Here is a 219,878-nt window from a genome sequence, read left to right as displayed (position 1 = left end):
CACCGGACGCACCCGGGCTCGGCGTCACCCCCGATTTCGAAAGCCTCGGCGCGCCAATCGCCACATTCGGAGATCACGAATAACGCCCCCATCTTCTTCTGGCCCCAAATATCCCCGCCGGAGGCTCCCGCATTTTCAACAAGGACCACCGCTCATGACCATCACAGCCCAAGCCACCCAGATGATCGACGACAACCGCGTCCGCGTGACCCGTTTCGACTTCGCCCCCGGCGCCGAGACCGGCTGGCACACACATGCGATGGACTACGTGATCACCGCGATCACCGACTGCCACATGCGGCTGGAGATGCCGGGCGGCGAGATAAAAACCGTCACTGTCCCCGCGGGGACAGCCTACCGCCGCAGCGAAGGCGTCGAGCATAACGTCATCAACGCAGGCCGCGGGCCCATGAGTTTTGTGGAAGTGGAACTGAAATGAAAATCACCCGGATCACCGTCCATCAGCTCGATATGCCGCTGACCGAGCCCTATTACCTGTCGGGCGGGCGGCTGAAGTTCGAGAAACTCGACAGCACGTTTGTCCGCATTGACACGGATGAGGGCGTCTCGGGCTGGGGTGAAGGCTGTCCCTGGGGGCATACCTATCTGCCCGCGCATGGGCCGGGGATCCGGGCCGGGATCGAAACGCTGGCACCGGCTCTGATCGGGCTGGATCCGCGCAGTCTGGATCATGTGAACCGCGTGATGGACGTGCAGCTGCCAGGGCATCCTTATGTGAAATCGCCGATCGACTTGGCCTGCTGGGATATTCTGGGCAAGGCTTCCGGCCTGCCGCTGTGGCAGCTGCTGGGCGGGGCTGAGGCGGCGCCGGTCCTGGTGAACTCATCCATTTCCACCGGCAGCCCGGAGGAGATGCTGGCGCTGATCAGCCGCGCCGCGCAGAAGGGCTATACCGTGCATTCGGCCAAGGTGGGCGGCACCGACATTGCCCTTGATGTCGACCGGATCGAGGCAATTTCCGAAGGGCTCCCCAAGGGGCACAAGGTGACCTTTGACGTGAACCGCGCCTGGCAGCCCGGCGTGGCGGTGGAAGTGCTGAACTCGGTCAAGGCGCGCGACTGGGTGGAGCAGCCCTGCGAGACGCTGGATCAATGCGCCCATGTGGCCTCCCGCGTCTCCAATCCGATCATGCTGGACGAATGCATGCACACCTTCGGGGATCACCTGGAGGCCTGGAAGCACGGCGCCTGCGAGGGGGTGAAAGTGAAGCCCAACCGTGTCGGCGGGCTGACCCGTGCGCGGCAGATCCGCGACTTTGGCGTCTCAGTGGGCTGGCAGATGCATATCGAGGATTTGGGCGGCTCGGCGCTGGCGGATACCGCGGCGATCCATCTGGCTGCCTCGACGCCAGAGGCGAACCGTTTGGCCAGCTGGCTGTGCCATTATCACCTGGACGTGGATCCGGTGCCAGGCCAAGGCGCGCGCAATGACGCAGGTGTTGCGGCGCCACCCTCCCTGCCCGGCCTTGGCGTGACGCCTGAGGACGGCGCGCTCGGGGAACCGGTTGCGGTCTACGGAGGCTGAGGCGATGCCTGCGCGGCTGCTGCATGAGCTGACACGGCTGGCGGCCCGGACCGAAGGTCTGGGCTGGTTTGCGGCACGGATGCAAGGCCTGCCGCTGCTGGAGGTTGCGCCGCGCCGCCTGCCGGTCTGCGGCAAGATCAGCGCTTTGCGCGCGCGCTGGGCACAAGGCGGCCCGGCGCAGGACGCCGTGGCGGCGCTTGTTGACGCGATCCCGGCTTTGCGCTGGCAGCAGACTTATACCGTGGCCGACGGGTTTTCCCGCGAATGGCTGGACAATTACGGCTGGGTCAACCTGATCTCGCCCGAGGGGCTCTACCAAAGCCATGAGATGCGCCTGTCCATCGGTTATTGGGGCGCGGGCCAGCACTACGACGAGCACTCGCACGCGCCGGAGGAGACCTATCTGATCCTCGCAGGCCGGGCCCGGTTCCACTCCGAAGGCCGCCCGGCGCGGGATGGAGGGCCAGGCGACACCATCCACCACGCGCCGCATCAGAAACATGCCATAGATATGGTGCCGGGGCCGCTGCTGGCGGCGGCGTTCTGGCGCGGGGAAGACCTATTGAAGAAATCCGACTTGGGAACATGCACATGAAAATCACCCGGATCTCCCTGTGGCAGGTGCCGCTGACCAGCCACACCGCCTATTACATGGCCGAAGGCAAGACCTGCGACACGGTCGAAAGCGTGGTGCTGGCGCTGGACACCGATACCGGCCTGACCGGCTGGGGCGAGGTCTGCCCGATCCCGCATTACCTGCCCGCCTATGCCCGCGGCGTTGTGCCCGCGGTCGAGGAACTGGCACCGGTTCTGCTAGGCGCCGATCCCGTCGGACCGGAAGCCGTAATGGCCAAGCTCGACGCCTGGCTGCAAGGCCACCCCTATGCCAAGTCCGCCATCGACATTGCCCTGTGGGATCTGACCGCGCAGGCCGCCAATCTGCCGCTGCATGCGCTTTTGGGCGGGCGGCGGCAGTCTGATATGCCGCTCTATCACTCGATCACCTGCGTCGCGCCAGAGGAGATGGCGCGCATCGCCAAGGAGGCACAGGGCACCGGCATCGCCCAGTTCCAGGTGAAGCTCGGTGCTGACCGCAACTGGCAGGCCGACGTGGCCCGGCTGCGGATGGTGCGCGAGGCAGTGGGTGACGGGCCGCTGGTCTATGGAGACTGGAACTGCGGCGCCACCTCGTTGGATGCCTCGCGCGTGGGACGGGCGGTGGCTGATCTCGACATCATGCTGGAACAGCCCTGCGCCACCATCGAGGATTGCGCCCGGGTGCGCACGGCCTGCGGGCTGCCGATGAAGATGGATGAGAACGCCCACGACACTGCCTCGCTGCTGGCAGGCCACGCCGCAGGGGTGATGGATGCGGTGGCGATCAAACTGTCGAAATTCGGCGGATTGTCGGCCTCGCGCCGGGCGCGCGACCTGAGCCTGCATCTGGGCGCCAAGATGTGCATCGAGGACACCTGGGGCTCTGACATCACCACCGCGGCGCTGCTGCATCTGGGGGCCTCGACCGAGCCTTTGGCAGTGATGAACGTCTGCGATCTGTCCTCCTACGTCAGTCCCCGGCTGGACCCGGCGGGGCCGGAGCGCCGCAATGGCCGCATCGCGCCGCCGGAAGGCCCCGGCCTGGGTGTGCGCCCTGACCGTGAGGAACTCGGCGCTCCCGCAGCTGTGATCGAATAAATTTTGACTTTTTGGTCAAAATTCACCTAACAATGGGCGATACCGCCCTCAACAGGAAGCGAAGACATGGAAAAGATCCTCTCCCAGGCCGAATGGACCGAACGCGCCCGCGCGGTGCTGCCCGCCGGCGGTTTTGGCAACTTCGACCCCGGCATCGTCATCCGCGAGGGCAAGGGCTCGCGCGTGTGGGACGAAGACGGCAGGGAATACATCGACTATCTGATCGGCTCCGGTCCGATGATGCTGGGCCATGGCCACCCGGAGGTGATGGAGGCGGTGCTGGAGCAGCTGCCCAAGGGCATGACCTTCTTTGCCAGCAACGCCCGCGGCATCGAACTGGCCGAGGAGATCTGCCGCGCGGTCCCCTGCGGCGAGCAGCTGCGCTATGTCTCCACCGGCGGCGAGGCGGATATGTATGCAATCCGGCTGGCGCGGGCCTTCACCGGCCGCACCAAGATCGTTAAATTCGAGGGCGGCTATCACGGCATGTCGGCTGAGGCGCAGATGAGTCTGGCGCCTTCGGTGCGGGTGAATTTCCCGCAGGCGGTGCCGGACAGCGCGGGCATCCCTCCGTCGGTGGCGGCGGAGGTGCTGGTGGCGCCGTTCAACGACTTTGAATACATCAAGCAGCTGATGGCGGAGCACGGGTCAGAGATCGCCGCGATCATCGCCGAACCGCTGCAGCGCATCGTGCCGCCGCTGCCCGGGTTCCTGGAGCTGCTGCGCGAGGAGACGCAGAAACATGGCAGCCTGTTGATCTTTGACGAGGTGGTGACCGGGTTCCGCTCCACCTATGGCGGCGGGCAGGAGCTGTACGGTGTCACCCCGGATCTGGCGACGCTGGGCAAGGTGATCGGCGGCGGCTTCCCCTTGGCGGCAATCGTAGGCCGCGCCGACATCATGCAGCATTTCGACAAGGCGCAGGTCGGCGCCGAGGGATGGCTGATGCAGCTGGGTACCCTGTCGGGCAACCCGGTGGCGGCGGTTGCGGGTCTGAAGACCATGGAGGTGCTGCGCCGCGAGGGGGCTTATGACCGGCTGAACGCCACCGGCCAGCGGCTGATGCAGATGACCAGCGCTGCGCTGGAAGAGGCAGGCGTGCCGTTCCAGATCGTTGGCGAGCCTGCACTGTTCGAAGTGGTCTTTACCGATGCCAAGGTGCGCGACTACCGCGATACGCAGGTCGGCAATGCAGAGCGTACCAAGCGCTATAACGCGGTGCTGCGCGAGGAAGGCATATTCAAGTCGCCGGGCAAGACCTACCCCAGCCTGGCGCTGACGAAAGAAGACCTGGAGCAGACCGAAGCGGCGATCCGCAAGGCGGCGATGGCGCTGGACTAAACCTGAGTATTGAATGCTCAGCAAAGCCCCGGAAGCTGCTCTCAGCTTCCGGGGCTTTCTGTTTCTAGTGCGGCCGCTGTTGCACGTGAATCGGAAAGCGCTTGCGGATCTCGGCATCAATCTCTGCCGGGATGTGGCTTGGCAGCGGTGCAGCCAGCAGTTCCTGTGTGCGGATACGGGCTTTCTCCAGCAAATCCTTGTCCGATGCGGCTGCCCATTCCTGCGGGGTGCGGCGGTCGGCGAGCGGCGGGTAATAGTAATCGCTCTCCATCCGGTTCAGCGTCTGCGCATGGCCCAGAAAGTGCCCTGCCCCGCCGACACAGACATCGCGGATTACCTCCAGCGACAGGGTTTCCTCGCTGACCTCGAACCCGCGGGTGGCGCGCATGATCGAGCCGATCATGTCGTTATCCAGTACGAAGCTCTCCAGCGAGCAGCCCAAGAGTGAACCGTACATCCCTGCCGCCTCATAGATCAGGTTGGCGCCGGAAAGGGCCGAGAGCAACTCGGTTATGCCTTTCTCGTAGCCTGCCTGGAAGTCGGGCATCTTGGCGTCGGTCATGCCGGCCGAAACCGCGCAAGGGATCTCGTAGTGCTGTGCCATCTGGGCACAGGCGGCCATCAGCAGGCCTTGCTCGGCGCTGCCGCCGGACATGGCGCCGGTACGCAGGTCGCTGACAAAGGGCAGTGCGCCAAAGGTGGCCGGGTGGCCGGGGTTCAAGAGGTTCACATAGACGAGGCCCGCTAGCACTTCGGCAGTTTGCTGGGCAACCGCGCCGGCCAGTGGTGCCGGGCTGGTGGCGCCTGCCTGCCCTGCTGAGACCAGTTTCAGCGGGATGCCATGGCGGGCGGCGCATTCGATGACGCCCAGCGCCTCTTCGGCAAAGGTAAGCGGCGGCACGATGAAGCAGGTGGAGACGCAGAACGGCGGCCGCGCGCGCAAGGCGTCGGCGCCGCCTGCAATCATCTGCATCATCTGCACCGCAGCTTCCATGTTCTCTTCGGAGGTAAAGGAGCCGCCAACGGGTTTGGCCGTGCCCGCAAGGCAGGCGTAGGCGGTGTTCAGGTCCATCTCAAACGGGTCAGTGAGGTCGCGCGCCACCACGGTGCGCTGGAACATGTGGATATTGGGCAGCGCCTCGGCCAGGCGGGCCATGTCGTAGAGATCCTGCAGGGTGCTGTCGCGGATCTCACCTGTCAGGCTGTCGACGATATGCACCGCGGCGCCAGAGGTGCCCAAGTGGATGCGGGTGCCGGAGGGGTCGAGGTCGAGCTCGGGTTTCTGCCCGTGCAGTTTGAAGCCGCGGCCTGCGATTTTCAGAGTGCGTTCAACCAGACCGGCGGGCATCAGCAGACGGCCATCCTCGGTCAGGGATCCGCCTGCGCTGCAAACCGTTTCGATGCATTTCGGTGTGGCGCCTTTGACGCCGATTTCCTCGAGGATGCGGAAGGCAGTATCACCCACCATCCCAATCTCGCGCGCGGTGAAGGGGGCAAACCGGCCACCCTCGATGCCCGGCCAGATCGAGGTCGAGGGGCCGGAGCCGGCGCCATCTGCGCGTTCGGTTCTGCGGGCAGCGCGGCCGCCGCTGCGGCGTTGGCGGGTCATGTCAGGGCCTTTCTGAAGTGGTCAGCAATGTCGGGAGCATTGGTCCACCCAAGCAGAGTGGCGAACTCTGCCGCCGGGCGGTTGGTGATCGAATGGTACTTTGCGGCGAATTGCGCATCGCTCATCGGTGTGAAGCGCGAGCCCAGCGGGTAGTTGCAGGTGCCCGAGAGAACGCGCCCGTCGTCTAGCACCAGTTCCAGGCGGTCGGGCTGGGCCGGATCATAGTTCAGTTCCGGGTTCAACGGTTTAACGGTGGTGACTGTGGTGGCCTCAATGAGCCGGGCCACTTCCGGGTGCCGCCAGAAGCTGGCAGCGCTGTCGGCCATGGTGAGGTCTCCGCTCACCAGCACCTGCGCGGTGCAGGCAGGCACCGAAAACAGGGCTTCGGTCCTGGTGGCAGGGCGGTCGAAGGGCAGGATCGCCTTGTGAAAGTCCGGCATGGTGGCGCGGACTTCTGCGATGTCCTCATGCGGCGCTTGCTCGCGCAGCTCCAGCGCGATGGTCATCAGCCGGTGAATGTAGCTGCAGGAGGGCCAGGGTTTGGTCAGCAGCCCATATTCTTCCAGCGCCCAGGGCTGGCCAAGCTTGGTGGCAGCGGTTGCAAAACTGTCCGGCGTGCCTGCCCCCATCAGCCCGTTGAAGCCGCGCGCGCTGTCCAGCACCTGCGGCTTGCCAGTGGCGCCTGCACTGGCCAGCAGGGCGGCCTCATAGGCGGCACGGGCGGCAAAGCCTGCCTGCAGCGGTTTCACGCTGGAGCCGAATTGCAGCGTGTAGCCGGTGGCCTGCGACACCGCTATGGCCAGGGCGTGGGTCGTCTGTTCAGTATTCAGCCCCAGCGCGCGGGCGCAGGCGGCGGCCGCGCCGATGGTGCCGAGCGTTGCGGTGGAGTGGAAGCCGCGGGTGTAATGATCCAGCGTCACTGCCTCTCCCAAGCGGCAGATCATCTCAAAGCCAACGCAGTAGGCCACGAACATCTGCGCACCTGTCAGAGGCACCGTTTCCGCCACCGCCAGCAGCGCCGGGAAGATCACGATGGTGGGATGGGTGTTGCCCGGTTCCTCCCAATCGTCGAGGTCATAGGCATGGCCGGAAACTGCGTTGAGCAGCGCGGCATAGGCAGGCGTGGCGGTCTGCGGTGTGCCATAGAGCGGCGCGGGGCCTGCGCCGACCGGCAGCAGGCTGACGCGGGCAGCCCTGGCGGCATCGCTTTTGGTGCCCGCGACGATGCAGCCGAAGCAGTCGGCAACGGCACGGGCGACCATGGGCAGCTGGTCCTCGGGCGGTTCTGCTGAGGCGGCAAAGCGGGCGAAGGCTGGCAGAGTGGTCATACGGAATACCCGCCACAGATGTTCCGCCTGGCCGATAGGCCGGGCAGCGCCCGTCCGCCCCCCCGGGCGGGCGCTACACGCCCACCCGCGGACGGACGCTGCCCTATTTGCCTCACACAATTGGTCTGCATTAGAGCCTCACGTGTACATCTGCTTCTTACGCGCGCGGGTGGCACGGGTGGCCTCTTCGCTGCCGTCGTGGAAGGAGCCGAAGATCACGTCCCAGGGCATCTCGGCGGTTCCGTAGTTGCACTCGAAATACCGGTGGTGCAGCTGGTGGAAGAAGTCGCCTGCGTTGAAGCGGTTCTTGTCCTTGACCAGCACGCCTTCAAAACCGGAGTGGGAGACGCAGGGGTTGAGGCCGTTGACGTAGGCGTGGAACAGGACATGCACCGGGTGCGAGGGCACCACGAAGTGGATCAGCAGCGTCGAGAAATAGAGGCAGGCCTCGACCGGGTGCATCGAGATGCCGGCCCAGGGACCGATGTTGATATTGCGGTGGTGCAGCGCGTGGGCCAGCTTGTACATCGGCGGCCAGTGCAGCAGGCGGTGCACCCAGTAGAAGTGGAAGCTGGACCAGACCGGGAGGATCACCAGCCAGGCCGCGAACCAGACGGGGCTTTCCGCAAAGGTGATCTGCGGCGCATAGCTGTTGGCTGCCGCCCAGAAATAGAGCACCTCATACACCGTCCAGAACGTCAGGCTGGAGGCAATGGACCAGAACATGTTGTCCCAGACCTGGTTGCGGAAGGTGAAATGGCCGTTGCTGCGGGCCTGGCCGCGGGCGTCGAACTTCAGCGCCTGCCCCTGCCCTTTCAGGGTGATGAACCAGAGGTGCAATCCGCCTGCCACCAGGCTCAGCAGGATCAGGTTGCGCAGCCAGATCTGCAGGACCCAGCCGGGGGCGAGGCTTTGCATGGTCTCCCAGCTTGGCTGGAACCCGGCATAGATTCCCCAGGCCAAGGCGAGTTCAACGGTGACCGAGCTGATCGCCAGCCAGTAGGAGGCCACCCATTTCAGCCAGGCAACGGGCCGCGGCGGCCAGCTGAAGATCGGGGACACCGGGACCGGCAGGTCCGGGCGGTAGTTCCAGGTGCGGTTCTGGTTCCGTGGAATGCCTGCGGTGTCCTTCATATTTTCACTCCACGCCTAAGCTCTCTGCCAGCGCCAGAATTTGCGCCCATGTTTCTTCAGGCACCGCGGCCTGGCCGTTTGACGCCGCGCGGTGATTGCGTTCGCGCTCGCCGGGGATCTCGACCCGGTCAAAGCCCGGCGCGGGCGGGCAGCTGCGCAGATCATCGAGCACCTCTTCCGCCGCGGCCTGCATCGCCGGGGCCGCGCGGAAGCGGGTGGCGTCCAGGGTGATCAGCAGCCAGTTGCACTCGGTGGTCGAGGGCCCGAGCATCGCCTCGCCGATCAATTCCGCCACCAGCGCCAGCGCATAGCCTTTCTGGGCTCCGGCGGGCAGGATGGCGCCGCCATCGAAGTAATCTTCAGGGTCGCGGGTCGGGTTGCCGTCGCGGTCGATGACGCAGCCTTCGGGCAGCAGCGCACCTGCGGATTTGGCGGCATAAATCCAGCCGCCGGCGATCTTGGAGGTGGCAAAATCCAGCACCACCGGCCCCTGCGCCCCTCCTGGGATGCCCGCGCACCATGGATTGGTCGGCAGCTTGGCCCGCGCGCCGCCGTAAGGTGCAACCTGACGCCATATTTCGCGGTTGCCACCGCCCATGCAGATGGTGAGAAAGCCTTGGCCGGCAGCCATGTCGGCAAAGGCGCCATGGCGGCCGGTGTGGCCTGCGTGGCGGATGGAGAGCGCCGAAATCCCGCGCTCCCGCGCCTCTGTCATGCCGGTTTCATAGGCCAGTTGCATCGCCGGGATGCCGATGCCCCCGCCGCCCTCGACCCTTGTCACACCGCGGTCGTCCTGAAAGGCGCGGGCCACGGCCTTAGGGTCGAGGTAGCCGGACTGCATCTGATCGGCATATTGCAGCACCCGCATGATGCCGTGGCTCTCCATGCCGCAGAGGCTGGTGTCGGTCAGATGCTGCGCGACCTGCGTGGAAACCGGACCGCTGCAGCCCAGTTTCAGGAAGATCCCGGAGATCAGGGCTTCTGCCTCGGCCGCAACAACAACCGTGCGGCCGCCCTGCAGGGTGAGTTTCGACGCAGGCGCTTGCATTCTGGCTACTCCGCAAAAGGGTCCGGCTGATGCGGATCGGTCGACAGCCACACGGATTTCGTCTGCATGAAGCAGCGCATGCCTTCCCAGCCGTTTTCCCGCCCGTAGCCCGATTGCTTGTAGCCGCCTACGGGCGACTGGGTGGCCGCATTGAAGTAGTTGTTGATGTAGACGGTGCCTGCCTCGATCCGGTCGGCCATGCGCATTGCCTTGGTGACATCGCGGCTCCAGATACCGGCGGCAAGGCCGAAGATAGTGTCATTGGCGATGCGGATGGCGTCTTCTTCTTCCTCCCAGGCCTCGGTCGAGACCACGGGGCCGAAGACTTCGTTCTGGGCCAGGTCAGCGGTGTTGGGCACATCGGCGAAGATGGTCGGGCCGATGTAGTAGCCCTTGTCCCGGCAGGCGGTGCGGCCGTCGAGCAGCAGTGCGTGGCCTGCCTCTTCGGCGGCGGCAATGCGTTTCAGGACGGTTTCATAATGCGGCCGGTTGGCCATCGGGCCGATCTGAGTGGCAGGGTCGTTGGGGTCGCCGACGCGGGCCTTCCTGACCACCTCGACCAGCCGTTCGGTGAACTCCCCAATGATGGATTTGTGGACCAAAAGGCGCGAGCCGGAGATGCAGGACTGGCCGCCTGCCGGGAAGATACCCGCCGCAACACCGTTGACGGCCAGTTCGATGTCGGCATCAGGCAGCACGATCTGGGGCGACTTGCCGCCCAGTTCCATGACGATGGGTTTCACCTGCTTGGCCGCCGCCGCAGCCGCCGCGCGCCCGCCTGCGGTGCCGCCGGTGAAGGACACCATGCGCACGTCCGGGTGTTCGATCATCGGGCCAGCGGTGGTCGGGCCATAGCCGGTGACCACGTTCAGCACGCCCGGCGGCAGATCGGCCTCCAAAAGCACATCCATCAGCTCCAGCGTCGAACAAGAGGATTGCTCGGAGGGTTTCAGCACAACGGTGTTGCCAGCTGCGAGGCAGGGCGCCAGTTTCCAGATCAGCGTGCCCAGCGGCGAGTTCCAGGGCAGGATCTGGGCGACGACGCCGAAAGGCTCCCATTTCAGGTAGTTGTGGATGTTTGGGGCTTCGGCGGGGACCACCCGCCCCTCGAACTTGTCGCACATGCCGGCGTAGTAGTGCCAGCTGTCGACCTGCCACTGGCCGGGTTTCAGACCGGGGGTGATGGCGGCGGGCAGTTTGCCGTTGTCGCGGGTCTCGATGGCGCCAAGGCGGCCGGCGTTTTGGCTGATCACATCACCGATGCGGCGCAAAACGCGGCCGCGCTCGGCAGGCTGCATCCGCCCCCAGGGGCCATCGTAATAGGCAGTTTTGGCGGCTTGAACGGCGCGGTCCACGTCCTGCGCGCCGCAATCGGGAACACGGGCCCAGACCTCGCCGGTGGCGGGGTTTTCGCTGTCGAAATACTGGCCGGTAGCCGGTTCGTGCCACTCGTTACTGGCGAAATAGGCGAAGGTGCGGAGGTCGGTCATTTTCATCTCTTGTCAGCGCTGTCCGGGTTCTTGGCCCAGAAGGTTGTTTCTTAAGCGAGCCACTCCGCATCCTCGCGCACCACGATCACAGTGGGGCGGTCAGCGGTCAGTGCTGCGGTGAAGGCGGTTTCGAAGTCTTCGGCGGATCCGGATTTGGTTCCATGGCAATGACAGGCCTTGGCCAGCGCCACGAAATCCGGGTTGATCCCTTCCACCCCCACCCGTTGAATGTCGCGGGTATCCATGTCGTCCTGGATCTGCTTCAGCCCGCCGTTCTCCCAGATGATGATGGGCAGGGAGAGGCGGTTTTCCGCCGCCGCCATCAGCTCGGGCATGGTGAACATGAAGCCGCCATCGCCTGCCATCACTACCACTGGCGCGTCCGGGCGGGCCATCTTGGCGCCGATGCCATTGGGCAGCGCATTACCCAGCGCGCAGAAGCCGGCCGGGTAGAACCACTGGCGGGGGCCGGGCAGATCAAAAGCGAAGGCGCCGGTGTAGACCACCTGGCAGGCATCGCCGGAGAACACAGTTTCCGGCGGCGCGGCCTGGCGCAGGAGTTTCAGGAATTTGACGTGTTTCACTTCGGAGGGCGAAAGATTGGAGAATATCTCCTGTCGCACCCTAGCGACGGAGGCCGTGCCCTCCGCGCGCACTGCGCTGCCGTCGTGCCCAGCTAGCAGCGAGGACAGCTCTGCCATGGCCGGCGCGGCGTCGCCGATGATGCCGAGGGATGCCGGGTAGAAATCATTGATTTTGTGCGGGTCCAGGTCGACGCGGATCAGATCGCCATTGATCTCCATCCGCTCGACGAAACTGTCGGTCTCCGCCAATTCAGTGCCCACGGCGAGGATCACGTCGGCGGTGGCCAGGTAATCCCGCACCTCTTTGCGCACGGTGGACCCGGTGAGATGCAGCGGATGCGCATCCGGCACGATGCCTTTGCCTGCAGTGGAAGAGATCACCACGGCGCCCAGGGTTTCAGCAATTGCGGTGAGGTTTGAAGCCGCCGCAACCGCGCCGCCGCCGGTCATGATCACGGGGCGCTTGGCGGCCTTCAGCATCTCTGCCGCGGCCCGCAGCTGGCCTGCGGCGGGCGCCGGGGGCGCTGGCAGGCGGACGGGTTTCCACTCCTCCTCGACAATCTCGGCCTGCACATCCAGCGGCAGCGAGATGTGGACGGGGCGCGGGCGCTGGCTGGCGAAAATCGAAAACGCCTGCGCCAGCAGCTCGGGCACGTCGGAGGCGCGCATGGCTGTGGCGGAGAGCGCGGTCAAAGGCTCGGTCACTTTCTTCTGTTCGGTCACCTCATGCAGCACACCCCAGCCCTTGCCGATGGACTTGCTGTCGGGCTCTGCCGAGATCAGCAGCATCGGCAGGCTGTCGGCGTAACATTGCCCCACCGCGGTGGAGGCATTGGTGACACCGGGGCCAGAGATCACCACGGCCACGCCAACCTCGCCGGTTGCCCGCGCCCAGCCTTCGGCCATGAAGCCCGCGCCCTGCTCGTTGCGGGCCTGCACGTGGCGGATGGCGCCGGAGTTGCCGCCGCCGGTCAGCCCGCGGCACATGTCCAGCGTATGCACGCCGGGAATGCCGAACACCGTTGTCACGCCGTATTGTGCCAGAAGGCGCATGGTGGCCTCACCGCATGTCATGCTCATGCTGCTGTCTCCCTTGGGTCATCTGCTGCCAGCTGGGGCTTTCCGAGGATCATGTCGGCGGCCCGCTCTGCCAGCATGATCACAGGTGCCCCGATATTGCCACTGACCATGTCCGGCAGGGCTGCGGCGTCCACCACACGCAAGCCCTCCATGCCGCGCACCCGGAATTCCAAGTCCAGCACGGCACCGGGGTCGCTATCTGCGCCGATGCGGGCAGTGCAGGCCGGGTGGTGGCCGGTGGTGACCAGATCGCGGATGGCCTGACGCAGGTCTGCGTCTGTTTCTTTGTCGGCACCTGGGCTGATCTCCTCTCCTGCCAAACCTAGGAAAGCCCTCTGCTGCACCACCTTGCGCATGTGCCTGATGCCCTCGATCAGGTCTGAAAAATCGCTTTCGTCACTGAAATAGCCTGGGTCGATGCGCGGCGGCTGTTGAGGATCGGCTGAGGCCAGCATGACGGTGCCGCTGCTGCGGGGGCGCAGCAGATTGACGTCGAATTGCAACCCGGGCGCGGCGATCTTGCCGCGAGCGATCATCGCCTTGCCGAGATGGCTGAGTGTTTGAACTGAAAAGCCCTTGGCGCCGGCAGCGGAGTCCTCGCGCACCACCATCGGGGTGAAGAACACCTCCAGCTCCGGCATGTCAGTGTCGCGGATGGCATGGAACAGGACCGAGGCCCAGAAGGGCGCGGCGGCAGGGCCGGATTTGGCCAGCAGCCATCTCGCCCCCATCACCGCCGCCTTGTCGAGCCGCTGGAAGCGGGCCATCGACAGGCTGGGATCGGTGAGGCCGAACTGCACCGGCATGTTGGGATGGTCAAAGAGCGTCTGGCCAACACCCGGAAGGTCATTCAAGACTGGGATACCATGCCCCCGCAGATGCGCGCCGGGGCCGATACCCGACAGCATCAGCAGCTTTGGGCTTTCAAAGGCACCGAGACTGAGGATCACTTCGCCGCGGGCACGGAATTCGCCCAGGCCCGTGAGGATGCCGGTGGCGCGGCGGCCCTCTGTCAGGACTTGCAGCACCGGGGTGCCGGTCAGCACTGTCAGGTTTTCCGGGCGCGGGGTCAGATAGGCCTCTGCGGTGGACTGGCGGATGCCGCCGGAGGTTTTCACATCCATCCGCCCGGTGCCTGTCTGGCTGGCGCCGTTGAAGTCCTGGTTCAGCGGCGCGCCTGCTTGGCAGCAGGCCTCGACAAACACCTGGTTTATGCGGTCGAAATTGCCGGCAGGAGTAATCTTCAGCGGCCCCTTGGTATCGTGATGCACCTCGCCTGCACGATGCGCGGCTCCAGCGGCGCGGCGGTAGTAAGGCAGCACATCGCCGTAGGACCAGCCGGTGAGCCCGTTCTGCCGCCAGCGGTCATAGTCGCCCGCATTGCCGCGGATGTAGATCATGCCGTTCATCAGCGAAGACCCGCCCAGCCCCTTGCCGCGCGGGTAGTAGAGCTGGCGCCCGCCCAAGGCCGCTTGCGGCGTGCTCATGTAGCACCAGTCGTATTTCGGGTTGGAGTGGATCATTCCGACACCCGCAGGCATCCGGGCAAAGATCGACTTGGCCGGGCCACCGGCCTCGACCAGCAGCACCTTCAGTTTCGGGTTCTCACACAACCGCGCCGCCAGCACGCAGCCGGCCGAGCCGCCGCCGGCGATGATATAGTCGAACCCGGGCGTCATGCGGCCAGCTGCCGCAGCACGGCGCCGGTCACATCCATTGTGGAGGCGCAGCCGCCGATGTCAGGCGTGCCGGTACCGGAGGCCAGCACGCGCCCAACAGCCATTTCGATTTGCGCTTCGAGGTCCGGACGGCCCAAGGAATAGCGGAACATCATCGCGACGCTCAGAATCATGCCGAAGGGGTTCGCCACCCCCTGCCCGGCGATATCGGGTGCGGAGCCATGCACGGGTTCGTAGATGCCGTTGCAGGTCTGCCCTTCTGCCGGAACGCCGCAGAGGCAGGCGGAGGGCAGCATGCCCAGGCCGCCGGAGACAATTGCCGCCAGGTCGCTCAGGAAATCGCCGATCAGATTGCAACCCACCACCAAGTCAAAGGCTTTGGGATTGCGGGCCATCTGGTAAGCGCAATTGTCGGCATAGAAGTGTGTCAGCTCCACGTCGGGATATTCGGCTGAGACTTCATCTGCCACTTGCCGCCACAGTTTGTAGCTTTCCATCACATTGGCTTTGTCGGCGGAGACCATCTGCCTCTTACGCTGGCGCGCCAGTTCGAAGCCTGCCCGCATGATCCGGCGCAGCTCGTGCTCATCATAGCCTGCGGTGTCATAGCCGTAGCGGAGGCCGTCCCGTTCGGACTGGCCGCGGGGCTGGCCGAACATAACCCCGCCGCACATTTCACGCAGGACCATAATGTCGGCGCCTTCGGCCAGGCCGGGACGGAACGGGGTGCGGTCCGCCAGCGGCGCCCAGAAGCGCGCAGGGCGCAGGCCTGCGAAACTTTGCAGCCCAAAGCGCAGGCGCATCAGGCCATCCTGCATCTCCGGCCCGCCCGGGACACGGATATTGTCCCATTGCGGCCCGCCGACCGCACCCACCAGGACCGCATCGGCAGCTTTGGCCTTGGCAAGAGTTCCGTCTGTGCAGAATGTGCCATGCGCCTGCCAAGCCGCGCCATGCAGCAGGTCCTCGGTGATCTCCAGCGCGATGCCGTTCTGCCTGGCAACCGCATCGGCGACGGCCAGACCTGCTTCCAGGACCTCCGGCCCGATGCCGTCTCCGCCCAATGCAAGAATGCTGACTGCCATGCCGCAGACCCCGCGTTTCGCTGTTCTTCATTCACTCTACGGGCTTGCGAAATTCAAAAAAGAAGGAAAAGGTGAATGCTCATCATTCCCTGAAAGAATGATCTGAGGAATGATTGGGATATGAAGAACCTGCCTCCGCTTAGCCAGTTTCAGGCATTTGAGGCCGCCGCGCGGCATCTGAGCTTCTCGCGATCCGCGCAGGAGCTGAATGTGCAGCAGCCTGCAGTCAGCCGTCAGGTGGCGGCGCTGGAGGAGGCCTTGGGGGCCAAGCTGTTCCTGCGCAGCAAGCCGCGGCTGACGCTGACGGCCGAGGGAGAGACGCTGTTTTCCGCGGTCTCAGCCGGGCTGGCGGCAATCCGCAGCGGTGCCGCGTCGGTGCAGGCCTCCAGCCGTGAGGACGTGCTGGTGGTCAATGCCGCCATCGGCTTCACCTCGCTGTTCCTGCTGCCGCAGCTGGCGGAGTTTCAGGATCTGCATCCGGAAGTGCGGCTGGAGGTGGTCACCCGCGATCAGGACAAGGATTACGATCCCGGCCAATGCGATATTGCGGTCGTGTTTGGAGAGGCCGGCGCGCCGGGCATGCGCTCAGCACGCATATTTTATGAAGAACTGACTCCGGTCTGCGCACCAGGGTATCTGCCCAGTGACACTCCGCTGCCTCTGGAGGAGCTGCCGGGGCACCGGCTTTTGCACATGTCCAACCCGCATCACAGCGGTGACTGGGCGCGGTATTTGAAAGGAACCGGGCTGGCCGCCGGCCCGCCGCAGGCGCTGGACCGCATCCACAGCTACATGGTCTACCTGCGCGCCATCCAAAACGGCAACGGCATCGGGCTGGGCTGGGGCCGCCTGATCGACGACCTGCTGCAAAGCGGTGCGCTGGCGGTGGCTTGCGGCCGCAGCGTCAGCACCGCACGGGGTTATTTTGCCTGCATCACGCCGCGGGCCGAAGGCCGGGCCGGAGCCGAAGAATTTCTGAACTGGATTTCCGGCTTGATCCCCGGCGATTGAACAGGCGGGCCGGTGGCCCGCCCATTGGCCGTTCAAGCAACGCTCAGGCCTTGGCTGCGGTGACTATGAATTCCACCAGCAGGTCCTCACGAGCCAGCTTGGCCTCGCCGCAGGCACGGGCCGGGGCGTGGCCTTCGGGCACCCAGGCGTCCCAGACTGCATTCATCTCGGCAAAATCCTTCATGTCGGCAAGCCAGATCACAGCCTGCAGCATGCGGGTGTTATCGCTGCCGGCTTCGGCCAGCAGCGTGTCGATCTTGTCCAGGCAGTCCTGCGTTTGCTGGGCAACGCTGGCGCCAGCTGTGCCGACCTGGCCGGCAAGGTAAATGGTGCCGCCGTGAGTGACGATCTGGCTCATGCGCTGGCCGGTGTGGCTGCGGGTAATCTCGGGCATGTTGTCCTCGCTGTGAAATGGGCTGACAAAGGGATAACTGTCTTGCCTGCGCCCGGCAACGGACTCCCTTGCCTACTGAAACTTTGCGGTTTTATGAGTACAACACGCTGAACGTCTGCCCCTGCGCGTGCCCGCCGCTGGCGCGACGGGCTTGAAACCCAATCAAACATGCCGCGTTCTACGAGAACTTGCGGAAAAGGCGGGTCATGTCGAACAGCTCGTCCAGGCGGTCGTAGCGGTCCTTGGTCTTGTCCCAGCTTTCCTCCTGGGTGGCGGCGATCATCGCTTCCAGCAGCATCATCGTGGAGCTGTTTGAATCCCAGGCTGAGGGAATCTCAACCCAGCAATTGAAGGTATGCGCGGACACCGAGGCGATGGGGCTGGCCCATTGGTCGGTGACCAGAACGATCTTCACTCCGCGCTCCGCCGCCAGTTCCGCCAGCCGCTGCAGGTTGGTTTCATACCGGCGCACGTCGAACATCAAGAGCGTGTCGCCCTCGACCATGTCCAGCACGTAATGCGGCCAGGTTGCCGAGGATGAGGTCATATGAGTGACCCGCTGCCGGATCGCCTGGAAGTGGGTGAAGGCGTAATCCGCCAGCGCCCGGGTGATGCGGCCGCCGACTACATAGAGCCGCCCGTCCGTATTGGCGAGCTGATGCACCGCGGCGTCGAACTGAGCAGAGTCGATGTTGGAAAACGTCTGCTGCAGGTTGTCGGTGACGGCTTGTGCAAATCTGTTCAGCAAATGGCCTTCGGGCGCCTCCGACGCCCAGTTATCGCGCCGCTTGGTCGGGCCGGAGACCTTGGCCTCCAGTTCTTTAAGCAAGGCCTGGTGGAATTGCGGATAACCCTTGAAACCCAGCTTTTGCACCATCCGCGCCACCGTGGGGGTCGAAACCTCGGCATTGCCGGCCACGATGGTGATCGAAGCCAGGCCAGCTGCGGGGTAATTCTCCAGCAGGAGGTTGGCGAACTTGCGTTCCGATTGCGTGAGAGACGAGTAATTCTCGCGGATCAATTCGCGGACGGTGGCTGGCGGCTTGGTCAACGGGGTATCCCTGCAGTGAACAAATACAGTCTTACGCGGCCCGGGACTGAAAAGAAAGTTTCAGAAACCTCTGTTCCGAACCAGACATGAAAAGATATTGACACAAATATCTCTTCATGGAAAGATTTTTCCAATTCGCAGGGAGACGCGGTATGCAAGAGGGCGATTCTCACGCTCGGGAAGATGCAGTGGAGGTGGTGAACCGTGACGGCGCCGGCTCTGTGCTGCTGCTGTGCGAACATGCCTCCAGCCATATCCCGGCGCGCTACAACGGGCTGGGCCTGCGGGCCAAGGACCGTTTGAGCCATGCGGCCTGGGACCCGGGCGCGCTGGCTGTTTCCTTGCATCTGTCGAAAGCACTGGATGCACCGCTGGTGGCCAGCCGGGTGTCACGGCTGGTTTATGATTGCAACCGCCCGCCCGAAGCCGCCAGCGCCATGCCCGACCGGTCCGAGCTGGTTGCAGTGCCCGGCAACATCGGCCTGGGCGCGGCAGAGCGGCAGGAACGGGTCGACACGATCTACACTCCATTCTGCGAGGCCGCGGCGGACGTGATCAAAGCCCGCAAACAGGCCGGGCTGCAAACCGTTCTGGTCACCATGCACAGTTTCACACCGGTCTATTTCGGCAAGGAACGGGCAGTGGAGATCGGCATCCTGCATGACAGCGATACCCGCCTGGCCGATGCGATGCTCGCTGCGGCAGACGCCCTGCCCCACCGCCGGATCGCGCGCAACGAGCCTTATGGGCAGGCAGACGGGGTGACCCATTCGCTGAAGATCCACGGGCTGACCCATGGGCTGGCCAATGTGATGATCGAAATCCGCAACGATCTGGTGAAGACACCGGAAGAAGAAGAGGCCATGGCTGAGGAAATGCTGACATTGCTGCGCCCGGCCCTGGCCGAGCTGGCGGCAGAGGGAGGGCCCGATGCCTAAGATAATCCGGGCCTATGTCCACGGCATCGACGCGATGAACCGCTTTATCGGCCGCTTTGCCATGTATCTGATTTTTGCGCTGATCGGGGTGCTGCTGTGGTCGTCGGTCTCCAAGACCTTCTTCAACCCGTCGCTCTGGACGCTGGAGACCGCGCAGTTTGTGATGGTTGCCTACTATGTGCTGGGCGGCCCCTATTCGATCCAGATGGGGTCAAACGTGCGGATGGACCTGTTCTATGGCGCCTGGTCGACAAAGACCAAGGCGCTGGTGGATGCCTTCACCGTGCTGTTCCTGATCACCTACCTGGTGATCCTGATGTACGGGGCGCTGAGTTCCACGGCTTATTCCCTGGGCTATTTCGGGTTGGAGCCGGTGCAGTTCTTCTGGGACCTGCTGAAGACGCTGGTGACCGAAGGCCCCGCCGCGGCGGGTGAGAAACTCGGCTACCTGGAGCGCAGCTCCACCGCCTGGCGGCCGTTCCTGTGGCCTGTCAAAACCATCCTCTGCTTCGGCGTCTTCCTGATGCTGCTGCAATGCCTTGCCGAATTGTTCCGGGATATCGGACGCCTGCGCGGAGTTGAAATCTGATGTCCTACGAATGGATCGCCATCGTGATGTTTGCCGGCATGATGCTCATGCTGATGACCGGCCAGAGGGTGTTTGGCGCCATCGGCTTTGTCGGCGCGGTTGCCGGCATGCTGTTGTGGGGCACTGGCGGTGTGGAAATCCCCTTCTCAGCGGCAATGAAGCTGATGAAATGGTATCCGCTGCTGACGCTGCCCATGTTCATCTTTATGGGCTACGTGCTGTCAGAATTGAAGATCGCAGACGACCTTTACCGCATGTTTCATGTCTGGATGGGGCCGGTAAAGGGCGGGCTTGCGATCGGCACCATCGGCCTGATGGTTCTGATCTCAGCCATGAACGGTCTATCGGTCGCAGGTATGGCCATCGGCGCCACCATCGCGCTGCCGGAACTCTTGCGCCGCGGCTATGACAAAATTCTGGTGACCGGCACCATTCAGGCCGGCTCCAGCCTGGGCATCCTGGTGCCGCCTTCGGTGGTGCTGGTGCTTTATGCGATGATCGCGCGGCAGCCGGTGGGGCAGCTGTGGCTGGCGGGGGTGATCCCTGGCTTGCTGATGGCCACCATGTTCATCATCTACATCTATGTCCGCGCCCGGATGCAGCCGCATCTTGGCCCCGCCATGCACCCTGAGGATCTGGCCGAATATGAACAGGTAACCGACCACCCGCTGCGTCTGAATTTCATCGTACTGGGTGCGCTGGTGCTGGTGCCGCTGCTGATGCTGACCAGCGCGATGGAAGCCAAGCCGGCGCTTGGCGTGGCGCTTGCGCTGGGTGTGCTGTCCTTTCTGACCCGCAAGAACGCAATGTTCTACAGAGATGTCTTCATGAAGGAGAAGTACCGCCTGCTGTTTTCCGGCGTGCTGCCGCTGGCGATCTTCGCCGCGATGATGGTGCCTTTCGTGAACGGCTGGACCTCGCTGGTGGAAAGCTCAGCCATTGGCGCCATGACCGCCTTCATCGCCGCGGTGCTGAAGGGGCGGATGACCAAGGAAGTGTTTGAAACCTCGGTGCGCTCAACCCTCGGCATCTCCTGCATGTTCATGTGGATCATCCTGGCCGCTCTGGCGTTTGGCGCGATCTTTGATGGTCTGGGTGCGGTCAAGGCGATTGAGGACCTGTTCACCACCCGCCTGGGCCTTTCCCCTTGGATGATCCTGATCCTGATGCAGCTGAGTTTCATCGTGATGGGTACCTTTCTGGACGACACCGCAATGCTGGTGATCGTTGCACCGCTCTATGTGCCGCTGGTGGGGGCGCTTGGCTTCGACCTGATCTGGTACGGGGTGCTTTATACGATCACCACCCAGATCGCCTATATGACGCCGCCCTTCGGCTACAACCTGTTCCTGATGCGCGCGATGGCGCCACCGGAGATCGGGCTGAAGGACATCTATGTCTCGATCATTCCCTTTGCCGCGGTGATGGTGCTGGCGCTCGCCCTGATCATGATCTTCCCGCAGATCGCCCTGTGGCTGCCGGAATATGTCTACGGAAAATAACCAAGCAAGAGTCCTGCCAAGGGGCCGGATGTTTCAACAAGGAGTGAAATTATGACAACAAGACGTAAGTTTCTGCAGTCCGCCGGCGTTGGCGCCATGGCGGCACCGCTGGCCACCCCGGCGCTGGCACAATCCACCATCAAATGGCGGATGCAGACCTATGCCGGCGCGGCCCTGGCTGAACACGTGGTGAAACCCGCCATCGACATGTTCAACAAGATCGCCGGCGACCGGATGCAGATCGAGCTCTACTATGCCGATCAGCTGGTCCCCACCGGCGAGCTGTTCCGCGCCATGCAGCGCGGCACCATCGATGCAGTGCAGTCGGATGACAACTCGATGGCCTCGCCCACCGAGGTCACCGTGTTCGGCGGCTACTTCCCCTTTGCTTCGCGCTACTCGCTGGACGTGCCGGTGCTGTTCAACCAGTACGGCCTGAACGAGATCTGGGACGCGGAATACTCCAAGGTCGGCGTCAAGCATATCTCGGCCGGCGCCTGGGACCCCTGCCACTTTGCCACCAAGGACCCGATCAACTCGCTGGCGGACCTGAAGGGCAAACGCGTCTTCACCTTCCCGACCGCAGGCCGCTTCCTGGCGCAGTTCGGTGTGGTACCGGTCACCCTGCCCTGGGAAGACATCGAGGTCGCGGTGCAGACCGGCGAGCTGGACGGCATCGCCTGGTCCGGCATTACTGAGGACTATACCGTCGGCTGGGCCGATGTGACCGACTACTTCCTGACCAACAACATCTCTGGCGCCTGGGCCGGGTCGTTCTTTGCCAACCAGGGCCGCTGGAACGAGTTGCCGGAAGACCTGCAGACCCTGTTCCGCGTCTGCTGCGACCAGTCGCATTATTACCGCCAGTGGTGGTACTGGGGCGGCGAAGCGTCCTTGCGTGTGAACGGCGACAAGATGAAGCTGACCACCATTCCGGACAACGAATGGCAGCAGGTCGAAGACGCGGCGGTGAAGTTCTGGGACGAGATCGCAGCCGAGTCCGAAACCAAGGCGAAGGTTGTGGAGATCTTCAAGAAATATAACGCTGACATGCAGAAAGCGGCCGGCCCTACCGCTACGGCTAAGCCGCCAGTAAGAAGCACAGGATTTGGCTTGCACCGCAGCGGGCCAAATTCCTTGAAATAAGGAATTTGCCAAAACTTTTGCGTAAAGTTTTGGCCCCAGACGCAAAGGGCTGCCTATGCTCTCCTTCGAAAATTTGAAGTCCCAGGTTTCCTCCGGCCTGGTCGACACGGTTCTGGTTTGCCTTGTTGACATGCAGGGCCGCCTGATGGGGAAGCGGTTTCATGCCGGTCATTTTGTTGCGGGGGCCTGGGAGGAGACGCATTGCTGCAATTACCTGCTGGCGACCGACCTGGAGATGGCGACGCCGGACGGCTATGCCTCCACCAGCTGGGAGCGAGGCTACGGCGATTATGTGATGAAGCCGGATCTGGCGACGCTCCGGCCGGTGCCCTGGCTGGAGGGCACGGTGATGGTCTTGTGCGATGTGCTGGATCACCACACGCATGAGGAGGTTCCGCATTCCCCCCGCGCCATTCTGAAACGGCAGGTGCAGCGGCTTCAGGCGATGGGCTATGAGGCGATGTGCGCCACCGAGCTGGAGTTTTTCCTGTTTGAGAAAAGCTTTGACGAGATCCGCCGCTCAGGCTTCCGCGACCTGGCGCCGATCTCCGGCTACAACGAGGATTACTCCATCCTGCAGACCAGCCGCGAGGAGCATGTGATGCGGCCCATCCGCAACCATCTGTGGGATGCGGGGCTGCCGGTCGAGAACTCCAAGGGCGAGGCGGAAACCGGCCAGGAGGAGCTGAACATCAAATATGCCGCGGCGATGGAAACAGCGGAGTTCCACACCATTGCCAAACACGCAATCAAGGAAATCGCGGAGCAGCAGAGGCATGCAGTGACTTTCCTGCCGAAGTGGAGCCATGACAAAGTGGGTTCCTCGTCCCATGTGCACCAGTCGCTGTGGCAGGACGGCAAGCCTGCGTTCTTTGACGAAAGCGACCCGCTTGGCATGTCGGCGCTGATGAAGAACTACATGGCGGGTCTCTTGAAATACGCCCCCGACTACACCGCCTTCATGGCGCCCTACATCAACAGCTACAAACGCTTCATGAAGGGCACTTTTGCGCCCACGCGGATCATCTGGTCGGTGGACAACCGCACCGCGGGCTACCGGCTGTGCGGTGACGGAACCAAGGCGATCCGGGTGGAGTGCCGGATCCCGGGCTCGGATATGAACCCCTATCTGGCGATGGCGGGCATGCTGGCGGCGGGCATCGCCGGCATCGAGGAAGGGCTGGAGCTGCAGCCGCCGGCCAAGGGCGATGTCTATCAGGGCGACAGCGGCATGATCCCCGGCACCTTGCGCGATGCGGCGGCGGCGCTGAAGGGCTCGGCGATGCTGCGCGCGGCGCTGGGAGACGATGTGGTGGACCACTATGTGCGGGCCGCCGAGGTCGAGATCGAGGATTTCGACCGGGTGGTCACCGATTACGAGATTGCGCGTGGATTTGAGCGGGCGTGAGCCCGCATCTGGCGGATTGGGGCGCTGCCCCAAACCCCGGAGTATTTTTGACCAGAAAGAAGCAGGGGCGGCGTGCCCCGAGGACTGGAGTGAATGGCGATGGGCCAGGTATTGAAATGCATCTCACCGGTTGACGGATCGGTCTTTGCAGAACGCGAAGTGCTGCCGCGCGAGGACGCCTTTGCGGCGGCGGAACGGGCACGGGCGGCGCAAGGCGCCTGGGCAGCGCGGCCGTTGCAGGAGCGCATTGATCTGGTGATGGCAGGCGTGGCCGCCGTTGGTGCCATGAACGGCGAGATCGTGCCGGAACTGGCGCATATGATGGGCCGCCCGGTGCGCTATGGCGGCGAGTTCGGCGGCTTCAACGAGCGCGCCAGCCACATGGCGCAGATCGCAGAGGAAGCGCTCGCAGACATTGAGGCCGGCGAGGACGAGACCTTCAAACGCTACATCAAGCGGCTGCCGCATGGGGTGGTGTTTGTGGTGGCGCCCTGGAACTACCCCTATATGACTGCGATCAACACCGTGGCGCCGGCACTGATTGCCGGCAATGCGGTGGTGCTGAAACACGCGACCCAGACGCTTCTCGCGGGCGAGCGGATGGCACAGGCCTTCCACGGCGCAGGCGTGCCGCAGGATGTGTTCCAGAATGTTTTCCTGGATCACGGCACCACCTCGGAGCTGATCGCAGCACGCGCGTTCAACTTCGTGAACTTCACCGGCTCGGTGGGCGGCGGCCAGGCGATGGAGCGCGCCGCGGCGGGCACCTTCACCGGCGTCGGCACCGAACTGGGCGGCAAGGATCCGGGCTATGTGATGGAGGACGCGGACCTGGACGCAGCCGTGGACACGCTGATTGACGGCGCCATGTTCAACTCCGGCCAGTGCTGCTGCGGCATCGAGCGGATCTATGTGCACGAGAGCCTCTATGACGCCTTTCTGGAGAAGGCCATTGCCATCGTGCAAGGCTACAAGCTGGGCAACCCGCTGGAGGCGGAGACCACCATCGGCCCGATGGCCAATGTGCGCTTTGCCGAAGAGGTGCGCGGCCAGATTGCCGAGGCGGTGGCCGCAGGTGCCGTGGCCCATATCGCACCCTTCGCCGAGGACGACGGCGGCGCTTACCTCACGCCGCAGATCCTGACCGGTGTCACCCACGATATGCGGGTGATGCGCGAGGAAAGCTTTGGCCCGGTGGCGGGCATCATGAAGGTGTCGTCGGACGAAGAAGCCATCCGGCTGATGAACGACAGCGACTTCGGCCTCACCGCCTCGCTCTGGACCCGCGATGTGGAGCGGGCCCAGGCCGTGGGCGACCGGATCGAGACCGGCACCGTGTTCATGAACCGCGCCGACTATCTGGATCCCGGCCTGTGCTGGACCGGCTGCAAGGACACCGGCCGCGGCGGCGGCCTGTCGGTGATCGGCTACCACAACCTGACCCGCCCGAAGAGCTATCACCTGAAGAAACGCACCGGCTGACCGGCTTTCATCTTTCCGGAAATACTCCGGGGGGCTTGCCGCCAGGCAAGCGGGGGCAGCGCCCCCTCCCCGGCATCAACACAGGAACACCCTCATGTCTCTCGTTGGAAACTGGTCCTACCCGACCGCAATCAAATTCGGCGCCGGCCGCATCAAGGAACTGGCTGAGGCCTGCGCCGCCGCGGGCATCAAACGCCCGCTGCTGGTCACCGACAAGGGGCTGGCCGATCTGCCGGTCACCCAATCGACGCTCGACATCCTGGAGGCCGCGGGCCTGGGCCGGGCGATGTTCTCGGAGGTCGACCCGAACCCGAATGAGAAGAACCTGGACGCAGGCGTCGCCGCCTACAAGGCCGGCGGCCATGACGGGGTGATTGCCTTTGGCGGCGGCTCCGGCCTGGATCTCGGCAAGATGGTTGCCTTCATGGCAGGCCAGACCCGGCCCGTGTGGGATTTTGAGGATATCGGCGACTGGTGGACCCGCGCCGATGCTGATGCCATCGCGCCGATCATCGCGGTGCCGACCACTGCCGGAACCGGCTCCGAAGTGGGCCGCGCCAGCGTGATCACCGACAGTGTCAGCCACGCCAAAAAGATCATCTTCCACCCGAAAGTTCTGCCCGCGGTGGTGATCTGCGATCCCGAACTGACCGTCGGCATGCCCAAGTTCATCACCGCGGGCACTGGCTTGGACGCCTTTGCCCATTGCGTCGAGGCGTTCAGCAGCCCGCATTACCACCCGATGTCCCAGGGCATCGCGCTGGAGGGCATGCGGCTGGTCAAGGACTACCTGCCGCGCGCCTATGCGGATGGGACGGACATCGAGGCCCGCGCCCAGATGATGAGCGCCGCGGCCATGGGCGCCACCGCCTTCATGAAGGGGCTTGGCGCGATCCACGCGATGAGCCATCCCATCGGCGCCCAGTTCAACACCCACCACGGCACCACCAACGCGGTCTGCATGCCCAGCGTCCTGGAGTTCAACGCGCCGGCGATTGCGGACCGCTTCAATATGGCGGCGGCATACTTGGGCATCGCAGGCGGCTTCGACGGCTTCCGCGCCTTTGTGCAGGAGCTCAACGACAGCCTCGCCATCCCCCGCCGCCTGTCCGGTCTCGGCGTCACCGAAGACGCCATCCCCGCCCTCGCAAAAGACGCCGCAACAGACCCCTCATGCGGCGGAAACCCCATCAATCTCAACGAAAAAAACCTAACCCAGCTGTTCAAGGCGGCGATGTGAGGCAAACTTCCTTGAGAACTTTCAGCGCTCCCCGTCCGGCGGGGAGCGCTTTTTCATTGCCAGGCCTTGCAGTCAGCCGCTGACGTAGACCTTGTCCTTTGGGTAATAGAAAATTTTCTGATTATGCAGGCGGCCCAGAAGTTCGTGGACTCGGCGCAGAGTTTCTTCGTCGCTGCTGCCGGGTTCAGGCTGCGCCTCGGACAGGCTGTCCCTGGTGGTCTGCAGCGCAGTTTCGATCAGTTCCATATCCTCGACGGACAGCTCGAACATGTCGTTGTACTGGGGCATCTGGGCGCGTTCTCCTGTTTGGCTAGACTAAACTGGCTTGCTTCAGGCTGCCCGATGCCGGGCCATAAAGCCACAGGAAAGCGGGCGCCTGCGTTCACTCCCAGTCTAATCACCTGTTTCTACTCCTCTTTTCTCAGGTCGAAATAAATCATAGGGTCTCACCCAGGCTGATCGCCGGGCGGAGCTGATCAAAGACCAGCCCTTCTGCCCCGGCCACCTGACGCGATTGCAGGATGATACCGGCAGCGCGTTCGCCGATTTCGCGGCGGCAGGCGTCGGTGGTGGCCAGCTGCTGCGGCAGGCCCTGCAGGATCTGCAGATTGTTGAAGCCAGCCAAGGCGATATCGCCGGGCACCGACAGCTCTGCCGCCAGGCAATGCATCAGCCCGCCGACGCTCATCACGTCACTGGAGTAGTAAATGCAGTCCAGGTCCGGGCTGCGCGCGAGCATCTGGGCGGTGAGCTGCCGGCCAGTCTGAATCGCACTTTCGCCCGCGTAGTGTTCAAGGTCCGCAAGCGTCACGCCTTGTGACGCCAGCCCGTCGGTGAACCCGTCAAAACGCTTCCGGGCGCGGAAGTCCTGCGGCATCTTGGTGCCGATGAAGCCAATCCTGCGGTAGCCACGGGCCAGGATCTGCGCCGCCATGTCGCGGCCTGCTTGCAGATGCGAAATACCGACGCAGTGGCGCACCGGGTCGCCGTCCACATCCATCACTTCAACCACCGGGCAGTCCGCTTGCTGCAGCATCCGCCGGGTGGATTCGGTATGTTCGAGCCCCGCCACGATCAGGCCGGAGGGGCGCCAGCTCAGCATTTCGCGAATGACGCTCTCTTCTTCCTCCAGGTCATAGCCGGAAATCCCGACCACAGGTTTCAGAGGGCTGTCCTTGAGAACGGCGGAAATGCCCGATAGCACCTCGGGGAAGACAAAGCTGTTGAGCGACGGGACCACCACCGCCACCAGGTTGACCGATTGCGAGGACAAGGAGCCGGCAATCCGGTTCGGCACATAGCCATGAGAGCGGGCGATTTCCTCGATTTTCGCCTTGGTTTTGGCAGAGACGTCAGGTGCGCCGCGCAAGGCGCGGGAGGCAGTCATCTCGCTGACCCCGGCCAAGCGGGCAACGTCTTTCAGCAGCAGTTTCTTCGTCATGTGCCCATGCTCCTGCAGTTTGAGAGCGGCTGCAAGGGGCCGGCCGGATGCGGAGGGGTTGATTTAGGCCTCCGTTAGCGTTATCGGTATCGCAACCGTTATCGATACCGGAATCACTTCCGGTGCAGCTGCTGGAGGTGAGGCATGGCATTGAAGATCGCAATCAACGGATTCGGGCGGATTGGACGCGGGGTGCTGCGCGCCCTGCTGGAAAGCGGCGCCGAGGATATCGAAGTGGTGGCTATCAATGATCTGTCGCCACCGGAGACTCTGGTGCATCTGCTGAAATACGACAGCGTTCACGGGCGCCTGCAGGTCCCGGTGTTTCTGGCCGGCGATCTGATCCGGGTGGGCCATCACAGCATCCGGCTAAGCGCCATCCGCAATCCGGAGGAGCTGCCTTGGCAGGACGTTGACATCGCCTATGAATGCACTGGGCTGTTCACTGCCCGCGAGCAGGCAGCGCGGCATTTGCAGAACGGCAGCAAGCGGGTGCTGATCTCGGCGCCGGGCAAGGATGCGGACCGCACTGTGGTCTACGGCGTCAACCATTTGGATCTGACCGTAGAAGACGTGATTGTCTCCAACGCCTCCTGCACCACCAACTGCCTGGCGCCGCTGGCGAAGGTGCTGGATGAGGCCTTTGGCATCAAGACAGGCTATATGACCACGATCCACGCCTACACCGGCGACCAGCCTACCCATGATGCCAGCCACAAGGACCTCTACCGCGCGCGGGCGGCCTCCTTGTCAATGATACCGACTTCCACTGGGGCCGCGCGGGCGATTTCCGAGGTGCTGCCGCATTTGAAGGGGCGGCTGGAGGGGTCGGCGATCCGGGTTCCGACGGCCAATGTCTCGGTGGTGGATCTGAGCTTTGTGCCGGAGCGGGCTGCCACGGCCGAGGCGGTCAATGCTGCGGTCAAGGCAGCTGCCGGAAACAGGCTGGAAGGTATCCTTTCCTATGAAGAAGATCCGCTGGTTTCGGTTGACTTCAATCACAACCCGCATTCCAGCTGTTTCGCCGCAGCACAGACCGCCGTCACCGCCGACGGGCTGGTCCGGGTGGTCAGCTGGTATGACAACGAGTGGGGTTTTTCCAACCGGATGGCCGATACCGGCCGGCACATCGGAGACGTGATGCGTTCCGCCGAGGTGGCACTGGCCAGCTGACAGGGCTCTCCCGCCCGTCGTCCGGCCCAAAATGGGCCTCCTCCCGTTGGGCCGGGCGCCGCGCTGATGCGCGGCGCTGTTGCGTTTCGCGGCAGCAGCCCGCCCCGCCAACGGGCCAGTTCGCGAAAAACCTGTCTCCAGGATACGGAATATCAAACTCCGCCCGCCGGACGGCTGGCGCGCGGCGCCGAATTACGCCACAACTGCCCGCAAGACATGACCAGCTACAGGAGACCGGCGTGACCGTCACCCGCGAAACCGTCCTCAAGGCGCTCAAATCCATCGCCGATCCCGTCAGCGGCGCAGATATTGTCAGTGCAGGCATTGCCCGCGCGGTGACCGTCGAGGGCAGCACTGTACGTTTTGTGCTGGAGATCGATCCGGGCAAGGCCGAGGCCTATGGACCGGTGCGCGACAAGGCAGATGCCGCGGTGGCTGCTCTGTCCGGCGTGGAGAAGGTTTCTGCCATGCTGACTGCCCATTCAGAGAAAGCGCCGCCGGACCTGAAACCGAAGAAATCGGCGCAGGCCCAGCAGCAGCAGGCGCCCCAGAAGGTGCCCGGCGTGGCACGGATCCTGGCGGTGGCCTCGGGCAAGGGAGGGGTTGGCAAGTCCACCGTCTCAGCCAATCTCGCCTGCGCGCTGGCGATGCAGGGGCGTAAGGTCGGGCTGCTCGATGCCGACGTCTATGGCCCTTCGCAGCCCAAAATGCTGGGTGTCAGCGGCCGCCCTGCAAGCCCGGATGGCAAGACCATCCTGCCCTTGCGCAACCACGGCGTCACCATGATGTCGATGGGGCTGATGACCGGCGAAGATCAGGCGGTGATCTGGCGAGGTCCGATGCTGATGGGCGCGCTGCAGCAGATGCTGCTGCAAGTGCAATGGGGCGAGCTGGATGTGCTCATCGTCGACCTGCCGCCCGGCACCGGCGACGTGCAGATGACGCTGGCGCAGAAGACGCATGTGGACGGGGCCATCGTGGTCTCCACGCCGCAGGACGTGGCGCTGATCGACGCCCGCAAGGGCATCGACATGTTCCGCAAGATGAACGTGCCGGTTCTGGGTATGATCGAGAACATGTCCACTCACATCTGCTCCAACTGCGGCCATGAGGAGCATGTGTTCGGCCACGGCGGCGTGGCACAGGAAGCGCAAAAACTGAACGTGCCGCTGCTGGGCGAGGTTCCGCTGCATCTGGACGTGCGCCTGGCTGGCGACAATGGCACGCCGATTGTGGCCGCCAAACCCGGCAGTTCCCAAGGCAAGGTCTTCCTAGGCATTGCTACCCAACTGGTCGACGCAGGCGCCGCCTGACCCCTGCCAGCCGCGGGTCACGGGCCGCAAAGCGGCGGCACCCAGCGCCGTTCACCCTTGAGGCGGGGATGGCAAACCTAAGAACAGAAATAGCGCTTCAGGGCATACCTGCCCCTGAAGCGCTTCTCAGAAAACTGTACTCGCCGCGCAGCGGCGCCACGCCCAACTGTGACGCACATTCTATGAATGTGCAGCAGCAGACGGGAGCATTTGCCTGCCGGATCAAGAGTACTTCTCAAGGAATTCTTCTGCCCGCAATGTGCGAAAGTCCGGCAGCGCGGCGCGCAGGGCTTCGTGGCTCCAGTTCCACCAAGCCAGGTCCATCATCTGCTCGGCAACCGCTTCAGGATAGCGGCGGCGGATCACTTTGGCGGTGTTGCCGCCAATGACGGTGTAAGGTGCTGCGTCCTTGGTCACGATGGCGCCTGAGGCCACGACAGCGCCATGCCCGATGGTCACCTCTGGCTTGATCATCGCCCCATGGCCAATCCAGGTGTCATGGCCGATACGGGCCGTGCGCCCGGCGCGGCGGTTAAACCACTCCGCATCATCCTCCGCATCATCCCAGTAGCTTGCCGAACGGTAGAGAAAATGATGCAGCGACGCCTTCTCCATCGGGTGGTCCGTGGCACCGATCCGCACGCAGCTGGCAATATTGGCGAACTTGCCGATCTCTGCGTTGGCAATGTCACAGGTCCTGTCGCAATAGCTGTAATCTCCGACCACTGAGTTTGCGACACGGGTGCCAGCCCCGATTTCCACATAGGCGCCAAAGCTGCTTCCAATGATGGTGCAATCTGGATGAATAAGCGGCTCTTCAGCCTGCAATCGGGCCATTGTCGGTCCTCCTCAGAAAGCTGGGGCAAGGTCAGGGCAGCAGGAAGGCTTCGCCCTCTGCTTTCCGCGGCTTGCGTTTGGCTTTGCCGCCCTCGCCCTTGATCAGGCGGCGGCGCAGCCAGCCGGAGAACCAGTCCATCAGCATCACCATCAGGATGATTAGGGTGATGTAATAGGCCACTTCCTCCCAATCCTTCTGGGTGATGATCGCCTGGGTCAGCAAGAGCCCGATCCCGCCGCCGGTGATGGCGCCGATAATGGTGGCGGAACGGGTGTTGGATTCCAGGAAATAGAGCAGCTGGCTCAGCAGCACCGGTGTGATCTGCGGGATTACCCCGAAACGGTAGCGCTGCACTGGTTTGGCGCCGGTTGAGGCAACACCTTCGATCTGTTTCCGGTCAACGTTCTCCAGCGCCTCGGAGAAGATCTTGCCGAAGGTGCCGGTGTCCGTCACCAGGATCGCCAGCGCGCCGGTCAGCGGGCCGGGGCCAAAGGCGCGGGCCAGGATCACGGTCCAGATCAGCGAGTCGACGCCGCGGACAAAGTCGAACAGCCGGCGCATGGCAAAACGCAAAGTCCTAACGGGCATGAAGTTGCGGGTCGCAACAAAGGCCAGCGGCAGCGCGATAATGCCGGCGCCGATAGTGCCAAGGAAGGCCATCAGCAGGGTTTCGGCAATTGCCCAGGCCACATCCTGGTGGCGCCACATCTTGTTGGTCCAGAAGTCCTGGAAAATGGCGCCACCCTCGCCGGTGGCGGCGCGCTGCAGCAGCTCCCCTGCCCCCATGCCGTAGTACGGGCTGTCGAGGGTAAAGAAAAACAGCTCCCAGCCCGCGAAATAGCGGAACACTTCCGCCCGGTTGCGGGTGACGGTCAGGCGTCCGGCCCCGGTTTTGACTGCCAGGCAATTCTTGGAGACGCTGACCCAGTCCGGCACCTCCCCTGGCGGCAGTTCGGCCTGCACGCCCGCACGGCGGTTGGGCGTTGCCCGCACCAGACCGTAACCGGGGATCATGTATTCAATGGTGTGAGGACCAAAGGTGACCAGATGGCCGTCCTCGAGGTCAATCACGGTGGTTTCACCCAAGTCTACCCAGTCCGGCGACACGCCGTCCGGATAGGCGCCCTTGCGCTCACCCTCAATGGCGACCGAGAGGGCACCGCTGCGGTTGTCGCGGGTCACGTGGGTCTTGTAGCTGTAGCTGTCGCTGACCAGGGTCTTTGCATTCTCCAGGTTTGCCTTTTCCCACAGTCCCGGAACGTCGAACGCCAGGAACACATAGGCCAGATAGGCCAGTACCGCGGCCGGCAAGGCAAAACCCGTCAACTGTTTCCTCCGGAACAGCCGCGACATGTTCAGCTTCAGCTCTGCCGGAGGCAAATTGGTATCAAAACTGGTCATGCCTTCGCTCCATGGGTCAGACGGTCACGCAAGAGGCCGGACACCTGGTCGACGGCGACGATGGTAATGAATAGCAGGAGGAAAATCGCGGCGGCTTCATCGTAGCGCCCCTGCCCCCAGGACATGGCGTTTTTCAGCTCGTAACCGATACCGCCCGCACCGACGAAGCCGAGGATGGCAGAGGCGCGGATGTTGATTTCAAAGCGCAAGAGCGCATAGCTTACATAGTTGGGGCCGACCTGCGGGATCACGCCCAGCGCCATCCGCTGCGCCCAGGTGGCGCCAACGGAGGAAAGGCCCTCAACCGGTTTCAGCGAAGCATTTTCATTGACTTCCGAAAACAGCTTGCCCAGCGCGCCCGCTGTGTGGATGGCAATGGCAATCATCGCGGGCACCGGGCCGCCTCCAAGGACAAAGATCAGCACCAGCGCGATGACAATTTCCGGGATGGCACGGCAGATGTCGCTGATGCGGCGGAACAGCGGGATCAGCGCGGGCCATGGCGCCATGCCGCGGGTGGCCAGCAGCGACAGCAAAGTTCCGAACACCGCGCCGACCAGCGTCGACGCAGCAGCGATGTTCAGCGTCTCCACCAGGGCCGGGAAAAAACGTACCAGATGCCCGGGAAGCTGGGACGCCTTTTCTGCCGCCTCTGCCAGCACCTCCGCAGGATAGTCGAAAACCCGGGTGAACCCGTCGGCAAAGGACCCAGCGTTGCGGCTGTCCGCGGTGCGGAAACCTGCCGCCATGAGCGCCGTGAAGACCGCAAGAAGAATGCCGCCGTAAAGCCGCTTGCGCTGAATATGGGCGGTGTAATTTTCCCGGATCTCGTCCACCGCCGGCCGGGCTGCCGTCAGATCTGCCATGTAGGGGTCCTGGTGTTGCTGTCATGACGGCAACTGCCGCCCTCAGGGAAATTGCGGGGCCCGGGGAAAGTCCGGAACCCCGCAGAGCACAGTTCAATGAGTGCTGGTTTGAAATTACTGGGATTTCAGTTTGCGGGCTTCAATGATCACTTCATAGGCGTCGTGGGTGATCGGCATCAGGCCCTTCAATTCACCGCCCAGCACGTTGTACATGCAATCCGGGTCGATCGAATTCATCGAGGCCAAGAGGCCGGTCATCTTGACTTTCACGTCTTCGGGCAGCTCAGTGCGCAGCACAAACGGGCCTTCCGGGATCGGAGCCGATTTCCAGATTTCGACCATGTCATTCATGTCAACCAGGCCTGCGTCAACCGCGCGGCGCAAGGCGCCCGAGTTGTAGCCATCTTCCCACTCGCCCAGGCCATCGGCCCAGCTGACGCCGCCATCCACGTCGCCGTTGGCCACTGCTACGATTGCCTGCTCATGGCCGCCGGTGAACTTGACCTCGCCAAAGTAGTCGCCGGAGTCCATGGTGGCGCCGGTCACCTGCGGAATTTCGATCGACGGGATCAGGTAGCCCGAGGTGGAGTTCGGATCGCCAAAGCCGAAGGTCTTGCCTTTCAGGTCTTCCAGCGATGCAACGCCGCTGTCCTTGCGGGCAAAGCCGATGGAATAATAGCCATAGCTGCCGTCGGTGTTCACCTTGACCAGAACCGGTTCAACCGCTTTGGGGTCGGACAGATAAGTCTTGGCATAGCCGGACGCGCCCAGCCAGGCCATATCGATGGTGCCGCCCAACAGGCCCTGGATCACACCGTTGTAGTCAGCCGGGGCAAACAGTTTGGTCTCGACACCCAGCAGCTCCTCGGTCTGTTCGCGCAGGCATTCCTGCTTGCTCAGCCGGTCCTGGGCATTTTCGCCGCCCAGGATACCGATGCGGAATTCCGTGATTTCTTCGGCCGCAACGGGGGCGGTCAGCGCGGTGGTTGCCAGCGCTGCAGCAATCAGCTTTTTCATCTCAAGTCTCTCCGGTTTGGTCTTCCGGAGAGCAGCTCTCCGGAAAGATGAAAGCAATTCGGGGTCACTCGGCAGGGATGGCGGCCCGCAGGGGCTGTGCCTTCTCCAGCGTTTCGATTTCGGTCGAGGTGGCCGCCTCGGAGAACCCCTCTCCGGCGCCATAGATCTCGCGCGCCACACCGGTGGTCAGCTGCTCGGGCAGCCCGTCAAAGACGATACGGCCGTCGCGCATGCCGACCACCCGGTCGCAATAGCGGCGCGCGGTGTCCAGTGTGTGCAGGTTTGCAATGACGGTGCGCCCGTCTTCCTCGTGGATGCGGCGCAGCGCTTCCATCACGGTCTGGGCGTTCATCGGATCCAGCGAGGCAATCGGCTCATCCGCCAGGATGATTTTCGGATCCTGCATCAGCGCCCGGGCAATCGCCACCCGCTGCTGCTGGCCGCCCGACAGGGCTTCGGCGCGCTTGGCGGCGTGTTCTGCGATACCAAGGCGGTCGAGGATGTCGATGGCCTTGTGAATATCCTCCATCGGATAGAGATTGAACAGCGTGGCCATCACGTTGCGGCGGTTCAAGGTGCCGTGCAGCACGTTGGACACCACATCCATCCGCGGCACCAGGTTGAACTGCTGGAAGATCATCGCGCAATCGGATTGCCAGGCGCGCCTGTCCTTGCCCTTCAGCTGGGTGACGTCGCAGTCTGCAAACAGGATCCGCCCCTCGGAAGCGTTCTCCAGCCGGTTGATCATCCGCAGCAGGGTGGATTTACCGGCGCCCGAACGGCCGATGATGCCGATCATACAGGGCTTGTCGATGTCCAGCGTGGCCGCGTCCACTGCGGTCTTATTGCCGAACCTCTTGGTCAGTCTGTCAATGCGCAGCACGGCTGGTGCTCCCTCTTGGCTCGGGAACTGACTAGCGGCCTTGCTCAAACCCTGTGTGTCACCGCCGTGAAAGTTTTGTAACGGCGCCAAATGCAATCCTAGGGTGCGCGAAGCAGACCCGGGTGACATTCACCCTGTCCAGACCGGGCAGCAGGGTCTATATGGCATCCCAACTCCTCATTCCCTTTTGCTGAAGGAAGCTGCCAGATGTCCTTTGACCGCAAGATCAAGATCGCGCCCTCGATCCTCTCCGCCGATTTCGCCAATTTCGGCCAGGAGATCCAGGCCATCGAAGCCCAGGGCGCCGACTGGGTGCATGTGGATGTGATGGACGGGCATTTCGTGCCAAACCTCACCTTTGGCCCGCAGGCGGTGAAAGCGTTCCGGCCGCATGTGAAGACAGTGATGGACGTGCATCTGATGATTGCGCCAGTCGATCCCTATATCGAGGCCTATGCCGATGCCGGTGCCGACGTTCTGACCGCCCATATCGAGGCAGGCCCGCATATCCACCGTACCCTGCAGGCCATCCGGGCTGCCGGCATGAAGGCAGGTGTCGCGCTGAACCCCGGCACCCCGGCGGAAGCGGTGGAGCACCTTTTGGACCTGACCGACCTTGTCTGCGTGATGACCGTAAACCCGGGGTTTGGCGGCCAGAAGTTCATCGACATGACAGCCAAGATCCGCCGCCTGCGCTCGATGATCGGCGACCGCCCAGTGCATATCGAGATCGACGGCGGCGTCGATCCCTCTACCGCACCGCTGGTTGCTGCAGCCGGCGCTGATGTGCTGGTCGCAGGCTCCGCGGTGTTCAAGGGCGGTTCGGTGGACAAGCCCGAGGTCTATGGCGGAAACATCCGCAAGATCCGTGCCGCCACCGAAGGCACCTGGACCTGATTCGGATCTGAACCGGGGCGCTCCCGCCAATCACCTGGCACATCAAAGATGCGCCGCTCTTGTTGGGCCAGGCGCCGCGCTCTGCGCGGCGCTTCTTCGTGAAACGGCCAGCGTTCTGCGATCAGCCCGGCTAAGCCGGGCCGCGCCCTGATGGCCCTCGACGGGCCAGAAGGGCGCATGCCCCTGCCTCAGGCGCTCTTGTTCAAATCGCCGAAAGTCCTGCCATCTGCTGCCAGCTGCTCCAGCAAAGGCGCGGGCTGCCAGAAGAACGCATCTTCTGACGCATAGGCCTTGATATCCGCGAGGATGCCCTCAAGCCCCTGCAGGTCGGCCCATTTCAGCGGACCGCCCCAAAAGCGCGGGAAGCCATAGCCGAACAGCATCACCATATCGACATCCAGCGGGCGCCGGGCAATTCCTTCGCCCACCACCTTGGCTGCCTCATTGACCATGGCGCACATGTAGCGGCGCAGAACTTCTGCATCCGAGAACTCCCGCGGCGTTACTCCTTGCTGCTCCTGGTCCATGGCGATCAGCTCCGCCACTTGCGGGTTGGGCACGCCGCCGCGCTTGCCGTCTTGGTAGACGTAAAAGCCCCTGCCGGTCTTCTGACCGAAATCACCGCCTTCACAGAGCATCTCGTAGAACCGCGGCACCCGTTCCCGCGGATCGCGATCCGGCGCGCGGCGTTTGCGGGCGGCCCAGTTGATATCCAGCCCGGCCAGATCGCCCATCGCAAAGGGCCCCATCGGGAAGCCAAAACCGGTCACCGCCTTATCCACCTGAAAAGGCGAGGCCCCGTCCAGCACCACATATTCCGCAGCCTTGCGGTAGGCGTTCATAATCCGGTTGCCGATGAACCCGTCGCAGATACCAGAGCGCACCGCGACCTTTTTCAACCGCTTGCCAAGGGCGAATCCGGTGGCCAGCACCTCCGGCGCGGTCCGCTTAGCCACGACCACTTCCAGCAGCTTCATCACATGCGCGGGTGAAAAGAAATGCAGGCCGATCACATCCTGAGGGCGCGACGTAGCCGCGGCGATCTCATCCACATCCAGATAAGAGGTATTGGTCGCCAGCACTGCACCGGGCTTGCAATGTGCGTCCAGCTTGCCGAAGACCTCGCGCTTCACCTCCATGTCTTCGAACACGGCCTCGACCACCAAATCCGCCTGCCCCAGCGCCGCATAATCTGTGGCCACGGTAAGCGCCTCGCCGGTCAGCTGATCATATTGCGCCTGAGTGACCTTGCCCCGGTTCAGAGCACCTTGCAGATTGCCCTCGATCCTGCCGCGGGCGGCAGCCGCCGCCTCTTCCGTCATCTCGACCAGCACCACCTGCAGCCCGGCCAGCAGTGCCGCAGTGGCGATGCCCGCCCCCATGGTGCCGCCGCCGATCACCCCCATTGCGGCAACCTCACGGGGCGCGGCGCTTTCCAGTTCCGGCAGCTTGCTGACCGCGCGTTCCGAGAAGAACGCATGGATCAGCCCCTGCCGCTGATCCAACTCCATCAGCTCCATGAAGAGTTCGCGCTCGCGCCTGAGACCTGCCTCGAAACTCTCCGCTTCCACTGCCGCCTGCACCGCCCGCACGGCGGCGGCCGGGGACATCTGGCCCCGGCCTTTCTTCAGCGTCGCCTCATAAACGGCGTCGAAATCCACGGCCTCCGGTGCAGGCATCTCCGCCACCGCCCGGCGCGAAACGCCTTGTTCCAGCAGCTCCTGCACATAGGCCAGGCCGATGTCGCGCGGTTCACCCTCGGCGATCCGGTCAATGATGCCTTTCTCCAGCGCCTCAGCAGCGGAAAAATGACGGCCGCTGGTGATCATCTCCAGCGCCGCTTCAGTTCCCGCAAGCCGCGGCAGCCGCTGGGTCCCGCCCGCTCCAGGCAGGATACCCAGGTTCACCTCGGGCAGCCCCATTTTCGCCGATGGCACCGCTATCCGGTAATGCGAGGCCAAGGCCACCTCCAGCCCGCCCCCCAAGGCAGTACCGTGCATGGCAGAGACCACGATCAGAGGCGACGCTTCGATCCGGCCGCACAGCCCAGGCAGATAGGGCTCCTGCGGCGGCTTGCCAAACTCGCGGATATCGGCGCCCGCAAAATAGGTCCTGCCCTCGCCATAGATCAGCACCGCCCGGGCACCTTCGCTTTCAGCGCGCTCGATCCCGGTGAGAAGCCCCCTGCGCACGTCGATCCCCAGCGCGTTCACGGGCGGGTTCTGTGCCTTCAGAACGGCGATCTCTCCTACCCGTTCATATGCAATGGCTTCACTCATCCGGTTATCCTCTCTCTTCCGGGGGCCGTTTGGCCTGTGCCCGTCCCCTTTTCGATTAGGCACGGCGCGCAACAAGACGCCAAGCCAGAAATTTCGCAGGCAATGGCAAACCCCGCGTCGGCAGACGCGGGGGTGCTTCATCCAGCCCGCAGGCATGATGTAACAAACTTAAGTAGAAAAGTGAACTTTTGAAACTCCACAACCCGGCATGATTGGCCCAAGTCAAACCGGGCTGCGCTCAGGCTGGCTGCACCACGCCCTGCGCGGCCCATTCATCGAGAATTTCCAACACCTTATCCGTGAAAGCCTGATCATTGATGTGACACTCCAGATCATGGAGCACCGCATTCTCCGGGCAGGATGCGCGCATTTGCGAGCAGAAAGTCTCCAGCCCCGCGGCATCATGCAGCGGAGCACCGGGGCGGTCCCATTCATTACAGCCGCCTGCCGGCAGCAGCAGGGCAACTGGCGCCGTCGCAAGGGCGAGCTTGCCGCAAATGGCCTGCGCCACCTGCCGCCGTTCCCCCGCATGCAGCATGGCAGAGGTGAGGAGCCGGTTGTGGGCATGGGTCTCGCGCCCCTGCAACTGTGCAGGGGTTTCTTGCCAGCCAACAAAGTCCACCAGGTCGTAGCAGCCCGGCGCCACCAGCTGCGGCGTGCCGGATTTCCCGGCATTGGTCATCCGGTCCGCCCCCGCCGACAGCCCTCCGAACAGGTGGTTGGAAATCTCTTGGGGGGCAAAGTCCATCACCGCAGCAAAGGCGCCCTCCGCAGCCAGGCTTTCGAACGCCCGCCCACCCATGCCAGTGGCGTGGAACACGGCAACCTCAAACCCGCGGTCCTCCAAGGCAGGTTTCAGCGTCACCATATAACGCAGAACTGTTTTCCCGAAGGAGGTCATGCCGATTAAAGGCCGGTCTCTTTTAGGCGGCTCCACGGCACGGACGGCCCCCAGAACCGCACCGGCGGCTTGGCTGAGCGAGGCTTTGCAGATCGAATTCAGACCGTAAAGCCCGCCTGCCCAAAGGATCATCTGCACATCGGCCGGCATACGCTCCGGCGGCATCAGCGGCGAAAACGCAACGGTTGAGACAATGTACTTGGGCACCCCCACCGGAAGTGCCGCGCACATGTCCAGCGCCAAGTCGGTGCCCATGGTGCCGCCCAGCACAATCACTCCATCAATGCGCCCCTCCCGGTACAGCTCCAGCGCCTTGGCCGCGGCGCCAGCTCCCATGATCTGCATGGCAGTATTCTCGTCACCGGTGCCGATCGCCGCCTGGATCGAACTGCCACCGGCCTCAGCCACCTCGTGCTTGCTGACATCCGTCGGCTGGCTGGGATCCCCCAGCACGCTCACATCCATGGTCAGCACCCCGCCGCCCTGTCCGCGGATCACCTCTGCCAGATATCCCAGCTCATCGTCCTTGGTGTCATAGGTTCCGGCAACCAGAATGGTCTTGCTCGTCATGTCCCGTTCTCCCTGCGGCCTGCGCCCTGAAGCACAAAAGCCCTTTCATCTTTCCCCAAATACTCCCGCCGGAGGCCGCAGGTTTTGCCTCGCAAAATCTGCCTTAGAGCTGGATCCAAGCGGTCTTCAGGTCGGTGTATTTATCCAGCGCATGAAGCGATTTGTCATGCCCGTTGCCGGACTGGCCGACGCCGCCCAGCGGTACAGTATTGTCTGAACCGCCATAGGTGTTCACATGCACAACGCCCGCGCGGATGCCCGCCACCATCCGGTGCGCGCGGGACAGATTTGCGGTCCACACTCCTGCGGCGAGGCCATAGTCGGTAGCGTTGGCTAGGCTCTGCGCTTCTTCCTCGGTCTCGAAACTGGTCACTGCCAGCACCGGCCCGAAGACCTCGCGCTGGAACAGTGCGTGATCGCGGGCCACACGGGTGACGATGGCCGGCGCCATATAGGTGCCGCCAGTCTCTTCCAGAATGCGCGTGCCGCCCGAAATCACCTGCCCGCCCTCAGCCCGCGCAATGTCCATGAAAGACAGGTTCTGGCGCAGCTGGGTTTCGGAATTCACCGCGCCAACCTGCGTGCCCAGATCCAACGGATCGCCAACCCGCAATGCCTCGGTCTCGGCCTTCAGCATCTCGACAAATTCGTCGTGAATGGAGGCCTCGACCAAAAGCCGCGAGCCTGCGACGCAGACCTGGCCCGAATTGCGGAAAATACCTGCAGCCGACACTTTAGCAGCTTTGGCCAGATCCGGTGCATCCGCAAAGACGATGTTCGGAGACTTGCCGCCCAGTTCCAGATAGCAGCGCTTGAGGTTAGAACGCGCCGAGGCTTCCAGCAGTTTGCGGCCCGTGGCGCCGGAGCCGGTAAAAGCCAGCACATCCACACCCATCGAGGCCGCCAATGCCGCACCTGTTTCCGCGCCGGAGCCCGTCACCACGTTCAGCACCCCGTCCGGCAGCCCGCATTCCGTGCAGATCTCAGCCAGCCTGAGCAAAGAAAGCGAAGCGGTCTCAGCCGGTTTCAGCACCACAGAGTTGCCCATCGCCAGTGCCGGCGCCAGCTTCCAGGCGCCGATCATCAGCGGGAAGTTCCAGGGCACGATGGCGCCCACCACCCCCACCGGCATCCGGTGAACCAGCCCCAGCACATCCGGTGCGGTTGGCGCGACCTCTCCGGCCACCTTGTCCAGCGCCTCGGCATAGTAACGGAAGGTGCCCGCCGCCGATCCCGGCTCGGCCTTCAGCGCCATGTTGAATTCGGTGCCGTTGTCGCGCACGCCCAGCACCGCCAGTTCCACCGCTTCGGTCTCGATCCTGTCGGCAATCCTGTGCAGCACTTGTTTGCGTGCGGCGGGGCTCTGTCCCGCCCAGCGGCGGTCCTCAAACGCCCGCCGCGCCGAAGCGACAGCGTTTTCGACATCTGCTGCAGAGGCGCCTGCCAGCGTTGTCAGAACAGATCCGTCAACCGGCGAAGCAACTTCGAGTGTCTGGCCCGAACCTTCTTTCCGTGATCCTTCAAGAAAGAGTTTCTGCGGCGCCACATCAAGCTGCCGAAGCTTGTCGATGAGCGGTTGGTCTGCCATTCGGCCTCCTTCAGTTCTTTCCGGTCCTTCAGCACCCGCAGGATGTGGACCGCCAGAACGATGATGATGAGTAGAAACAAGATGAACGCCACCGGGCGGTCGATGAAATCGAAGGGCTCCTTCACCCGTGCCATGCCCGCGCGCAGCTTCACCTCCATGATGCCGCCCAGAACCATCCCGAGGATGATCGGCACCGAAGGCAGCGACAGGCGTTTCAGCACGTAACCCAGGATGCCGAAGGCCGCCGCCATCACGCAGTCGGTGGCGGAGTTGCGCAAGGAGTAGACCCCCACGAAGCTGAGCGTCAGGATACAGACGCCGAGGAAGCGGTTGGGGATGCGCACCACCTGGATCAGCGACTTGGTAGCAAAGAGCAGGAAGACAAGGACCAAGACATTCAGCACCAGCAGCGCCAGGTACAGCGCCACGACAAAATCCATGTCGTTCTGGAACAGCCCTGGCCCCGGCACCACGTTATGCACGTAGAAGACAGAGAGCATCATCGCCGTCAGCGCCTCGCCCGGGATGCCGAGCGCCAGCAGCGGCACCATGGCGGCGGCCGGCACAGCGTTGTTGGCGGTTTCTGCTGCGATCAGCCCTTCGGAGGAGCCGTTGCCAAAGTCCTGCGGCCGTTTCGAGGTCTTCTGCGCATAGGTGTAGGACATGAACTGAGCGGTGAACTCGCCGACGCCGGGCACCATCCCCATCAGCACGCCGAAACTGGCTGAGACGCCGGCCACGCGCGGATGGCGCGCCAGCTCGCGCAGGCCTTGGAACATGCCGCCGCGCAGGCGGGTCAGGCGGACTTTCTCGTCCTCGTCCGTCAGCAGGACAAAGGCCTGGGAAATGGCAAACAGGCCCAGCACCACCACGATCAGGTTGATGCCGCCGCCCAGGAAATCCTGCCCGAAGGTGTAGCGCTGAGTGTATTTCACCGGCTCCAGCCCGATGGTTTGCAGGAAAATCCCGAAACAGGCCAAGGCCCCGGCAATCAGCGCTTGCCCTCGATGGGCGACAACCACCAGGATCAAGCCCAGAAGCGCCGCCAGGAAGATCTCGCGCGAGCCGAACATCGGCGCGACTTTGGCCAGCACCGGCGCAAACAGGATCAGGCAGATGACCGAGAAGATGCCGCCGAAGAAACTGGCGGAGTAAGCAAGGCTCAAGGCGCGGCGCGGCTCTCCCCGCGCGGTCATCGGATAGCCGTCATAGGTGGTGAGCGCATTGACCGCAGTGCCGGGTGTGTTGATCAGGATCGCCGGGATCGAGCCGCCGTACATGGACGATCCGTAGATCCCCAGAAGCACGGTGAGGCCGACAATCGGATCCATCGAGAAGGTTGCCGGCAGCAGAATTGCGATGGCAACAGCGGGGCCGACGCCAGGGATAGCGCCGATCAGCACACCGCCGACCGAGCCCGCCAGCAGTGCCAGCGCCACGTCCCAGCGCATCAGGATGTCAATTGCAGAGAGGATCAGATCCATGGGAGGGGCTCAGAGGTAGAGAATGAAGAAACTGCGCAAGGCACCGGGCAGATACTCATAGACCAGCGCACCCGGGATCTTGACCGACAGGAACCCCTTGAACAGCACCACGACAATGATGGCAAAGGCAACACCTGCCCACAGCATGAAGCGGCTGCGGTAGCCCATCCGCCAGCACAGCAGCGGTACGAAAGCCATCGTCACAGGCAAGTAGCCGATAATGGGCACCAGCAAGACGTAGCCCATGAACCAGCCTGCATATTCAAACACCTGCCCCCAGCGCTTCACTTCCCACAGGTCATAGCGGCTGACCCGCCGCCAGGGCAGTTTGTAGAGATGCAGGCCGCCCATCAGCACCATGCCGCCAATGGCGACGGCAGGCCAGAACCGGGGCTGGGCAAACAGCTTGGTCTTCTTGACCCAAGTGGTCTGGTCACTGATCACGGCCAGCAGCAGCAGCGCCGCGCCCAACAGGATCAAGGCAAAGACCAGCTGCCCGCGCCGGGGCCCGGCAAAGCGGTGTTCACGTTCCGAAGGCATCTGAGGAGTTCTTTATCCGCGCGAAGGAATGGGCACCGGGGCCCGTCAAGGCCCCAGTGCAGGGGGAGGATTACTCAGACAGCAGGCCGCCGATTCGGGCCATGGTGCCGATATCATTGGCTACGCGGGCGGCACTGTCATCCGCGCGCTGCCAGTAAACCAGCGCGCCGGTTTCCTTGGCAACGTTCTGGGCACGCTCGCTCATCACGGTTTTCTCAGCCACCGCAATGATCTTATCGCGCACGTCCTGCGGTGTGTCCTTGGTTACGAACAGCCCGTTCCACAGGGCGATGTTCAGGCTCTCGTCCAACTCGCCGATGGTCGGCGCATCAGGGGCCAGCGGAATACGCTCGTCAGTGATGGAGACCAGCACCTTGACCTGATCCAGGCAGGGCAGCACCAGCTGCAGCGTGGTATTGATCACATCCGCATCGCCGGAGGCCAGCGTGTTGCAGTCCAGCGCGTCAAAGGCCGCGTCCGAACCCCATTCGAACCCGGCGTTCTTGGCGTAGGCCTTGGTCACCTGGGTCGGCGTCAGCACATCGCCGAAATGGCCCAGCGCCACGTCGTTTTCCCTGGCATAGGCCGCCAGCTCTTCCATCGTGCTGTAGGGTGCATCGCCTGAGGCAGCGATCACAAAGGGATAGGTCAGGAAAATCCCCAGCGGGTCGAACTTTTCCGGCGTCAGCGGCGGAATGTCGATCTGATGCCCCATCACCGGGACACCGATCACGAAAGAGCCGATAGTGTAGCCGTCGCTCGGCGCATTTGCCACTTCGATGGCTCCTGGGAACGGCCCGCCGCCGCCGCCCGGCTTATTCACCACCGCCGCCGCGACGCCGTATTCGTTCTGGAAATCCTCGGCGATCATCCGGGTCAGCACGTCTTCCAAATCACCCGGCGGCCAGGGCACGATAAAGTTTACCGGTTTTTCCGGATATTCAGCCTGCGCAGCAATCGCGCTCAGCCCCAGCACCGCCGCTGCGGTTGCGCCTTTCATGAGGGTTTTGAGTTTCATGGCTTTCCTCCCAGTTTTATCATACGGTTCATTATTTGAACCATTGGTTTGAATTTAGATTGACAGCCTATCCCGTTATCTGTCAAGAAAATTGCATAACGGGTGCAGCTTTTTCGAATACGACCACCTGCAAGGACGACATAGGGAGCACAGGCAAGCGCATGGGAACTGTATCCAAAGCCTTGTCATTACTGACATATTTCAACCACGGCAGGACCGGAATCGGGTTGAGCGACCTCACGCGCCTGTCCGGCTTGAACAAGGCAACCGTGTACCGGCTGATGACCGAATTGCAGGAATTGGGCTTTGTCGAACAGACCGATGGCGACCGGATGTACCGCCTTGGCCCGCAGGTTCTGCGCTTGGCAGCGCTGCGCGAGGCGGCAGTACCGATCCTCTCAGTCTCGCGCCGGGTGCTGCGCGACCTCAGCGATGAGACCGGCGAAACCACCCATCTGTCTCTCTTGCAGGGCAGCCAGCTGAACTCCTTGTCTCACGCCTATTCGCCGCGCCACGCCACCAAGGTGATGATGGAGGACGCCGAGGTGCTGACCTACCACGGCACCAGTTCCGGGCTTGCCGTGCTCGCCTATGCCGACCCCGGATTTGTCGACGAAGCGCTGGCCCAGCCGCTGCAGATCCATACCGCTAAAACCATCACTGACCCGCTACAGATCCGCACTCAGATCGCTGAGGTGCGCGAAACCGGAATGGCACAGTCGGTTGGCGGCTTTGAAGCCGATGTGCACTCCCACGCGGTGCCGGTTTTCGGCCCCGATCGCCAAGTGATCGGCGCGCTGGCCGTGGCGGCACCGGTGTCACGCATGACCCCGGAACAGAAACAGCTGATCCCGGCCGCCCTACGCCGAGCGGGCGCCACCCTCACCCATCGCATCGGCGGCTCTGCCCCCGCGGACTATCCGCAGAACAGCACCGCCTGACTTCCCCTCTCCGGCCCAGCGGGGCCGCATCCAGGAGCTGACCCCATGAAAGACTCCAACTTCCTGAAAGAGCACAATGCCAAATCCCTTTGGCATCCAATGGCGCACCCCGGCGACAGCCTGGCCAATCCGCCTGCTATCATCACCTCTGCACAGGGGGTGAAGATAACAGACGTGGACGGGCGTGAGGTGGTCGACGCGGTCGGGGGCCTGTGGAACGTGAACCTGGGCTTTTCCTGCCAGCCGGTGAAAGACGCCATCGCCGCGCAGCTTGATGTGCTGCCCTATTATTCTACCTTCCGCGGCACCACCAATGATCAGGTGATCCAGCTGGCCGAGGAAATGCGCAAGTTCTTCGCACCCGATGGTCTGACCCGAGCCTTCTTCACCTCCGGAGGTTCAGATTCCGTCGAAACCGCGCTGCGGCTGGCGCGCCAGTACCACAAGATCCGCGGCGCAGAAGGCCGCACCAAATTCCTGAGCCTCAAAAAAGGCTACCACGGCACCCACATGGGCGGCGCCTCAGTGAACGGCAACGCCAATTTCCGCACCCAATACGAACCGCTCCTGCCCGGCTGCTTCCAGATCCCGGCGCCCTACACCTACCGCAACCCCTTCAACGAGAGCGATCCGGAGCGCCTGGCCCAGCTTTGCCTGCAAGCGCTGGAGGACGAAATCGCATTCCAGGGTGCAGGCACTATCGCGGCTTTCATCATGGAGCCGATCCTGGGTGCAGGCGGTGTGATCCCGCCGCACAAGAGCTTCATGCCCGGCGTGCGGGAGATTTGCTCGAAAAACGATATCCTGCTAATCGCTGACGAGGTGATCACTGCCTTCGGCCGCACTGGCTCCTGGAGCGGTTCGCGCCATTGGGGCGTGCAGCCGGACATGATGGCAACCGCCAAGGCAATCACCAATGGCTATTTCCCCTTCGGGGCGGTGATGATCGCGGATCACCTGACCGAGACCTTTGAGAAGGACACCAGCGGCAAGGCGGCCATCGGCCACGGCTACACCTATTCCGGCCACCCTGTCGGCGCGGCTGCGGCACTGGCTTGCCTGGAAGAAACGCTGAAACTGAATGTGCCGGAGAACGCCGCTGCCCGGGGCACTCAGATCCACCAGGGCCTGCTGGACCTGCAGCAGAAATACGCGCTGATCGGCGACGTGCGCGGCGGCCATGGGCTGATGAGCGCACTGGAGCTGGTCTCAGACCGCGCCACCAAGGCCCCGGTTGACAAAAAGACCATCGGCAAGCTGCAGGAGGTTGCTTATGAGGCTGGCGCCATGGTCCGTGTCAGCGGCCCCAACATCATCCTCTCCCCGCCGCTGGTGCTGAGCGAGGCAGACGCGGCCACCATCCTCTCCGCTCTGGACGCAGGCTGTGCGGCGGTGAGCTGACGTCTGCCGAAAACGCAATCCGCGCCCGGGCCGCCAGGTCCGGGCGCCACCAGATGCCATGGCGGGCCCGAAGCTTTGCTTCGGGCCCGCGGCCTCAGTAGCGCCGCTGACGCGGCGCGGTAGCGTAATACGGAAACAGGCGCAGCTGCCGCAGCCGCGCCTGTTGCATCAAGCTCTTCTGATGTTCCGTGTCAGGCCTCCGGCACTTCCAGCACCAGCCCGTCCAGATCCGGATGCGCCTCAATCTGGCAGCTGAGGCGGCTGGTTTTCCGCCGCGCCTCTGCCAGATCCAGCATCGCATCTTCGAACTCTCCAGCCGCACCGCATTTCGCCGCCCACTCCGGATCCACATAGACATGGCAGGTGGCACAGGCGAGACAGCCGCCGCACTCGCCCACCACACCGGGCACATCATGTGCCAGCGCCGCTTCCATCAGGCTTTGGCCATAGTCCACTGTTGCCGTGACGGCCCCTCCGCCCGGCAGCTTCCAGGTGACTTGCATCGGTTTTCTCCGCAGATGATCAGATGAAATGCACGTAGAAATCGCGCATGCCGTCGCCTTCCAGGTCCCGGGTCTTGCGCACTTCCTTGCGTTTCATGAAGACGTGGTTGGCGACCAACTCCGGCCCAACCGCCTCCGCCAGAACCGTGTCCTTCTCCAGATCAGCCACAGCCCCCTTCAAGTCTATTGCCGTGCCCTCGCGGGCATCGGTGCGGTCAAACCCGTCGCCAGTCTCCATCGGCGGCAACTGGCGGCCGTTTTCTACCCCAAGGCGTGCAGCCTGCAAGACAGCCGCAACCGTGGTGTAAGGGTTGGAGGAGGCATCCGCCATCCGGTGTTCCAGCCGCGCCTTGGCACCGCCTTCCGAACTGATCCGCGTGGTCACATTGCGATGGTCGCCGCCCCAGTTCTGCCAGTAGCCCGACAACGACCCCGGCTGCAGCCGCATGTAGCTGTTGGCGGTTGGCGCAATCAGCCCCGCCAGCCCCTTGTGGTGGTGCAGCAGCCCCGCCAGGCAGCCGCGTGCAAGATCGTTCATATGCTCCGGCCCGCCCCGCGGCCCCGAGGACAGCGCGTTGCCCCCCGCCTCATCCGCAAAGGAAAAATTGATATGCATGCCCGAGCCGCCTGCCTCGGCTACCGGCTTGGGCATGAAGGTCAGGACAATGCCATATTCCAGCGCCACCTCCCGCGCCATCAGGCGGAACAGCACGATGTCATCCACCGCCTTCACGGCGTCATCAAAGGTCAGCGTGTATTCGAACTGCGGGCTATCGAACTCCGCCGTGATCATGTCGAGCGAAAAGCCCATGTCATCCGCCATCGCCCAAATCCGGTCATTGAACCGCAACGGATCGGCAAAGGGGCCGGTGCCGTACACAACCCCGCCGGGCGCATCATAAGGCATCAGCCGCCCGCGGTCGTCTGCTTGCAAGGCAAAGGCCTCCAGCTCGATCCCGACTTTCGGCGTCAGCCCGTGCTTTTGCCAGTCCGCAACGGCCCGTTTCAGAGCACCGCGCGGGCACAAGGGCAGCGGGCGCCCTTCGTCGTCGTAAAGATCGCCCAGAACCACCTGGGTCGATGCATGCCAGCTGTCACGGATATCATCATGCAGCCATTTCAGCTCCATATCCGGCAGGCCCTGCTTCACCATCGAGCCCGGCGCGTCCAGCAGATCCCGGTCATAGTGGGTGCCAAAGACCGACCGGCAGAACCTTGTCGAGTCATCGCCGATCTTGGAATTTGGCAAGTACTTCCCCCGCATGATGCTGAGGTGATCGCAGAACATCGCGCGCAGGCGGGTCTTCATGGCTCTGGGTCCTTCCCTGTGGGACAGCCATCGTTGGACTGTCGTCGGCATTGTTTCCCGTGCTTTATTACTTAACATATTTAGCGGTTATTGCGGAGTTTTTCCTGCGAAGACATCGAGTTCACGCCGCTTGCACCCGCACCGGCAGCTGCTTGATGCCGCCGACAAAGTTCGAGCGCAGAAACTTATGCGGCCCCGCCGCCTCAATGCTCTTGATCCGCTTGGCCAGCTCCTGAAACAGCACCGTGACCTCCAGCCGCGCCAGCCACATACCCAGGCACACATGCGGACCGAATTGGCCGAAGGACAGATGCCGGTTCGGGCTGCGGTGAAGATTTACGTGAAATGGATCGTCGAAATAGCCCTCATCCCGGTTGGCGGAAGAGAACCAGTACAGCACCTTGTCGCCTTCGCGGATGGTCTTGCCATGCATTTCCACATCCCGCGTCGCGGTGCGGCGGAAGTAGAGCGCCGGCGTCGCCCAGCGAATGATCTCATCCGCTGCCGTCTCCCAAACCGCGCCGCCTTCCTGCATCTGCGCCAGCAGCTCGGGCTGGTGGCACATCGCCTGGATGCCCGCGGCAATCGAATAACGCGTGGTGTCATTGCCCGCCGCCACCAGCAGGCAGAAAAAGTTGCGGAACTCGGTCTCCGTGATGACCGAGCCATCCTTGGCCGGTTCCAGGATCAGGTTCAGCACGCCCGAGGTATCCCCTTTGCGCGCCTTCTCCTCCATCAGTTCCTTGGCATACACATACAGCTCCGCCCCGGCAGGCGAATTGAACGGCATCATCCGGAACTCATCCGTCTGCATCTTGTCGAGCACATGGGAAGTGAAATCCGGGTCGGTATTGGCAATCAGTGCATCGCCCTTCTCCACCAGCCAAGGCAGATCCGCCTCCGGCAACCCAACCACCCGCCCCAGCATCCGCATCGGCAGCTGGCGGGCGATTTCCTTGGTGGCGTCAAACTCGCCCTTGGCCAGCGCCTGATCCAGAATGTCCGCGCAAAGGCCGCGGATGTCCTGCTCATACTGTGCCATCGTGGTTTTCGAGAAAGCCTTCAGCAGCTTCATCCGTACCTTGGAATGCTCCGGCGGGTCGGTCTCCTGAAAGGTGCGCCGCGCCAGGTACTCCTCGTAGGACTGATCCTCCATCCGGATGCCTCTGGCAGAAGAGAACACCTCGGTGTTCTTGTTCATCACGGTGATGTCTTCATAGCGGGTCACCGACCAGAAGTTTTTGCCGCCTTCGTATTCGGTCCAATGCAGCGGATCTTCCCGCCGCAGCCGGGCGAAGGTGTTGTGCGGTGCGCCACTGGCGAATGCGTCATGGCTGCTGAGATCCGCATAGCCGTCGTCACTGGGGGTCCAAACTGTCATTGCGGGCTTCCCTAACTTGCTTACTTAATGTATATTAATGAGCATCATAAATATGTAAATGAAAATCTTGCGAGCCTTCTCATGCACTTGGCCATCCTGATGACCAACACAGACGAAAGCGGCTTTGCCCAAAGCCACCCCAAGGACGGTGAGAAATTCACTGATCTGATGCTGCTGGTGCGACCGGGCTGGCGCACATCCGTCTTCTCCGTGAAGGACGGTGTATTCCCGCAGGATCTGTTTCAATTTGATGGCGCGATGATCACCGGCAGCCCGGCCTCGGTCCGCTCCGGCGCGCCTTGGATCACACAATTGCTGGAGCTGGTCCGCACTGCCCACGCCAGGCAATTCCCGCTTTTCGGCGCCTGTTTCGGCCACCAGGCCATCGCAATGGCACTTGGCGGCAGCTTGGATCACAACCCCGGCGGCTGGGTGCACGGGTTGACCCGCAACCGCTTGCTGGCCCGCCCGGACTGGGCCGCCGGTCTGCCAGAAGAATTAAAACTCTATGGCTCACATTGTGAATACGTCAGCCGCCTGCCACCAGATGCAGCCCCGCTCACAGAAAGCAACGGCATGAATTCGGGCTGCACCCTGGGCAGGCACATCTTCACCATTCAGCATCATCCGGAAATGACGCACGGCTTTATCACCGCGCTGACCGAAGAAATGAAGGACACGCTTGGCCCCGGCGCCTTTACCCGCGCTGTGGAAAGCCTTGCGGAACGCTCCGACCAAACAGAATTTGCCGAAAGCCTGGCAGCTTTCTTCGAACAGGCCGCCAACCCCTGACCGCCCCGGCTTCTTTCTGGTCCAAAATACTCTCGCCGAAGGCCCGGAGCCGAAAGGCTCCGGTTCACCCCAAAGCTGCCAGCAGATCCATGACGGTGACCTGGTCAAACTGCACATGCGCGATCATCGCGGCCTCTGCCTCCTCCCGGTCATGGGCAAGGATCAGTTCCGCAATCTCCCGGTGCTCCCTGGCCGACTGCGCAATGGCGCCCGGGTAGCGGTAGCGCGCCCGGTAATAGGCCATCAGCTTGCGCGCGTTGGTCTTGATCAACTCGACCAGAAACGGGTTGCCGGAGCCTTCGGCCACGCAGGCGTGAAACCGCAGGTTCAGCTGGTAGTAGCCCGCAGGATCACCGTCGCCTTTCTCCGCCGCATGTTTTTCACAGGCGGCAACCACGGCCTCCAGCTCCTCTGCCTGCGCCGGAGACAACCTCCGGGCCGCCAGCGCCGCCGCCTGCCCTTCCAGCCGGGCATGGACCTCCAGAATGGCCAGGAACTCCTCCAGCGTCGGCTTGAACAGCACCGCCCCTTTGCGCGGCAGCCGTTTGATGAGGCCAATGGCTTCCAACTGGATAAAGGCCTCGCGCACTGGTGTGCGGGACACCCCATGGCGCTCCACCAGCTCGCTTTCCTCCAGCGGCGCGCCAGGCACCAGACGTCCTGCCTCGATATCCTGAAGGATTGCGTTCAGAACCTGTTCCGTCTGCCCTGCCATTGCGCCGCCTTTGATGCGTTTGGGGCCAATTTATGCGCCTCTTCTCTGCTTGGCAACGCGCGCTGGGGGCGCTGCCCCGCCCTCACGGGCTCCCCCGGAGTATTTGCCAAAGAAGAAGAGCTGGACGCCTTAGCGCGGCACCGGCCCGCAGTACTTTTCGGTCAGCTCCGGCGCCACCTCATCCGCCTCATAGACCCCTAGCAGGATGCCTTTGCGCCCGGACTTTCCGCGGCGCGCTTTGATCTGGGTGTCGGAAAGCGTGATCCGCTGCGACATCCGCAGCCCCCATTTCAACAACCGGTCATACATCAGGTCAATGACCTCCTGATGCGCAGTGCCCTTAGCGAGATCCACCAGCTCGTCCGGGTCATTCTCCAGGTCAAACAGCATCGGACGCAGCCCGCCCTCAGCGTGCATGAACTTCCACCGCTTGTCCGTCACCATGAAGAGGCGCGCATCTTTCGGCTCCAGCCCAAGCTTTTCGCAAAGCGGCATGGTTGAATAGTCGAATTCGGCAATGGCATAGTCCCGCCACTCCGGGTTTTCGCCGCGCAGGAAGGGCATCAGCGAGCGTCCTTCCAGGATATGCGGCGCCGGCTCACCGCCGGCCGCCTCAAGGAAGGTCGGCAGCAGGTCGATCGCCTCCACCAGCTCATCACAGGTGATGCCGCGGGCGGCGTCAGCCTCCGCACGCGGATCATAGATGATCAGCGGCACCTTGATTGATGGCTCATGGAACAGGTTTTTCTCGCCCAGCCAGTGATCACCTAGGTAGTCGCCATGATCAGAGGTCACCACGATCATCGTGTCCTGCATCCGGCCGGTTTCCTCGAGCCAGGAAAACAGCCGCCCCATCTGGTCATCCGCCTGTTTAATCAGCCCCATATAGGCGGGAATGACCTTCTCCCGCACCTCTTCGCGGCTGAAGGTCTTGCCGATTTGATTGTTCATCATGCCATCAAAAACAGGATGCGCGTCCTCACGTTCCGCATCCGAGCGCACCACCGGCAGCACATGCTCCGGCCCGTACATATCGTGATAGGGGGCCGGCACGATATAGGGCCAATGCGGCTTGATATAGCTGAGGTGCGCGCACCACGGGCCTTCGGCCTGCGCGATGAACTCCATTGCCTGGCTGGTCAGCCAAGGGGTTTCGCTGTCTTCCTCGGCGATGTTTGCCGGTTTGTCCGCATTGACCATGAACCAGCCAGAGGCGACGTCATTGCCCTCCACTCCGGCGTTGGCAAAATCGTTCCACGGGTTCTCCCCCGGGTAGCCCTTTTCCTTCAGGTACTCATTATAAGGGCTGCGTTTCTGGTCATAGAATCCGTCCGGCCCCTCTGCCCACAGCCCGTCGTCGCGTACAAAAGGGTCAAAACCGCATTCCGACTGGCGCACGCCAATCACGCTGTCCGGTGCCAGGCCGAGCCGCTGCATACCGCCGGCATCCGCCACCATATGGGTCTTTCCGATCAGGTGGCAGCCCATTCCGGCCTTGCGCAAGTGATCGCCCATGGTCCACTCGCCCACCCGCAATGGGTAACTGTTGAACTGCACCCCGTGGCTGGACGGGTAACGGCCGGTGTAGCTCGACATCCGCGAAGAGCCGCAAGTGGGCGATTGCACATAGGCGCGGGTGAAGCGCACGCCCTTGGCGGCCAGCGCATCTATATGCGGCGTGTGCAGATGCGGGTGGCCCGCGCAGCTAAGGTAATCGAACCGCAGCTGGTCGAACATGATGTAGAGAATGTTCATTGGCTTCTCCCGCTCAGCGCTCTTTCCTGGCATATCCGCAATAATAAACAAGTGAAGCAATTTTGGCGAGGCGGTTTTCTTGACCGCCCCGCAGCAGTGGCCGAATTATAGCGCTCTGCATTTTCATTAGATCAGTTGCCATCATGCCCGAAACCGTCTCATCAGCCACCATCCGCTCCGCCGAAAGCAAGGACTGCTCCAGTCTCGCCGCTTTGTCCATCGAGGTTTGGCTGGGCACCTATCTGCAGGAGGGGGTCAGCGGCTTTTTCGCCGGCTATGTGCTCAGCCGCTGTACACCCGAACATTTTGCCGCCGTACTGAATGACCCGTCGGAGCGCGTGCTGGTTTCGCAAAACGTGACCGGCATCGACGGCTATATCCGCATCACGCACGGCAAACCGCACCCCGCAGGCGGTGCGTCGCAAACGGAAATCTCGACGCTTTATGTCCAGCCCCGCCATCACGGGAAGGGCATTGGCAGAACCCTGCTGGAGGCCGGGCTGAAGGCAAGCCGGGTAAACGGCTGGGACGCCCCCTGGCTCACCACCAATTCGCAGAACAAGAGCGCCATTGCCTTTTACCGCCGAAATGGCTTCGAGCAGGCAGGCCGCACCAGTTTCCGCATTCAAGAGGCCAGCTACCCGAACGACATCCTCCAATACTGCGGCTGCGGCGCATGAGCTGCATACGGGGCACCCAGGAACCAAGCTCTCCCGCCCGCCGTCAGCCTTTCTGGCGAAAGCCGTCCGTCCGTTGGGCCTGGCGCCGCGCTGTGCGCGGCGCCAGGCCCAACGGAAGCGGGGCATTTCCAATGCACCGGCGACGGGCGGGAGCGCTTGGCGGCATCAGTCCGGCGTGTCCTGAGACGGGGCTTCAATCTCCACCAGCAGATCCCCCGCCTGGACCTGGGTGCCGGCCTGCGCCGCGACCCTGACGACACGGCCCGCAGCATCTGCCCGGATTTCATGCTGCATCTTCATCGCTTCCAGCACCGCCAGCCGGCTGCCCGCGGCGACCTCAGCGCCTTCTGTCACGCTGATTTCCATCAGGCTGCCATGCATGGGGGCCGTGATCCTGCCCGGGTGATCTGCCGCCTCTGCCGCGGAACCGGGCGGCACGATGGTCAAGCCAAACAGGTGCGCACCGGCAGCGGCATAAAGCCTGTCATCCTTCAACTGCCACGCCGTGAGCTGCGCCAGCTCTCCGTCCACTCTCAGGCCAGCCCCTTCTCCCGTTATCACATGCCGGGCACCCGCGATGGAAACCATCAATGCCGCCCCCTTGCTGGTCACAATTGCAACGGCAGCTTCATCACTCCAGGAAAGGCAAAACCGTGCCGCCAGCCTGCCCTGGTTCGACCAGCCAAGCATTTCACGGGCCGTGCCGCCCGCCCGGGCCGCATAGCGCTGCTGGAGCGCCCGGAACAAAAGCGCCGTGCCCAGCGCGATGCCGCGGCTGAACAGGGACTCCGCCGGCCCGTCCGGGAAGTTCCGGGGTATGAAATCCGTGGCCGTCCTGCCGGCGGCGAATTCCGGATGCGCCAAAACCTGCAGCAGGAAGTCCCGGTTGCAGGCCGGTCCGAACAGCACACAGCCCTGCAACGCAGCAGCCAGGCGCTGCCGGGCCTCATCCCGGGTGCGGCCGCAGGCAATCACCTTGGCCAGCAGCGGGTCGTAGTGCGGCGGAATTTCCTGGCCGGCTGCAAACCCGCTGTCCACCCGGACACCTGCGCCTGACGGCGGCCGCCACTGCTCCACCCGTCCCGCCTGGGGCAAAAAGCCCTGTGCCGGATCCTCGGCATAAATCCGGGCTTCGATGGCGTGACCGGACAGCTGCACATCGGCTTGCGACACTCCCAATGGCTCATCGCGGGCCACGCGGATCTGCATCTCCACCAGGTCCAGCCCAGTGATCATCTCGGTCACCGGATGCTCCACCTGCAATCGGGTGTTCATTTCCAGAAAGCTGAACTGCCCGTCCTGCTCCAGCAGGAACTCGACCGTACCTGCCCCCCGGTAGCCAATGGCCTTGGCCGCTGCCACCGCCGCAGCCCCCAACCGGGTCCGCAGACCAGCATCCACTGCCGGGCTTGGCGCCTCCTCCACCACTTTCTGATGCCGGCGCTGCACCGAGCAATCCCGCTCGCCCAGATGGATCACCGTGCCATGGGCATCGCCAAAGACCTGCACTTCCACATGGCGCGGCCTCAGCAGCGCGCGCTCCAGGATCACCTCGTCCGAGCCAAAGGCGGCCCGTGCCTCGCTGCGTGCCAGCTCCAGCGCGGCGGTGAAATCCGCGGCGCGCTGCACCAGCCGCATTCCCTTGCCGCCGCCGCCCTCTGCCGCCTTGATCATCACAGGATACCCGATCCGGGCCGCTTGCGCTGCCAGCACATCGGCTGATTGCTCCCCACCCTCATAACCCGGCACGCAAGGCACACCTGCCTCGATCATCTTCCGCTTGGCAGCAGCCTTGTTGCCCATCAGGGCAATCGTATCCGGGTCCGGGCCAATAAAAACCAGCCCTGCCTTGATGCAGGCGCGGGCGAACTCAGCATTTTCGGACAGGAAACCATACCCCGGGTGCACTGCGCCGGCGCCCGCCTCCTGCGCGGCCTGGATCAGTTTCCCAATCGACAAGTAACTTTCTTCCGCCGGCCCTTCGCCGATCCGCACCGAACGGTCTGCAAAATCCACATGCGGGCTGGCGGCATCCGCATCGGTATAGACCGCAACGCATCGCAGCCCCATCGCCTGCACCGTGCGCATCACCCGCAGAGCGATTTCACCGCGGTTGGCCACCAGGATCGTTTCAAAGCTGCCCATAGCTGTTCCCTTCAGATCCGTGCGACACCAAAGCTGTTCGGGTTGAGCTGCCGCGCCCGGGCCTCCCGGCAGGTCTGCAGGCAGAAACCGATCACCTTGCGCGTATCGCGCGGGTCGATCATTCCCATGTCGAGCACCCGGCCCGAGGTATAGAATGCATCCGATTGCCCGTCGAAATGCGCGGCAATCTTCTTGCCCTGGGCCGCCAGCCGGGCCTCATCCGCCTCCGCCCCCCTGCGTTCAGCAGCGCGCCGGGCCACCTGCGCCATCGTCAGCGCCGCCTGCCTGCCTCCCATTACCCCGGTCACGGCATTGGGCCAGGTGAACAGGAAATCGGCACCAAAGGCATACCCGCACATGCCGTAATTCCCGGCGCCGAAACTGGCCCCGGTGTAGATCGAGATCTTCGGCACCCGGATATTGGTCACCGCCTGGATCATCTTGGCGCCATGCTTGATCATCCCTGCCTGCTCGGATGCGGTGCCGACCATGTAGCCCGTGGTGTTGTTCAGGAACACAACCGGTGTGCCTGCCTGATCCATCGCCTGCAGGAAATGCGCGGCCTTGGCGGCGCCATCCGGATCCAGCGGGCCGTTGTTGCCGAGGATCGCCACGGCCTGCCCCATGATCCGCGCCTGCAGGCAAACCGTGGCAGGCCCGAAGGCAGGCTTGAATTCCCGCAGCTTCGAGCCATCCGCAATCCGCGCTGCCACTTCCCGCATGTCATAAGGCCTGCGGTAGTCCACAGGCACCAAACCGGCGATTTCATCCGCCTTCAGGGCCGGCACCTGGTACTCCTCCAAAGGCGGCGCGCAGGCTGGCCAGCCCAGACCGGCCACCACCTCGCGGGCCAGCTCGATCCCATGCGCGTCATCCTCGGCCAGATACTCAACCAGCCCCGTGGTCCGGGCGTGCATCTCTGCGCTTCCAAGATCTGCGTCCTGCGCCGCCTCGCCCGTAGCCGCCTGCACCAGCGCAGCCCCCGCCAGCATCGCCATGCCGTTTCCCTTGACGCCGATCACATAGTCCGACAGCCCCGGCTGGTAGGCACCGCCCGCGGTCGAGGCGCCATGCAGCACGGTGATCACCGGAATGCCTGCGGCCGACAGCCGGGCCAGCCCCGCAAACATGCCGCCGCCATGTGCCCAAAGCTCCACCGTATAGCGCATCAGGTCGGCGCCGGCGCTTTCCACCAGATGGACAAAGGGCAGTTTCTGCTTCTCTGCAATGGCCAGCGCCCCCAGCGCCTTGTCCACTGACTTCTGCGTCATCGCACCGGCATTGATCCCCGCATCATCGGCAAAGACCATCACCCGTACGCCCTCGGCATAGCCGATGCCCAAAATGATCGAGGCGCCCGGCACTGACGTCTTTGGATCCGGATCATCAACCAGATAGGAAGCCATATTAAACAGCTCGAGAAACGGCATGCCCGGGTCCAGCAAGGCAGAAACCCGCTCCCGCGGCGACAGCTGCCCACGCTTGTCAAAGACCGGGCGGCGCTCCTCGGACTTGGCGGCGGCGCGGGCCTCCAAGGCGCGCATTCTGTCCACCAGGGCCAGCATATCCTTGCGGTTTTGCGCGAAGGTTTCGCTGGTGGCGGTGATTCTGGTTTCAAAGACGCGCATCACTCTCCCCAATCACGTCTGCATCCGCTTTCACAGGCGCTGCCAGCAGAAGTTGCGCATAGCCCTTGGCCTGCGGATCATTGCGCAAAGACGAGGTGCCGCCGCCGCCCAGCGCGCCGTGCAAAAGGATGTTCATCGACAAGCTGCCCGGCAGGAAGAACCGCTCGAACCGCCCGTCCCAGAAATGCCCGAACACCCGGCGCAGGTGCGCCTCATCCAGCGCGGCCCAGATCCAGGGCATGAACGCGGGCTGGCGGGCGATCACCCCGATATTGGCGATATCCCCCTTGTCGCCGCTGCGCGCCCAGGCGAGACGGTTCAGCGGCACCTCAACCAGCTCCTTTGCCGGCGGCAAAGCAGGGGGCGCAGGCGGTTCCAGGTTGCAGACAGGCACACTGCCCGCGGGTTCAACCGCAGCCTCTCCCGCGCTGTCCCGCACAATTACCCCCACCTGCGCCTTGGGAAGCAGGCAGGAGTGCAGCGCCAGAACCGGCGACGGTTTGGGCCGGGCACCCGCAAATCCGCTAAGCCCCGGCGGCGCCGACAGCCCCAGCCCAACCGCTTCCTGCAGGAACAGCCTGACCGCCCGGACATCGGAGTGGCGCACCGCAATCTTGGCCGCCACTTCGCGCGACAGCCCGCTCTGACGCAAGGCGCCGAACTGACTCTCGGCGCCTATCAGTTCGACACTTGCCTCTGTGAAGTCCGGTGCCCCCAAGCCAGCCAACCCAGCCCGCGCCCGGTCCAGCGCTGCATCGGCAAAGGCCTGCGCTTTCTCTTCGGCGTCCAGCCCGTAGAACGTAAAATAATGACCCGCGCGGTAGCCATCCGCCCAGGTGATGCAGACCTTATAGCTCTCAGGCACACCCATCCCGCGGGCGCCCGAGACACGCACGCGGTCCGGCCCGGCTTCCTCCAGCGTCACTCCGGAGACATCGCAGACCACATCCGGCAAAAGATAGGCCTGCGGGTCGCCGGTCTCATAAAGCAGTTGCTCCGCCACTGTCCCGCGCGAGACCTTGCCGCCGGTGCCCGGGGGTTTAACCACGTCAAAGGACCCATCAGCACGGATCTCTGCAATGGGATAACCGATCAAGGCCATCCCTGGCGCCACGTCCTGCCAGTCGGTAAAGTTGCCGCCGGTGGCCTGCGGCCCGCACTCCAGGATGTGGCCCGCCAGGCTGCCGCCCGCCAGCTGATCCAGATCCGCCGCGCTCCAGCCAAAGTGGTGGATGCAGGCGCCCAGCGTCACCGCGCTGTCCACGCAGCGGCCGGTGATGACAATATCCGCGCCCCGGTCCAGCGCCGCAGCAATGGGAAAGGCGCCGAGATAGGCATTGATGCTGGCGATCTTCTCCGCCGGCGGAAAGGGCGCGCCGGTAAACATGTCCCCGGCCGCCAGACCCGCCAGTTCCTCTGCGCGGTCCAGCAGGCCGTCGCCCTCCACCACCGCCACTTTTAGCGGCAGCCCCTGCGCGGCGATCTCCCGCTGCAGCGCATCGGCGCAGGCCTGCGGATTCACGCCCCCGGCGTTAGAAACCACCCGCACCCCCTGCCCGGCGAACTCTGCCAGGTTCGGCACCATCGCTCCGGTCACAAAGTCAGTGGCATAGCCCGACTGCGGATCCTTGGCCCGCGCACGGGCCAGGACCGCCATGGTGATCTCCGCCAGATAGTCGAAGACAAGGAAATCCAGCCCGCCCGCCGCCAGCAGCTGCGGCGTGGCCAGGGTGGCATCCCCCCAGAAACCAGCGGCTCCGCCTATGCGCAGGACTTCGGCCATCGCTCCTCCTTCCGGCTGCCGCCCCCTCATATGAATATATGCCAACTCCCCGGATTGGCGCGTTCTGCAGCCAATCGTGCCGCCAGCACTGCTGGCGCGGCAACGCTGACCCGGCGTTGGCTTCTGCAGGACGCAGCGTCGGCCCGCCAGATACGTTACAAGTTTTTCCTAGCCTCCATTTTCAGGTTACATTTAACTTGCCGCGAATCATCTTCCGGCGTATCACCGACCCAACGGTCGGCTTTTCCTGCCGCCGCCACAGGAGACGCGAACACCCATGGATTCTTTCATCTGCGATGCCACCCGCACCCCGATCGGCCGCTACGGCGGCGCGCTGAGCCAGGTGCGCACTGATGACCTTGCCGCCCTGCCGATTGCTGCGCTGGCAGCGCGCAACCCGGATGTGGACTGGGGTAGCCTGGACGATGTGATCCTGGGCGACGCCAACCAGGCTGGCGAAAGCAACCGCAACGTGGCCCGCATGGCCGCCCTGCTGGCAGGCCTGCCCACTTCTGTGCCCGGAACTACCATCAACCGCCTTTGTGCCTCCGGCATGGATGCGGTCGGCATGGCGTCCCGTGGCGTCAAGGCGGGCGACTATGACATGGCCATCGCCGGCGGCGTCGAAAGCATGAGCCGCGCGCCGTTTGTGATGCCCAAGGCCACCAGCGCCTTCACCCGTGCCAATGCGGTTTATGACACCACCATCGGCTGGCGCTTCGTGAACAAGAATATGCACGAGATGTACGGCACCAACTCGATGCCGCAGACCGCTGACAACGTGGCCGAGGATTATGGCGTCTCCCGCGCGGACCAGGACGCCTTTGCCGCCCGCAGCCAGGCCCGATGGGCCGCCGCGCATGAGGCCGGCATCTTCAAGGACGAGATCACTCCGGTCACCATCCCGCAGCGCAAGGGTGAGCCGATCGTTGTGGACACCGACGAACACCCCCGCCCCGGCACCTCGGCAGAAAAGCTGGCGGGCCTCAAGGGCGTCAACGGCCCGGACAAGACCGTGACTGCCGGCAACGCTTCCGGCGTCAATGACGGCGCCGCGGCGATCCTGTTGGCAAACGAGGCCGCGGCCGCGAAAAACGGCCTGAAACCCATGGCCCGCATCGTCGGTATGGCCGCCGCCGGGGTAGAACCGCGCATCATGGGCATCGGCCCGGTGCCCGCCACCCGCAAGGTGCTGGCGCGCACCGGCCTGACCATCGACCAGATGGATGTGATCGAACTGAACGAGGCCTTTGCCTCGCAAGGCCTCGCCAGCCTGCGCGAACTTGGCGTTGCGGACGATGCGCCCCATGTTAATCCCAACGGCGGTGCCATCGCACTGGGCCACCCGCTCGGCATGTCCGGCGCGCGGCTGGTGCTGACCGCCGCCTACCAATTGCAGCGCACCGGCGGGCGCTATGCCCTTTGCACCATGTGCGTCGGCGTCGGACAGGGCACCGCCCTGATCCTGGAACGCGTGTAACGAACCCTAGGGGAGGTCCCAGACATGTATGCTCAGATGATCAAATCCGAGGCGACCCAGGACGATCCGGAAAAACTGGCTGCCTTCCAGGCGCGCATCGACGCGGGCGAGAAGATCGAGCCCAAGGACTGGATGCCCGAGGGTTACCGCAAGACGCTGATCCGCCAGATCGGCCAGCATGCCCATTCGGAAATCGTCGGCCAGCTGCCCGAAGGCAACTGGATCACCCGCGCGCCGACGCTGGAGCGCAAGGCAATCCTGCTGGCCAAGGTGCAGGATGAAGCGGGCCATGGCCTCTATCTCTATTGCGCAGCAGAAACCCTTGGGGTGTCGCGCGACGAAATCACCGAAATGCTGCTCGACGGGCGCATGAAGTATTCGTCGATCTTCAACTACCCGACGCTGAACTGGGCCGACATCGGCGCGGTGGGCTGGCTGGTCGATGGCGCTGCGATCATGAACCAGGTGCCGCTGCAGCGGACCTCTTTCGGCCCCTACTCCCGCGCGATGATCCGCATCTGCAAGGAAGAGAGCTTCCACCAGCGCCAGGGCTATGACGCGATCCGCAAGATGGCCGAGGGCACACCGGAGCAGAAAAAGATGGCTCAGGATGCGCTGAACCGCCTCTGGTACCCGTCACTGATGATGTTCGGCCCCTCCGACAAGGACTCGGTCCATTCCGCCCAGTCGATGGCCTGGAAGATCAAGATGAACACCAACGACGAGTTGCGTCAGAAGTTTGTCGACCAGACCGTTCCGCAGGCCGAATACCTGGGCCTGACCATCCCCGATCCGGACCTGAAATGGAACGAGGAGCGCGGCCACTACGACTACACCGACCCGGACTGGAGCGAGTTCTTCGAAGTGATCAAAGGCAACGGCCCCTGCAACGTGGACCGCCTCGCCGCCCGCAACAAGGCCTGGGACGACGGCGCCTGGGTCCGCGACGGCCTCTTGGCCCACGCCAAGAAGAAAGCCGCGCGCCAGCACGCCGCCGAGTAACCCCAAGCATTCCGGCACCCGCCACAGCGCAGGCGCCCCCTCAGCCAGGAGGATTTGAGACATGAAAAACGAATGGCCCCTCTGGGAAATCTTCATCCGCGGCCAGCACGGGATGAGCCACCGCCACGTCGGCTCCCTTCACGCGCCGGACGCTGAAATGGCGATCAAGAACGCCCGCGACGTCTATACCCGCCGCAACGAAGGCGTGTCGATCTGGGTGGTCGAGGCGAATCACATCTCCGCCTCCTCGCCCAGCGATAAGGGCCCGCTGTATGAGCCGTCCGAGTCCAAGGTCTACCGCCACCCGACCTTCTTCGACATCCCCGAAGAAGTGGGGGCAATGTAATGACCCGCGACGACGCCTTTCTTCAATTCCTGCTGCGGATGGGGGACAACACCCTGATCCTCGGCCACCGGGTCAGCGAATGGTGCGGCCATGCACCGGTGCTGGAAGAGGACATCGCGCTGGCCAACACCGCGCTGGACCTGATCGGCCAGACCCAGATGTGGCTGGGGCATGCGGCTGAAGTGCAAGGGGAACGCAAATCCGCCGACGATCTCGCTTTCCTGCGCGACGCCTGGGATTTCCGCAACCTGCTGCTGTGCGAGATGCCGAACGGCGACTTCGGCCGCACTCTGATGCGCCAGTTCCTGTTCGACGCCTGGCACTCCATCCAGCTGGGCCGGCTGATGAAATCCTCGGACGAGCGGGTCGCGGCAATCGCCGAGAAGGCCTCGAAAGAGGTTGCTTACCACCTGGAACGCTCCGCCGACACCGTGGTGGGCCTGGGCGACGGCACCGAGGAAAGCCACCGCCGGATGCAGGAGGCGCTGGACTATCTATGGCCCTACGTGGGCGAGATGTTCCAGTCCGACGATGTGGACGCGGAAATGGCCAAGGCAGGCATCGCCCCCGACCCCGCCTCTCTGCGCGAAGAATACGACACGCTGGTCTCCCGCATCCTGACTGAGGCCACGCTGACCATTCCAGAGAGCCGCTTTGCCCACAAGGGCGGGCGCACTGGTGCAATGCATACCGAGCACCTGGGCCACCTGCTGACCCAGATGCAATGGCTGCAGCGCGCCTACCCGGGCGCCAAGTGGTAAGGCAGCACATAGAACACTGAGGGCTGGCCCCGGCCTCGGGTGGGGGTGAAGCCCCCTCCCGTGGGGGAGGTCGGGGGCTGCCCGGCCTATCGTCCGGGCGGAGCAGCCGAAGAGGAAACCCGCATGAGCCAAGTGACAACTCAGCCAAGCACCACCCGGATCTGGGAATGGCTCGACGCCGTGCCGGACCCGGAAATCCCGGTGATCTCGCTGGTCGATCTGGGCATCATCCGCGATGTCGCCTGGAAGGAGGGAACCCTGGTGGTGACCGTCACGCCGACCTACTCCGGCTGCCCGGCCACCTCGGTGATTGCCATGGACATCGAGACCGCCCTGCGCGACCGCGGTATCGAAGATCTGAAGCTCAAGACCCAGATCTCCCCGGCCTGGACCACCGACTGGCTGTCTGAAAAAGGCCGCACCAGGCTGGAGGCCTACGGCATCGCCCCGCCCCAGCCTGCCGGCGGCCCCGAAAAATGCCCGCACTGCGGCAGCAAACATGTCACCAAAGTCAGCCAGTTCGGCTCGACCCCCTGCAAGGCCCACTGGCGCTGCCAGGACTGCCTCGAACCCTTTGATTATTTCAAGTGCATCTGAGGAGACCCTGATGGCGCGCTTTCACGACCTTGAAGTCACCGACGTCCGCAAAACCATCCGCGATGCGGTGGTTGTCACCCTGAAGCCCGCGGGTGGCGCGGCTGAGGAATTCGATTTCACCCAGGGCCAATACCTGACCTTCCGCCGCGATTTCGACGGCGAGGAACTGCGCCGCAGCTACTCGATCTGCGCCGGCAAGGACGAAGGCATCCTGCAGGTCGGCATCAAACGCGTCGACGGCGGCGCTTTTTCGACCTGGGCCAATACCGAGCTGAAGGCGGGTGATACCCTGCAGGCGATGGCACCGATGGGGACCTTCTTTACCCCGCTCGATGCAAGCGCAGAGAAACACTACTTAGGCTTTGCGGGCGGCTCCGGCATCACCCCGGTGCTGTCGATCCTCAAGACGACGCTGGCGGCGGAGCCCAACTCGTCCTTCACGCTGGTCTACGCCAACAAGGGCGTGAACACGATCATGTTCCGCGAGGAGCTGGAGGATCTGAAAAACCTCTACATGGGCCGGTTCAACGTGATCCATGTGCTGGAATCCGACGCGCAGGAAATCGACCTGTTCACCGGCCTGGTCACCGAAGAGAAATGCGCCCAGCTGTTCGAGCACTGGATCGACATCAAATCGGTCGACACCGCCTTTATTTGCGGCCCGGAACCGATGATGCTGGGCATCGCCAGCGCCCTGCGCACAGCCGGCCTCAGCGAAAGCCAGATCAAGTTCGAACTGTTCGCCTCTGCCCAGCCGGGCCGCGCCAAGCGCAAGGCCGTCGCAAGTGATGCGGCCAGCAGCGCCAATCAGACCAAGGCAGCGATCACCCTGGACGGCGCCACCCAGACCATCGAGATGGGCAAGGACATGACTCTGCTGGACGCAGCATTGGAAAACGCGATGGACGCGCCTTATGCCTGCAAGGCGGGGGTCTGCTCCACCTGCCGCTGCAAGGTGCTGGAGGGCGAGGTCGAAATGGTCGCCAACCACGCGCTGGAGGATTACGAGGTCGAAAAGGGCTATGTGCTGTCGTGCCAGGCCTACCCGGTCACCGACAATGTTGTGGTGGACTACGATCAATAAGGACAAGTCAACCGGCTATTTTCAAACGGATTTCAGGGAGGGCATGGCATGTCCGAAGAGATGAGCATCGAAAGCTACCTGGCCCAGGGCGGGGTGCTGACCAACCCGTCCAATGTGCCGCCGCGCTACCGCGCTGAGCTGTTGAAGATGATGGCCACCTTTGTCGACAGCGAACTGGCAGGTGCCGCGGGCTTTGCCGACATCATCAACGAGGGGCCCGGCATCAAGTCGCGGATTGCAGCGGCCAAGATCGTGCTGGAGAAATCCGACAGCGCTGAGAAGGTGCTGCGCATCATGGGCGAGTTTGGCGCCGATACCGAGCGGTATGCCGACCACCACCCCTGGACCGCCCGGCTGGAACGGAACGCCGACATCGGCCAGAACCGCAGCAAGCACGACATGCGGCTGGCGGTGTTCAACTACCCGCTGGAAGGCTGGGCGGATGCGGTGGTGATGAACCTCCTGATGGGCCGTGCCGTGGCGGTGCAGCTGGAAGAGCTCTCCCATGTCTCCTACCAGCCGCTGGCCGAGGCCTTCCGTGCCATCCAGCCGGTTGAGACCCGGCATGCGGAACTGGCCGAAGAAGGGCTGATGCAGCTGGTGGAGGCGCAGGGCGCAGCCGCCTTGCAAGAGCTGGCAGATTACTGGTGGCCGCGGGTGGCGGCAAGTTTCGGCCAAGAGGCATCCGGCAAGTTCGAAGGCCTGAAAGCAATGGGCCTGCGCCGCACCCCCAACGGGGAGCTGAAGGCCCGCTGGCAGCAGGACGCCGCCGCGGTACTGAGCAAGGCGGGATTGAAGCCCGCCGGATAGCGCCCGGCAGCGGGGCCCTCCCGCCCAGGCTGGCGCGCATCATAGATGCGCTTGCCCGGTTGGGCCCGGCGCGCCTGACGGCGCGCGGCCCTTGGCGCACCCGCGCCGCCTGTGCAGCAGCACAGGGGATTGGTGCGGGGCTGCGGAATGGCGCCCGAACCAGGCGGGCCTCATATTGCCGGAACAGCAATTTGGAGGCTGCAATGAGCACCGGCATCACAAAACTCCCCGCTGGCACCGGCATAGGGCACGTGCATCTGAAAGTCTCCGATCTGGAGCGCGCAATCGGCTTCTACAGTGGTGTCCTGGGCTTCGGGATCACCCAGCGGCTGGGCAATTCCGCCGCCTTTCTCTCGGCCGGCGGCTACCACCATCATATCGGCCTCAACACCTGGCAGTCGCGCGGCGGCCCGGCCCCCGCCCGCAACATGACCGGGCTGTTCCATACCGCGATCCTGCTGCCGGACCGCAAGAGCCTGGCCGTTGTGCTGCGGCGGGTGCTGGACGCGGGTATAGAACTGGAGGGCGCGGCAGATCATGGCGTATCCGAGGCCATCTACCTGCGCGACCCGGATGGCAACGGGGTGGAGCTGTACCGTGACCGGCCTGAAGCGGACTGGCCGCGGGATCCGGACGGCAGCCTTGCCATGGGGACAGAAGCGCTGGACCTGCAGGCTTTGCTGGCCGAAGCAGATTAGGTCAGCTTTGCTGCCTAAATGTTTCGCGCGCGAAACAATGAGACAGAAGTTCTGACCTTTGGCACGCAGCGTCAGTCTGACCCGCCCCAAACTCTCAAACCCTTGAGAAGCCGCCTTCTTCCGCCACCCTGCGCCCGTCGGCCCCTGCCATCTGCGGGGAACAGTCTGGACGTCCAGGCAAACCCTGCCTAGCTTTCCAGCAGGCAAAGCGAGGACAGCGCAATGGCAGCGGGCAAGACAATCCGGACCTATTTCAACGGCAGCTGGCACGACGGCAACCTGGCGGTGCTGCGGGCAGCCGATCATGCAATGTGGCTGGGGTCCTCCGTTTTCGACGGCGCCCGCTTCTTTAACGGGATGACCCCGGATCTGGACCTGCACTGCGCCCGGACCAATGCCTCGGCAGAAGCGCTGATGATGGCACCCACGCATTCCGTTGCGGACATGATGGATGTGATCCGCAGCGGGCTGGAAGGCTTTGCGCCGGGTGCCGCGGTCTATATCCGTCCGATGTACTGGGCTGCGGACGGCGATGAGACGCTGATTGCGCCTGACCCGGCCAGCACGCAGTTTGCGGTCAGCCTGGAGGAAATCCCGATGCCGCCAGTCTCGGCCACCGCCACGCTGACCCGCAGCCATTTCCGCCGCCCGGTGCTTGAGAACGCGGTGGTAAACGCCAAGGCCGGCTGCCTTTACCCCAACAATGCCCGCATGCTGCGCGAGGCGCGCAGCAAGGGATTCACCAACGCACTGGTGCTGGATGCGATGGGCAATGTGGCGGAAACCGCCACCACCAATGTCTTCATGGTGCGCGACGGTGAGGTCTTCACGCCGATTGCCAACGGCACCTTCCTGGCCGGGATCACCCGGGCCCGGCATATCGGCAACCTGCGCCAGGACGGTTTCACAGTACATGAATGCGTGCTGACCTATCAGGATTTCGAGGCCGCGGATGAAATCTTCCTCTCCGGCAATCTGAGCAAGATCACCCCGGTCACTGCCTTTGATGAGTGCCGGTACCAGGCCGGCCCTGTCTCCAAACGGGTGCGGGACATGTACTGGGACTGGGCAGCCAGAGGGAGCTGACGGCGCGGTCCGCGCGTCCGCACGGGCTCCCGCCCGTTCCGGGCCTTTGACAAAGGCCGCTCGCACGGTTGGGCATGGCACCGTGCCTGCGCACGGTGCCGCGCCGCGCCAAAGCGCGGCGCCGGGCCCAAGGCCGCCAAGGCGGGGCCGGCGCAGCCGGAAACGCCCGCGGGCGCGGGAGCTTCCCCGTGACAGCAGGCTGTGCTAGGGCCAGATTCCCGCGCAACGTCCGAAGCTTTGGCTCTATTGCCTGAGACGCCCGCTTAGGCCATGATCCGCGGTGGAACAACGAGAGAGCGAAAATGCGCAAATTCCTTGTGGTACTGGACGATAGCCGCGAATGCCTGAACGCGATGCGGTTTGCCGCGATGCGGGCGGCGCACACCGGTGCGGGAGTGACCATCCTGTCGGTTATCCCGCCGGATGAGTTCAACCACTGGATCGGCGTCGGCGAAGTGATGCGCGAAGAGGCCCGCGAGCGGATCCATGCCCATTTCGAAGTCTTCGCCAAATGGATGCGCGACCGCCAGGGCGTCGACCCAGAACTGGTCATCCGCGAAGGCGAAGCAGTGCCGGAGATCCTGCAGTTCATCGAGAACGACCCGGAAATCGGGGTGCTGGTGCTGGGTGCAGGCACCGGGCGCAAGGGGCCAGGTCCGCTGGTCACCCAGCTGACCAAGAATTCCGGCGCCCTGCCGGTGCCGATGACCATCGTGCCGGGCGACCTGTCCAAGGAAAAGCTGGAAGCGATCACCTAAGGGCAGAGCAAGGAGCAGGCATGGGCGGCAAGGTCACCTTCTGGTTCGAATTCGCCTCCACCTATTCCTATCTCAGTGCCATGCGGATCGGCCGGGAGGCCGCCCTGCGCGGCCTCAGCGTGGCCTGGAGACCCTTTTTGCTGGGACCAATCTTTGCCGCGCAGGGCTGGCCCACCTCGCCCTTCAACCTTTACCGTGCCAAAGGCCGTTACATGTGGCGCGACATGGAGCGGACCTGCGCAGCGCGCGGCCTGCCTTTCCGCCGTCCCGATCCTTTTCCGCAAAACGGGCTGCTGGCAGCGCGGCTGGCACTGGCCGCGGCTGAACAGGGCAAAACCGAAGCTTTCACTCAGGCCGTTTACCGCGCGCAGTTCGGCGAGGGCGCGGATATCTCCAGTAAGGCAGTGCTGCGCGGCTGCCTGCGCAGCGCCGGGCTCAATGAAGAATTGATGCAGCGCGCAGAGGCGCCGGAAATCAAAGCCGCGCTGCGGGCGCAGACAGATGCGGCGATGGCTGCCGGGATTTTCGGCGCACCGGGCTTTACCTGCGGCAATGAATTGTTCTGGGGCGACGACCGGCTGGAGCAGGCATTGGAATTTGCCGCATCCGGTCAGATTTAGAATCGTTCCAAATCTTGACTTGGCGCGCTGCAGGGCGCATATCGGGGGCACGCTTAACGGAGGCCCCAGATGTTCATTCAGACCGAATCCACGCCCAACCCGGCGACGCTGAAATTCCTGCCGGGCCAGACCGTTCTGGAGGTGGGCACCGCTGATTTCCCCAGCGCCGATGCCGCGGGCAAATCGCCGCTGGCCTCCCGCATCTTTGCGGTGGACGGGGTGACCGGTGTGTTCTTCGGCAACGACTTCGTGACCGTGACCAAGGCCGACGGTGTCGAATGGGACCACATCAAGCCGGCCATCCTGGGCGCGGTGATGGAACATTACCAGTCCGGCCAGCCGGTGATGGCGGATGGCTCTGCCGACCCCGCTTCGGGCCATGCTGAGCATTCCGGAGAGGACGCAGAAATCGTCAACCAGATCAAGGAACTGCTGGACAGCCGCGTGCGCCCGGCGGTGGCCCAGGACGGCGGCGACATCACCTTTCACGGCTTTGACCGCGGCGTGGTCTACCTGCATATGCAGGGCGCTTGCGCGGGCTGCCCGTCCTCGACCCTGACCCTGAAAATGGGCATCGAGAACCTGCTGCGCCATTACATCCCGGAAGTCACCGAGGTGCGCCCGGTTGCCGTCTGAGGCAGCCGCGCCCGTCACAGGCCGCTGTTACTGCGGCGCGGTGAAGCTGGCATTCAGCGCCCGCCCGCAAACGGTGGCCTATTGCCATTGCAGCGACTGCCGCCGCTGGACCGGCGCTCCGGTCGGCGCCTTTGCCGCCTTTGCCGAGGGCGATCTGAGCGCGGAGCCGGGGCTGGGCCCGCCCTTTTCCAGCCATCCCGGCGTCACGCGCTGGAATTGCCGGGACTGCGGCTCGCCGCTGGCAGCGCAGTTCGACTACCTGCCTGGCCAGACCTATGTGCCCATCGGCATTCTGGACCAGGCGGCGGAGCTGCCGCCGGAAACCCACTGCCACGAGGGCTCCCGCCTGCCCTGGCTTCATTTCACTGATACTTTGGAACGCGCAGGCGGTTCAGGGCGGGACGCACTGAACGCCAGCAGCAAGAACTGACCATGCAAGACATTCCCGCCATAGCAGAAAACCGCACCGGGCCGCTGATCCTGGGGTTTGATACCTCAGCAGGCCATTGCGCCGCAGCACTGCTGCGCGGCGAAGAGCTGCTGGCCTCCCGTCTCGAGGAGATGACCCGCGGCCAGGCCGAACGGCTGATGCCATTGCTGGAAGAGGTGCTGGAAGCGGGTGGTGCTGCCTGGAAGGATCTGGATGCCATCGGTGTAGGTGTGGGCCCTGGCAATTTCACTGGCATCCGCATTGCGGTGTCCGCCGCGCGCGGGCTGGCGCTGGGACTGGAGGTTCCGGCCGTCGGCGTCGACGGGTTTGAGGCACGGGCAGCCGAAGATGTATTGCCCGCCATCCCCGCGCCGCGCGAGCAGGTTTATGCTGCCCTTCCCGGCAAGGCACCGCGTCTGATGCCGCGCCAGGAGGCCGGGGACGCCGCCCGCGGTGCCGGGCTGGCGTTTGCGCCCGAGGCGAGCCCCGCCGGAATTGCGGAAGCCATTGCGCGGATCGCCGCTGCACGGTTTGAATCGGTGACCGAACCGCCTGCGCCGCTGTATCTGCGGGCAGCGGATGCCGCGCCCTCCAGCGATGTCCCGCCTGCGCTGATCGATGAGTGACCCACTGACACCGGAGCGGATGGCCGCCACCCATGCTGCGGCCTTTACCCAGCCGCGCCCTTGGAACGCGGCGGAGTTTGCCGCGCTGCTGGACAGCCCGCTGGTTTTTGCCGCAGGCGATGCGCGGTGCTTTGCGCTGGTGCGGGTGGTTGCGGATGAAGCCGAGCTGCTGACCATTGCCACCGATCCCGCCCGTCAGCGGCAGGGGCTGGCGCGCGCCTGCATGGCAGATTGGCAAGCCCAGGCCATCCGGCGCGGCGCGGCAGAGGCGTTTCTGGAGGTTGCCGCGGACAACACTCCGGCGCAGGCTCTGTACCGTGCCGACGGTTTCGCGGAATGCGGGCGCAGGCAGGGCTACTACCGCCGCGATGGGTCAGCAGCCGCAGATGCCATCCTGATGCGAAAGACATTACGCTAGGCAAGCTGCGCGTATTTCGCACCAAATGGTCAAAAAAGCGGTTGACCCTCTCCCTGCCCTGCAGGCTAAATTGCCGCACCCTCTATGGCCTGAACGAGGCCGGGCAGCGGAACAGAGCCGCTGCATTCAACAAAAATGACAGTGGGAGTTAACCTGATGACCCTGATGAAATCGCTGATGGGCGCAGCCGCGTCGCTGGCCCTGACTGCAGGCGCCGCGCTGGCCGAACCGGCGCTGATCTTCGACCTGGGCGGCAAGTTCGACAAGAGCTTCAACGAAGCCGCGCATAATGGCGCCCAGCGCTGGGTCGAAGAGACCGGCGGCAGCTACCGCGAGATCGAACTGCAGTCCGAAGCCCAGCGTGAGCAGGCGCTGCGCCGCTTTGCCGAGGCCGGCTCCAACCCGATTGTCACCATGGGCTTTGCCATGGCCGATCCGCTGGGCCAGGTTGCTGCGGACTATCCCGACACCAAATTCGTCGCCGTTGATGTCACCTGGCTGGAAGCACCGAACATCCGCCAGATCGGCTTTGCCGAGCACGAAGGCTCTTACCTCGTTGGCATGATGGCGGCGATGGCCTCCAAGTCGGACACCGTCGGCTTTATCGGCGGCATGGACATTCCGCTGATCCGCCACTTCGCCTGCGGCTATGCCCAGGGCGCCAAGGCAGTGAACCCGGACATCAATGTGGTGGCCAACATGACCGGCACCACCCCTGCCGCCTGGAACGATCCGGTGAAAGGCTCCGAGCTGACCAAATCGCAGATCAGCCAGGGCGCGGATGTGATCTATGCGGCCGCTGGCGGCACCGGCGTCGGCGTGCTGCAGACCGCAGCCGACGAAGGCATCCTGTCGATCGGCGTGGACAGCAACCAGAACCACCTGCACCCTGGCAAGGTGCTGACCTCGATGCTGAAACGTGTGGACGTGGCCGTCTATGAAGCCATGAAGGCAGGTGAAAACCTGGAGACCGGCGTGTTCTCCATGGGCCTCGCCGAGGAAGGCGTCGGCTATGCGCTGGACGACAACAACGCATCGCTGGTCAATGATGAGATGAAAGCGGCCGTTGACGCGGCCCGCGAAAAGATCATTGCAGGCGAGGTAAGCGTTGCCAGCTATTATGAAAACGACAGCTGCCCCGCGCTGAGTTTCTAAGCAGAAAGCCCCAGGCCATGACGGTTTCCCTGAATACCCTGTTTGCGGCCTGGGGCGACCCATCGCCCGACGCCCGCGCCGAAAAGACGGACGCGGCTATCGGGCCTCACTTTTACTACTCCGATCCCAACACTCCCGCCCCCATCGAAACCCGTGACGCCTATCTGGCCTACATCGCGCAGTTTGCCGCGATGATGCCTGGCGCTTCGGCACAGGTGGTTGCGTCTTCGGAACACCATGGCCACGTGCGCGCCACGGTGGATTTCCTGAAGGACGGCAAGCTGATGGTGCGCGGCCAGTATTTTGCCGACCTCGAAGACGGCAAAGTGGTGCGTCTGATCGGATTTCCAGGCATGGGAGAGCCCGATTGACCGCCCCCGCCATCGAACTCAAAGGCATTTCCAAGGCCTTTGGCCCGGTCCAGGCAAACAAGGACATTTCCATCAGCGTCGCCCCCGGCAGCATTCACGGGATCATCGGTGAAAACGGCGCCGGGAAGTCGACGCTGATGTCGATCCTCTATGGATTTTACAAGGCCGATTCAGGCGAAATCCGGATCAAGGGCAAGAAGACCGCGATCCCGGACAGCCAGGCGGCGATTGCTGCGGGCATCGGCATGGTGTTCCAGCACTTCAAACTGGTGGAGAATTTCACCGTTCTGGAAAACATCGTGCTGGGCGCCGAGGACAGCGGCATGCTGATGCCCTCGTTGCGCCGCGCCCGCAAGGAGCTGAAGGCGCTGGAGGAGGAATACGAGCTGTTCGTCGATCCCGACGCCCGTATCGACGAGATCGGCGTCGGCATGCAGCAGCGGGTGGAGATCCTCAAGGCGCTTTACCGCAAGGCCGAGATCCTGATCCTGGATGAGCCCACCGGCGTGCTGACCCCGGCCGAGGCCGACCAGCTGTTCCGCATCCTCGACCGGCTGCGTGCGGAAGGAAAGACCATCATCCTGATCACCCACAAGCTGCGGGAGATCATGGAGTATACCGATACGGTGTCCGTCATGCGGCGCGGCCAAATGACCGCCACCGTCAAGACGGCTGAAACCAGCCCCGAGCATCTGGCCGAGCTGATGGTGGGCCGCAAGGTACTGCTGCGCGTCGATAAAGTGCCGGCCCAGCCCGGCGCTCCAATCCTGGAAATCGAGAACTTGCAGGTTGTCGACGAGGCCGGTGTCGAGCGGGTCAAGGGCATCGACCTGACCGTGCGCGCAGGCGAGATCCTCGGCATTGCCGGCGTGGCCGGCAACGGCCAATCAGAACTCTTGGAAGTACTGGGCGGTATGCGGGCCGGCACCGGCAGCATCAAGCTGCACGGCACCCCCCTGCCCCTGCGCGGCCAAGGCTCAGATGCCCGCGCCCGGCGCGGCTCCCATATCGGCCACGTCCCGGAAGACCGCCAGCGCGAGGGCCTGATCATGGACTTCCACGCCTGGGAGAACGTGGCCTTTGGCTATCACCGCGATCCGGCCTACAGGAATAGCGTACTGATGGACAACGCTGCCTTGCGTGCCGATACCGAGGCCAAAATGGAGAAATTCGACGTCCGCCCGCCCGATCCCTGGCTGGCGGCCAAGAGCTTCTCCGGCGGCAACCAGCAGAAGATTGTGGTGGCCCGCGAAATCGAGCGCAACCCGGACCTCTTGCTGGTGGGCCAGCCGACCCGCGGCGTCGACATCGGCGCCATTGAATTCATTCACAAGCAGATTGTCGAGCTGCGCGACCAGGGCAAGGCGGTCCTGCTGGTCTCGGTCGAGCTGGAGGAGATCCTGTCGCTCTCCGACCGGGTGGCGGTGATGTTTGACGGCGTGATCATGGGCGAGCGCCTCGCGGATCAGACCGACGAGAAAGAACTGGGCCTGCTGATGGCCGGTGTCGCGGGGGAGGCCGCGTAAATGGAAAAGATGCCGAAATGGGCAGATGTTGTGCTGATCCCGCTGATCAGCTTGGCTCTGGCCGCAATCCTGTCGGCCCTGGTGATCCTTGGGATCGGCGAGGACCCGGTGGCCGCGGTCAAGCTGATGGTCGAGGGCGCCCTGGGTTCCACCTATGGCTGGGGCTACACACTGTATTACGCCACCAATTTCATGTTCACCGGCCTCGCTGTGGCAGTTGCCGCCCATGCAGGCCTCTTCAACATCGGCGGCGAAGGCCAGGCGATGCTGGGAGGGCTGGGCGTGGCGGTAATCTGCCTGTTCATCCCTTGGCCGCACTGGTCGCTGGCGCTGATCTTTGCAATCCTGGCCGCAGGCCTGTTCGGTGCCGCATGGGCTGCCATCCCAGCATTTCTGCAAGCCAAACGCGGCAGCCATATCGTGATCACCACCATTATGTTCAACTTCATTGCTGCCGCGGTGCTGAACTATGTGCTGGTGAACCAATTGCGGCCAAAAGGCTCACAGGACCCGGCGTCGGCCCGCTTCGCCGAAACAGTGCATCTGCCTTCCTTGCACGAAATGCTGGCCCCTTTGGGGATAGAGTTCTCCAAATCAGGCCCGGCAAATGTCAGCCTTCTGATAGCGCTTGCTGCTTGTGTACTGGTCTGGCTGCTGATCTGGCGCACGCCGCTGGGATATGAAATCCGCAGTTTGGGCAAATCCGAACCGGCCGCACGCTATGCCGGCATTTCCTCGGTACGGATCATCATGGTGGCCATGCTGGTCTCCGGCGCTCTGGCTGGGTGCATGGCAATCAACAACGTGATGGGCGAGGCCGAGCGGCTGGTTCTGAACGCCACCGAAGGCGCCGGATTTATCGGCATCGCCGTGGCGCTGATGGGCCGCAACCATCCATTTGGCGTGTTCCTGGCAGCAATCCTCTTTGGCTTTCTTTATCAGGGCGGAGCTGAGCTGGCGCTCTGGACCTCGATCCCGCGAGAGCTGATCGTGGTGATCCAGGCGCTGGTAATTCTGTTCACGGGTGCGCTCGACAACATGGTGCGGATGCCGCTTGAGAGGATTTTCCTGGCGGTTCGGAAGGGGCAGAACTGATGGACTTCCTGACCCTCATCCAAATTCTGGACTCCACCGTCCGCCTCGCGACGCCGCTGCTGCTGGCCTGTCTGGCCGGCCTGTTTTCCGAACGCGCGGGCATCTTTGACATTGGCCTGGAAGGCAAGATGCTGATCGCCGCCTTCTTCTCCGCTGCAGTTGCCGCCGTGACCGGCAATGTCTGGCTCGGCCTGATTGCCGGCATCGCATCCTCGCTCGTTCTGGCTGCGCTGCATGGTGCCGCCTCAATCACCTTCCGCGGCAACCAGCTGATTTCCGGCGTCGCGATCAACTTCCTGGCCGCAGGCCTGACCGTGCTGATCGCTCAGGACTGGTTCCAGCAAGGTGGCCGTACGCCATCGCTGATTAGCGGCGGCCGCTTCGAAGGCTGGGAGTGGCCCTTTGCAATCGGCCCGCAGGACGCCGCCGCCACCGGCACACCCGTGTCTCAACTGATGGCTGCGGCGAATCCGTTCACCCAGGTTTATTCCGAATTGCTGTCCGGGCATTCGGTACTGGTCTACTTTGCTTTTCTGGCCGTGCCTGCCACCTGGTGGATCCTGTTCCGCACCCGCTTCGGCCTGCGCCTGCGCGCGGTGGGCGAGAACCCGGCCGCGGTGGATACCGCCGGCGTCTCGGTTGTCGGCCTGCGTTACGCAGCCGTGATGATCTGCGGCCTGCTCTGCGGCATCGCGGGCGCCTATCTGGCCACCGCGCTTCAGGCCGGCTTCGTCAAGGACATGACCGCAGGCCGCGGCTTCATCGCCCTGGCGGCGCTGATCTTTGCCAAGTGGCGGCCCTGGCACGCCATGGGCGCCTGCCTGCTGTTCGGCCTGCTGCAGGCCATCGCCCTGCGCTTCCAGAACATCGAGCTCGGCGGTATCACCATCCCGGTTCAGGCGATGGACGCGCTGCCTTACGTGCTGACCGTGGTGATCCTGGCCGGCTTCGTCGGCAAGGCGATCCCGCCCCGGGCCGGCGGCGAGCCTTATGTGAAAGAACGCTAGCCGCAGCGCTGGCAACATTGAAACGCCCGGCCACAAGCTGGGCGTTTCTCTTTGCCGCCCTTTGCCTTTTCCGGGTCAAGGGCCGCGCAGCGGCGGCGCGCAGGCGCCGTTCATCCTTGACGCGGCAAAGGCAAAAGTAAACTTGGCATGGCTCTCTGAGGGGGCAGCCCTGCCCCTCAGAGACCTCTCAGCAGAACCCCTTCCCGCCGCACGCAGTGCGGCGCCCGGCCCAAGGCCGCCAAGGTTCAGGGCGCAGCCCTGCACCTGCGGGCGCGGGAGCCTGCCGCCTCCCTAGCCAGTACCGGCACCCGCCGCCCCGCCTGCAATAAGTCCAGTTTTCTGCGTCAAATCAGTCCTGCACGCTGCAGAGCGGCATAGATTGTTGATTTTTGAACGAACTGCGGTTTAACAAGGACCATGCAGATCTACCTTCCCATAGCTGAGGTCTCGGTTAATGCTTTCCTTCTCCTGGGCCTCGGGGGCATGGTGGGCGTTCTCTCGGGCATGTTCGGAGTCGGCGGCGGCTTCCTGATGACGCCGCTTTTGTTCTTCATCGGCATCCCGCCCGCGGTGGCGGTGGCCACGGAAGCGAACCAGATTGTCGCCTCCTCCTTCTCCGGCGTGCTGGCGCATTTCCGAAGGCGCACGGTCGACATCAAAATGGGACTTGTGCTGCAGGCAGGCGGCCTCATAGGCGCCGCCCTTGGCGTGGTGGTGTTCAACTACCTCAAGGCGCTCGGCCAAGTCGATCTGCTGGTCAAGCTTTGCTACGTGGTGTTTCTGGGCGTGGTCGGCGGGCTGATGTTCATCGAAAGCCTGAACGCCATCCGCAAATCCAAGAAATCCGGCGGTGCCGCCCCTGCCCCGCGCCGTCAGCGCGGCTGGGTGCATGCGCTGCCGTTCAAGATGCGGTTCCGCACCTCCGGCCTTTATATCTCGGTGATCCCGCCCATTCTGGTTGGCGTCTGTGTCGGTGTCCTGGCAGCCATCATGGGTGTCGGCGGCGGCTTCATCATGGTGCCTGCGATGATCTACATCCTCGGCATGCCGACCAAGGTGGTTGTGGGCACCTCGCTGTTCCAGATCATCACGGTCACCGGCTTTACCACCATGCTGCACGCCACCACCAACTATACCGTGGATATCGTGCTGGCGGTGCTGCTGCTGATCGGCGGCGTCATCGGCGCCCAGATCGGCACCCGTATCGGTGTCTACCTCAAGGCCGAACAGCTGCGGATCCTGCTGGCGCTGATGGTCATTGCGGTCTGCGTCAAGCTGGGTCTCGACCTGCTGCTGCAACCTTCCGAGCTGTTCTCGCTCGGCGACAGCGGAGGCCACTGATCCATGCGCAAGCTGCTCTTGTCCGCCCTGACAGCCGCCAGCCTGGCCCTGCTGCCGCAGACCGCTGCCTTCGCCGCCAAGGAAGAAGTTGTCCTCGGCCTCAGCCAGGACCGGGTGGCGATCACCGCCACCTTCGACGGCTCGGAAATCCTGATCTTCGGTGCAGTGAAGAGGGAAGCCCCCATCCCCTCCGAGCACCCGCTGGAAGTTGTCGTCACCGTCTCCGGTCCCGCCCCTGCCGTCATGGTCCGCCGCAAGGAAAAGAAACTGGGGATCTGGGTCAACGTGGACAGCGTGCTGGTCAACTCGGCACCTGCGTTTTACGCGGTGGCCACCAGTTCCCCCTTTGATCAGGTTCTGACGGATACCGAAGACCTGCGCTACCGGATCTCAATCGAGCGCGCGATCCGCTCGGTCGGCGCTGCCATGCATATCCGCGGCGCCCAGGATTTTGCCGATGCGGTTGTGCGCATCCGCGAAAACAACGGACTTTATTCCTTGCGCGAAAACACCGTGGCAGTGGACGAGCAAACCCTGTTCCGCACCGCCATCGAGATGCCCGCCGACCTCACCGAAGGCGATTATGAAACCCGCATCTTCCTGACCCGCGGCGGCGAGGTGGTTTCAAGCTACGAAACCACAATCGACGTGCGCAAGGTCGGGCTGGAGAGGTTCCTGTTTTCGCTGTCGCGCGAACAGCCGTTCCTTTACGGCCTGATGTCGCTGGCGATTGCAATTGCCGCCGGCTGGGGCGCTTCCGCCGCGTTCAGCCTGCTCCGGAACCGGTAACGAGGGGCGCTGCCCCTCTTGGCCTTGCGGCCAATTCACCCCGGAGTATTTCTGTCCAGAAAGAAGCCTATTGGCGCGCACCTCCTGGCCCGCGTGCTTCTTTCTGGTTCGTAAATACTCAGCGCTGCGCGCCAGCGCAGCGCCACGCCCAACGGAAGCGGTGCATCTTTGATGCAGCAGCGACGGGCGGGTGCCCTTACCCCCGGCCGATGTAAGGCATCTTGGTCGCCATCACCGTCATGAACTGGACATTGGCTTCCAGCGGCAGGCTGGCCATATGCAGCACCGATTTCGCTGCATCTTCCACCGCAAATGTATGCATCGGCTCCGCGTCTGGATTGGCATCCGCATGGCGCTGGCTCAGGTCCTCGACCATCGGGGTGCGGGTGTTGCCGATGTCGATCTGGCCGCAGGCGATATCAAAGGGGCGGCCATCCAGCGACAGGCTTTTGGTGAGTCCTGTGATCGCCGCCTTGGTGGCCGCATAAGGCGCCGACTGCGGCCGCGGCACATGGGCAGCGATGGAGCCGTTGTTGATGATCCGCCCGCCCTGCGGGGATTGGTGGCGCATCTGCCGGAAGGCCGCGCGGGCAGTCAGGAACATGCCGGTGAGGTTCACATTGACGGAAGCGAACCAGTCCTCCAGCGGGATTTCGTCGATGGTGCCCGGCGGGGTGAAGATGCCTGCGTTGTTGAACAGCACGTCCAGCTGGCCCGCTGCAGCGGCAAAGCGGTTCACCGCATGATCCACCGCCGCCGGGTCCGTCACATCGGCAGGCAAGACATGGGCGCTTCCATAGCCTTCTGCCACTTCCTCCAGCTTCTCCGCCCGGCGGGCCAACAGGCCCACCTGCCAGCCCTCAGCCAGGAACAGCTCCGCCACCGCGCGGCCGATGCCGGAACTGGCGCCAGTGATCAGAATCGTGTTGCTCATGCCGGGGTATCCTCCTGTGCTTCCAGCGTCAGCGCTGCGGCTGGCAGTGCTTTCAGGTCATCCACCGGCAGCGGGCCCGATGGTTTCGCCAGACGGTTGCGAACCACCCAGATCAGCCGTTCCTGCGCCCGGGTGATCGCCACATAAGCCAGCCGTTTCCACAATGGCTGACCTGCCTCCACCCGTCCCATGCGGGCAGCGGCATAGATGTCAGGGGCAAAGACCTGCGCCGTGTCCCATTGTGACCCTTGCGCCTTGTGGATGGTCACCGCCGCACCATGCAGGAAGGCGGCGCCCATACGGGCGGCATAGGGGATGAAGGGCTCTTCCTCATCGGGTTTTTCGATCTTCACGATCGAGGCGGCCGAAACCTGCGGATCCTCTGCCCCCATCACATGCAGGCGGGAAAAGCCGGGCTTGCGGCCGGGGCCGAGGAAAATCACCTGGGCGCCCTTGATCAGCCCGCGGGCCTCCAGGTCCAGGCGTTTTTTGCGGTGTTTCAGGGGCAGTTCAATGCCGTCGCAGATCAGCGGCTCACCCGCGATCAGCTCATCTTCCGGCGCACCGTAAACGCGGCGGAATGCGTTGATCAGCCGGATGCGGGTGTTGTTGCGCCAGACCAGCACCGGTGAGCGCGCCATCAGGTCGACCTCCACCCGCTGGCCCCAGACCACCCGGTCGTCGCGCCGCGCGGTATCCTCGACCATGCGTTCGAAATCCTTAAACCCCAGCCGCGGATCGGCCAGCGCATGGGCAAGATCCAGGATCGGATTGCCCGCCTCCTGCCGGTGGATGCGGTTCAGGATCAGGCGGCGCGGCTCCGGCAGTGCGTCGAACACCATCGACCCCGACTGGTTCACCGGCGCCAGCTGCGCCGGGTCGCCGAACAGGATCAGGTTTGGGAAGATTTCCTTCAGATCCTCGAACTGGCGGTCATCCAGCATCGAGGCCTCGTCGACAAAACCGATGTCCAAGGGCTCCTCGCGCCGCTTCCAGCCGGTGATGAAATCGGACCCGCGCAGGCCCGCGGCAGCCAGGGCGCCGGGGATCGACTTGTTCTTCTCATAGAAGGCTGCGGCGCGGGCCAGCGCTTCTTCGGCCAGCCCCTCGATTTCCGGCTGGTCGCCCTGCCCCGCCAGCCATTCGGCAATCTTCTCGAACTCAGGATCATAGACCGGGGTGTAAAGAATGCGGTGGATGGTGGTGGCCGGGACCCCGCGCAGCCGCAGCACACTGGCTGCCTTGTTGGTGGGGGCCAGAATGGCCAGGGTGCGGCGGTCATCCCCTTTCTTCCGGCTTTCGTAATCGCCGGAAACGACCTCAACCCCCGCCTGCTCCAGCGCCTTGTACAGTTCGGCCAGCAAAAGCGTCTTGCCCGATCCCGCCTTGCCGATCACAGCCATCACCCCGGCGTCGCCGCGGGGCGGGTGCAACAGCCCGTCATCAAGGTCCACCCCCGCCTTGTGCAGGAGCTCGGTCACGCTGTCGAAAGCGGTGGCCTGGTCATCGGAGAACTGTACGGGCAGAGCTGTCATGGCGCGACCCTACAGGCGGCGGGCCGGGTCCGCCAGAGGATCCGGCCCAAAGGATGCGCCTATTCAGGCGGTCAGCGCCATCGGCTTCACAACAGCCGCGCCGCCGAAGGAACGATCGAACCACAGCTGCGACAGTTCGGGGGCAATGCCGGCCTTGGCAGCGACTGTGCCATAGACTTCGGGGGTGTACTCCCAGAGCCCCAGGCAGATCCTTTCCCGCCCCTCGCCCTGGGTGCCGATGATCTCGGGGCTGAAGCCCAGGCTGCGGTAGATCCGGACCATGCGGCGGTCGAACACGCCCGCAAAATGCTGAACCGAGAAATTGCGCATGATCTCGACGCCGCCCAGGGTCAGCGCCCCTGCCACCTTGCCGCTGGCCTCGCGCGAGAGGCAGAAGCGGGTGCATTCCCAGATCAGCGGGCTGCAGATAGGCACGCCGCCGGCCAGGTCCAGGAACACGTCATTCACCATGACCGGACCCGTGGTTGGCAGAAACCGCATCGAGCCGCCATGAGAGCCATCCGGCATTTCCCAGATCACATAGAGCGGATCCAAAGCGTCGTACTGGTCTCTTTCCTCTCCATCCGGACTGACATCCACGTCCCAGCCCAGCCGGGTTTTGAACTGATCCGCCCGGTCGCGGAACATCGAACGGGCCAGGGCGGCGTGATTGTGCAGGTCGTGAGCGTAAATATAGCGTAGCATTGTAGTCCCCTTTAGGTAGAAAGTGGGGACATGGTAAACGCTCAACGGGTACAACCCGAGGGCGATCTTTCACGCTATGATTGCAGGTTAGTCAAATCACGATCAATCCAAGGCTGATTGCCCGGGCGATGGCATGGGTTGTGTTGATGGCGGCCAGCTTGAACCGCGCGCTTTCGATGTAGACGCGCAGCGTGTGTTCGGAGATTGTCAGCGTCTGTGCTACCTGTGCGCGGCTGTAGCCGATGGCAAGCAATGTCAGGGCATCAATCTCACGCGGCGACAGCGGCTGGGCCTGTTCCAGATTGCGGCTGGGTTCGAACTCCAGGGCCTTGCGGTTGAAGTAATGCGCCATCAGGATCATGTCGCGGCTGTGCTTCTCGGTCAGCTTTTCCCAGGCAGCGTCATCGCAGTTGTGGCTGACGGTGAACACCGCAAACTGCCCGTTCGGCCCACGCACGGGAATTGAATACCCCTGGTTGCCAACCCCATGAGCCAGCGCATCTTTCAGGAAGGCGCGGGCAGGTTTCGACGACCAGTCCAGCCGCTTCCAATCCACCGGGTGGAAGCGTTGATAGCAGCCTGCCACCACCGGATCGACCCGGACATAAGCTTTTTCCTGGTAACGCTCCACCCAGTCCTGGGAGTAGGTCCCGAAATGGTAGTGATCGCCGGAACTGTCGACCCAATGGTACATGGCATGATCGACCCCGAAGCCCTGACGCACCTGGCCGATGATCTGCTGCAGGCCATCCAGCGTCTTGGTGGCGTCCAGCGCCTCAAGAATGCGGTCCAGTTCTGCCTTATGTGCCATTATCGCATACCATTGTATCCAAACCCCGGCGTAGCCCGGCACTGCGCAACCTGCAAGATTTCATCAAGCCGCCTTACCACCGTTTACCGGTTCTTTTGCAGCGCCCGCCGCCATTCGGTCAATGACAACCTCCGGCCTTCATGAAGTTTATTTCCGGACATTCACCCTAAGCGCGAACACCTAGAAGCGAACGCCTCCATAATCATAAAATCAGGGAAAATCACCGCCTTGCCTCATTGAGAAATGGAGATTGCAAGAGGATTACCCGGCCGAAAAAGATAAAATTATAAATAAAAAATCCCGCGAACCGCTGATGCGATTCGCGGGGCTTTCCCGTCAGGCAGAATTGCCTGGAATTCAACTGCCAGCGTCCAGCACGTCCTGCAGGGTGCGCAGGCCGGTCTTCGGCGCCTGCACCAGCACCGACATGTTGCCCGGCAGGTGCTCGTTGCGCAGCATCTTCATGTGGGCTTCCGGCAGATCGGCCCAGGTAAAGACCTCGGACATGCAGGGGTCCAGACGGCGCTCGACCATCAGCTGGTTGGCGGCCGCGGCCTGTTTCAGATGGGCAAAGTGCGAGCCCTGCAGGCGCTTCTGGTGCATCCACATGTAGCGCACGTCGAAGGTCAGGTTATAGCCGGTGGTGCCGGCGCAGATCACAACCATGCCGCCCTTCTTCACCACAAAGGTGGAGACCGGGAAGGTGCTTTCGCCCGGGTGCTCGAACACCATGTCGACATTGTTGCCCTTGCCGGTGATGTCCCAGATCGCCTTGCCGAACTTGCGCGCCTCTTTGAACCACTCGGCATATTCCGGAGTGTTCACTGTCGGCAACTGGCCCCAGCAGTTGAAGTCCTTGCGGTTCAGCACGCCTTTGGCGCCCAGGCCCATGACAAAGTCGCGCTTGCTTTCGTCCGAGATCACACCGATGGCGTTGGCGCCCGCAGTGTTGATCAGCTGGATCGCATAGGAGCCGAGGCCGCCCGAGGCGCCCCAGACCAGAACATTCTGGCCCGGCTTCAGGTCATGCGGCTCGTGGCCGAACAGCATCCGGTAGGCGGTGGCGAGCGTCAGCGTGTAGCAGGCAGCCTCTTCCCAGGTCAGGTGCTTGGGGCGCGGCATCAGCTGCTGGGCCTGCACGTTGGTGAACTGGGCAAAGGAGCCGTCCGGGGTTTCATAGCCCCAGATACGCTGGCTGTTGGAATACATCGGGTCACCGCCGTTGCAGTGCTCGTCGTCGCCGTCATCCTGGTTGCAGTGGATGACAACCTCGTCGCCAACCTTCCAGCGGGTCACTTTGGAGCCTACCGCCCAAACGATGCCTGAGGCGTCGGAACCAGCGATGTGGAACGGCTGGCCGTGGCCGTCAAACGGCGAAATCGGCTTGCCCAGCGAGGCCCAGACGCCGTTGTAGTTGACGCCAGCCGCCATCACCAGAACCAGCACCTCGTGGCTGTCCAGCTGCGGCACATCGACAACTTCCTGCACCATTGCGGTGTCCGGGTTGCCGTGGCGCTCCTTGCGGATTGCCCATGCGTACATCTTCTTGGGCACATAGCCCATCGGGGGCATTTCGCCCATCTCATAGAGATCTTTCTCGGGCGCCTCGTACGACATGACGTCAGTCTGGGTGTCCAAAGCCATGATGGCCTCCTTTGTGTCCTAGTTTTGCCGCGGTGCAGAATTGCAGCGATTACCTAGGGAATAGGATTGAGAAGGTAATATTGCAACCACTTTTGCGACGTTTGGGTAATTTTATGACCCTGCGGATGCAGCATTATCTTTAGCAGGTGCAGAAAAATCCTTTGCTGCACCATCTTCCGGCAGCAGGTGGCCGATGGAGTTGGCATAGAATTCCAGCAAATCGCGGCGCGCCTCTACCGGCGCATACCGGCCGTTTTCCTCGGTGATCAGCCCGCGCCGCTGCAGCTGGCGCAGCCCCACTTCGGCAGTATAGGAGCGGTTTTCCCGCGGTATGTGGACATGGGCCATGGGCATCGCAGCAATCAGCGCGTCCAGCCGGTGCTCTATGGCAGACCGGCTCAGGCTGCCGTGGCGTTGCAGGATGGCGGCAATCAGCGGCACCGGCAGCACCGGAACGATGCCTCTGATCCGCTCCATCAGCTCGCGTGCCAGCGGCTTGGTGATGTCGCCTTCCCGCCCGGCACCGAACCCGGCCAGGCTGAGGGGACGCCCGAAATTCACCGCCGCATAGCCGGAGCGGTGATAGCGCCCGGTCATCCACAGCCACAGCTGCCGGATGAGCCGCAGCGCCACCAGCCCGATGCGGGCGCGGAAGCGGCGCTCGCCGGCCTTGGCGGCAGAGGTCAGGATCTTGTCCTCCAGCACCCGGTCGTAATTCAGCGCCACCGGCACAAAGACCACATCCCGCCCCTCCGGGTCATAGCCCTCGACAATGTATTTCAGCAGCCCCAGCTTGGGCGCGGCGATGGTCCCATCCAGGCTGAGGCCCCCTTCGGGAAACATGGCCTGGGTGGAGCCGCCCCGGGTCGCCAGCCGCACATAGGCCGCCAGCACCCTGCGGTAGAGATCATTGCGCGAGCGGCGGCGGATGAAATAAGCGCCCATCGCCCGGATCAGCCGCGACAGGGGCCAGACCCGCGCCCACTCCCCTACTGCATAAGACAGAGCCGAGCGGTCCGCGGCCAGATAGGTGACCAGCACGTAGTCCATGTTGGAGCGGTGGTTCATTACAAAGACAACCGTGGCATTAGGATCAATCGCCCGCAGCGCCTCTTCGTCCTGGTGGCCCAGCCGCACCCGGTAGACCGCATTGGACAACATCCGCGCCGCCCGGATGGCAAAGCTGAAATAGGCGAATGCAGAGAACCCCGGCACGATTTCCCGGGCATAGCGGCGCACCTGCTCAAAGGCGACGTTTTCGGGGATACCCTCCGCAGCCGCGTAGTCAGCTGCGGCCTGGGCCACTTGCGGATCGTGAATCAGCCGCTGAATCATGTCGTGGCGCCGGGCCAACTTGAACGGCTCAATCGGCCGTTCCAACCGCTGGTTCAGCCGCGCCACCGCCCGCTCCAGCCGCCGCCGGAAGAACCAGCGCACCGACGGGAACAGAAAATGCGAGGCAAAGGTCACCGCGGCAAAGCCTAGGATCAGCACAAAGAGCCACAGCGGAAGTTCCACGGTTTGCGTCATATTATGAACCTTGCGTGAGGCCAGCAGGCATTACAAGCGTGCTGGCGACAGGGGTTTGCGCACCGCAAAGGCGGGATTGCCGCAACGCAGCGAATTGACACGGGTTGAAAATTGCAGTTTACATCTGCCTGACGAAATAAAATTACCGCCACACTGACTCGCGAGGCCCGACATGCCGCAGATGCAAAAAGACCGCCCCTGGCTGATCCGCACCTACGCCGGCCATTCCACGGCATCGGCATCTAATGCGCTTTACCGCGCCAATCTGGCCAAGGGACAGACCGGTCTCTCGGTCGCCTTCGACCTGCCGACCCAGACCGGTTATGACAGCGACCATGTGCTGGCCCGCGGCGAAGTGGGCAAGGTTGGCGTGCCCGTCTGCCATCTGGGCGACATGCGGACCCTGTTCAATGAGATCCCGCTGGAGCAGATGAACACCTCGATGACCATCAACGCCACCGCCCCTTGGCTGCTGGCGCTTTATATCGCGGTGGCAGAGGAACAGGGTGCAGACGTGTCGAAACTGCAGGGCACGGTGCAGAACGACCTGATCAAGGAATACCTCAGCCGCGGCACCTACGTCTGCCCGCCCAAGCCCAGCCTCAAGATGATCGCGGATGTGGCTGAGTACTGCTACACCAACGTGCCCAAATGGAACCCGATGAACGTCTGCTCCTACCACCTGCAGGAAGCCGGCGCTACGCCGGAGCAGGAACTGGCCTTTGCGCTGGCCACTGCCCAGGCGGTGCTGGATGAGCTGAAGCCGCGCATCGCGCCTGAGGATTTCCCGGCGATGGTCGGGCGCATCTCCTTCTTCGTGAACGCGGGCATCCGCTTTGTCACCGAGATGTGCAAGATGCGCGCCTTTGTCGACCTCTGGGACGAAATCTGTGAAAAACGCTATGGCGTTGCCGATCCCAAATTCCGCCGCTTCCGCTACGGCGTGCAGGTGAACTCCCTGGGCCTGACCGAGCAGCAGCCGGAAAACAACGTCTACCGTATCCTGATCGAGATGCTGGCGGTGACGCTGTCGAAAAAGGCCCGCGCCCGCGCGGTGCAGCTGCCCGCCTGGAACGAGGCGCTTGGCCTGCCCCGCCCCTGGGATCAGCAGTGGTCGATGCGGATGCAGCAGATCCTGGCTTATGAAACCGACCTGCTGGAATACGGCGACCTGTTCGACGGCAACCCTGCCGTGGACGCCAAGGTGGAAGAGCTGAAAGACGGCGCCCGCGCCGAGCTGGCCAATCTCGAATCCATGGGCGGCGCCGTGGCCTCTATCGAATACATGAAAGGCCGTCTGGTCGACAGCAATGCCGAGCGCCTGAACCGGATCGAGAAGAACGAAACCGTTGTGGTCGGCGTCAACAAATGGACCGAGGGCGAGCCCTCGCCTCTGCAGACCGAAGACGGCGGCATCATGGTGGTCGACCCGGCGGTGGAGCAGGAGCAGATCGCGCGCCTGAACGCCTGGCGCGGCGACCGCGATGCGGCGGTTGTAGAAAAGGCACTGGCGGCGCTGCGCGCTGCGGCGCAAAGCGGCGCCAACATCATGGAGCCCTCGATTGCTGCTGCCAAGGCGGGCGTCACCACCGGCGAATGGGCCGAGGAGATGCGCAATGTCTACGGCACTTACCGCGGTCCGACCGGTGTCTCGGCATCCGTTTCCAACAAGACCGAAGGACTGGACGATCTGCGCGATGCGGTGAATGCGGTCAGCGACGTTCTGGGCCGCCGGATCAAGTTCGTGGTTGGCAAGCCGGGCCTCGACGGCCATTCCAACGGCGCCGAGCAGATCGCCTTCCGCGCCCGCGACTGCGGCATGGACATCACTTATGACGGCATCCGCATGACCCCGGCCGAGTTGGTCGACGCCGCCCAAAAAGACGACGCCCATGTGGTCGGCCTGTCAATCCTGTCCGGCAGCCACCTTCCGCTGGTTGAGGAAATGATGACCCGGATGAAGGACGCGGGCCTCGCTCATGTGCCGGTGATTGTCGGCGGCATCATCCCGGATGACGACGCTGAACGGCTGAAATCCATGGGAGTGGCGCGGGTCTATACCCCCAAGGACTTTGAGCTCAATTCAATTATGAGCGACATCGTCGACCTGGCAAAACCATCGGAAATTGCAGTGAATTAACTTTTCCTGCGCGATTTTCCGCAAATTCCGAAAAAGATGCTGAATCGCGTCTGGTATTTGCGCCATAAATGATGACATACCGGGCTCTCCGGTATGTCATTTTTATGTGGAGTGCAAAATGGCCGTCGATCTTTCATCAATGTCTAGAAAAGAACTTCTTCAACTGCAAAACGACGTCGAAGAGGCGTTGCGTTCCGCGGAGCTTCGCGAACGCCAAGAAGCCCTCAAAGCCGCAGAGGAAGCGGCCGCAAAATACGGTTTCTCGCTGGACGAAATCGCCAATGCATCGCGCCAGGGCACCAAGAAAACAAAGGCCGCTCCGAAATACCGCAACCCGGAAAACCCCGAGGAAACCTGGACCGGCCGCGGCCGCAAACCGCATTGGGTGCATGCTGCGCTGACCGCGGGCATGGATATTTCCGATCTGGAAATCTGATCCCGGCAGCGGAGCAAACCCATGACCATTCATATTGGTGCCGCAACAGAAGACATTGCGGAAACCGTTTTGATGCCCGGCGATCCTTACCGGGCAAAATGGGCGGCTGAGACCTTTCTGGAAAAACCCAAACTGGTCAACGAAGTACGCGGCATGCTGGGCTATACCGGCACGTGGAACGGCCACCGGGTCACCATCCAGGGCAGCGGCATGGGCATGCCCTCGCTGTCGATTTACGCCAATGAGCTGATCCGGGATTTCGGCGCCAAGACGCTGATCCGTATCGGCTCCTGCGGCGGCATGCAGGACAAGGTCAAGGTCCGCGACGTGATCCTGGCAATGACCGCGAGCACCGTGAACAGCCCTTCCAGCGGCATTTTCAAGGAGCTGAACTTTGCCCCTTGCGCCGATTGGGGCCTGCTGCAGGCCGCAGCCCAAGCTGCGGAAAAGCGCGGCGCGCCTGCTCATATCGGCGGCATCTATTCGTCAGACGTGTTTTATGACGAACGCCCCGACCTGAATGAGCAGATGGTGCGCCACGGCATTCTCGGCGTGGAAATGGAAGCCGCGGAGCTATACACGCTTGCAGCCCGCTATAATTGCCGGGCGCTGGCGGTACTGACGGTTTCCGATCACCTGGGCACCGGCGAGGCGCTGCCCTCCAGCGAGCGCGAGCGCAGTTTCGGCGACATGGTGGAAATTGCGCTGGAAGCAGCCTTTTACTGACGTTACGTAAATTAATTCTTGTGCCAGGGCAGAGGTAATCCTCTGCCCTTCTTTCTTCAGCACTGCTGAGTTCGCTATCCCGCCAGGAAAGCTGCCGCCTTGTCTTCTTTCTGCCGGCAGAATTCTCCTATTTCAAAGAAGCATTACCGCATTCGGCAGAATTCACCTGCTGAAACGGCTTTTATCCCCGCTCCGGAAATTCAGAACTGGCGCCATAATCGACATCCCAGCGGAAGAGGCCGCTTCAACGGCACCCGTGGCTGCGGTCATATCCGTTTGGCGGCGGGCTTTGCCAACTATCCAATGCCGCCTCGGCAGGGGCAAAAACCTCGATCTTCAGCGGATAGCAGGCCGCCGTGTCGCTGGAATGCTCGGCAGAACAATCGCCGCCCGGACAGGCGCTGAGGGCGCCCAGCAGATCAATCTCGGCAAAGAACTCCAAGTAATCGCCCGGCCGTACCGGGCTCGCCTTCATGAAATACTGTCCGGTGTCGCGGGTGAAGCCGGTGCACATGAAGACATTGAGGACATCATGCACATGCGGTTCCGCCTCCGCGGGCGGAATGCCCAGGTGTTCGGTCAGCGCCCGGGTCAGATTGGAGTGGCAGCAATGGTGGTACTGGCTGCCCGCCAGCAGGTTGCCGGTATAGGGGTCGCAGCGGGTGCCGATCACGTCATGCACAGAGCCGCCGAATTCATCGATCCCGTACCAGCCCAGCGTGTCTTCGGTGATGGTCGCCATCGGGCGCAGATGCGGGAAGCTGGTCCACATCCGCTCACCGGTGGTGATATGGGTACCATGCAGCGCCCGGGTCTTGCCGGAGTAAAACCGCTCGCTGAGGTCGTGTTTGTTCCACAGGTTCAAATCGCCAACCTGCGGGCCCTCGACCGAGGTGATGCGGAAGAAATGTCCGGCAGGCACTTCGAAACAGGCAGCATCGCGCGGCTGCGCCAGCACTTCACCGGTTTTGACTGCCCCTTGCCGTGCTTGGCGGTAGAGCTGCAGGTCCGGAGCCGGCAGAGTTTCGTTGGGGTAGCAGATCACCGGCTTGATAGCGCGGCGGGCCTCCGCATCCGCGGGCACAGCGGGGGGATGTGTCATGGGGCAAACCTTCCTGTTCGTTTGCCCCATCAAGACCGCGCCGCGGCCGGTTTGCAAGCCTTGGCAGGCTGCGGTCAGATCACCACCACATCCAGTGGCGGGAAGCCATTGAAGCCGACCGAGGCATAGGTCGAGGTGTAGGCGCCGCAGGAATGGATCACCACGCGGTCGCCGCCTTTCAGCCCCAGCGGCATCTGGTAAGGCTTGCGCTCATAGAGCACATCGGCGCTGTCGCAGGAGGGGCCTGCCAGGATGCAGGGGCCGGTGGTCTCGTGATCGCGGTCGGTGGTGATGCGGTAGCGGATCGCCTCGTCCATGGTTTCGGCCAGGCCCGAGAACATGCCAATGTCCAGATACACCCAACGGTGCAGGTCATCATCATGTTTGCGCGAGACCAGCAGCACTTCGGCGGCAATCGCGCCAGCCTCGGCCACCAGGCCGCGGCCCGGCTCGGCCATGATTTCCGGCACATCGCCAAAGCGTTCGTTGACCAGCGCCATCACCGCACGGGCATAGTCTTCGGCCGGCGGCATCTCGGTGCCATAGGAGGCAGGGAAACCGCCGCCGATATTCAGAAGATTCAGCTTGTGGCCCGCCTCCCCTGCCTGTTCCCAGACCCGTGCGACCTGATCCAGGGTACCCGCCCACATCCGCGGCTCGCGGGTTTGCGAGCCGACATGGAACGACAGCCCGTCTACCTGCAGCCCGAGGGCGGCGGCGTAACCCATCAGCTTCAGCGCCTTATCCGGCGTGCAGCCGAACTTGCGGCTGAGCGGCCAATCCGCCTCGCTGGCCTCGACGATCAGACGCAGGCAGACCTTGGCGCCCGGTGCGTGTTCGGCCAGCTTGTCCAGCTCTTCCCGCTCGTCGGCGGCGAAATGGGTGATGCCGATGCTGTAGGCAAAGGCAATATCGGCCGGCCGCTTGATGGTATTGCCAAAGGTGATCCGGCCAGCGGCCGCACCCGCGGCCAGGCACATCTCGATCTCGGCCCGGCTGGCAGCGTCGAAATTGGCGCCTTCCAGCGCCAGCCGCTCCAGAATGCCCGGAGCCGGGTTGGCCTTGACCGCATAATGAATGCGCGCGCGCCCCAGACCGCGGGCCAGCGCCTGATACTTGGCGGCCACCGCTTCGGCGTCGACAACCAATGTCGGCCGCTCAAAGCGGTTTGCCGCAATGAAGCTCAGAGTACGGGATACAGTTTCGCAAGTGCGGGCAGTCAGCCCGGCTACGTTTGCGTTCATGGTCATCTCCAAAAGACCCGGCCATATATGACCGCTCAGTTCTGTCAGAGACGTTACCGTCGCTACGTAACCGTAGGGGCGTGACCCCTTTCGCCAGAGGCGCGTGCGTTGGCGTCTTGCGCGTCCATATCGGCCAAAGAGGTGAGTTTTTCAAGTGATTTTTTTGCATGGCTGCCTGCGCCCCTGCACAGGGCGCGCTCCCGCCCGCTCCAGCACCTTTTACAAAGGCACCTCACGGTTGGGCGTGGCACCGCGCCTTGGCGCGGTGCCACGCCCAAGGCCGCACAGAAGGCGTTCCGGCGCAGCCGGGGCGCCTGCGGGCGCGGGAGCCCCCCTTCGGCTTAGCGATGCGGATTGCGGCAGATGCGGGGGGCCGCAGGGCCAGTTTCAGTGGCGCCGCAGAAGCTGCAACGCCAGCGCGCCCGGGCCCGCTCCTGCCGCCAGCGGCAGTTGCGGGTCAGGTCCATGGCAAAGTGCCGCCACAGAAAGTAGCAGAAAACACCAATTGCGAGGGCAAGCAGCAAGACCATGCCGTTTGTCTAGTTCCGCGCGGTTCCTGGTTCAACTGGGCTGTCCTGCAACGCTTCTTCGGATCATGCGGCCCGGTAATACGAGAACAACTCTTCCCGCTGCGTCATCATCTTCAGGGCTGCGGGCGGTTCAGGCTCAAAATAGGCAAAGGCCTGTTCCAGCGCCGCCAGCGCATCGCGGGCGGCTTTGGCTTTATCATCCTGCCTGGGTTCCACGGGTTTCATCGGACTGCCTCCTGACTTCTGGCAATGCCCTCCCTTGCAGGCAGAGTGGTGCTGCGCCTGCCCCGCTGCACCGCATGAGTTTGCAGTCCCGCCATGCGGCGGCCGCAACCTTCCGCTCGGTAACGGTGTCAGCCTGTCAAAAGATCGCCCGCCAGCCCCAGCGCAAATCCCGCCACCGCGCCCAGCGCTGGCACGCTGCTGCGGCTGGAATGCGCCTTTGGCGCGATGTCCTGGAACAGCAGATAGAGTATCCCGCCCGCGGCAAAGATCATGATTGCCCCCAGCACCCCGCGGGCATCCGCTAGCCAGAACAGCCCGGCCAAGGCGCATAGCGGCCCAAGCGCCGCCAGCCCGAGAAACGCCAGCAGCACATGCCAGGCAGGGCTGCTGCCGCGCCAGATCTCGCGGAAGGCGGCAAAGCCCTCCGGCAGGTTCTGCAGGAAGATCATCAGCGCCAGCAGCCGCGCCGTGGCGGCATCCGCCACCAGCATCGCCCCCAGCGCCATCGCCTCGGGCAGAAAATCGAGCAGCATCGCCAGCAGCAGGGCGCCGCTGCCGCCGCGCTTTTGCAGCAGCAGATCGGCCAGAAAGAACACGCCGCCGCCTGCTGCAAACAGAAAGACAGCCAGCAAGGGAGGCAGGGCTTCTGCCGCCTCCGGAACCAGCACCAGCGCCACAGCCGAAGCCAGCGCACCGCCGCCAAAGGCCGCAACCGCATGCAGCACCTCATCCCTGAGCATCGGGTTGCGGATATGCTCGCACCAGGCGAGGACACCGCCCAGCGGCATGGCAAGACCGGCGAGCCCGGCTAAAAGAATGGCAAATTCATGCGGTTGCATCCCGCCAAGCTACCGCTGCCGGAGCCATAGCTCAACGGAATATGCATCACGCGTTGATGCAGGAGGTCGCCTGGCTGGCCTGCGCCCCGGTCACATTCGGGCCCGGCTGCACCGTCCGCAGAACCGTCGCCCCGGCGCCGTGACCCAGAAACTCGGTGCGCACCCGGTACTGCCCGGTAATGCCCGCCGCCTCGATGCAGCCAGGGATGCGCGCGTCGGTGGCTGCCAGCTGCGCGCCCAGCCTGTCATTGTCGGCAGCTGTCATGCAGCCGGCCAGAACACCCAGCGCCGCAAGAGCCAATGGAAAACGGATCATGAAACCTCCTGTGCCTGCTTCAGAAAAACATTACCCCCGGTCTCGCAAAGAACCGGGGGCAGTGCAATTTCAGCTGCCGCAAGGCGGCGGATCCTTGCGGGTCAGGCCTTTGGTCAGACCGCGCGCTCGACCATCATCTTCTTGATATGCGCAATTGCCTTGGCCGGGTTCAGGCCCTTGGGGCAGGTCTTGGCGCAGTTCATGATGGTGTGGCAGCGGTAGAGTTTGAACGGATCTTCCAGATTGTCCAAACGCTCGCCGGTCGCCTCGTCCCGGCTGTCGATGATCCAGCGGTAGGCATGCAGCAGCGCGGCCGGGCCAAGGTAGCGGTCGCCGTTCCACCAGTAGGAGGGGCAAGAGGTCGAGCAGGAGGCGCACATCACGCATTCATAAAGCCCGTCCAGTTTCTTGCGGTCCTCAATAGACTGCTTCCACTCCTTGGCCGGGCGGTTGGTCTTGGTCTCCAGCCACGGCATGATCGAGGCATGCTGGGCATAGAAATGCGTCAGATCCGGGATCAGGTCCTTGACCACCGGCATATGCGGCAGCGGGTAGATCGCCACATCGCCCTTGATCTCATCCATGCCATAGATACAGGCCAGTGTGTTGATGCCATCGATGTTCATCGCGCAGGAGCCGCAGATCCCCTCGCGGCAGGAGCGGCGAAAGGTCAGCGTCGGATCGATCTCGTTCTTGATCTTGATCAGCGCGTCCAGGACCATCGGGCCGCAGCTGTCCATGTCCAGAAAATAGGTATCAACCCGCGGGTTCTGGCCATCATCCGGGTTCCAGCGGTAGATCTTGAACTTGCGCACATTGCTGGCGCTCTCCGGCTTGGGCCAGGTTTTGCCGGTGGTGATACGGGAGTTCTTGGGGAGGCTGAATTGAACCATGATATCAACTCCTTGATCTGCCCGGCAAGCACAGGCCGCCTGCGGCATAGTTTTGTGTAGCCAGGGACCGCCGCGCGTTTGCCTGCACGGTGCCAGCCTTGGCCAATGTCTTGGCACATCCGCTTGCCGCCGCTTCTGGCGGCACGCGGGATTGATCGCCGGGCGTTCTCACCCCCCGGCCCTCAAAGAGGACCGGATGGTCGACCCGTCCTGCAAATACTGCAGGGCTCTTTGCTGTTCGGCCGGGGTCAGCTGGGGCCAAAGCTGGGCATCGCCGGGCATCAGCACATACCCTGACGGCAGCGGCAGGCTGCCGCCCGCGCTCCGCCCCTGCGCTGGAGGCGTGCCGTAGGTGTAGTTCACCACCGTGAAACCGCCGCCGGAAACACTTTCCGTTTCAACGGTTGCCCGCCGCGTCCGCACAGCCGTCTGGCCTGCCGCGGCCGCCTTGCGCTGGATACAGGCGTTCAGTGCCGCCGCACCTTCGGCAGTACCGCCTTCTCCCGGAACAGCATGGGGGGCGGCTGTGCCGGCGGGATACTCATAGGCCCCCGGAGCGTTCACCTCGAACATGCAGCTCAGGGCATAATCCGGCTGTTTGCCCCTGCCGCAGGCCGACAGGGCAGCCGCCGCTGCCAGCACCGCAATCAGGCCGGAACCGGTGAAGCGCATATCAGAAGGTCCGCGCTTTGGGGGCGATTTTCTTGAGGCTGATGCCGCCCTCGTCTTCGGTGGTCAGCGGGTCGGTGATCACCGGACGGTAGCTGAGCTCGACCTTGGTGCCGGTCTCGTCCACACGGCTGACGGTATGGACCCGCCAGTTCTCATCATCGCGCTCCGGGAAATCCTCATGCGCGTGGGCGCCGCGGCTTTCCTGGCGGGCTTCGGCGCTGACGATGGTGGAGATTGCCGAGGGCATCAGGTTGGTCAGCTCCAGCGTCTCCATCAGGTCGGAGTTCCAGACCAGCGACTGATCGGTGACATGCAGATCGCCCATCTTGCCGGCAATCTCCGTCATCGCCTCGACGCCTTCCTTCATGGTCTTGGCGGTGCGGAAGACGGCGGCATCGCGCTGCATGGTCTTCTGCATCTCCAGGCGCAGATCGGCGGTCGGGATCGCGCCCTTGGCATAGCGCAGCCCGTCGAACCGGTCGAACACCTTGGCGACCTTCTCCGCCGGCGCCTGCGGCACCGCGGCTTCGCGATCGACAACCTGGCCCGCGCGGATGGCGGAGGCGCGGCCGAAGACCACCAGGTCAATGAGCGAGTTGGACCCCAGACGGTTGGCGCCATGCACCGAGGCACAGCCCGCTTCGCCCACGGCCATCAGGCCTGGCACCACCGCGGTCGGATCGTCGGCAGTCGGGTTCAGCACCTCCCCCCAGTAATTGGTCGGGATACCGCCCATGTTGTAATGCACGGTGGGCAGAACCGGGATCGGCTCCTTGGTGACGTCGACACCTGCAAAGATCTTGGCACTTTCCGAAATCCCCGGCAGCCGCTCTGCCAGTGCCTCGGCCGGCAGGTGGCTGAGGTTCAGGTGGATATGGTCGCCCTCGGCGCCAACACCGCGGCCCTCGCGGATTTCCATCGTCATCGACCGGGAGACATAATCGCGCGGCGCCAGATCCTTGTACTGGGGCGCATAGCGCTCCATGAAGCGCTCGCCCTCGGAGTTGGTGAGGTAGCCGCCCTCGCCCCGCGCGCCCTCGGTGATCAGGCAGCCGGAGCCGTAAATGCCGGTCGGGTGGAACTGCACGAACTCGAGATCCTGCATTGGCAGCCCGGCGCGCATCACCATGCCGCCGCCGTCGCCGGTGCAGGTATGCGCCGAAGTGGCCGAGAAGTACGCGCGGCCATAGCCGCCGGTCGCCAGCACCACCATCTTGGCGTTGAAGACATGCATGGTGCCATCGTCCAGCTTCCAACAGACAACGCCCTGGCACTGGCCGTCATCGGACATCAGCAGATCGATGGCGAAATACTCGATATAGAATTCCGCGTTGTTCTTCAGGCTCTGGCCATAAAGCGTGTGCAGGATCGCGTGGCCGGTCCGGTCAGCGGCCGCACAGGTGCGCTGCACCGCAGGGCCTTCGCCGAACTCGGTGGTGTGGCCGCCAAAGGGCCGCTGGTAGATCTTGCCTTCTTCGGTGCGCGAGAACGGCACGCCGTAGTGGTCCAGCTCATAGACCGCCTTGGGGGCCTCGCGCGCCAGATACTCCATCGCGTCGGTATCGCCCAGCCAGTCCGAGCCCTTGACGGTGTCATACATATGCCACTGCCAGCTGTCCGGCCCCATATTGCCCAAGCTGGCGGCAATGCCGCCCTGCGCCGCCACGGTGTGCGACCGGGTCGGGAACACCTTGGTCACGCAAGCGGTGCGCAGGCCCTGTTCGGCCATGCCAAGGGTCGCACGCAGCCCGGCCCCGCCGGCACCAACAACCACGACATCATACTCGTGTGTTTCGTATTCATACGCTGCTGTCATCTTATCTGTTCCTTACCGCGTATTTCAGAGGGCGAGCTTGACGAGGGCGAAAAGGCCCGCAGCGATCAGCGTGTAGGCAAAGGCCGACACTGCGACGAGCGCGAGTTTGCCAGCAGCGCCATGCACGTAGTCCTCAATCGCTTCATGCGCCTCGCGCATGACATGCAGTGTGATCACGATCAGGCTCAGCCCCGTGGCAATCGCCGGGAACGGACGGCTGAAATAGGCCAGCACTTCTTCGTAGGAGCCGCCCAGGCCGTTGCCGAAAATGAAGATGAACAGCGGAACCAGCGGAACCAGCAGGATCGAGCTGACAAGCATCTGCCAATGGTGATGTGTCCCGGTGCCGCCGGCACCCAGCCCCTGCGCCCGTTTTCGGTCAGTCAGAAATCGCATATGATCGCTCCTTACACCACGAACACGGTGACAATGGTCAGGACAGTGGCACCAATGAACATGCCCTTGCCCAAATTTTCCGAGACAGCCACGTCCAGGCAGTAGCCGAAATCCCAGATCACGTGCCGAAGCCGGCCCAGCATGTGATACCAAAGCGCCCAGGCGGCGCCAAACAGCACCAGATCACCCAGCCAGCTGCGCAGCAGCCCGTCGATGAAGGCAAAGGCGGTTTCGGACGTCGCGGCGGCCAGCAGCCACCAGACCACCAGCAGAGCCAGAACCAGCGTCGCAATTCCCGTGATGCGGACCATGATCGACGAGATCGACGTCATCTGGGGACGGTAGTACGGCCCGATCATGAATGGCGAAAGCGGGCGGTTGCCCCGATTGACATCGGCCATGTTGGCTCCTTTCCGTTGGCTGACGACGTTTTAGCCGATTTTTACGTCGTGTCACCCGAAGGAAGGGTTAAAAACCTCGGGTTTTTGCGCTGTTGGCGCTAAAAGGCCACGCCTTGTGATCACACCGAATATTAAGTGATCACAAATTTACGAATTGGAAATTTTTTGCAGAATCACGAGGCCTTCTGCAAATCACTGCAAAGCCGCCCTCCTCCGTCCGGCATCATGCTGCAATGCAGCTGTCTGCCGGGCGACCTCGCGCACCAGCTTGCGCCGGATCCGGGATGGGTAGTCGGCAAAGCTGGCCGCGGTGACGACAAATGCCCCCTCGCCGCGGATCACGTTTTCAAAGAAATAGGCCGTCAGATCCGGCTCGCTCTGCTCGATGGCAATGGCGTTCACCGTGACGCCGGCGCCGGCCAGCGCGCCATGCGCCTCGCGCGGCTCGACCCCTTCGTTGGAAAACCCGTCACCGGACAGATCGATCACCCTGCGCTTGCACTGCGGCACCGCCGCGAACTGTTCCAGCGCCAGGAACAGCGCCTCGCCAACAGCCGTGGAATAGTTGCGCCAGGGCCGCGGCGCCTGTTCGATCCGCCGCGCCAGCGCCTCGACGTCGGCAAAACTCTGCACCTGCGCCCAGGGCAGCGTCACTTCCTGCCTTGTCTCCCCGGACCATTGCATCAGCAGCACCTGCGCCCGCCCCTTGACCAGCGCCTCAGAGACCACGCCGTCACGCAGGCCCGCCGCCAGCCCGTCCATCTGCACCCGGTATTCCTTGGCATCGACCGAACCGGAAACATCCACCGCCAGCACCAAGGCCAGATCGCAGGCCGCCGCCCGGAGCGGCCAGAAAGAAATCAGGGAGAAAACCAGAAGCTGCAAAATGCGCATGGAGCCAGCTTAGGCCGCAATTGCGCAAACGGTCATCACTTTTCTGCCAGCAAGGAATTTCCCTTGCGGCTTCTTTCTGGTGCGAAATACTCCGGGGGTGAGCAGGCCGCGCCTGCGAGGGGGCAGCGCCCCCCTCTATCACTTTGGCATCAAGGCCCAGTAGTCGAGATCCAGCAGCACGTCCGGCAGGTATTTGCCGTCCGCGCCCTTCAGCTCAAACGGCGCGCCGCCCTTGGTGGCCACCAGCCGCAGCCGGATCGCGCCAACACCCGGCGCGCTTGTGTCGGCCTTGTCCAGCACCTCGGACCAAGCCCGCACGGTCAGCCCGGACAGGCAGGGGTTGGCATGCGCCCCGCCGTTCAGGCCGACAATCATCTGCGCATTGGCCAGCCCGTTGAACGACAAGGTCCGCGCCATCGAGATCACGTGGCCGCCATAGATCAGCCGGGTGCCGTCGGGGCGCGCAGTGTTATCGAAATGCACCTTGGCGGTGTTCTGCCACAACCGGGTCGCCATCATGTGCTCGGCTTCCTCGATGGTGACGCCATCCACATGATCGATGGTCTCACCCACCTCATAATCGCCCCAGCGGTGCGGCTCGCCGGCCAGGGTGAAATCGTAATTGCTGAAATCCAGCCCGGCCGGGATTACCAGCTGCTCCGCCGGGATCACCTTGTTCAGTTCGGGGATCACGGTTTCGGGTGCCGGGGCCGAGATATCGCGTTTGCGCACCATCACCCAGCGCACGTACTCCATTACGCATTCGTCCCGCTGGTTCAGCCCGCGGGTGCGCACATAGACCACGCCCGATTTGCCGTTGGAATTCTGCTTGAGCCCGATCACCTCGGATTCCGAGCGCAGCGTGTCGCCGGGATAGACCGGCAGCAGCCAGCGGCCCTCGGCATAGCCGAGGTTCGCCAGCGCATTGAGGGAAATGTCCGGCACCGTCTTGCCGAACACCACATGGAAGGCCGCCAGATCATCCAGCGGCGCCGAGGGCAGACCAGAAGCCCGGGCAAATTCATCCGAAGAATAAAGCGCATGGCGCGCCGGGTAGAGCGCATGGTACAGCGCCCGCTCACCCCCCGACACCGTGCGCGGCACCGCATGGCGGATCACTTCGCCGACGGTGTAGTCCTCAAAAAAGCGGCCCGGATTGGTCTTGGCCATCAGTGTTCTCCCAGTTTGGTCTCAGGCGTGTAGGTTCCGTCCACGTCCTTCACCACCGCCTGGCCGCAGCGCATCACGCCGCGGGCCGCGTCAAAGGCGTAGACAGGCTCGCCCTGCAGCTCCCAGCCCTTGTTCAGCGCAGCCGTTACCTTGTGGCAGAAGGCAGAAGTGTCGTCTTCGGACAAAAATCGGTAGAGTTTCATGGCGTCATATCCTGCTAAAGGCCTATCCTGGGAAGGGCGACGGCCCGACCATGGAATGGACGTAGCCGATCACCCCCATCAGGACAATCGAAGCGGCAAAGAAGATGCCATCCTTGGCAAGCGGGCCCTTGGGGCGCGGCTGCCACTCCGGCTCGGACCGGTTGATCACGATAACTTCAACCACCGCCCAGGCCAGCAGCCCGCCGAACAGGATGATCGAGGCCAGGTCGCCATTGACCAGCAGATGCGCCGTGGCCCACAGCTTGAAGCCCGCCAGCATCGGATGGCGCATGCCGCTCAGCAGCGCGCCTTTCTTCGGTGCCGGGCTCATCATGTAGAGGGCAATCAGCACCAGCAGATTGTTGATATGCACCATGAAGGACGGCGGCGCCCAAACATGGATGAACTCCATGCTGCGGTAGCCCAGCACCATCATCACCACGCCGGCAACCAGCACCAGTGCAACCGCGCCGCGCCCGCCGTTGCCCATGGCGGCGCGCCGCTCCGGCGCCAGCCGCTTGAACAAGTGGCCGCCCCACCACAACAGGATGCCTATGAGCAAAAGCGTCATCTCAGTCTCCCAAAGCTGTTAACGCGTCAACAGCTAGGCCGAAAGCGCGGCGATTGCATCCGCTTTTGCCAGGATCTCACGCGCCGTCACCACATGCAGGTTCTCAACTATCCGGCCATCGACGACGGCAACACCCTGCCCTGCGGCCTGCGCCTCTTCAAATGCGGCGATCTGGCGGCGCGAGGTGTCGATCTCCCGCTCGGTCGGAGCAAAGGCGCCATTGGCCACCTTAACCTGCGCCGGGTGGATCAGCGTCTTGCCGTCAAAGCCCATGTCGCGGCCTTGCGCGCATTCCGCCGCCAGCCCCTCAACGTCCTTGAAAGCATTATAAACGCCATCGACGATCACCAGCCCCTCGGCCTTGGCCGCCAGCAGGCACAGTCCCAGCCCCGCCATCATCGGCATCCGGTCGGGCCGGTAGCGGGTCTGCAGCTCCTTGGCCAGGTCATTGGTGCCCATCACCATGCCCTGCAGCTTGGGATGCGCGGCAATCGCGGCTGCGTTCAGCATGCCGCGCGGGGTCTCCATCATTGCCCACAGCGGTATGTCCCCGGTGATCTCCGCCAGCGCATCCAGATCCTCCGGCGCGTTCACCTTGGGCAGAAGAATCGCATCGCAGTCCATCTGTGCGGCGGCCATCGCATCCTCGCGGCCCCATTCAGTATCCAGCCCATTGATCCGCACGATCTTCATCCGCGAACCGAACCCGCCCGCCTCCAGTGCCTGCGCCAAGGTCGCGCGGGCATTGGGTTTTTCGTCGACGGACACCGCATCCTCAAGGTCAAAGATCACCGCGTCCACCGGCAGGGTCTTGGCCTTCTCCAGCGCGCGGGGCTTGGAACCGGGGATATACAAAACCGAACGGTAAGGGCGCGCACGCGGGTCCATGCCAACTCTCCACAAGTCATATTGTTGCGCAAATCGGTATAGATTCGATTGTATACTTTCAAGTACAATTCCGCTGCAGCGCAGCAAAAACCTGACAGCATTTGCGGCAAGATGTTGATTTCCCGTGTGCTTTCTTAGCGTACGGGCGATTAACCACTTATCAGCACCTCCTCGGCAAACTGAAGGATATCAAGGCACAGGATCCCTGCCGCCGCACCGGCCGCACCTGACGCCCGCAGGCATGGGGCCTGCACTTTGTAATAAGTCACACACCGGCCCGCACAGGGACACCGGGGGCTGCCGTCAGGCACCCTGCTCTGTCCGGCCGTTCCGGAAAGGGTAAAACGAGATGAAACAGACACTTTTTGCACTGCCGGTTGCCCTGGCTGCGCTCACCCTGGCTGCCGCACCGGCCGCCGCCCAAAACCGCAACTGCGCGCCGCGCGACATGGTGATCAAGCGCCTGGCCGAGAAATACGGCGAAAGCCGCCAAAGCATCGGCATGGGTCAGCAGGGCATGGTGATGGAAACCTTTGCCTCCGGCGAGACAGGCTCCTGGACCATCACCGTGACCACCCCCAACGGCATGACCTGCCTGGTGGCCTCCGGCCAGTCCTATGAAGTGCTCGCAGAAGCACTGCCGGAGACCGACAGCGACGCCTAAGCAGACTGAGCAGTTATTGAGGCAGGTTTCCAGGCTGCAGGTTAAGCGGCCGGGGACGCCGCGCGGGCTGGCTCATGCGAGCAGTTGTCAGGTCAGCCCGTCCCAGATCAGCTTGGCGCCGGTCGCCGCCAGCAGCACATAGGTAAGCGCAAAGAACCAGCGCTCCGGGATGCTGTGATGCAGCCGCACCCCCAGCCAGGCACCAAGCAGCGCAAAGGGTGCCAGCGCCAGGTCCATCAGCAACGTTTCGCGGGTGAACAGCCCCAGCCCGGCATAAGGCACCGCCTTGGCAATATTGACCGCCCAGAAGATCAGCACGGTGCTGGCCTGATACTCTGTCTTCCGCAACTTCAGGCTGAGAAGATAGACCGCGGCGGGCGGGCCGCCCGCATGGCTGACAAAGCTGGTAAAGCCAACGGCCACTCCGGCAAACAGCCCCGCCCGGTCCGAAAGGCGCCCTGCAGCACCGGCTGAAAACCCCAGCCGCCCGCGCAGCTGCCACAGCACAAAGCCAACGGAAACGGCGCCGATCAGCACCCGCATCGCATCGTCATTCACCGCCGAATACAGCCAGGCGCCCAGCGCCACCCCGGGCAGCCCGCCGCCAATCAGCAGCAGCGACGCGCGCAAATTCCAGCGCCCCCAATAGGGCTTCAGCGTCGCCAGATCGATCAGCATCAGCAAAGGCAGCATCAGCGCCAGCGCCATTCCCGGCTCCAGCACCAGGGCCAGAATCGAAGCCGATGCAAAGGCGGCGCCGGATCCGAAACCGCCCTTGGACACGCCCGCGAAAACGACCGCAGGAATGGCAAAAACGAAAAACATAGCGTCAAATGCCATCATGACCCGCCTTCGAAAGCCCTAAATTCCTTGCGCTTTAGCGGTATCAGCACGGCATACGCAAGTATACAGAGCTCTTTGCCGCAGCGCAGAACCCTTGCACGGGGGGCCGTTACGCCGTAGGCATCAGGAAATTTCAACCGGACCGGAGACATTTCCCAATGGCACGACCCAAAATCGCCCTCATCGGCGCAGGTCAGATCGGCGGCACCCTCGCACACCTCGCAGCCCTCAAAGAACTTGGCGACGTTGTCCTCTTCGACATCGCCGAAGGCACCCCCGAAGGCAAGGCGCTGGACATCGCGGAATCCGGCCCCTCCGAAGGCTTCGACGCCTCCCTCAAGGGCACCCAGTCTTATGAGGACATCGCGGGCGCAGACGTCTGCATCGTCACCGCCGGCGTGCCGCGCAAGCCGGGCATGAGCCGCGACGATCTGCTGGGCATCAACCTGAAGGTGATGAAATCTGTCGGCGAAGGCATCCGCGACCACGCACCGGACGCATTCGTGATCTGCATCACCAATCCGCTGGACGCAATGGTCTGGGCACTGCGCGAGTTCTCCGGCCTGCCTCACGCCAAGGTCTGCGGCATGGCCGGCGTTCTGGACTCCGCCCGTTTCCGCCACTTCCTGGCCGAGGAATTCAACGTCTCCATGAAAGACGTCACCGCCTTTGTTCTGGGCGGCCATGGCGACACCATGGTGCCCTCCGTGCGCTATTCCACCGTTGCAGGCATCCCGCTGCCCGACCTGGTCAAGATGGGCTGGACCACCCAGGAGAAGCTGGACGCCATCGTCCAGCGCACCCGTGACGGCGGCGCCGAGATCGTTGGCCTGCTGAAAACCGGCTCCGCCTTCTATGCGCCAGCCACCTCGGCGATCGAAATGGCCGAAGCCTATCTGAAAGACCAGAAGCGTGTGCTGCCCTGCGCCGCCTACTGCACCGGCGAAATCGGCGTCAAGGACATGTATGTGGGCGTGCCCACCGTGATCGGCGCCGGCGGCATCGAGCGGATCGTCGACATCCAGCTGACCGAAGAAGAGCAGACCATGTTCGACAGCTCGGTCAACGCCGTGAAAGGCCTGGTTGACGCCTGCAAGGGCATCGACAGCTCGCTGGCCTAAGGCCCGCAGCGTCCCTTACGGTCAGGGGCCCGCCGCCGGCGGGCCCTTTTCTTTTGCCGCTTCCACGCCTGCGCCGCAACACAATGACGCTTCCGCCTTGCAATGCGGCGCTTGCGGCCTATGGCAGTGTTTCAAATCAACGCCGTTAAGCTTTCAAAAATTTGTGATCACACCCCCGAAACCCGTGATCACAAAACTCGAAAATCTTCATCATTTCCCGCCCTGCTGTCAAAAAAGCCTTTAACACTTGCCTTTAACACGGCCTATTGAAGACAGATTATTGCAGCCAGACGGGACAGTTTCAGATGAACATCCACGAATATCAGGCCAAAGCCCTCCTTCGCAGCTACGGTGCCCCGGTGTCCGACGGACGCGTGGTGCTGAAGGCCGAAGACGCCAAAACCGCAGCAGGCGAGCTCGACGGCCCGCTTTGGGTTGTCAAAGCGCAGATCCATGCGGGCGGTCGCGGCAAGGGCTCCTTCAAGGAAGCAGACGCCGGCGAAAAAGGCGGCGTGCGCCTGACCAAATCCGTGGAGGAAGCGGCCGAGGAAGCCAAGAAGATGCTGGGCCGCACCCTGGTCACCCATCAGACCGGCCCCGTCGGCAAGCAGGTGAACCGCATCTATATCGAGGCCGGTTCGGGCATCAAAACCGAGATGTACCTGGCGCTGCTGGTCGACCGCCAGACCTCGCGCATCTCCTTTGTCTGCTCCACCGAGGGCGGCATGGACATCGAGGAAGTGGCTGCCGCCACCCCGGAAAAGATCCTGTCCTTCTCGGTTGACCCGGCCACCGGCTATCAGGCCTACCACGGCCGCCGCATCGCGTTTTCGCTGGGCCTCAAGGGCGCCCAGGTCAAGCAATGCGTCAAGCTGATGGGCCAGCTGTACCAAGCCTTCGTCGAGAAGGACATGGAGATGCTGGAGATCAACCCGCTGATTGTCGGCGACGACGACAGCCTCAAGGTGCTGGACGCCAAGGTCGGCTTTGACGGCAACGCGGTCTACCGCCACGCCGACGTGGCCGAGCTGCGCGACACCACCGAGGAAGACCCGAAAGAACTGGAAGCCTCCAAATACGACCTGAACTACATCGCGCTCGACGGTGAGATCGGCTGCATGGTGAACGGCGCAGGCCTGGCGATGGCCACCATGGACATCATCAAACTTTACGGCGCGGAACCGGCCAACTTCCTCGACGTGGGCGGCGGCGCCACCAAGGAAAAGGTGACCGAAGCGTTCAAGATCATCACCTCCGACCCCAACGTCAAAGGCATCCTGGTCAACATCTTCGGCGGCATCATGCGCTGCGACGTGATCGCAGAGGGCGTGGTCGCCGCGGTGAAGGAAGTCGGCCTGCAGGTGCCGCTGGTGGTCCGCCTGGAGGGCACCAATGTCGAAAAAGGCAAGGAGATCATCAACACCTCCGGCCTCGACGTGATCGCTGCGGACGACCTGAAAGACGGCGCCGAAAAGATCGTGAAGGCGGTGAAGGGGTAACCGATGGCACTCGGGAATGTGCGTTCACTAAGAGTGGGGCTGTTAGGGGCAGGTCTGCTTTCCCTAGCAGCCTGCGTCACTCCGGAGCTGGAAAAACCCTCGGAAGCTCAGGCCCCAGAGGCCGAAAATACAGTGGCAAAGGCTGAACAGCCTGTGCAGTCGCTGAGTTACCGGGACGATTCTGGTGCCTTGACAAAGGCTTGCCTAAGTTCAGCCGGCGGAGATCTTCACGCAGGAGATCGTCTGATCGCTCATGGTTACACCAAGAAACGTTCCTTTGGCGACACTGTGTACATGAAATCACTACCGGTGACCTTAAAGTCTGCGTTCTCACAACGGCTGCATAGTATTTCTCTGGATGCCGGCTCCAATGGAACTTGCGTTCTTCGCTATTCGTCCATTGGCGAAGATGGACCCGCTCTAAGACGTACAATCGAAACGGACCTGGCACAGCTTGGTTACTCCCGAACCACACTACAAAGCCGCCGCGGCAGGCCCTACGAGGCTTACGTCCGCGGCGAACGTAAGGTTCGGATCTCCTTCAGCGAGGTCTACCAATACGGTTCTAATTCCGCTGTCATAATTTTCATTGAAAAGTAACCAGCGCTGGAAGTGGGAAATTTAGGGTAAGTTAATGAAAATCCTTCGCAAACACATAGCAGCATTGTCCATTTTTGGGACAGTAACTTTCGGAGGGGTGTCGGCCGCCGCCGCAAATGCTGACGTCGACAAACTATTTGAACTGTTTCAGGAAATTTGCCTAGCCCATCCTCTGCAAGTCACCAAAAGCGTCGCAAAACTTCAAAAGATTGAAGGTGTGAAAATTCAATCATTGGGCGGCGCCGAAGAAAACGATGCTCTTGTCTTGTTTGACGGAAAGCGCCGGATCTATGGCGGTGCCATGCGGGAAAACAAGACCCTGCAGCTGTGCACAGTTCACATCAAACCGGAAACTCGCCTGAAAGATGCGCTGCCTGCCGCGGTTGCAAAAATCCAAAGCGTCAGAGGCGTTTCCGAACAAATCCAACCTCAACCCAAAGGCCGTTACAAGTTTAGGTACAAGAACATGTTCTTGGTCGTGGAGGAACATAAGCGTCGGCTTCATTTTCTGATTGGGAACCGTTGATCCAAATTCAACTCGGTTCGTTCAAGCAGCTATCTCGAACTCCGAAGGCTCGCCATGCCGGCATCTTCCACCGCAGCCAAACAAGACGCACAGTCTAAGGACCCACATGAATGGCGCCCATCTACAACAAAAGCAGACTATCGCATCCAATGAGCAACGTGAGTTCCAAAGGTGCTTTTGGGTTCGAACGGGGCTGTTGTTCGTGAAAGCCGCCGCTTTCCTCATAAGCCTGCGGCAGGCCACGGGCCGGGCGGAGCTGATGCAGCGGGAGCTGGATCAGGCCGGGCTTGAGGCGACGCGCATCGACGCGGTGGACAGCACGGTTGTCAGCCGGGACGAGATGCTCAAGCAATGCAAGGATGAAGGCAACTGGGGCTATTTCCAGACCAAGGACATGGCCTGCACCCTCAGCCATGCCAGGGCCTGGGAGGCGTTTCTGAACTCAGATGCGGATGTGGCACTGATCCTGGAGGATGACGTCTTCCTGTCGCCCGACACCGGCGCCTGGCTCAAGGACCTGTCGTGGTGGCCCGCGGATGCCGGCATCGTCAAGTTCGAGCGCTGGCGGGCCAACCGGCTGCAGGTGGCGCTTGGCAAGGATGGCTTCACCCATCAGGGCCGCGAGGTCCGGCAGATGCTGTCGCGCCACGCAGGCGGCGCGGCTTATGTGATCTCGCGCCAGGCGGCGCAGCATCTTCTGGACAGCCGGCCGTTCTGCATCACGCTCGACAACCTCTTGTTCAACTTCGACGCCTCGCTGCCGGCCCGCGCCATCAAGGTCTACCAGGTCCAGCCGGCACTGGCCGAACAGGGCAATGACGCACCCGGCGAAATCTCCATCGGCCCGCCCCGCCACCGGCCCAAAGGCTGGCCGCTGATCCGCCAGAAACTCCGGCGCGGGATCTATGAATTCCGCGGCGGCTTCAGAGTACTTCCCAGCGTGGTCTTGGGGCGGGCCACCCTCGAAAAAATCCGCTTCGACGGCCGCGCATTGGCCACCCCGCAGAACCAACAGACACATACCGCTTGAAGGAACCTAGAACATGGCAGTCCTTATCGACGAAAACACCAAAGTCATCTGTCAGGGCTTCACCGGCTCGCAGGGCACATTCCACTCCGAACAGGCCATCGCCTATGGCACCCAGATGGTCGGCGGCGTGACCCCGGGCAAAGGCGGCCAGACCCACCTGAACCTGCCGGTCTTCAACTCCGTGCATGAAGCCAAGCATGTTACCGAAGCCAATGCTTCGGTGATCTACGTGCCGCCGCCCTTTGCCGCCAACTCGATCCTCGAAGCGATTGACGCTGAAATGGAAGTGATCGTTGCCATTACCGAGGGCATCCCGGTTCTGGACATGATGAAGGTGAAACGGGCGCTGGAAAACTCCTCCTCGATCCTGATCGGCCCCAACTGCCCCGGCGTGATCACTCCGGACGCCTGCAAGATCGGCATCATGCCCGGCCACATCCACAAGCGCGGCAACGTCGGTGTGGTTTCCCGCTCCGGCACCCTGACCTATGAGGCGGTCAAGCAAACCTCCGACGTGGGCCTGGGCCAGTCGACCTGCGTCGGCATCGGCGGCGACCCGATCAAGGGCACCGAGCATATCGACGTGCTGGAGTGGTTCCTGGCCGACGACGAGACCGAAAGCATCATCATGATCGGCGAAATCGGCGGCTCCGCCGAGGAAGAGGCCGCCCAGTTCCTGAAGGACGAGGCGAAAAAGGGCCGCTCCAAGCCAGTTGCGGGCTTCATCGCCGGGCGCACCGCTCCTCCGGGCCGCCGCATGGGCCACGCGGGCGCGATTGTCGCCGGCGGCAAGGGCGGTGCCGACGACAAGATCGAAGCGATGAAATCCGCAGGCATCGTGGTCGCCGAAAGCCCGGCCGGCCTCGGCGAAGCAGTGCTGAAAGCAATCGGCAAGTAACCGCGATGGTCGTCGTTTCACATACCCACCGCTTCATCTTTATGAAGACGCGGAAGACGGCTGGAACGTCGATCGAAATGCTGCTTGAGAGCCAGCTGGCTCCAAACGGCCATATCGTCAATGAAGCCTCGCCCGGCCTGCAATGGCCCGGCGGGATTTTCGGACACCGGCTGAAACGGGCGCTGCCTGATCCGGGCAGCGTCAGCGGCCCCTGGCGCGAGCACGTGCCGGCCAAGGCAGTGCGCAACCTGCTGGGGCGCAGCGTATGGAAAAGCTACTTCCGCTTCGCAGCCGTGCGCAATCCCTTTGACCGCGCAGTGTCCTTCTTCTTCTGGCGCAACAAGTTCGACAGCGTGCCACTGCCGAAAGACCACGCGGGCCAGAAGGCGCTGTTCCGCGAGTTCATTTTGCAAGGCGCCATGAAGACCGACCGGCCAGTCACCCATATCGGCGACCGGTTTATTCTCGACGATGTGATCCGCTACGAGCATCTGAACGCGGACCTGGTCCGCATCGGAAACAGGTTCGGCTTCAATCTCAGCCAGGCCTCCATGCCCGTCACCAAAGCGGACACTGGCCGCTCCAGACGCCCGGTTGCGGATTTCTTCGACCGTGAGACTGCCGCGGCGGTGCGCGCGCAAATGGCCTGGGTCTTTGAACGCTTCGACTACTCCCCCACCCCCGGCGGCGCGCCGGGCCGCGCACCAGCAGCTCCAGCGGGCTCGCAACCTGCCAATTCCGCGAAGGGCTGTTCGGCATGAGGCCCGGACCAGGCAAAGCCCCCGGTTCCAAGCGGACCGGATTGGCACGGCAAGGCGCGCTGCACCGGGGCGCCGCTTGCGTGTTTGCTTTGGGAAATGGCGCCCCGGTCAAAGCCGCAACCCTGGATGTCAATGACTGTTCCGGCCTTGCTTCTGCTTGCGGTCAGGAAGCCAGCAGCGACTTTGAAAGATTTGGCACAGTTTCCCGAATTTTTACCCGGGGGAAGTACTTCTTCCCCTTGGATACTCACCGTCAAGAAAACCCCGACCCTGTGAGGCTAAGATGACCGAACAAAGCCCCAACGACCTCTTCCACGCCTCCTCTTTCATGCAGGGGCACAATGCGGAGTATCTGGAGCAGCTTTATGCCCAATACGCCAATGACCCGAATGCGGTGGATGCCGCCTGGGCGGAGTTCTTCCGCCAGATGGGCGATGCCGAACTGGACGTGAAGGCCGAGGCGGCGGGCCCCTCCTGGGCGCGCAATGACTGGCCGCCGGCGCTGGATGATGATCTCACCGGCGCGCTGACCGGCGAATGGCCTGCCCCGGCAGAGGCCAAAGGCGCCGGCAAGAAGATCAAGGACAAAGCCTCAGCCAAGGGCGTTGAAGTCACCGACGATCAGATCCAGCGCGCGGTGCTGGACTCGATCCGGGCGCTGATGCTGATCCGCGCCTACCGGATCCGCGGCCATCTGTCCGCCGACCTGGACCCGCTGGGCATGCGCGCCGCCACCGCCCGGCCCGAACTGGACCCCAAGACCTACGGCTTCTCCGATGCCGATATGGACCGCCCGATCTTCCTCGACAACGTGCTGGGGCTGCAGGTGGCCACCATGCGCCAGATCGTCGAGATCGTGAAGCGCACCTACTGCGGCACCTTTGCGCTGCAGTACATGCATATTTCCGACCCCGAGCAGTCCTCCTGGCTGAAGGAGCGGATCGAGGGCTACAACAAGGAAATCAAGTTTACCCGCGAGGGCCGCAAGGCGATCCTGAACAAGATGGTCGAGGCCGAGGGCTTCGAGAAATTCCTGCACGTCAAATACACCGGGACCAAGCGGTTCGGCCTCGACGGCGGCGAAAGCCTCATTCCGGCGATGGAGCAGATCATCAAGCGCGGCGGCGCGCTGGGGGTGCAGGACATCGTCATCGGCATGCCGCACCGCGGCCGCCTCAACATCCTCGCCAACGTGATGCAGAAACCCTACCGCGCGATCTTCAACGAGTTCCAGGGCGGCAGCTTCAAGCCTGAGGATGTGGACGGCTCCGGCGACGTGAAATACCACCTCGGCGCTTCCTCGGACCGCGAATTCGACGGCAACAACGTGCACCTTTCCCTCACCGCCAACCCCTCGCACCTGGAGGCGGTGAACCCTGTGGTTCTGGGCAAGGTCCGCGCCAAACAGGACCAGCTGGGCGACAAAGACCGCAGCCGGGTTCTGCCGATCCTGTTGCACGGCGATGCCGCCTTTGCGGGCCAGGGCGTGGTGGCGGAATGCTTTGCCCTGTCGGGCCTCAAGGGCCACAAGGCCGGCGGCACCATGCATATCGTGGTGAACAACCAGATCGGTTTCACCACCGCACCGCATTTCTCGCGCTCCTCCCCCTACCCCACCGACAACGCGCTGGTGGTCGAGGCGCCGATTTTCCACGTCAACGGCGACGACCCGGAGGCGGTGGTGCACGCGGCTCGGGTCGCCACCGAATTCCGCCAGAAGTTCCACAAGGACGTGGTGCTGGACATCTTCTGCTACCGCCGGTTCGGGCACAACGAAGGCGACGAGCCGATGTTCACCAACCCGATCATGTACAAGAAGATCAAGGGCCATAAGACCACGCTCAGCCTTTATACCGACCGGCTGGTGCGCGACGGGCTGATCCCCGAGGGCGAGATCGAGGACATGAAGGCCGCCTTCCAGGCCCACCTGAACGAGGAGTTCGAGGCCGGCAAGGATTACAAGCCCAACAAGGCCGACTGGCTGGACGGCCGCTGGTCGCATCTGGACAAGAAGGACGCCGACTACCAGCGCGGCCGCACCGCCATCACGCCGGAAACCATGGCCGATATCGGCGCGTCGCTCAGCCGTGTGCCAGAAGGCTTCCCGCTGCACCGCACCGTCGGCCGGGTTCTGGACGCCCGCGGCAAGATGTTCGAAAGCGGCGAAGGCTTTGACTGGGCCACCGGCGAAGCGATGGCCTTCGGCTCCTTGATGCTGGAAGGCTACCCGGTGCGCCTTGCAGGCCAGGATGCCACCCGCGGCACCTTCTCGCAGCGCCATTCGGGCATCATCAACCAGGAGACCGAGGAGCGCTACTACCCGCTGAACAACATCCGCGCGGGCCAGTCGCAATATGAGGTGATCAACTCGGCGCTGTCGGAATATGCGGTGCTGGGTTTCGAATACGGCTATTCGCTGGCGGAACCGAACGCGCTGACCCTGTGGGAAGCGCAATTCGGCGACTTCGCCAACGGCGCCCAGATCATGTTCGACCAGTTCATCTCTTCGGGCGAAAGCAAATGGCTGCGGATGTCGGGCCTGGTCTGCCTGCTGCCGCACGGGTTTGAGGGCCAGGGCCCTGAGCACTCCTCCGCCCGCCTGGAGCGTTTCCTGCAGATGTGCGGCCAGGACAACTGGATCGTCGCCAACTGCACCACGCCGGCGAACTATTTCCACATCCTGCGCCGGCAGCTGCACCGCACCTTCCGCAAGCCGTTGATCCTGGTGACGCCCAAGTCGCTCCTGCGCCACAAGCTGGCGGTCTCGAAGGCAGAGGAATTCACCACCGGCTCCAGCTTCCACCGGGTGCTGTGGGATGACGCCCAGCACGGCAACTCCGACACCCGGCTGGTGCCGGACGACAAGATCAAGCGCGTCGTCATGTGCTCGGGCAAGGTCTACTTCGACCTTCTGGAAGAGCGCGATGCCCGCGGCATCGACGATGTCTACCTGATGCGGATCGAGCAGTTCTACCCGTTCCCGGCGATCTCGATGGTGAAGGAGCTGGAACGCTTCAAGCAGGCCGAAATGGTCTGGTGCCAGGAAGAACCCAAGAACCAGGGCGCCTGGACCTTCATCGAACCCAACATCGAATGGGTGCTGACCCGCATCAAGGCCAAGCACACACGGCCGGTCTATGCCGGCCGCGCCACCTCGGCCTCGCCTGCCACCGGCCTGGCCAGCCAGCATAAAGCCCAACAAGCAGCCCTCGTGAACGAAGCGCTGAGCATCTGAGGAAGAGAGACATGACAACCGAAGTCCGCGTACCCACCCTGGGCGAATCCGTGACCGAGGCCACCGTGGCCACCTGGTTCAAGAAACCCGGCGACTCTGTCAGCGCCGATGAAATGCTCTGCGAGCTGGAAACCGACAAGGTGACGGTGGAGGTGCCCTCGCCTGCCTCCGGCACCCTGGGCGAGATCGTGGCCGGCGAAGGCCAGACCGTCGGCGTCGACGCGCTTTTGGCCACCCTGACCGAGGCCAATGGCGCCGCCGCGGCCCCTGCCGCCCCCGCGGCAGCACCGGCTCCTGCTGCTGCGCCCTCCGGCGGCGATGGCGCACCGGTGCCGGTCATGGTCCCGGCACTTGGCGAGTTGGTCTCGGAGGCGACCGTGTCCTCCTGGTTCAAGAAAGTGGGCGACAGCGTTGCCCAGGACGAGATGCTGTGCGAGCTGGAAACCGACAAGGTCTCCGTCGAAGTGCCCGCCCCGGCGGCCGGCGTGCTGACCGAAATCATGGCCGCCGAAGGCGCCACCGTGCAGGCAACTTCCCAGCTGGGGGTGATCGCAGGCGGCGCTTCCGGCGCGGCTCCGGCCCCGGCGGCCCCCGCCGCGGCCCAGAACCCGGCCGTGGCAACTGCGGCGGCCAAGGATGTGGCCAATGCGCCCTCTGCCGAAAAGGCGATGGCCGAGGCCGGCCTCAACGCCTCGCAAGTCACCGGCACCGGCCGCGACGGGCGCATCATGAAGGAAGACGTCTCTGCTGCCGTGACCGCTGCCAAGGCCGCACCGGCGCCGGCCCCGTCACCTGCCCAGGTGCGCGGACCGGTGACGGCGGATGACGCGGCGCGCGAGGAGCGGATCAAGATGACCCGCCTGCGCCAGACCATCGCCAAACGCCTGAAGGACAGCCAGAACACCGCCGCCATGCTGACCACCTACAACGAGGTCGACATGACCGAGGTGATGGCGCTGCGCAACGAGTACAAGGACCTGTTCCTGAAGAAGCACGGCGTGAAACTGGGCTTCATGTCCTTCTTCACCAAGGCCTGCTGCCACGCGCTGAAGGAGGTGCCGGAAGTCAACGCCGAGATCGACGGCACCGACATCGTCTACAAGAACTTTGTCCACATGGGCATCGCCGCCGGCACCCCCACCGGCCTGGTTGTGCCGGTGATCCGCGATGCGGACGCGATGTCCTTTGCCGCCATTGAGAAGGCGATTGCCGAGAAAGGCGCCCGCGCCCGCGACGGCAAGCTGTCGATGGCGGAAATGCAGGGCGGCACTTTCACCATCTCCAACGGCGGCGTCTACGGCTCGCTGATGTCCTCGCCGATCCTGAACCCGCCGCAGTCCGGCATCCTCGGCATGCACAAGATCCAGGACCGTCCGATGGCGATCAACGGCCAGGTGGTGATCCGCCCGATGATGTATCTGGCGCTGAGCTATGACCACCGCATCGTCGACGGCAAAGGCGCCGTGACCTTCCTGGTCCGCGTCAAGGAAGCGCTGGAAGACCCGCGGCGTTTGCTGATGGATCTGTAAACCTTTGAGGGGAAAGCCTAGCCAGCCCTACAAAGTCAGCGCGCCCAAGATTGGTGAAAAACCCAACTATTGGGCGCGCTGGTGCGGAATAAAGTGTCCCGATTGCGGGCGTATTCAGTCACCGCTGGCTATGATGCGGACAAACCCTTGGAGGGGGGTGAATAAGACCGATTTTCACCTTTGCGGAACCTGCGGCACACACCTCTATCTGACCGGAAAATCCCGCCATTGGCGTTTCTTCCTAGTCGTCGTACCGATATTTTTCTCTGTAATAGTGCTCATCTCAATCGCATTTAGCTGGTTGGGCTGGGTGACAACTGAAAGCCTGAAAAAAGGTGAACCAACTTTCGGTGCCCTGCCTTTGATGATGATAACGACTTTCAGCGTGATAAGTGCCGTCAATGGACGCCGGGAAGAAGTCAAAAGTGTCAAACTTGAGGGCAGTTCAACCCAATGACCCTCCCGCTCTGGGGCCTTGTCTGCCTCTCGATCCTCGCCCTGATCCACGTGAGCTGCGACAGCTTCCTCTTGAAGCTCTCGGTGGGCAACGCCTGGACCGCAGGCCCGCGCGACACATCTGTCAGCCGCAGCGCGCTGGCGGGGCGGGCGCGGCGGGCCTTCACCAATTTCCTGGAAACCGCCCCGGTCTTCATCGCCCTGGCGCTGGTCGCGGAACTGGCAGGCCTGCAAAGCGCGCTGATTACCAGCGGCCTCTACACCTATCTCGCCGGCCGCGCCCTCTACCTGCCCGCTTACTTCAGCGGCGTGCCCTACTTGCGCACCGCAATCTGGCTGATTGCCACCAGCGGCCTCGCCGCCATGCTTGCGGGAGTGCTCCTCGCATGATGCTTCTTCTGGCCGAAAATATCCCGGGGGAGGCCCGCCAGGGCCGGGGGCAGCGCCCCCTTCCTGACACGGCCAGGCGCACGACGGGATTTCTTGAGCGTAATCAAAGCGCTCCCTTGCCATTCCGGTCCATCCTCTCTCCACTACGCAGTAAGGAGAAGACCGATGGCAACCCATGTTCTCTGGCAGGCCGATGTGGCCGATTTCGACGCCTGGCTCACCGTGTTCCGGCAGGACAAGCGCAACCGGCAGGCCGCGGGCATCACCGACATGAACGTCTGGAGCGATCCGGACCGGAAAAACCACGCCGTGGCGCTGTTCGCGATCACCGACCTGGAGAAAGCCCGCGCCTTCTTCGGCTCGGAGGAACTCGCCATGCACCTAGAACGCGACGGGGTCACCAATATCTCGATCAAGATGTTGACCCCCGTCTGATCCTAAGACCACTATCCCCTAACGCGTGTTCCGCCAAACGGAACCGGGGAGAACAGAGGAAAACCGACCCATGTCTCAATATGACGTCATCGTAATCGGCGCCGGCCCCGGCGGCTATGTCTGCGCCATCCGCTGCGCCCAGCTGGGACTGAAGACAGCTGTTGTCGAGGGGCGCGAGACCCTTGGCGGCACCTGCCTGAACGTCGGCTGCATTCCCTCCAAGGCGCTGCTGCATTCAACCCACCTGCTGCATGAGGCGGAGCACAACTTTGCCCATATGGGCCTCAAGGGCAAAAGCCCCTCGGTCGATTGGGACCAGATGAAGGCCTACAAGGACGAAGTGATCGGCCAGAACACCGGCGGCATCGAGTTTCTGTTCAAGAAGAACAAGATCGACTGGATCAAGGGCTGGGCCTCGATCCCGGCGGCCGGCAAGGTGCAGGTCGGCGACGCGGTGCACGAGACCAAGAACATCGTGATTGCCTCCGGCTCTGTCCCTGCCTCCATTCCGGGCGTGGAGATCGACGAGAAGATCGTGGTCTCCTCCACCGGCGCGCTGGAGCTGCCGAAGATCCCCAAGAAACTGGCCGTCATCGGCGCAGGCGTCATCGGGCTGGAACTGGGTTCGGTTTACGCCCGCCTCGGCTCTGAGGTCACCGTGGTGGAATACATGGACGCGGTCTGCCCTGGCATGGACAAGGACGTGCAGCGCTCGTTCAAGCGGATCCTGGAAAAGCAGGGCCTCAACATCATCCTGGGCGCCGCGGTGCAGGGGGTGGAGACCACCAAGACCAAGGCCAAGGTCAAGTATCAGCCCAAGAAGGGCGGCGATGAAGTCACTCTGGACGCCGATGTGGTGCTGGTGGCCACGGGCCGCAAACCCTACTCCGAAGGCCTCGGCCTGGATGCGCTTGGCGTCAAGATGACCGGGCGCGGCCAGATCGCCGCCGACAACCGCTGGCGCACCAATATCCCCGGCATCTATGCCATCGGCGATGTGATCGAAGGCCCGATGCTGGCCCACAAGGCCGAGGATGAGGGCATGGCGGTGGCCGAGGTGATTGCCGGCAAGCATGGCCATGTGAACTATGGCGTCATTCCGGGTGTTGTCTACACCACGCCTGAAGTGGCCACCGTGGGTCAGACCGAAGATTCGCTGAAGGCCGAAGGCAAGAAGATCAAGGTGGGCAAGTTCATGTTCATGGGCAACGCCCGCGCCAAGGCCGTCGGCCAGGCCGAGGGCGGCTTTGTCAAGATCATCACCGACGCAGAAACCGACCGCATCCTCGGCGCCGCGATCATCGGCCCGGCGGCGGGCGACATGATCCATGAACTCTGCGTGGCAATGGAATTCGGCGCCTCTGCCGAGGATGTGGCGCTCACCTGCCACGCCCACCCGACCTATTCCGAAGCCGTGCGCGAGGCCGCTCTGGCCTGCGGCGACGGGCCAATCCACAGCTAAGCGCCGGGCGAAGAGAATTCAGTGGAAAGGGCAGCTTGACGCAGCTGCCCTTTTTCCATTGGCAGGGCGGCAAAGACCGGCTCTAGTGCCCCTGCAATGCAGCCACAGGAGGCCCGTTAATGCCCGTTTCACTGCAAGTCATCTACCCTGTCAGCGCAGAAAGCCATTTCGATCACGGCTATTATGCCGCAACCCATATGGCGCTGGTGGACGCACATATCGCACCGCACACCCAACGCATCGTTGTGACCAAAGGGCTGGCCGGCGACCCGGATGCACCCGCGCCTTATCACGCTGTCGCAACCATGGTCTTTGCCGATCAGGCGGCAATGGATGCAGCGATGCAGGCCGCCGGCCCCGCGCTGGCGGACATTCCGAATTTCACCAACGTGCAGCCGCAGATCCTGATTGGCGAAGTGATCCGCTGAAATGGCGCCGGGCTGGCAGGGTATGTCCCGCCAGCCCGGCCCGGCACAATGGCCGGCAGGTGAGTGGTGGCGCAATCGCCGGACGGTTGCGCTTGCTGCAAATACAAACGCGCAGCAGCCGGATATCCGTCGCAGGTTTCGAAAGCCGGCACACAAAAGTTTTGCAAAAACTTTTGCCAAGGAAATTTGAATTTCCTTGCATCGCCTGCCGCCGCAGCCGTCGCGGATCAGTTCTGCAGCGCGGGCTGTCCCGGATCGAAACCCGCCTCGCGCATCAGCGCTGCGGAACGGCCCTCGACCGCCTCTTCCAGATCTTTCATGAAGGCTTTCGGCCGCATTCCGGGCGCCATCGGTTCAAGGAACTCCACCACCCCAAGCCCCGGGTTTCGCATCAGCCCGTTGCGGGGCCAGAAAACACCGACATTGGTTGCCACCGGAACGCAAGACTGTTTCAGCCCCTCATAAAGCACCGCTGTGCCGACTTTGTATGGTTTCTCGGCGCCCGGCATCACCCGCGTCCCCTGCGGGTAGATCACCAGCTGGCCCGGCTCGCGGTTCTGTGCCGCCACATCCTTGACCATCTTGGCAATCGCCGCGCCGCGCTTGCCGCGGTTCACCGGCACGCAGCCCAGGCGGCGGGCATAGACGCCGATAACCGGGGTCCACAACAGCTCGCGCTTCATGATGAAACGGGCCGAGGGCAGCGCGTTGAAGATGATCAGGATGTCCAGAAAGCTCTGATGCTTGGCGGCGATGATCACCTCGCCTTCGGGCACCGGGCCGCGCACTTCGGTGCGGATGCCGACCATCCAGGACGCGCTCCACAGCACCCAGCGGCAATAGGTCTTGCAGGCCGCGCGGGCGCCCTTGCGGGAGGCGATAGCCCAGGGCGCGAACAGCAGCCCCAGAACCAGCATCGAGGCGTAAACATGAATGTCGAACAGCACCGAGCGCAGCAGCTGGATAAGACGGCTCACGACAGTTCTCCCAATCGTTTGGTGGCGGCGCGGGTGGTGGCGGCAAAGGCCACCAGCGCGCCCAGCGGCGGGATCATCAGCGGCACCAGCCAGCCCCAGCCCTGGAAGCCGAGCCCAGTGAGGAAACCGCCCTCGTCCGAGGCTTCCGGCATCAGCAGCACCCCGATCATGCCCAGGGCAACGCCCGCGGCAGCACCGGTCAGCGCCCGCAGCGTAAAGCGGCGGATGAAGGCCTGGGCGATATAGCTGTCCAAGGCACCCACCAGCCGCAGCACTTCGATCACCTGGGCATTGGCGGCCAGCGCCGCGTTTGCCGCCAGGGTGATCATCGCCGCGGTGGCGCCGCCGATCAGCAGGATCGACACCCAGGCCAGCCGGCGCAGCGAGCGGGCCGCCTCCACCAGCGGCGCGCGCCAGCGGGTGTGGTCGTCCAGCACCGCGCCCGGCACCTCGGCCTGCAGCCGCAGCCGCAAGCCCTGGGCGTCATAGCCGGGATCATCGCCGGTCACCTCGATCAGCTGCGGCAGCGGCAGGCTGCCCGCAGGCAGGCTGGAGCCGAACCAGGGCGCCAGCAAGGCCGCCTGCTCCTCACCCGTCAACGCACGGGCGGTGGCGACACCGGGGGTCTGGCGCAGGATCTCCAGCGCCGCTTCGGTCTGCGCCACCCGCTGTTCGGCCGGGGCGTTGATGCGCAGGGTGGCGGCGCGGGCCAGCTCCGAGGCCCAGCGGTCGGCCAGCCGCCCCGAGGCCATGGACAGCGCCAGTGCGAAAACTGCCAGAAACGCCATCGCCCCGGAGACAAACAATGTCAGATGGGCAGTAAAGCCGCTGGGCGGCACCACCCGGTTGGCCTGGGCATCGCCCAGGACCAGCTTGCGCAGCCTGCTGTCTGTCATAGGTCCGCTCCCGCCAGCTGCAATTGCCGGTTCGAGATCCGCAGCACCCGCGCCTGCACCTGGTTCTTGGCCGCCCGGATCAGCGACAGGTCATGGGTGGCGACCAGGATGGTCTTGCCCATCCGGTTCAGCTCCACCAAAAGCTGCAGCAGCCGCTGCGACATGTCCCAGTCGACGTTGCCGGTGGGTTCATCGGCAATGATCACATCCGGCGACAGGATCACCGACCGGGCCAGCGCCGCCCGCTGGCGCTCTCCGCCCGACAGCTCCGGCGGCAGCGCATGGGCGCGTTCCGACAGGCCGACCCAGTTCAGCAGCTCGTTCAGGTTGGCTTCCTCGTGGTTCAGCTCGCGCCCCGAAACCAGGAGCGGCAGGGCGATGTTCTCGATCACCGGCAAGTGGTCCAGGAACCGGCAGTCCTGATGCACCACGCCGACCCGGCGGCGCAGAAACGCCATCTGGTCGCGGTCCAGCCCGTGCACATCCATGTTGAAGGCCCGCACCCGGCCCGCGGTCGGGTTCAGCGCGCCATAGCACAGCTTCAGCAGCGTGGTCTTGCCGGCCCCCGACGGGCCGGTCAGGAAATGAAAGGAGCCCGGCGCCAGCTGCACCGACACCGCGTTCAGCAGCTCACCGCCGCCGTAGTTGTAGCCCACATTTTCCAGCTCGATCACTGCTGCCCCCCGCTTGCGCCCCTTTGGTGGCGCCCGGGTGTTGTGCCCCAAGGGGCGGGCAGTTTCAATGGGGGCTCTGTTGCGCGGAAGCCGCCGCAGCAGGCGGGCGTGCAGGCGTGCCGCGATTGACACTTTCGCGCCCTCCCCGATCCGCCTATAATCCTTGGAAAAACAACCTGCCGCCTGCTGGCCGGCAGGATGGTGCCGAGGAGAGCATGATGCGCCTGACCTGCCCGAATTGTGCAGCCCAGTACGAAGTGCCCGAGGATGTAATCCCTGCTGAAGGGCGGGATGTGCAATGTTCCAATTGCGGCCAGACCTGGTTTCAGGCAGCAGCGGGCGCCCCGGCGCCGGAAGCGCCCGATGACGGCATAGCGGCAGCACCGGAAGCCGAGGCCGCTGCCGCTGCAGAGACACCGCCCGAGCCGGCTCCTGAGCCAGCCCCGGAACCGGAGCACGCCGAAGACAGGTTTGAAGAAGCCGCAGAGCCCGCCGCTGAGGAAGAGCCGGAGGCGGCAGAGGACCAGCACCTTATTGAGGATGAGGCGGAAGAGCCCGGCGAACAGGCTGACACCGAAGACAAAGAAGACGAACACGAGGACGAAGCGGAGGCCGCGCCTGCGCCGCGCGCGCGCGGGCTGGACCCGGCGCTCAGTGACATCCTGCGCGAAGAGGCCGAGCGCGAAGCTTCGCTGCGGGCTGCGGAAAGCGAAAGCTTGGAAACTCAGCCCGATCTGGGGCTGGACAGCGCCGCGGCCGAGGATGAAGCCGCCCGCCGCACCCGCCAGGCCCGCGACCGCATGGCCCGCATGCGCGGCGAGGACCCGCGCCAGATTGCCGCCGCCGAGAGCGGATCGCGCAAGGAACTGCTGCCGGACATCGAGGAGATCAACTCCACCCTGCGCTCGGCCGGCAGCGCCGCGCCTGCCCCGCAGGCCGCCAGCGAAGAGCCGCCCGTGCGCCGCAAGAGCGGGTTTGCCCGCGGGTTTTCCCTGTCGGTGATCACTGCGCTGGTGCTGGTGATGGTCTATGACAATGCGGCCCTGATCTCCGAGAAGGTTCCGCAGGCGGATAGCGCGCTCAGCAGCTATGTCGGCTGGGTAGATCAGGCCCGGCTGTGGCTTGACGGGCAAGTGAAGTCGCTGACCAGCCCGCAGTAACCACCCGGGCCTGCGGCCAGGCAAGCGGAAAGGCCGGGGCAATGCCCGGCCTTTTGCAATTTCTGCAAATACTCAAAGCTGCATGCGGCCCCGCCGCGCCGCTGCCAGACGGTCCTCAGAACCTGTCCAGCAAGCGCTGCAAATAGCTGCGCTCCCGTTCGTCCCGCGTACGCTCCCCAGCCCGGCGGCGGATGTCCTCCAGCAGATCCCAGGCGCGGCCATAGGCCCCGGGCCGGTCGCCCAGCTTGCCGCCGTCGTCCGTCGATCCATTGTTGCGGCCAAGCGGGTCCAGCCGTTCTCCTCGCGCCGTATCAGAAAGCTGCTGCCCCTGCCCGTTCTGCTGGCCGGGCTGGCGCTGCTGTGCCAGGGCCTCGCCCAGGCTGCGCATGCCCTCGCGCAGAGCCTCCATCGCTTCGGACTGCCGGTCGATCGCCTCGGCGTTGTCGCCGCCGCGCAGGGCATCCTCGGCCCCCTCCATGGCGCGGCCGGCCCGGTCCAATGCCTCCCGCGCGGCATCGCCGGCCTCGCCATCCAGAAAGGGCAGCCCCTCGCGCTGCTGCTGCAGCTGCTGGCGCAGCGCCTGCTGGCGGTCCGCCAGCGAGCCGCCCTGCCCGGGCTGTTCGCGGCCGCCAGAGCCATTGCCGCCGGGGGTGCTGTCCTGCGCGCCCTGGTTGCCTTCACCGCCCTGGCCGCCCTGACCGCCGCCCTGGTGGCTCTGGCCGCGGCCCAATCCGCCGTCGCGGCCTTCATTGCCCTGGCTTTCGCCGCTGCGGGCGCCGGGGTTGAATTGCTCCTGCAGATCCCGGAAGGCCTGGTCCGACAGCCCCTGCTGTTCCCGCAGGGTCTCGCCCAGCCCCTCCATCGCCTCGCGGCCCTGATCGCCGCCCTGGCCCTGCTGCGAGCGGGTCATGCGCATGTTTTCCATCATCTCCTGAAACTCGCGCAGCGCCTGTTCGGCTTCGGCCATGCGGCCCTGCTCCATCAGTTCCTGGATACGGTCCATCATCGCCTGCAGGTCGTCCTGGCTGAGGGTCATCATGTCCTCGGGCATTTCACCCGGCTCCAGGGTCTCGCCATTTGCCTCGGCCATGCGGCTCAGCTGACGCAGGTAATCCTGGGTGGCCTCGCGCAGCTCCTGCATCAGCCGGGCGATCTCCTGCTCCGAGGCGCCGTCGCGCATTGCCTGGCTCAGCCGCTCCTGCGCCCGCCGCATCCGCTCCAGCGCATCGCCGACATCGCCGTCCTCCAGCTGCACCGCCAGATCCCACAGCGCGTCGGAGATTTCCTCCTGCCCCGGCTCTGGGATGCTGCCCTGCACCGTATAGGCCTCCAGCCGCCGCAGAATGGTGCGCAGCCGCAGGTAATCGCCGTAATCGCGGAACAGGCCCGCCGGACGGTACGACAGCGTCCGCAAGACCTGCGCCACCCGCGGCGCATTGGCCCGCGCCCACAGCAGGTCGCGCCGCTGCTCGATCACCGCGGCCGCCAGCGGGTCAAAGAAACGCCGGGTGGTCAGCTCAGTCCCGAAACCGGCCGCCGCCGCGGACTGCCCGGCCTCATCCACCGCCGAGAAGGTGAACACCACCGGCAGGTTGGCCCAGGGATGCCGGGCAAAGTCCTCGATCAGTTTTTCAGTGAAATCCTTGCGCGAGCCGGACAGCGGCAAAGGCAGGTCCAGCACCAGCGCCTCGCGCGCATCGGGCTCGGCGGCCAGGCCGTGGCGGCGTGCCACCGCCGCCAGGTCCAGCACAATCCGCACCTGCCCGGCAGCCACGCCATAATCATCCCCCGCGGCAAAGGCCAGCGAGGTAAAACCGTCACTCTCCAGCTCCGGCTGGCCTGCAACGGACACTTTGGGCGGGTGGTCCGGGATCACCTCCACCTGCCAGCTGCGCCCGCCGCTGCCCTCGATGGCAAATGAGCCGCTGCGGGCAACGGTGAATTCCTGGGCGCCATCACCAGGCGGCGGTGTCTCTGCGCCGGCACCCGAGACGGTCTCTGCCAGGCTCAGCGCCCCCGCCTCGCCGTAAAACCGCAGGGTGACGCGGCTGCCCTCGGGCAGTTTCAGCGCGCCCTCTGCCTGGTCATTCAAATACAGCACCGGCAGACGGGTATAGGCAGGCGGCTCCGCCCAGCCTTCCCAGGCCGGGCCATTCAGCACGGCGGTGCCATCGGCTCCCAGATCCCTGATCGCCGCCACCTGCCAGATCGAGCCGAACAGCAGCGCCACCGCCAGGAACAGCCCCGCCGCGTAGCGCAGGGCGTAAGGGTCGGCCGCATTGACGTTCAGATCCGGAACAGGCGCCCGCGCCTGCGCCGCCGCCGCGGCCATCCGCCGCTTATGCGCCTGCCAAAGCGCGATCGAGGCCGCGTCTTCCGCCCCGATTGCCTGGGTATCCATCAGCGCGGTGACAGGGCGCCCGGGCAGGGTTTCATCCAGCCGCTCCAGCGCCTCACCGCGGCCGGGCCAGCGGAATCGCCAGGCGCCCCAGCCAAAGGCAGCGGTGGCGGTCAGCAGAGCCGCCACGGCACCCGTCCAGACAGCCGTTTCCGGCAGCAGCAGATGCAGCCCCAGCATCAGCGCGGCCAGCACCGCCATCAGCACCGAGGCCAGCGGCCAGAAGGCGCGCATGGCGCGTTCCGCCACAAGCCCGGCCTGCGTCAGCCGCAGGGGCCAGCGCAGGCGTTTCAGGACCGGATCGGCGCCATGTTTTGCCCGGCGGGCGGCTTGGCGGTCAAAGGGCATTCGGGCCTCGCATCACGGGTGGCCCGCGCTGGATCATCTCCCGGATCGCGTCAAAGCCACTCGGGGATGGTATCGCGGTTTATCATTTCGTCAAAGCTTGGACGTGCGCGGATAACCGCGAATTGATCCCCATGCACCAGCACTTCCGGGATCAGCGGGCGCGAATTGTACTCGCTGGCCATCACCGCGCCATAGGCGCCCGCACTTCGGAAGGCGATCAGAGCGCCGGCTTTCAGCGGCGCCAGCGCACGCTGCTTGGCAAAGGTGTCACCGGTCTCGCAGACCGGGCCGACAATGTCATAAGGCTGGCTATCGCTGCCCGGGGCCGGTTCGCGCACCGGCACGATATCATGATGCGCCTCATACATCGCCGGGCGGATCAGGTCGTTCATGGCGCCGTCCACGATCAGGAAATCGCGGCCCTCGCCGGATTTCACATAGATCACTTTCGACACCATCAGCCCGGCATTGCCCGCGATCAGCCGGCCTGGCTCGATCTCGATCTCACAGCCCAGGTGGCCCAGCGTGTCCTTGATCAGCTGGCCGTATTCCACCGGCAATGGCGGCGCCTCGTTGGAGCGCTCGTAAGGAATGCCCAAGCCCCCGCCCAGGTCCAGGCGGCGGATGTTGTGGCCTTCGGCGCGCAGCGTTTCCGTCAGCTCGGCGACCTTCTGATAGGCCAGCCGGAACGGTTCCAGATCGGTCAGCTGCGAGCCGATGTGGCAGTCGATGCCGACCACCTCCAGCCCCGGCAGGGAGGCGGCAAGAGCATAGACCTCCTTGGCACGGGAGATCGGGATACCGAACTTGTTCTCGGATTTGCCGGTGGCGATCTTGGCGTGGGTCTTGGCATCCACATCCGGGTTCACCCGGATGGTGATCGGAGCGACCATGCCCAGCTCCAGCGCCACCGCGTTGATCACCTCCATCTCCGGCTCGGATTCCACGTTGAACTGGCGGATGCCGCCTGTCAAAGCCACGCGGATTTCATCAGCTGTCTTGCCGACACCGGAAAAGACGATCTTGTCTCCCGGCACGCCCGCCGCCTTGGCCCGCAAGTATTCGCCCTGGCTGACCACATCCATGCCGGCACCCGCCTGCGCCAGCGTCTTCAGGATCGCCTGGTTGGAGGCCGCCTTCATCGCGTAGCAGACCAGGTGATCGGTGCCTTCCAGCGCCTCATCGAACAGCTTGAAATGCCGCAGCAGTGTGGCGGTGGAATAGACATAAAACGGGGTGCCCACCGCCGCGGCGATCTCGGAGATGGGAACGTCTTCGGCGTAGAGCGCGCCGTCGCGGTAGAGAAAATGGTCCATGGCCCCGGCTTTAGGGCAAAAGGGGCATATGGATCAAATGATTCCGCCCGCGGCCCGCCGCCTGCAACAAAGCAGCGCTCCCGCCCGCCGCAGACGCATCAAAGATGCGCCCGCGCCCGTTGGGTCCGGCGCCGCGCCTGCGCGCGGCGAAGCCCGCCCTCAACCGGCGTTCCGCTCCGGGCAGACGGGGCAGACGGGGCGCATTGAGTATTTGGACAAAGACGAAGCGCGGACCGTCTCTTCTTCTTTGCCAAAATTCTCACTGCACAACAGAAGCGGCACACCAGGCGCTGGCGGTGTTGCGCAGCCGCCGCACGCCCCTCTCACCGCATCTTAAGCCCGCGCTGCCATGATCCCCCTGATCGCGATCTTCGCCGGGACTGACACCCCCGGCACCTTGGAACAGGGCCCTTTGGCAAGGGCACGCAGAGACAACGTTCAGCGTGCGGGAGGAACCTCCCGTCCCGCCTCCGCCCCCTTGGCGGCGCCGCCACTCCTTACCGCTGGCATTCAGCAGATCAAAAACGAAACGCACAGCAGCAGGCAGCAACCGGACGGGGATCAGCCCCGGACGGCAATTGCGCTGTTCAGAACGTGTGGGAAACGCCCGCGCGGGCATAGCCGGAGACCGAAACACCCGGCTCTGCGGGCTGATGCTTCTGCTGCGCATTCGGCGCGGGAGCGCTGGAAGCAGCCGGCACGCCGGTGTCGCAGGCGGCCAGGCCGGCCAAGGCAAGAAAAACAAACGCAAGCTTCATTCCAGCATCCTTAATGAAAACCGCCCCGGCATCAGCCCGAGGCGGTTCCTAGGTGGTGTTTCTGCATTGCGGCGTCAAGAGCGCCGCAGGCGCTAGAAGCCCAGAAAGACGCTGATCGGGCCCTTGTGCAGCCCAACCGCGCCGCCGGCATGGACTCCGCCGTCACCGACGCCGATCCCGGCGTTCAGGGTCGGCTGCACCGGCTCGCCATCCACCCCGCAGGCCGCCAGCACCGCCAGCGCAAACAAAGCAAAACCCATCTTCCGCATGTTCAGCCTCCTTGATCAGCCCTATCAGCCCTTAGCCCCTGCGGCAGCCGCCGCCTCAGCCCGCCAGGATCTCCTGCCAGCGGGCGACCTGCGCACGCACCTGCGCCGGTGCGGTGCCGCCATAAGACATGCGCGAGTTTACCGAGTTTTCGACACCAAGCACAGTGAAGATGTCTTCGGTGATGCTTTCATGAACGCCCTGCATATCCGCCAGCGTCAGATCCGGCAAATCGCAGCCGCGGCTTTCCGCCATCGCCACCAGGGTTCCGGTCACATGGTGGGCATCGCGGAACGGCACCTTCAGCACCCGCACCAGCCAGTCGGCCAGGTCGGTGGCGGTGGAGAAGCCGGAACCGGCGGCGGCCGCCAGGCTGTCGCGGTTGCCGGTCATGTCGCGCACCATGCCTTCCATCGCCGCCAGCGCCAGCATCCAGTTGTCGGCGGCGTCAAACACCTGTTCCTTGTCTTCCTGCATGTCCTTGGAATAGGCCAAGGGCAGCCCCTTCATCACCATCATCAGCGCGGTATTGGCGCCAAAGATCCGGCCCACCTTGGCGCGGATCAGCTCTGCCGCATCCGGGTTCTTTTTCTGCGGCATGATCGAGGAGCCGGTGGAGAACCGGTCCGACAGGGTGACAAAGCGGAACTGCGCCGAGGACCAGATCACCAGCTCTTCGGCAAAACGGCTGAGGTGCACGGCGCTGATCGAGGCCACCGACAGGAACTCCAGCGCAAAGTCGCGGTCGGACACAGCATCCAGCGAGTTGGCCGCCGGGCGGTCAAAGCCCAGCGCAGATGCGGTCATCTCCCGGTCGATCGGGAAGGAGGTGCCCGCCAGCGCTGCCGCGCCCAGCGGCGATTCGTTCATGCGGGCACGCGCATCGCGCACCCGGGACAGGTCACGGCCGAACATTTCCACATAGGCCATCATGTGGTGGCCCCAGGTGACCGGCTGCGCAGTCTGCAGGTGGGTGAAGCCCGGCATCACCCAATCGGCGCCCGCTTCGGCCTGGCTCAGCAGCGCCTTGATCAGCGCCAGCAGGCCGCTTTCGGCTGCGTCCAGCTGGTCGCGCACCCAGAGTTTGAAATCGGTCGCCACCTGGTCGTTGCGCGACCGGCCGGTGTGCAGGCGGCCCGCAGGCTCGCCGATGATTTCCTTCAGGCGTGCCTCCACATTCATGTGGATGTCTTCCAAAGCGGTGGAAAACTGGAAACTTCCGCCCTCGATTTCTGACAAAACGGTGAGCAGCCCTTCCCGAATGGCCTCGGCATCATTATCCGTAATCACGCCTGTCGCGGCCAGCATCGCCGCATGGGCCCTGGAGCCTGCGATGTCCTGTGCTGCCATCCGCTTGTCGAACCCGATCGAGGCGTTGATCGCCTCCATGATCGCGTCGGGACCTGCGGCAAAGCGGCCGCCCCACATCTGGTTCGAGGATTGATCTGTCATGGTGTGGAACCCCGGAGATAATATGCGTCTGTTTCGTCAGCTTTCCCTTTATATGGCCCTCGCCTTGGGTGCAAATGCCGCGGCTGCGGCAGATCAGGCGCAGCTGGAAGCGCTGCGCGAGGACAGCCTGAAACGGCTGGTCGTGCATTCCGAGCGGCGCGATACTTCCGCCGCGGCGTTCGAACTGGCCGATGGCGCCGACACTGCCAGCCTTACGGATTACCAGGGCAAGGTGGTGCTGCTCAATTTCTGGGCCACCTGGTGCGCCCCCTGCCGCAAGGAAATGCCGCAGCTGTCCGAGCTGCAGGAGGAATTCGGCGGCGAGGATTTCGAAGTTCTGACCATTGCGACGGGGCGCAACTCACCCGCCGGCATCCAGAAGTTCTTTGACGAGGTTGGCATCACCAACCTGCCCCGCCACCAGGATCCGAAACAGGCACTGGCCCGCGAAATGGCGGTGATCGGCCTGCCGATCACGGTGCTGCTGGACCGCGACGGCAAGGAGGTCGCGCGGCTCTTGGGCGACGCCGAGTGGAACTCGGACAGCGCCAAGGCGATCATCAGCGCGATGATCGCCTCAAAGTAGCTTGCGCTTGAAATTCAAGTGAGTAGCTTGGGGGCGGAATACCGGCCCCAGGAGAACATTTTGAGAAAGTATTTTTCTTGCGCAGCGGTAACAGCAACCGCACTCTTAACAATCACCCTCCCCCTTCAAGCGGAAGAAATTTTGCTTGAAGGGCACAGATCCAAGGTAACTGTCCATTCCGATGCGAAACTGACAGGGAATGCGAAAAAGAGATTTGCTTCATTCAGAAAGAACTCCGACTTTTACGCTGCGATGTTTGTTAACCAACAGGAAGACATCGTTGGCATTATTGGCGAAACCACGAACATGGACCTCGCAAGACGCTACGCAAAAAAATCTTGCAGCCTAAAGTCGCAGGATCCAGGCCAGTGCACACTCTATGCGTCGATAAGCCCTAAGAATCCCGCGACTGGAAATGGAACGACTTTGAGTCAGCACGGTAACATTGCTTTTCGAAAGTATCAAAGAATTCAAGTCGGAGGAAAGTTCGGCGCGTTTGCAATGACAGATAACGGAGATACAGGCTTCGTATCGAAACGGGATACGGAAATCGAAGCTACAACTGGTGCATTAAAGTATTGCAATCTCGGTGTCGAAAACAACGCAAAGGTAAACTCAGCTTTCTTTTTCAATAACGTCTTGGATGAGAAGGGCAACAAGTGCCGCGTGATCCACGTAACCCGGCCCTAGCTACTGCCGCCACCTGACCCGGCGGAATTTCGCACTAGTTCATCCCTGAGGGACGTCTCGATAAGGGCGCCCTGGTGTAGGGTGGAGAGTGAAATGAAACCTGTTGTGTTACTGATCGGAAAGCTGCCGCATGTGATCGGCAATGTGGCTGAACAGCTGGATCACCTGCCGATTCAATGGCTTGGCGCGCATGACCAGCCGGAAGTGGTGCGCCAGCTGGAAAACGAGCCGCGTATCGAATGCGTGATCATGGGGGCCGGACTGGATGACCAGACCCGCGGCGACCTCATTGGCATCATCGCCGCGATCCGGCCTGATGTCTGCATCCACCTGAAGGACCGCAGCTCCGGCCCCGAAGGGCTGGTGCCCTTTGTCGAGCAGGTGGTGCAGATGCGGGTGCTGCCGCAGCCGCAGCGCGCCGCAGCGATGGTCTGAGGCCCCGGCCCCGCGGCCAGCTGCGGGAAACGGCCCGGCCCGGCGGCGGCGGCCTGTGCCGCCAGATCACTCAAATGCAATCTTTAATCCCGCATCAACCCTTTTGCGCGATGCTGCGGGGCAAAGCATATTGAGTCTCATCTTTGCCGGAACAGGGCCCTCGCAGCACATGAACAGACGAAACGCCAAGGCAGATCTTCCCGAAGGCTCCGAAAGCCCGCTGAATGCGGCGGTGGCGGGGCGTGACAAATCCACCCTCGAAATGGTTGCCGATGCGGTGCAGCACAATCAGACGGTGCTGGCCTACCAGCCCGTCATGCAGGCGATGGCGCCGCATGGCGTCGCCTTTTACGAGGGTTACATCCGGGTGCTGGATCCAACCGGCCGGGTGATCCCCGCCCGCGAATTCATGCATGTGGTCGAGGACAAGGAAATCGGCCGCGAGATGGACTGCCTGGCGCTGCAGCACGGGCTGCGGGCACTGGACAAATTCCCGAACATCCGCCTCTCCATCAACATGTCGGCGCGCTCCATCGGCTACCAGCGCTGGACCCAGGTGCTGGAGCGTTTTCTGAAACGCGACGCCAACCTGGGCGAACGGCTGGTGCTGGAAATCACCGAAGCCTCGGCCATGGCCGCGCCTGAGCTTGTGACCGATTTCATGGGCCGGATGCAGCAGCACGGCATTGCCTTTGCGCTGGACAGCTTCGGTGCCGCCTCCACCTCGATCGGCAGTTTCCGCCAGTTCTTCTTTGATGCGGTCAAGATCGACGGCCAGTTCGTGCGCGGCATCAGCGGCAATTTCGACAATCAGGCCGTGGTGCGCGCGCTGATCGGCATTGCCAAGCAGTTCGACATGTTTGTGGTGGCGGAATCGGTGGAAAGCCAGGAAGACGCCGAATTCCTGGTCGCCAATGGCGTCGATTGCCTGCAGGGCTACCTGTTCGGCGCCCCCTCGGTCTCGCCGCCCTGGGTCGAAGACATGAAGCAGCGCCAAGAGACCGGCTGACAGCCCCGCCAACCCTGGCGGTGCGCAGCGGATCAAACGCCCGCCCCTCCCCGGGGTCCCGGCGGCGGCCTGCGCCGCTGCGCGGCTCCTGCATACTCCGGTTGCGGCAGCAGCCGCCGGCCGCCCGTTCCCGCCGCCTTTGACCGCAACAGGCTTCTTGACAGAACGGCGCCGGTTTGCCTAAGTCCTGCCATTCTGGTCCGGCTGGGAGACCACCCGGGTAAAAGGGAACACGGTGCGGTGTAGCCAACAGGCGCCAAATCCGTGACTGCCCCCGCAACTGTGAGCGGAGAGCAATGCTGCGATATGCCACTGCCCCAAGGGGCGGGAAGGCGCAGCAAAGCCTCGACCCGCGAGTCAGGAGACCTGCCAGGATGATCACCCTGTCCGGGTGCGGGGCGCGCTGGGGACAACGGACTTCCGTAGTGGTGGCATTTTCACCGTCTGCGGAGGCCATGCCTTCCAAAGACCGACATTTGAACACGCTGCCCGGCACGGGCGGCAGCTTGGCCTGTGCGTATCCCCGCAGGCCGGGAGGAATGGACTATGCGCAAGGCAAGCTTGCCCCTGGCTGCAGCACTGGCAGCCGCCCCCGCAATCGCAACCGCCCAGGAGGAAGACGTTCTGCTGCTGGATGAGATTATCATCTCCGGCGGCCTGACGCCTGTTGAAGCTCAGAAATACGGCCGGTCCGCGTCTGTTGTGACCAGCGGGGAAATTGAAAAACGCGGCATCACCACCGTTCAAGACGCACTTCGATCGGTTCCCGGTGTCATGATCAACGGCTCCGGCGACAGTTTCACCCAGGTCCGCATCCGCGGCGGCGAAGCCAATCACACTCTGATTCTGATCGACGGCATTGAAGCCACCGGCGGCGACCGCGAGTACATCCTGTCCGGCCTGGACACCGCCAATATCGAACGCATCGAGGTTCTGCGCGGCCCGCAGTCGGTGTTCTACGGCTCCAACGCCTCCAACGGCGTGATCAACATCATCACCAAGACGGGCGGTATAGGCACCGAATACGGCGGCAGCGCCGAGGCCGGTTCGGACGGCTACCGGGCCTCTGCACGGGTTTCCACCCGCACCGAGCGCGGCGGCATCACCTTCAGCCTCGCCCATGACAACGACGACGGCTATGACAGCTCCGGCGACGGCGGCGAAGAGGACGGCATCCGCCGCAACACCGCCCAGCTGAAGGGCGACTATCTGGTCACCGACCGGCTAAAGCTTGGCTTCAATTTCCGCACCTCTGATGAACACTATGACAACGACAGCACGACGGATAATGCTACGGTTCCGGCGGGGTATGTGGTGGATGATACCGCACCTTTCAGCGACCGGGAGGAGCAGCAGGCCCAAGTCTACGCCGAATTCGATTCTTTGGGCGGACGTATCAAGCAGCGGCTGTCTTTTGAGCGCACGGATTTCGCCCAGTCCTTCAGCGGCTTCGCCCCTACTGAAACCCAGACGGAAGCTGCCAAATACCTTCTCAGCTTCGGCCTCGGCGGGCAGCGGGCAGACGAAGCGGACCACCTGCTGAATGTTCTGGCAGAATGGGAAGAAGACAGCAGCAGCAGGAACCCGGCGTTTGTCCGTGAAACGAAATCCCTGGCGCTGGAGTACCGCGGCAGCTTTGCAAACGGGCTGGACCTTCAGCTGGGTGTCCGCCATGACGACAACAGCGTCTTTGATGATGCCACCACCTGGACGGCCAGCGCCTCCTACACCTTTGCCGGCAGCGGTGTGCGCCTGCACAGCTCGGCAGGCACCGGTATCGCGAACCCCACCTATTTCGAATTGTTCGCGAATGACACTTTCACAAGCTCGTTTGGGGCATCGACTTTCAGGGGCAATCCAAACCTGACACCAGAAGAAAACCGGAGTTTTGATGTTGGGATCGAAGTGCCGTTCCTGCAAGAGCGCGGTGTTATCGACGTGACCTATTTCAAGGAAACGCTGACCGGAGAAATCGAGAGTTTCTTTGCCGGCACGGATCCGGATCCGGCGATCGGGAGCGTCTTCAACTACCGCAACCAGGCCGGTGACAGCGACCGCGAAGGTTTTGAAGTATCTGCAAGCCTGGATGCCACAGAGTCTCTCTTTCTGAACCTGTCCTACACCTATCTGGACGCCACCAACCCGGACGGCTCGGTCGAGGTCCGCCGTCCGGAGCACGAACTGCTGCTCAGCGCCACCTTGCAGACCTTCAACGGCCGCGGCTCTGTGACCACAGACATCCGTCATGTGGCAGGTAACTGGGACACCCAGTTCTTCGGCTCCTTTGCGACCGCCGAACTGCCGGATTACACCACTGTGAATGTCTCGGCCCAGTATGACCTGACAGACAACCTGGTGCTGACCGGCCGCGTCACCAACCTGTTCGACGAGGAATACTCGGACGTTTGGGGCTACGCCAAGCGCGGCCGCGCGGTCTATGCCGGCATCAGGGCCGAGTTCTGACCCATGCGCAGGCTGCCCGGCATAGCCCTGGCCCTTTTTTGGGCCGCCACCGGTGCCCTTGCCGGGCCGTCGCGCGTGGTGTCGATGAACCTCTGCACCGATCAGCTGGCGATGCTGCTTGCAGCGCCCGGCCAGCTGGCCTCGGTGTCCTATATCGCGCGGGACGCCCGCGCCTCGGCCATGGCTGAAGAGGCCCTGGCCTACCCCGTCAATCATGGCCGGGCAGAGGAGATTTATCTCTTGAAACCGGATCTGGTGATTGCCGGCGCGTATTCGACCCCGGCCACCACGGGTATGCTGCAACGGCTTGGCGTGCCGGTGGTGGTGTTCCAGCCCGCGGACTCGCTGGAAGATGTGCGGGACCGCATCTTGCAAATGGGCAAGGTGCTCGGCCGCGAACAGGCCGCCCGCGATCTGCTGGCAGAGTATGACAGCCGGATGGGTTTGCTGCAGCCGGCAGATGGCCCGCGCCCGCGCGCCGCGCTTTATGCCGCCAACAGCTATACCTCCGGGCCCAAGTCGCTGGCCGGGCAGATCCTGGTGGCGTCGGGCCTCAGCAATATCGCCGCAGAGATGGGCTATGGCCGCTCCGGCAAGATGCCTCTGGAGGTGCTGGCGATGGCCGAACCGGACCTGCTGGTCGGCACCTCGCCCTATCCCCGCGCCTCGCGCAGCGAGGACAATCTGGCGCATCCGGTGGTGCAGCAGCTGGCGGCCCAAAGCGGCGCCGGGCAGATGCGCGATGCGGATTGGGTCTGCGGCACGCCGCATGTGCTGCGCGCGGTGCAAGGCCTGGCAGAGGAACGCCGCCTGTTCATCGAAAAGGAGAGCCGGGAATGACCCGTCTGATACTGGGGCTGTCCGGTGCCGTCGCGGTGCTGTTCCTGATCTCGCTGACCGTGGGGCCTGCGGATGTCGGCATGGGCGAGAGCCTAGCGGCGCTGTTTGACGGCAGCTACGGCCCGCTGACGCTGGTGATGCGGGAAATCCGCCTGCCGCGCGCCATTCTGGCCATTGTCATCGGCGGCGGGCTGGGGCTGGCGGGGGCCGCGATGCAGGGCTATCTGCGCAACCCGCTGGCTGAGCCGGGGCTGATCGGGGTGTCCTCTTCGGCAGCGCTGGGTGCGGTTCTGGCAATCAACACCGGCCTTGCCGCCTCGCTGACGCTGGGCCTGCCGCTGGCGGCGCTGGCCGGTGCCTTGGCGGGCGTGTTCCTGGTGATGGCGCTGGCCGGGCCGCAAGGCGGCTCGCTGTCGCTGATCCTGGCGGGGATTGCGATTTCTGCCATGGCGGGCGCACTCACCTCGCTGGTGCTGAACCTGTCGCCCAACCCCTTTGCCGCCAATGAGATCGTGTTCTGGATGATGGGCTCGCTGGCGGACCGGTCGATGGTGCATGTCTGGCTGGTGCTGCCCTTTGCGCTCACCGGGGCTGCAATCCTGCTGACCCTGGCACGGGGGCTGGATGCGCTGACCCTGGGCGAGGATGCGGCGCAGACCATGGGCATGAACTTGAACCGGCTGCGGCTGCTGCTGGTGATCGGCACCGCCAGCATTGTCGGCGGCGCCACGGCGGTGGCCGGCGCCATCGGCTTTATCGGCCTGGTGGTGCCGCATATCCTGCGGCCCTTGGTGGGCGGCCAGCCCTCGCGCCTGCTGTGGGCCTCGGGCCTGGGCGGCGCCATCATGCTGCAGCTGGCGGACATCGCGGTGCGGATCATCCTGCCGTCGCGCGACCTGAAGCTGGGGGTGGTGACCGCCCTGGTCGGCGCGCCCTTGTTCCTGCATCTGATCTACAAGACACGGAGGGGTCTGGCATGAGCCTGCTGTCGGTCGAAAACCTCTCCGTCACCTTGCGTGGCCGCCCGGTGCTCCGGGATGTGTCCTTAGAAATCCAGGCAGGCGAGTTCGTCGGCCTCCTGGGACCAAACGGCACCGGCAAGACCAGCCTGATGCGCGCGGCGCTGGGGCTGATCGCCTCCTGCGGCCGCAGCTCGCTGGCTGAGATGAGCGCGGCAGAGCGCGCCCGCGCGGTGGCCTGGATGCCGCAATCGCGCGAGATTGCCTGGCCGATCCCGGTGGAGCGGCTGGTGGCGCTTGGCCGCCTGCCGCATCTGCCGCAGGGGCTGCGGCTGCCGCCTGGCGATCAGGCGCTGGTCGACCAGTCGATTGCCCGCATGGGGCTGGATCCCTACCGCCAGCGCGCTGCCTCTCGCCTGTCGGGCGGCGAGCAGGCACGCGCGCTGATTGCCCGGGCGCTGGCACAGGACACGCCGCTTTTGATGGCGGATGAACCCGCCGCCGGGCTCGACCCGGCGCATCAGATCTCCACCATGGAGGTCTTTGCCGCGCTGGCTGCCGAGGGCCGCTCAGCCCTGGTCTCGCTGCACGACCTGGGGCTGGCGGCGCGCCATTGCACCCGGCTGATCCTGCTGGCCGAAGGCGGCATTCTGGCTGACGGGGCGCCCGCCGAAGTGCTGACGCCTGACCTTATGGCGCGCGCCTTTGGCATCTCAATCTGGCATCAGGCCACGGTGCAAGGGCCGGTGTTCCAGCCGCTGGAGGTGCTGTGATGAGTGCCGTCACCCTGGAACGGCCCTGGATCGAATTTGATCTGGGCACGGAGATGCAGGTGCTGAGCTGGGCGGTGAACCGCCCCGGCCTGGTCACTGCCCGCCGCATCCTGTGGCGCGAGGTCAGGAACAGCGATCTGCCGCGCAATCTGGATGTGACCGAGTGGTTCTCGGATGAGCTGTCCGCGCGCGGCAGCCAAGATGCGGTGGCTTTCCTCACCTCGCGCGATGTGCGCCGCTATTGTGAGGCCACAGCCAGGGTTGAGGGGCTCAGCGCCCATGCGGTGGCCACTGTCGGCCTGTCCAACGCCGAGCGCGTGGGCAGCCGGATGGATTACGCCAGCCGCAACTGGGGCACCATCAACGTGGCCCTGCGTCTGTCCGAAGGGCTGACCCAGGCCGGGCTGATCGAGGCGCTGAGCATTGCCGTCCAGGCGCGCACTGCGGCAGTGATGGAGGCGGGAATTGCCTTGCCGGGCGGCACTGCAACGGGCACCGGAACCGACTGCGCCGCGGTGGCGGCCCCGTCAGGCACGACCCCCTATGCCGGGCTGCACACCGCCGCCGGCGAAGCCATCGGCAAAGCCGTTTACCAGGCCGTCCACGCGGGCGCCCTGGAATGGAAATCAACCAACAGGAGGGCAGCACATGCCTGAGCTTCAACAGGTGCTGAAAGAGGCGCTGATGCAGGAGGACTGCGGCTGGAACATGGGGTCTTTTGGCGCCATTGGCGAGTTCCACCATGTCTATGGCGACTCGGCACCGCAGGAACAGGACGGGCTGATGCAGGTGACAGGCCGTGGCGGCGTCCGCATAGACAGCTTGGAGGGCGTGCGCCCGGTGGCCTATGAAACCCTCAGCCCAAAGCCGCACCGCTGGACCCAGGCGGTGTCGCTGTGCCTGCCTGAGGCTGCGGCGGCGATGAACCGGCGCGATGTGCTGACCGCGCTTGGCCCCGATGACGGCGCCTTGCGCGATGAAGACCGCGGCGCTTTGCTGTTCGACATGGGGCTGGGCCAGTTCCAGGCGGACTTTTGCATCCGCACCGCCGACCCGGAGCTGCTGGACGTGCTGGCTGCGCAGGCGGGCCGGTCGCTGTTTGAACATGGCAACCCGGCGATGGGGGCGATCCTGAAAGCACATCCGCACCGGGTGGTGCTGACGCGCATCGGCCGGGTTGAGGTCTACCAGATGATCGGCGGGCCGGACACCGGCGGCAAATCCCCCGAAGGGCCGCATACCCATGTGCTGCCGAAGCTGCTGCGCGCAGAGCGCACCCATTCCGCCAACACCCCGATCCCCGAAGGCTGGGTGCCCTGCTGCGGCGTGCATCCCGAAAACCCAGTGATCGGGCGGCTGGGCGAGGACAAGACCTTCAACCGCGCCGCCTTTGACGCCTTCCAGGAATTGCTGGGCGCCTGGGGTGCGGAACCTTACGCCCAGGGCAAGCAGGCGGTCTGGGCGCTGTTGCAGGCGGAAACCCCGGCTGAGGACGCCGCAGAGCCGGAGACCCGCGAAGGCCGGGCCGGCTGGCGCAATGGCATCCGCCAGTGGCGGGTGCTGCACGGCCCCGGCAAGCTGGCCAAGGCCTATGCTGAGCGGTTTGACCGCGGTGCCGGGCAGGAAGAGGAGGAAAACCCGGGCCATTGATGCCCGGCCCAGGCCGCCCGAGACTTGGCCGCCCGAGGCTTGGCCGCCGCCAGTGAAACGCAGGAAGCCGCCGGCCGGAAACGGATGGCGGCTTTTGCACCGGGCGGCTCCCTGCTGCTTTGCAGCATCAAAACTCCGCAGATGACCGGATTCGTACAACCAAGGACGGTTCTGGCGGTTGACTCCTGCGCACCCCCTGAGACACCCTGTCAATTGCTGCACGTGCAGCAATAGATTATGTCGGTACCCGGAGGATTCGGGAAAGATTCTTGCGCGGCCGATTTCGCACCGGCCGGGCGGGCTCTCCCGAGAGACCTGAATTGATGGCAGAGGACCAGAAATCAATGACCAATGTTGTAATCGCATCCGCCGCGCGCACCGCCGTCGGCTCCTTTGGCGGCGCGTTCGCCAACACCCCGGCCCATGACCTGGGCGCCGCGGTGCTGGAAGCCGTGGTGGAGCGGGCCGGTGTGGACAAATCCGAAGTGTCGGAAACCATTCTGGGCCAGGTGCTGACCGCCGCCCAGGGCCAGAACCCGGCGCGCCAGGCGCATATCAATGCAGACCTGCCGAAAGAAAGCGCTGCCTGGGGCATCAACCAGGTCTGCGGCTCGGGCCTGCGTGCAGTGGCACTGGCGGCGCAGCACATCCAGCTGGGTGACGCCTCGATCGTGGCGGCTGGCGGCCAGGAGAACATGACCCTGTCCCCCCATGCCGCACACCTGCGGGCCGGCCACAAGATGGGCGATCTGAAGTACATCGACACCATGATCCGCGACGGTCTGTGGGATGCGTTCAACGGCTACCACATGGGCCAGACCGCCGAGAACGTGGCCGAGCAGTGGCAGATCTCCCGCGATATGCAGGACGAGTTTGCCGTGGCCTCGCAAAACAAGGCCGAAGCGGCGCAGAAAGCGGGCAAATTCGCCGATGAGATCGCCCCGTTTGTGGTCAAGCACCGCAAGGGCGACATCACCGTGGACGCGGACGAATACATCCGTCACGGCGCCACCATGGACGCGATGCAGAAACTGCGCCCGGCCTTTGTGCGCGACGGCGGCACCGTGACTGCGGCCAACGCCTCGGGCCTGAATGACGGCGCTGCGGCCACCCTGCTGATGAGCGCAGACGAGGCTGAGCGCCGCGGCATCGAGCCGCTGGCCCGCATTGCGTCCTATGCCACCGCGGGCCTGGACCCGTCGATCATGGGTGTGGGTCCGGTCTACGCGTCGCGCAAGGCGCTGGAGAAAGCCGGCTGGGCCGTGGGCGACCTGGATCTGGTCGAAGCCAACGAAGCCTTTGCCGCCCAGGCCTGTGCTGTGAACAAGGACATGGGCTGGGATCCGTCGATCGTGAACGTGAACGGCGGCGCCATTGCCATCGGCCACCCGATCGGCGCCTCCGGCTGCCGGGTTCTGAACACCCTCTTGTTCGAAATGAAGCGCCGCGGCGCCAAGAAAGGCCTCGCCACCCTGTGCATCGGCGGCGGCATGGGCGTCGCCATGTGCGTCGAGCGCCCGTAAAACCGGCAACAAACCGTTAAAACTGAAGGACGCCCCCGGGCGTCCTTTTTCTTTTACATGGGCTGCCTATACTGCAGGTGCGACAATTTTTTCGCGGCAACGCAGAATTTTGCTGCGCAATATTGTTGCGCTCACCAATTGGAATCTGTAGCAAGATTACCAAGAGACTATGACTGGAGGATTCTCTGAATGGCACGTACTGCACTCGTCACCGGCGGCTCCCGCGGCATCGGCGCAGCAATTTCCCAAGCGCTGCAGGCGCAAGGCTGCACTGTGGCAGCGACCTATGCCGGCAATGACGAAGCCGCGGCGAAGTTTACCGAAGAGACCGGCATCAAGACCTATAAGTGGAATGTCGGCAGCTACGAGGAAAGCGCGGCAGGCATCGCCAAGGTCGAGGAAGAACTGGGCCCGATCGACATCGTGGTGGCCAATGCCGGCATCACCCGCGACGCGCCGTTCCACAAGATGACCCCGGAGCAGTGGCAGCAGGTGATCGACACCAACCTGACCGGCGTGTTCAACACTGTGCACCCGATCTGGCCCGGCATGCGCGAGCGCAAGTTCGGCCGCGTCATCGTGATCTCCTCGATCAACGGCCAGAAGGGCCAGTTCGCGCAGGTGAACTATGCCGCGACCAAGGCGGGCGATCTGGGCATCGTGAAGTCGCTGGCGCAGGAAGGCGCGCGTGCCGGCATTACCGCCAACGCGGTCTGCCCCGGCTATATCGCCACCGAGATGGTGATGGCGGTTCCGGAGAAGGTGCGCGAGTTGATCATCGGCCAGATCCCGGCAGGCCGCCTGGGCGAGCCGGAAGAGATCGCCCGCTGCGTGGCCTTCCTGGCCTCCGACAACTCGGGCTTCATCAACGGCTCGACCATCTCTGCCAACGGTGCGCAGTTCTTCGTCTGATTATTCATATCAGCAGAAACGGCAAGGGCCGGTCCAGATGGACCGGCCCTTTTCCTATCCCGTAAGGACGCTTGCGCGCTCAGGCCCAGCGGGAAACCTTGGGGCGGAGGGCTGGCACATGCCGCTTGCCGAACAGCCAGGTCCACGCTTGTTTCAGCACCAGGCCTCGTTCGGCATGGGCACGCGCCATGGCAGTCTTGGTGGCGGCGTCAGCAGTGTATTCCAGCATGTCAGGCCTCCTTTTTTTCGGATCAGTATCCTTTACCTGCACCCAATATGAGGACGTTCCGTCAAACGGACAAACGAGTTTTTTACAGACTTCAGTTAAGGTATACTTGTGTGAAGATGATTGATCGCCTGCCGCCCCTCACTGCTTTGCGCGCCTTTGACGCTGCTGCCCGCCATATGTCCTTTGCCAAAGCGGCGGAGGAGCTGAACGTGACCCCTGCCGCGCTGTCCTTTCAGATCAAATCGCTGGAGGAGCACCTGGGCCAGCCGCTGTTCCGCCGCCTGAACCGGGCGGTGGAGCTGACCGAGGCAGGCAAGACGCTGGCGCCGGGGGCGGCGGAGGGGTTTGAGGCGCTGACGGCGGCCTGGCGGGCCACCCGGCGGCTGCAGGACAACACCACGCTGACGGTGACGGCCGGACCGGGCCTGACCGCGAAATGGCTGGCGCCGCGGCTTTATGAATTTGCCCGGGCGCATCCGGAAATCGATCTGAGGTTCTCGGCCACGCTGCGGATGCTGGATTTTGTGCGGGACGAGGTCGATGTGGCGATCCGGTTCGGCTATGGCCCGGATGAGGGGCTTTATGTGGTGCCGGTACCGCCGGAATGGGTGACACCGGTGATGTCGCCAGAGCTGGCGGAGCGCTATACCACACCGGAGAGCCTGATAGAGGCACCGCTGATCTTTGACGAATCCATCGACTTTCTGGACCCGCCCGCCGATTGGCCCGCCTGGTTCCGCACCCAGGGCATCAGCTTTGATCCGACCCATGGCTCGCATTTCTCGCAGGCCGATCACGCCATCGACGCCGCTGTGGCGGGGGCCGGTGTGGCGCTGGGGCGGCGCGGCATGGCAATCACCGACCTGCATGCGGGACGGCTGGTGGCGCCTTTCAAGACCGCGATCGAAACCAAGGCGCATTTCCGGTTCCTGTGTGCGCCGGGAACCGAGACCCGGCCGCAGATCGCAGCGTTCCGCGACTGGTTCATTGCCGAGATCGACAAAACCGCCTACGTCTCGGAGGAATTTGAGATCATTCCTGTCGAGGACATCCCCCCGCCATGACCAAGACCCGCGCGACCGCCATCGGCTTTGTTGCTGTTCTTCTGTGGTCGCTGCTGGCCTTGCTGACCGTCGGATCGGAACCGGCGCCGCCCTTGCTGCTGAACGCGCTGTGTTTCAGCATTGGCGGCACGCTGGGGATCATATGGACCGCGGGCTCGGGCAAGCTGGGGCAGCTGAAGGAGGTGTCTTTTAAGGTTTACGCTTTTGGCACGCTGGGGCTGTTTGGCTATCACGCCCTGTATTTTTCGGCACTGCGGCTGGCGCCGGCGGCGGAGGCCGGGCTGATCGCCTATCTGTGGCCGCTGCTGATCGTGCTGTTTTCGGGCCTGCTGCCCGGAGAAAAGCTGAAGGCCGGGCATCTGATCGGCGCAGGCTTGGGCTTTGCCGGGGCGGCGACGATCATTTCGGGCGGCGGCAGCGGGTTTGAGGCGCAGTATCTGCCGGGCTACGGTCTCGCGCTGCTGTGCGCGCTGACCTGGTCGGGGTATTCGGTGCTGTCGCGGCTGGTGGGCAAGGCGCCGACCAGTTCGGTTGCGGTCTTCTGCCTGGCCACAGCTGCAGCGTCCTGGGGGCTGCATTTCGCGCTGGAGGAGACGGAGTGGCCTGCGGGCACATTGGGCTGGGTCTCGACCCTGCTGCTGGGGCTCGGCCCTGTAGGGCTGGCGTTTTATGTTTGGGACATCGGCGTCAAGCAGGGCGACATTCAGATGCTGGGCACAAGTTCCTATGCCGCACCGCTGCTGTCGACTTTGATCCTTGTGCTGGCGGGGATTGCCGCGGCCTCCTGGGGGCTGACGCTGGCGGCGGCGCTGATCACTGGTGGCGCGCTGATTGCGGCACGGGCCAGCGCCGCGAAGTGATCCGGAAATGAAAAGAGGGCCGCCGCGCGGGCAGGCCCTCTGAAACTTGTGCCGGGCTCGCCCGGCGGAACTGTTCAGACTGCGTCTGCTGTCAGCCGGGAAATCTCTTCCTTCAGCTTCAGCTTCTGCTTTTTCATTGCCGCGATTTGCAGATCGTCGGTACCGGGCGATCGTTGGGCCTGTTCCACTTCCATGCTCAGATGCTCGTGCTTCTTCTTAAGTTCGGTCAGATGCGAGCTGAGGCTCATGGCAACCCTCCTTTTTTGAGCTAGATGTGTTTGACAGAAAGAGTGGACCACAAGTTTCCGCGTCTGTCACGCTGCAGCCGCAGTATTTTTGTCATGAAATTTTCATATCGGCTATGCGCCGCGCAATTTGCCGCAGGCTGGCGCCCCTTATGGCAGAGTTTTGCTGTTGAAATTTCTCTATGGTTGAAACTTTTGAAAACCGGCCTTACGGTTGCGCCAGAGCGCCTCAGGCAGGTTTCGGCCAGGGCAAAGCCGCTCCGTCCCGCAGCACGGCCCGGATTTCCGGCCGGTAGCTGTCCCCGTCCTGCTCGTGCCGGATGCCTTCATGCAGAATCAGCGGCGCGTGCAGACGGAAGCCGGCCCTGCCGCCCTTGCGCGCCCGCAGAATGACCAATTCCGCCGCGCGGCCAGCGCGCGGCGCCAGCGGCAGCACTTCGAGGGACCCCAGCACGCCGCCGCAGCCCGCCAGCATGTCCGGCAGCCGGTCCGCCCGCTGGATCATGTGCAGATAACCCTTGGGCGCCAGGCGGCGGGCTGCGGCGGTGATCCACTCGGCCAGCGGGGTTTCCTCTCCCAGCGCCACCCGGCGGCCTGCGTCCTGTGACGGGCTGTGAGCGCCTGCCTTGTAATAGGGCGGATTGGCGATCACGTGGTGGAATTGGCGTTGCCTCAGCGCATCGGGCAGCGCCGAGAGATCAGTCTCGAAAACCTCGATTTGCCGGCCGTTCTCCGCCCCGTTGCGCCGTGCGAGCGCTGCGTAGGCCGGCTGCAGTTCGACACCGGTCAGAACCAGCCCCGGCACCCGTGCCGCGGTGCAGAGCAGCGCCTGGCCGGCCCCGCAGCCCAGCTCCAGCAGCCTCTCCCCTGCCCGCGCCGGAACCGCGGCCGCCAGCAGCACCGGGTCCACCCCGGCACGGTAGCCCTTGGCCGGCTGCCACAGCTGCACCTTGCCGCCCAGAAAGCCGTTGCAGGTCAGATCGCTGTCCGCGAAACCGCTCATCTTCCCAGTGGGATTTCGTTGTCGCGCATCACGATCAAAGCTTCATCATAATCATCCTCATGCACCATCAGGCGGCGCGGGAAAATTCCGATCCCGCCTTCCAGGACGCTCATATTTACGTCCATTTGAAAGCAGTCTATATCCTCTCCCTCAAGGAGGGCGGAGGCAAAGGCCATGATCGTCGGGTCAGTGCTGCGCAGAAGCTCTTTCATGAGAACGGATCTAAGGGCAAGGCGCAGGTCTTGTCGAGCCTCGCAGGCAGGAATGTGATGGACCAAGTGATGACCAGGAAGCCGCATGAGATGCTGGCCGCAACGCTGCAGGAAGAGCTGGAGGCGGTAAACGCGCTGATCCGCACCCGGATGGCGTCCGAGCATGCGCCGCGCATTCCGGAAGTGACCGCGCATCTGGTTGAAGCCGGCGGCAAGCGGCTGCGGCCGATGCTGACGCTGGCGGCGGCACGGATGTGCGGCTACGCGGGCGATCACCACCTGAAACTGGCGGCGACGGTGGAGTTCATCCACACCGCCACCTTGCTGCATGACGATGTGGTGGACGAAAGCGCCCAGCGGCGCGGGCGGCCCACGGCGAACCTTTTGTGGGACAACAAAAGCTCGGTCCTGGTGGGCGATTACCTCTTTGCCCGCAGTTTCCAGCTGATGGTGGAGACCGGCTCCCTGCGGGTGCTGGACATTCTCGCAAATGCCTCGGCCACCATTGCCGAAGGTGAAGTGCTGCAGATGACGGCGGCCTCGAACCTGAAAACGGATGAGGACATCTATCTGCAGGTGGTGCGCGGCAAGACCGCGGCGCTGTTCTCGGCGGCGACCGAAGTGGGCGGGGTGATTGCCGGGGCGCCGGAGGAGCAGGTGAAGGCGCTGTTTGCCTATGGCGACGCGCTGGGGATTGCCTTCCAGATTGCCGATGACCTCTTGGACTATCAGGGCGACAGCAAGGCCACCGGCAAGAACGTCGGCGATGATTTCCGCGAGCGCAAGCTGACGCTGCCGGTGATCAAGGCGGTGGCGCAGGCGACGGATGAGGAGCGTGCGTTCTGGATGCGCACCATCGAGAAGGGCAAGCAGCAGGACGGCGACCTGGAGCAGGCGCTGGCGCTGATGGCGAAGTACAAGACGCTGGAAGCCACCCGCGAGGACGCCTATGGCTGGGCTGCCAAGGCGCGGGAGGCGCTGGACGCCCTGCCCGATCACGAGATCCGCAGCATGCTGCGCGATCTGGCCGATTATGTGGTGGCGCGGCTGAACTGATCCGGCCCGCTGGTACAGGTGCAGGGGGCGCTGCCCCCTCGGCCTGACGGCCTCACCCCCGGAGTATTTCAGACCAGAAAGAAGCCGCAGGGCGGCGGCGCGCCGTGCGCCAGCGCGGCGCCGGGCCCAACGGCGGGCAAGCATCTTTGATGCGCCGCCCGCGGGCGGGAGCTTCCGGCCTTAGCTCAGGACGGCCGCGCTGCACCACCAATCGGGATGTTCCGCGCCGATTTCATAAGCCGCCATATGGGCGGCTTTTTTTGTGGGATAAAGCGCAAAGCAGGTGGCGCCGGAACCGGACATGCGGGCCAGCAGCGCCTGGCGGGAGCTGCGCAGATCGGACAAGGTGCGGTCTATGGCCGGCGCCAGCGCCCGGGCCGGGGCTTCCAGGTCGTTGCGCTGTTCCGAAAGCCAGGCGGTGCAGTCTTCGGCGCCTGTGAAAACCGGAACCTCTGCCGGCATCGGCGCATTGTCACGGGAGGCAAGCGCCGCAAACACCGGACCCGTGGGCACATGCGCACCGGGGTTGACCAGCAACGCGTGCAGCTGCGGCAGCGCAACGGCCTCGACCTGATCGCCGATCCCCCGCATCCGCGAGGCCCGGGCTGCCATGCAGACCGGCACATCCGCCCCCAGCGACAAGGGCAGAGCCTCCGGTACCGGCACCCCCTGCCCGGCAAGCGCGCGCAGGACAGCCGCAGCATCAGAGGAGCCGCCGCCGATGCCCGCGCCGTGGGGCAGGTGCTTGTTCAGGCGGATCCGCCCGCGCCAGCCTGCCCCCGCGGCGGCTTTCCACACCAGGTTGCGCTGATCCGCGGGCACGCCTTCGGCGAAGGGGCCGGTGACCTCCAGAGCCATCTCCGGCCCCGGTTCCAGCCGCAGATCATCGCCGGTCCCGGCAAAGGCCACCAGGGAATCGAGCAGATGGTAGCCATCCGCGCGGCGGCCGGTCACATGCAGGGTCAGGTTGATCTTGGCGGGTGCAAAGACCTCAGCCGCCATTGGCCACTTCCAGCGGCTCGGCGCCCTCTTCCGCCAGCACCGCGTCCAGACCGATGTCCAGCTTGCGGCGGATGCGTTCAGGGTCGGCCTCGCCGTCGGTGTCTTCCGGGTCGATGAAGGAGAGTGCGCGCTTCCACTGGAACTCGGCCTCGCGGGCGCGGCCCACCGCCCAGTAGACGTCGCCGAGGTGGTCATTGACCACCGGATCCACCGGCATCAGTTCCACCGCCCGCTCCATATGGGCGACGGCTTCCTCGAAGCGGCCCATGCGGTACAGCACCCAGCCAAGCGAGTTGACGATATAGCCGGAATCGGGGCGTGCGGCGACGGCGCGTTCGATCATGTCCAGCGCCTCGTCCAGCTTGCTGCGCTTTTCCACCAGAGAATAGCCCAGGTAGTTCAGCACCTGCGGCCGGTTCGGGTCCAGCGCCAGCGACGCGCGGAAATCAGCCTCGGCCTGCGCCCAGTGGCCCAGCCGCTCGTGGCAGATGCCGCGGGCGTAGAGCAGGAACCAGCGGCTGCCGCTGTCCTGAGCCGTTCTATCCAGCGCCTTGTCATAGGCGCCGGCGGCACCGGCATAATCCTCCTGCTGGCGCAGCAGGTCGCCAAGGCTCACATAGACGGCAGGCTGATCCGGGAAATCGCGGGCCAGTTTCTCCAGCACTTCGATCGCCGCGTCCGGCTTGGCAGCGCGGCGCAGCGCCTCGGCGCGGCCCATTTCCGCTGCGTGGTAATCAGGATGGCTGGCCGGCACTTGTTTATAGGTGGCAACCGACAGCTCGTAGCGGCCCAGCTGGTCCAGCAGGCCCGCGCTCAGCAGGATTGCATCCACATGACCGGGGCGCAGCGAGGCCGCCATCCGGGCATACATCAGCACGTAGTCGTTGGCGGTGTCACCGTTCAGGGCCGAGCCAAGCGTGTAAAACACCTCGGCGATGCCTTCGCGCGGACCGGGAGCAATGGTGAAGGCGAGAGTTGCGCCGGACTGAAGCCGGGCCTCCAGCGCCTCAAGCCCCGGGTCGAGACGGCTGCCGAAGGCTGCATTGAGGGCGTTGCGGGCCTCATCGTTGCGGCCCAGCTGCGACAGGATCTGCACCCGCGCGATGGCGGCCCGGCGGCTGAGGCTGGCAAGGCGCCCGTCCTCGGCGGCAAACAGCTCTTCCGCACCGCCGTAATCGCCCGCCGAGGCCAGCGCCAGCGCCCGGTGATAGAGCACGAAGGGCCGCAGGCTGCTGTCCTTGGCAAGCCGGTCAAACGTCTTGAGCGCGCTGGACACCGAGCCTGCACCAATATGCGCCCAGCCTTCCAGCAGGCCGTCCACCAGCGGGTGGATCGCCTCTGTCTCGGGATCGCGGTCCAGGATCGCCTGGTAGTCTTCCGCCGCCGCATGGCCGCCCGCGATGACGACATTGGCCACCTGGCTGCGCGCGCCGGTCTGCAACAGCCGCTCTGCCACCGGCACCGCCAGTTCCGCCTTGCCCATGGCGAGCTGCGCGAAGACCACATTTTCCATCAAGAGCGGGTTCTGCGGATCCCGCGCCAAAGCCTGGGTGTAATAGAGCGCCGCAGCCGCAAAATCGCTGTCATAGGTCGCTGCCCGTCCGGCCAGATAAGATCCTGCCAGCCCGTCCGCCTGGGCGGCGGATACAGAAGCGGCCACCAGGGCCGCACTTGTCAGGGTGCGGAGAATGGGTACGGGCACGGGGGACCCCCTTACGGTTTACTGCTCTTGCTCTTCTAAGAAAGCGTAGTGCGCCGCCCGTCAACACGCAATGGGGCGGCCCGAAGACCGCCCCATAAAATCCGGCAAAAGCCCGCCGGAATGCTAACGTTCCCGTTACATGTTCGGGTAGTTCGGGCCGTCGCCGCCCTGCGGCGTGGTCCAGGTGATGTTCTGGGACGGGTCCTTGATGTCGCAGGTCTTGCAGTGGACGCAGTTCTGGAAGTTCACCACGAACTCCGGCTTGCCATCGTTTTCAACCACCTCGTAGACGCCGGCCGGGCAGTAGCGCTGCGCAGGCTCTGCGAACTTGGGCAGGTTGACCTGGATCGGGGTGTCCTGGTTGCCCAGCTGCAGGTGGCAGGGCTGGCTTTCCTCGTGGTTGGTCATCGCAAAGGACACGTTGGTCAGGCGGTCAAACGACAGCACGCCATCGGGCTTGGGATAATCGATCGGCTTGTGCTTGGAGGCTTCCTCGGTCAATTCGGCGTCGTTCTTGCCGTGGCTCAGGGTGCCGAAGAAGGAGAAGCCCAGCAGGTTGTTGGTCCACATGTCCAGCCCGCCCAGCGCCAGCGAGGCGGTGAGGCCCCACTTGGACCACATCGGCTTGACGTTGCGGACCATCTTCAGGTCCTTGCCGATGGCGCCATTGCGCACTTCGGTTTCATAATCGGTCAGCTCGTCGCCGGAACGTTCAGCCTTGATCGCCTCATAGGCGGCTTCGGCCGCGGCCTTGCCCGAGAGCATCGCGTTGTGGTTGCCCTTGATGCGCGGCACGTTGACCATGCCCGCGGAGCAGCCCAGCAGCGCCACGCCCGGTGCGACCAGTTTCGGCATCGACTGATAGCCGCCTTCGGTGATGGCACGGGCGCCATAAGCTACGCGCTTGCCGCCTTCCAGCAGCTGGGCAACCACCGGGTGGTGCTTGAAGCGCTGGAATTCCATGTAGGGGAACAGGTGCGGGTTCTTGTAGTTCAGGTGCACCACGAAGCCCACATACACCTGGTTGTTGTCCAGGTGGTAGATGAACGAACCGCCGCCCGCGTTGGAGCCCAGCGGCCAGCCCATGGTGTGGGTGACAGTGCCTTCCTTGTGCTTGGCCGGATCGATCTCCCAGATCTCTTTCATCCCAACGCCGTATTTCTGCACGTCCTTGCCGGCCTGCAGGTCATACTTGTTGATGACTTCCTTGGCCAGCGAGCCGCGAACGCCTTCGGAGATGAAGACGTATTTGCCGTGCAGCTCCATGCCGGGCTCGTAAGACGGGCCGGGGGTGCCGTCGGCGTTCTTGCCGAATTCGCCGGCAACCACGCCTTTGACTTCGCCGTTGTCGCCATAGACCAGTTCCGAGCAGGCCATGCCCGGGAAGATCTCGATGCCCAGTTCCTCGGCCTGCTCTGCCATCCAGCGGCAGACGTTGCCCATGGAGACGATGTAGTTGCCGTGGTTGTTCATCAGCGGCGGCATCGGGAAGTTGGGGATGCGGACGTGGCCGGCTTCGCCCAGCATCAGGAAGTTGTCTTCCTTCACCTCGACATTCAGCGGCGCGCCTTTTTCCTTCCAGTCGGGGATCAGCGCGTTCAGGCCGCAGGGATCCAGCACCGCGCCGGACAGGATATGCGCGCCCACTTCGGAGCCTTTTTCCAGCACCACGACCTCAAGGTCGCTGTCCAGCTGTTTCAGGCGGATGGCCGCAGACAGACCGGCGGGGCCGGCCCCGACGATCACCACGTCGTATTCCATCGCTTCGCGTTCAATCTCGGCCATTTGCGGCGCTCCTTGGCTTTCTTTTCGCTACAGGCCCCACCGGGCGCAATTTTGTGTCGCGGCTGCTTAGCGTTTGCCAGCCCCGCAGGTCAATCCAAACTCGACGTTAGCCCCCTGTAAAACAGGGTTCTGAGACAAAAAGTGCGCCGGTTTTCGTCACTCAGTGTCCATTTTCCGCCTCAGCTGCTGTCTCGGGCCTGTCTCCCATCAGGTATCTCGGCCCCTGCCCCTTCTGTGCCGCGCGGTCTTCGGGGTTGTAAAGTTTGCAATTCGGAAGCGAAAGACAGCCGCAGCCTATGCAGCCGTCCAGATTGTCGCGCAGTTTCACCAGAGTTTCGATTCGCTGGTCCAGATGGCTGCGGAACCCTTCGGAGATTCGCGCCCAGTCCTCTTTCGTTGGCGTCCGCCCGCCCGGCAGGTCTTTCAGAAACCCGCGGATCTCGGGCAGCGAGAAGCCGAACTGCTGGGCGATCATGATGAAGCTCATCCGGCGGATGTCGGCGCGGTGAAACCGCCGCTGGCCGCCCGCGTTGCGCCAGGGCTCCACCAAACCTTGCGCCTCGTAATAGCGGATGGCCGACACGGCGAGGCCGGTGCGCTCGGCCAGATAGCCGATGGAAATCCCGGCGGATGAGGGCATGCAAATCTCCTGCAGAAAACTCTTGAGCTCAAGTAAGGTTTAGAAATTACGGTGAGTTGTATCAACAGGTTTATCCGAGCAAAGGAGTATCCGAATGAGCGCGGTTTTAGAGCATGCAAACGTCACCGTGGCAGATCCCAACGCCACAGCGAAATGGATGCAAGAGGTGTTTGGCTGGCATGTGCGCTGGGAAGGCGAGGCCAAGAACGGCGGCTACACCGTGCATGTCGGCGAAGAGAACAGCTACCTGGCGCTCTACACGCCGCGCACGCCTGCTGGCAAAGCGCCGGAGAGCTATGGCATCGTCGGCGGGCTGAACCACCTGGCGGTGATTGTCGAAGATCTGGACGCCACCGAAGACGCGGTGAAGGCAGCCGGGTACACCCCCATCAACCACGGCGACTATGAGCCAGGGCGCCGGTTCTACTTCCACGACGAGAACGGTATCGAATACGAGGCGGTGCAATATGATTGATGGCCTTTGGCAGGCGGGTCTGCCTGCCCTTCCCTCCCGCGGCATCTTTCCGCGCAAACCTGTGGAAAACCCGCCGAAATCGTCCGCTTGAGCGGATTTCACGGCGCCCGGGGTCCGCGGCCACTTGAAATCGGGCGCCGGATTGGGTCAGGTAATTGTCAACCGGACCGGAGGCCCCGCGGCAGATGCTGCGGGGCTCCGGCTTTCCACATGACAAGAACAATAAGCGACCTGGACCAATCACATGGAAAAGATCCCGATGACCCCGGCCGGCCACGCCGCGCTGGAAGCCGAACTGAAGAACCTGAAATCCGTCGAGCGCCCGGCCATCATCCAGGCGATCGCCGAAGCCCGCGAACTGGGCGATCTGTCGGAAAACGCGGAATACCACTCGGCCCGCGAAAAGCAGTCCTTCATCGAGGGCCGCATCAAGGAGCTGGAAGGCATCCTGTCGCTGGCCGACGTGATCGACCCCTCCAAGCTTTCCGGTGCCATCAAGTTCGGCGCCAAGGTGACCGTAGTGGACGAGGACACCGACGAGGAGAAATCCTGGCAGATCGTCGGCGAGCATGAAGCCAACATCGAAGCGGGCCTCTTGAACATCAAATCGCCGATTGCCCGCGCCTTGATCGGCAAGGAAGAAGGCGACAGTGTGGAAGTGCGCACCCCCGGCGGCGAGCGCGGCTACGAGATCCTCAAGATCGTCTATTCCTGATCACCAAGGTAAACGGGCATTTATGACAGGCTCCAGCACAGGTTCCAGCAGCGCCCCGGGCTCCAAGGCACCGGGCAGCCGCCCGCTGCCCCGCATTGACGCGCCCGGCGGCAATGGCCTGGGCGGGGCTGAGCTGGTGGCCATCGGCCTTGGCGCCCTGTGGCTGCTGGCGGCGGCGGGGCTGTACCTCTTTGGCCCGGAAGACGGCGGCCTGGCGCAATGGGCTGACCTGATCACCGGCGTGCTGGCCCTGGTGCTGCCGCTGGCGATGCTGTGGGTTGCGGCCTCTGCCGCGCGCTCGGCCCGGGTGATGCGGGAGGAAAGCGAGCAGCTGCAGGCCGCCATCGACGGGCTGCGCCAGACCTACCTGGCCCAGGCGCAGCAGCATGCGGCGGTGGCGGAGCCTTCGGTGAGCAAGCGGCTGGAGGAAATCGCCGAAGCCACCCGCAAGACTGAAACCGCGCTGGCCACCTTCCACACCAGCCGCCGCGACACCCCGGCGCGCCCGGCAATTCCGGCGGCCGCAGCTGAGATGACCGCCGCCGAGCAGGGTTCTCTCGCGCTTGGCACCGATGCCGCCGACACCGCCCCGCCGCTGGCCGCAGAGCAGTTCATCCGGGCACTGAATTTCCCGGAAACCGCCGAGGATCATGAAGGCTTTGCCGCGCTGCGCGCCGCGCTGCAGGACCGCAAGGCCGCACAGGTGATCCAGGCCGCGCAGGATGTGCTGACGCTGCTCAGCCAGGACGGCATCTATATGGACGACCTGCGCCCCGATATGGCCCGCCCGGAAATTTGGCGCCAGTTCGGCCAGGGCGCCCGCGGACGGGCGGTGGCGGCTTTGGGCGGCGTGCGCGACCGCACCTCGCTGGCGCTGACCGCAGCACGGATGAAGCAGGACCCGATTTTCCGCGATGCCGCGCATCACTTCCTGCGCCGGTTCGACCAGATGTTTGCCGATTTCGAGGCCGAAGCGAGCGACAGCGAGATCTCCGCCCTCGGCGACACCCGCACGGCGCGCGCTTTCATGCTGCTGGGCCGGGTGGCCGGGACATTCGACTAGGGGGGCGGCCCGTTGGGCCGCTGCCTGCAGCGCGAGTATTTAAGACCAGAAAGAAACAGGAACGGTGCCGCGCCGTGCGCCAGCGCGGCGCTATGCCCAACGGCGGGCACGCATCTTTGATGCGCTGTGCCGCGGGCGGGAGCTTCCCGGCTACATTGCGAAACTGCCGTAGGGGATGAAGCGCACCGGATCGCCCGGCTGGATATGGGCGGCACCGTCGCCGAGCTCCACTAGGCCCTCGGCCCAGCTAAGACCGCTGATGCGGCCGGAGCCTTCGGATTTGAAGACCTCCGCCTTGCCGTCCCGCACCCGTGCCCGCAGGTATTCGCGGCGGCCCGGTTTCTTGCGTTTCCCGAAGGCGGCCGGGATGTCGAAACCCTGCGGCACCTGCCAGCCTGCGCCCGCCATCAGCCCCATGGCGGGTCGCGCAAAGATCAGAGTGCAGACCAGCGCTGCCACCGGGTTGCCCGGCAGGCCGAACACCGGCGTGCCCTGCCACATGCCCAGTGCCAGCGGGCGGCCGGGTTTCAGCGCGATGCGCCATTCCTGCATCGCGCCCGCCTCGCGCAGAAGTGCCGACATGTGGTCTTCATCGCCTGCCGAGGCGCCGCCGGAGGTCAGGATCACATCCGTCTCCGCCGCTGCCGCATCCAGCCGCGCCCGCAAAGCCTCGCGGTCATCCGCCGCCTTGCCCAAGTCCACTGGCAAAAAGCCCAGCTGGCGGATCAGCGCCAGCAGCATCGGCCGGTTGGCGTCAAAGATCTGTCCCTTGCCCGCAGGCCCGCCTGCCTCCACCAGTTCATCGCCGGTGGAGAGCACCCCGACCCGCAGCGGCAGCCGGACGGTAAGCTCTGCCAGCCCCACCGCCGAGGCCAGAGCCAGGTCTGCCGGGGTGATCACCCGGCCCGCGGGCAGGATGACCTCATCTGCGCAGACATCCTCACCCGCCTGGCGGGTGTTGGCGCCTTGTTTCAGCGGGCCATTGAAGGCGATCTGGGTGCCATCGGTGTTCACATCCTCTTCCAGGATCACCGTGTCCACCCCGTCCGGCAGCGCTGCCCCGGTCAGGACCCGGATGGCGCTGCCGGCAGGCACTTCCCCCTCGAACGGCACGCCCGCTGCGGCGCGGCCCTCCACCAGCGGCAGCACATGCGGCCCCTCTGCCCGCAGGCCGGCAAAGCCGTAGCCGTCCACCGCCGTGTTCGGCAGCGGCGGATTCGAGCGCTTGGCGACCGCATCCTCTGCCAGCACCCGGCCCAGGGCGTCTGCCAGCGGCACGGCTCCCGCACCGGTGACCGGCCCCAGCCGCTCCCGCAGCAGGGCCAGCGCGTCATCCACCGGCGTCCAATCGACGCCCGCGGGCAGGGCAAAACAATCGTTGCTGAGCGGCGGCGGCGTCAGGCCGCCCGGCCCGTCCGGGGCCAGCGCGTTCAAGCGGTCCTCAAATCCGGTGCCCAAAATCCAAGCCTCCTCTTGTGCCTCCTCAGGCGCAGCCTCCAGCATTGCCGCCAGCTCCTCTGCCGGCAAGCGGCTGAGCGCCTGGGACAGCAACCGCATCTGCACCTGGTCACGTATTTCCTCAGGTCCGGCAGCCGCCATCGCAGCCTTTACCGCCGGTTCGATCAATCCTGGCCAGACTTCCGCAAACACGATTTGCGCGGCCGCAACCTTTTCGAACGGCCAGACAGCGGCCTGATGCCGCAGCCGCAGCCGCTGCAGCACCGGCAACCCCATCAGGACCTGGCTGCCCACCGTCGGGTTGAAGAACAGCTGAAAACAGGAAGACGCCGCCTTGGCCGCCAGATCCGCACGGCGCCGTTCAGCCACATCCGCATAGAGGATACCAGACTTGCGGTAGGGGATTTCGGGCCAGGCTTTCTCATCCGGCTTACCCCAGAACGGACCGGGACCGGCAAACAGGCGATTCATGGCTGAGGCCACTTCAAACCGGTTGTTGCTGCCGTCCCCGGCATCTTCGATGCGTTCTTCCAGCCACTGCCAGAGCGCAAAGGGATCGTCCGAGCCGGTCACCCGGCGGGCAAATCCGCGCGGGTAGCCAAAGGGGAAGTCAAATACCGCCAGCACCCGCCGGCCCGCCACCTGTTCGGCGGCCAGGAAGCTGTTGATCCAGGCCTCGGCCTCCTGCCGGCTGCGGCAGTAGATTTGCTGCTCCGCTTGCCCGCCACGTGCCACGCCCAGCCAGATGGCGTCCTTGCTGGGCCGCTGCGGCCTGCGCCTGGCGGCGGACCAATCGACCGCCAGCACGGTATCAAAGCCGGTCACAGCCCCAATTCCGCCTGAATGAAATCCGCAACCGCTGCAGTGTCATCGAGGTCAAAAACCGGACGGTCCAAGTGCAGCGGCACATCGCTGGCGACAGCGCGGATAGAGGGATCCTCCGGCGCGATCAGCGGCTGGCCTGCAGCGGTGCGGTAGGCTTCGATCTTTGGATGGGGTTCGCGTTTGAAGCCCTCGACCAGCACCAGATCCACCGGGCGCAGGCGCGAGAGCAGCTCGGTGAAAGACGGCTCCCCTGCCCCGCGCAGTTCCTGCATGATGGCAACCCGGTTGGGCGAGGCCAGCACCACCTCGGAAGCGCCTGCCTGCCGGTGCCGGTAGCTGTCGGTGCCGGGCTGGTCGACGTCTGTGGTATGATGGGCGTGTTTCAGGGTCGAGACCGTCAGCCCGCGGGCGCAGAATTCGGCCACCAGCCGCTCCATTAGCCCGGTCTTGCCGTTGTTTTTCCAGCCGGTGATGCCGTAGATCTTCATTTGATCAGCGCCTCGGCGCGGGCCAGATCATCCGGCGTGTTGATGTTGAAGAAGGGGTCAAACGGCTCTGCCTCGAACAGTGCCTCGCGCCCGCCGTGCTGATCGGTCCACAAGACCACCTTGCGCAGGCCATCCTGCAACGCCGCGCGCAGGTCGTCGCGCAGGGCAACAGGCCAGAGGCCAAAGGCCGGGTGCCGGTTGATACGCTTGCCGCCGCCGGACTTCAGCGCTTCCTCACCGGTGCGCGGGGTGGTGGCCAGCACCAGCGGATGCTCCATGCCCTCGGACGCTGCGGTCAGCCTGGCCACCAGATCCTGCGGGAAGAAGGGTGTGTCGGCGGCGGCGGTGACGATGGTCTCCGCGCCCTGCTCCGCCGCCCAGTCGAGCCCGGCCAGGACGCCGGCCAGAGGACCGGCGAAACCTTCGATCGAGTCTGCAATCACCGGCAGGCCCAGGTCGGCGAACCGCTCCGGGTCGCCATTGGCGTTGAGCGCAAGCCCTGCGACCTGCGGCGACAGACGGTCCACGACACGGGACAAGAGGCTCTGGCCGCCGACCTGCAGCCGCCCCTTATCGCCGCCGCCCATCCGGGTGGCGAGGCCGCCTGCGAGGATTACGCCGAGGGGCTGGGTCATTGTGTTCTCTTATCCTCTTGCTGGTGGTACCAATCAATGATTTGTGCTCGGACTACCGCTGGTTCGCCAATCGGTTCAAACATTCGATCCGAAAAAACAAATCCAAGGTGGGCAAAACCGAAGACTAACATTTCACCTTTTTCCCGAGGGGCATCGAGTTTGGTCCAGCACGAAAAATAATTCCATTCCGGTGAGTGCAGCTCGATCCCTTCAGCCGACACCTTCGCCTTAAGATTGGAATCCTGCAGCTTCTTATGAAATACCTTCACTGGCCGGTAGGAAAGCGCCGCCAGGGTAAACAACACGGCAAGTCCCACGATCAACACCAAACCATAATAGGCAAGCGGAGCATCAGATATGGCAACCTTCAACTGCTTAAAGGTGTTCATCGCGACAATCAGCCCAACAACAAGTCCGGACAAACCGAAAAACAGGCTCTTGACTGCAACCGCCAATTGCCACGGACCGCTGTACAAATTTTTGTAGACTAACCTGCCGCCCGACTTCAGCTCCTTGAGCGTTGGCTTGTAATCAAACTCATAAATCAAATTGCTCATCCCGCACTCTTGCGCCGGTGCTTCTTCTCTTCTACCGGTGCGTCTTTCGGATCCATGTCGCGCACCAGCCGCTCCTCGCCCGAGAGGCAAATAAACCGCTGGCCGCGCATGCGGCCGATGAGGGTGAGGCCAACCTCGCGAGCGATCTCAACGCCCCAAGCGGTGAAGCCCGAGCGGGAGGCCAGCACCGGGATGCCCATCATCGCGGTCTTGATCACCATTTCCGAGGTCAGCCGGCCGGTGGTGTAGAGGATCTTGTCCGCCGCCTCTGCCTGCTCCGACAGCATCCAGCCGGCGATCTTGTCCACCGCGTTGTGGCGGCCGACGTCTTCCATATAGACCAGCGGGCGGTCCTGATGGCAGAGCACGGTGCCGTGGATGGCGCCGGCCTCCAGGTACAGGGACGGCGTGCGGTTGATCTTGTGGGCCAGCGCATAAAGCCAGGAGGTTTTCACTTCCACCTCAGGCAGGCGCACATCCTCCAGCCCCTCCATCATGTCGCCGAAGACGGTGCCGACGGCGCAGCCCGAGGTGCGGGTCTTCTTCTTCAGCTTTTCCTCGTGGCTGGTTTCCACCGCAGTGCGCACCACCACGGTTTCCAGGTCCTCGTCATAGTCGACGCAGGTGACCTCATCTTCGTTCCGCAGCATGCCCTGGTTGCGCAGGAAGCCAAGCGCCAGATATTCCGGGTAGTCGCCAATGGTCATCGCGGTGACAATTTCCTGGCTGTTCAGGAAGATGGTCAGGGGGCGTTCCTCGACCACCGCGATCTCGCTGGCCTCACCGTTCTGGTCAACGCCGGTGACGGCGCGGGTCAGGCGCGGGTCGGAAACGCCGGGGGCGATCAGATATTCCGCCCCGTCACTTTTGCTGACATCCGTTCGGGCCAATTGCAAACCTCCAGTTTCAGGCGTAGGCCGGTTCAAACGCAATCTAGGGTGCCCGCATGGCAATCACCACCACCAAATCGGCCTTTTGGAAGGGCTTCCGCGACAGCGCACCGTTCATCTTCATGGCGTCGCCCTTTGGCTTCCTGTTCGGGGTTCTGGCGGCAGAGGCCGGGCTCATTGTGCCCGAGGCCTTTGCGTTTTCGCTGGCGGTCTTTGCCGGAGCGGCGCAATTCACCGCGCTGCAACTGATGCAGGAGAATGCACCGCTGATCATCATCCTGATTTCAGCGCTGGCGGTGAACCTGCGGATGGCGATGTATTCCGCCTCTCTGACACCTTACCTGGGTGATGCGCCGATGTGGCAGCGGGCGATTGCCGCCTATTTCATGGTCGACCAGTCTTATGCGCTGTCGATCGTGCAGTTCGAGAATGAGCCCAAGATGCCGGTTGCCCACCGCATGGCTTATTTCTTTGGCACCAATGGCATCGTGGCGCCGGCCTGGGTGATTGCCACCGCTTTGGGTGCGCTGGTCGGCACCCGCATTCCGGAAAGCTGGGGGGTGGATTTTGTGCTGCCGCTGGCCTTCCTGGCGATGATCGGGCCGATGCTGCGCACGCCTGCCCATGTCGCGGCCTGTTTCGTGGCGGTCGCCACCTCGCTGCCGGCCTCCGCCCTGCCCTATAACCTTGGGCTGATCGTGGCGGGCATTGCCGGCATGATGGCAGGCGCCCAGGCAGAACTGTGGCTGGAGCGGCAGAAAGCCAAGACGGAGGCGGCAAAATGAGCAGTATTCCTGCACCCATTCTATGGACCGTGATCATCGGACTGGCTCTGGGCAGCTATGGCTTGCGCTTTGCCTTCATCGGCTTCATGGGCGGCAAGCCGATTGCGCCCTGGCTGATGCGCCATCTGCGCTATACCGCGGTGGCGATCATTCCCGCGCTGGTGGCGCCGCTGGTGGTCTGGCCCGCACCCACGGATGGCGCCCCCAGCCTGATCCACTTTGCCGCCGCCGCGGCAACCTTTGCTGTCGGCTACCTCACCAGAAACGTGCTTTACGGCCTCGCTGCCGGCGGTGTTTCACTGCTGCTCTTGTACCTTGCGGCCTAAGCGCTCATTGCCGGGTCAAGGGACGCGCTAGCGTCCGCGCTGCAAGCGCGGCTTGCCCTTGAGGCGGCGGTGAGTGCGGTAGAATGGCTACGGCCTTGAGGGCAGACCTGCCCCTCAAGGCCTTCTCAGCAATTCACTTGGCCATGGGCAGCATGGCCCGCGCCGGGCAGGCAACGGCCCGGCGCCACCGGGCTGCTTTTAACAGGGGTTACTCTTCGGCAGCGCTCAGGGCCGCATCACTGCGGGCCAACCCGTCCTGCAGGTCAGCACTGTCGGTCTCGTAGTATTTGTCCGTCGCCACGCCGGGCAGCTGGCCGAATTGCTCTGCCAGTTTCTCCGGATAGAAGGTGCGCTCCAGGCTCTCGAACCCCGGAACCTGCTGCAGGATGGCAATGGTTGCCTGTGCACAGAAGGCACCGGGCACACGGCCATTGGCCACCGCCAGCTGATAGGCTTTCTGGGCCTGTTCCGGCGTCACCTCAACCGTTTGCACCACCACATGGAAAGTGCTGCGGGCATGGGCACCGCGATAGGCCTTCTCAACCGCCGGGGTGATGCCGTACAGCACGTCATCGCGCTCCGGCACCACCGAAGCATAGAACGAGCCCGCCGGGTCAAAGATCACCCGCTCGGAGGCGTTGATCATCAGCGACGCATGGCCGCCCCGCCCGGTGCGGTTGTTGATCATGGTATATAGGGTGAGTGTGGCCGGGCCGGGATGGCGGTAAGCCACCTGCGCCAGCGTTTCAGCATCCGCATTGGGCTGCTGAGGCGCCGCGCAACCCGCCAGCGCGAGCATCACCGCGCCAAGGCACAGCAGGTTGCGCATCATCATGTTTCCCTGATTGCCGGGCTGAGGATCAGGAGGCGAAAACAGCCAGAAAGATCGCGAAGAAGAACAGCGCGATGCAGGAGCGGGTGATGAAGGTCAGAAATCCTGCATAGACCTTTTCCTGAACGGTGGTGTCCATGGTGCCGTGCTGATGTTCAGCCATGTGCGTGTTCCCTCGAATTCACGTGCATTTTTCCGGTGATTACCGGATTTGCCCTGCACTGTCACCACGTCAATAAAGCGCATAGGGGTAAAAAATACCTGCGACCCCGGCCTTGCCCGGCCGAAACGGCAGATTTTACGGGCGGCAGCCCGAATCGTCCCGCGTCACTCCTGCTCCAGGTCCGAGGCGAGGCGGAAGCCGATCCGGTTGGCCGGCTCTTCCTGGCGCGCTTTCGGGACGGCCCGCAGCATCACGCTCAGCTGGCTGACATGCTGCACCAGCTGGGTCTTGGAACCGTTGCCCTCGCTGCCATAGAAAGTGAGAATATCGGGATCATAGTACCCCATGCCCTCGATCCTGAGCACCCCGGCGTCGCCGCCGGTGAAGCCCATCGCCACCTCATGCTCGCCGTCGAGCTGCTGCTCGAAATTCTGGATATAAAGGATCAGCCGCTCGTAGGCCCAGCGCGCCGGGCTTTTGGCGGCGTCCTGCCGCTGCAGCTTCTCCGGCACCTTGGTCAGGCCTGCGCAGGCCTCGGGATCGGCGTGGACCTCGTGCACGCAGGGCAGAATCGCCGCCTCTGCCGCCTCGGCGCTGGTTGAAATCTCGTTGTCCATTCTTTCCCCCCAAGATCTGGAACTGTCCGGGGTGCATTACCCCTTGCGCTGATAAAGCCAGGCGCCGTCTTCGCGTTTCCAGCGATCCACCTGGCCGGTGTGGTACAGGTGATTTACATGGGCCACGGATTCGACCAGTGCAAGCCCGTACTCGCCTTCTCCGATTGTGCGCTTGAACAGGGGGGCAAAGCAATCCGCCGCGGTTTTCGGCACACAAAGGTGATCCATCAGCCGCTCCAGCGCGCCGTGGTGGTTGTCGATCAGCTGCCGCATCCGGAGCGGCAGGCGGGAGAACGGCAGCTTGTGGCCGCCCAGCGCCAGGTGGTCCGGGCGGGCCAGGATTGAGAGCCGCTCGCAGGCCTCAAGCCATTCGCCCAAGGGGTCGGCCATCGGCTCGGTGGCGTAAACGCCGATGTTGGGGCTGATTGAGGACAGGATCTGGTCGCCGGTGATCACCAGGTGGTCGTCGCGGCTCCAGAAGGTGGCATGCTCCGGCGCGTGGCCATTGCCGATATGCACCTCCCAGTCGCGCTGCCCCATGCGGATCACGTCGCCCTGCTTGATCCGGGTGAACCCCAGCGGCATCGGGTGCACGGTATCGGCAAAATTGAAGGGCCGGTCGGCGGCGCGCTTTTCGTAAAACGCCTTATCCATGCCGGCACTGCGGTAATAGGCCAAGGTTTCCTCGGGCCATGTCTCCTGCACGTCCAGCGTCAGCATCCGGGCAAACAGCCAGGCGGTGCGGGTGGTGACCAGTTCGGCGCCATGTTCTGACTGGAACCAGCCCGCCAGGCCGATGTGGTCCGGGTGGTGATGGGTGCCGACAACACGGCTCACCGGCTTGCCCTTCAGCGGGCCCGCAATCAGGCTCTCCCAGATCGCGCGGCTCTTGCGGGTGTTGAAGCCGGTGTCAATCACCGTCCAGCCGTCGCCGTCATCCAGCGCGTAGATGTTCACATGATCCAGCTTCATCGGCAGCGGCTGGCGCATCCACAACACGCCTTCGGCCACCTCGATCGCTTCGCCCTGTGCGGGCGGCTCTTCCCAAGGGGTGCGCAGGCTGACTTCGGGGACACTGGTCATGGCTCAACCCGCCAGTTCGTCGAGGCTGAGCGCAAAGGTGCCGGCAGCACCCGCCTGGGCATGGGCCAGAAGGGCGGCGTGTTCCGGCAGCATCCGGGTTATGTAGAAGCGCGCAAGCTTTTCACGCGGGCCGCCCGGGTCGGCCATGGCTGCGGCCAGGTGGCAGTGGCCGCCCAGCACCCGGGCAAAGGCGCGCGAGTACGGAACCGAGCCGGCAAAACGGTCCTGCAGGTCATCCTGCGCCACCAGCCATTCGGTGGCTTCGCGCAAGGACTCACACGCTTGCCAGACGGCTTCCGCCATGTTGGGATGGGTGGCGCGGGCGCGTTCGGCCTGTTCCTCGATCTCGTCGATCAGCGAGAACGCCATATCGCCGCCGTCCATCATCTTGCGCGCCACCAAGTCCATCGACTGGATGCCGTTGGTGCCCTCGTAGATCGCGGTCACCCGCACGTCGCGATAGTACTGCGCGGCGCCGCTCTCTTCTATGAAGCCCATGCCGCCATGCACCTGTACCCCGGTTTCCGAGACCCGGATGCCAGTGTCAGTGCCAAAGGCCTTGGCGATCGGGGTCAGGAAGGCCGCGCGGGCGGCCCAACCGGCTTCACCGGTGGCGGTCTGCATGTCGATAGCCCGGGCGCAGGCCAGCAGAATCGCGCGGGAGGCAAAGATTTCCGCCTTCATCTCCATCAGCATCCGGCGCACGTCGGCGTGGTCAGCGATGAAACCGCTGGCAGTGCGGCCCTGCTTGCGCTCCAGCGCATAGGCCAGCGCGTGCTGATAGGCGCCCTCGGCAACACCGACGCCTTCGCCGCCGACGCCGAGGCGGGCGTTGTTCATCATAGTGAACATCGCCGCCATGCCGCCGTGCTCAGGGCCGACCAGCCAGCCGGTGGCGCCGTCGAACTGCATCACGCAGGTAGGCGAGCCGTGCAGGCCCATCTTGTGCTCCAGGCTGACGACCTTCAGATCATTCGCCTTGCCCGGATTGCCCTCCGCATCCGGCAGATACTTCGGCACCAGGAACAGCGATATCCCCTTGGTGCCCGGCACCCCATCGGGCAGCCGCGCCAGCACCAAGTGGCAGACATTGCCGCAGAAATCATTGTCGCCCCAGGAGATGAAGATCTTCTGCCCCGAGACCGCATAGGTGCCATCGCCATTGGGCACCGCCTTGGAGCTGAGCGCGCCTACGTCCGAGCCCGCCTGCGGCTCAGTCAGGTTCATGGTGCCGGACCACTCGCCGGAGATCAGCTTCGGCAGGTAAAGCGCCTTGATCGCATCCGAAGCATGATGCTCCAGCGCTTCGATCTGGCCCTGGCTCAGCAACGGCGCCAATTGCAGCGACAGGCAGGCGCCGGCCATCATCTCGTAGACTGCGGTGGCAACGGTTTGCGGCAGCCCCATGCCGCCGTGTTCTTCCGCGGCGCTGATGCCGACCCAGCCGCCCTCGCAAATGGCCTGGTAGCCTTCGGCAAACCCGGGCGAGGTCCGCAGCACGCCGTTTTCCAGATGCGCCGGGTGCAGGTCGCCGTTGCGCTGCAGCGGCGCCATCACCTCGTCGCACAGCTTGCCCGCTTCGGTCAGGATCGCGCTGACCATGTCGGTTGAGGCCTCGGCAAAGCGCTCCGTCTCCGGGATGGCCTCGTAGCCAACCACATGGTTCAGCAGAAACTCATACTCGGAAACGGGGGCACGGAAGGTCATGGGCGTCCTCTGGCGGTCTTTAAGGGGCGTCCTGGCGCGGGCAGTCTTGGCTTCCCGGCACGGGCCTATTATGGTCAGTGGCTCGACCGATTACCTAATCGGACGCCTATTGCAATCAACCAAAACGCCGCGTCACCCGGAATGCCCCAGCAGAGCACTGAAATTCTTGCCGCGACGGAAGCGGGAATTGCCCGTGCAGCCCTGCTGCTGCGGCAGGGCAAACTAGTCTCCTTCCCCACCGAGACGGTCTATGGCCTGGGTGCTGACGCTCGTCTGGGCGAGGCGGTTGCAGCGATCTATGAGGCCAAGGGGCGGCCCTCCTTCAACCCGCTGATTGCCCATGTGCATTCTGCGAAAGCCGCGCAGCGCTATGTCGAGTGGAATGATGTTGCGGAGCAACTGGCGCAGGCGTTCTGGCCCGGCCCGCTGACACTGGTGCTGCCGCTGCGCGACGGGCACGGCATTTCTCCGCTGGTCACAGCAGGGCTCGGGACATTGGGCGTGCGGGTGCCGGCGCATCCGGCGGGCCAGGCGCTCTTGCAGGCGCTGGACGGGCCGGTGGCGGCGCCCTCGGCCAATCCCTCGGGCAAGATCAGCCCTACCACGGCGGCGCATGTGCAGGCCGGGCTGGACGGCCGCATCGCCGCAATTCTGGACGATGGCGCCTGCGGCGTCGGGCTGGAATCGACAATCATCGGCCTGGCAGGGCCAGAGCCGATGCTGCTGCGCCCCGGCGGGCTGGCGGCGGAAGCGGTGGAAGACGTTCTGGGCCGCAAGCTGGCAATGCGCGATGTGCACGACCCGCTGACCGCGCCTGGGCAATTGCTGTCGCACTACGCGCCGGGTGCGCCAGTACGGCTGAAGGCAAAGGCTGCAGCAGAGGGCGAGCTGTATCTCGGCTTCGGACCGGGCGCCTGCGACCTGACCCTTTCGGAACGCGGTGACCTGGCAGAGGCCGCCGCCAATCTCTTTGGCCATCTGCACCGGCTGGATGCGCTGGGCCGGCCTATTGCCGTCGCTCCAATCCCGGAGCGCGGGCTGGGCGTGGCCATCAACGACCGCCTCCGCCGCGCCGCCGCACCGCGGGGCTGAACCGCCAGCGCCTGCAGCCGCAGCTCTCCCGCCCCTTTTCAACCATCAAAGATGGCTTTCAAAGCGTTGAGCATAGCGCCGCGCATGCGCGGCGCTATGCCCGCAACCACCCGGATTGGTCCCGGAAAATCCCGTCACCTGCCACAAACGCGCTGGCTTCTTTCTGGTTGCAAATACTCCCGCCGGAGGCGCGCCGCGCCCCGCGCGGCGCCACGCCCAACCTTTGTTCCGCTCATCTTTGATGATCGGAACAAAGGGCGGGAGCCCGCCCCTGCCCCTGGTGCAACGGCAGCTACCTTGGCCGTTCAGGCGTGGCCGGCGCTGGCCGAGAGGGTCAGCGGGTCGACCCCAAGCGTGTTCAGCGCCGCGCCCCATTTGCTGTCATCGGCCAAGCCGAACACCAGGTCCGGACTGGCATCTGCGGTCAGCCAGCCGTTCATCGCAATCTCTGACTCCAGCTGCCCCGGCCCCCAGCCGGCATAGCCCAGCAGCACCAGCAGATCCTCTGGCCCCTGCCCTTGCGCGATGTCCTCCAGGATATCCAGCGTCGCAGTCATTGAAAACCCGCCCGGCACTTTCAGCGAGCTCACATCCAATTCGTAATCCGGCGTGTGCAGCACAAATCCGCGCTGGGTTTCCACCGGGCCGCCAAAGCGCACCGGCAGGGCCGCTGCCGCGCTGCCCTCGCCGCCCATGTCCAGCTGCTCCAGCAAATCGCCCAGCACCACCCCGTCGGCGGGCTTGTTGACGATCAGCCCCATCGCGCCTTCCTCCCCGTGCGAGCACAGGAAAACCACCGAATGCTCAAACCTGGGGTCGCCAATTCCGGGCATTGCAATCAAGAGCTTGCCAGTCAGATCCATGTAATTCCGTCTTTCTGCTGCCTCCCCCCACCATGACGCCCTGCCGGGCTGCACGCAAGGGGCGCCAAAGGCGCGTGCGGTAAAGCCTTCGGCAAAATTGCCGCAAACTCAGGATGATGTGGGGCGGCTTTCCGGTCTCTGACCGGATCGTGACTTGGCAAACCCTGCTTTGCAGCGCATGTATCAGGACATGAAACAGAAGCTGAAGATCACCGCGGCCGCGGCCCTGCTTGCCGCTCTGGCAGGCACACCGGCGCTTTCCGGCGCTGCGGAAGGGGAGATCGTGCAGATCGACGTGCTGGACGGCGGCATGACCAAGCGCGGCACCTATCTGGGCGCGCTGAAGGTCACGCTGCAGCCCGGCTGGAAGACCTATTGGCGCGCGCCCGGCGATGCAGGTATCCCGCCGAGCTTTTCCTGGCGCGGCGCACGCAATGTCGGGGAACTGTCAATTACCTGGCCGTCACCGGAAGTGTTTCTGACCTCCGGCTACCGCACCATCGGCTATCATGATCAGCTGGTGCTGCCGGTGGAGATCACGCCAGAGACACCGGGCAAGCCGGTGCGCCTCAAGGGCCGGATGCAGCTGGGTGTCTGCAAGGATGTCTGCGTGCCGGCAGAACTCAGCTTCGATCATCAGCTGGACGGCAGTGCAGGCCGCAACCCGGCCATTGCCGCAGCACTTGCCAGCCGCCCCTGGTCCGCCAAGGAGGCCGGCGTGCGCCAGGCCACCTGCAGCCTGCACCCCACCGAATACGGCATGAAGGTCACCGCCCGCATCTCGATGCCCTCGGCCGGCGGCGAGGAAGTGGCGGTGATCGAGCCCGGCACCCCCAGCCTCTTTGCCGGCGAAACCGCCACCCGCCGCGAGGGCGGCCTGCTGGTGGCGGAAACCGAGTTCCTGCCTGCGGACAGAACTGCCTACGCCATTGACCGCTCGCAGCTGCGGATCACGGTGCTGGGCAAGAACCACGCTGTCGACATCCAGGGCTGCAGCGCCGGATGAGCGTGCCAGAGGTTCCGCCGCGCCCGGTGCTGGGTACCATTGCCGTGGTCTGCCGTCGTTATGGCGGCCAGGACCAGGTGATCCTGGTGCAGCGCGGCAAGGAACCCAATGCGGGCTGGTGGGGCTTCCCCGGCGGCCATGTCGAGATGGGCGAGACCGCGCTGGAAGCCGCCGCGCGCGAACTGCTGGAGGAATCCGGCGTTGTTGCCAGGCCGCTGGAGTATCTTACCAATGTGGATGTGATTTCGCGCGATGACAGCGGGACAGTGCAGCGCCAGTACCTGCTGACCGTGGTTCTCTGCGAACACATCAGCGGCGCTCCTGTCCCGGATGATGATGCCGAGCAGGCCGAATGGATCCCGGTGGCAGAAATCGAAACCCGCGGACTTCAACTGCTGGATCAAGTGGCCGAAGTTGCACGGTTGGCTCAAGCCCGCTGGCGGGCGCTGAAACGGTAAGCCGCGCCGCCGGCCAGATAGGCCAGCAGGGTCAGCACCAAAGCCCCCGCGACACAGGCCAGCAGGCCTGCATGCACCGGCTCCATCGCCGCCAGCACCGGCACCATCCGCAATAGCGGGTGCAGCGCGCCGGTGGCCATCGCCCAGCCCAGTGTCAGCACCAGCCAGCCAAGCTGTGCCAGCGCGGTGCCCATCACCAGCCAGCGCAAACCGCCAGCCCCCTGCCGCACGGCGCGGCGCAGCGAGGTCATCGGCCGCGACAGGTCCCGCTGCATCGCCACCAGCGCAGGCACCACCAGCAGCACCAGGAACATGCCGAAGCCCAGGCCATAGACCAGGGTAATCACCGTTGGTTTCAGGAACTGCGCCTGCTGCGAGCGTTCAAACAGCAAGGGCGCCAGCCCCAGCACCGTGGTCATGGTGGTCAGCATTACAGGGCGCAGCCGGTCGGCTGCCGCGTCGATGATCGAGGGGATCAGCCCGCGGTCCTGGGCATACTGGTCAATCGTAGTCACCAGCACGATGGAATCGTTGATGATGATCCCGGTCATGCCCAACAGGCCAACCACGGTGAACATGGAAAGCGGCACCTCCCACATGTAGTGGCCCCAGATGGTGCCGACGAGGCCAAAGGGGATGATCGCCATCACCACCAAGGGCCGGGTCCAGCTGGCAAAGATCCAGGACAGCACCAGGTAGATGCCGGTGAGGCAGAGGATCAGCCCGGTGCCCGCCTCCTGCAGGAAAGTCTGTTCCTGCTCGGCAAGGCCGGACAGGCGCCATTCCACCTGCCGTTCGCTGGCAATTTTCGGCAAGACCTCCTGCTGCAGCGCCTGCATCACCGCCTCGGCGCGGGCAGGGTCGTCTTCGGAGATGTCGCCGGTGACGCTGATCACCCGGATGCCGTTTTCGCGCCGCACGGTAGAGAACCCGGTGCGCTGGGTGACCGAGACGATATCAGCCAGCGGCACGTAGATCCCGCTGGGCGCCCGCATCAGGGTGCGCTCCAGGAAGTCGGCGGTCAGCTCGCCCTCGGGCAGTTCCACCCGGATCGCGGCGCTGCGCGGCCCGTCCGGATAGGTCGCCGCCTCGATCCCGTTGAGCCGCGCCCTGAGCGCCTGGCCGAGGTTGCCGATGGTGAAGTTCAGCGCCTGGCCCTGGGGGGTGAGATCAAGGATCACCTCCTCCTTGTCATAGGCCAGGTTATCCTCGACGGCTGAGACTTCGGGGAACCGCAGCAGCGCGGTCTTCAGGTCTTCGGAGGCCGTTTTCAGCACCTGCACGCTGGGGCCGGAGAACTGCACATCCAGCGCATCCCCGCCCGGCCCCGAGCGCCAGCTGCGGAAGGAAAGCGTCTCTGCCATCGGATGGCGCGCGACGGTTTCCTGCAGCTCGGCTACAAAGGCAAAGCTGGAATAGGGGCGCAGGTCGGCGTCGATCAGCTCGATCGAGATTCCGCCCAGGAGATCGGTGTCCTTGGCCTCCACCCCGCTGAGGCCGCGGCCTGCGTTTCCGCCGACTTCGGCCATCACGAAGGCAAGCGGATTGCGTCCGTAGCGTTCGGCGTATTCGGCGCCCAGCGCCTCGGTGGCGCGCTGCATTTCCCGCATCATTGCCAGGGAATTGCTGCGGGTGGCACCTTCGGCCATGGCAAAATTGCCGGTGACCGAAGCACGTTCCGGTGCGTTGAAGAAGCGCCATTTAACATCGCCATTGATGAACAGCGCCGCCTGGCTGGCGAGGATCGCCAGCGCGCCCGCCAGCACCGCGTAGCGCGCGGTGACGATCGCACTCATCAGCCGCCGGAAGACATGATCGCGCAGCCAGCGGAAGCCGCGGTTCACCATCCGGTTCGGCCAGTCATACCAATGCCGCGCCTGGGCATGGGTCAGCGCGTGGGCCAAATGGTTGGGCAGGATCAGAAAGCATTCCAACAGCGACGCTGCCAGCACCGCAATCACGGTGAAGGGGATGTCGCGGATCAGTTCGCCGAAACGGCCGCCGACCAGGGTCAGGCCAAAGAAGGCGATGATTGTGGTCAGTGTTGCGGCAAAGACCGGCATCGCCATGCGCCGGGCCGCATTTTCGGCCGCCTGCACCGGGTTCTCTCCCAGGCGGCGGACACGGAAATCGGCATGCTCGCCCACCACGATGGCGTCATCCACCACGATGCCGAGGGTGATGATCAGGCCAAACAGGCTCACCATATTGATGGTGATCCCGGCGGCATACATCAGCGCCACCGCGGCAAACATCGACGCCGGGATGCCCATCGCAACCCAAAAGGCAATCCGGGTGTTGAGGAACAGGAACAGGAGGCACAGCACCAGGCCCAGCCCCATCAGCCCGTTGTCGACAAGGATATCCAGGCGGTCAGTGATGCGCTCGGCGCGGGTGCGGATCAGCTGTGCCGTCACCCCTTGCGGCAGGCTGGCCTGCATTTCATCGACCACATCCTGCACCTGTCCCTGCAGGCGGATGGCATTGCCTTGGTCCGAGCGGTCCACCCGGATCGACATCGCCGGATTATCATCGACAAAATACGACCGGTTGCGGTCCACCCCTTCGACCCGCACCTGCGCCACATCGCCAATGGTCAGAACCGAGCCGTCGGCATTGGTGCGCAGGACGATGGCCTCCAGCTCATCCGGTTTGCGCTTTTCGCGGCCGGTGCGGACGCGGGCGTTGGCGCCGCTCACATCGCCTGCGGGGTCGGCGTCAACCTCGGCCGCGATGGCCTCCGCGATTTCGCGCATGGTGATGTCATGGGTGATCAGTTGTGCGGTGGGCACCTCGACAATGGTCTCTGGCGCCGCCACGCCGCGGATCGTGGTGCGGGTGACCCCGGCCTCGAACAGCCGCGTCACCAGTTCGTCGGAGAACAGTCCCAGCTGCGCCGCGCCGACGGGCCCGGTGATCACCACATCGGTGACCCGGTCGCGCCAGGCGCCGCGCCGCACATCCGGCTCCTCCGCCTCTTCCGGCAGCGTGGTGACACCGTCAACGGCAGACTGCACATCATCCGCCGCCTGCCCCATGTCAGTGCCGGGTTCGAACTCCAGCGTCAGCGTCGCCGCCCCCTCGCGCGAGCTAGACGTGGTCTCCTCAACCCCGTCCACCGCCAGCAGCACGGGCTCCAGCACCTGCACGATGGCGCTGTCCACATCCTCCGGACCCGCGCCCTCCCATTCGACGGTGACGGTGACACGCTCGACAATCACATCCGGGAAGAACTGCGCCCGCATGTTGGGCATCGCCACCGCCCCCAGCACCAGCATGATCACCAGCAGGAGATTGGCCGCAGTGCGGTGGCGGGTGAAATAGCTGAACAGCCCGCGGGCCGGCCTGGGGAGCCTGCGCACCATGGGCCTCAGCCTCCCATCCGGGATTCGATCCGGGAGACCAGCTGCGAGGGCACTTTGGCCTCAGCCAGCTGCGCCAGCATCTTTTCCTTCATTTCCGAGGGCATCCGGCTGCTGCCCTCGACAAAGGCCACCAGCCTGGCACGGCGTTCGTCACTGAGTTCAATCAGCTCCGGCAAAGCCTGCACTTCGGCGCCCTGACGCAGCGGGCGCACCTTGATGCCTGCGCCCAGCAAAGGCGTACGTCCGGTTACAACCTCACGGCCCTCCAGCCCGGAGCCGCGGATCAGCACGTCATCGCCCTGGCGGCGCACCAGCTCCACCGCCAAGGCCTCCAGCCGGTCCTCTTCCCCCAGCACCAGCACCGAGCCATCGGCACCCAGCGCCGAGGCCGGAACCCGGGCCACGGCAGCCACCTCAGGCTCGGTCACCTTGACGGTGACAAAATCCCCGGGCTCAAACCCCGGTGCTGCCTCCAGCCTGGCATAGACCAGCCGGCCGGTCTGGCCGTCGCCGGCCGCCCCGCTGGCGCGGGAAATCTGCCCAGCGGCGCTCAGGCCTGCCCCGGCGGCATCCAGCGTCACCCGCACCGGCGCCCGCAGCAGCCGGCCCTCAGCGTCCAGCAGCCGGGCGTATTGCGCGGTCGAGATCCGGAACGCCACCTCCAGCAGTTTCGGGTCCACCAGATCCGCCAGTTTCTCATTGGCCGAGACCAGCCGCCCCTGCACCAGCGCCACCGCCTGCAGGGTGCCATCGAAGCCGGCCTTGATGGTGGTGTCATCCAGATCCCGGCGCGCCTCATCCAGCGCGATCTGCGCCCGGGCCACCCGGGTGGCCGCCTGGTCTGCACGCGCTTCGGCCTGGCTCACCGCCTGGCGCCGCGAGATCACCGTCTGACGCGCCTGCACCGCGGCCAGTTCCGCGGTCTCCACCGTCGCGGCCGAGCCCACCCCGCGCGCTGCCAGATCAAGCTGCCGCTGGAATGCGCGCTCGCGCAGCTGCGCCTGGTCCTGGGTGGCCTGCAATTCATCCTGTGCCAGGATCAGCGCCCGGCCGGCATCGCGTTCTTCTGCGCGGGCATCCATCATGTCGGCCTCGGCCCGGTCCAGCGCCGCCTGGGCATCGGCCGGATCAATCTGCACCAGCACCTCGCCGGCCTGCACCCTGCCGCCTTCCTCGAAATCCTCCGACAACTGCACCACCCGGCCGCCCGCTGCAGTGCGCAGCTCCAGCGCCCGGCGGCTTTCGACCCGGCCAAAAGCGGTGAGTTCCGGCGCCACCGTCTGCAAGTCCGCCACCACCACATTGACCGCAAACACCCGCTCACGCGCGGGCGGCGCCTTGCGCTCGGCATTCAGCTGCGCCTCGATGGCATTGAAAACCAGCTGCCCGGCATACAGCAGCAGGCCCGCCGTTACCGCCGCCAGGAAAAGCCCTGTCATACTCTGACGCAAAAAGCGCATGTCTCTCCCTTCCGGTGGCGGATGCAGCCGGGACCGCCAATGGCCTGCCAAAGCGCAACTGCCGTGACGGCACGAATTTTTGCCCGCTTGGAAATATACGATTTTCCGAGCGGGTTTTCGAGGTTACACGCCGCGCACGGTTACTTCCGTCGCAGATGTTCCTCCAATCTGGGCATGATTTCCACGAAATTGCAGGGCCGGTGGCGGTAATCAAGCTGTTTTGACAGGATTTCATCCCAGCCGTCCTTGCAGGCGCCAGGGCTGCCGGGCAGCGCAAACAGATAGGTGCCGCCCGCCACCCCGCCGGTTGCCCGAGACTGCACCGCGCTGGTGCCGATCTTCTGCATGGAGACCAGGGTGAAGACGGTGCCAAAGGCCTCGATCTCCTTTTCATAGACGTCGCGGTGCGCCTCCACCGTCACATCGCGGCCGGTCAGCCCGGTGCCGCCGGTCGAGATCACCGCATCCACCTCCGGATCGGCCACCCATGCACGCAGCTGGGCGGCAATCTCTGCCCGCTCGTCCGGCAGGATCTTGCGATCCGCCAGAGTGTGCCCTGCGTCCTGCAGCCGGTCGGCCAGCACTTGCCCTGAGCGGTCATCCTCCATCTTGCGGCTGTCCGACACCGTCAGCACCGCAATGCGGACGGGAATGAACTCCATGCTTTCGTCGATACGGGACATCAGGCCCTCTCCATTACTGCCAGCCGCACGGCCAGCCCTGCAAAAATTCCAGCCGACACCCGGCCCAGCCAGCGGGAGAAAACCGGCGATCCGGTCAGCCGCTGCCCGGCCTGGCCGGCAAAGATGCCCACCAGGCCGTTGATGAAAAATCCGCCGATGGCCAGAATCAGCCCGAAGATCAGGAACTGGGCCAGCACCGGCCCTGCTTCCGGCTTCACGAATTGCGGCACAAAGGCGAGCACAAACAGGATCACCTTGGGGTTCGCAAGATTGACCAGCAGCCCGCTGCGGAAGGCGCTGGCGCCGCGGCGTTCGGGCAGCGCATCCGCCGCCAGCCCGCCGCGCAGGGCGCCCCAGGCGAGATAGAGCAGATAGGCGACTCCGATCCAGCGGATCACGTCAAACAGCGCAGGCATGGCCGCGACCACCGCGCCCAGCCCCAGCCCTGCAAGCGCCACATGCACCATGCTGCCCGCCGAAATCCCGGCACTGGCCGCAACTGCCGCACCGCGGCCCGCGCGCAGCCCCTGGCCGAGGCAGAACATCATATCCGCCCCCGGTGTCAGGTTCAGCGCCAGCGCCGCCGGGATGAACGCCAGCAAAGTTACCGCGTCGATCATGGTGTCACCTCAAACCAGTTCACCGCAGGGCCGAGATTGGCCACTTGCGTTTTCCCTAAATAGCCGCGGAAGCCCCAGCAATCATGCACATGGCCGCAGAGCAGAAGCTGCGGCTGGATCCGCTGTGCCGCCGCCAGGACCGCGGTGGAGCCCACGGAGGCACCGCCGGACGTCACATCGCCAAAACCCTTGGGTGGAGAATGGGAGATCAAGACATCCGCTTGACTGCAAGCCACCAGCATCGTTTCAGCCTGCGCCTCACTCAGATCGCAGGACCAGCTGCCAAAGGGCGTCTGCGGCACGCCATACCCCAGCCCGAACAGGCGCAACCCCTCAAATTCCATGCTTTCGCCATGCAGCACGGTTGTGTTGGGGAAGCCCGCCGTGCGCAGCTCATCGGCGCTTTCGCCGTTGCCCGCCACCGCCGCCATCGGCGCCTGCAGCCCCGCCAGCATCGCCGCCGCCCGGTCCAGCCCGCGCCGCATGTTGCAGAAATCGCCCGCGCTGATCACCAGATCAGCGTCTGCGCTGGCCTCGACGATCGAGGCCGCGTGGGCACTGGAGAGATGCAAATCGGAAAAGGCGAGGATCTTCACGTAGGCCTCCTCAGGACACAGCGCCCAGCCGCGCCTTCAGCTCCAGCAGGTCTGCCCAGGCCAACCGTTTCTGCGACGGCTGGCGCAGCAGATAGGCGGGATGGAACATCGGAAGGACCGGCTTGCCCCAGACCTGGGCCCATTGCCCGCGCAACCGGGTAATGCCGCGCTTGCCCAGCACCGCCTGGCAGCTGATGTTGCCCATAAGCACCAGGATATCCGGCTCTGCCAATGCCACATGCCGCTCCAGGAACGGGGCCAGCATGGCAATCTCGGCCGCCAGCGGATCGCGGTTCTGCGGCGGCCGCCAAGGCAGGACATTGGTGATATAGACGCTTTCCGCCCGTGAAAGCCCGATCGCCTCCAGCATCCGGTCCAGGAGCTGCCCGGCGCGGCCGACAAACGGCTTGCCCTGCAGATCCTCGTCGCGGCCCGGCGCTTCGCCGATGATCATCACCCGCGCGCCTGCCTGCCCGTCCGAGAACACCAGATTGCGGGCGCCGCGCTTCAGATCGCAGTGGGTGAAACCTTCCATGGCCTCGCGCAAGGCAGGCAGGGAGGCCGCGCCCTTGGCGGCCGTCCTGGCCACGTCAACAGGGTCAACTTCCTTGGGCTTGGGCGGTGGCGCAGGCGCCGCGCCCGGTTTCGGCTTTGGCGCCGCCTGCGCCAGCCCGTAACGGTCGACGGGCACGTCGCACAGCGCCTCGGTGGCGCCCAGCTCAACCTGCCACTCCAACAGCGCCTTGGCGCTCCAGTAATCCAATGCCAATTCCATGCGCCCAAGCTACCCTGCCCGCCCAGGAAGCGGAACACCCCTCCCCTCCTGAATTTGCCCCACCCCCTTCTTCTGGCTGAAAATATCCCGGGGAGCGCGAGGGGCCGGCCCCTCGCCTGCGCAGCCTTGCCGCAAGGCACCACCCCGCCTATAAGAGCCCGCAAATCAAGCGGAGCCGCCCCATATGTCCTTCGAACACCGCCACCTGCTTGGCATCGAACCGCTGAAGCCGCATGAGATCACTGCGATCCTCGATCTGGCCGATGACTATGTGGCGCTGAACCGCCGCCCGGAAAAACACTCCGACGTGCTGGCGGGGCTCACCCAGATCAACATGTTCTTCGAGAACTCCACCCGCACCCAGGCCAGTTTTGAGCTGGCAGGAAAGCGGCTGGGCGCCGATGTGATGAACATGGCGATGCAGGCGTCGTCGATCAAAAAGGGCGAGACCCTGATCGACACCGCGATGACGCTGAACGCGATGCACCCGGACCTGCTGGTTGTCCGCCACCCGCATTCCGGCGCGGTGGACCTCTTGGCGCAAAAGGTGAACTGCGCGGTGCTGAATGCCGGCGATGGCAAGCATGAGCACCCGACCCAGGCACTGCTGGACGCGCTCACCATCCGCCGCTCCAAGGGCCGTCTGCACCGGCTGAACATCGCGATCTGCGGCGACATTGCCCATTCCCGCGTGGCGCGCTCCAACCTGATCCTGCTGGGCAAGATGGAGAACCGCATCCGCCTCATTGGCCCGCCGACCCTGGTGCCCGGCCAGTTCGCCGAATTCGGCGCCGAGATCTATGACGACATGCGCGAAGGCCTCAAGGACGTGGACGTGGTGATGATGCTGCGGCTGCAGAAGGAACGCATGGACGGCGGCTTCATCCCGTCCGAGCGCGAATACTACCACCGTTACGGGCTGGACGCCGACAAGCTGGCGCAAGCCAAACCCGACGCCATTGTCATGCATCCCGGCCCGATGAACCGCGGGGTGGAGATTGACGGCACCCTTGCGGACGACATCAACCGCTCGGTCATCCAGGAGCAGGTCGAGATGGGTGTTGCCGTCCGCATGGCCGCGATGGATCTGCTCGCACGCAACCTGCGCGCCGAGCGCCAGGCCCCCAATCAGAGCCAGGCGGGCTGACCCGCTTGGAAGGCGTCATTCATATCCCGGCGGGCGAGCGCGGCGTGATCCGCCTCTTTGCGCTCGGCATGCGGCCCGAGCAGGCGGCGTTTCTGAAGGAGCCTGGCGCGCTGGCGCAGGTTCTGGGGATCGAAGCCCTGGACATGGACCAGGCGGAGGTCTTCCCGGTCTCTGACCTCGAAGACATCGGCCTGACCGGCTATCTGACCGAAGGCTGCGGCGTGCCGCGGGCGCAGGTCGAAGAAGACCACGAAATGCTGAAAGCGCTGGACGGCCACGTGCTGCTGATCCGTTCCCGCGCCTTTGAGGGCAAGGAAGTCCGGCTGACCCCGGCGGAGCAGATCGTGCTCAAAGGCACCTATGGCGAGCGCCGGACCAATTGGAGCGCCGCGCCTGCAAGTGCCGAAAGCGCCAAACCCCATTCGGCGCCCAAGCTTTCCCCGCGCGAAGCCCGCTCGCAAGCCCGCCGCATCGGCGCCACGTTGTTTGCTGTGGTCATGACCCTGATTGCACTGCTGATCTGGGCGCTGGTGTTCTGATGGAGGAAACCGCCTTCACACCGGACCGAAGCGCCTATGTCCGGGCGCATGCCTGGATGGCCGCGATTGGCATGGGCGGCGCGATGGCGGTGCTGTGGTTTCTTGACAGCCCCCACGTCTGGACCGGTGCCGTGGGCGGGCTCGCCGCCATCGCCTTGCGCGGCTGGTACATGGCCAGCGAAGAGCTGGCGGTGGTCTGGATCCTGACCAAAGACACACTTGCCGGCCCCGCCGGACGCAGCGTGCCGGTTGCTCAGATTGAAGCTGTGAAAACCATGGGCAGCTATGTGCAGGTCATCACCAAGAGCGGCGACAAGCACCTGATCAAATACCAGGCCGACCCGGCCGCGACCCTCAACGCTATTGAAAGAGCCAAGGCATGACCACTCTGTTCACCAATGCCCGCCTGATCGACCCGGAAGCAGGCACCGATACGCCCGGCGCGGTTCTGGTCCGGAACGGTCGGATCGCGGCGGTTGAGAAAAATGCTGCCAGCCCTGAACAGCTGCTGGCCACGCATGGCGTCACACCGGATGAGGCCGCCATTCAGGACTGCGGCGGCAAATGCCTGGCACCGGGGATTGTCGACATCGGCGTCAAGGTTTGCGAGCCCGGCGAGCGGCACAAGGAAAGCTATAAATCCGCAGGCCTCGCGGCGGCGGCGGGCGGGGTCACCACCATTGTCACCCGCCCTGATACCGCGCCTGCGATCGACAGCCCGGAGACGCTGGAGTTTGTCACCCGCCGCGCCCAGGCCGACACGCCGGTGAACGTGCTGCCGATGGCGGCGCTGACCAAGGGGCGCGAAGGCCGGGAGATGACCGAGATCGGCTTCCTGATGGATGCCGGCGCGGTGGCCTTTTCCGATTGCGACCATGTGGTTGCCAACACCAAGGTGTTCCAGCGCGCGCTGACTTATGCCCGTTCTTGCGGCGCCCTAGTAATCGCGCATCCGCAGGAGCCGGTGCTGAGCAAGGGCGCGGCAGCCACCAGCGGCAAGTTCGCTGCACTCTATGGCTTGCCCGCAGTTTCACCGATGGCAGAGCGGATGGGACTGGACCGCGATATTGCCCTCTTGGAAATGACGGGTGCCAAATACCATGCCGACCAGATCACCACAGCGCGCGCCCTGCCCGCGCTGGAGCGCGCAAAGGCCAACGGGATCGACATCACCGCGGGCACCTCGATCCACCACCTGACGCTGAATGAGCTGGACGTCGCGGGCTACCGCAGCTTCTTCAAGGTGAAGCCGCCGTTGCGCTCGGAAGACGACCGGCTGGCGGTGGTTGAGGCAGTGCGGACCGGGCTGATCGACATTATCAGTTCGATGCACACACCGCAGGATGAGGAAAGCAAGCGGCTGCCGTTTGAGGAAGCCGCCGCCGGCGCGGTGGCGCTGGAAACGCTGCTGCCCGCCGCGCTGCGCCTTTACCACGCTGAACTCTTGGACCTGCCAACCCTGTTCCGTGCCATGTCGCTGAACCCGGCGAAACGCCTGGGTCTGGAAAGCGGCCGCTTGGCCGCGGGTGCACCTGCCGACCTGGTCTTGTTCGACGCGGACGTGCCCTTTGTGCTCGACCGTTTCAAGCTGCGTTCGAAATCGCAGAACACGCCGTATGACGGCCAGCGGATGCAGGGCCGGGTTGAAGCCACCTATGTTGCGGGCGAACCCGTTTACCGGAGGGACTGATGCCAGTTATCGAAAGCTCTGCCGCAGTGCTGATCCTCTGGGCGGTGATCGGCTATGGCCTGGGGTCCGTGCCCTTTGGCATGGTGGTCACCAAGGCGTTTGGGCTGGGCAATCTGCGGGAAATCGGCTCGGGCAATATCGGCACCACCAACGTGCTGCGCACCGGCAGCAAGGCCGCCGCGGCACTGACGCTCTTCCTGGATGGCGGCAAGGGCGCGGCGGCGGTACTGCTGGCCCGCTTTCTGGCCGGCGAAGATGCAGCGCAAGCAGCCGGCCTTATGTCCTTCCTCGGCCATTGCTTTCCGGTCTGGCTGGGGTTCAAGGGCGGCAAGGGCGTGGCGACCTTCCTGGGTCTGATGCTGGCGCTGGCCTGGCCGGTGGGCATCGCCTGCTGCCTCACCTGGCTGGCGGCGGCGGCCGTCAGCCGGATCTCCTCGATGGGGGCTCTGGTCTCAGCGGCCTCGGGTGCGGTCTGGGCACTGGTGCTGGGCTACCAGCCAGTGGCCTTGCTGGCGGTACTGCTGGCGGTGGTGGTGTTCATCCGCCACTCGGCCAATATTGCCCGCCTGCGCGCAGGCACCGAGCCGCGGATCGGCCAGAAGTGAGCCTTGGAACAGGCAAAGGCGGGCTGAACGCGTTTCTGGCCGCCTTTGATGCGCTGCCGCTGGGCGGTTTCACAGGCATTGCGGACGGGCGCAAATATACCGTCACCCGCGGGAACCTGGCAGGCGGAAAGGCCCAGAAACTGGTGGCCCGCGAACTGGGCGGCACCGATTACATCAGCCTCAACCTCTACCGGCTGGTATCCGGCGCACTGCTGAAGCCCTGCGAAATGCCCGAGGAGAAAGTGGTCCGCTTCGTGCTGGCGCTGGAGGTTACGGGATAAGCCGCTCCAACGCGCGGCCATTGGCCCAGGTGCCATGCAGCTCACCGCTGGGCATCCGCACATAAACCACCGGATGCGTTTGCCCCCAATCGACCCAGATCACATCGCCATTGCGCGAGCCGGTGCCGGAGTAGCCCTGCCCGGCAATGCTCCATTGTATCTGAACGCTGCCGCCGTTGTCCTGGATCTGCACGGTGCCGGTATAGCTGCTGCCATCCGGGTTGCGCCCCTCGGCCCGGTAGATACCGCTGACGCTTTGAGCAAGGGCCGGCAGTGCTGCCGCCGTGAAAGCCGCTGCCAGTATGCCAAGCGCAGCGCGGCGGGTTGAAAAGGAACCTGTCATCCTTGCCTCCAAATTGCCTGCTTCCATAGTGGCTGGAGAAAACCTGCCTGTCACCCGTTCTGCGCAGGAATGCACAGGCTCTTGCAGGCTGACGCACATTCAAATTGAGTTGTTTTGAACGTGATCGCCTGCCTCTCCACATGGGTTCCGTGACCCGCAGCATACCGCGGCACACATGGTGAAACGCCGGCCGGGCAAACATTTTTCATCCACCCTGGCCGGGATTTGAAAGGACGGGACCATGAACAAAGTAAAAGCACTGATCAGCGGTGTGGCTCTGTCGGTTGCGATGGCAACCTCGGCACTGGCGGCAGGCGTTGAGATCAACGCATCCTCCACCGGCCTGGCAATGCAGGGCTATGACCCGGTCGCATATTTCACAGACGGTGCCCCCACCAAGGGCAGCTATAAAATCACTACTGTTTACAATGACGCAATGTACCGCTTCGCCTCGGAAGAGCACAAAGCGGCTTTTGAAAAGAATCCCGAAGCCTACCTGCCGGCCTATGGCGGCTACTGCGCCTTTGGCACCGCAATGGGCTTCAAGTTCGACGGCGACCCGAACCACTGGAAGATCGTCGACAACACCCTGTACCTGAACCTGTCGGCTGACATCCAGGAACGCTGGGAAGGCGACATCCCGGGCATGGTGCAAAACGCCAATGCCAACTGGGAAGACATCGCCGACAAGACCCCGGCAGAGCTGCAGGCGCAGTAAGGCAATTTACGCCGCTCACAAGCAAACAGCCGGCGGCGGGGCAACCTGCCGCCGGTTTTCTTTGTCTTGACACGACTCGGGTTTTCCAACTTTCTGTCCTTACAGAAATTTCAGGATGCCGTGATGAAACTGACCCCCGCGATGCAGAACTTTATCCTTCACTGGGGCGAGATGGGCAGCCGCTGGGGGGTGAACCGTTCCGTCGCGCAAATCCATGCGCTGCTGCATATCGCCTCTGCCCCGATGACCGCGGAAGAGATTTGCGAGGTGCTGGGGCTGGCACGCTCCAACGTTTCCAACGGGCTGAAAGAGCTGCAGGCGCAAGGGCTGGTCAAGGTCAGCCGCCAGCTGGGCGACCGGCGCGATCACTTCACCTCGATCCGGGACATGTTCGATCTGGCCGATGCGGTGATTGCGGCCCGGCGTGAGCGCGAGTTTGCCCCCACCCTGCGGGCCCTGGACGCGGTGATGCAGGAGGCCGAAGCCGACAGCACCCCCAAGGCGGTCAAGGAGCGCATGGGCGAGACGCTGCGGGTGATGCGGATGTTTGACGACTGGTATGCGGATTTCTCCCGCCTGCCGCGTTCGGTGCATCTGGCAGTGCTGAAGCTGGGCGCCAAGGTGGCGCGGTTCCTGCCCGGCGGCAAACAGACGGAATGAGTGCGGGCCGGATGCGGCCCTGGTTCAAAAAAATTTTGCGAGGACATTTCCCTCATGACAGAAATAACTGACAATAATGACGGCGACCTGCATGACATCGACTCTACGTCCTTCTGGGTCGCCCTGATCGCCGCCCCGTTAATAATCGCAGTGCTATTTTGCTGGGTATACCTCATCCCCGTCTTTGCCGTCATCCTCGGCGGCCTGCCTTGGCTATTGTTTGGCGGCCCGGCCCTGTGGCTTACCCTGAAGCACAAGGGCACCGGCCCTCTGCTGATGTTAGCTGCTTTAGGCGCCAACCTGCTCGGAACGCCGGTTTACGCCTATTTTGCGGTGCCGCTGTTCCATTCCTACCGCGGCTTCCCGAACCTTGCAGAGTACCTGGACTTCGCAGGCTTTCTGACCGGCTTTGGCGCCTTGTTTTCGCTGACATGGGGCATGGCGTTTTGGCTGATGTACCGCGGTATAGCCCGTGAGCGCGAAACCAAGAGGAAAGCCGGACCTGAAGATCAAACAGGGCAGACATCCCCTCAATCCTGATCGAAAGGAGACCGCCATGCACACGCCCGTTTCCCGTGAATTGGCACCGCGCAATGTCGACTGGCAGGATCTGCTGCCAGTCACCGGCCGCCAGCGCTGGGGTGAACTGACCCTGCCGCTGCCTTGGCTGATACTCTCCTGGGTCTTCTATGCCTCGCCACTCTGGCCGCTGGGAGCCGGTGCCAGCTTTATGTTCTTCCTTTGCGCGCTGCGGCTGAACCATGAGGCAATCCACGGCAACCTGGGCCTGCCGCGCCAGGGCGATATCGCCGTGCTGCATATCCTCAGCGCCCTGATGTGCGGATGCAACTGCTCTGTCGCCTGGAGCCATATGCAGCATCACTGCCATTCGATGGGACCCGGTGACATCGAGGGGCATTGCGGCCATATGACGGCCTGGGAAGTGCTGCGCTACGGGCCGCGGTTTCCGGTGGATCTGATCCGGGGCTGCTGGATGCAGGGCGGCGGCAAATGGCGGCGGCGGATGCTGCGCGACGGGCTTTGCGTGGCAATGGCTGCCGGGCTTTGCCTGTGGGGCGGCCAGCGTTTTCTGCTGCTGCATCTGGCTGCAATGGCGGTGGCGCAATGCATGACAGCCTTTTTCGCAGTCTGGATCACCCATCAGGGCACCGGCACTGCGGGCCTGGTGGCGCGCAGCCAGCGCGGGGTTCTGGCCAGGGCCGCCTATCTGATGTTCTACCACCGCGAACATCACTTGTTCCCGAAAGTGCCCGTCAGCCGCCTGCCGGAACTGGCGGACAGGCTGGATACCCAGGTGCCCGGTTATGCCGCCAGCCGCCTGCCGGTTGTGGCCTGGCTGGACCGGCGCTGATACCCCGGATCCGCCTGCAACCAGCCACATTGCCGCCGGAATTTCAGCGCAACTCAAAGGGGATAGATTAACAGCAGGTTTCCAATGATCACCCGCATTCTCACCCCTTTTGAAAACTTTGCATTCAAGTTCTTCGATTTTGACGGCCGCGCCACGCGGTTGGAGTACTGGAGCGTTATCCCCCTGGTCTGGCTCGGTATTCTCCTGATGCTGCCAGGTGATGCCGCAGAAGTCTGGGACTATTTGCTGCGCCGCGAAGTGCCGCCGCTGAACCCGTTCCACTATGGCTCCCTTGGGTTGTTTCTGATCACCTTCATTCCGCGGCTGTCGCTGACAGTGCGCCGCTTGCACGATGCCGGGCGCAGCGGCAAATGGGCCAAGCTGCCCTTCAGCGCGGTCTCGCTGGGTCTGATCATGAGCTTTGGCTTCCTGACCTCGGCCCTGACCAGCGACCCCAGCGGCCTGGGCAGCGGGATGCTGATTGCCGGTGCGGTCATGGCCTCTGTCTCCGGCGGCTTCTGGGAGGCGCTGTTCAATCTGGCGGCCGTCGCCAGCACAATGAATTGGGAGGTGGTGCTGGACAGGTTGCTAGGGGTTGCCGCCCAGGCAGACCCGGGTGCCGCGCTCGATCAGGCCGGGGGCTTGGCTGCACATGACCCCTTCCTGGGGTTCCAATTTCTATTCTACACCGTGTTCTTCGGCTTTGGTCCGTTCATCGCGCTGCTGCTGCACACCTATTTCATGCTGCTGCCATCAGAACGGGACGGCAATGCCTATGGCACCAGCACAAGCCAGCCCGCACAACGCGGCTCTGTCAGCGGCAAGGGCCAAAGCAGCGCATTCGCGGGCTACGCCTATCTGCAAAAACGCTCTGCCGAAGAGGAGTTGCAGCTCCAGGCCGCCCGCAAAGCTCAGGTCAAGGATCTGTACAAAACCCGGGTGCTGGGCAGCACAGGCCGCTAGCCGGCACAGGCTGGCCGCACTTGGTTGCGGCCGCCGTTCTTGGCCGCATAAAGCGCCACATTGGCTTCCCGCAGCACCGCCTCAACCGGGCGGCTGCCGTCATGGTAGCCAAGCCCGATTGAGACTGTGCAGAGCACCCCCCCGGCACCAACTGACAAGGGTGTGGCACCGATTGCCTGGCGGATCTCCTCGGCTTTTCCGGCAGCTTCGCTCAGCGGCACATCCGGCAGGCAGGCGACGAACTCCTCACCGCCGAACCGCGCGGCGATGCCTCCGGGCTGAACTCCCTCCTTCAGAACACCTGCGACAAAGCGGATCACCTCGTCCCCGGCCTGATGCCCGTGGGTGTCATTGATCGCCTTGAACCGGTCGATATCGGCCAGCAGGAAACTGCCCTGAAAATCCTTGCCGAGCCCGGCAATCAGCCGGAAGAAATGATCACGGCTGTAAAGCGAAGTCATCTGATCATGCGCAGCAAGATGCAGGAGCTTCTCGTTCAGCATGTGAATTTCCAGCAACCGGCCAGCAGCCCAGTAAGATGCCAAAGGCGCTATCAAAAGGGGGGCCAGCGTGGAAGGCACCAATGCCGCGCGGCTCAATCCACTGGGTACCGTCAGGGCAGTCACCACCCAGGAGACTGCCAGGGCAATTAGAGTTACAGATGCAACGAAATACCATTTCTGGCTCTTGCTTCGAATTGCCAGCATAAAAGCCCCGTGAAAATCCCCGCCGCCACTGTGCCGCAAGTAGTTCAGGAAGGACAGTACGCCTTTCGTATAGGCCACGCACTTTTGGATAGGCGAACCGTCCAAACAAGCCTTGCCAAGCAGACCGCAACCGCATTGCAGTTGCGACCGCCTGCCCATCTCCCGCTGCCGCGCAGGAAAAGATGGCCTAGGATCTGGTCAGGACCCGGGCTCTGGCCAATCAGGGAAATGCGGATCCGGCTCGGTGCCGGCCAGGCGGTTGAAGCTGTTGGTGAAATGGCAATGAGCGATCTCGGCCACGATGGCCACCAGCTGCGCGTCGTCAAACCCGCCGGCACGGGCCTGGGCCAGTTCCGCATCGCTGAGCCGGCCGCCGGTCTCCACCAGCCGCCGGGTCAGGCGCTGCAGCCTGGCCGGACGGCTGCCGCCCTCCAGCAGCTCGCCGCGGGCGATCCGGCGGATCATCTTCATGTCGACGCCGCGGGCCTGGGCCATGCCCAGATGGGCCGGCACGCAGTAATGGCAGCCGTTCTGGACCGCCATGTCCATGCAGATGACCTCACGGTCCTCAGCCGACAGCCCGCAGTTGTCCAGCGCCGCCCAGAACGACAGGAAACCCTCCAGAACCGCCGGATTATGGACCATCGCATCCGAGATGTTCAGCCTGCGTCCCCACATTTTGGCGACCCGGGCCTGGGCCGCCGCCTGTTCCGGGGTTTCCGCGTCCTTGGCGACTGCCGGGATCCGCTGCATCAGTAGGCAAACTCGCCGTAGATGCGGCTGAGGTCCTCACCCCACGCCCCGTTGTAGCGCTCCAGCAGCTCGTCCGCAGGCACCTTGCCGCTGTCGAGGCTGTCCTTCAGAGCGTTGAGGAAATGTGTCTCATCCGGCACCAGCCCGCCCGCACCGGGCTTGTGCCGGGCCTTCAGGCCGCTTTCGGAGATTGCCACCACTTCGCGCGCCAGCTCGTGCATGCTGATGCCGTTCACCTTGGCCTGCAATCCCTGCTCGGAGGCCGCAACACGCAGGGCGTCGCGGGTTTCAGCATCCCAGCCCTTGACCAGATCCCAGGCTGCGTCCAGCGCGCTTTGGTCATAGGTCAGGCCTACCCAGAAGGCTGGCAGCGCACAGAGGCGCCGCCACGGGCCGCCGTCGGCGCCGCGCATTTCAATGAACTTCTTGATGCGGGCTTCAGGGAAAATGGTGGTCAGGTGGTCGGCCCAGTCCGACAATGTCGGGGTTTCGCCCGGCAGCGCTGGCAGCTCGCCTTTCAGGAAGTCGCGGAAGGACATGCCCAGCGCGTTGATGTATTCGCCGTTCCGGTAGACAAAATACATCGGCACATCGAGCGCATATTGCACCCAGGCCTCGAACCCGAAGCCGTCCTCGAACACAAACGGCAGCATGCCGGTGCGGTCGGCATCCAGATCGCGCCAGACGCGGGCCCGCCAGGATTTATGGCCGTTGGGCCTGCCGTTCAGGAACGGTGAATTGGCAAACAGCGCGGTGGCCACCGGCTGCAGCGCCAGCGCCACCCGCAGTTTCTGCACCATATCGGCCTCGGAGGAGAAGTCGAGGTTCACCTGCACGGTGCAGGTGCGCCGCATCATGGTGGTGCCCATGGTGCCGACTTCCTGCATGTAGCCGTCCATCAGCTTGTAGCGGCCCTTGGGCATCAGCGGCATATCTTCATGATGCCACACAGGGGCTGCGCCCAGGCCAATGAAGCCAACGCCGATCTTATCTGCGATGTCCTTGACGTCGCGCAGGTGGGCGTTCACCTCGTCGCAGGTCTCATGAATGGTTTCCAGCGGCGCGCCGGACAGTTCCAGCTGGCCGCCCGGTTCCAGGCTGACATTGGCGCCGTCTTTTTCCAGGCCGATCAGATTGCCGCCTTCGGTCACGGGCGCCCAGCCGTGGCTGTCGCGCAGGCCTGTCAGCACAGCTTCGATCGAGCGCTCACCTTTATAGGGCAGCGGCTTCAGCGTGTCCTTGCAGAAGCCGAATTTTTCGTGCTCGGTGCCGATGCGCCAGTCTTCCTTGGGCTTGCAGCCGTCGGCAAGATACTGGGCAAGCTGCTCGTGGTGTTCGATCGGCCCGCCGCCGGACTGGGGAATGGACATGCCTGGCACTCCGTCCTGTTAGGTCTGTCTTGAAGGGTCAGTGGTGGGCGGAATTGCCGCCGGTGTCAATGCAGCCTGTGATGTTCCGGCCGGCTCGAGGAACGTTCCCAGATCACGACCTGGTGAGGGCCGCGGCGGCGCAACTCGCTGAGCATACGTTCGGTTTTCAGCCCCGGCAGAGCGGCAAAGACGTCAAACAGCGCCTCATAGCCTTCGGCATTCACCGGGATCGCCAGCGGCGGCTGGCCGGGCTGTTCCAGCAGCCAATGGGGCGGTTTGGCGGATTGGTCCAGCGCCAGCCGCTCCAGCTCCGAGGCGGCGACGGCACCGCCGGTAAGGGGCCCAAAATAGGCGATCTGCCCCTCGTCCACCTGCACCACACCCGGACCGCTGGTGCCGCGGCGGAAACGCATCCGCTGGGCACCGATGATCGCGGTGACCAAGCCGGTGGCAACCAGCGCCCAGCCGGTGATGGCGGTAAAGCCAACAGAGGAAAACGCCCACTTCAGCCCCAGCAGGAACATCATCACTGCGGCGATCACTTCACGCCAGCGCCACAGTTGCGCACGGGCCTCGGGGCGGATGAAACTCATGTGTTTCGCCTCATTGCAAACGTCCGGCAAGCGCTGCCGCCTGCCCTGCCCCCTATGTGTGGAGCCTGCGCAGCGGATGCAATGGCGGAAACGGCGATTGCATCCGGATTACAGGCCGCTAGCAGCCGGCGGCCGTTACCGGGGCACTGAATTCGACAAGGCGGTAATCGCCGATACGCGCGAAACCGAGTTTCTGATAGGCCCGGATTGCCGCAGTGCCGGAGGCAAACAGGATCGCTTGTTGCACCCCTTCCTCATGCGCCTCGGCCAGATGCAGCGCCACAGCGCGGCGGGCAAAGCCGCGGCTGCGCTGGCCCGGCGGCGTGTAAACCCCGCCGATCTGCACGGTTTCCGGCAGCACCGCGTTGAAGGCGGTCATAGCGACCGGCAGCCCGCCCAGTTCCAGGATGCGGCCGCGGCCGCTGTCCACCAGCGCCTCGGCCCGGGCCGTGGAGCGCTGGCGGATTTCCGGCAGGTCGGTGGAGCCGAAGATCTCCTTGTCATAGGCATGGCGCCATTCGGTGATCAGCGGCACGTCCTCGGGGTGCATCGGGCGCAGGGTGCTGCCGCCGGAGGGCATCTGCAAGTCCTTGAGCTGCAGGCTGAAATGCGCGTCCTCCTCGGAAAATCCGATCTCGCTCCGGTCCAGCTCAAGCGCCGCCAGCAACTCCTCTGCCTGGCCCGCCTCGCCGGTGAGCGCCGAGATCTGCCGCCCGGCCAGCGCCTGGCGCAGCGCGGGCGCATCCGCGGGTGCGAATTCCGGCGCCTCGAACATGAAATAGCCCGCTTCGGTCAGGCCAAAGACGCCAGAGATCCCGTCATTGCTCTCGCTCAGCCACACCGTGGTGGCCTTGGGGTTGCCCGTGGCGTTCAGCCCGAAATCGCGCAGATTGCCGGACAGGAACATGGAGGTCGCCGCGCGTGGCGCCAAAAACTCCCCGATGGCCTGCAAATCTCCCTGTGACGCCTTGCGAATCATCCTGCCCTCCATGATCAGAACCAGCCCCTGCAATGCCGCCCGAAGGGCAGGCCCATGCCGAGCATGATATGGCGGCAGGGCCGTTTCAACTGCGGGTTGCGGTCAATTTAGCAGGAATTGGTTTCCAGACTCTGATCCGGTGTAAATTAATTTGCCCGCCACCAGTCGCCCAGCGCCTGCTGCCACAGGGTCATTGCCGCGACTGCCGCCGTATCTGCGCGCAGGATGCGGGGGCCGAGGCTGACGACATGGGACTGCGGCAGGGCGTGGAGGCGTATGCGTTCGCTCTCGGAGAAGCCGCCTTCGGGGCCGATCAGAATCGCCCAGGGCGCGCCTGTTTGGGTCTCAGCGGCCAGTTGCAACGCATTGCCCACCTCGGCCTCGTCGCAGAACATCAGCTGCCGTTCGGCCGGCCATTGATCCAGCAGGCGGGAAAGCTTCTGCAACTCGCCAACCTCGGGCACATAGGTGCCGCCGCATTGCTCGGCCGCTTCCACCGCATGGGCCTGCAGCCGGTCCTGGCGGATGCGCTCAGAGTTGGTGAACTCGGACTGCACCGGCAGGATGCGGGCAGCCCCCATCTCGGCGGCCTTTTCGACGATGAAATCGGTGCGCGCCTTCTTGATCGGGGCAAACATCAGCCACAGGTCCGGCGGCAGCTGCAGGGGCTTGGTCTGCTCCTGGCACACAAGGGTGCCGCCGCGTTTGCCGGCCTCGGCGACCTCAGCCAGCCACTCACCGTCGCGGCCGTTGAACAGCGCCACCGGGGCGCCAACCGCCTGCCGCATCACTCCGAACAGGTAATGCGCCTGATCACGATCCAAGGGAACCGATTGCCCTGCCCCCAAAGGGTGCTCTACATACAGTCTGATTTTTGCACTCATGGGGTCCTACATATGCAAGGCCAGAAGCCAGCGCCAGAGGGTCAGGTCGCGGATGCGGTCAAGGGAAACTGGGTCGACACATATGCTCCGGAATGGACACGGCCCTATCTGCGGCTCAGCCGCGCCGACCGGCCGATCGGCACCTGGCTGTTGCTGATCCCCTGCTGGTGGGGGCTGGCCCTGGCCGTCCTGTCGGATCAGGCCCCGCGCTGGGAAGACCTGTGGATCGCCATCGGCTGCGCTGCCGGCGCCTGGCTGATGCGCGGCGCGGGCTGCACCTGGAACGACATCACCGACCGCAACTTCGACGGCCAGGTGGAACGCACCCGCTCGCGGCCGATCCCCTCGGGGCAGGTCACGGTCAAGGGCGCGCTGGCCTGGATGGGGCTGCAGTGCCTGCTGGGCCTGGCAATCCTGCTGACCTTCAACCAGGCGGCCATTGCCATGGGCGTGCTGTCGCTCTTGCCGGTGGCGGTCTACCCCTTTGCCAAGCGGTTCACCTGGTGGCCGCAGGTGTTTCTGGGGCTGGCTTTCAACTGGGGCGCCATGCTGGCATGGGTGGCGCATACCGGCACCTTGGGATGGCCGCCGGTGCTGCTCTATCTGGCGGGCATCGCCTGGACGCTGTTTTATGACACCATCTATGCTCATCAGGACACCGAAGACGACGCGCTGATCGGCGTGAAATCCACCGCCCGGCTGTTTGGCCGCGAAACTCCGATGTGGCTGCGCCGGTTTATCGTGCTGAAGGTCAGCCTGATGGCGGTGGCGGTGATCCTGGCGATGCTGGACACGGCTTCGGTGCTGGCGCTGGTGCTGGCTCTGGCAGCGCCTTGGGCGATGGGCTGGCATCTTACGTGGCAGCTGCGTGCCTTTGACGCAGAGAACAACCTGGGGCTTCTGCAATTGTTCCGTCTCAACCGTGATACCGGCCTGATTCCGCTGATCTTCTTCGGGCTGGCCATGCTCGCGTGATTGAACAGGGCCCCGCAGCAGGGTATGAGCCGGTAACTTGAACTGGGAATGTGCCGCCATATGCGCTTGTCTTCGCTTTTGATCCCGGGCTTGGCCTTTGCCGCCGCTGCCGGGCTGAGCCTTGTCGCTGCCGGTTTTGCCGTGACAGCGGTGGAGCAAGGCACCGAACGCGCCGTGCGGGGCACGCTGGACCGCAATGGCTACACCTGGGCAGAAGTGACAGCGGACGGGCTGCAGGTGCTGCTGGAAGGCACCGCCCCGGACGAGGCCACCCGGTTTTCGGTCAAGTCACTGGTCGGCACGGTGGTGGATGCGGCCCGGATCCTGGATGGGATCGAGGTTCCCCCGGCGGACGGGCTGGCGCCGCCCCGGTTCTCGGCGGAAATTCTGCGCAATGACCGCGGTATCTCGATCATCGGCCTGATTCCCGCGGGCTCGGGCCGCAGCACTCTGGTGGAAGAGCTTTCCGGGCTGGCCGGAGCGGAGAATGTCACCGACCTGCTGGAAACCGCAAAATACGAAACGCCCGAGGGCTGGGCAGACGCCATGGCCTTTGCGGTCGAGGCGCTGAAGCTCCTGCCGCGCGCCAAGATCTCGGTTGCAGCCGGCGAGGTCTCGGTTACGGCGATCTCTGACAGCAGCGATGCAAAAGCACGGCTGGAGGAACAGCTTGGCCGCAAGGCGCCTCCCGGGCTGCGGCTGGCGCTGGAGATTGCAGCGCCGCGGCCGGTGATCACCCCGTTCACTTTGCGCTTCCTGCTGAACGAAAAAGGCGCCTCCTTCAACGCCTGCTCGGCCGAAAGCGAAGAAAGCCGCGACCGCATTCTGACAGCCGCGCGCAAGGCCGGGCTGCAGGGCGAGGCTGATTGTGTGATCGGCATGGGTGTGCCCTCTCCGAACTGGGCAAAGGCCGCGGAGCTGAGTATCGCAGGCCTCGCGGAACTGGGCGGCGGCTCGGTGACCATTGCCAATGCCGACATCACCCTGGTGGCCGCTGAAGGCACCCCTGACGCACGCTTTGACCATGTGGTGGGCGAGCTGGAAAGCGCCCTGCCCCGGGTTTTTGCCCTGCATGCGGTTCTGCCCATGCCCGAGACCCAGGACGCCGCCGCACTTCCGGAATTCACCGCCACCCTCAGTCCCGAGGGCCAGGTGCAGCTGCGCGGGCGGCTCAGCGACGCGGCGCTGCGCGCGGTGGCCGACAGCTATGCCAAGGCCCGTTTCGGCTCCGGCAATGTGCATACCGCCGCGCGGATCGCGCCGGGCCTGCCTGCCGATTGGCCGGTGCGGGTGCTGGCGGGGCTAGAGGCGCTGTCCTACCTCCAGCGCGGCTCGGTTCTGGTGACGCCGGAAACGCTGGAGCTGCGCGGCATGAGCTACAGCAAGGACAGCCCTGCGGAGATCGCCCGCTTCCTGTCAGCCAAACTGGGCGAGGCAGAGACCTACGGGCTCGACATCACCTATGAGACGCCGCCGGAACCCAAGGACAAGCCGATCCCGCCCGAGCTTTGCGAGGCACAGCTCGCCAGCGCCCAGAGCGGCACCAAGATTGCCTTCGAACCGGGCTCTGCCACCATTGCCGCGCAAAGCGCCGGCACCATGGACCGGATTGCCGGTATCCTGGGCCGCTGCGGCCCGGTGCGGCTGGAGATCCAGGGCCATACCGACAGCCAGGGCCGCGAAGTGATGAACCAGAACCTCAGCCAGGCGCGCGCCCAGTCGGTGCTGAACGAATTGCGGGCGCGCCGCGTCGTGACCTCGACGTTTGCCGCCAAGGGCTATGGCGAAAGCGAACCAATTGCCGATAACGGCACCGAGGAAGGCCGCGAAGCCAACCGCCGTATCGAATTCAAGCTCATCCGTATTGCGGGTGCACAGGCCGCCGATGCAGAAGCGGCGGCGGAAGACGCCGCCACCGGGGATGCCGCCGCAGAGGCGGGCACCGCACAGGAGACATCAGAGGAATGAACAGGACCGAGTTCATCATAACCACCGCGATCATCCTGTTTGCGGCCTTTGCCATGGGCTGGTTTGCCAATTGGCTGGTGCACCGCTTCACCCGGGTGAAGCAGAGCGACGTGGCCGATCTCGACCGGATGAGCCAGGAGCTGCACGAGGCGGAAGAGACCCGCGACCAGGCGATCACCTACCTGCAGCAGCGCGAAGCGGAGCTGACCAACCAGCTGACCCAGACCGAGGCCGAATTGCGCGCCGCCATGGAAGGCCTGCGCGAAGCCCGCCGCGAAGCCGAAGAGCTGCGCAGCCAGATCCCGCACTGAGTTCCGCAAACGGAGCACTCCCGCGCCTGCAGCACGCACTGGCTGCGCCAGCACGTGCTGAACAGCCTTGGGCATGGCGCCGCGCTGCGCGCGGCGCGGGTGTTTCCCAAACCCCGGCGGGTCAAGGAGGCCGCAGGCCCCGCGAAGCGGCTTGTCCTTGACGCGCCAATCTTCAAACACAATCGAATTGGGCCTGAATGGGCAGACCTGCCCGTTCAGGCCGTCTCAGCAAAGAGAAACCGCCGCGCGAAGCGCGGCGCCGGGCCCAACAGGCGGAGATCATCTGTGATGATTGAACAACTGGCGGGAGCTCCCTGTCCTGCCTACCAGCCCCTGCCTTACCAGCGCTTCAGGGCGTCCTCGTCGGTATCCTTGGCAGCCACCCAGTCCTCGCCGCCGCCGGCCAGGATTTCCTTCTTCCAGAACGGCGCCCGGGATTTCAGGTAGTCCATCAGATACTCCGCCGCCTCGAACGCGTCCTTGCGGTGGCGCGCCGCCGTGGCGACCATCATGATGCGCTCACCCGGTGCCAGGCGGCCATGGCGGTGGATCACCAGCGCATCCGCCAGCGACCAGCGTTTCATCGCTTCATCCGCAATCGCGGTCAGGGCCTTTTCGGTCATGCCCGGGTAATGCTCGATCTCCATCGCCTCGAGCCCGCCCTGGTCCGCATCACGCACCACGCCGGCGAAGGTGACGACGGCACCAGCGCCTGCCACTCCGGCCGCAAAGGCATCGCTTTCAGCGCCCAGTTCAAACGGCGCCTCCTGGACAGAAATCCGCATCGCTTCAGCCCCCGGTCATCGGCGGAAAAAAAGCCACTTCCCGTACCCCCTCCAGAGAGGCGTCGAAGTCCGACAGATCCTGATCCAGCGCCACCCGCAGGGCCGAGAGATCGGCAAAGGCAGCGGCATAGCGCTCTTCGCGCGCCCGCAGTTCCTCGACCAGGTCGTTCACCGTCGCGGCTGATGTCTCAACCCGCTCGCGCGGCAGGCCGATGCGTTCGCGCACCCAGGCGAAATAGAGAATGTCCATCAGTGCGCCTCCTTCAAATGCGGCATCGCCTTGCGCAGGTAGTCGATGCCTGTAATTGCAGTCAGCGCCGCGGCAATCCACAACAGCCACAGGCCGGCGCGCCCGGTCCAGACCATGCCCGCGAATTTCCAGCGCAATCCCTGCTCGTCCGAGACCTGCCCGGTCATGATCTGATCGATCAGCGGCTGGTCCATGCCAAAGGACGACATCACCAGGTAGTGCTCGAAGATGCCCTGCGAAAACAGCGTCGCAATCGCGATCATCTGGGCAGTGGTTTTCCACTTGGCCAGTTTGGTCACCTTCAGCGTGCCCGCCGTATCACCCAGATATTCCCGCAGGCCTGAGACAAAGACCTCGCGGAACAGGATCACCGTGGCGGGCAGCACCAGCCAGGGGGTCCAGTGCTCGGCGGCATAGCCGACCAGGATCATCAGCGCGATCACCACCATCGCCTTGTCGGCAATCGGGTCCAGCATCGCACCCATCTTGGTCTCCTGCCCCCAGGCCCGCGCCAGATAGCCGTCGAACCAGTCAGTGATCGCGGCACTGATGAACAGGAGCAGCGCAAACCAGTCCGCGTAGGGCCGTGAGAAGTAGAGGAACATCACCGCGAGGCCGGGCGCAGCCACCAGCCGCAGCAGGGTGAGGATATTGGGCAGGGTCCATTTCATGCGGGCACATTATCCGGCTGTTTCGAAAGTGGAAAGCGGCCCCGCGCAAAATTCCTCCCTCTGCTGCCAGGCGCGTGAAAATATCAGGGAGCGGGATCGCGCCCGCGTGATCCGCCCTGCCCTGCCGCAAGCCGGCCTTCAGGCAACCGAGGTGTCCAGCAGCGCCCCGTGCTTCTCGCCGTGATGGCTGGAATGGTCAATTTTCCGGTGCACTTCGTTCAGCCGGTCCCGGTCCAGGAAAATGTGGTTGTGGATCACCCGCACCAGGTCTTCCTTGGCCAGCGTCAAGGCCTCCGCCTCGGTGTCCGCCAGCCCCTTGCCTTTCAGCTTGTTCAACTCCTTGGCGATCTTTTCGCATTCCTTCTTGGCCTTATCCACATGCTGCGCCTCATGCGCCAGGCAGCAGGCATAGAAGCGGTACCATTCGATCAGCGCCCGCGGCGACAGCCCGCTGACGGAGCGTTTCGGGCAGCGGATGGAAGGATGCAGCACCAGCTTCAACGCCGAGACCTTGGCGGTCACCTCGAACCAGCCGGTTTTCTTGTCGATCTTCGGTTTACCGTCGGCTGCGTATTTGCCTTTGGCGGTCAGGCACTCCAGTTCGGTGGTGGTCAGAAAGGCGACTTTCTTGTTGTCATTGGGGTCTTTCGGCCCCTTGCTCTTAACACTCTTGGCGATGTCGGGCAGCGTCTTTCCCGACACCGAATAGGTGTCGTAGACAACGGTCTTTACGGTCAGGGATACGGGCATAATTCCTCCGGGCAGTGAATGGCTGCCCGCAAAACCTAGCACGATTGCCATCTAGCCCAAAATTTCCGGCCTATCCTTGCGCGTGGAAGTGGTCGTAGATCCGCTCGGCCAGGGCTTCCGAGATCCCCTCCACCGCCTTGAGGTCGGCCAGGTTGGCCCGGCTCACCGCCTTGGCGCTGCCGAAATGCGCCAGCAAGGCGCGTTTGCGCGAGGCGCCGACGCCTGGCACCTCGTCCAGCGGTGTGGCGCTCATCGCCTTGGCGCGTTTGGCGCGGTGGGTGCCGATGGCAAACCTGTGCGCCTCGTCCCGCATCCGCTGGATGAAATAGAGCACCGGGTCATTGCGCTGCAAGGCAAAGACAGGCGCGCCGGGTCGGTAGAACTCTTCCTTGCCGTGGTCGCGGTCGACGCCCTTGGCAACGCCCACCATCGGGATGTCCTGTACGCCGTGCTGTTCCATGATCTCCGCCACCGCCGAAACCTGGCCCGCGCCGCCATCGATCAGCAAGAGGTCGGGCCACAGCCCCTTGTCCCGGTCCGGATCCTCCTTCAGCAAGCGTGAGAAACGGCGGTTCAGCACCTCCTTCATCATGCCAAAGTCATCGCCAGGCACCAGATCATCGCCCTTAATGTTGAACTTGCGGTAGGCGTTTTTCATGAAGCCCTCCGGCCCCATGACAATCATGCCCCCCACCGCATTTGTTCCTTGAATATGCGAGTTGTCGTAGACCTCGATCCGCTGCGGCGGGCCCTCCAGGCCAAAGGCTTCGGCCAGCCCGCGCAGAAGTTTCGCCTGAGTGGCACTTTCGGCCATGCGCCGCGCCAGGCTTTCACGGGCGTTGCGCACCGCAAAGGCCACCAGCTCGGTCTTTTCGCCGCGCTGGGGCACCAGCAGCTCCACCTTGCGGTCTGCCTTTTCGCTCAGCGCTTGTTCCATCAGGTCCGCATTCTCAATCGCATCCGACAGGATCAGTTGCCGCGGCGGCTCCTTGTTGCTGTAGAACTGGCCCAGGAAGGCCTCCATGATCTCAGCCGGGCTATTGTCGGCATCCACCCGCGGGTAGAAATCCTGGTTGCCCCAGTTCTGGTTGGCGCGGATGAAAAACACCTGCACGCAGGCCTGGCCCGACTCCAGATGCAGGCCGATCACATCGGCCTCGGCCACGCCGCGCGGATTGATGCCCTGGGAAGACTGCACCTGGGTCAGCGCCTTGATCCGGTCGCGCAGGGCGGCCGCGCGCTCGAACTCCATCGCCTCAGACGCGGCCATCATCTGCTCCGCCAGCTCCTCCTGAACTTTGGTGGAGCGGCCTGACAAGAACCGTTCCGCATCCCGCACGCTGGCAGCATAGTCCTCCTCGCTGATCAGCCCGGTGCAGGGCGCGGTGCAGCGTTTGATCTGATACTGCAGGCAGGGCCGGGTGCGGGTCTCGAACATGGAATCCGAGCAGTTGCGCAGCAGGAACGCCTTTTGCAGCTGATTCAGCGTCCGGTTAACGGCACCGGCACTGGCGAAGGGGCCGAAATAGCTGCCCTTCTGCTTGCGGGCGCCGCGGTGCTTCTTGATCTGCGGAAAATCGTGATCCTTGGCGACCAGGATATTCGGAAAGCTTTTATCATCGCGCAAGAGCACGTTGTACTTGGGCTTCAACTGCTTGATCAGGTTCTGTTCCAGCAGCAGCGCCTCGGTCTCGGTCCGCGTGGTCAGGAACATCATCGAGGCGGTCAGCGCAATCATCCGCTCGATCCGCGGACTGTTGCCGGGGCGGGTGTAATTCGACACCCGCGCCTTCAGATTGCGCGCCTTGCCGACATAGAGAACCCGGCTGTCCGCATCCAGCATCCGGTAGACACCCGGCGAGCTGTCGAGCGTTTTCACATAGTCCTGGATCACGGCATAGCCGGTGCGGGGCGGCGAATCCGGGGAAGTTTCGGAAGGCTGGTCGTTCATGCGCCCAGACATATGATTCCCCGGCTCTGGCTGCAATGTTTGCCTGTCCGGATCAAGAGCGGGAAAATCCACGCAAACTGTGGATAACTACGGAGATATCTTTGGGCTATCCCGCGTTTTCCCTTATTTCAGGGCCATTTCGGACGAATGCCTAAAATTTAGGCGGTTTGATAAGATACTGTTTTCAAACAGTATTTTTCCCGCACCCTGTCAAGGTTTTGAAAACAAAGGCACTTTTGTAACGCTTCCGTGACGGCACGTGATCCGGTGCAAAACTTTCAGGAAAAGGGACCGTTTTGCGCTGGGTTGCGTCACTCCAGCCCGTCGGTATCCGGGGTTTGCCAGCCCAGGTGCTGGCCGCCGTCGACACAGATCATCTGGCCGGTCACCGCCTTGGCTCGCAGCAGATAGGAAAGCGCCGCAGTGATGTCCTCAGTGCCGGCCCCGCGCTGCAGGATCGTTGCCTGGCGCTGGCGCTCGAACTGCCTTGCGCTTTGCCGCGGGCCCGGCAGCGTGGGCCCCGGACCGATGGCGTTGACCCGGATCTGCGGTGCCAGTGACTGGGCCGCGGTCTGGGTCAGGGTCCAAAGCGCCGATTTGGCCAGGGTATAGGTCATGAACTCCGGCGTCAGCTTGCGCACCCGCTGGTCGATCATGTTAACGGCCAGCCCCCAGGCGCGCGGCTCGCCGCCCTCCTCCGGCTGCGCAACATGCTGCGCTGCCATCGCCTGCAGCAGCACGAAAGGCGCCCGCAGATTGCTGTTCAGATGCCTGTCCCAGCTCTCCCGCGTCGCGGTCTCCAGCCGGTCATGCTCGAAAACAGAAGCATTGTTAATCAGGCAGGTGATAGGCCCGCCCAGCGCCTGTGCCGCGCGCGGCAGCAGCGCCTGGGCCTGGGTTTCCTCCAGCAGGTCCGCCTGCAGCACCTCCGCCTGGCAGCTCAGCTTGCGGACCTCACCGGCCGTCTCCTCCGCGCCATCCGCGGAAGAGGCGAAATGCACCGCAACGTCATAACCCTGCGCAGCCAGTTCCAGAGCCATCGCGCGGCCCAGCCGCCTGCCCGCTCCGGTTACCAGTGCCCGCATCTCTACCCTCCCGCTGCTGCCGCAAGAAAAGTGTTAGAACAGGACAACCATATAGGCCAGATAAAGCGCCGTCAGAATAATGCCCCAGATACGGGTAATGTCCTGCTTGAAGAAGACAAAAGGGATCAGCAAGAGCGAAGCCGCCAGCATCACCCACAGGTCGAACACCAGGAACTCCGGATCGACGCTGATCGGGCCGACAAAGGTGGCAATGCCGATGATGGCCAGCAGGTTGAACATGTTGGAGCCGATCACATTGCCCAGCGCCACATCCGCCTGGCGCCGCAGCGCCGCCATCACGGTGGTGGCCAGCTCGGGCAGCGAGGTGCCGACCGCCACCAGGGTCAGGCCGATCACGGTTTCGCTGATGCCATAAGTGCGGGCGATGATGGTGGCATTGTCGACCAGCAGATCGGCTCCCAGCGGCAGGCCGATGAGACCCAGCAGAAGATAGGTGCAAACCCGCCAGTAGGGCATATCGGGGTCGGCTTCCTCGATCTCTTCCAGGTCGTCCTCGCAGGCGCAGTCCTTGCCGTTGCGGCGGTGGGCGCGCGCCTCATAGAAGGCCACGCCCAGCACCCCCGACAGCGCCGCCAGCAGGATCAGGCCGGACCAAATGGTGAAGGTACCGCAGAAGGCCAGAGCGATGAACAGAAAGGACGCGCCCAGCATAAACATATAGTTCTTGCGGGTGCTGCATTCGCTGGTGTGAAGGGCGCGCATCAGTGCGGGGATACCCAGAACCAGAAGGATATTCGCAGTGTTTGAGCCCACCACATTGCCCAGTGCAATGCCGTCTGCGCCCTCATGCACGGCGCTGATGGCAATCAGCAGCTCCGGCGCCGAAGTGCCGAAGGCAACGATGGTCAGGCTGACGATCAGCGCAGGCACCCCCAGCCGCAGGCTGAGGTTCACCGCGCCGCGCACCAGCGCATCGCCTGCCAAGAGCAGGATCACCAGCCCCAGGGCCGAATACAGCCATGGCATCATTTGCCACGCCCTCCTTTTTGGCAGCCGCAGGGGCCTTTGCCGATCTTGAAGCGGCCGCAGGACGGGCAGCGCTTGGAATTGAGGTGTTTCTGGCCGGGAAAGCGCAGCTTGCCGAACATTGCCAGCACCGCCATCACCACCAGAAAGATTGCAACGATCTTGAACAGCACGTCAGAGCCCGAAACGCGCAAATTCAGCGCGCTCCTCGATCCCCGCGAGGGCGTCCTGGGCCACCCGCATGCCAAAGCGGCTCAAGAGCGGTTTCTTGAGCCCGTAACGGCGGAACCGGACCTTCTCGCCAAAGCGCTCCTGCATCTTGGGCTTCAGATGGCCGATGCCGTCGATCAGCCCCAGCTCTTCCGCCCGGCGCGCCAGCCAGATCTCGCCGGTGAACAGGTTCTCGTCGCCTTTCAGCTTGGGGCCACGGCGCTCGGTGACATGGTCGATGAAATTGGCGTGTATGTCGTTCAGAATCACCTTCAGGCGCTGCACATCCTCGGGGTTCTCGGGGCGGAACGGGTCCAGCATCGATTTACTCTCGCCTGCGGTATAGACCCGGCGCTCGACGCCCTGGCGGGCGAGCAGCACATGGGCGCCGAAACCGGCCGAAATTACCCCTACCGACCCCAGCACCGAACTGGCATCAGCCCAGATCTCATCTGCGGCAGCCGCCAGCCAGTAGCCGCCCGAGGCGGCGACATCTTCGACAAAGGCGTAGACGGGCACGTTCAGCTCTTCCGCCAGGCGGCGGATGCGGGCCCCGATCAGCGAGCTTTGCACCGGCGAGCCGCCGGGCGAGTTGATCTCCAGCGCCACGGCAGCGGGTTTTCCCTTGCGGAAGGCACGCTCCAGCACCGGCGTCAGCGCCGCATCGCTCAGCGAGCCGCGGCCCGGCATGCCAATGGCGCCGTTGAGGCGGACCACCGCCACCAGCGGCTGTCTTTTCAGGAAAGGCAGGCGAAATCTCATGGCGCCGATGTAGAGGGCCGCCCGCGGTGAAACAAGGTGCGCGTCCGGCGGAAATGCCGTGAAATGCAAAAACCGCACAGCCGCGGGCATAATTGCAACGCCGGCCAGCTGCTGCGGGCCAAGGCGCTCCCGCCGGTCAGGACAGCAGCTTGCAGCTGCATCCTTCCCGTTGGGCCGGGCGCCGCGCTGACGCGCGGCGGGACGCGTTCCGGGAGCCCTTTGCGCAACATCCGGCACGCGGAACGCGTGCCGGGCCCAACCGGGATGGGCCTCCCCCGGGAGGCCCGGAGCGGGCGGGAGCCCGACCCCGAGCGCGTCGTGCCCCCGGATCAGGCGCGGATCCGCCAGCCGGTTTTGAAGATCCACCAGATCACGCCCATGCAGGCCAGGGTAAAACCGCCGATGGCACAGAGGCTCAGCAGCACCGGCACATCTGCCTGGCCGAAGAACGCCCAGCGGAAGCCCGACACCAGATAGACCACCGGGTTGAACAGGGTGATCGCCTGCCACACCGGCGGCAGCATCGAGATCGAGTAAAACGAGCCGCCCAGGAACACCAAGGGCGTCACCACCAAGAGCGGCACCAGCTGCAGCTGCTCGAAATTGCCGGCCCAGATGCCGATGATGAACCCCATCAGCGAGAAGCTGAGGCAAGTCAGCACCAGAAACGCCACCATCGCAACGGGATGCTGGACCGACAGGTCCACAAACAACGAGGCGGTGGCCAGGATTACCACACCGATGAATAGCGACTTGGTGGCCGCGGCCCCCACAAAGCCGGCCACCACCTCCAGGAAATTGACCGGCGCCGAGAGGATCTCGTAGATATTCCCGATGAATTTCGGGAAATAGATCCCAAAGGAGGCATTGGAGATGCTCTGGGTGATCACCGACAGCATGATCAGCCCCGGCACGATGAAGGCGCCGTATTCGACCCCGTCAACCTCCTGAATCCGGCTGCCGATGGCGCTGCCGAAGACCACGAAGTAAAGCGAGGTGGACAGAACCGGCGAGATGAAGCTTTGCATGAAGGTGCGCCAGAACCGCGCCATTTCCGCCTTGTAGATGGTGGCAACCGCTGTCCAGTTCATGCCGCATCTCCCGAAACCGTGCCGTCAGAAGCCGCGCCCTGCGACACCAGGCCGACAAAGATGTCCTCCAGGCTGGACTCCCGCGTTTGCACATCCGCCAGCACCAGCCCGGCCTGCGCCACGTCATTCAGCAGCGTGGTGATCCCGGTCCGCTCGGCCCGGGTGTCATAGGTGTACAGCAGCGCACCGCCGCCGTTCACGAGCTGCAGATTGTGCTGCGACAGCGCTGCGGGGATTTCCGCCACCGGCGCGGTCAGCTGCACCTCCAGCTGTTTCTGTCCCATCCGGGCCATCAGCTGCTCTTTCCGTTCGACCAGCAGCAGCTCGCCGCCGGTGATCACTCCCACCCGGTCGGCGATCGCCTCGGCCTCTTCTATGTAATGCGTCGTCAGGATGATCGTCACACCGCTGGCCTTCAGCTCTGCCACGATGTCCCACATGTCCTTGCGCAGCTCCACATCGACACCCGCGGTGGGCTCGTCCAGGAACAGGATGCGCGGGTCATGCGCCAGCGCCTTGGCAATCAGCACCCGCCGCTTCATGCCGCCCGACAGCTCCATGATCTTGGCGTCCCGCTTCTCCCACAGCGACAGCTTGCGCAGCACCGCCTCAATCCGCGCCGGATCAGCCGGCTTGCCGAACAGACCGCGGGAAAAACTGACGGTGTCATGCACCTTGGCAAAGGGCTCCAGGGTGATTTCCTGCGGCACCAGGCCAATCAGCGACCGCGCCGCACGGAATTCGGAGACGTTGTCGAAGCCGCCGACACTGACGCTGCCGGACGACGCCGTCGTAATGCCGCAAATGGTTGAAATCAAGGTTGTCTTCCCCGCACCATTGGGGCCGAGCAAAGCCAGGATCTCACCTTCTTCGATATCAAGCGAGACACCTTTCAGCGCCTCGAAACCGCCGTCGTAAACTTTACGCAGATCACGGATGGACAGGATGGCCGCCATGGTGCCTCCGGGAATGTTTTAAATCCCGGCCAACCTAGCGGCGGTTTGCCGCATCTGCCAGCCCCTGCGGTGCAGACGCGCCTGTGCGCCGGCGCAGGGGGTCAGCCGCGGCCGGTCACCTTGCTGAACCAGCCCTTCTTTTCACCGTCTTCAGCGGCATCCCCGTCTTGGCTTGCCTCTTCCGGAGCCAGATGCGCCTGCAGGTTGGCAAAGAACTGATCTGCCATCTTCTTGGCAAAGCCATCAATAATGCGGCTGCCCAGCTGCGCCAGCTTGCCGCCGACCTTGGCCTCCACCTCATAGGACAGCAAAGTGCCGGTTTCCGAGGGCGCCAGGGTCACCAAAGCCCCGCCCTTGGCAAACCCTGCCGCGCCGCCCTTGCCCTCGCCGGAGATCGTCAGTCTTTCGTTTTCCGCCAAGTCCGACAGCGAGACCTGCCCCTTGAAGGTGGCTTTGACCGGCCCGACCTTCTGGGTCACGGTGGCCTCAAAGCCATCTGCCACAGTGCCGGTCACCTCCTGAGCGCCGGGCACACAGGCTTGCAGCACATCCGGAGACAGCAGCGCCGCGTAAACAGTTGCAGGCTCGGCGGCGATTTCCTTCTGGTCACTCATCTGCATGGGCAGGCTCTCCCTGGCGCTGAATTGGCTTTCCTCAGACCTACCTCCCCGGCCGCCGCGTGCCAAGCCGCAATGGGCGGCGGGCCTGACCCGGCAGCACGCATCCTGCCGGCAAAGCCCATATTGCCGTGGCGTCAATACAAGGAGATTTATCTTGATGTCGAGATTTCCCTCAACTATCTCGACATCAAGATAAGAAAGGAGCATCCCATGAAAATCATCATTTTCGGCGCCACCGGCGATGTGGGCAGCGCAGCGGTCAAAGCCGCAACGCACCGCGGCCATCCTGTGACCGCAGTGTCGCGCGCGCCCTCTGCCCTTGCGGCGATCAGCCCTTTGGTCACCCCCTTGCCCCTGGATCTGCTGGCAGATCCCCAGGCCGCGGCCAGCGCGGCAGAAGGCCACGATCTGGCCATCAGCGCCCTGCGCCCGCCAGCCGGGCGTGAAGCCGACCTGATCCCGCTGACCCGCACCGCAGTACAGGCCGCCCGGCACGCCGGCATACCCGTGCTGGTCACCGGTGGCGCAGCCTTGCTCAAACTGCCAGACGGCAGCGGCCATACAGTGCTGAGCGCACCGGGCTTCCTTCCGGAAGGCTCCCGCCCGATTGCCGAGGCCTGCGCCGCGCAGGACGCCTTGCTGGAAGCAGATACCGCCGCCGCATGGACCTGCCTGCGCCCGCCTGCCCTGCTGGGCGAAGGTCCGCGGACCGGCCGCTACAGATTTGGCACCGATACGCTGATCACTGATGGAAACGGCGTCTCGCAGATCTCCCTTGCCGACTTCGGCGAAGCGCTGCTGGATCTCGCCGAAGCCCCCGGCGCGCCCCGCCGGCGGCTGACCGTGGCCTGGGGCGCTCCCGCCCCTGCCCGGGCGGCCGGCTGACGCCGGCCTTGGGGCAGCGTTGGGCCCGGCAGCGCGCGGAGCGCGCTGCCGCCCTCGGTTTCTGACCGGGGAAGCAATCCCTTTTCCCAGCGCCCCCCGGACAGCAGGTCCGGCAAGCAGCAGCTGCCGCGGGCTTCCTTTGAAGGGACCTGGCGGCTGTCTGACAGTTCCCGGCCCGGCCGCACCCGCCCAGCTCTGCGGCCGCGCCGCGCCCTTGCGCAGCGCCGGGCCCAAGGCTTTTGCGGGCATCTTTGATGCCTGGAAAAGGCGCGGGAGCCCGCCGCTTCAACCCGGATGCGGCTTCAATCCGGACCCGGCACCGCACCGAACCCTGCGGCGCGTCAATACGGCAGTCCGACGTAGTTCTCCGCCAGCGAGGCCTGTGCCGCCTCCGAGGAAAACAGGTAATCGAGATCTGCCCGTTGCAGCCGAAGGTCCGTCTCGGTCCCCTCCGGAGCCCGGTGCAGCAGGCTGGTCATCCACCAGCTGAACCGCTCTGCCTTCCAGACCCGCGCCAGGGCCTTTTCCGAATAGGCCTCCAGCCGGGCGCTGTCGCCCCGCAGGTAATGATCCAGGAACCCGTGATAGAGGTAATGGATATCAGAGGCCGCCAGGTTCAGCCCCTTGGCCCCGGTGGGCGGCACGATATGGGCCGCGTCACCTGCCAGGAACAGGTTGCCGTACCGCATCGGCTCCGCTACGAAACTGCGCAGGGGCGCGATGGACTTCTCAACCGATGGCCCCGTTTGCAAATCCGCCGCGACGTCATCCGGCAGGCGGCGTTTCAGCTCTTCCCAGAAAGCCGCATCGCTCCAATCCTCCACCCGGTCCGTCAATGGCACCTGGATGTAGTACCGGCTCAGCACCCGGCTGCGCAGCGAACACAGGGCAAATCCGCGCTCGTGCCGGGCATAGATCAGCTCATCCGACACCGGCGGCGTTTCCGACAGAACCCCCAGCCAGCCGAAGGGATAAACCTTCTCGTATTCCTTCAGAACCTCCGCCGGGATCGACTTGCGGCTGACGCCGTGGAAACCATCGGCCCCGACGATGAAATCGCACTCTGCGCAGTGTGCCGCGCCATCCTGCTCCCAGGTGACTTGCGGGCGCGCTTCGGTCAGCGCCCGCAGCTGCACGTTCTGCGCCTCGTGGATCACAACCCCGCCCATCGCGTCCCGTGCCGCATAGAGGTCACGGGTCACTTCGGTCTGGCCGTAGACCATCACCGTCTCGCCGCCAGTGCTCCCCGCCAGATCAATCCGGTCCAGCCGCCCCTGATGGGCAATGCGGAAACCCGCATGTATCTCCCCCTCACGCTCCATCCGCGCGCCGCACCCTGCCTCGCGCATCAGGCTGACGAATCCGTGCTCCAGCACACCGGCCCGGATCCGTCCCAGAACATGAGCGCGCGCGTGCTTCTCCAGCACGATCGAAGAGATGCCCTTGCGGTGCAAAAGCTGCGACAGCAGCAGCCCGGAAGGACCGCCGCCAATGATGACGACTTGTGCCTGATGAGAGGGCATGCGCGTTCCCCTGTCCGTTCGAATTCTGCGTGCACCGGGAATTATGCACTGCGGGCCCTTCATTGCGAATGGACCAAGCACTCAAGTTCTTGTATTTTTCGCACATGAACACCACGCCCCGCATCGACAGCTACAACCTATTCGGCGAAACCGCCGAACTGGCCGATGTGCTGCATATTGAGACAATTCGCGCCCGTTCTGAACTGTTTGACTGGGAATTGAGGCCGCATCGGCATGCGCGGCTGCATCAGCTGCTGGTTTTGACCGGCGGCGGCGGTGCGGCGGACATTGACGGGTTCGCCCATCCTTTGGCGCCGCCCTGCCTGATCAATGTGCCGCGCGGCGTGGTGCATGGGTTCCGGTTCGACAGCGGCACCGGCGGCTGGGTGATCACCCTGGCCTCGGACCTGCTGGACCAGAACCTGACCCCGGGCGAAGGCGTGCGCGCCTTGCTGGATCAGCCCGCCGTGCTGCCGCTGCCCGCCGGGCTGCAGGATCTGGCTCAACAGCTCTTTTCTGAATACAACCGCCGCGAATTTGGCAGAGCCCAATTGCTGCGCGGGCTGGCGCTGGCGGCCACGGCACTGGCCGCACGGGCCATTGCCGAACCACGCGGCGCACAGCCCCGCAGCGGCGGCGGCCCGCTCTTTGCCCGTTTTGAAGCGCTGATAGAGCGCGGTTTCCGCCAGCGCCGATCGTTGACCAGTTACGCGGACGAGCTGGCCGTCTCCCCTGCCCACCTGAACCGGATTGCCCATCAGGCCACCGGCCAGCCGGCCTCGGCCCTGATCAAGGCAAGGATGCTGCGCGAGGCGCGGCGGCTGCTGATCTACACCAATCTGACCGCCGCCCAGATCGCCTATGAGCTGGGCTTCAACGATCCCGCCCATTTCAGCCGGATGTTTGCCAAGGGCACCGGAATGCCGCCACGGAAATTCCGCCAGCAGCTTGCCCAAGGCTCCTGACCCGCCGCAGACTGGTCTTTGCCAACCATCGCAAAGGGAGCGCAAAATGCTGCAGGGGATCCGTATTCTGGAGGTCGAGGGCCTGGGCCCCGGCCCCTTTGCCGCGATGACACTGGCCGACCTCGGAGCGGAGGTAATCTGCGTGCACCGGCCGTGCACCGCCTGTGCACCGGCGCGTGCACCGGGGATGCCCGAACGCTCGCTTCTGGACCGCGGCAAGCGCTCAGTCACGCTGGACCTCAAGGACCCTGCAGATGCGGAGACTTTCCTGAAACTTGCCAAAAACGCACATGGGCTGATCGAAGGCTTCCGCCCCGGTGTGATGGAGCGGCTGGGGCTGGGGCCGGAACAATGCCACGCGGTGAACCCGGCCCTGGTCTATGGCCGGATGACCGGCTGGGGACAGGACAGCCCGCTGGCCCATGCGGCGGGGCATGACCTGAATTACATCTCGCTGTCGGGGGCGCTGTGGTATGCCTCCGCCCCCGGTGATGTGCCGCTGACGCCCGCGACGCTGACCGGCGATATCGGCGGCGGCGCGATGTATCTGGTGGCGGGAATGCTGGCGGGTATCCTGAAGGCCAAGTCCACCGGCGAGGGCTGCGTGGTCGATGCCGCGATCTATGACGGCTCGGCCCATATGATGAACCTCTTGATGAGCATCCGCCAGGCCGGGAACTTTGGCGTCACACGTGGAGCAAACCTACTGGACGGTCCGCATTGGAGCCGCACCTATGCCTGCGCCGGCGGCGGCTATGTCTCGGTGCAATGCCTGGAGCCGAAATTCTATGCGCTGTTTCTGGAGAAACTGGGGCTGGCAGCGGACGCGGAGTTCCAGCAGCAGTTCGATAAAGCCAAGTGGCCTGCCCTGACCGGCCGGCTTGCCGGGATTTTTGCCAGCCAGCCGCGCGATCATTGGACCGCGCTGTTTGAAGGGTCAGACGCCTGCGTGGCCCCGGTGCTGAACCCGGAGGAGGCGCTGGCGCATCCGATGAATACCCGCGGCACCTGGGTTGAAGAGCAAGGCGTGCTGCAAGCCGCCCCTGCCCCGCGGTTTTCCGGTGAGCCGGATTGGACACCGCCGGAGATCCCCCGTCGCGGCCAGCACACGGAGGAAATCCTGGCAGAGCTGGACCAGGCGTAGGCTCAGTCTTCTGTCTTGGCCTTTTCAGCGGCGGCCTTCATCCGCTTCAGCAGCTCGGTCTTGTCCGCCTGCTTGCCAAAGGGGTTTTTCTTTGTGCCCTTGGCGTTGTGTTCCGCGTGGCGCGGCTTGTTGCTGCCCATGCGGGCGCCGCCCATTCTGCTGTAGTCCATGATCAGGCCTCTGGATATATCCGAAGATGCGGCTATTGCCGCATCTTCAAGGATAACACAAGATCAGCAGCTGCGGACCGTGTCGATCATCCGCTGCACATTGTCCGGGTCGGCGTCAGGCGTGATGCCATGGCCCAGGTTGAAGATGTGCGGGCCGTTCCGGAACGCCTTGACAATGCGGCGGGTGTCGTCCACCAGATCCTGCCCGCCAGTGACCATGTGGCGCGAGGCGAGGTTGCCCTGCACGCAGCCGTCCACCTGGATATTGGCCGCTGCCCAGGCCGGGTCGACCGAGTTGTCCAGCGCCACGCAGTCGACGCCGGTGGCCTTGGCAAAGCCCACGTATTTCTCGCCCGCCTCGCGCGGGAAGCCGATGACGGGGATGCCCGGGTGGCGTTCCTTCAGCGCCACGGTGATCTGGCGGCAGGGTTCCAGCGCGTATTTCTGGAAGGCTTCGCCCTTCAGCGAGCCGGCCCAGCTGTCGAAAATCTTGACCGCCTCGGCGCCGGCCTCGATCTGTTTCGACAGGTAGTCAATGGTTGCCTCGGTAATCCGCGCCAGGAGCGCCTCGAACAGGGCGGTGTTTTCCTCGCGCAGGGCATGGGCCGGCCCCTGATCCGGGGTGCCGCGGCCGGCAATCATATAGGTCGCAACGGTCCAGGGCGCGCCGGCAAAGCCGATGAGCGCGGTCTCGGACGGGAGTTCCCGCGACAGGATGCGCACGGTCTCATAGATCGGGTTCAGCGTCTCGTGAATGTCCGAGGCCGGGCCCAGCTTGGCAAAATCCGCGTCAGAGGTGATGGTCGACAGCCGCGGCCCCTCGCCGGTCACGAACCACAAGTCGGCGCCCAGCGCCTGCGGGATCAGCAGGATGTCGGCAAACAGGATCGCCGCATCGAACCCATAGCGGCGGATCGGCTGCAGCGTGACCTCGGCGGCCAGCTCGGAATTGTAGCACAGCGACAGGAAATCCCCGGCCTGGGCGCGGGTGGCGCGGTATTCCGGCAGGTAGCGGCCCGCCTGGCGCATCATCCAGATTGGCGGCACATCCTGTTTTTCACCTGCCAATGCGCGCAGCAGCTTCTTTTGTCCAGCCATGGGTATCCTCTTTGTCGCTCGGCTCCTGAGGTCACGCCTGCGGGGGCGAATGTCAAGAGCAGGGGCGATGTGCCGCGCCTTGCGCACAGGCGCCTTGTTCTATGTCAAAGTCTTGGGGGCGGGGGCGTGAGAGGGGCAAAAACCGGTTTCCTCCGGGATGCAAACTGATTTATGGCTTTCAGCATGACACTGACCCTGCCCTCCCCCGCTTCGCCCCTGAAAATCGGCACCCGCGGATCGCCGCTGGCGCTGGCCCAGGCCTATGAGACCCGCGCGCGCCTGGCCGCGGCCTTTGATCTGCCGCATGAGGCGTTCGAGGTGGTGGTGATCAAGACCACCGGCGACAATCAGGCGCTGATCGCGGCGGACAAGCCGCTGAAGGAGCTGGGCGGCAAGGGGCTGTTCACCAAGGAAATCGAAGAGGACCTGTTGTCCGGCGCCATCGACATCGCGGTGCATTCGATGAAGGACATGCCGGTGCTGCAGCCTGAGGGGCTGCTGCTGGACACCTATCTGCCGCGCGAGGATGTGCGCGATGCGTTTGTCTCGCCGTCGCTGGCCTCGCTGCAGGATCTGGCCGAGGGCGCGGTGGTCGGCACCTCGTCGCTGCGCCGCCGCGCGCAGCTCTTGAACCGCCGCCCGGACCTGAATGTGGTGGAGTTCCGCGGCAATGTGCAGACCCGGCTGCGCAAGCTGTCGGAGGGCGTGGCGGAATGCACCTTCCTGGCGATGGCGGGCCTCAACCGGCTGGCGATGGCGGATGTGCCTGCCACCGCAATCGGGACGGAAGACATGCTGCCTGCGGTGGCGCAAGGCGCCATCGGCATCGAGCGCCGCGCCGATGACAGCCGCGCGGGCGATATGCTGGCGGCGGTCCATGACCATGAGACCGGCCGGCGCCTGGCAGCGGAACGCGCCTTCCTGGCGGCGCTCGACGGCTCCTGCGAGACCCCGATTGCAGGTCTGGCGGACCTGGACGGCGCCACCCTGCGCCTGCGCGGCGAGGTGCTGCGCCCGGATGGCTCGGAAGCCATCAATGACGACCGGACCTGCCCGGTCGAGGATGGTGCGCAGCTGGGCCGGGAGATGGCGGCGAAGCTGTTGGAGAAGGCCGGCCAGGGGTTCTTTGACTGGAAGGGATGAAGCGAGGCTCTGCCTCGCGCTCCGGGATATTTGCAGCCAGAAGAAGAAACCTGTTTCTTTCTGGCCGAAAGCACTCTGGGGGCGAGCGCCCAAGGCGCGAGCGGGCGAAGCTCCCTGCCCGCGCTGGATTTGCCCCGGCCACCTGAACCAGCTTTCCGGGCTCAAGTGCTTGTCATTGCCCCTATTTCCCAAAGCAGGGAAACTGGGGCGGCCGCTGCCTCGGTTGGCCAACTGAAGCAGCGGTGGCAAGCCGGCACGCTGGAAAACTCTAGTGCTGATTGCGGAGCCTCTGGGGGCTCTGAGCGGCAGGTGCGTGCCAGCTGCGCGGACGCCCCTTTACCCGTGCATTGAGCCCATGGAACGCGGCCCCGTAACTTTGCACGGTTTCTTGGGCCGGCATCCAAGGCAGATGCCATCGGCGCCCGGATGCCTGCGCTGTTCGCACAGAAGTCAGACGGTTTGCGGCCGTAGCACCCAGTTGAACCGGAGGCCGGGGAACTCCGGGCTTTACGCCGGCGCCGCGACGATTTGGCGGAGATTGCCGGGCAGATCAAAACCGCCTCAAAGCACGCGGCAAACCCGCCAAGGCCGTCATCACGGCGATCATGCGAATGCTCATCGTCATCATGAACGCCGCCGTCAAAGACGGAGCAGTTTCAAATCTCCAAGGTGCAGCAACGTAGCGGCCGCCCCCATTCGTTGCAGGGGAACCGAATTGGCAAGATGCGGGACAAAGCGATCTTTCGCCGCAGATGCAGCGAGGTCATTCCCGTGCGTCTGCTTTGCGCAGAAAGCGCTATTTGCAGAGTTGCAGAAAGTAGACCGGGGCAAGTGCTTCTGAGAGCACTAAGTACGCTCACGCGCTCACACCTCTAAATGTTTCGACACGGGTTGCCGTATCCGCAGTTAACCGGTTTCACGCAACCTCAGCCAAAGCCAGGCTCATGAAGAGCGGGACGCAAAGTCCAAGCCTGCAGGTCGCAGGCAAGACCGGATCAGTCAACCACTTCCAGCGGCCCGTGGTCATCGCAGTGACCATCATGCGGATGATGCAACCGGCCATCGGCCAGATAACAAACGTGACCGCCATGAGGGACAGCCTCATGCCCGCACCCGGGGCCATGCACATGGCCTTCTTCGTGGCCAAGGCGATCAGCGGCAATCGGCGCGCAGGCGTCGGGGTTCGCGTCAGAGACTTCAATCTCGTGTTCGTCCACATGATCTTCGTGCGGGTGATGGAGGCGGCCATCATGGATGCAGTCGATGTGATCGCCGTGGCGAACAGCTGTATGGCCGCATCCGGGCCCATGTTCATGGGTGTGGTTCTTGTGCTTTGGACCATTGCATGTGGTCATCACGTGTCTCCTGATTGGTCCGGATTCAGGCGCCTTCCCGGCTGTAGGGCCGCGGGTATCGTGCGAGGCGGACGCGATCTTCCTCAGCGTACGCAGGGCGAACGCCGGTTGCCGCACGGGGCAGCTCCGTCAAACTAGGTTGGTAAACTGCACTATCAAACCTGCCCGGTGGGAGCCGGGCCGTGCTAGAACTTGCCGAGGCGGCTGCGAGCGGTCCCTTGGGAGGCGTCATGGCAGCGCTTAAGAATTGCCCATAAAGGGCTTGCAAGGGAGTGGACAGCTTGCGGCGGCAAAGCTGCGTTGCTGTGAACCGCTTGCAGGCAAATGAAGCAGACCCGCAGCTTTCGGCGAGCAAATCAGGCCTTAGGTCCGGATTGCCGATAGATCCGCAGCCCGGATTGCATGAACCGGCTGATGGATGGTGAAACCCCGGCGGACTAAATCTGCGCCCAGGATGGTGATTTGGGTGGCCGGTCCCGGGCAACCGGGATCGTCGCAGTCGATTTCGACAACGGTAATCAGGGCAAGCTGCCCGGCACCGGCCATTTCACGCACCATGCGCTTTACGCGCTGGATATGCCACAGTGCGGCTGCTTTCCCTTTGATTTGGGCGGCAAAGCTCACAGCTGCGTCGGGTTCGGTGCATCGCCATAGGCGGCGGCTGGATCAAAGCTCTTCCGGTCTTCCTTGAAAACCAGCGGGGCGCCTGCATCGCTGCCGGTGGGAACTGCACGGTAGAAGCAGGAACGGTAGCCCACATGGCAGGACGCACCTGAGCCTGCGACCGCCACACGCAGCCAGACGGCGTCCTGGTCGTCATCAATACGGGCTTCGACAACTTGCTGGACCAGGCCGGATGCTGCCCCCTTGTGCCAGAGCGTCTGACGCGCCCGGCTGAAGTAATGCGCCTCGCCAGTTGCCAGCGTCAGCCGCAGGGCCTCTGCAGTCATCCAGCCCAGCATCAGAACCTCGCCGCTGTCTGCGTCCATGGTGATGCAGGGCATGAGCCCGTCGGGGCCGAACTTGGGTGCCAGAACATTGCCCTCTTCGACTTCCTCGACCGATTGGCGGGGGGCGAAACGAATATTGTCCACTTGGGTGCCTTGCTATTAGATATGTTATACCATAACAAGCACGGTCAATCATGCTTCGCAACCCGAAAGAGCGGCAAGACATGCAAAACCAGATACCTGTCACCTTGCTCACCGGCTTTTTGGGCGCGGGAAAAACGACGCTTTTGAACCGCCTGCTTCATGACCCCGCAGCAGGCCGCATCGCAGTTGTTGTGAATGAATTCGGCGATGCCGGCCTGGATCATGATCTGATCGAGGAAACCGCCGAAGATGTGGTTCTGATGGCAGCTGGGTGCATTTGCTGCTCGATCCGGGGTGATTTGCCGAGGACTCTGATGTCCTTGCTTGAACGCCGCACAAATGGGGAACTGGCGTTTGACCGCGTGGTGATCGAAACAACCGGGCTGGCAGATCCGGGACCCGTCCACCACACCTTGCTGATCGACAAGGATCTCGCGCCGAACTTCACTTTGGATGGCATCGTCACGGCCGTCAATTCCGTACTAGGCGATGACACGCTGAACCAGCACGCCGAGGCGCAGGCACAGGTTGCCATGGCCGACCGGATTGTTCTGACCAAGCGGGATCTGGCAAACCGGGCTGCCAAACGGGCACTGGCGCGGCGGCTTGACCGGCTGAACCCGGGCGCTCAGCGGGTCGAAGCTGAGCATGGAGCCGTGCCCTCCGGGGCACTGTTCCGCTTAAGCGCCATGCGGCAGGAGACATCACGCAGCCACGCCCTGGACTGGCTTGCCGCGTCCGCCGCCACCGCTCCCGCAGATCCTTTGGCGGGGCTTTCCGGATTTGCCCTGCCGCAGCCGGACCCGGTGCTGGAAATCGGCGCCCCTTCGCATCATGCCGCCGACAGCAGGATCGTCACCGCATCGGCAGCAATCGGCACGCCGATCCCGGCCAGGGTTTTTGATTTCTGGCTGGATACGCTCATCGCTTTGCGCGGCTCGGACATCCTGCGGCTGAAAGGCATTGTCCACATCGAGGATGTGCCGACGCCCTTTGTCTTTCACGGCGTTCAGCACATTTTCGAACCCCCTGTGCCCCTGAAGGACTGGCCGGAAGGCGACCATACCAGCCGCGTTGTTGTGATCGCCCGGGACTTCCCGCTGGAGGATCTGGAACAAAGCCTGGCCATGCTGCGCATGCGTCCAAAGGAAGGGGACGAGACCCAGGGGATAACCGTTCACACCCTGAGCGCGGAGGCCTTGTGACCCTGCGCTTGTTTCAACCCGATGCCTTGCACCGATGAAACGCTGCACCCCATGGAGCGGGCCGGAGCAAAGTCCGGCGCTGCCCGCACAACCGAGGAAGCAAACACTATGATCCATGTTCACTTGCCCGATGGGGCAGCCCGCGCGCTCTCTGCTGGCGCGACTGCCGCTGACTTGGCCGCAGCGATCAGCCCCAGTCTGGCAAAACGCACTGTGGCAGCAGCGGTCGACGGGCATCTGGCCGATCTGTCGGCGCCTCTCCCTGATGGGGCCGCGGTGGAGCTTGTCTCCCGCGATGACCCCCGCGCGCTGGAGCTGATCCGCCATGACCTGGCCCATGTGCTGGCAGAAGCCGTGCAAACGCTCTGGCCCGGAACCCGGACAGCCATCGGCCCGGCAATCGAACATGGCTTCTACTACGACTTCGAGCGTGAGACGCCCTTCACGCCCGAAGACCTGCCGGTGATCGAAGCCAAAATGCGCGAGATCATCGCAAGCCGCACGCCCTTCGTGTGCGAGACCTGGACCCGCGGCCAGGCGCGCGCGCATTTCGAAGCCGCAGGCGAGAGCTACAAGCTGGCCCTGCTGGATGCGATCCCCGAGGGCGAGCCGGTGACCATCTACCGGCAGGGTGATTGGCTGGATCTCTGCCGCGGCCCGCATATGCGCCACACAGGCGACGCGGGCGCGGCCTTCAAACTGACGCGGGTTGCCGGGGCCTATTGGCGCGGCGATGCCAACAATCCGATGCTCAGCCGGATCTATGGCGTGGCCTTCGCCTCCAAGGCTGATCTGGATGCGCATCTGACAATGATGGCCGAGGCTGAGAAGCGCGACCACCGGCGCCTGGGGCGCGAAATGGACCTGTTTCATTTCGAAGAGGTCGCGCCGGGTTCCATCTTCTGGCATCCGAACGGCTGGCGCCTGTTTCAGACCCTGATCGGCTACATGCGCGACCGTCAGGAGGCGGCGGGTTATGCCGAGGTGAACTCGCCCGACATCATGGACCGCGCGCTGTGGGAAACCTCGGGCCATTGGCAGAACTACCGCGCCAACATGTTCCTGGCGCAAACCGAGGATGACCGCGACTACGCGCTGAAGCCGATGAACTGCCCTGGCCACATGCTGATCTACGGGCAAGGCACCAAAAGCTACCGCGACCTGCCGCTGAAGCTCGCCGAATTCGGCAAGGTGCATCGCTATGAGCCGTCCGGCGCGCTGCACGGGCTTCTGCGGGTGCGTAGCTTTACCCAGGATGATGCGCATATCTACTGCACGCCTGAGCAGCTCACTGAGGAGTGCCTGAAGGTCAACGACCTGGTTCTGTCCATCTACCGCGATTTCGGCTTTGAGGATGTCCGCATCAAGCTGTCCACCCGGCCGGAAAACCGGATTGGCAGCGAGGAAAGCTGGGATCGTGCCGAAGATGCCCTGCGTGAAGCGTTGGAGGCCTCAGGGCATGAATACACTCTGTTCGAAGGCGAAGGCGCGTTTTACGGGCCCAAGCTGGAATATGTCCTGCGCGATGCCATCGGGCGGGATTGGCAATGCGGCACGCTGCAGGTGGATTTCAACCTGCCTGAGCGCTTCGGGTCGTCCTATGTGGCGGCCACGGGCGAAAAGCTCCCGCCGGTTATGCTGCACCGGGCGCTGTTCGGGTCTCTGGAGCGTTTCACCGGCATCCTGATCGAACACCACGCGGGCCATCTGCCACTGTGGCTGGCACCGGTCCAGGTGGTCGCCGCAACCATCACCGGTGCTGCCGATGACTGGGCCAAGGAAGCGGCACAAGCCATGCGCGCCGCCGGGCTGCGGGTGGAGACGGACCTGCGCAACGAGAAAATCGGCTACAAGGTGCGCGAACACGCGCTAAAGAAAATCCCCGTCCAGATCGCCCTAGGCATGCGCGAGGCAGAGGAGCGGACCGTCACCATCCGCCGCCATGGCGCGGCCAAGACGCAGACGCTGCCATTGTCCGAAGCCATCACACTTCTGACGCAGGATGCACAGCCACCGGAAGCGGCTCAGGCAGAAAGCGGTCTGCTATGAACATGCACATCAGAGGCAAAGCAATGCAGCCCGCTGTCCCGCGTTTCCCGCCGGTATGCCGAAAGGGTTTAAAAGCATGAACGTTGTTGATTTTCCCACCCGCGGCGAAGCCTGCTCTGTGCTGCAGGCGCGCGATGCATCGGCCTTGTCCGGAATTAAACAGCCGGGTGTTGCGGCGGCAATCTGGCAGCGCGGCCCGGCGCCTGAGTTTGCCAACTGGATCTCAGGGCTGCCGCCGGCAAAATTGCCGAAACTGCGCAGCCTTGTTGGCGTCGATGCGCTGGAAGGGTGCATTCAGGCGGCCTGCGGTCTGGCCGGAACGCCCGCCGGGCCGGAGCGGGACATGCTGGCAGGCGACATCGCCGCGCTTGGGTTCCTTATGAGCGAGATCATGGAGACACCGCTGCTGCATGTGCGTCTGGAAGTGGTCTCGACAAACGCCTGCCGCAAGTTCCATGTCGACAATATGACGGCCCGGATGCTTTGCACCTACCGGGGGGCAGGAACCCAGCTTGCCCAGCCCGGTGCCGAAGCCGCGCCGCTGTCGGTGTCGCCGGGCAGCGCTGTCTTGCTGCGCGGCCGCCGCTGGCCTGGCAAAGAGCAAACCGGATTGCTGCACCGGTCCCCGCCAATCGAGGGCACGGGCGAAACCCGTTTTCTTGCGGTGATCGACCCGGCCATGGATCATGAGCCCCAGGAAACCTTCCACTGACGAAAGCAGGAAGGGTATCAGCCCGGTGCCATGCCAGCCGTCTTGAACCTTGCCCGGTAGTCACGGGGCGACAACGAGAAGCGTCGGCGGAACACCTTGCGCATCTGCTCGTCTGAGCTGAACCCCGATCTGAAGGCCACAGTTTTCATCGGCAAATCAAAATCTAGAAGCAGCGTCTTGGCCCGGTCGCAACGCAGGCTTTCGAGATAAGCCACCGGCGTCACTCCAAACGCGGCAGTAAAGGCGCGCGTGAAGCTGCGGACACTCATCTTGGCCTGCGCAGCCATATCGTCCAGCGTCATCGGCTGATCAAACCGCAGGCTCAGCCAGGTCTGGATATCACGCATGCCCGAAGAGCCGCTCATCTGGCCCGTCAGCATCGTGCTGAACTGGGATTGCCCGCCCGGCCGCTTGAGATACATGACCATGTCGCGCGCCACCCTCAGCGCAATATCACGCCCGAAATCCTGCTCCACAAAGGCCAGCGCAAGGTCAATTGCCGCCGTGACCCCTGCCGACGTCCACAGCGTTCCGTCCTGTACAAAGATTGCATTGGCATCGACATCGGCCTCAGGGAAAAGTGCTTGCAGGCGGGCCGCATAGTTCCAGTGCGTGGCGGTCTTGCGCCCATCCAGAAGCCCGGCGGCGGCAAGAATGAAGCTGCCGGTGCAAAGGGCTGCAAAGCGCTCGGCCTCATGGGCCCGCCGCCTGCACCAATCCACCAGCGCAGCCTCCCGTGTCAGGACAAGCTCGATTTCCTGGGCACCGACAATGAACACTGTGTCCAGCGGCGCTGCTTCCGGCAGGGTTGTACTGGCATCCAGAGACATCAGCGTGTCCGAGCGCACCGCGCCTGGTTCGGGGGCGGCAATGGTCACGTCATTCCCACCGTTCAATCCGGCGCCCTGCAGATGCTGGCCAGCGTAATTCAGCACAGCAAGCACGCCAACCGCCTCAGGCGCTTTGAAGCCCGGATAAACCACCAGCGCCACGGAACGGCTGTTCTCTGGCAAAGAGATTGCAGTCTGGGCCATGCGTCTGTCCTTTTGGGCCGGTTTGACGTGCCGAATGGCCAGATTTGCCCGGTTGGCAGCCTTTGGCGCAAGTTAGTTACGATATAACATTTCAATCTGCCAAATAGAAGAAGGAGCACTGCCATGAAGACCCGTGCAGCCATTGCCTGGGAACCCAACCGGCCCTTGGAGATTGAGGAAATCGATCTGGAAGGCCCCAAGGAAGGCGAAGTCCTGGTTCGCATCGTGACCACCAGCCTGTGCCACACCGACATGTTCACCTTGTCGGGCCGCGATCCCGAGGGGCTGTTTCCCGCGGTTCTGGGCCATGAAGGCGTCGGCATCGTCGAGGAGGTCGGCCGCGGCGTGACCTCTGTGATGCCCGGCGACCACGTGATTCCGCTCTACACACCCGAGGACCCCGACTGCCCCTTCATCAAGTCCGGCAAGACCAACCTCTGCCAGACGATCCGCAAGACCCAGGGCCAGGGGCTGATGCCCGACGGAACCTCGCGGTTCTCCTACAAGGGCAAAATGATCCATCACTACATGGGCACCTCGACTTTCAGCGAATACACCGTCCTGCCGGAGATCGCGGTTGCCAAGATCTCGAAGGACGCGCCGCTGGCCAAAGCAAGCGTCATGGGCTGTGCCGTCCCCACCGGCATCGGCGCCGTGCGCAATACGGCAAAGGTTGAGCCGGGTTCGACCGTGGCGATCTTTGGCCTTGGCGCGGTTGGCATGGCCGCAATCCAGGGCGCGAAAATGGTCGGCGCGGGCCGTATCATCGGCATTGACACCAACCCCAACAAGTTCCCGCTGGCCCAGAACCTTGGCGCCACCGAGTGCATCAACCCGTCTGATTTCCCGCAGCCGATTCAGGATGTCATCATCGAGATGACCAACGGCGGTGTCGACTACTCTTTTGAGTGCATCGGCAACGTTGATGTGATACGCGCGGCACTGGAGTGCTGCCACAAGGGCTGGGGTGAATGCACCGTGATCGGCGTGGCGGGCGCAGGTGAGGAAATTGCCACACGCCCCTTCCAGCTGGTCACCGGCCGGGTGTGGCGCGGCTCCGCCTTTGGCGGCGTGCTGGGGCGCAGCGAACTGCCGGGCATGGTGGATGAATGGCTGCGCGGCGACTTCGACGTCGATCCCTATATCACCCATAATATGACACACGACCAGATCAACACTGCCTTTGACCTGCTGCACGCGGGCAAGTCGATCCGGTCTGTCATCCATTTTCAGCCGAATGACACGATGCTTGTGAACGATCTTCCCGGCGTCATCGTTCCGGCCTGACCAACGAGGCTCCGCAGCCTCGCGGCTGCGGACTGCTGCTTGGTGGACGCCTTGCTTGACGAGCCCTCTTTCAGTTTGGCACCCGTTTCTAAGTGTTTTTGATTTTGGCGCTAGTTTTCCTATTTGCGGTTTGAATGTGCCTGCTTTGGGCGGCGAGCGGCCATTACGTTTGCAGCATCCAAGGCTGGCAGGTGACGGCAACTAATGGGATGTACCGGCTGCTTCACCCAGCAGGTTAGGCTTTGCCTATTTCTGCAAACTGGTGAAGCAGCATGGCGAAAAAGGGCTTTGATGAGCTGCAGCCGATTGGCATCGGTATTGGCAAAGACGTCTTTCACTTGGTCAGCTTTGATTGTGAAGGCCGGCTTGTGTTGCGCAAGAAAATCAAACGGATGGCATTGATGCCGGCGTTTGAAAAGCTGCCACGCTGTATTGCCGGGATGGAGGCCTGCCTGAGTGCGCACATTGCCGGCCGCAGCCTGCGCGGCCTGGGGTTTGAGCCCGGATCATTCCGGCAATTTATGTGAAGCCCTTCAACAAGAAGCAAAAGAACGGCTACAACGACGCAGAAGCGAGTGCAGAAGCCTCTCGGCAAGCTGATTAGAAAAACCGGCATTCGTGCAAAGTGCAGCATTCCGCACTTTGGGCTCGTTCGTTGAATCCACCGCGCTAAGAATGAACGGCAGCACTGCTGAAATCGCCTGGGCAAAAGCGCGCAGACCTCATCCATCGGAGCGCTTTTTGCCCAGGCTTGCGTGGTTTGATGTGTTGACTGAAACAACACGGTAGATATTTGGGGCCAGAGGAAGAGGCCGGCTTTTCCTCTGGCCCTAAGTATCCTGGGGGTGTGCGCCCAAGGCGCGAGGGGGCAATACCTCCTGCCGGCGCTAGATTTGCCCCGACCACCTGAGCCAGCTGTCCGGGCTGCCGCGGAAGGTATTGAGGTCCACATCCCCCTCCACCCCCGGAACCTGGCCGGTGCCGGAATACTGCCAGAAGCTCCAAGCCTCGCCCGGGTAGACTTCGCGCGGGTGGCCCGCCACGGAGCGCAGCCAGAACTCGGTGCCGCTCAGCCGCCCGATACCGGTGTCGCGGTAGAAATCCACTGTCGTATAGACCACCGGGCGCTTGCCGTAGTGGCGCTCCAGGATGTTCAGGAACTTGCGTGCTTCGGCCCTGACAGTGGCACCGTCGGGGCGCAGCTTGCAGGTGCGGGAGCGGTGGTTCCATTCCATGTCCAAGACCGGCGGCAGCGCGTTGGCGTCGCTCGGCACGTGCTTGATGAACCAGCGCGCCTGCTCGGCCGCCGGGCGGCAGAAATAGTAATAATGATAGGCGCCGCGCGGCAGGCCTGCATTGCGGGCGCCCTGCCAGTTCTCGCGGAAGCGCGGGTCGGCGTGGTCGCCGCCCTCGGTTGCCTTGATATAGGCAAACCCCACGCCCGCGCGGCGCACCTGGCGCCAGTCCACCTCGCCCTGGTAGCGAGAGACGTCAATGCCGTGCACCGGGTAAGACCAGGGCTTGCGGCCCTGCCAGTCAAACGGGTCGCTGTCGCCGAACCGGGGATAGGTCCGCAAGGACGCGGTTCGCGCATTGGCAGGCTCCAGCCGGGTGACCTCCGGGGCGCTTGCGCTCCTCTCCGGCGGGCGGCCGCATCCCGCTGCCAGTGCCAAAGCCAATACCCCCAGAACCAGCCCGCGCATGTGAAATGCCCCCTGCCTTGCCTTGTGTGATTGCTGCTCTTTTCTTGCCTGTTCCCTTTCACTTTAGCGCAGCCGGGCGCGATGTCGCGGGCCGCGGCGGCAAATCAGCATAAATCCGCCGCAAGACAAAAACGCGCCGCTTGGGGGCGGCGCGCTTGCAGAGGTTCAATGGCGGAGCCAGTTCAGACCCATTTGGCCAGAGGCGGCAGGCTCATCAGCACCGCGTTGGCGTCATGGCCGGTCTCCAGCCCGAACTTGGTGCCGCGGTCATAGACCAGATTGTATTCCGCGTAGAGGCCGCGGTGAATGAGCTGTGCGTCCTTGTCCGCGTCATCAAACGCCTGCACCCGGCGTTTTTCGACCAGCGGCACAAAGGCCGGCAGGAAGGCGCGGCCGATGTCCCGGGTCAGGGCAAAATCCGCCGCCCAGTCGCCGGAGTTCTGGTCATCCATAAAGATGCCGCCGACGCCGCGGGCGCGCGCCCGGTGGGGAATGTAGAAATACTCATCCGCCCATGCCTTGAGCCGCGGATACTGATCCTCCCCATGCGGGTCCAGATACTGCTTCTGGACGCCGTGGAAATGCGCGGTGTCCTCATCGTATTCGATGCACGGGTTCAGGTCCGAGCCGCCGCCGAACCACCAGGCGTGCGGGGTCCAGAACATGCGGGTGTTCATGTGGACAGCGGGCACATGCGGATTGCGCATATGGGCGACCAGCGAAATGCCCGAGGCCCAGAACCGCGGATCGTCCTTCATGCCCGGAATGCCCTTGCGCGCGGCCATGGCGTTCTGGGCGCGCGCGCCCAGGGTGCCGTAGACTTCGGAGATATTGACGCCGACCTTCTCGAACACCCGGCCGCCGCGCATCACGCTCATCAGCCCGCCGCCGGCATCCGAACCATCGTCAGACGTGCGCTTGGTCTCCGTCACCTCGAACCGGCCCGGCGCCATATCCGAGAAAGGACCTTCGCTGTGGCTCACCTCCAGCCCTTCAAAGGCCGCAACGATCTGGTCGCGCAAATCCCGGAACCAGGCGGCCGCCCGGGCCTTTTCTTCTGTCATCTCAGCGGTCATAGGGGGTCTTTCTTGTTATCTGCCGGCCCGTCAGTGGACCGGTGCGGCCACCGGATCCAGCAGCGTGCGGCCGCCGTCCAGCGTCAGCACCTGGCCGGTCATGAAGCCGGAGGCGTCGGAGGCCAGATACTGCGCGGTTTCGGTCAATTCGGTGGGCGAGGCAATGCGGCTCAGCGGCGTATGCGCCTCGATATCCTGGCGGTAGCTGCGGTTGTCCTTGAGGGTGGTCCGCATCGACGCGCTCATCACCGAGCCAAAGGCAATCGAGTTCACCCGGATCCGGTGCGGCGCCAGCGCCACCGACAACGACCGGGTGGCCTGATCCAGCGCTGCCGAGGCAACCGAATAGGCCATCAGCTCCGGGTGGGTGCGGCGGGCGGCAATCGAGGAGAGGTTGATGATGCTGCCCAGCGCCCGCTCTGCGTCCTCCTCCTCCTCGCCCTGTTTGATCATCCGCTTGGCCACCTGCTGCGACAGGCGCACGGTGGGCAGCAGGCTTTGGGTCAGGAGCTGGTCCAGCGTGTCATCGCTTGGGTCCAGCGGATCGGTGGCCACCATCTGGCGGGCGCCATTGACCAGGATGTCGACACCGTCAAAGGCGTCGATGGTGGCGGACAGCAGGTTGGCGATGGTCAGCCGCTCGCGCAGGTCGCCGGCGAAATAGCGGATATTGCTTTCCTCGGCCTGCTCGCCCAGCTCGGCCACCAGCTGCGCCTCGCTGGCATCCGCAAACATCACATTGGCGCCAGCATCGGCAAACTGCTTGCCGATGGCCAGGCCGATGCCGCTGGCGGAGCCGGTCACAATGGCAGTCTTGCCGGAGATGGAAAAGGACATGTGCAGACACTCCCTGGGGGCGTTTTCCTGGCACGTTAGACCGCGCCTGCCGGTTTGAAAACCGGCATTCCACGGTATGCGCCGTTACTTGCGCGCGCGTTTTGGCCTGCTGGCGTGCAGGATCTTGAAGCGGTTGTCGCCGCCCTCCTCGCGCACCTGGGCAAAGCGTTCACCCAGCGCGGTTTCATAGGGCAGATGCCGGTTGGCCACCAGCCACAGGCTGCCGTTGGGTGCCAGCATTGCTGCTGCGGCGCCGATGAAGGCCTGGCCCAGCGCCGGTTCAGCGGCGCGGCCAGAGTGGAAGGGCGGGTTCATCACCACCGTGTTCACCGGGCCCGGCGCTTTCCAGCTGCGGGCATCGGCCCAGTGAAACTGCGCCCGGGCATCTGCAACGTTTTGCCGCGCGCAGGCCAGCGCGTGGTAGTCGGCTTCGGCCAGGTGCAGTTCCTCGACGCCCTCGCGCTGCAGCACCTGGGCAGACAGGTAGCCCCAGCCCGCCCCCAGATCGGCAACGCAGCGGCCCAGTTTCGCAGGCAGCATCTCTGCCAGCATTCTGGAGGCCGGATCGATTCCATCCGCCGAGAACACACCCGGCGCGGTTACAAAGCCCTCAACCGGCTGGTTTTCTCCCGGCAGCCAGTCCGCCAGATCCGTGCCGCCGTCGATCCAGAACACCTTGCCGTGCGCCTTGGAGACCGGCGCCGAAGGCTCGGTCCGCTGGCGCAGCGCCTTCAGGAGCGAATCAACCCCCTCGGTCTTGGCGCCGTCGATCAGCACCTGGCCTTGCGTCGCAGCCGCGGCCTGCGCCACCAGCATCCGCGCCAGCGCCTTGGCCCGCGGCAGGAACACCACGGCAGCGGCAAATTCCCCGCCCGCCTCCAGCGCCGGTGCGCAGGCATAACCCTGGCCCGTGAAATGATCGTGATCGGGGCGGAACGGCTGAATGACCAGACCCTGATCCTTGGGCAGCGCCGACAGGTCATGTTCGCTGCGCGGGTGGAAGACAGCAATACGGCCCTCAGCCGGAACGGCAAAGCCGCCCGATTGGGCGGCCAGTGACAAGCGGACAGACATCTAAGAGCCTCTTTATTCTTCTTTTTCCATGGTGCACTGCAGCGGGTGCTGATGGCGGCGGGCAAAATCCATCACCTGGCCGACCTTGGTTTCGGCGATCTCATGGCTGAACACACCGACCACGGCAACGCCTTTTTTGTGCACCGTCAGCATGATCTCGAACGCCTGCGCATGGGTCATGCCAAAGAACCGCTCCAGCACCATGACGACAAACTCCATCGGCGTGTAGTCGTCGTTCAGCAGCAGCACCTTGTAGCGCGGCGGGCGCTTGGTCTTCGGCTTTGTCTTGGTCAGGACGCCAGTATCGGTATCGTCGTCGGAATGATCCGTCATCATTACGGGCTGCAGCAGCATGGGCGGTTTGATCCAAAG

The 219,878-nt window shown here is 63.9% G+C and carries 223 protein-coding genes, 2 pseudogenes and 1 riboswitch (1 of these 226 running past the window's edge); of the genes and pseudogenes, 109 read left to right on the top strand and 116 right to left on the bottom strand.

Annotated features, from left to right (window positions below):
* The 6 genes from ACXAEH_RS20550 to ACXAEH_RS20525 all read left to right on the top strand — a co-directional run.
* On the top strand, nucleotides 1–83 hold the end of the coding sequence (locus tag ACXAEH_RS20550) for a mandelate racemase/muconate lactonizing enzyme family protein (RefSeq protein ID WP_475035480.1). The gene continues 1,030 nt to the left of window position 1, outside the view; the window shows 83 of its 1,113 coding nt (coding positions 1,031–1,113); its start codon lies off the left edge, out of view; it ends in the stop codon at nucleotides 81–83.
* A gap of 71 nt (nucleotides 84–154) precedes the next feature.
* Entirely contained in the window at nucleotides 155–439 is a 285-nt protein-coding gene (locus ACXAEH_RS20545; RefSeq protein ID WP_475035479.1) for a cupin domain-containing protein, read from the top strand.
* The gene (locus tag ACXAEH_RS20540) at nucleotides 436–1,545 is read left to right on the top strand and encodes a mandelate racemase/muconate lactonizing enzyme family protein (RefSeq protein WP_475035477.1); all 1,110 of its coding nucleotides are present in this window, start codon (nucleotides 436–438) and stop codon (nucleotides 1,543–1,545) included. The genes ACXAEH_RS20545 and ACXAEH_RS20540 overlap by 4 nt, the downstream gene beginning before the upstream one ends.
* A gap of 4 nt (nucleotides 1,546–1,549) precedes the next feature.
* Nucleotides 1,550–2,140, top strand: coding sequence for a dimethylsulfonioproprionate lyase family protein (locus ACXAEH_RS20535; RefSeq protein WP_475035476.1), 591 nt, complete (start codon nucleotides 1,550–1,552; stop codon nucleotides 2,138–2,140).
* Nucleotides 2,137–3,240 (top strand): mandelate racemase/muconate lactonizing enzyme family protein, encoded by a 1,104-nt coding sequence (locus ACXAEH_RS20530; RefSeq protein ID WP_475035475.1) that lies wholly within the window; start codon nucleotides 2,137–2,139, stop codon nucleotides 3,238–3,240. The genes ACXAEH_RS20535 and ACXAEH_RS20530 overlap by 4 nt, the downstream gene beginning before the upstream one ends.
* 66 nt (nucleotides 3,241–3,306) lie before the next feature.
* A complete protein-coding gene (locus ACXAEH_RS20525; protein WP_475035473.1) occupies nucleotides 3,307–4,581 on the top strand; it encodes an aspartate aminotransferase family protein in 1,275 nt (424 codons plus the stop codon).
* Between the two features lie 64 nt (nucleotides 4,582–4,645).
* On the opposite strand, the gene ACXAEH_RS20520 is transcribed toward ACXAEH_RS20525, so the two are convergent.
* The 8 genes from ACXAEH_RS20520 to leuB all read right to left on the bottom strand — a co-directional run bounded on the left by ACXAEH_RS20520 (nucleotide 4,646) and on the right by leuB (nucleotide 15,618).
* A complete protein-coding gene (locus ACXAEH_RS20520) occupies nucleotides 4,646–6,190 on the bottom strand; it encodes a trimethylamine methyltransferase family protein (protein ID WP_475035471.1) in 1,545 nt (514 codons plus the stop codon).
* Entirely contained in the window at nucleotides 6,187–7,518 is a 1,332-nt protein-coding gene (locus ACXAEH_RS20515) for an MmgE/PrpD family protein (protein WP_475035470.1), read from the bottom strand. Before ACXAEH_RS20515 ends, ACXAEH_RS20520 begins: the two co-directional genes overlap by 4 nt.
* 138 nt (nucleotides 7,519–7,656) lie before the next feature.
* Complete coding sequence (locus ACXAEH_RS20510; RefSeq protein WP_475035469.1) at nucleotides 7,657–8,652, bottom strand: sterol desaturase family protein; 996 nt, start codon at nucleotides 8,650–8,652, stop codon at nucleotides 7,657–7,659.
* Nucleotides 8,653–8,656: 4 nt separating this feature from the next.
* On the bottom strand, nucleotides 8,657–9,700 hold the full coding sequence (locus ACXAEH_RS20505; RefSeq protein WP_475035467.1) for an Ldh family oxidoreductase: 1,044 nt from the start codon (nucleotides 9,698–9,700) through the stop codon (nucleotides 8,657–8,659).
* Between the two features lie 5 nt (nucleotides 9,701–9,705).
* Nucleotides 9,706–11,190, bottom strand: coding sequence for an aldehyde dehydrogenase (locus ACXAEH_RS20500; RefSeq protein ID WP_475035466.1), 1,485 nt, complete (start codon nucleotides 11,188–11,190; stop codon nucleotides 9,706–9,708).
* A 50-nt stretch (nucleotides 11,191–11,240) separates the two neighbouring features.
* Nucleotides 11,241–12,854 (bottom strand): 5-guanidino-2-oxopentanoate decarboxylase, encoded by a 1,614-nt coding sequence (locus tag ACXAEH_RS20495; RefSeq protein WP_475035465.1) that lies wholly within the window; start codon nucleotides 12,852–12,854, stop codon nucleotides 11,241–11,243.
* Nucleotides 12,851–14,533, bottom strand: coding sequence for a GMC family oxidoreductase (locus tag ACXAEH_RS20490; RefSeq protein WP_475035463.1), 1,683 nt, complete (start codon nucleotides 14,531–14,533; stop codon nucleotides 12,851–12,853). Before ACXAEH_RS20490 ends, ACXAEH_RS20495 begins: the two co-directional genes overlap by 4 nt.
* A complete protein-coding gene (gene leuB, locus ACXAEH_RS20485; RefSeq protein WP_475035461.1) occupies nucleotides 14,530–15,618 on the bottom strand; it encodes a 3-isopropylmalate dehydrogenase in 1,089 nt (362 codons plus the stop codon). Before leuB ends, ACXAEH_RS20490 begins: the two co-directional genes overlap by 4 nt.
* A gap of 120 nt (nucleotides 15,619–15,738) precedes the next feature.
* Here leuB and ACXAEH_RS20480 point away from each other — a divergent pair, with 120 nt between their 5' ends.
* Complete coding sequence (locus ACXAEH_RS20480) at nucleotides 15,739–16,629, top strand: LysR substrate-binding domain-containing protein (RefSeq protein WP_475035460.1); 891 nt, start codon at nucleotides 15,739–15,741, stop codon at nucleotides 16,627–16,629.
* A 43-nt stretch (nucleotides 16,630–16,672) separates the two neighbouring features.
* Here the strand turns inward: ACXAEH_RS20480 and ACXAEH_RS20475 are convergent, their stop codons facing one another.
* On the bottom strand, nucleotides 16,673–17,023 hold the full coding sequence (locus tag ACXAEH_RS20475; RefSeq protein ID WP_475035458.1) for a RidA family protein: 351 nt from the start codon (nucleotides 17,021–17,023) through the stop codon (nucleotides 16,673–16,675).
* 178 nt (nucleotides 17,024–17,201) lie between these two features.
* Nucleotides 17,202–18,074: a MurR/RpiR family transcriptional regulator gene (locus ACXAEH_RS20470; protein WP_475035456.1), complete on the bottom strand. Its 873-nt coding sequence runs from the start codon at nucleotides 18,072–18,074 to the stop codon at nucleotides 17,202–17,204.
* 152 nt (nucleotides 18,075–18,226) lie between these two features.
* On the opposite strand from ACXAEH_RS20470, the gene ACXAEH_RS20465 reads away from it, so the two are divergent.
* The 7 genes and pseudogenes from ACXAEH_RS20465 (at nucleotide 18,227) to ACXAEH_RS20435 (ending at nucleotide 26,379) form a co-directional block, all read left to right on the top strand.
* On the top strand, nucleotides 18,227–19,012 hold the full coding sequence (locus tag ACXAEH_RS20465) for an N-formylglutamate amidohydrolase (RefSeq protein WP_475035454.1): 786 nt from the start codon (nucleotides 18,227–18,229) through the stop codon (nucleotides 19,010–19,012).
* The gene (locus ACXAEH_RS20460) at nucleotides 19,005–19,601 is read left to right on the top strand and encodes a TRAP transporter small permease subunit (RefSeq protein ID WP_475035452.1); all 597 of its coding nucleotides are present in this window, start codon (nucleotides 19,005–19,007) and stop codon (nucleotides 19,599–19,601) included. The genes ACXAEH_RS20465 and ACXAEH_RS20460 overlap by 8 nt, the downstream gene beginning before the upstream one ends.
* Nucleotides 19,601–21,103 carry a TRAP transporter large permease gene (locus ACXAEH_RS20455; protein WP_475035450.1) on the top strand — a complete coding sequence of 501 codons (1,503 nt, stop codon included), beginning with the start codon at nucleotides 19,601–19,603 and terminating at the stop codon, nucleotides 21,101–21,103. Before ACXAEH_RS20460 ends, ACXAEH_RS20455 begins: the two co-directional genes overlap by 1 nt.
* Nucleotides 21,104–21,154: 51 nt before the next feature.
* A pseudogene (locus ACXAEH_RS20450) lies at nucleotides 21,155–22,188 on the top strand (TRAP transporter substrate-binding protein).
* Nucleotides 22,189–22,304: 116 nt separating this feature from the next.
* The gene (locus ACXAEH_RS20445) at nucleotides 22,305–23,657 is read left to right on the top strand and encodes a glutamine synthetase family protein (protein ID WP_475035448.1); all 1,353 of its coding nucleotides are present in this window, start codon (nucleotides 22,305–22,307) and stop codon (nucleotides 23,655–23,657) included.
* Between the two features lie 99 nt (nucleotides 23,658–23,756).
* The gene (locus ACXAEH_RS20440) at nucleotides 23,757–25,139 is read left to right on the top strand and encodes an aldehyde dehydrogenase family protein (protein ID WP_475035635.1); all 1,383 of its coding nucleotides are present in this window, start codon (nucleotides 23,757–23,759) and stop codon (nucleotides 25,137–25,139) included.
* A gap of 94 nt (nucleotides 25,140–25,233) precedes the next feature.
* Nucleotides 25,234–26,379 (top strand): iron-containing alcohol dehydrogenase, encoded by a 1,146-nt coding sequence (locus ACXAEH_RS20435; RefSeq protein ID WP_475035447.1) that lies wholly within the window; start codon nucleotides 25,234–25,236, stop codon nucleotides 26,377–26,379.
* Between the two features lie 72 nt (nucleotides 26,380–26,451).
* On the opposite strand, the gene ACXAEH_RS20430 is transcribed toward ACXAEH_RS20435, so the two are convergent.
* Nucleotides 26,452–26,667, bottom strand: coding sequence for a hypothetical protein (locus ACXAEH_RS20430; RefSeq protein ID WP_475035445.1), 216 nt, complete (start codon nucleotides 26,665–26,667; stop codon nucleotides 26,452–26,454).
* Nucleotides 26,668–26,815: 148 nt separating this feature from the next.
* Complete coding sequence (locus ACXAEH_RS20425) at nucleotides 26,816–27,820, bottom strand: LacI family DNA-binding transcriptional regulator (protein ID WP_475035443.1); 1,005 nt, start codon at nucleotides 27,818–27,820, stop codon at nucleotides 26,816–26,818.
* Between the two features lie 144 nt (nucleotides 27,821–27,964).
* Between ACXAEH_RS20425 and gap the strand changes: the two genes are divergently transcribed.
* Both gap and ACXAEH_RS20415 read left to right on the top strand, forming a co-directional pair.
* On the top strand, nucleotides 27,965–28,993 hold the full coding sequence (gene gap / locus ACXAEH_RS20420; protein WP_475035441.1) for a type I glyceraldehyde-3-phosphate dehydrogenase: 1,029 nt from the start codon (nucleotides 27,965–27,967) through the stop codon (nucleotides 28,991–28,993).
* 239 nt (nucleotides 28,994–29,232) lie between these two features.
* On the top strand, nucleotides 29,233–30,306 hold the full coding sequence (locus tag ACXAEH_RS20415; protein WP_475035439.1) for an Mrp/NBP35 family ATP-binding protein: 1,074 nt from the start codon (nucleotides 29,233–29,235) through the stop codon (nucleotides 30,304–30,306).
* Between the two features lie 222 nt (nucleotides 30,307–30,528).
* Here ACXAEH_RS20415 and ACXAEH_RS20410 read toward each other — a convergent pair whose 3' ends face one another.
* The 5 genes from ACXAEH_RS20410 to phnC all read right to left on the bottom strand — a co-directional run bounded on the left by ACXAEH_RS20410 (nucleotide 30,529) and on the right by phnC (nucleotide 35,311).
* Nucleotides 30,529–31,143 (bottom strand): LbetaH domain-containing protein, encoded by a 615-nt coding sequence (locus ACXAEH_RS20410; protein WP_475035438.1) that lies wholly within the window; start codon nucleotides 31,141–31,143, stop codon nucleotides 30,529–30,531.
* Between the two features lie 31 nt (nucleotides 31,144–31,174).
* A complete protein-coding gene (phnE, locus tag ACXAEH_RS20405; protein WP_475035437.1) occupies nucleotides 31,175–32,545 on the bottom strand; it encodes a phosphonate ABC transporter, permease protein PhnE in 1,371 nt (456 codons plus the stop codon).
* Nucleotides 32,542–33,411 (bottom strand): phosphonate ABC transporter, permease protein PhnE, encoded by an 870-nt coding sequence (gene phnE, locus ACXAEH_RS20400; protein WP_475035435.1) that lies wholly within the window; start codon nucleotides 33,409–33,411, stop codon nucleotides 32,542–32,544. The genes phnE (ACXAEH_RS20405) and phnE (ACXAEH_RS20400) overlap by 4 nt, the downstream gene beginning before the upstream one ends.
* Nucleotides 33,412–33,525: 114 nt before the next feature.
* On the bottom strand, nucleotides 33,526–34,428 hold the full coding sequence (gene phnD / locus ACXAEH_RS20395; RefSeq protein ID WP_475035434.1) for a phosphonate ABC transporter substrate-binding protein: 903 nt from the start codon (nucleotides 34,426–34,428) through the stop codon (nucleotides 33,526–33,528).
* A gap of 64 nt (nucleotides 34,429–34,492) precedes the next feature.
* Nucleotides 34,493–35,311, bottom strand: coding sequence for a phosphonate ABC transporter ATP-binding protein (gene phnC, locus ACXAEH_RS20390; protein ID WP_475035433.1), 819 nt, complete (start codon nucleotides 35,309–35,311; stop codon nucleotides 34,493–34,495).
* A 207-nt stretch (nucleotides 35,312–35,518) separates the two neighbouring features.
* Here phnC and rpe point away from each other — a divergent pair, with 207 nt between their 5' ends.
* On the top strand, nucleotides 35,519–36,208 hold the full coding sequence (gene rpe, locus ACXAEH_RS20385; RefSeq protein WP_475035431.1) for a ribulose-phosphate 3-epimerase: 690 nt from the start codon (nucleotides 35,519–35,521) through the stop codon (nucleotides 36,206–36,208).
* Nucleotides 36,209–36,396: 188 nt separating this feature from the next.
* On the opposite strand, the gene ACXAEH_RS20380 is transcribed toward rpe, so the two are convergent.
* The 6 genes from ACXAEH_RS20380 to ACXAEH_RS20355 all read right to left on the bottom strand — a co-directional run bounded on the left by ACXAEH_RS20380 (nucleotide 36,397) and on the right by ACXAEH_RS20355 (nucleotide 44,588).
* Nucleotides 36,397–38,487: a 3-hydroxyacyl-CoA dehydrogenase NAD-binding domain-containing protein gene (locus tag ACXAEH_RS20380; RefSeq protein WP_475035430.1), complete on the bottom strand. Its 2,091-nt coding sequence runs from the start codon at nucleotides 38,485–38,487 to the stop codon at nucleotides 36,397–36,399.
* Nucleotides 38,488–38,725: 238 nt separating this feature from the next.
* A complete protein-coding gene (locus tag ACXAEH_RS20375; protein WP_475035429.1) occupies nucleotides 38,726–39,958 on the bottom strand; it encodes a Tm-1-like ATP-binding domain-containing protein in 1,233 nt (410 codons plus the stop codon).
* A gap of 103 nt (nucleotides 39,959–40,061) precedes the next feature.
* Nucleotides 40,062–41,405 carry an aldehyde dehydrogenase family protein gene (locus ACXAEH_RS20370; RefSeq protein ID WP_475035633.1) on the bottom strand — a complete coding sequence of 448 codons (1,344 nt, stop codon included), beginning with the start codon at nucleotides 41,403–41,405 and terminating at the stop codon, nucleotides 40,062–40,064.
* 5 nt (nucleotides 41,406–41,410) lie between these two features.
* Complete coding sequence (locus tag ACXAEH_RS20365) at nucleotides 41,411–43,030, bottom strand: tripartite tricarboxylate transporter permease (RefSeq protein WP_475035427.1); 1,620 nt, start codon at nucleotides 43,028–43,030, stop codon at nucleotides 41,411–41,413.
* A gap of 9 nt (nucleotides 43,031–43,039) precedes the next feature.
* Nucleotides 43,040–43,570, bottom strand: coding sequence for a tripartite tricarboxylate transporter TctB family protein (locus ACXAEH_RS20360; protein ID WP_475035425.1), 531 nt, complete (start codon nucleotides 43,568–43,570; stop codon nucleotides 43,040–43,042).
* A 70-nt stretch (nucleotides 43,571–43,640) separates the two neighbouring features.
* On the bottom strand, nucleotides 43,641–44,588 hold the full coding sequence (locus ACXAEH_RS20355) for a tripartite tricarboxylate transporter substrate-binding protein (protein ID WP_475035423.1): 948 nt from the start codon (nucleotides 44,586–44,588) through the stop codon (nucleotides 43,641–43,643).
* 161 nt (nucleotides 44,589–44,749) lie between these two features.
* On the opposite strand from ACXAEH_RS20355, the gene ACXAEH_RS20350 reads away from it, so the two are divergent.
* Nucleotides 44,750–45,529: an IclR family transcriptional regulator gene (locus tag ACXAEH_RS20350; protein WP_475035422.1), complete on the top strand. Its 780-nt coding sequence runs from the start codon at nucleotides 44,750–44,752 to the stop codon at nucleotides 45,527–45,529.
* Between the two features lie 45 nt (nucleotides 45,530–45,574).
* On the top strand, nucleotides 45,575–46,930 hold the full coding sequence (locus ACXAEH_RS20345) for an aminotransferase class III-fold pyridoxal phosphate-dependent enzyme (protein ID WP_475035420.1): 1,356 nt from the start codon (nucleotides 45,575–45,577) through the stop codon (nucleotides 46,928–46,930).
* 191 nt (nucleotides 46,931–47,121) lie between these two features.
* Here the strand turns inward: ACXAEH_RS20345 and ACXAEH_RS20340 are convergent, their stop codons facing one another.
* The 3 genes from ACXAEH_RS20340 to ACXAEH_RS20330 all read right to left on the bottom strand — a co-directional run bounded on the left by ACXAEH_RS20340 (nucleotide 47,122) and on the right by ACXAEH_RS20330 (nucleotide 50,123).
* Nucleotides 47,122–47,433: a 2Fe-2S iron-sulfur cluster-binding protein gene (locus ACXAEH_RS20340; protein WP_475035419.1), complete on the bottom strand. Its 312-nt coding sequence runs from the start codon at nucleotides 47,431–47,433 to the stop codon at nucleotides 47,122–47,124.
* A gap of 19 nt (nucleotides 47,434–47,452) precedes the next feature.
* A complete protein-coding gene (locus tag ACXAEH_RS20335; RefSeq protein WP_475035417.1) occupies nucleotides 47,453–48,742 on the bottom strand; it encodes a type I glutamate--ammonia ligase in 1,290 nt (429 codons plus the stop codon).
* A gap of 121 nt (nucleotides 48,743–48,863) precedes the next feature.
* Complete coding sequence (locus ACXAEH_RS20330; protein WP_475035415.1) at nucleotides 48,864–50,123, bottom strand: cytochrome P450; 1,260 nt, start codon at nucleotides 50,121–50,123, stop codon at nucleotides 48,864–48,866.
* 81 nt (nucleotides 50,124–50,204) lie between these two features.
* Between ACXAEH_RS20330 and ACXAEH_RS20325 the strand changes: the two genes are divergently transcribed.
* Nucleotides 50,205–50,915, top strand: a complete 711-nt coding sequence (locus ACXAEH_RS20325; RefSeq protein ID WP_475035413.1) for a type 1 glutamine amidotransferase — start codon at nucleotides 50,205–50,207, stop codon at nucleotides 50,913–50,915.
* Between the two features lie 64 nt (nucleotides 50,916–50,979).
* Here the strand turns inward: ACXAEH_RS20325 and ACXAEH_RS20320 are convergent, their stop codons facing one another.
* Both ACXAEH_RS20320 and ACXAEH_RS20315 read right to left on the bottom strand, forming a co-directional pair.
* Nucleotides 50,980–51,630: a GntR family transcriptional regulator gene (locus ACXAEH_RS20320; RefSeq protein ID WP_475035411.1), complete on the bottom strand. Its 651-nt coding sequence runs from the start codon at nucleotides 51,628–51,630 to the stop codon at nucleotides 50,980–50,982.
* A 129-nt stretch (nucleotides 51,631–51,759) separates the two neighbouring features.
* Complete coding sequence (locus ACXAEH_RS20315; RefSeq protein ID WP_475035409.1) at nucleotides 51,760–53,385, bottom strand: sulfatase-like hydrolase/transferase; 1,626 nt, start codon at nucleotides 53,383–53,385, stop codon at nucleotides 51,760–51,762.
* Between the two features lie 143 nt (nucleotides 53,386–53,528).
* Here ACXAEH_RS20315 and ACXAEH_RS20310 point away from each other — a divergent pair, with 143 nt between their 5' ends.
* Nucleotides 53,529–54,065 (top strand): GNAT family N-acetyltransferase, encoded by a 537-nt coding sequence (locus ACXAEH_RS20310; protein WP_475035408.1) that lies wholly within the window; start codon nucleotides 53,529–53,531, stop codon nucleotides 54,063–54,065.
* Nucleotides 54,066–54,230: 165 nt separating this feature from the next.
* Here ACXAEH_RS20310 and ACXAEH_RS20305 read toward each other — a convergent pair whose 3' ends face one another.
* Genes ACXAEH_RS20305 through ACXAEH_RS20295 form a run of 3 tightly spaced genes read right to left on the bottom strand, consistent with a single transcriptional unit; the run spans nucleotide 54,231 to nucleotide 59,621 of the window.
* Nucleotides 54,231–56,210 carry an acetyl/propionyl/methylcrotonyl-CoA carboxylase subunit alpha gene (locus ACXAEH_RS20305; protein ID WP_475035406.1) on the bottom strand — a complete coding sequence of 660 codons (1,980 nt, stop codon included), beginning with the start codon at nucleotides 56,208–56,210 and terminating at the stop codon, nucleotides 54,231–54,233.
* An 11-nt stretch (nucleotides 56,211–56,221) separates the two neighbouring features.
* The gene (locus ACXAEH_RS20300; RefSeq protein WP_475035404.1) at nucleotides 56,222–57,838 is read right to left on the bottom strand and encodes an acyl-CoA carboxylase subunit beta; all 1,617 of its coding nucleotides are present in this window, start codon (nucleotides 57,836–57,838) and stop codon (nucleotides 56,222–56,224) included.
* Nucleotides 57,825–59,621, bottom strand: coding sequence for an acyclic terpene utilization AtuA family protein (locus tag ACXAEH_RS20295; protein ID WP_475035403.1), 1,797 nt, complete (start codon nucleotides 59,619–59,621; stop codon nucleotides 57,825–57,827). The genes ACXAEH_RS20300 and ACXAEH_RS20295 overlap by 14 nt, the downstream gene beginning before the upstream one ends.
* Nucleotides 59,622–59,898: 277 nt before the next feature.
* On the opposite strand from ACXAEH_RS20295, the gene pcaF reads away from it, so the two are divergent.
* The 22 genes from pcaF (at nucleotide 59,899) to ACXAEH_RS20185 (ending at nucleotide 78,257) form a co-directional block, all read left to right on the top strand.
* Nucleotides 59,899–61,101, top strand: coding sequence for a 3-oxoadipyl-CoA thiolase (gene pcaF, locus ACXAEH_RS20290; RefSeq protein ID WP_475035402.1), 1,203 nt, complete (start codon nucleotides 59,899–59,901; stop codon nucleotides 61,099–61,101).
* A gap of 24 nt (nucleotides 61,102–61,125) precedes the next feature.
* On the top strand, nucleotides 61,126–62,103 hold the full coding sequence (paaA, locus tag ACXAEH_RS20285; protein ID WP_271907133.1) for a 1,2-phenylacetyl-CoA epoxidase subunit PaaA: 978 nt from the start codon (nucleotides 61,126–61,128) through the stop codon (nucleotides 62,101–62,103).
* 61 nt (nucleotides 62,104–62,164) lie between these two features.
* Complete coding sequence (gene paaB, locus ACXAEH_RS20280) at nucleotides 62,165–62,449, top strand: 1,2-phenylacetyl-CoA epoxidase subunit PaaB (RefSeq protein ID WP_008562338.1); 285 nt, start codon at nucleotides 62,165–62,167, stop codon at nucleotides 62,447–62,449.
* Nucleotides 62,449–63,210, top strand: coding sequence for a 1,2-phenylacetyl-CoA epoxidase subunit PaaC (gene paaC, locus ACXAEH_RS20275; protein ID WP_475035400.1), 762 nt, complete (start codon nucleotides 62,449–62,451; stop codon nucleotides 63,208–63,210). The genes paaB and paaC overlap by 1 nt, the downstream gene beginning before the upstream one ends.
* A 123-nt stretch (nucleotides 63,211–63,333) precedes the next feature.
* A complete protein-coding gene (paaD, locus tag ACXAEH_RS20270; protein ID WP_475035399.1) occupies nucleotides 63,334–63,807 on the top strand; it encodes a 1,2-phenylacetyl-CoA epoxidase subunit PaaD in 474 nt (157 codons plus the stop codon).
* Nucleotides 63,808–63,817: 10 nt separating this feature from the next.
* Entirely contained in the window at nucleotides 63,818–64,891 is a 1,074-nt protein-coding gene (gene paaE / locus ACXAEH_RS20265) for a 1,2-phenylacetyl-CoA epoxidase subunit PaaE (protein ID WP_475035397.1), read from the top strand.
* A 48-nt stretch (nucleotides 64,892–64,939) separates the two neighbouring features.
* Entirely contained in the window at nucleotides 64,940–65,701 is a 762-nt protein-coding gene (locus ACXAEH_RS20260; RefSeq protein WP_475035396.1) for a Phenylacetic acid catabolic protein, read from the top strand.
* Nucleotides 65,702–65,904: 203 nt separating this feature from the next.
* Nucleotides 65,905–66,399, top strand: coding sequence for a VOC family protein (locus ACXAEH_RS20255; protein WP_475035395.1), 495 nt, complete (start codon nucleotides 65,905–65,907; stop codon nucleotides 66,397–66,399).
* Between the two features lie 222 nt (nucleotides 66,400–66,621).
* The gene (locus ACXAEH_RS20250) at nucleotides 66,622–67,485 is read left to right on the top strand and encodes a branched-chain amino acid aminotransferase (protein WP_475035393.1); all 864 of its coding nucleotides are present in this window, start codon (nucleotides 66,622–66,624) and stop codon (nucleotides 67,483–67,485) included.
* Nucleotides 67,486–67,787: 302 nt separating this feature from the next.
* Complete coding sequence (locus ACXAEH_RS20245) at nucleotides 67,788–68,243, top strand: universal stress protein (RefSeq protein WP_039130985.1); 456 nt, start codon at nucleotides 67,788–67,790, stop codon at nucleotides 68,241–68,243.
* A gap of 20 nt (nucleotides 68,244–68,263) precedes the next feature.
* Nucleotides 68,264–68,863, top strand: coding sequence for a DsbA family protein (locus ACXAEH_RS20240; protein WP_475035392.1), 600 nt, complete (start codon nucleotides 68,264–68,266; stop codon nucleotides 68,861–68,863).
* 69 nt (nucleotides 68,864–68,932) lie between these two features.
* Nucleotides 68,933–69,499 carry a NifU family protein gene (locus ACXAEH_RS20235; protein ID WP_222503526.1) on the top strand — a complete coding sequence of 189 codons (567 nt, stop codon included), beginning with the start codon at nucleotides 68,933–68,935 and terminating at the stop codon, nucleotides 69,497–69,499.
* Nucleotides 69,489–69,929, top strand: a complete 441-nt coding sequence (locus tag ACXAEH_RS20230; protein WP_475035391.1) for a GFA family protein — start codon at nucleotides 69,489–69,491, stop codon at nucleotides 69,927–69,929. The genes ACXAEH_RS20235 and ACXAEH_RS20230 overlap by 11 nt, the downstream gene beginning before the upstream one ends.
* Nucleotides 69,930–69,931: 2 nt before the next feature.
* Complete coding sequence (gene tsaB / locus ACXAEH_RS20225; RefSeq protein WP_475035390.1) at nucleotides 69,932–70,555, top strand: tRNA (adenosine(37)-N6)-threonylcarbamoyltransferase complex dimerization subunit type 1 TsaB; 624 nt, start codon at nucleotides 69,932–69,934, stop codon at nucleotides 70,553–70,555.
* The gene (locus ACXAEH_RS20220) at nucleotides 70,548–70,973 is read left to right on the top strand and encodes a GNAT family N-acetyltransferase (protein WP_475035388.1); all 426 of its coding nucleotides are present in this window, start codon (nucleotides 70,548–70,550) and stop codon (nucleotides 70,971–70,973) included. Before tsaB ends, ACXAEH_RS20220 begins: the two co-directional genes overlap by 8 nt.
* 156 nt (nucleotides 70,974–71,129) lie before the next feature.
* Nucleotides 71,130–72,128, top strand: a complete 999-nt coding sequence (locus ACXAEH_RS20215) for a BMP family lipoprotein (protein ID WP_475035386.1) — start codon at nucleotides 71,130–71,132, stop codon at nucleotides 72,126–72,128.
* A gap of 17 nt (nucleotides 72,129–72,145) precedes the next feature.
* On the top strand, nucleotides 72,146–72,499 hold the full coding sequence (locus ACXAEH_RS20210) for a nuclear transport factor 2 family protein (protein WP_475035384.1): 354 nt from the start codon (nucleotides 72,146–72,148) through the stop codon (nucleotides 72,497–72,499).
* A complete protein-coding gene (locus ACXAEH_RS20205) occupies nucleotides 72,496–74,025 on the top strand; it encodes an ABC transporter ATP-binding protein (RefSeq protein ID WP_475035383.1) in 1,530 nt (509 codons plus the stop codon). Before ACXAEH_RS20210 ends, ACXAEH_RS20205 begins: the two co-directional genes overlap by 4 nt.
* Nucleotides 74,026–75,120, top strand: a complete 1,095-nt coding sequence (locus ACXAEH_RS20200; RefSeq protein ID WP_475035381.1) for an ABC transporter permease — start codon at nucleotides 74,026–74,028, stop codon at nucleotides 75,118–75,120. It begins immediately after the preceding gene.
* Nucleotides 75,120–76,127 (top strand): ABC transporter permease, encoded by a 1,008-nt coding sequence (locus ACXAEH_RS20195; RefSeq protein WP_475035379.1) that lies wholly within the window; start codon nucleotides 75,120–75,122, stop codon nucleotides 76,125–76,127. Before ACXAEH_RS20200 ends, ACXAEH_RS20195 begins: the two co-directional genes overlap by 1 nt.
* Nucleotides 76,128–76,544: 417 nt before the next feature.
* On the top strand, nucleotides 76,545–77,468 hold the full coding sequence (locus ACXAEH_RS20190) for a sulfite exporter TauE/SafE family protein (protein WP_475035377.1): 924 nt from the start codon (nucleotides 76,545–76,547) through the stop codon (nucleotides 77,466–77,468).
* Nucleotides 77,469–77,471: 3 nt separating this feature from the next.
* Nucleotides 77,472–78,257 (top strand): TIGR02186 family protein, encoded by a 786-nt coding sequence (locus tag ACXAEH_RS20185; RefSeq protein ID WP_475035375.1) that lies wholly within the window; start codon nucleotides 77,472–77,474, stop codon nucleotides 78,255–78,257.
* Between the two features lie 196 nt (nucleotides 78,258–78,453).
* Here the strand turns inward: ACXAEH_RS20185 and ACXAEH_RS20180 are convergent, their stop codons facing one another.
* From ACXAEH_RS20180 to ACXAEH_RS20155, 6 genes are all read right to left on the bottom strand, one after another.
* The gene (locus tag ACXAEH_RS20180) at nucleotides 78,454–79,191 is read right to left on the bottom strand and encodes an SDR family oxidoreductase (protein ID WP_475035374.1); all 738 of its coding nucleotides are present in this window, start codon (nucleotides 79,189–79,191) and stop codon (nucleotides 78,454–78,456) included.
* Complete coding sequence (locus ACXAEH_RS20175; protein WP_475035372.1) at nucleotides 79,188–80,726, bottom strand: ATP-dependent DNA helicase; 1,539 nt, start codon at nucleotides 80,724–80,726, stop codon at nucleotides 79,188–79,190. The genes ACXAEH_RS20180 and ACXAEH_RS20175 overlap by 4 nt, the downstream gene beginning before the upstream one ends.
* A 63-nt stretch (nucleotides 80,727–80,789) precedes the next feature.
* Nucleotides 80,790–81,431: an acyl-homoserine-lactone synthase gene (locus tag ACXAEH_RS20170; RefSeq protein ID WP_475035371.1), complete on the bottom strand. Its 642-nt coding sequence runs from the start codon at nucleotides 81,429–81,431 to the stop codon at nucleotides 80,790–80,792.
* Between the two features lie 91 nt (nucleotides 81,432–81,522).
* On the bottom strand, nucleotides 81,523–82,242 hold the full coding sequence (locus ACXAEH_RS20165; protein ID WP_475035370.1) for a helix-turn-helix transcriptional regulator: 720 nt from the start codon (nucleotides 82,240–82,242) through the stop codon (nucleotides 81,523–81,525).
* Nucleotides 82,243–82,599: 357 nt separating this feature from the next.
* Complete coding sequence (gene ccrA / locus ACXAEH_RS20160) at nucleotides 82,600–83,886, bottom strand: crotonyl-CoA carboxylase/reductase (protein WP_039131023.1); 1,287 nt, start codon at nucleotides 83,884–83,886, stop codon at nucleotides 82,600–82,602.
* 111 nt (nucleotides 83,887–83,997) lie between these two features.
* The gene (locus tag ACXAEH_RS20155; protein ID WP_475035368.1) at nucleotides 83,998–85,416 is read right to left on the bottom strand and encodes a 1-acyl-sn-glycerol-3-phosphate acyltransferase; all 1,419 of its coding nucleotides are present in this window, start codon (nucleotides 85,414–85,416) and stop codon (nucleotides 83,998–84,000) included.
* Nucleotides 85,417–85,588: 172 nt separating this feature from the next.
* On the opposite strand from ACXAEH_RS20155, the gene ACXAEH_RS20150 reads away from it, so the two are divergent.
* The 3 genes from ACXAEH_RS20150 to deoD all read left to right on the top strand — a co-directional run bounded on the left by ACXAEH_RS20150 (nucleotide 85,589) and on the right by deoD (nucleotide 88,718).
* Entirely contained in the window at nucleotides 85,589–87,556 is a 1,968-nt protein-coding gene (locus ACXAEH_RS20150) for a methylmalonyl-CoA mutase family protein (RefSeq protein WP_475035366.1), read from the top strand.
* Nucleotides 87,557–87,674: 118 nt separating this feature from the next.
* The gene (locus tag ACXAEH_RS20145; RefSeq protein ID WP_475035364.1) at nucleotides 87,675–87,992 is read left to right on the top strand and encodes an H-NS histone family protein; all 318 of its coding nucleotides are present in this window, start codon (nucleotides 87,675–87,677) and stop codon (nucleotides 87,990–87,992) included.
* Between the two features lie 21 nt (nucleotides 87,993–88,013).
* Entirely contained in the window at nucleotides 88,014–88,718 is a 705-nt protein-coding gene (deoD, locus tag ACXAEH_RS20140; RefSeq protein WP_475035362.1) for a purine-nucleoside phosphorylase, read from the top strand.
* Nucleotides 88,719–88,962: 244 nt separating this feature from the next.
* Here the strand turns inward: deoD and ACXAEH_RS20135 are convergent, their stop codons facing one another.
* The 15 genes from ACXAEH_RS20135 to ACXAEH_RS20065 form a co-directional block, all read right to left on the bottom strand.
* A complete protein-coding gene (locus ACXAEH_RS20135; protein WP_475035361.1) occupies nucleotides 88,963–89,820 on the bottom strand; it encodes an urea carboxylase-associated family protein in 858 nt (285 codons plus the stop codon).
* A gap of 74 nt (nucleotides 89,821–89,894) precedes the next feature.
* The gene (locus tag ACXAEH_RS20130; protein WP_475035360.1) at nucleotides 89,895–91,064 is read right to left on the bottom strand and encodes a type III PLP-dependent enzyme; all 1,170 of its coding nucleotides are present in this window, start codon (nucleotides 91,062–91,064) and stop codon (nucleotides 89,895–89,897) included.
* 593 nt (nucleotides 91,065–91,657) lie between these two features.
* On the bottom strand, nucleotides 91,658–91,819 hold the full coding sequence (locus ACXAEH_RS20125; RefSeq protein WP_475035359.1) for a hypothetical protein: 162 nt from the start codon (nucleotides 91,817–91,819) through the stop codon (nucleotides 91,658–91,660).
* Nucleotides 91,820–91,947: 128 nt separating this feature from the next.
* The gene (locus tag ACXAEH_RS20120; protein WP_475035357.1) at nucleotides 91,948–92,658 is read right to left on the bottom strand and encodes a ZIP family metal transporter; all 711 of its coding nucleotides are present in this window, start codon (nucleotides 92,656–92,658) and stop codon (nucleotides 91,948–91,950) included.
* Between the two features lie 46 nt (nucleotides 92,659–92,704).
* Nucleotides 92,705–92,974 carry a hypothetical protein gene (locus tag ACXAEH_RS20115; protein ID WP_475035356.1) on the bottom strand — a complete coding sequence of 90 codons (270 nt, stop codon included), beginning with the start codon at nucleotides 92,972–92,974 and terminating at the stop codon, nucleotides 92,705–92,707.
* A gap of 113 nt (nucleotides 92,975–93,087) precedes the next feature.
* Nucleotides 93,088–93,867, bottom strand: a complete 780-nt coding sequence (locus ACXAEH_RS20110) for a succinate dehydrogenase iron-sulfur subunit (protein WP_475035355.1) — start codon at nucleotides 93,865–93,867, stop codon at nucleotides 93,088–93,090.
* A gap of 168 nt (nucleotides 93,868–94,035) precedes the next feature.
* Nucleotides 94,036–94,539 carry a hypothetical protein gene (locus ACXAEH_RS20105; protein WP_475035353.1) on the bottom strand — a complete coding sequence of 168 codons (504 nt, stop codon included), beginning with the start codon at nucleotides 94,537–94,539 and terminating at the stop codon, nucleotides 94,036–94,038.
* A 1-nt stretch (nucleotide 94,540) separates the two neighbouring features.
* Nucleotides 94,541–96,355 (bottom strand): succinate dehydrogenase flavoprotein subunit, encoded by a 1,815-nt coding sequence (gene sdhA / locus ACXAEH_RS20100; protein ID WP_475035352.1) that lies wholly within the window; start codon nucleotides 96,353–96,355, stop codon nucleotides 94,541–94,543.
* 24 nt (nucleotides 96,356–96,379) lie between these two features.
* Nucleotides 96,380–96,751, bottom strand: a complete 372-nt coding sequence (gene sdhD, locus ACXAEH_RS20095) for a succinate dehydrogenase, hydrophobic membrane anchor protein (RefSeq protein WP_475035350.1) — start codon at nucleotides 96,749–96,751, stop codon at nucleotides 96,380–96,382.
* 11 nt (nucleotides 96,752–96,762) lie between these two features.
* Nucleotides 96,763–97,152, bottom strand: coding sequence for a succinate dehydrogenase, cytochrome b556 subunit (sdhC, locus tag ACXAEH_RS20090; RefSeq protein ID WP_475035348.1), 390 nt, complete (start codon nucleotides 97,150–97,152; stop codon nucleotides 96,763–96,765).
* A gap of 192 nt (nucleotides 97,153–97,344) precedes the next feature.
* Nucleotides 97,345–98,046: a DUF1194 domain-containing protein gene (locus tag ACXAEH_RS20085; protein WP_475035347.1), complete on the bottom strand. Its 702-nt coding sequence runs from the start codon at nucleotides 98,044–98,046 to the stop codon at nucleotides 97,345–97,347.
* Nucleotides 98,047–98,184: 138 nt separating this feature from the next.
* Nucleotides 98,185–99,216 carry a MaoC family dehydratase gene (locus ACXAEH_RS20080; protein WP_475035346.1) on the bottom strand — a complete coding sequence of 344 codons (1,032 nt, stop codon included), beginning with the start codon at nucleotides 99,214–99,216 and terminating at the stop codon, nucleotides 98,185–98,187.
* Nucleotides 99,216–99,419 carry a DUF1737 domain-containing protein gene (locus tag ACXAEH_RS20075; RefSeq protein WP_039159793.1) on the bottom strand — a complete coding sequence of 68 codons (204 nt, stop codon included), beginning with the start codon at nucleotides 99,417–99,419 and terminating at the stop codon, nucleotides 99,216–99,218. The genes ACXAEH_RS20080 and ACXAEH_RS20075 overlap by 1 nt, the downstream gene beginning before the upstream one ends.
* Before the next feature lie 22 nt (nucleotides 99,420–99,441).
* On the bottom strand, nucleotides 99,442–99,990 hold the full coding sequence (locus ACXAEH_RS20070) for an NnrU family protein (RefSeq protein WP_475035344.1): 549 nt from the start codon (nucleotides 99,988–99,990) through the stop codon (nucleotides 99,442–99,444).
* 33 nt (nucleotides 99,991–100,023) lie between these two features.
* Complete coding sequence (locus tag ACXAEH_RS20065) at nucleotides 100,024–100,878, bottom strand: HpcH/HpaI aldolase/citrate lyase family protein (RefSeq protein WP_475035343.1); 855 nt, start codon at nucleotides 100,876–100,878, stop codon at nucleotides 100,024–100,026.
* A gap of 349 nt (nucleotides 100,879–101,227) precedes the next feature.
* On the opposite strand from ACXAEH_RS20065, the gene ACXAEH_RS20060 reads away from it, so the two are divergent.
* Nucleotides 101,228–101,542 carry a hypothetical protein gene (locus ACXAEH_RS20060; RefSeq protein ID WP_475035341.1) on the top strand — a complete coding sequence of 105 codons (315 nt, stop codon included), beginning with the start codon at nucleotides 101,228–101,230 and terminating at the stop codon, nucleotides 101,540–101,542.
* Nucleotides 101,543–101,629: 87 nt separating this feature from the next.
* Here ACXAEH_RS20060 and ACXAEH_RS20055 read toward each other — a convergent pair whose 3' ends face one another.
* On the bottom strand, nucleotides 101,630–102,385 hold the full coding sequence (locus ACXAEH_RS20055) for a sulfite exporter TauE/SafE family protein (protein ID WP_475035339.1): 756 nt from the start codon (nucleotides 102,383–102,385) through the stop codon (nucleotides 101,630–101,632).
* A gap of 158 nt (nucleotides 102,386–102,543) precedes the next feature.
* Here ACXAEH_RS20055 and mdh point away from each other — a divergent pair, with 158 nt between their 5' ends.
* From mdh to ACXAEH_RS19985, 14 genes are all read left to right on the top strand, one after another.
* Nucleotides 102,544–103,506, top strand: a complete 963-nt coding sequence (gene mdh / locus ACXAEH_RS20050; RefSeq protein ID WP_475035338.1) for a malate dehydrogenase — start codon at nucleotides 102,544–102,546, stop codon at nucleotides 103,504–103,506.
* Nucleotides 103,507–103,811: 305 nt separating this feature from the next.
* Entirely contained in the window at nucleotides 103,812–105,005 is a 1,194-nt protein-coding gene (sucC, locus tag ACXAEH_RS20045; protein ID WP_475035337.1) for an ADP-forming succinate--CoA ligase subunit beta, read from the top strand.
* A 3-nt stretch (nucleotides 105,006–105,008) separates the two neighbouring features.
* Nucleotides 105,009–105,605 carry a hypothetical protein gene (locus ACXAEH_RS20040; RefSeq protein WP_475035335.1) on the top strand — a complete coding sequence of 199 codons (597 nt, stop codon included), beginning with the start codon at nucleotides 105,009–105,011 and terminating at the stop codon, nucleotides 105,603–105,605.
* Nucleotides 105,606–105,639: 34 nt separating this feature from the next.
* Nucleotides 105,640–106,131, top strand: coding sequence for a hypothetical protein (locus ACXAEH_RS20035; protein WP_475035333.1), 492 nt, complete (start codon nucleotides 105,640–105,642; stop codon nucleotides 106,129–106,131).
* 202 nt (nucleotides 106,132–106,333) lie between these two features.
* Nucleotides 106,334–107,161, top strand: coding sequence for a glycosyltransferase family 25 protein (locus tag ACXAEH_RS20030; RefSeq protein ID WP_475035331.1), 828 nt, complete (start codon nucleotides 106,334–106,336; stop codon nucleotides 107,159–107,161).
* Nucleotides 107,162–107,174: 13 nt separating this feature from the next.
* On the top strand, nucleotides 107,175–108,059 hold the full coding sequence (gene sucD / locus ACXAEH_RS20025) for a succinate--CoA ligase subunit alpha (RefSeq protein WP_475035329.1): 885 nt from the start codon (nucleotides 107,175–107,177) through the stop codon (nucleotides 108,057–108,059).
* Nucleotides 108,060–108,064: 5 nt separating this feature from the next.
* Nucleotides 108,065–108,820 carry a sulfotransferase family 2 domain-containing protein gene (locus ACXAEH_RS20020; protein ID WP_475035326.1) on the top strand — a complete coding sequence of 252 codons (756 nt, stop codon included), beginning with the start codon at nucleotides 108,065–108,067 and terminating at the stop codon, nucleotides 108,818–108,820.
* A 283-nt stretch (nucleotides 108,821–109,103) separates the two neighbouring features.
* Nucleotides 109,104–112,055: a 2-oxoglutarate dehydrogenase E1 component gene (locus ACXAEH_RS20015; protein WP_475035325.1), complete on the top strand. Its 2,952-nt coding sequence runs from the start codon at nucleotides 109,104–109,106 to the stop codon at nucleotides 112,053–112,055.
* Between the two features lie 11 nt (nucleotides 112,056–112,066).
* Complete coding sequence (gene odhB, locus ACXAEH_RS20010) at nucleotides 112,067–113,584, top strand: 2-oxoglutarate dehydrogenase complex dihydrolipoyllysine-residue succinyltransferase (RefSeq protein WP_475035324.1); 1,518 nt, start codon at nucleotides 112,067–112,069, stop codon at nucleotides 113,582–113,584.
* A 157-nt stretch (nucleotides 113,585–113,741) separates the two neighbouring features.
* Nucleotides 113,742–114,041, top strand: a complete 300-nt coding sequence (locus ACXAEH_RS20005; RefSeq protein ID WP_475035323.1) for a hypothetical protein — start codon at nucleotides 113,742–113,744, stop codon at nucleotides 114,039–114,041.
* Nucleotides 114,038–114,430 carry an MAPEG family protein gene (locus tag ACXAEH_RS20000; RefSeq protein ID WP_475035321.1) on the top strand — a complete coding sequence of 131 codons (393 nt, stop codon included), beginning with the start codon at nucleotides 114,038–114,040 and terminating at the stop codon, nucleotides 114,428–114,430. Before ACXAEH_RS20005 ends, ACXAEH_RS20000 begins: the two co-directional genes overlap by 4 nt.
* A 165-nt stretch (nucleotides 114,431–114,595) precedes the next feature.
* A complete protein-coding gene (locus tag ACXAEH_RS19995) occupies nucleotides 114,596–114,865 on the top strand; it encodes a hypothetical protein (RefSeq protein ID WP_174146125.1) in 270 nt (89 codons plus the stop codon).
* Nucleotides 114,866–114,935: 70 nt separating this feature from the next.
* Entirely contained in the window at nucleotides 114,936–116,327 is a 1,392-nt protein-coding gene (gene lpdA, locus ACXAEH_RS19990; RefSeq protein WP_475035320.1) for a dihydrolipoyl dehydrogenase, read from the top strand.
* A 119-nt stretch (nucleotides 116,328–116,446) separates the two neighbouring features.
* A complete protein-coding gene (locus tag ACXAEH_RS19985) occupies nucleotides 116,447–116,755 on the top strand; it encodes an EthD family reductase (protein WP_475035319.1) in 309 nt (102 codons plus the stop codon).
* Nucleotides 116,756–116,982: 227 nt separating this feature from the next.
* Here ACXAEH_RS19985 and ACXAEH_RS19980 read toward each other — a convergent pair whose 3' ends face one another.
* The 3 genes from ACXAEH_RS19980 to ACXAEH_RS19970 are packed head-to-tail and all read right to left on the bottom strand — an operon-like array spanning nucleotide 116,983 to nucleotide 119,302.
* Entirely contained in the window at nucleotides 116,983–117,732 is a 750-nt protein-coding gene (locus tag ACXAEH_RS19980; RefSeq protein WP_475035317.1) for a lysophospholipid acyltransferase family protein, read from the bottom strand.
* The gene (locus ACXAEH_RS19975; RefSeq protein ID WP_475035315.1) at nucleotides 117,729–118,628 is read right to left on the bottom strand and encodes a cell division protein FtsX; all 900 of its coding nucleotides are present in this window, start codon (nucleotides 118,626–118,628) and stop codon (nucleotides 117,729–117,731) included. The genes ACXAEH_RS19980 and ACXAEH_RS19975 overlap by 4 nt, the downstream gene beginning before the upstream one ends.
* Nucleotides 118,625–119,302: a cell division ATP-binding protein FtsE gene (locus ACXAEH_RS19970; protein WP_475035313.1), complete on the bottom strand. Its 678-nt coding sequence runs from the start codon at nucleotides 119,300–119,302 to the stop codon at nucleotides 118,625–118,627. The genes ACXAEH_RS19975 and ACXAEH_RS19970 overlap by 4 nt, the downstream gene beginning before the upstream one ends.
* A 218-nt stretch (nucleotides 119,303–119,520) precedes the next feature.
* Here ACXAEH_RS19970 and ACXAEH_RS19965 point away from each other — a divergent pair, with 218 nt between their 5' ends.
* A complete protein-coding gene (locus ACXAEH_RS19965) occupies nucleotides 119,521–120,462 on the top strand; it encodes a zinc-ribbon domain-containing protein (RefSeq protein ID WP_475035312.1) in 942 nt (313 codons plus the stop codon).
* Nucleotides 120,463–120,577: 115 nt separating this feature from the next.
* Here the strand turns inward: ACXAEH_RS19965 and ACXAEH_RS19960 are convergent, their stop codons facing one another.
* The 5 genes from ACXAEH_RS19960 to argH form a co-directional block, all read right to left on the bottom strand.
* Nucleotides 120,578–123,208 carry a TIGR02302 family protein gene (locus ACXAEH_RS19960; RefSeq protein ID WP_475035311.1) on the bottom strand — a complete coding sequence of 877 codons (2,631 nt, stop codon included), beginning with the start codon at nucleotides 123,206–123,208 and terminating at the stop codon, nucleotides 120,578–120,580.
* Nucleotides 123,209–123,258: 50 nt separating this feature from the next.
* A complete protein-coding gene (lysA, locus tag ACXAEH_RS19955) occupies nucleotides 123,259–124,524 on the bottom strand; it encodes a diaminopimelate decarboxylase (protein WP_475035309.1) in 1,266 nt (421 codons plus the stop codon).
* Nucleotides 124,525–125,111: 587 nt separating this feature from the next.
* Entirely contained in the window at nucleotides 125,112–125,282 is a 171-nt protein-coding gene (locus ACXAEH_RS19950) for a hypothetical protein (protein WP_475035308.1), read from the bottom strand.
* Between the two features lie 92 nt (nucleotides 125,283–125,374).
* Nucleotides 125,375–125,551, bottom strand: coding sequence for a hypothetical protein (locus tag ACXAEH_RS19945; RefSeq protein WP_475035306.1), 177 nt, complete (start codon nucleotides 125,549–125,551; stop codon nucleotides 125,375–125,377).
* A 55-nt stretch (nucleotides 125,552–125,606) separates the two neighbouring features.
* Nucleotides 125,607–127,001, bottom strand: a complete 1,395-nt coding sequence (gene argH, locus ACXAEH_RS19940; protein WP_475035305.1) for an argininosuccinate lyase — start codon at nucleotides 126,999–127,001, stop codon at nucleotides 125,607–125,609.
* A gap of 22 nt (nucleotides 127,002–127,023) precedes the next feature.
* On the opposite strand from argH, the gene ACXAEH_RS19935 reads away from it, so the two are divergent.
* The 12 genes from ACXAEH_RS19935 (at nucleotide 127,024) to phbB (ending at nucleotide 138,841) form a co-directional block, all read left to right on the top strand.
* Nucleotides 127,024–127,587, top strand: a complete 564-nt coding sequence (locus ACXAEH_RS19935) for a TlpA disulfide reductase family protein (RefSeq protein ID WP_475035303.1) — start codon at nucleotides 127,024–127,026, stop codon at nucleotides 127,585–127,587.
* Between the two features lie 60 nt (nucleotides 127,588–127,647).
* A complete protein-coding gene (locus ACXAEH_RS19930) occupies nucleotides 127,648–128,277 on the top strand; it encodes a hypothetical protein (protein WP_475035301.1) in 630 nt (209 codons plus the stop codon).
* Nucleotides 128,278–128,370: 93 nt separating this feature from the next.
* Nucleotides 128,371–128,712: a hypothetical protein gene (locus ACXAEH_RS19925; RefSeq protein WP_475035300.1), complete on the top strand. Its 342-nt coding sequence runs from the start codon at nucleotides 128,371–128,373 to the stop codon at nucleotides 128,710–128,712.
* Between the two features lie 169 nt (nucleotides 128,713–128,881).
* Nucleotides 128,882–129,721 (top strand): EAL domain-containing protein, encoded by an 840-nt coding sequence (locus ACXAEH_RS19920; protein ID WP_475035298.1) that lies wholly within the window; start codon nucleotides 128,882–128,884, stop codon nucleotides 129,719–129,721.
* Between the two features lie 179 nt (nucleotides 129,722–129,900).
* Nucleotides 129,901–130,109, top strand: a riboswitch (cobalamin riboswitch).
* A 158-nt stretch (nucleotides 130,110–130,267) separates the two neighbouring features.
* On the top strand, nucleotides 130,268–132,184 hold the full coding sequence (locus ACXAEH_RS19915; protein ID WP_475035297.1) for a TonB-dependent receptor plug domain-containing protein: 1,917 nt from the start codon (nucleotides 130,268–130,270) through the stop codon (nucleotides 132,182–132,184).
* Between the two features lie 3 nt (nucleotides 132,185–132,187).
* Complete coding sequence (locus ACXAEH_RS19910) at nucleotides 132,188–133,024, top strand: ABC transporter substrate-binding protein (protein WP_475035296.1); 837 nt, start codon at nucleotides 132,188–132,190, stop codon at nucleotides 133,022–133,024.
* A complete protein-coding gene (locus ACXAEH_RS19905) occupies nucleotides 133,021–134,004 on the top strand; it encodes a FecCD family ABC transporter permease (protein ID WP_475035294.1) in 984 nt (327 codons plus the stop codon). The genes ACXAEH_RS19910 and ACXAEH_RS19905 overlap by 4 nt, the downstream gene beginning before the upstream one ends.
* Nucleotides 134,001–134,756 (top strand): ABC transporter ATP-binding protein, encoded by a 756-nt coding sequence (locus tag ACXAEH_RS19900; protein ID WP_475035293.1) that lies wholly within the window; start codon nucleotides 134,001–134,003, stop codon nucleotides 134,754–134,756. The genes ACXAEH_RS19905 and ACXAEH_RS19900 overlap by 4 nt, the downstream gene beginning before the upstream one ends.
* Nucleotides 134,756–135,412, top strand: coding sequence for an adenosylcobinamide amidohydrolase (locus ACXAEH_RS19895; RefSeq protein WP_475035291.1), 657 nt, complete (start codon nucleotides 134,756–134,758; stop codon nucleotides 135,410–135,412). Before ACXAEH_RS19900 ends, ACXAEH_RS19895 begins: the two co-directional genes overlap by 1 nt.
* The gene (locus ACXAEH_RS19890) at nucleotides 135,405–136,406 is read left to right on the top strand and encodes a DUF6925 family protein (RefSeq protein WP_475035290.1); all 1,002 of its coding nucleotides are present in this window, start codon (nucleotides 135,405–135,407) and stop codon (nucleotides 136,404–136,406) included. Before ACXAEH_RS19895 ends, ACXAEH_RS19890 begins: the two co-directional genes overlap by 8 nt.
* Nucleotides 136,407–136,750: 344 nt before the next feature.
* Nucleotides 136,751–137,929, top strand: a complete 1,179-nt coding sequence (locus tag ACXAEH_RS19885; RefSeq protein WP_475035289.1) for an acetyl-CoA C-acetyltransferase — start codon at nucleotides 136,751–136,753, stop codon at nucleotides 137,927–137,929.
* Nucleotides 137,930–138,118: 189 nt separating this feature from the next.
* The gene (phbB, locus tag ACXAEH_RS19880) at nucleotides 138,119–138,841 is read left to right on the top strand and encodes an acetoacetyl-CoA reductase (RefSeq protein WP_475035287.1); all 723 of its coding nucleotides are present in this window, start codon (nucleotides 138,119–138,121) and stop codon (nucleotides 138,839–138,841) included.
* Between the two features lie 79 nt (nucleotides 138,842–138,920).
* On the opposite strand, the gene ACXAEH_RS19875 is transcribed toward phbB, so the two are convergent.
* Entirely contained in the window at nucleotides 138,921–139,070 is a 150-nt protein-coding gene (locus ACXAEH_RS19875) for a hypothetical protein (protein WP_475035285.1), read from the bottom strand.
* Nucleotides 139,071–139,186: 116 nt separating this feature from the next.
* Between ACXAEH_RS19875 and ACXAEH_RS19870 the strand changes: the two genes are divergently transcribed.
* Together ACXAEH_RS19870 and yddG are read left to right on the top strand one after the other, a co-directional pair.
* The gene (locus ACXAEH_RS19870; RefSeq protein WP_475035283.1) at nucleotides 139,187–140,134 is read left to right on the top strand and encodes a transcriptional regulator GcvA; all 948 of its coding nucleotides are present in this window, start codon (nucleotides 139,187–139,189) and stop codon (nucleotides 140,132–140,134) included.
* Complete coding sequence (gene yddG, locus ACXAEH_RS19865) at nucleotides 140,131–140,994, top strand: aromatic amino acid exporter YddG (RefSeq protein ID WP_475035280.1); 864 nt, start codon at nucleotides 140,131–140,133, stop codon at nucleotides 140,992–140,994. Before ACXAEH_RS19870 ends, yddG begins: the two co-directional genes overlap by 4 nt.
* 74 nt (nucleotides 140,995–141,068) lie before the next feature.
* On the opposite strand, the gene ACXAEH_RS19860 is transcribed toward yddG, so the two are convergent.
* From ACXAEH_RS19860 to ACXAEH_RS19850, 3 genes are all read right to left on the bottom strand, one after another.
* On the bottom strand, nucleotides 141,069–141,242 hold the full coding sequence (locus tag ACXAEH_RS19860; protein ID WP_082018047.1) for a YdcH family protein: 174 nt from the start codon (nucleotides 141,240–141,242) through the stop codon (nucleotides 141,069–141,071).
* 226 nt (nucleotides 141,243–141,468) lie between these two features.
* Nucleotides 141,469–142,242: a tRNA1(Val) (adenine(37)-N6)-methyltransferase gene (locus ACXAEH_RS19855; protein ID WP_475035278.1), complete on the bottom strand. Its 774-nt coding sequence runs from the start codon at nucleotides 142,240–142,242 to the stop codon at nucleotides 141,469–141,471.
* Nucleotides 142,239–142,454 (bottom strand): putative signal transducing protein, encoded by a 216-nt coding sequence (locus ACXAEH_RS19850; RefSeq protein ID WP_475035276.1) that lies wholly within the window; start codon nucleotides 142,452–142,454, stop codon nucleotides 142,239–142,241. The genes ACXAEH_RS19855 and ACXAEH_RS19850 overlap by 4 nt, the downstream gene beginning before the upstream one ends.
* A 57-nt stretch (nucleotides 142,455–142,511) precedes the next feature.
* Between ACXAEH_RS19850 and ACXAEH_RS19845 the strand changes: the two genes are divergently transcribed.
* Nucleotides 142,512–143,510 carry a polyprenyl synthetase family protein gene (locus tag ACXAEH_RS19845; protein ID WP_475035274.1) on the top strand — a complete coding sequence of 333 codons (999 nt, stop codon included), beginning with the start codon at nucleotides 142,512–142,514 and terminating at the stop codon, nucleotides 143,508–143,510.
* A gap of 180 nt (nucleotides 143,511–143,690) precedes the next feature.
* On the opposite strand, the gene ACXAEH_RS19840 is transcribed toward ACXAEH_RS19845, so the two are convergent.
* From ACXAEH_RS19840 to soxR, 4 genes are all read right to left on the bottom strand, one after another.
* Nucleotides 143,691–144,512 carry a 4-(cytidine 5'-diphospho)-2-C-methyl-D-erythritol kinase gene (locus ACXAEH_RS19840; protein WP_475035272.1) on the bottom strand — a complete coding sequence of 274 codons (822 nt, stop codon included), beginning with the start codon at nucleotides 144,510–144,512 and terminating at the stop codon, nucleotides 143,691–143,693.
* Nucleotides 144,502–146,214, bottom strand: coding sequence for a tetratricopeptide repeat protein (locus ACXAEH_RS19835; protein ID WP_475035270.1), 1,713 nt, complete (start codon nucleotides 146,212–146,214; stop codon nucleotides 144,502–144,504). The genes ACXAEH_RS19840 and ACXAEH_RS19835 overlap by 11 nt, the downstream gene beginning before the upstream one ends.
* Before the next feature lie 135 nt (nucleotides 146,215–146,349).
* Nucleotides 146,350–147,999 carry an electron transfer flavoprotein-ubiquinone oxidoreductase gene (locus ACXAEH_RS19830; RefSeq protein ID WP_475035269.1) on the bottom strand — a complete coding sequence of 550 codons (1,650 nt, stop codon included), beginning with the start codon at nucleotides 147,997–147,999 and terminating at the stop codon, nucleotides 146,350–146,352.
* A gap of 160 nt (nucleotides 148,000–148,159) precedes the next feature.
* Nucleotides 148,160–148,639, bottom strand: coding sequence for a redox-sensitive transcriptional activator SoxR (soxR, locus tag ACXAEH_RS19825; RefSeq protein WP_475035267.1), 480 nt, complete (start codon nucleotides 148,637–148,639; stop codon nucleotides 148,160–148,162).
* Between the two features lie 94 nt (nucleotides 148,640–148,733).
* On the opposite strand from soxR, the gene ACXAEH_RS19820 reads away from it, so the two are divergent.
* The 3 genes from ACXAEH_RS19820 (at nucleotide 148,734) to ACXAEH_RS19810 (ending at nucleotide 150,892) form a co-directional block, all read left to right on the top strand.
* Nucleotides 148,734–149,114 carry a VOC family protein gene (locus ACXAEH_RS19820; protein WP_475035266.1) on the top strand — a complete coding sequence of 127 codons (381 nt, stop codon included), beginning with the start codon at nucleotides 148,734–148,736 and terminating at the stop codon, nucleotides 149,112–149,114.
* A gap of 244 nt (nucleotides 149,115–149,358) precedes the next feature.
* A complete protein-coding gene (greA, locus tag ACXAEH_RS19815) occupies nucleotides 149,359–149,829 on the top strand; it encodes a transcription elongation factor GreA (RefSeq protein ID WP_475035264.1) in 471 nt (156 codons plus the stop codon).
* A gap of 22 nt (nucleotides 149,830–149,851) precedes the next feature.
* Entirely contained in the window at nucleotides 149,852–150,892 is a 1,041-nt protein-coding gene (locus ACXAEH_RS19810) for a hypothetical protein (RefSeq protein WP_475035263.1), read from the top strand.
* Between the two features lie 150 nt (nucleotides 150,893–151,042).
* Here ACXAEH_RS19810 and ACXAEH_RS19805 read toward each other — a convergent pair whose 3' ends face one another.
* Genes ACXAEH_RS19805 through fdhD form a run of 5 tightly spaced genes read right to left on the bottom strand, consistent with a single transcriptional unit; the run spans nucleotide 151,043 to nucleotide 155,745 of the window.
* Nucleotides 151,043–153,175, bottom strand: coding sequence for a molybdopterin-binding protein (locus tag ACXAEH_RS19805; RefSeq protein ID WP_475035262.1), 2,133 nt, complete (start codon nucleotides 153,173–153,175; stop codon nucleotides 151,043–151,045).
* A complete protein-coding gene (gene mobB, locus ACXAEH_RS19800; protein ID WP_475035261.1) occupies nucleotides 153,172–153,663 on the bottom strand; it encodes a molybdopterin-guanine dinucleotide biosynthesis protein B in 492 nt (163 codons plus the stop codon). The genes ACXAEH_RS19805 and mobB overlap by 4 nt, the downstream gene beginning before the upstream one ends.
* A complete protein-coding gene (mobA, locus tag ACXAEH_RS19795) occupies nucleotides 153,660–154,298 on the bottom strand; it encodes a molybdenum cofactor guanylyltransferase MobA (RefSeq protein WP_475035259.1) in 639 nt (212 codons plus the stop codon). The genes mobB and mobA overlap by 4 nt, the downstream gene beginning before the upstream one ends.
* Nucleotides 154,295–154,855 (bottom strand): hypothetical protein, encoded by a 561-nt coding sequence (locus tag ACXAEH_RS19790; RefSeq protein ID WP_475035258.1) that lies wholly within the window; start codon nucleotides 154,853–154,855, stop codon nucleotides 154,295–154,297. Before ACXAEH_RS19790 ends, mobA begins: the two co-directional genes overlap by 4 nt.
* Nucleotides 154,852–155,745 (bottom strand): formate dehydrogenase accessory sulfurtransferase FdhD, encoded by an 894-nt coding sequence (gene fdhD / locus ACXAEH_RS19785; protein WP_475035256.1) that lies wholly within the window; start codon nucleotides 155,743–155,745, stop codon nucleotides 154,852–154,854. Before fdhD ends, ACXAEH_RS19790 begins: the two co-directional genes overlap by 4 nt.
* Nucleotides 155,746–155,801: 56 nt before the next feature.
* Between fdhD and ACXAEH_RS19780 the strand changes: the two genes are divergently transcribed.
* Together ACXAEH_RS19780 and ACXAEH_RS19775 are read left to right on the top strand one after the other, a co-directional pair.
* Complete coding sequence (locus ACXAEH_RS19780; protein WP_475035255.1) at nucleotides 155,802–156,530, top strand: AzlC family ABC transporter permease; 729 nt, start codon at nucleotides 155,802–155,804, stop codon at nucleotides 156,528–156,530.
* Nucleotides 156,527–156,856, top strand: coding sequence for an AzlD domain-containing protein (locus ACXAEH_RS19775; RefSeq protein ID WP_475035254.1), 330 nt, complete (start codon nucleotides 156,527–156,529; stop codon nucleotides 156,854–156,856). The genes ACXAEH_RS19780 and ACXAEH_RS19775 overlap by 4 nt, the downstream gene beginning before the upstream one ends.
* 208 nt (nucleotides 156,857–157,064) lie before the next feature.
* Here ACXAEH_RS19775 and ACXAEH_RS19770 read toward each other — a convergent pair whose 3' ends face one another.
* The 5 genes from ACXAEH_RS19770 to ACXAEH_RS19750 all read right to left on the bottom strand — a co-directional run bounded on the left by ACXAEH_RS19770 (nucleotide 157,065) and on the right by ACXAEH_RS19750 (nucleotide 161,258).
* The gene (locus tag ACXAEH_RS19770; RefSeq protein WP_475035252.1) at nucleotides 157,065–157,685 is read right to left on the bottom strand and encodes a hypothetical protein; all 621 of its coding nucleotides are present in this window, start codon (nucleotides 157,683–157,685) and stop codon (nucleotides 157,065–157,067) included.
* A gap of 31 nt (nucleotides 157,686–157,716) precedes the next feature.
* The gene (locus ACXAEH_RS19765) at nucleotides 157,717–157,851 is read right to left on the bottom strand and encodes an aa3-type cytochrome c oxidase subunit IV (RefSeq protein ID WP_475035251.1); all 135 of its coding nucleotides are present in this window, start codon (nucleotides 157,849–157,851) and stop codon (nucleotides 157,717–157,719) included.
* A gap of 164 nt (nucleotides 157,852–158,015) precedes the next feature.
* Nucleotides 158,016–158,468 carry a DUF6173 family protein gene (locus ACXAEH_RS19760; RefSeq protein ID WP_039159902.1) on the bottom strand — a complete coding sequence of 151 codons (453 nt, stop codon included), beginning with the start codon at nucleotides 158,466–158,468 and terminating at the stop codon, nucleotides 158,016–158,018.
* A 36-nt stretch (nucleotides 158,469–158,504) separates the two neighbouring features.
* A complete protein-coding gene (locus ACXAEH_RS19755; RefSeq protein WP_475035249.1) occupies nucleotides 158,505–159,551 on the bottom strand; it encodes an MBL fold metallo-hydrolase in 1,047 nt (348 codons plus the stop codon).
* A gap of 3 nt (nucleotides 159,552–159,554) precedes the next feature.
* Nucleotides 159,555–161,258, bottom strand: coding sequence for an acyl-CoA dehydrogenase (locus tag ACXAEH_RS19750; RefSeq protein ID WP_475035247.1), 1,704 nt, complete (start codon nucleotides 161,256–161,258; stop codon nucleotides 159,555–159,557).
* Nucleotides 161,259–161,399: 141 nt separating this feature from the next.
* Between ACXAEH_RS19750 and ACXAEH_RS19745 the strand changes: the two genes are divergently transcribed.
* A complete protein-coding gene (locus ACXAEH_RS19745; protein WP_475035246.1) occupies nucleotides 161,400–162,350 on the top strand; it encodes an L-threonylcarbamoyladenylate synthase in 951 nt (316 codons plus the stop codon).
* A gap of 305 nt (nucleotides 162,351–162,655) precedes the next feature.
* Here ACXAEH_RS19745 and ACXAEH_RS19740 read toward each other — a convergent pair whose 3' ends face one another.
* Nucleotides 162,656–163,213, bottom strand: coding sequence for a YqgE/AlgH family protein (locus ACXAEH_RS19740; RefSeq protein ID WP_475035244.1), 558 nt, complete (start codon nucleotides 163,211–163,213; stop codon nucleotides 162,656–162,658).
* 190 nt (nucleotides 163,214–163,403) lie between these two features.
* On the opposite strand from ACXAEH_RS19740, the gene ACXAEH_RS19735 reads away from it, so the two are divergent.
* A complete protein-coding gene (locus ACXAEH_RS19735) occupies nucleotides 163,404–164,219 on the top strand; it encodes a protein-disulfide reductase DsbD domain-containing protein (RefSeq protein WP_475035242.1) in 816 nt (271 codons plus the stop codon).
* Nucleotides 164,216–164,677: an NUDIX hydrolase gene (locus tag ACXAEH_RS19730; RefSeq protein ID WP_475035240.1), complete on the top strand. Its 462-nt coding sequence runs from the start codon at nucleotides 164,216–164,218 to the stop codon at nucleotides 164,675–164,677. The genes ACXAEH_RS19735 and ACXAEH_RS19730 overlap by 4 nt, the downstream gene beginning before the upstream one ends.
* Here ACXAEH_RS19730 and ACXAEH_RS19725 read toward each other — a convergent pair.
* The 6 genes from ACXAEH_RS19725 to ACXAEH_RS19700 all read right to left on the bottom strand — a co-directional run bounded on the left by ACXAEH_RS19725 (nucleotide 164,647) and on the right by ACXAEH_RS19700 (nucleotide 172,176).
* Nucleotides 164,647–168,042, bottom strand: a complete 3,396-nt coding sequence (locus ACXAEH_RS19725; protein WP_475035238.1) for an efflux RND transporter permease subunit — start codon at nucleotides 168,040–168,042, stop codon at nucleotides 164,647–164,649. The two genes, ACXAEH_RS19730 and ACXAEH_RS19725, sit on opposite strands and share 31 nt — an antisense overlap.
* A gap of 5 nt (nucleotides 168,043–168,047) precedes the next feature.
* On the bottom strand, nucleotides 168,048–169,502 hold the full coding sequence (locus ACXAEH_RS19720; protein WP_475035236.1) for an efflux RND transporter periplasmic adaptor subunit: 1,455 nt from the start codon (nucleotides 169,500–169,502) through the stop codon (nucleotides 168,048–168,050).
* 140 nt (nucleotides 169,503–169,642) lie between these two features.
* A complete protein-coding gene (moaB, locus tag ACXAEH_RS19715) occupies nucleotides 169,643–170,185 on the bottom strand; it encodes a molybdenum cofactor biosynthesis protein B (RefSeq protein WP_475035234.1) in 543 nt (180 codons plus the stop codon).
* Nucleotides 170,185–170,805, bottom strand: coding sequence for a LysE family translocator (locus ACXAEH_RS19710; protein WP_475035232.1), 621 nt, complete (start codon nucleotides 170,803–170,805; stop codon nucleotides 170,185–170,187). The genes moaB and ACXAEH_RS19710 overlap by 1 nt, the downstream gene beginning before the upstream one ends.
* On the bottom strand, nucleotides 170,802–171,401 hold the full coding sequence (locus ACXAEH_RS19705) for a metallophosphoesterase family protein (protein WP_475035230.1): 600 nt from the start codon (nucleotides 171,399–171,401) through the stop codon (nucleotides 170,802–170,804). Before ACXAEH_RS19705 ends, ACXAEH_RS19710 begins: the two co-directional genes overlap by 4 nt.
* Nucleotides 171,402–171,411: 10 nt before the next feature.
* Complete coding sequence (locus tag ACXAEH_RS19700; protein WP_475035228.1) at nucleotides 171,412–172,176, bottom strand: uracil-DNA glycosylase; 765 nt, start codon at nucleotides 172,174–172,176, stop codon at nucleotides 171,412–171,414.
* A 184-nt stretch (nucleotides 172,177–172,360) separates the two neighbouring features.
* Between ACXAEH_RS19700 and ACXAEH_RS19695 the strand changes: the two genes are divergently transcribed.
* Genes ACXAEH_RS19695 through ACXAEH_RS19670 form a run of 6 tightly spaced genes read left to right on the top strand, consistent with a single transcriptional unit; the run spans nucleotide 172,361 to nucleotide 176,438 of the window.
* The gene (locus ACXAEH_RS19695) at nucleotides 172,361–173,323 is read left to right on the top strand and encodes an aspartate carbamoyltransferase catalytic subunit (RefSeq protein ID WP_475035226.1); all 963 of its coding nucleotides are present in this window, start codon (nucleotides 172,361–172,363) and stop codon (nucleotides 173,321–173,323) included.
* Between the two features lie 5 nt (nucleotides 173,324–173,328).
* A complete protein-coding gene (locus ACXAEH_RS19690; protein WP_475035224.1) occupies nucleotides 173,329–173,862 on the top strand; it encodes a hypothetical protein in 534 nt (177 codons plus the stop codon).
* Nucleotides 173,862–174,245: a hypothetical protein gene (locus ACXAEH_RS19685; protein ID WP_475035223.1), complete on the top strand. Its 384-nt coding sequence runs from the start codon at nucleotides 173,862–173,864 to the stop codon at nucleotides 174,243–174,245. Before ACXAEH_RS19690 ends, ACXAEH_RS19685 begins: the two co-directional genes overlap by 1 nt.
* Entirely contained in the window at nucleotides 174,242–175,552 is a 1,311-nt protein-coding gene (pyrC, locus tag ACXAEH_RS19680; RefSeq protein ID WP_475035221.1) for a dihydroorotase, read from the top strand. The genes ACXAEH_RS19685 and pyrC overlap by 4 nt, the downstream gene beginning before the upstream one ends.
* The gene (gene plsY, locus ACXAEH_RS19675) at nucleotides 175,552–176,157 is read left to right on the top strand and encodes a glycerol-3-phosphate 1-O-acyltransferase PlsY (RefSeq protein ID WP_475035219.1); all 606 of its coding nucleotides are present in this window, start codon (nucleotides 175,552–175,554) and stop codon (nucleotides 176,155–176,157) included. The genes pyrC and plsY overlap by 1 nt, the downstream gene beginning before the upstream one ends.
* Nucleotides 176,154–176,438 (top strand): hypothetical protein, encoded by a 285-nt coding sequence (locus tag ACXAEH_RS19670; RefSeq protein ID WP_475035217.1) that lies wholly within the window; start codon nucleotides 176,154–176,156, stop codon nucleotides 176,436–176,438. Before plsY ends, ACXAEH_RS19670 begins: the two co-directional genes overlap by 4 nt.
* Here ACXAEH_RS19670 and lfb1 read toward each other — a convergent pair.
* Nucleotides 176,428–176,781 carry an LIC10280 family protein gene (lfb1, locus tag ACXAEH_RS19665; RefSeq protein WP_475035215.1) on the bottom strand — a complete coding sequence of 118 codons (354 nt, stop codon included), beginning with the start codon at nucleotides 176,779–176,781 and terminating at the stop codon, nucleotides 176,428–176,430. The genes ACXAEH_RS19670 and lfb1 overlap by 11 nt on opposite strands.
* 241 nt (nucleotides 176,782–177,022) lie before the next feature.
* On the opposite strand from lfb1, the gene ACXAEH_RS19660 reads away from it, so the two are divergent.
* From ACXAEH_RS19660 to ACXAEH_RS19640, 5 genes are all read left to right on the top strand, one after another.
* Nucleotides 177,023–177,499 carry a YHS domain-containing (seleno)protein gene (locus tag ACXAEH_RS19660; protein ID WP_475035214.1) on the top strand — a complete coding sequence of 159 codons (477 nt, stop codon included), beginning with the start codon at nucleotides 177,023–177,025 and terminating at the stop codon, nucleotides 177,497–177,499.
* A gap of 123 nt (nucleotides 177,500–177,622) precedes the next feature.
* The gene (locus ACXAEH_RS19655) at nucleotides 177,623–178,159 is read left to right on the top strand and encodes a GbsR/MarR family transcriptional regulator (protein ID WP_475035212.1); all 537 of its coding nucleotides are present in this window, start codon (nucleotides 177,623–177,625) and stop codon (nucleotides 178,157–178,159) included.
* A 54-nt stretch (nucleotides 178,160–178,213) separates the two neighbouring features.
* Nucleotides 178,214–178,699 (top strand): hypothetical protein, encoded by a 486-nt coding sequence (locus ACXAEH_RS19650; protein ID WP_475035210.1) that lies wholly within the window; start codon nucleotides 178,214–178,216, stop codon nucleotides 178,697–178,699.
* Between the two features lie 16 nt (nucleotides 178,700–178,715).
* Nucleotides 178,716–179,531, top strand: a complete 816-nt coding sequence (locus ACXAEH_RS19645) for a fatty acid desaturase (protein WP_475035208.1) — start codon at nucleotides 178,716–178,718, stop codon at nucleotides 179,529–179,531.
* An 84-nt stretch (nucleotides 179,532–179,615) separates the two neighbouring features.
* Nucleotides 179,616–180,494: a DUF805 domain-containing protein gene (locus ACXAEH_RS19640; protein ID WP_475035206.1), complete on the top strand. Its 879-nt coding sequence runs from the start codon at nucleotides 179,616–179,618 to the stop codon at nucleotides 180,492–180,494.
* On the opposite strand, the gene ACXAEH_RS19635 is transcribed toward ACXAEH_RS19640, so the two are convergent.
* The 6 genes from ACXAEH_RS19635 to ACXAEH_RS19610 form a co-directional block, all read right to left on the bottom strand.
* Entirely contained in the window at nucleotides 180,491–180,997 is a 507-nt protein-coding gene (locus ACXAEH_RS19635) for a GGDEF domain-containing protein (protein ID WP_475035204.1), read from the bottom strand. The genes ACXAEH_RS19640 and ACXAEH_RS19635 overlap by 4 nt on opposite strands.
* A gap of 402 nt (nucleotides 180,998–181,399) precedes the next feature.
* Entirely contained in the window at nucleotides 181,400–181,954 is a 555-nt protein-coding gene (locus ACXAEH_RS19630; RefSeq protein WP_475035202.1) for a carboxymuconolactone decarboxylase family protein, read from the bottom strand.
* Nucleotides 181,954–183,324, bottom strand: a complete 1,371-nt coding sequence (locus tag ACXAEH_RS19625; RefSeq protein ID WP_475035200.1) for a glutamate--cysteine ligase — start codon at nucleotides 183,322–183,324, stop codon at nucleotides 181,954–181,956. Before ACXAEH_RS19625 ends, ACXAEH_RS19630 begins: the two co-directional genes overlap by 1 nt.
* A 65-nt stretch (nucleotides 183,325–183,389) precedes the next feature.
* Entirely contained in the window at nucleotides 183,390–183,917 is a 528-nt protein-coding gene (locus ACXAEH_RS19620; RefSeq protein WP_475035198.1) for a hypothetical protein, read from the bottom strand.
* A 118-nt stretch (nucleotides 183,918–184,035) separates the two neighbouring features.
* Nucleotides 184,036–184,896 carry a GNAT family N-acetyltransferase gene (locus ACXAEH_RS19615; protein ID WP_475035196.1) on the bottom strand — a complete coding sequence of 287 codons (861 nt, stop codon included), beginning with the start codon at nucleotides 184,894–184,896 and terminating at the stop codon, nucleotides 184,036–184,038.
* Between the two features lie 146 nt (nucleotides 184,897–185,042).
* Nucleotides 185,043–185,780: a 16S rRNA (uracil(1498)-N(3))-methyltransferase gene (locus ACXAEH_RS19610; protein WP_475035194.1), complete on the bottom strand. Its 738-nt coding sequence runs from the start codon at nucleotides 185,778–185,780 to the stop codon at nucleotides 185,043–185,045.
* Nucleotides 185,781–185,792: 12 nt separating this feature from the next.
* Between ACXAEH_RS19610 and ubiA the strand changes: the two genes are divergently transcribed.
* Genes ubiA through ACXAEH_RS19595 form a run of 3 tightly spaced genes read left to right on the top strand, consistent with a single transcriptional unit; the run spans nucleotide 185,793 to nucleotide 189,034 of the window.
* Nucleotides 185,793–186,755, top strand: coding sequence for a 4-hydroxybenzoate octaprenyltransferase (gene ubiA / locus ACXAEH_RS19605; RefSeq protein ID WP_475035193.1), 963 nt, complete (start codon nucleotides 185,793–185,795; stop codon nucleotides 186,753–186,755).
* Between the two features lie 60 nt (nucleotides 186,756–186,815).
* On the top strand, nucleotides 186,816–188,723 hold the full coding sequence (locus ACXAEH_RS19600; protein WP_475035191.1) for an OmpA family protein: 1,908 nt from the start codon (nucleotides 186,816–186,818) through the stop codon (nucleotides 188,721–188,723).
* Nucleotides 188,720–189,034 carry a hypothetical protein gene (locus ACXAEH_RS19595; RefSeq protein WP_475035189.1) on the top strand — a complete coding sequence of 105 codons (315 nt, stop codon included), beginning with the start codon at nucleotides 188,720–188,722 and terminating at the stop codon, nucleotides 189,032–189,034. Before ACXAEH_RS19600 ends, ACXAEH_RS19595 begins: the two co-directional genes overlap by 4 nt.
* Nucleotides 189,035–189,372: 338 nt before the next feature.
* On the opposite strand, the gene ACXAEH_RS19590 is transcribed toward ACXAEH_RS19595, so the two are convergent.
* From ACXAEH_RS19590 to ACXAEH_RS19535, 12 genes are all read right to left on the bottom strand, one after another.
* The gene (locus ACXAEH_RS19590) at nucleotides 189,373–189,819 is read right to left on the bottom strand and encodes a molybdenum cofactor biosynthesis protein MoaE (RefSeq protein WP_475035187.1); all 447 of its coding nucleotides are present in this window, start codon (nucleotides 189,817–189,819) and stop codon (nucleotides 189,373–189,375) included.
* A gap of 4 nt (nucleotides 189,820–189,823) precedes the next feature.
* Nucleotides 189,824–190,069 carry a molybdopterin converting factor subunit 1 gene (gene moaD, locus ACXAEH_RS19585; protein ID WP_475035185.1) on the bottom strand — a complete coding sequence of 82 codons (246 nt, stop codon included), beginning with the start codon at nucleotides 190,067–190,069 and terminating at the stop codon, nucleotides 189,824–189,826.
* Nucleotides 190,069–190,740 carry a CDP-diacylglycerol--glycerol-3-phosphate 3-phosphatidyltransferase gene (gene pgsA / locus ACXAEH_RS19580; protein ID WP_475035183.1) on the bottom strand — a complete coding sequence of 224 codons (672 nt, stop codon included), beginning with the start codon at nucleotides 190,738–190,740 and terminating at the stop codon, nucleotides 190,069–190,071. The genes moaD and pgsA overlap by 1 nt, the downstream gene beginning before the upstream one ends.
* A gap of 138 nt (nucleotides 190,741–190,878) precedes the next feature.
* Nucleotides 190,879–191,490, bottom strand: coding sequence for a DUF922 domain-containing protein (locus ACXAEH_RS19575; protein WP_475035181.1), 612 nt, complete (start codon nucleotides 191,488–191,490; stop codon nucleotides 190,879–190,881).
* Nucleotides 191,491–191,560: 70 nt separating this feature from the next.
* Nucleotides 191,561–193,453 (bottom strand): excinuclease ABC subunit UvrC, encoded by a 1,893-nt coding sequence (gene uvrC / locus ACXAEH_RS19570; RefSeq protein ID WP_475035179.1) that lies wholly within the window; start codon nucleotides 193,451–193,453, stop codon nucleotides 191,561–191,563.
* A gap of 299 nt (nucleotides 193,454–193,752) precedes the next feature.
* Entirely contained in the window at nucleotides 193,753–194,526 is a 774-nt protein-coding gene (locus tag ACXAEH_RS19565) for an SDR family oxidoreductase (protein WP_475035178.1), read from the bottom strand.
* A 33-nt stretch (nucleotides 194,527–194,559) separates the two neighbouring features.
* Nucleotides 194,560–195,516 (bottom strand): calcium/sodium antiporter, encoded by a 957-nt coding sequence (locus ACXAEH_RS19560; RefSeq protein ID WP_475035176.1) that lies wholly within the window; start codon nucleotides 195,514–195,516, stop codon nucleotides 194,560–194,562.
* A complete protein-coding gene (locus ACXAEH_RS19555; RefSeq protein WP_039133964.1) occupies nucleotides 195,513–195,707 on the bottom strand; it encodes a hypothetical protein in 195 nt (64 codons plus the stop codon). Before ACXAEH_RS19555 ends, ACXAEH_RS19560 begins: the two co-directional genes overlap by 4 nt.
* Nucleotides 195,688–196,485: a S49 family peptidase gene (locus ACXAEH_RS19550; protein ID WP_475035174.1), complete on the bottom strand. Its 798-nt coding sequence runs from the start codon at nucleotides 196,483–196,485 to the stop codon at nucleotides 195,688–195,690. Before ACXAEH_RS19550 ends, ACXAEH_RS19555 begins: the two co-directional genes overlap by 20 nt.
* A gap of 329 nt (nucleotides 196,486–196,814) precedes the next feature.
* Nucleotides 196,815–197,576, bottom strand: coding sequence for an ABC transporter permease (locus ACXAEH_RS19545; protein ID WP_475035173.1), 762 nt, complete (start codon nucleotides 197,574–197,576; stop codon nucleotides 196,815–196,817).
* A complete protein-coding gene (locus ACXAEH_RS19540; RefSeq protein WP_475035171.1) occupies nucleotides 197,573–198,532 on the bottom strand; it encodes an ABC transporter ATP-binding protein in 960 nt (319 codons plus the stop codon). Before ACXAEH_RS19540 ends, ACXAEH_RS19545 begins: the two co-directional genes overlap by 4 nt.
* Before the next feature lie 101 nt (nucleotides 198,533–198,633).
* Complete coding sequence (locus tag ACXAEH_RS19535; protein ID WP_475035169.1) at nucleotides 198,634–199,152, bottom strand: CoxG family protein; 519 nt, start codon at nucleotides 199,150–199,152, stop codon at nucleotides 198,634–198,636.
* A gap of 210 nt (nucleotides 199,153–199,362) precedes the next feature.
* Here ACXAEH_RS19535 and ACXAEH_RS19530 point away from each other — a divergent pair, with 210 nt between their 5' ends.
* A complete protein-coding gene (locus tag ACXAEH_RS19530; protein ID WP_475035167.1) occupies nucleotides 199,363–200,037 on the top strand; it encodes an NAD(P)-dependent oxidoreductase in 675 nt (224 codons plus the stop codon).
* A 341-nt stretch (nucleotides 200,038–200,378) separates the two neighbouring features.
* Here the strand turns inward: ACXAEH_RS19530 and pobA are convergent, their stop codons facing one another.
* Nucleotides 200,379–201,560, bottom strand: coding sequence for a 4-hydroxybenzoate 3-monooxygenase (gene pobA, locus ACXAEH_RS19525; RefSeq protein ID WP_475035165.1), 1,182 nt, complete (start codon nucleotides 201,558–201,560; stop codon nucleotides 200,379–200,381).
* Between the two features lie 104 nt (nucleotides 201,561–201,664).
* On the opposite strand from pobA, the gene ACXAEH_RS19520 reads away from it, so the two are divergent.
* Entirely contained in the window at nucleotides 201,665–202,525 is an 861-nt protein-coding gene (locus ACXAEH_RS19520; protein ID WP_475035163.1) for a helix-turn-helix domain-containing protein, read from the top strand.
* A 46-nt stretch (nucleotides 202,526–202,571) separates the two neighbouring features.
* A complete protein-coding gene (locus ACXAEH_RS19515; RefSeq protein ID WP_475035161.1) occupies nucleotides 202,572–203,669 on the top strand; it encodes a CaiB/BaiF CoA transferase family protein in 1,098 nt (365 codons plus the stop codon).
* Between the two features lie 2 nt (nucleotides 203,670–203,671).
* Here ACXAEH_RS19515 and ACXAEH_RS19510 read toward each other — a convergent pair whose 3' ends face one another.
* Both ACXAEH_RS19510 and hemE read right to left on the bottom strand, forming a co-directional pair.
* Nucleotides 203,672–203,839: a hypothetical protein gene (locus ACXAEH_RS19510; RefSeq protein WP_475035160.1), complete on the bottom strand. Its 168-nt coding sequence runs from the start codon at nucleotides 203,837–203,839 to the stop codon at nucleotides 203,672–203,674.
* A gap of 63 nt (nucleotides 203,840–203,902) precedes the next feature.
* Entirely contained in the window at nucleotides 203,903–204,937 is a 1,035-nt protein-coding gene (gene hemE, locus ACXAEH_RS19505) for a uroporphyrinogen decarboxylase (RefSeq protein ID WP_475035158.1), read from the bottom strand.
* A 183-nt stretch (nucleotides 204,938–205,120) separates the two neighbouring features.
* Here hemE and hemC point away from each other — a divergent pair, with 183 nt between their 5' ends.
* Nucleotides 205,121–206,080: a hydroxymethylbilane synthase gene (gene hemC / locus ACXAEH_RS19500; RefSeq protein ID WP_475035157.1), complete on the top strand. Its 960-nt coding sequence runs from the start codon at nucleotides 205,121–205,123 to the stop codon at nucleotides 206,078–206,080.
* Between the two features lie 944 nt (nucleotides 206,081–207,024).
* Nucleotides 207,025–207,573, top strand: coding sequence for a hypothetical protein (locus tag ACXAEH_RS19495; protein ID WP_475035155.1), 549 nt, complete (start codon nucleotides 207,025–207,027; stop codon nucleotides 207,571–207,573).
* Nucleotides 207,574–207,798: 225 nt separating this feature from the next.
* Here the strand turns inward: ACXAEH_RS19495 and ACXAEH_RS19490 are convergent, their stop codons facing one another.
* Complete coding sequence (locus tag ACXAEH_RS19490; protein WP_475035153.1) at nucleotides 207,799–208,059, bottom strand: hypothetical protein; 261 nt, start codon at nucleotides 208,057–208,059, stop codon at nucleotides 207,799–207,801.
* Nucleotides 208,056–208,529, bottom strand: a complete 474-nt coding sequence (hisI, locus tag ACXAEH_RS19485) for a phosphoribosyl-AMP cyclohydrolase (RefSeq protein WP_475035151.1) — start codon at nucleotides 208,527–208,529, stop codon at nucleotides 208,056–208,058. The genes ACXAEH_RS19490 and hisI overlap by 4 nt, the downstream gene beginning before the upstream one ends.
* Nucleotides 208,530–208,609: 80 nt before the next feature.
* Between hisI and ACXAEH_RS19480 the strand changes: the two genes are divergently transcribed.
* The 3 genes from ACXAEH_RS19480 (at nucleotide 208,610) to ACXAEH_RS19470 (ending at nucleotide 212,495) form a co-directional block, all read left to right on the top strand.
* Complete coding sequence (locus ACXAEH_RS19480; protein WP_475035149.1) at nucleotides 208,610–209,734, top strand: CobW family GTP-binding protein; 1,125 nt, start codon at nucleotides 208,610–208,612, stop codon at nucleotides 209,732–209,734.
* 108 nt (nucleotides 209,735–209,842) lie between these two features.
* Nucleotides 209,843–211,783, top strand: a complete 1,941-nt coding sequence (gene thrS / locus ACXAEH_RS19475; RefSeq protein WP_475035148.1) for a threonine--tRNA ligase — start codon at nucleotides 209,843–209,845, stop codon at nucleotides 211,781–211,783.
* A 76-nt stretch (nucleotides 211,784–211,859) separates the two neighbouring features.
* The gene (locus tag ACXAEH_RS19470) at nucleotides 211,860–212,495 is read left to right on the top strand and encodes a DUF1826 domain-containing protein (protein WP_475035146.1); all 636 of its coding nucleotides are present in this window, start codon (nucleotides 211,860–211,862) and stop codon (nucleotides 212,493–212,495) included.
* A gap of 17 nt (nucleotides 212,496–212,512) precedes the next feature.
* Here ACXAEH_RS19470 and ACXAEH_RS19465 read toward each other — a convergent pair whose 3' ends face one another.
* A complete protein-coding gene (locus tag ACXAEH_RS19465) occupies nucleotides 212,513–213,529 on the bottom strand; it encodes a GlxA family transcriptional regulator (protein ID WP_475035144.1) in 1,017 nt (338 codons plus the stop codon).
* A gap of 123 nt (nucleotides 213,530–213,652) precedes the next feature.
* On the opposite strand from ACXAEH_RS19465, the gene ACXAEH_RS19460 reads away from it, so the two are divergent.
* Both ACXAEH_RS19460 and ACXAEH_RS19455 read left to right on the top strand, forming a co-directional pair.
* Nucleotides 213,653–214,816 (top strand): S-(hydroxymethyl)glutathione dehydrogenase/class III alcohol dehydrogenase, encoded by a 1,164-nt coding sequence (locus ACXAEH_RS19460; RefSeq protein ID WP_475035143.1) that lies wholly within the window; start codon nucleotides 213,653–213,655, stop codon nucleotides 214,814–214,816.
* Nucleotides 214,817–215,088: 272 nt separating this feature from the next.
* A pseudogene (locus tag ACXAEH_RS19455) lies at nucleotides 215,089–215,405 on the top strand (IS110 family transposase); the annotation flags it as partial.
* Nucleotides 215,406–215,703: 298 nt separating this feature from the next.
* On the opposite strand, the gene ACXAEH_RS19450 reads toward ACXAEH_RS19455, so the two are convergent.
* From ACXAEH_RS19450 to clpS, 5 genes are all read right to left on the bottom strand, one after another.
* Nucleotides 215,704–216,519 (bottom strand): glycoside hydrolase family 25 protein, encoded by an 816-nt coding sequence (locus ACXAEH_RS19450; protein ID WP_475035141.1) that lies wholly within the window; start codon nucleotides 216,517–216,519, stop codon nucleotides 215,704–215,706.
* A 182-nt stretch (nucleotides 216,520–216,701) separates the two neighbouring features.
* Complete coding sequence (gene hemF / locus ACXAEH_RS19445) at nucleotides 216,702–217,595, bottom strand: oxygen-dependent coproporphyrinogen oxidase (RefSeq protein WP_475035139.1); 894 nt, start codon at nucleotides 217,593–217,595, stop codon at nucleotides 216,702–216,704.
* A 30-nt stretch (nucleotides 217,596–217,625) separates the two neighbouring features.
* A complete protein-coding gene (locus ACXAEH_RS19440) occupies nucleotides 217,626–218,432 on the bottom strand; it encodes an SDR family NAD(P)-dependent oxidoreductase (protein WP_475035137.1) in 807 nt (268 codons plus the stop codon).
* An 84-nt stretch (nucleotides 218,433–218,516) separates the two neighbouring features.
* On the bottom strand, nucleotides 218,517–219,506 hold the full coding sequence (locus ACXAEH_RS19435) for a class I SAM-dependent methyltransferase (RefSeq protein ID WP_475035135.1): 990 nt from the start codon (nucleotides 219,504–219,506) through the stop codon (nucleotides 218,517–218,519).
* 12 nt (nucleotides 219,507–219,518) lie between these two features.
* Complete coding sequence (gene clpS / locus ACXAEH_RS19430; RefSeq protein WP_475035133.1) at nucleotides 219,519–219,860, bottom strand: ATP-dependent Clp protease adapter ClpS; 342 nt, start codon at nucleotides 219,858–219,860, stop codon at nucleotides 219,519–219,521.
* Between the last annotated feature and the right edge of the window lie 18 nt (nucleotides 219,861–219,878).

This window comes from Leisingera sp. ABM4_060 (assembly GCF_056158765.1).
Note: the sequence above shows the minus strand (reverse complement) of the source record. Positions and strands in the feature narration are given on the sequence as shown.

Excerpts from the sequence above, each read along its gene's own strand:
- ACXAEH_RS20315 (WP_475035409.1), bottom strand. The coding sequence starts at position 53,385 with ATGAACATTCTCTACATCATGTTCGACCAGCTGCGGTTCGATTACCTT.
- ACXAEH_RS20035 (WP_475035333.1), top strand. The coding sequence starts at position 105,640 with ATGAAAATCCTTCGCAAACACATAGCAGCATTGTCCATTTTTGGGACA.
- yddG (WP_475035280.1), top strand. The coding sequence starts at position 140,131 with ATGACCAAGACCCGCGCGACCGCCATCGGCTTTGTTGCTGTTCTTCTG.
- ACXAEH_RS19890 (WP_475035290.1), top strand. The coding sequence starts at position 135,405 with ATGCCTGAGCTTCAACAGGTGCTGAAAGAGGCGCTGATGCAGGAGGAC.
- ACXAEH_RS19595 (WP_475035189.1), top strand. The coding sequence starts at position 188,720 with ATGAACAGGACCGAGTTCATCATAACCACCGCGATCATCCTGTTTGCG.
- ACXAEH_RS19655 (WP_475035212.1), top strand. The coding sequence starts at position 177,623 with ATGAAACTGACCCCCGCGATGCAGAACTTTATCCTTCACTGGGGCGAG.
- ACXAEH_RS19910 (WP_475035296.1), top strand. The coding sequence starts at position 132,188 with ATGCGCAGGCTGCCCGGCATAGCCCTGGCCCTTTTTTGGGCCGCCACC.
- ACXAEH_RS20250 (WP_475035393.1), top strand. The coding sequence starts at position 66,622 with ATGGCAGCGGGCAAGACAATCCGGACCTATTTCAACGGCAGCTGGCAC.
- ACXAEH_RS20125 (WP_475035359.1), bottom strand. The coding sequence starts at position 91,819 with ATGAAACCCGTGGAACCCAGGCAGGATGATAAAGCCAAAGCCGCCCGC.
- ACXAEH_RS20015 (WP_475035325.1), top strand. The coding sequence starts at position 109,104 with ATGACCGAACAAAGCCCCAACGACCTCTTCCACGCCTCCTCTTTCATG.
- ACXAEH_RS19975 (WP_475035315.1), bottom strand. The coding sequence starts at position 118,628 with ATGACAGACAGCAGGCTGCGCAAGCTGGTCCTGGGCGATGCCCAGGCC.
- hemE (WP_475035158.1), bottom strand. The coding sequence starts at position 204,937 with ATGGCTGGACAAAAGAAGCTGCTGCGCGCATTGGCAGGTGAAAAACAG.
- ACXAEH_RS20330 (WP_475035415.1), bottom strand. The coding sequence starts at position 50,123 with ATGACAGTTTGGACCCCCAGTGACGACGGCTATGCGGATCTCAGCAGC.
- ACXAEH_RS19650 (WP_475035210.1), top strand. The coding sequence starts at position 178,214 with ATGACAGAAATAACTGACAATAATGACGGCGACCTGCATGACATCGAC.
- ACXAEH_RS19460 (WP_475035143.1), top strand. The coding sequence starts at position 213,653 with ATGAAGACCCGTGCAGCCATTGCCTGGGAACCCAACCGGCCCTTGGAG.
- ACXAEH_RS20105 (WP_475035353.1), bottom strand. The coding sequence starts at position 94,539 with ATGCGCTTCACCGGTTCCGGCCTGATTGCGGTGCTGGCAGCGGCGGCT.
- ACXAEH_RS19995 (WP_174146125.1), top strand. The coding sequence starts at position 114,596 with ATGGCAACCCATGTTCTCTGGCAGGCCGATGTGGCCGATTTCGACGCC.
- ACXAEH_RS20145 (WP_475035364.1), top strand. The coding sequence starts at position 87,675 with ATGGCCGTCGATCTTTCATCAATGTCTAGAAAAGAACTTCTTCAACTG.
- ACXAEH_RS20530 (WP_475035475.1), top strand. The coding sequence starts at position 2,137 with ATGAAAATCACCCGGATCTCCCTGTGGCAGGTGCCGCTGACCAGCCAC.
- ACXAEH_RS19535 (WP_475035169.1), bottom strand. The coding sequence starts at position 199,152 with ATGCAGATGAGTGACCAGAAGGAAATCGCCGCCGAGCCTGCAACTGTT.
- ACXAEH_RS19765 (WP_475035251.1), bottom strand. The coding sequence starts at position 157,851 with ATGGCTGAACATCAGCACGGCACCATGGACACCACCGTTCAGGAAAAG.
- paaD (WP_475035399.1), top strand. The coding sequence starts at position 63,334 with ATGAGCCAAGTGACAACTCAGCCAAGCACCACCCGGATCTGGGAATGG.
- tsaB (WP_475035390.1), top strand. The coding sequence starts at position 69,932 with ATGCAAGACATTCCCGCCATAGCAGAAAACCGCACCGGGCCGCTGATC.
- ACXAEH_RS19830 (WP_475035269.1), bottom strand. The coding sequence starts at position 147,999 with ATGGCCGAGATTGAACGCGAAGCGATGGAATACGACGTGGTGATCGTC.
- ACXAEH_RS20500 (WP_475035466.1), bottom strand. The coding sequence starts at position 11,190 with ATGACCGACCTCCGCACCTTCGCCTATTTCGCCAGTAACGAGTGGCAC.
- leuB (WP_475035461.1), bottom strand. The coding sequence starts at position 15,618 with ATGGCAGTCAGCATTCTTGCATTGGGCGGAGACGGCATCGGGCCGGAG.
- ACXAEH_RS20070 (WP_475035344.1), bottom strand. The coding sequence starts at position 99,990 with ATGACGCTTTTGCTCATAGGCATCCTGTTGTGGTGGGGCGGCCACTTG.
- ACXAEH_RS19875 (WP_475035285.1), bottom strand. The coding sequence starts at position 139,070 with ATGCTGGAATACACTGCTGACGCCGCCACCAAGACTGCCATGGCGCGT.
- ubiA (WP_475035193.1), top strand. The coding sequence starts at position 185,793 with ATGCAAGGCCAGAAGCCAGCGCCAGAGGGTCAGGTCGCGGATGCGGTC.
- ACXAEH_RS19725 (WP_475035238.1), bottom strand. The coding sequence starts at position 168,042 with ATGGTGCGCAGGCTCCCCAGGCCGGCCCGCGGGCTGTTCAGCTATTTC.
- ACXAEH_RS20440 (WP_475035635.1), top strand. The coding sequence starts at position 23,757 with ATGGGCCAGGTATTGAAATGCATCTCACCGGTTGACGGATCGGTCTTT.
- phnD (WP_475035434.1), bottom strand. The coding sequence starts at position 34,428 with ATGAAAAAGCTGATTGCTGCAGCGCTGGCAACCACCGCGCTGACCGCC.
- ACXAEH_RS20350 (WP_475035422.1), top strand. The coding sequence starts at position 44,750 with ATGGGAACTGTATCCAAAGCCTTGTCATTACTGACATATTTCAACCAC.
- ACXAEH_RS19695 (WP_475035226.1), top strand. The coding sequence starts at position 172,361 with ATGTCCTTCGAACACCGCCACCTGCTTGGCATCGAACCGCTGAAGCCG.
- odhB (WP_475035324.1), top strand. The coding sequence starts at position 112,067 with ATGACAACCGAAGTCCGCGTACCCACCCTGGGCGAATCCGTGACCGAG.
- hemF (WP_475035139.1), bottom strand. The coding sequence starts at position 217,595 with ATGACCGCTGAGATGACAGAAGAAAAGGCCCGGGCGGCCGCCTGGTTC.
- ACXAEH_RS19625 (WP_475035200.1), bottom strand. The coding sequence starts at position 183,324 with ATGTCCATTCCCCAGTCCGGCGGCGGGCCGATCGAACACCACGAGCAG.
- ACXAEH_RS20320 (WP_475035411.1), bottom strand. The coding sequence starts at position 51,630 with ATGGCAGGGCAGACGGAACAGGTTCTGAACGCAATCCTTCAGGATATC.
- ACXAEH_RS19540 (WP_475035171.1), bottom strand. The coding sequence starts at position 198,532 with ATGGCGGCCATCCTGTCCATCCGTGATCTGCGTAAAGTTTACGACGGC.
- ACXAEH_RS19520 (WP_475035163.1), top strand. The coding sequence starts at position 201,665 with ATGAACACCACGCCCCGCATCGACAGCTACAACCTATTCGGCGAAACC.
- ACXAEH_RS19920 (WP_475035298.1), top strand. The coding sequence starts at position 128,882 with ATGAACAGACGAAACGCCAAGGCAGATCTTCCCGAAGGCTCCGAAAGC.
- sucC (WP_475035337.1), top strand. The coding sequence starts at position 103,812 with ATGAACATCCACGAATATCAGGCCAAAGCCCTCCTTCGCAGCTACGGT.
- ACXAEH_RS19575 (WP_475035181.1), bottom strand. The coding sequence starts at position 191,490 with ATGCCCGTATCCCTGACCGTAAAGACCGTTGTCTACGACACCTATTCG.
- ACXAEH_RS19735 (WP_475035242.1), top strand. The coding sequence starts at position 163,404 with ATGAAACAGAAGCTGAAGATCACCGCGGCCGCGGCCCTGCTTGCCGCT.
- ACXAEH_RS19770 (WP_475035252.1), bottom strand. The coding sequence starts at position 157,685 with ATGCGCAACCTGCTGTGCCTTGGCGCGGTGATGCTCGCGCTGGCGGGT.
- ACXAEH_RS19985 (WP_475035319.1), top strand. The coding sequence starts at position 116,447 with ATGCCCGTTTCACTGCAAGTCATCTACCCTGTCAGCGCAGAAAGCCAT.
- clpS (WP_475035133.1), bottom strand. The coding sequence starts at position 219,860 with ATGCTGCTGCAGCCCGTAATGATGACGGATCATTCCGACGACGATACC.
- ACXAEH_RS20490 (WP_475035463.1), bottom strand. The coding sequence starts at position 14,533 with ATGACGCCCGGGTTCGACTATATCATCGCCGGCGGCGGCTCGGCCGGC.
- ACXAEH_RS19925 (WP_475035300.1), top strand. The coding sequence starts at position 128,371 with ATGAAACCTGTTGTGTTACTGATCGGAAAGCTGCCGCATGTGATCGGC.
- paaC (WP_475035400.1), top strand. The coding sequence starts at position 62,449 with ATGACCCGCGACGACGCCTTTCTTCAATTCCTGCTGCGGATGGGGGAC.
- ACXAEH_RS19760 (WP_039159902.1), bottom strand. The coding sequence starts at position 158,468 with ATGGACAACGAGATTTCAACCAGCGCCGAGGCGGCAGAGGCGGCGATT.
- ACXAEH_RS20150 (WP_475035366.1), top strand. The coding sequence starts at position 85,589 with ATGCCGCAGATGCAAAAAGACCGCCCCTGGCTGATCCGCACCTACGCC.
- paaE (WP_475035397.1), top strand. The coding sequence starts at position 63,818 with ATGGCGCGCTTTCACGACCTTGAAGTCACCGACGTCCGCAAAACCATC.
- ACXAEH_RS19730 (WP_475035240.1), top strand. The coding sequence starts at position 164,216 with ATGAGCGTGCCAGAGGTTCCGCCGCGCCCGGTGCTGGGTACCATTGCC.
- ACXAEH_RS19710 (WP_475035232.1), bottom strand. The coding sequence starts at position 170,805 with ATGATCGACGCGGTAACTTTGCTGGCGTTCATCCCGGCGGCGCTGGCG.
- ACXAEH_RS20455 (WP_475035450.1), top strand. The coding sequence starts at position 19,601 with ATGTCCTACGAATGGATCGCCATCGTGATGTTTGCCGGCATGATGCTC.
- ACXAEH_RS20115 (WP_475035356.1), bottom strand. The coding sequence starts at position 92,974 with ATGATCCGTTTTCCATTGGCTCTTGCGGCGCTGGGTGTTCTGGCCGGC.
- ACXAEH_RS19700 (WP_475035228.1), bottom strand. The coding sequence starts at position 172,176 with ATGGAATTGGCATTGGATTACTGGAGCGCCAAGGCGCTGTTGGAGTGG.
- ACXAEH_RS19850 (WP_475035276.1), bottom strand. The coding sequence starts at position 142,454 with ATGAAAGAGCTTCTGCGCAGCACTGACCCGACGATCATGGCCTTTGCC.
- ACXAEH_RS20200 (WP_475035381.1), top strand. The coding sequence starts at position 74,026 with ATGGAAAAGATGCCGAAATGGGCAGATGTTGTGCTGATCCCGCTGATC.
- ACXAEH_RS20495 (WP_475035465.1), bottom strand. The coding sequence starts at position 12,854 with ATGAGCATGACATGCGGTGAGGCCACCATGCGCCTTCTGGCACAATAC.
- argH (WP_475035305.1), bottom strand. The coding sequence starts at position 127,001 with ATGACAGATCAATCCTCGAACCAGATGTGGGGCGGCCGCTTTGCCGCA.
- ACXAEH_RS20175 (WP_475035372.1), bottom strand. The coding sequence starts at position 80,726 with ATGACAGCTCTGCCCGTACAGTTCTCCGATGACCAGGCCACCGCTTTC.
- ACXAEH_RS19450 (WP_475035141.1), bottom strand. The coding sequence starts at position 216,519 with ATGCGCGGGCTGGTTCTGGGGGTATTGGCTTTGGCACTGGCAGCGGGA.
- ACXAEH_RS20215 (WP_475035386.1), top strand. The coding sequence starts at position 71,130 with ATGACCCTGATGAAATCGCTGATGGGCGCAGCCGCGTCGCTGGCCCTG.
- ACXAEH_RS20505 (WP_475035467.1), bottom strand. The coding sequence starts at position 9,700 with ATGCAAGCGCCTGCGTCGAAACTCACCCTGCAGGGCGGCCGCACGGTT.
- ACXAEH_RS19820 (WP_475035266.1), top strand. The coding sequence starts at position 148,734 with ATGAGCGCGGTTTTAGAGCATGCAAACGTCACCGTGGCAGATCCCAAC.
- ACXAEH_RS19855 (WP_475035278.1), bottom strand. The coding sequence starts at position 142,242 with ATGAGCGGTTTCGCGGACAGCGATCTGACCTGCAACGGCTTTCTGGGC.
- ACXAEH_RS20000 (WP_475035321.1), top strand. The coding sequence starts at position 114,038 with ATGACCCTCCCGCTCTGGGGCCTTGTCTGCCTCTCGATCCTCGCCCTG.
- ACXAEH_RS19750 (WP_475035247.1), bottom strand. The coding sequence starts at position 161,258 with ATGACCTTCCGTGCCCCCGTTTCCGAGTATGAGTTTCTGCTGAACCAT.
- ACXAEH_RS20380 (WP_475035430.1), bottom strand. The coding sequence starts at position 38,487 with ATGAGTGAAGCCATTGCATATGAACGGGTAGGAGAGATCGCCGTTCTG.
- ACXAEH_RS19600 (WP_475035191.1), top strand. The coding sequence starts at position 186,816 with ATGCGCTTGTCTTCGCTTTTGATCCCGGGCTTGGCCTTTGCCGCCGCT.
- sdhC (WP_475035348.1), bottom strand. The coding sequence starts at position 97,152 with ATGGCCGATGTCAATCGGGGCAACCGCCCGCTTTCGCCATTCATGATC.
- ACXAEH_RS19660 (WP_475035214.1), top strand. The coding sequence starts at position 177,023 with ATGAACAAAGTAAAAGCACTGATCAGCGGTGTGGCTCTGTCGGTTGCG.
- ACXAEH_RS19610 (WP_475035194.1), bottom strand. The coding sequence starts at position 185,780 with ATGAGTGCAAAAATCAGACTGTATGTAGAGCACCCTTTGGGGGCAGGG.
- ACXAEH_RS20210 (WP_475035384.1), top strand. The coding sequence starts at position 72,146 with ATGACGGTTTCCCTGAATACCCTGTTTGCGGCCTGGGGCGACCCATCG.
- ACXAEH_RS20465 (WP_475035454.1), top strand. The coding sequence starts at position 18,227 with ATGCAAGAGGGCGATTCTCACGCTCGGGAAGATGCAGTGGAGGTGGTG.
- pobA (WP_475035165.1), bottom strand. The coding sequence starts at position 201,560 with ATGCCCTCTCATCAGGCACAAGTCGTCATCATTGGCGGCGGTCCTTCC.
- ACXAEH_RS20435 (WP_475035447.1), top strand. The coding sequence starts at position 25,234 with ATGTCTCTCGTTGGAAACTGGTCCTACCCGACCGCAATCAAATTCGGC.
- ACXAEH_RS19510 (WP_475035160.1), bottom strand. The coding sequence starts at position 203,839 with ATGGACTACAGCAGAATGGGCGGCGCCCGCATGGGCAGCAACAAGCCG.
- ACXAEH_RS19565 (WP_475035178.1), bottom strand. The coding sequence starts at position 194,526 with ATGCGGGCACTGGTAACCGGAGCGGGCAGGCGGCTGGGCCGCGCGATG.
- ACXAEH_RS19895 (WP_475035291.1), top strand. The coding sequence starts at position 134,756 with ATGAGTGCCGTCACCCTGGAACGGCCCTGGATCGAATTTGATCTGGGC.
- ACXAEH_RS20300 (WP_475035404.1), bottom strand. The coding sequence starts at position 57,838 with ATGCGCGTCTTTGAAACCAGAATCACCGCCACCAGCGAAACCTTCGCG.
- ACXAEH_RS20480 (WP_475035460.1), top strand. The coding sequence starts at position 15,739 with ATGAAGAACCTGCCTCCGCTTAGCCAGTTTCAGGCATTTGAGGCCGCC.
- ACXAEH_RS20155 (WP_475035368.1), bottom strand. The coding sequence starts at position 85,416 with ATGACGCAAACCGTGGAACTTCCGCTGTGGCTCTTTGTGCTGATCCTA.
- ACXAEH_RS19645 (WP_475035208.1), top strand. The coding sequence starts at position 178,716 with ATGCACACGCCCGTTTCCCGTGAATTGGCACCGCGCAATGTCGACTGG.
- paaA (WP_271907133.1), top strand. The coding sequence starts at position 61,126 with ATGTATGCTCAGATGATCAAATCCGAGGCGACCCAGGACGATCCGGAA.
- ACXAEH_RS19470 (WP_475035146.1), top strand. The coding sequence starts at position 211,860 with ATGAACGTTGTTGATTTTCCCACCCGCGGCGAAGCCTGCTCTGTGCTG.
- ACXAEH_RS20220 (WP_475035388.1), top strand. The coding sequence starts at position 70,548 with ATGAGTGACCCACTGACACCGGAGCGGATGGCCGCCACCCATGCTGCG.
- ACXAEH_RS20235 (WP_222503526.1), top strand. The coding sequence starts at position 68,933 with ATGTTCATTCAGACCGAATCCACGCCCAACCCGGCGACGCTGAAATTC.
- lpdA (WP_475035320.1), top strand. The coding sequence starts at position 114,936 with ATGTCTCAATATGACGTCATCGTAATCGGCGCCGGCCCCGGCGGCTAT.
- ACXAEH_RS20135 (WP_475035361.1), bottom strand. The coding sequence starts at position 89,820 with ATGACACATCCCCCCGCTGTGCCCGCGGATGCGGAGGCCCGCCGCGCT.
- ACXAEH_RS19550 (WP_475035174.1), bottom strand. The coding sequence starts at position 196,485 with ATGAGATTTCGCCTGCCTTTCCTGAAAAGACAGCCGCTGGTGGCGGTG.
- ACXAEH_RS20430 (WP_475035445.1), bottom strand. The coding sequence starts at position 26,667 with ATGCCCCAGTACAACGACATGTTCGAGCTGTCCGTCGAGGATATGGAA.
- ACXAEH_RS19950 (WP_475035308.1), bottom strand. The coding sequence starts at position 125,282 with ATGAAGCTTGCGTTTGTTTTTCTTGCCTTGGCCGGCCTGGCCGCCTGC.
- ccrA (WP_039131023.1), bottom strand. The coding sequence starts at position 83,886 with ATGGCTTTGGACACCCAGACTGACGTCATGTCGTACGAGGCGCCCGAG.
- ACXAEH_RS19870 (WP_475035283.1), top strand. The coding sequence starts at position 139,187 with ATGATTGATCGCCTGCCGCCCCTCACTGCTTTGCGCGCCTTTGACGCT.
- ACXAEH_RS19615 (WP_475035196.1), bottom strand. The coding sequence starts at position 184,896 with ATGATTCGCAAGGCGTCACAGGGAGATTTGCAGGCCATCGGGGAGTTT.
- ACXAEH_RS20545 (WP_475035479.1), top strand. The coding sequence starts at position 155 with ATGACCATCACAGCCCAAGCCACCCAGATGATCGACGACAACCGCGTC.
- ACXAEH_RS19640 (WP_475035206.1), top strand. The coding sequence starts at position 179,616 with ATGATCACCCGCATTCTCACCCCTTTTGAAAACTTTGCATTCAAGTTC.
- plsY (WP_475035219.1), top strand. The coding sequence starts at position 175,552 with ATGCCAGTTATCGAAAGCTCTGCCGCAGTGCTGATCCTCTGGGCGGTG.
- ACXAEH_RS20020 (WP_475035326.1), top strand. The coding sequence starts at position 108,065 with ATGGTCGTCGTTTCACATACCCACCGCTTCATCTTTATGAAGACGCGG.
- mobB (WP_475035261.1), bottom strand. The coding sequence starts at position 153,663 with ATGAAGATCTACGGCATCACCGGCTGGAAAAACAACGGCAAGACCGGG.
- ACXAEH_RS19965 (WP_475035312.1), top strand. The coding sequence starts at position 119,521 with ATGCGCCTGACCTGCCCGAATTGTGCAGCCCAGTACGAAGTGCCCGAG.
- lysA (WP_475035309.1), bottom strand. The coding sequence starts at position 124,524 with ATGGACCATTTTCTCTACCGCGACGGCGCGCTCTACGCCGAAGACGTT.
- ACXAEH_RS20340 (WP_475035419.1), bottom strand. The coding sequence starts at position 47,433 with ATGCAAGTCACCTGGAAGCTGCCGGGCGGAGGGGCCGTCACGGCAACA.
- ACXAEH_RS20475 (WP_475035458.1), bottom strand. The coding sequence starts at position 17,023 with ATGCCCGAGATTACCCGCAGCCACACCGGCCAGCGCATGAGCCAGATC.
- lfb1 (WP_475035215.1), bottom strand. The coding sequence starts at position 176,781 with ATGACAGGTTCCTTTTCAACCCGCCGCGCTGCGCTTGGCATACTGGCA.
- ACXAEH_RS20410 (WP_475035438.1), bottom strand. The coding sequence starts at position 31,143 with ATGGCCCGATTGCAGGCTGAAGAGCCGCTTATTCATCCAGATTGCACC.
- ACXAEH_RS19960 (WP_475035311.1), bottom strand. The coding sequence starts at position 123,208 with ATGCCCTTTGACCGCCAAGCCGCCCGCCGGGCAAAACATGGCGCCGAT.
- ACXAEH_RS20325 (WP_475035413.1), top strand. The coding sequence starts at position 50,205 with ATGCACTTGGCCATCCTGATGACCAACACAGACGAAAGCGGCTTTGCC.
- ACXAEH_RS20180 (WP_475035374.1), bottom strand. The coding sequence starts at position 79,191 with ATGAGCAACACGATTCTGATCACTGGCGCCAGTTCCGGCATCGGCCGC.
- hemC (WP_475035157.1), top strand. The coding sequence starts at position 205,121 with ATGACACTGACCCTGCCCTCCCCCGCTTCGCCCCTGAAAATCGGCACC.
- ACXAEH_RS20355 (WP_475035423.1), bottom strand. The coding sequence starts at position 44,588 with ATGAAACTCAAAACCCTCATGAAAGGCGCAACCGCAGCGGCGGTGCTG.
- ACXAEH_RS19810 (WP_475035263.1), top strand. The coding sequence starts at position 149,852 with ATGACAGGCTCCAGCACAGGTTCCAGCAGCGCCCCGGGCTCCAAGGCA.
- sdhD (WP_475035350.1), bottom strand. The coding sequence starts at position 96,751 with ATGCGATTTCTGACTGACCGAAAACGGGCGCAGGGGCTGGGTGCCGGC.
- ACXAEH_RS19465 (WP_475035144.1), bottom strand. The coding sequence starts at position 213,529 with ATGGCCCAGACTGCAATCTCTTTGCCAGAGAACAGCCGTTCCGTGGCG.
- sucD (WP_475035329.1), top strand. The coding sequence starts at position 107,175 with ATGGCAGTCCTTATCGACGAAAACACCAAAGTCATCTGTCAGGGCTTC.
- pgsA (WP_475035183.1), bottom strand. The coding sequence starts at position 190,740 with ATGAAATGGACCCTGCCCAATATCCTCACCCTGCTGCGGCTGGTGGCT.
- ACXAEH_RS20360 (WP_475035425.1), bottom strand. The coding sequence starts at position 43,570 with ATGCCTTCGGAACGTGAACACCGCTTTGCCGGGCCCCGGCGCGGGCAG.
- ACXAEH_RS20260 (WP_475035396.1), top strand. The coding sequence starts at position 64,940 with ATGTCCGAAGAGATGAGCATCGAAAGCTACCTGGCCCAGGGCGGGGTG.
- mdh (WP_475035338.1), top strand. The coding sequence starts at position 102,544 with ATGGCACGACCCAAAATCGCCCTCATCGGCGCAGGTCAGATCGGCGGC.
- ACXAEH_RS20165 (WP_475035370.1), bottom strand. The coding sequence starts at position 82,242 with ATGGCACATAAGGCAGAACTGGACCGCATTCTTGAGGCGCTGGACGCC.
- ACXAEH_RS19755 (WP_475035249.1), bottom strand. The coding sequence starts at position 159,551 with ATGACCAGTGTCCCCGAAGTCAGCCTGCGCACCCCTTGGGAAGAGCCG.
- ACXAEH_RS20375 (WP_475035429.1), bottom strand. The coding sequence starts at position 39,958 with ATGACGAGCAAGACCATTCTGGTTGCCGGAACCTATGACACCAAGGAC.
- ACXAEH_RS19590 (WP_475035187.1), bottom strand. The coding sequence starts at position 189,819 with ATGCGGATTTCTGTCCAGGAGGCGCCGTTTGAACTGGGCGCTGAAAGC.
- ACXAEH_RS20525 (WP_475035473.1), top strand. The coding sequence starts at position 3,307 with ATGGAAAAGATCCTCTCCCAGGCCGAATGGACCGAACGCGCCCGCGCG.
- ACXAEH_RS19915 (WP_475035297.1), top strand. The coding sequence starts at position 130,268 with ATGCGCAAGGCAAGCTTGCCCCTGGCTGCAGCACTGGCAGCCGCCCCC.
- ACXAEH_RS20120 (WP_475035357.1), bottom strand. The coding sequence starts at position 92,658 with ATGCAACCGCATGAATTTGCCATTCTTTTAGCCGGGCTCGCCGGTCTT.
- ACXAEH_RS19900 (WP_475035293.1), top strand. The coding sequence starts at position 134,001 with ATGAGCCTGCTGTCGGTCGAAAACCTCTCCGTCACCTTGCGTGGCCGC.
- phnE (WP_475035435.1), bottom strand. The coding sequence starts at position 33,411 with ATGGCAGATCTGACGGCAGCCCGGCCGGCGGTGGACGAGATCCGGGAA.
- ACXAEH_RS20295 (WP_475035403.1), bottom strand. The coding sequence starts at position 59,621 with ATGGCCGAAGTCCTGCGCATAGGCGGAGCCGCTGGTTTCTGGGGGGAT.
- mobA (WP_475035259.1), bottom strand. The coding sequence starts at position 154,298 with ATGACCCAGCCCCTCGGCGTAATCCTCGCAGGCGGCCTCGCCACCCGG.
- soxR (WP_475035267.1), bottom strand. The coding sequence starts at position 148,639 with ATGCCCTCATCCGCCGGGATTTCCATCGGCTATCTGGCCGAGCGCACC.
- uvrC (WP_475035179.1), bottom strand. The coding sequence starts at position 193,453 with ATGTCTGGGCGCATGAACGACCAGCCTTCCGAAACTTCCCCGGATTCG.
- thrS (WP_475035148.1), top strand. The coding sequence starts at position 209,843 with ATGATCCATGTTCACTTGCCCGATGGGGCAGCCCGCGCGCTCTCTGCT.
- ACXAEH_RS19620 (WP_475035198.1), bottom strand. The coding sequence starts at position 183,917 with ATGAGTTTCATCCGCCCCGAGGCCCGTGCGCAACTGTGGCGCTGGCGT.
- ACXAEH_RS20055 (WP_475035339.1), bottom strand. The coding sequence starts at position 102,385 with ATGATGGCATTTGACGCTATGTTTTTCGTTTTTGCCATTCCTGCGGTC.
- pcaF (WP_475035402.1), top strand. The coding sequence starts at position 59,899 with ATGGATTCTTTCATCTGCGATGCCACCCGCACCCCGATCGGCCGCTAC.
- ACXAEH_RS20305 (WP_475035406.1), bottom strand. The coding sequence starts at position 56,210 with ATGGGCAGCTTTGAAACGATCCTGGTGGCCAACCGCGGTGAAATCGCT.
- ACXAEH_RS19630 (WP_475035202.1), bottom strand. The coding sequence starts at position 181,954 with ATGCAGCGGATCCCGGCAGTCGCCAAGGACGCGGAAACCCCGGAACAG.
- ACXAEH_RS20185 (WP_475035375.1), top strand. The coding sequence starts at position 77,472 with ATGCGCAAGCTGCTCTTGTCCGCCCTGACAGCCGCCAGCCTGGCCCTG.
- ACXAEH_RS20240 (WP_475035392.1), top strand. The coding sequence starts at position 68,264 with ATGGGCGGCAAGGTCACCTTCTGGTTCGAATTCGCCTCCACCTATTCC.
- ACXAEH_RS20195 (WP_475035379.1), top strand. The coding sequence starts at position 75,120 with ATGGACTTCCTGACCCTCATCCAAATTCTGGACTCCACCGTCCGCCTC.
- ACXAEH_RS19435 (WP_475035135.1), bottom strand. The coding sequence starts at position 219,506 with ATGTCTGTCCGCTTGTCACTGGCCGCCCAATCGGGCGGCTTTGCCGTT.
- ACXAEH_RS19790 (WP_475035258.1), bottom strand. The coding sequence starts at position 154,855 with ATGAGCAATTTGATTTATGAGTTTGATTACAAGCCAACGCTCAAGGAG.
- ACXAEH_RS19515 (WP_475035161.1), top strand. The coding sequence starts at position 202,572 with ATGCTGCAGGGGATCCGTATTCTGGAGGTCGAGGGCCTGGGCCCCGGC.
- deoD (WP_475035362.1), top strand. The coding sequence starts at position 88,014 with ATGACCATTCATATTGGTGCCGCAACAGAAGACATTGCGGAAACCGTT.
- ACXAEH_RS20075 (WP_039159793.1), bottom strand. The coding sequence starts at position 99,419 with ATGAAACTCTACCGATTTTTGTCCGAAGACGACACTTCTGCCTTCTGC.
- ACXAEH_RS19845 (WP_475035274.1), top strand. The coding sequence starts at position 142,512 with ATGGACCAAGTGATGACCAGGAAGCCGCATGAGATGCTGGCCGCAACG.
- ACXAEH_RS20190 (WP_475035377.1), top strand. The coding sequence starts at position 76,545 with ATGCAGATCTACCTTCCCATAGCTGAGGTCTCGGTTAATGCTTTCCTT.
- ACXAEH_RS20540 (WP_475035477.1), top strand. The coding sequence starts at position 436 with ATGAAAATCACCCGGATCACCGTCCATCAGCTCGATATGCCGCTGACC.
- ACXAEH_RS19545 (WP_475035173.1), bottom strand. The coding sequence starts at position 197,576 with ATGAACTGGACAGCGGTTGCCACCATCTACAAGGCGGAAATGGCGCGG.
- ACXAEH_RS20060 (WP_475035341.1), top strand. The coding sequence starts at position 101,228 with ATGAAACAGACACTTTTTGCACTGCCGGTTGCCCTGGCTGCGCTCACC.
- ACXAEH_RS20310 (WP_475035408.1), top strand. The coding sequence starts at position 53,529 with ATGCCCGAAACCGTCTCATCAGCCACCATCCGCTCCGCCGAAAGCAAG.
- moaB (WP_475035234.1), bottom strand. The coding sequence starts at position 170,185 with ATGTCCCGTATCGACGAAAGCATGGAGTTCATTCCCGTCCGCATTGCG.
- ACXAEH_RS20365 (WP_475035427.1), bottom strand. The coding sequence starts at position 43,030 with ATGGATCTGATCCTCTCTGCAATTGACATCCTGATGCGCTGGGACGTG.
- ACXAEH_RS20245 (WP_039130985.1), top strand. The coding sequence starts at position 67,788 with ATGCGCAAATTCCTTGTGGTACTGGACGATAGCCGCGAATGCCTGAAC.
- ACXAEH_RS20085 (WP_475035347.1), bottom strand. The coding sequence starts at position 98,046 with ATGCGCATTTTGCAGCTTCTGGTTTTCTCCCTGATTTCTTTCTGGCCG.
- ACXAEH_RS20335 (WP_475035417.1), bottom strand. The coding sequence starts at position 48,742 with ATGAAGACCCGCCTGCGCGCGATGTTCTGCGATCACCTCAGCATCATG.
- phbB (WP_475035287.1), top strand. The coding sequence starts at position 138,119 with ATGGCACGTACTGCACTCGTCACCGGCGGCTCCCGCGGCATCGGCGCA.
- ACXAEH_RS19885 (WP_475035289.1), top strand. The coding sequence starts at position 136,751 with ATGACCAATGTTGTAATCGCATCCGCCGCGCGCACCGCCGTCGGCTCC.
- phnE (WP_475035437.1), bottom strand. The coding sequence starts at position 32,545 with ATGACCAGTTTTGATACCAATTTGCCTCCGGCAGAGCTGAAGCTGAAC.
- ACXAEH_RS19480 (WP_475035149.1), top strand. The coding sequence starts at position 208,610 with ATGCAAAACCAGATACCTGTCACCTTGCTCACCGGCTTTTTGGGCGCG.
- ACXAEH_RS19560 (WP_475035176.1), bottom strand. The coding sequence starts at position 195,516 with ATGATGCCATGGCTGTATTCGGCCCTGGGGCTGGTGATCCTGCTCTTG.
- ACXAEH_RS20460 (WP_475035452.1), top strand. The coding sequence starts at position 19,005 with ATGCCTAAGATAATCCGGGCCTATGTCCACGGCATCGACGCGATGAAC.
- gap (WP_475035441.1), top strand. The coding sequence starts at position 27,965 with ATGGCATTGAAGATCGCAATCAACGGATTCGGGCGGATTGGACGCGGG.
- ACXAEH_RS20255 (WP_475035395.1), top strand. The coding sequence starts at position 65,905 with ATGAGCACCGGCATCACAAAACTCCCCGCTGGCACCGGCATAGGGCAC.
- ACXAEH_RS19935 (WP_475035303.1), top strand. The coding sequence starts at position 127,024 with ATGCGTCTGTTTCGTCAGCTTTCCCTTTATATGGCCCTCGCCTTGGGT.
- ACXAEH_RS19530 (WP_475035167.1), top strand. The coding sequence starts at position 199,363 with ATGAAAATCATCATTTTCGGCGCCACCGGCGATGTGGGCAGCGCAGCG.
- ACXAEH_RS19775 (WP_475035254.1), top strand. The coding sequence starts at position 156,527 with ATGAGCAGTATTCCTGCACCCATTCTATGGACCGTGATCATCGGACTG.
- ACXAEH_RS19440 (WP_475035137.1), bottom strand. The coding sequence starts at position 218,432 with ATGTCCTTTTCCATCTCCGGCAAGACTGCCATTGTGACCGGCTCCGCC.
- pyrC (WP_475035221.1), top strand. The coding sequence starts at position 174,242 with ATGACCACTCTGTTCACCAATGCCCGCCTGATCGACCCGGAAGCAGGC.
- ACXAEH_RS20520 (WP_475035471.1), bottom strand. The coding sequence starts at position 6,190 with ATGACCCGCCAACGCCGCAGCGGCGGCCGCGCTGCCCGCAGAACCGAA.
- greA (WP_475035264.1), top strand. The coding sequence starts at position 149,359 with ATGGAAAAGATCCCGATGACCCCGGCCGGCCACGCCGCGCTGGAAGCC.
- rpe (WP_475035431.1), top strand. The coding sequence starts at position 35,519 with ATGTCCTTTGACCGCAAGATCAAGATCGCGCCCTCGATCCTCTCCGCC.
- ACXAEH_RS19780 (WP_475035255.1), top strand. The coding sequence starts at position 155,802 with ATGGCAATCACCACCACCAAATCGGCCTTTTGGAAGGGCTTCCGCGAC.
- ACXAEH_RS19740 (WP_475035244.1), bottom strand. The coding sequence starts at position 163,213 with ATGGATCTGACTGGCAAGCTCTTGATTGCAATGCCCGGAATTGGCGAC.
- ACXAEH_RS19860 (WP_082018047.1), bottom strand. The coding sequence starts at position 141,242 with ATGAGCCTCAGCTCGCATCTGACCGAACTTAAGAAGAAGCACGAGCAT.
- ACXAEH_RS20535 (WP_475035476.1), top strand. The coding sequence starts at position 1,550 with ATGCCTGCGCGGCTGCTGCATGAGCTGACACGGCTGGCGGCCCGGACC.
- ACXAEH_RS19720 (WP_475035236.1), bottom strand. The coding sequence starts at position 169,502 with ATGCGCTTTTTGCGTCAGAGTATGACAGGGCTTTTCCTGGCGGCGGTA.
- ACXAEH_RS19635 (WP_475035204.1), bottom strand. The coding sequence starts at position 180,997 with ATGCTGAACGAGAAGCTCCTGCATCTTGCTGCGCATGATCAGATGACT.
- ACXAEH_RS20345 (WP_475035420.1), top strand. The coding sequence starts at position 45,575 with ATGAAAGACTCCAACTTCCTGAAAGAGCACAATGCCAAATCCCTTTGG.
- moaD (WP_475035185.1), bottom strand. The coding sequence starts at position 190,069 with ATGGACATTCTCTATTTCGCCTGGGTGCGCGAACGCATCGGCCTGCCG.
- ACXAEH_RS20445 (WP_475035448.1), top strand. The coding sequence starts at position 22,305 with ATGCTCTCCTTCGAAAATTTGAAGTCCCAGGTTTCCTCCGGCCTGGTC.
- ACXAEH_RS20510 (WP_475035469.1), bottom strand. The coding sequence starts at position 8,652 with ATGAAGGACACCGCAGGCATTCCACGGAACCAGAACCGCACCTGGAAC.
- ACXAEH_RS20515 (WP_475035470.1), bottom strand. The coding sequence starts at position 7,518 with ATGACCACTCTGCCAGCCTTCGCCCGCTTTGCCGCCTCAGCAGAACCG.
- ACXAEH_RS19745 (WP_475035246.1), top strand. The coding sequence starts at position 161,400 with ATGCCCCAGCAGAGCACTGAAATTCTTGCCGCGACGGAAGCGGGAATT.
- ACXAEH_RS19685 (WP_475035223.1), top strand. The coding sequence starts at position 173,862 with ATGGAGGAAACCGCCTTCACACCGGACCGAAGCGCCTATGTCCGGGCG.
- ACXAEH_RS20040 (WP_475035335.1), top strand. The coding sequence starts at position 105,009 with ATGGCACTCGGGAATGTGCGTTCACTAAGAGTGGGGCTGTTAGGGGCA.
- ACXAEH_RS20130 (WP_475035360.1), bottom strand. The coding sequence starts at position 91,064 with ATGAACGCAAACGTAGCCGGGCTGACTGCCCGCACTTGCGAAACTGTA.
- ACXAEH_RS19905 (WP_475035294.1), top strand. The coding sequence starts at position 133,021 with ATGACCCGTCTGATACTGGGGCTGTCCGGTGCCGTCGCGGTGCTGTTC.
- ACXAEH_RS19840 (WP_475035272.1), bottom strand. The coding sequence starts at position 144,512 with ATGGCGGCTGAGGTCTTTGCACCCGCCAAGATCAACCTGACCCTGCAT.
- ACXAEH_RS20425 (WP_475035443.1), bottom strand. The coding sequence starts at position 27,820 with ATGACGAAGAAACTGCTGCTGAAAGACGTTGCCCGCTTGGCCGGGGTC.
- ACXAEH_RS19495 (WP_475035155.1), top strand. The coding sequence starts at position 207,025 with ATGAAGAGCGGGACGCAAAGTCCAAGCCTGCAGGTCGCAGGCAAGACC.
- ACXAEH_RS20080 (WP_475035346.1), bottom strand. The coding sequence starts at position 99,216 with ATGGCCAAGACCAATCCGGGCCGCTTTTTTGAGGACTACACCGTCGGC.
- sdhA (WP_475035352.1), bottom strand. The coding sequence starts at position 96,355 with ATGACAGCAGCGTATGAATACGAAACACACGAGTATGATGTCGTGGTT.
- paaB (WP_008562338.1), top strand. The coding sequence starts at position 62,165 with ATGAAAAACGAATGGCCCCTCTGGGAAATCTTCATCCGCGGCCAGCAC.
- ACXAEH_RS20065 (WP_475035343.1), bottom strand. The coding sequence starts at position 100,878 with ATGGACCCGCGTGCGCGCCCTTACCGTTCGGTTTTGTATATCCCCGGT.
- ACXAEH_RS20110 (WP_475035355.1), bottom strand. The coding sequence starts at position 93,867 with ATGGTTCAATTCAGCCTCCCCAAGAACTCCCGTATCACCACCGGCAAA.
- ACXAEH_RS20170 (WP_475035371.1), bottom strand. The coding sequence starts at position 81,431 with ATGCTACGCTATATTTACGCTCACGACCTGCACAATCACGCCGCCCTG.
- ACXAEH_RS19945 (WP_475035306.1), bottom strand. The coding sequence starts at position 125,551 with ATGCGGAAGATGGGTTTTGCTTTGTTTGCGCTGGCGGTGCTGGCGGCC.